This window comes from Marichromatium purpuratum 984, from assembly GCF_000224005.2.
In the GTDB taxonomy this organism is placed as follows: domain Bacteria; phylum Pseudomonadota; class Gammaproteobacteria; order Chromatiales; family Chromatiaceae; genus Marichromatium; species Marichromatium purpuratum.
The window spans coordinates 3,542,201-3,769,891 of sequence record NZ_CP007031.1 but is presented as its reverse complement, the minus strand read 5'-3'; the positions used below and the strand labels follow the sequence as shown (position 1 = coordinate 3,769,891).

General features: G+C 68.6%; 201 protein-coding genes, 1 tRNA gene and 4 pseudogenes (2 of these 206 only partly in view). 107 read left to right on the top strand and 99 right to left on the bottom strand.

The genetic code is table 11. The annotated features are described in order from the left end of the window. The 9 genes from MARPU_RS16390 to MARPU_RS16350 all read right to left on the bottom strand — a co-directional run. A protein-coding gene (locus tag MARPU_RS16390) for a D-amino acid aminotransferase (protein ID WP_005222260.1) crosses the window boundary here: on the bottom strand, positions 1-283 show its 5' portion. It extends 584 nt beyond the left edge of the window; only the first 283 of its 867 coding nucleotides appear in the window; its start codon is at positions 281-283; its stop codon lies off the left edge, out of view. A gap of 28 nt (positions 284-311) precedes the next feature. Then, complete coding sequence (locus tag MARPU_RS16385) at positions 312-1,451, bottom strand: D-alanyl-D-alanine carboxypeptidase family protein (protein ID WP_005222261.1); 1,140 nt, start codon at positions 1,449-1,451, stop codon at positions 312-314. Positions 1,452-1,618: 167 nt separating this feature from the next. After that, the gene (locus tag MARPU_RS16380) at positions 1,619-2,542 is read right to left on the bottom strand and encodes a septal ring lytic transglycosylase RlpA family protein (protein WP_025275413.1); all 924 of its coding nucleotides are present in this window, start codon (positions 2,540-2,542) and stop codon (positions 1,619-1,621) included. Between the two features lie 53 nt (positions 2,543-2,595). Further along, positions 2,596-3,576, bottom strand: coding sequence for a lytic murein transglycosylase B (mltB, locus tag MARPU_RS16375; protein WP_005222270.1), 981 nt, complete (start codon positions 3,574-3,576; stop codon positions 2,596-2,598). A gap of 134 nt (positions 3,577-3,710) precedes the next feature. Further along, a complete protein-coding gene (gene rodA, locus MARPU_RS16370) occupies positions 3,711-4,847 on the bottom strand; it encodes a rod shape-determining protein RodA (RefSeq protein ID WP_005222272.1) in 1,137 nt (378 codons plus the stop codon). Then, positions 4,837-6,723 (bottom strand): penicillin-binding protein 2, encoded by a 1,887-nt coding sequence (gene mrdA, locus MARPU_RS16365; RefSeq protein WP_005222274.1) that lies wholly within the window; start codon positions 6,721-6,723, stop codon positions 4,837-4,839. The genes rodA and mrdA overlap by 11 nt, the downstream gene beginning before the upstream one ends. Positions 6,724-6,727: 4 nt before the next feature. Further along, a complete protein-coding gene (mreD, locus tag MARPU_RS16360) occupies positions 6,728-7,216 on the bottom strand; it encodes a rod shape-determining protein MreD (RefSeq protein ID WP_005222277.1) in 489 nt (162 codons plus the stop codon). Then, positions 7,213-8,040 carry a rod shape-determining protein MreC gene (gene mreC, locus MARPU_RS16355; protein ID WP_025275412.1) on the bottom strand — a complete coding sequence of 276 codons (828 nt, stop codon included), beginning with the start codon at positions 8,038-8,040 and terminating at the stop codon, positions 7,213-7,215. Before mreC ends, mreD begins: the two co-directional genes overlap by 4 nt. Positions 8,041-8,280: 240 nt before the next feature. Then, positions 8,281-9,327 (bottom strand): rod shape-determining protein, encoded by a 1,047-nt coding sequence (locus tag MARPU_RS16350; protein WP_005222281.1) that lies wholly within the window; start codon positions 9,325-9,327, stop codon positions 8,281-8,283. A gap of 719 nt (positions 9,328-10,046) precedes the next feature. Here MARPU_RS16350 and gatC point away from each other — a divergent pair. After that, a complete protein-coding gene (gene gatC / locus MARPU_RS16345; RefSeq protein WP_005222284.1) occupies positions 10,047-10,334 on the top strand; it encodes an Asp-tRNA(Asn)/Glu-tRNA(Gln) amidotransferase subunit GatC in 288 nt (95 codons plus the stop codon). After that, the gene (gene gatA, locus MARPU_RS16340) at positions 10,334-11,788 is read left to right on the top strand and encodes an Asp-tRNA(Asn)/Glu-tRNA(Gln) amidotransferase subunit GatA (protein WP_005222286.1); all 1,455 of its coding nucleotides are present in this window, start codon (positions 10,334-10,336) and stop codon (positions 11,786-11,788) included. The genes gatC and gatA overlap by 1 nt, the downstream gene beginning before the upstream one ends. Positions 11,789-11,853: 65 nt before the next feature. Here gatA and MARPU_RS16335 read toward each other — a convergent pair whose 3' ends face one another. Genes MARPU_RS16335 through glyQ form a run of 4 tightly spaced genes read right to left on the bottom strand, consistent with a single transcriptional unit; the run spans position 11,854 to position 16,173 of the window. Further along, positions 11,854-12,591, bottom strand: coding sequence for a lysophospholipid acyltransferase family protein (locus MARPU_RS16335; protein ID WP_005222288.1), 738 nt, complete (start codon positions 12,589-12,591; stop codon positions 11,854-11,856). Beyond that, complete coding sequence (gene gmhB / locus MARPU_RS16330) at positions 12,588-13,160, bottom strand: D-glycero-beta-D-manno-heptose 1,7-bisphosphate 7-phosphatase (RefSeq protein ID WP_005222295.1); 573 nt, start codon at positions 13,158-13,160, stop codon at positions 12,588-12,590. Before gmhB ends, MARPU_RS16335 begins: the two co-directional genes overlap by 4 nt. A gap of 14 nt (positions 13,161-13,174) precedes the next feature. Beyond that, positions 13,175-15,256, bottom strand: a complete 2,082-nt coding sequence (gene glyS, locus MARPU_RS16325; protein WP_005222296.1) for a glycine--tRNA ligase subunit beta — start codon at positions 15,254-15,256, stop codon at positions 13,175-13,177. Positions 15,257-15,267: 11 nt separating this feature from the next. After that, positions 15,268-16,173 (bottom strand): glycine--tRNA ligase subunit alpha, encoded by a 906-nt coding sequence (gene glyQ, locus MARPU_RS16320; protein ID WP_025275411.1) that lies wholly within the window; start codon positions 16,171-16,173, stop codon positions 15,268-15,270. Positions 16,174-16,871: 698 nt separating this feature from the next. On the opposite strand from glyQ, the gene MARPU_RS16315 reads away from it, so the two are divergent. From MARPU_RS16315 to MARPU_RS16290, 6 genes are all read left to right on the top strand, one after another. Next, entirely contained in the window at positions 16,872-18,029 is a 1,158-nt protein-coding gene (locus MARPU_RS16315; RefSeq protein WP_005224936.1) for a cation diffusion facilitator family transporter, read from the top strand. Positions 18,030-18,579: 550 nt separating this feature from the next. Next, positions 18,580-19,986, top strand: coding sequence for a glutamate--ammonia ligase (gene glnA / locus MARPU_RS16310; RefSeq protein WP_005224935.1), 1,407 nt, complete (start codon positions 18,580-18,582; stop codon positions 19,984-19,986). A 117-nt stretch (positions 19,987-20,103) separates the two neighbouring features. Continuing rightward, on the top strand, positions 20,104-20,625 hold the full coding sequence (locus MARPU_RS16305; protein WP_005224934.1) for a DUF4124 domain-containing protein: 522 nt from the start codon (positions 20,104-20,106) through the stop codon (positions 20,623-20,625). 124 nt (positions 20,626-20,749) lie between these two features. Then, on the top strand, positions 20,750-21,832 hold the full coding sequence (gene glnL / locus MARPU_RS16300) for a nitrogen regulation protein NR(II) (protein WP_005224933.1): 1,083 nt from the start codon (positions 20,750-20,752) through the stop codon (positions 21,830-21,832). 90 nt (positions 21,833-21,922) lie between these two features. Then, on the top strand, positions 21,923-23,362 hold the full coding sequence (gene ntrC / locus MARPU_RS16295; protein WP_005224932.1) for a nitrogen regulation protein NR(I): 1,440 nt from the start codon (positions 21,923-21,925) through the stop codon (positions 23,360-23,362). A gap of 91 nt (positions 23,363-23,453) precedes the next feature. Beyond that, positions 23,454-23,858, top strand: coding sequence for a hypothetical protein (locus MARPU_RS16290; protein WP_005224931.1), 405 nt, complete (start codon positions 23,454-23,456; stop codon positions 23,856-23,858). A 36-nt stretch (positions 23,859-23,894) separates the two neighbouring features. On the opposite strand, the gene MARPU_RS16285 is transcribed toward MARPU_RS16290, so the two are convergent. After that, the gene (locus MARPU_RS16285; RefSeq protein WP_005224930.1) at positions 23,895-24,119 is read right to left on the bottom strand and encodes a hypothetical protein; all 225 of its coding nucleotides are present in this window, start codon (positions 24,117-24,119) and stop codon (positions 23,895-23,897) included. A 185-nt stretch (positions 24,120-24,304) separates the two neighbouring features. Between MARPU_RS16285 and MARPU_RS16280 the strand changes: the two genes are divergently transcribed. Then, positions 24,305-24,775: a tRNA (cytidine(34)-2'-O)-methyltransferase gene (locus MARPU_RS16280; protein ID WP_005224929.1), complete on the top strand. Its 471-nt coding sequence runs from the start codon at positions 24,305-24,307 to the stop codon at positions 24,773-24,775. 39 nt (positions 24,776-24,814) lie between these two features. Here MARPU_RS16280 and MARPU_RS16275 read toward each other — a convergent pair whose 3' ends face one another. The 4 genes from MARPU_RS16275 to MARPU_RS16260 all read right to left on the bottom strand — a co-directional run bounded on the left by MARPU_RS16275 (position 24,815) and on the right by MARPU_RS16260 (position 27,417). After that, on the bottom strand, positions 24,815-25,825 hold the full coding sequence (locus MARPU_RS16275; protein ID WP_005224928.1) for an NAD(P)H-dependent glycerol-3-phosphate dehydrogenase: 1,011 nt from the start codon (positions 25,823-25,825) through the stop codon (positions 24,815-24,817). Further along, entirely contained in the window at positions 25,822-26,316 is a 495-nt protein-coding gene (gene secB / locus MARPU_RS16270) for a protein-export chaperone SecB (RefSeq protein WP_005224927.1), read from the bottom strand. The genes MARPU_RS16275 and secB overlap by 4 nt, the downstream gene beginning before the upstream one ends. Before the next feature lie 144 nt (positions 26,317-26,460). Continuing rightward, complete coding sequence (locus tag MARPU_RS16265; RefSeq protein ID WP_005224926.1) at positions 26,461-26,898, bottom strand: rhodanese-like domain-containing protein; 438 nt, start codon at positions 26,896-26,898, stop codon at positions 26,461-26,463. A 156-nt stretch (positions 26,899-27,054) separates the two neighbouring features. Beyond that, positions 27,055-27,417, bottom strand: a complete 363-nt coding sequence (locus MARPU_RS16260) for an ArsR/SmtB family transcription factor (RefSeq protein WP_005224925.1) — start codon at positions 27,415-27,417, stop codon at positions 27,055-27,057. 234 nt (positions 27,418-27,651) lie between these two features. Here MARPU_RS16260 and MARPU_RS16255 point away from each other — a divergent pair, with 234 nt between their 5' ends. From MARPU_RS16255 to MARPU_RS16200, 12 genes are all read left to right on the top strand, one after another. Beyond that, a complete protein-coding gene (locus tag MARPU_RS16255; RefSeq protein WP_005224924.1) occupies positions 27,652-28,974 on the top strand; it encodes a murein hydrolase activator EnvC family protein in 1,323 nt (440 codons plus the stop codon). Further along, positions 28,971-30,338 (top strand): S41 family peptidase, encoded by a 1,368-nt coding sequence (locus tag MARPU_RS16250; RefSeq protein WP_005224923.1) that lies wholly within the window; start codon positions 28,971-28,973, stop codon positions 30,336-30,338. The genes MARPU_RS16255 and MARPU_RS16250 overlap by 4 nt, the downstream gene beginning before the upstream one ends. A 54-nt stretch (positions 30,339-30,392) precedes the next feature. After that, positions 30,393-30,947, top strand: a complete 555-nt coding sequence (locus MARPU_RS16245; protein WP_005224922.1) for a DJ-1 family glyoxalase III — start codon at positions 30,393-30,395, stop codon at positions 30,945-30,947. A 60-nt stretch (positions 30,948-31,007) separates the two neighbouring features. Next, the gene (locus MARPU_RS16240) at positions 31,008-32,054 is read left to right on the top strand and encodes an MraY family glycosyltransferase (RefSeq protein WP_005224921.1); all 1,047 of its coding nucleotides are present in this window, start codon (positions 31,008-31,010) and stop codon (positions 32,052-32,054) included. Continuing rightward, positions 32,051-33,925, top strand: coding sequence for a polysaccharide biosynthesis protein (locus MARPU_RS16235; RefSeq protein WP_005224920.1), 1,875 nt, complete (start codon positions 32,051-32,053; stop codon positions 33,923-33,925). The genes MARPU_RS16240 and MARPU_RS16235 overlap by 4 nt, the downstream gene beginning before the upstream one ends. Beyond that, on the top strand, positions 33,904-35,583 hold the full coding sequence (gspE, locus tag MARPU_RS16230) for a type II secretion system ATPase GspE (protein WP_005224919.1): 1,680 nt from the start codon (positions 33,904-33,906) through the stop codon (positions 35,581-35,583). The genes MARPU_RS16235 and gspE overlap by 22 nt, the downstream gene beginning before the upstream one ends. A 4-nt stretch (positions 35,584-35,587) precedes the next feature. Next, entirely contained in the window at positions 35,588-36,796 is a 1,209-nt protein-coding gene (locus tag MARPU_RS16225) for a type II secretion system F family protein (RefSeq protein ID WP_005224918.1), read from the top strand. A 77-nt stretch (positions 36,797-36,873) separates the two neighbouring features. Continuing rightward, positions 36,874-37,299 carry a type II secretion system major pseudopilin GspG gene (gspG, locus tag MARPU_RS16220; protein ID WP_005224917.1) on the top strand — a complete coding sequence of 142 codons (426 nt, stop codon included), beginning with the start codon at positions 36,874-36,876 and terminating at the stop codon, positions 37,297-37,299. Between the two features lie 4 nt (positions 37,300-37,303). After that, entirely contained in the window at positions 37,304-37,759 is a 456-nt protein-coding gene (locus MARPU_RS16215; protein ID WP_005224916.1) for a GspH/FimT family pseudopilin, read from the top strand. Further along, on the top strand, positions 37,756-38,148 hold the full coding sequence (locus MARPU_RS16210) for a type IV pilus modification PilV family protein (RefSeq protein WP_005224915.1): 393 nt from the start codon (positions 37,756-37,758) through the stop codon (positions 38,146-38,148). The genes MARPU_RS16215 and MARPU_RS16210 overlap by 4 nt, the downstream gene beginning before the upstream one ends. Continuing rightward, complete coding sequence (locus tag MARPU_RS16205; protein ID WP_005224914.1) at positions 38,145-38,846, top strand: prepilin-type N-terminal cleavage/methylation domain-containing protein; 702 nt, start codon at positions 38,145-38,147, stop codon at positions 38,844-38,846. Before MARPU_RS16210 ends, MARPU_RS16205 begins: the two co-directional genes overlap by 4 nt. Beyond that, positions 38,843-39,682 (top strand): type II secretion system minor pseudopilin, encoded by an 840-nt coding sequence (locus tag MARPU_RS16200; RefSeq protein ID WP_005224913.1) that lies wholly within the window; start codon positions 38,843-38,845, stop codon positions 39,680-39,682. The genes MARPU_RS16205 and MARPU_RS16200 overlap by 4 nt, the downstream gene beginning before the upstream one ends. A 10-nt stretch (positions 39,683-39,692) precedes the next feature. Here MARPU_RS16200 and MARPU_RS16195 read toward each other — a convergent pair whose 3' ends face one another. Further along, complete coding sequence (locus MARPU_RS16195; protein WP_005224912.1) at positions 39,693-40,301, bottom strand: hypothetical protein; 609 nt, start codon at positions 40,299-40,301, stop codon at positions 39,693-39,695. 315 nt (positions 40,302-40,616) lie between these two features. Here MARPU_RS16195 and MARPU_RS16190 point away from each other — a divergent pair, with 315 nt between their 5' ends. The 25 genes from MARPU_RS16190 to waaA all read left to right on the top strand — a co-directional run bounded on the left by MARPU_RS16190 (position 40,617) and on the right by waaA (position 76,431). Continuing rightward, positions 40,617-41,684 (top strand): pilus assembly protein PilM, encoded by a 1,068-nt coding sequence (locus MARPU_RS16190; protein WP_005224911.1) that lies wholly within the window; start codon positions 40,617-40,619, stop codon positions 41,682-41,684. Between the two features lie 2 nt (positions 41,685-41,686). Beyond that, positions 41,687-42,256: a PilN domain-containing protein gene (locus MARPU_RS16185; protein WP_005224910.1), complete on the top strand. Its 570-nt coding sequence runs from the start codon at positions 41,687-41,689 to the stop codon at positions 42,254-42,256. A gap of 55 nt (positions 42,257-42,311) precedes the next feature. Then, complete coding sequence (locus MARPU_RS16180) at positions 42,312-42,926, top strand: type IV pilus inner membrane component PilO (protein ID WP_005224909.1); 615 nt, start codon at positions 42,312-42,314, stop codon at positions 42,924-42,926. Continuing rightward, positions 42,923-43,444 carry a pilus assembly protein PilP gene (locus tag MARPU_RS16175; RefSeq protein WP_005224908.1) on the top strand — a complete coding sequence of 174 codons (522 nt, stop codon included), beginning with the start codon at positions 42,923-42,925 and terminating at the stop codon, positions 43,442-43,444. Before MARPU_RS16180 ends, MARPU_RS16175 begins: the two co-directional genes overlap by 4 nt. Before the next feature lie 19 nt (positions 43,445-43,463). After that, complete coding sequence (gene pilQ / locus MARPU_RS16170) at positions 43,464-45,680, top strand: type IV pilus secretin PilQ (protein ID WP_005224907.1); 2,217 nt, start codon at positions 43,464-43,466, stop codon at positions 45,678-45,680. Between the two features lie 497 nt (positions 45,681-46,177). Beyond that, the gene (gene aroK / locus MARPU_RS16160) at positions 46,178-46,711 is read left to right on the top strand and encodes a shikimate kinase AroK (protein WP_005224906.1); all 534 of its coding nucleotides are present in this window, start codon (positions 46,178-46,180) and stop codon (positions 46,709-46,711) included. 342 nt (positions 46,712-47,053) lie between these two features. After that, positions 47,054-48,136, top strand: a complete 1,083-nt coding sequence (gene aroB, locus MARPU_RS16155; RefSeq protein WP_005224905.1) for a 3-dehydroquinate synthase — start codon at positions 47,054-47,056, stop codon at positions 48,134-48,136. Between the two features lie 365 nt (positions 48,137-48,501). Then, positions 48,502-53,157 (top strand): glutamate synthase large subunit, encoded by a 4,656-nt coding sequence (gene gltB, locus MARPU_RS16150; RefSeq protein ID WP_005224904.1) that lies wholly within the window; start codon positions 48,502-48,504, stop codon positions 53,155-53,157. After that, a complete protein-coding gene (locus tag MARPU_RS16145) occupies positions 53,150-54,616 on the top strand; it encodes a glutamate synthase subunit beta (RefSeq protein WP_005224903.1) in 1,467 nt (488 codons plus the stop codon). The genes gltB and MARPU_RS16145 overlap by 8 nt, the downstream gene beginning before the upstream one ends. Before the next feature lie 166 nt (positions 54,617-54,782). After that, the gene (locus MARPU_RS16140; protein ID WP_005224902.1) at positions 54,783-55,943 is read left to right on the top strand and encodes a PilT/PilU family type 4a pilus ATPase; all 1,161 of its coding nucleotides are present in this window, start codon (positions 54,783-54,785) and stop codon (positions 55,941-55,943) included. Between the two features lie 180 nt (positions 55,944-56,123). Then, positions 56,124-57,179 (top strand): PilT/PilU family type 4a pilus ATPase, encoded by a 1,056-nt coding sequence (locus MARPU_RS16135; RefSeq protein WP_025275407.1) that lies wholly within the window; start codon positions 56,124-56,126, stop codon positions 57,177-57,179. Positions 57,180-57,309: 130 nt separating this feature from the next. Further along, complete coding sequence (locus MARPU_RS16130; protein WP_005224900.1) at positions 57,310-58,986, top strand: hydantoinase/oxoprolinase family protein; 1,677 nt, start codon at positions 57,310-57,312, stop codon at positions 58,984-58,986. Next, entirely contained in the window at positions 58,980-60,293 is a 1,314-nt protein-coding gene (locus MARPU_RS16125; protein WP_005224899.1) for a histone deacetylase family protein, read from the top strand. Before MARPU_RS16130 ends, MARPU_RS16125 begins: the two co-directional genes overlap by 7 nt. Positions 60,294-60,532: 239 nt before the next feature. After that, positions 60,533-60,802: a transcriptional regulator gene (locus MARPU_RS16120; protein ID WP_005224898.1), complete on the top strand. Its 270-nt coding sequence runs from the start codon at positions 60,533-60,535 to the stop codon at positions 60,800-60,802. Further along, on the top strand, positions 60,799-62,811 hold the full coding sequence (gene hyfB / locus MARPU_RS16115; protein WP_005224897.1) for a hydrogenase 4 subunit B: 2,013 nt from the start codon (positions 60,799-60,801) through the stop codon (positions 62,809-62,811). Before MARPU_RS16120 ends, hyfB begins: the two co-directional genes overlap by 4 nt. Before the next feature lie 78 nt (positions 62,812-62,889). After that, positions 62,890-63,855, top strand: a complete 966-nt coding sequence (locus MARPU_RS16110; protein WP_005224896.1) for a respiratory chain complex I subunit 1 family protein — start codon at positions 62,890-62,892, stop codon at positions 63,853-63,855. Next, positions 63,852-64,538 carry a hypothetical protein gene (locus tag MARPU_RS16105; protein WP_005224895.1) on the top strand — a complete coding sequence of 229 codons (687 nt, stop codon included), beginning with the start codon at positions 63,852-63,854 and terminating at the stop codon, positions 64,536-64,538. The genes MARPU_RS16110 and MARPU_RS16105 overlap by 4 nt, the downstream gene beginning before the upstream one ends. Further along, a complete protein-coding gene (locus MARPU_RS16100) occupies positions 64,535-66,007 on the top strand; it encodes a hydrogenase 4 subunit F (RefSeq protein ID WP_005224894.1) in 1,473 nt (490 codons plus the stop codon). The genes MARPU_RS16105 and MARPU_RS16100 overlap by 4 nt, the downstream gene beginning before the upstream one ends. After that, complete coding sequence (locus tag MARPU_RS16095; protein WP_005224893.1) at positions 66,004-67,593, top strand: hydrogenase large subunit; 1,590 nt, start codon at positions 66,004-66,006, stop codon at positions 67,591-67,593. Before MARPU_RS16100 ends, MARPU_RS16095 begins: the two co-directional genes overlap by 4 nt. 31 nt (positions 67,594-67,624) lie before the next feature. After that, complete coding sequence (locus MARPU_RS16090) at positions 67,625-68,143, top strand: NADH-quinone oxidoreductase subunit B family protein (protein ID WP_005224892.1); 519 nt, start codon at positions 67,625-67,627, stop codon at positions 68,141-68,143. 56 nt (positions 68,144-68,199) lie between these two features. Beyond that, entirely contained in the window at positions 68,200-68,967 is a 768-nt protein-coding gene (locus tag MARPU_RS16085; protein WP_005224891.1) for a polysaccharide deacetylase family protein, read from the top strand. Positions 68,968-69,073: 106 nt separating this feature from the next. Next, positions 69,074-71,122 carry an HDOD domain-containing protein gene (locus MARPU_RS16080; protein ID WP_005224890.1) on the top strand — a complete coding sequence of 683 codons (2,049 nt, stop codon included), beginning with the start codon at positions 69,074-69,076 and terminating at the stop codon, positions 71,120-71,122. An 18-nt stretch (positions 71,123-71,140) separates the two neighbouring features. After that, positions 71,141-73,663: an EAL domain-containing protein gene (locus MARPU_RS16870; protein WP_005224889.1), complete on the top strand. Its 2,523-nt coding sequence runs from the start codon at positions 71,141-71,143 to the stop codon at positions 73,661-73,663. 31 nt (positions 73,664-73,694) lie between these two features. Beyond that, the gene (gene hldE / locus MARPU_RS16070) at positions 73,695-75,125 is read left to right on the top strand and encodes a bifunctional D-glycero-beta-D-manno-heptose-7-phosphate kinase/D-glycero-beta-D-manno-heptose 1-phosphate adenylyltransferase HldE (RefSeq protein ID WP_005224888.1); all 1,431 of its coding nucleotides are present in this window, start codon (positions 73,695-73,697) and stop codon (positions 75,123-75,125) included. Then, a complete protein-coding gene (gene waaA / locus MARPU_RS16065) occupies positions 75,118-76,431 on the top strand; it encodes a lipid IV(A) 3-deoxy-D-manno-octulosonic acid transferase (RefSeq protein WP_005224887.1) in 1,314 nt (437 codons plus the stop codon). The genes hldE and waaA overlap by 8 nt, the downstream gene beginning before the upstream one ends. 452 nt (positions 76,432-76,883) lie before the next feature. On the opposite strand, the pseudogene MARPU_RS17430 reads toward waaA, so the two are convergent. Together MARPU_RS17430 and MARPU_RS17425 are read right to left on the bottom strand one after the other, a co-directional pair. Beyond that, positions 76,884-78,045 (bottom strand): annotated as a pseudogene (locus tag MARPU_RS17430) (IS701 family transposase). A 63-nt stretch (positions 78,046-78,108) separates the two neighbouring features. Beyond that, positions 78,109-78,965, bottom strand: a protein-coding gene (locus MARPU_RS17425; RefSeq protein ID WP_156929297.1) for an IS5 family transposase whose coding sequence is annotated in 2 segments (ribosomal slippage) — positions 78,109-78,623 and positions 78,623-78,965 — 858 coding nt in all. Because the reading frame shifts where the segments join, the coding sequence is not laid out codon by codon here. A 75-nt stretch (positions 78,966-79,040) separates the two neighbouring features. On the opposite strand from MARPU_RS17425, the pseudogene MARPU_RS18195 reads away from it, so the two are divergent. Together MARPU_RS18195 and MARPU_RS16040 are read left to right on the top strand one after the other, a co-directional pair. Continuing rightward, positions 79,041-79,718 (top strand): annotated as a pseudogene (locus tag MARPU_RS18195) (formylglycine-generating enzyme family protein). 63 nt (positions 79,719-79,781) lie between these two features. Then, positions 79,782-80,942, top strand: a complete 1,161-nt coding sequence (locus MARPU_RS16040) for an IS701 family transposase (RefSeq protein ID WP_025275404.1) — start codon at positions 79,782-79,784, stop codon at positions 80,940-80,942. A 213-nt stretch (positions 80,943-81,155) separates the two neighbouring features. Here MARPU_RS16040 and MARPU_RS17795 read toward each other — a convergent pair whose 3' ends face one another. Further along, the gene (locus MARPU_RS17795) at positions 81,156-82,829 is read right to left on the bottom strand and encodes a hypothetical protein (RefSeq protein ID WP_005225109.1); all 1,674 of its coding nucleotides are present in this window, start codon (positions 82,827-82,829) and stop codon (positions 81,156-81,158) included. Positions 82,830-82,921: 92 nt separating this feature from the next. Continuing rightward, positions 82,922-83,146 (bottom strand): hypothetical protein, encoded by a 225-nt coding sequence (locus MARPU_RS17790; protein ID WP_156929296.1) that lies wholly within the window; start codon positions 83,144-83,146, stop codon positions 82,922-82,924. Positions 83,147-83,329: 183 nt separating this feature from the next. On the opposite strand from MARPU_RS17790, the pseudogene MARPU_RS17405 reads away from it, so the two are divergent. Continuing rightward, positions 83,330-84,183, top strand: a pseudogene (locus tag MARPU_RS17405) (IS5 family transposase); the annotation flags it as partial. 231 nt (positions 84,184-84,414) lie between these two features. Here MARPU_RS17405 and MARPU_RS17400 read toward each other — a convergent pair. The 12 genes and pseudogenes from MARPU_RS17400 to MARPU_RS15970 form a co-directional block, all read right to left on the bottom strand. After that, positions 84,415-85,350: pseudogene (locus tag MARPU_RS17400) on the bottom strand (IS3 family transposase). 206 nt (positions 85,351-85,556) lie between these two features. Beyond that, entirely contained in the window at positions 85,557-86,138 is a 582-nt protein-coding gene (locus MARPU_RS16020) for an isochorismatase family protein (RefSeq protein WP_005223162.1), read from the bottom strand. Positions 86,139-86,295: 157 nt separating this feature from the next. Continuing rightward, complete coding sequence (locus MARPU_RS16015) at positions 86,296-86,961, bottom strand: protein-L-isoaspartate O-methyltransferase family protein (RefSeq protein WP_005223161.1); 666 nt, start codon at positions 86,959-86,961, stop codon at positions 86,296-86,298. Positions 86,962-87,049: 88 nt separating this feature from the next. Next, a complete protein-coding gene (locus MARPU_RS16010; RefSeq protein ID WP_005223160.1) occupies positions 87,050-88,750 on the bottom strand; it encodes a cation:proton antiporter domain-containing protein in 1,701 nt (566 codons plus the stop codon). A 99-nt stretch (positions 88,751-88,849) separates the two neighbouring features. After that, positions 88,850-89,236, bottom strand: a complete 387-nt coding sequence (locus MARPU_RS16005) for a hypothetical protein (RefSeq protein WP_005223159.1) — start codon at positions 89,234-89,236, stop codon at positions 88,850-88,852. An 80-nt stretch (positions 89,237-89,316) separates the two neighbouring features. Next, complete coding sequence (locus MARPU_RS16000) at positions 89,317-89,619, bottom strand: DUF3240 family protein (RefSeq protein WP_005223158.1); 303 nt, start codon at positions 89,617-89,619, stop codon at positions 89,317-89,319. After that, entirely contained in the window at positions 89,616-92,717 is a 3,102-nt protein-coding gene (locus tag MARPU_RS15995) for an efflux RND transporter permease subunit (protein WP_005223157.1), read from the bottom strand. Before MARPU_RS15995 ends, MARPU_RS16000 begins: the two co-directional genes overlap by 4 nt. Next, positions 92,717-93,802: an efflux RND transporter periplasmic adaptor subunit gene (locus tag MARPU_RS15990; protein WP_005223156.1), complete on the bottom strand. Its 1,086-nt coding sequence runs from the start codon at positions 93,800-93,802 to the stop codon at positions 92,717-92,719. Before MARPU_RS15990 ends, MARPU_RS15995 begins: the two co-directional genes overlap by 1 nt. Further along, on the bottom strand, positions 93,799-95,025 hold the full coding sequence (locus MARPU_RS15985) for a TolC family protein (RefSeq protein ID WP_005223155.1): 1,227 nt from the start codon (positions 95,023-95,025) through the stop codon (positions 93,799-93,801). Before MARPU_RS15985 ends, MARPU_RS15990 begins: the two co-directional genes overlap by 4 nt. Positions 95,026-95,053: 28 nt before the next feature. After that, entirely contained in the window at positions 95,054-96,412 is a 1,359-nt protein-coding gene (locus tag MARPU_RS15980; RefSeq protein WP_005223154.1) for an ATP-binding protein, read from the bottom strand. After that, on the bottom strand, positions 96,409-97,071 hold the full coding sequence (locus MARPU_RS15975) for a response regulator transcription factor (protein WP_005223153.1): 663 nt from the start codon (positions 97,069-97,071) through the stop codon (positions 96,409-96,411). Before MARPU_RS15975 ends, MARPU_RS15980 begins: the two co-directional genes overlap by 4 nt. Further along, a complete protein-coding gene (locus MARPU_RS15970) occupies positions 97,068-97,376 on the bottom strand; it encodes a PepSY domain-containing protein (RefSeq protein WP_005223152.1) in 309 nt (102 codons plus the stop codon). Before MARPU_RS15970 ends, MARPU_RS15975 begins: the two co-directional genes overlap by 4 nt. Positions 97,377-97,596: 220 nt before the next feature. Here MARPU_RS15970 and MARPU_RS15965 point away from each other — a divergent pair, with 220 nt between their 5' ends. Together MARPU_RS15965 and MARPU_RS15960 are read left to right on the top strand one after the other, a co-directional pair. Beyond that, entirely contained in the window at positions 97,597-99,012 is a 1,416-nt protein-coding gene (locus tag MARPU_RS15965) for an NAD(P)H-binding protein (RefSeq protein ID WP_005223151.1), read from the top strand. Positions 99,013-99,044: 32 nt separating this feature from the next. Next, a complete protein-coding gene (locus MARPU_RS15960) occupies positions 99,045-99,452 on the top strand; it encodes a response regulator (protein WP_005223147.1) in 408 nt (135 codons plus the stop codon). Positions 99,453-99,458: 6 nt separating this feature from the next. Here the strand turns inward: MARPU_RS15960 and MARPU_RS15955 are convergent, their stop codons facing one another. Beyond that, positions 99,459-100,820: an ABC1 kinase family protein gene (locus MARPU_RS15955; RefSeq protein WP_005223145.1), complete on the bottom strand. Its 1,362-nt coding sequence runs from the start codon at positions 100,818-100,820 to the stop codon at positions 99,459-99,461. Positions 100,821-101,060: 240 nt separating this feature from the next. Between MARPU_RS15955 and MARPU_RS15950 the strand changes: the two genes are divergently transcribed. From MARPU_RS15950 to MARPU_RS15935, 4 genes are all read left to right on the top strand, one after another. Beyond that, complete coding sequence (locus MARPU_RS15950; RefSeq protein WP_005223144.1) at positions 101,061-102,938, top strand: DEAD/DEAH box helicase; 1,878 nt, start codon at positions 101,061-101,063, stop codon at positions 102,936-102,938. 25 nt (positions 102,939-102,963) lie between these two features. Next, positions 102,964-103,368 carry a DUF423 domain-containing protein gene (locus MARPU_RS15945; RefSeq protein ID WP_322786266.1) on the top strand — a complete coding sequence of 135 codons (405 nt, stop codon included), beginning with the start codon at positions 102,964-102,966 and terminating at the stop codon, positions 103,366-103,368. A gap of 3 nt (positions 103,369-103,371) precedes the next feature. Next, positions 103,372-104,103: a 16S rRNA (uracil(1498)-N(3))-methyltransferase gene (locus MARPU_RS15940; protein ID WP_005223142.1), complete on the top strand. Its 732-nt coding sequence runs from the start codon at positions 103,372-103,374 to the stop codon at positions 104,101-104,103. Between the two features lie 254 nt (positions 104,104-104,357). Then, positions 104,358-105,368: a ligand-gated ion channel gene (locus MARPU_RS15935; RefSeq protein ID WP_084015206.1), complete on the top strand. Its 1,011-nt coding sequence runs from the start codon at positions 104,358-104,360 to the stop codon at positions 105,366-105,368. Positions 105,369-105,434: 66 nt separating this feature from the next. Here MARPU_RS15935 and MARPU_RS15930 read toward each other — a convergent pair. Both MARPU_RS15930 and MARPU_RS15925 read right to left on the bottom strand, forming a co-directional pair. Then, positions 105,435-105,510, bottom strand: a tRNA-Asn gene (locus MARPU_RS15930). Between the two features lie 139 nt (positions 105,511-105,649). Continuing rightward, positions 105,650-106,837 carry a pyridoxal phosphate-dependent aminotransferase gene (locus MARPU_RS15925; protein WP_005223134.1) on the bottom strand — a complete coding sequence of 396 codons (1,188 nt, stop codon included), beginning with the start codon at positions 106,835-106,837 and terminating at the stop codon, positions 105,650-105,652. A 152-nt stretch (positions 106,838-106,989) separates the two neighbouring features. Between MARPU_RS15925 and uvrB the strand changes: the two genes are divergently transcribed. Both uvrB and mtgA read left to right on the top strand, forming a co-directional pair. Further along, positions 106,990-108,999, top strand: coding sequence for an excinuclease ABC subunit UvrB (uvrB, locus tag MARPU_RS15920; RefSeq protein WP_005223131.1), 2,010 nt, complete (start codon positions 106,990-106,992; stop codon positions 108,997-108,999). 28 nt (positions 109,000-109,027) lie between these two features. Next, complete coding sequence (gene mtgA, locus MARPU_RS15915; RefSeq protein WP_005223129.1) at positions 109,028-109,831, top strand: monofunctional biosynthetic peptidoglycan transglycosylase; 804 nt, start codon at positions 109,028-109,030, stop codon at positions 109,829-109,831. 125 nt (positions 109,832-109,956) lie between these two features. Here the strand turns inward: mtgA and MARPU_RS17935 are convergent, their stop codons facing one another. The 3 genes from MARPU_RS17935 to MARPU_RS15905 form a co-directional block, all read right to left on the bottom strand. Next, complete coding sequence (locus MARPU_RS17935; protein ID WP_198015483.1) at positions 109,957-110,130, bottom strand: hypothetical protein; 174 nt, start codon at positions 110,128-110,130, stop codon at positions 109,957-109,959. Positions 110,131-110,357: 227 nt separating this feature from the next. Next, complete coding sequence (locus MARPU_RS15910; RefSeq protein ID WP_005223128.1) at positions 110,358-110,795, bottom strand: DUF4124 domain-containing protein; 438 nt, start codon at positions 110,793-110,795, stop codon at positions 110,358-110,360. Between the two features lie 99 nt (positions 110,796-110,894). Then, the gene (locus MARPU_RS15905; RefSeq protein WP_005223126.1) at positions 110,895-111,965 is read right to left on the bottom strand and encodes a 3-deoxy-7-phosphoheptulonate synthase; all 1,071 of its coding nucleotides are present in this window, start codon (positions 111,963-111,965) and stop codon (positions 110,895-110,897) included. A gap of 347 nt (positions 111,966-112,312) precedes the next feature. On the opposite strand from MARPU_RS15905, the gene argS reads away from it, so the two are divergent. Together argS and MARPU_RS15895 are read left to right on the top strand one after the other, a co-directional pair. Next, entirely contained in the window at positions 112,313-114,079 is a 1,767-nt protein-coding gene (gene argS / locus MARPU_RS15900) for an arginine--tRNA ligase (protein WP_005223124.1), read from the top strand. A 1-nt stretch (position 114,080) separates the two neighbouring features. Further along, positions 114,081-114,671, top strand: coding sequence for an SPOR domain-containing protein (locus tag MARPU_RS15895; protein ID WP_005223122.1), 591 nt, complete (start codon positions 114,081-114,083; stop codon positions 114,669-114,671). A 16-nt stretch (positions 114,672-114,687) separates the two neighbouring features. On the opposite strand, the gene phoU is transcribed toward MARPU_RS15895, so the two are convergent. The 9 genes from phoU to rsxA all read right to left on the bottom strand — a co-directional run bounded on the left by phoU (position 114,688) and on the right by rsxA (position 122,806). Next, the gene (gene phoU / locus MARPU_RS15890; protein ID WP_005223120.1) at positions 114,688-115,353 is read right to left on the bottom strand and encodes a phosphate signaling complex protein PhoU; all 666 of its coding nucleotides are present in this window, start codon (positions 115,351-115,353) and stop codon (positions 114,688-114,690) included. 111 nt (positions 115,354-115,464) lie between these two features. Further along, on the bottom strand, positions 115,465-117,300 hold the full coding sequence (locus MARPU_RS15885; protein ID WP_005223112.1) for a mechanosensitive ion channel family protein: 1,836 nt from the start codon (positions 117,298-117,300) through the stop codon (positions 115,465-115,467). Between the two features lie 114 nt (positions 117,301-117,414). Beyond that, a complete protein-coding gene (locus MARPU_RS15880; RefSeq protein ID WP_005223110.1) occupies positions 117,415-117,696 on the bottom strand; it encodes an RnfH family protein in 282 nt (93 codons plus the stop codon). 13 nt (positions 117,697-117,709) lie between these two features. Beyond that, positions 117,710-118,396, bottom strand: coding sequence for an electron transport complex subunit E (locus MARPU_RS15875; protein WP_005223109.1), 687 nt, complete (start codon positions 118,394-118,396; stop codon positions 117,710-117,712). A 5-nt stretch (positions 118,397-118,401) separates the two neighbouring features. Continuing rightward, positions 118,402-119,049 carry an electron transport complex subunit RsxG gene (rsxG, locus tag MARPU_RS15870; RefSeq protein WP_005223107.1) on the bottom strand — a complete coding sequence of 216 codons (648 nt, stop codon included), beginning with the start codon at positions 119,047-119,049 and terminating at the stop codon, positions 118,402-118,404. Further along, positions 119,046-120,134 (bottom strand): RnfABCDGE type electron transport complex subunit D, encoded by a 1,089-nt coding sequence (locus MARPU_RS15865; protein ID WP_005223106.1) that lies wholly within the window; start codon positions 120,132-120,134, stop codon positions 119,046-119,048. Before MARPU_RS15865 ends, rsxG begins: the two co-directional genes overlap by 4 nt. 4 nt (positions 120,135-120,138) lie before the next feature. Further along, positions 120,139-121,665, bottom strand: coding sequence for an electron transport complex subunit RsxC (gene rsxC, locus MARPU_RS15860; protein ID WP_005223104.1), 1,527 nt, complete (start codon positions 121,663-121,665; stop codon positions 120,139-120,141). Further along, a complete protein-coding gene (gene rsxB / locus MARPU_RS15855) occupies positions 121,662-122,201 on the bottom strand; it encodes an electron transport complex subunit RsxB (protein ID WP_005223103.1) in 540 nt (179 codons plus the stop codon). The genes rsxC and rsxB overlap by 4 nt, the downstream gene beginning before the upstream one ends. A gap of 29 nt (positions 122,202-122,230) precedes the next feature. Further along, positions 122,231-122,806, bottom strand: a complete 576-nt coding sequence (gene rsxA, locus MARPU_RS15850; protein WP_005223102.1) for an electron transport complex subunit RsxA — start codon at positions 122,804-122,806, stop codon at positions 122,231-122,233. A gap of 276 nt (positions 122,807-123,082) precedes the next feature. Here rsxA and nifL point away from each other — a divergent pair, with 276 nt between their 5' ends. Together nifL and nifA are read left to right on the top strand one after the other, a co-directional pair. Then, positions 123,083-124,729, top strand: coding sequence for a nitrogen fixation negative regulator NifL (nifL, locus tag MARPU_RS15845; RefSeq protein ID WP_025275400.1), 1,647 nt, complete (start codon positions 123,083-123,085; stop codon positions 124,727-124,729). Between the two features lie 17 nt (positions 124,730-124,746). Then, positions 124,747-126,333, top strand: coding sequence for a nif-specific transcriptional activator NifA (gene nifA / locus MARPU_RS15840; RefSeq protein WP_005223098.1), 1,587 nt, complete (start codon positions 124,747-124,749; stop codon positions 126,331-126,333). Between the two features lie 7 nt (positions 126,334-126,340). On the opposite strand, the gene MARPU_RS15835 is transcribed toward nifA, so the two are convergent. From MARPU_RS15835 to MARPU_RS15820, 4 genes are all read right to left on the bottom strand, one after another. Further along, positions 126,341-128,524 carry a RelA/SpoT family protein gene (locus MARPU_RS15835; RefSeq protein ID WP_051415226.1) on the bottom strand — a complete coding sequence of 728 codons (2,184 nt, stop codon included), beginning with the start codon at positions 128,522-128,524 and terminating at the stop codon, positions 126,341-126,343. A gap of 121 nt (positions 128,525-128,645) precedes the next feature. Further along, entirely contained in the window at positions 128,646-128,933 is a 288-nt protein-coding gene (gene rpoZ, locus MARPU_RS15830) for a DNA-directed RNA polymerase subunit omega (RefSeq protein WP_005223095.1), read from the bottom strand. 258 nt (positions 128,934-129,191) lie between these two features. Next, positions 129,192-129,797 (bottom strand): guanylate kinase, encoded by a 606-nt coding sequence (gmk, locus tag MARPU_RS15825; RefSeq protein ID WP_005223094.1) that lies wholly within the window; start codon positions 129,795-129,797, stop codon positions 129,192-129,194. Between the two features lie 249 nt (positions 129,798-130,046). Next, positions 130,047-130,913, bottom strand: a complete 867-nt coding sequence (locus MARPU_RS15820; RefSeq protein WP_005223092.1) for a YicC/YloC family endoribonuclease — start codon at positions 130,911-130,913, stop codon at positions 130,047-130,049. Positions 130,914-131,204: 291 nt separating this feature from the next. Between MARPU_RS15820 and MARPU_RS15815 the strand changes: the two genes are divergently transcribed. The 8 genes from MARPU_RS15815 to MARPU_RS15780 all read left to right on the top strand — a co-directional run bounded on the left by MARPU_RS15815 (position 131,205) and on the right by MARPU_RS15780 (position 136,554). Beyond that, positions 131,205-132,143 carry a serine/threonine-protein kinase gene (locus tag MARPU_RS15815; RefSeq protein WP_005223090.1) on the top strand — a complete coding sequence of 313 codons (939 nt, stop codon included), beginning with the start codon at positions 131,205-131,207 and terminating at the stop codon, positions 132,141-132,143. A 56-nt stretch (positions 132,144-132,199) separates the two neighbouring features. Beyond that, complete coding sequence (rph, locus tag MARPU_RS15810) at positions 132,200-132,916, top strand: ribonuclease PH (RefSeq protein WP_005223089.1); 717 nt, start codon at positions 132,200-132,202, stop codon at positions 132,914-132,916. Between the two features lie 35 nt (positions 132,917-132,951). After that, on the top strand, positions 132,952-133,569 hold the full coding sequence (gene rdgB / locus MARPU_RS15805) for an RdgB/HAM1 family non-canonical purine NTP pyrophosphatase (protein WP_005223088.1): 618 nt from the start codon (positions 132,952-132,954) through the stop codon (positions 133,567-133,569). A 24-nt stretch (positions 133,570-133,593) separates the two neighbouring features. Then, the gene (locus MARPU_RS15800; protein ID WP_005223087.1) at positions 133,594-134,289 is read left to right on the top strand and encodes a YggS family pyridoxal phosphate-dependent enzyme; all 696 of its coding nucleotides are present in this window, start codon (positions 133,594-133,596) and stop codon (positions 134,287-134,289) included. A 61-nt stretch (positions 134,290-134,350) separates the two neighbouring features. After that, entirely contained in the window at positions 134,351-135,181 is an 831-nt protein-coding gene (gene proC / locus MARPU_RS15795) for a pyrroline-5-carboxylate reductase (protein ID WP_005223085.1), read from the top strand. Continuing rightward, the gene (locus tag MARPU_RS15790; RefSeq protein WP_005223084.1) at positions 135,178-135,753 is read left to right on the top strand and encodes a YggT family protein; all 576 of its coding nucleotides are present in this window, start codon (positions 135,178-135,180) and stop codon (positions 135,751-135,753) included. Before proC ends, MARPU_RS15790 begins: the two co-directional genes overlap by 4 nt. A gap of 7 nt (positions 135,754-135,760) precedes the next feature. Further along, on the top strand, positions 135,761-136,051 hold the full coding sequence (locus tag MARPU_RS15785) for a DUF167 domain-containing protein (protein WP_005223083.1): 291 nt from the start codon (positions 135,761-135,763) through the stop codon (positions 136,049-136,051). Between the two features lie 44 nt (positions 136,052-136,095). Next, positions 136,096-136,554: a DUF4426 domain-containing protein gene (locus MARPU_RS15780; RefSeq protein WP_005223082.1), complete on the top strand. Its 459-nt coding sequence runs from the start codon at positions 136,096-136,098 to the stop codon at positions 136,552-136,554. Between the two features lie 14 nt (positions 136,555-136,568). Here the strand turns inward: MARPU_RS15780 and MARPU_RS15775 are convergent, their stop codons facing one another. Next, the gene (locus MARPU_RS15775; RefSeq protein WP_005223081.1) at positions 136,569-137,267 is read right to left on the bottom strand and encodes a sulfite exporter TauE/SafE family protein; all 699 of its coding nucleotides are present in this window, start codon (positions 137,265-137,267) and stop codon (positions 136,569-136,571) included. A gap of 143 nt (positions 137,268-137,410) precedes the next feature. On the opposite strand from MARPU_RS15775, the gene pyrE reads away from it, so the two are divergent. Both pyrE and MARPU_RS15765 read left to right on the top strand, forming a co-directional pair. Next, entirely contained in the window at positions 137,411-138,052 is a 642-nt protein-coding gene (pyrE, locus tag MARPU_RS15770; RefSeq protein WP_025275399.1) for an orotate phosphoribosyltransferase, read from the top strand. A 124-nt stretch (positions 138,053-138,176) separates the two neighbouring features. Beyond that, positions 138,177-139,115 carry a DUF4124 domain-containing protein gene (locus MARPU_RS15765; RefSeq protein WP_005223079.1) on the top strand — a complete coding sequence of 313 codons (939 nt, stop codon included), beginning with the start codon at positions 138,177-138,179 and terminating at the stop codon, positions 139,113-139,115. Positions 139,116-139,118: 3 nt separating this feature from the next. Here MARPU_RS15765 and argB read toward each other — a convergent pair whose 3' ends face one another. The 3 genes from argB to coaBC all read right to left on the bottom strand — a co-directional run bounded on the left by argB (position 139,119) and on the right by coaBC (position 141,861). Continuing rightward, positions 139,119-140,015: an acetylglutamate kinase gene (gene argB / locus MARPU_RS15760; RefSeq protein WP_005223078.1), complete on the bottom strand. Its 897-nt coding sequence runs from the start codon at positions 140,013-140,015 to the stop codon at positions 139,119-139,121. A 192-nt stretch (positions 140,016-140,207) separates the two neighbouring features. Beyond that, the gene (dut, locus tag MARPU_RS15755) at positions 140,208-140,666 is read right to left on the bottom strand and encodes a dUTP diphosphatase (protein ID WP_005223077.1); all 459 of its coding nucleotides are present in this window, start codon (positions 140,664-140,666) and stop codon (positions 140,208-140,210) included. Further along, positions 140,650-141,861 carry a bifunctional phosphopantothenoylcysteine decarboxylase/phosphopantothenate--cysteine ligase CoaBC gene (gene coaBC / locus MARPU_RS15750; protein ID WP_005223074.1) on the bottom strand — a complete coding sequence of 404 codons (1,212 nt, stop codon included), beginning with the start codon at positions 141,859-141,861 and terminating at the stop codon, positions 140,650-140,652. Before coaBC ends, dut begins: the two co-directional genes overlap by 17 nt. A 105-nt stretch (positions 141,862-141,966) precedes the next feature. Here coaBC and radC point away from each other — a divergent pair, with 105 nt between their 5' ends. After that, on the top strand, positions 141,967-142,641 hold the full coding sequence (gene radC / locus MARPU_RS17390; RefSeq protein WP_005223073.1) for a RadC family protein: 675 nt from the start codon (positions 141,967-141,969) through the stop codon (positions 142,639-142,641). Here the strand turns inward: radC and MARPU_RS15740 are convergent. The 6 genes from MARPU_RS15740 to MARPU_RS15715 form a co-directional block, all read right to left on the bottom strand. Further along, a complete protein-coding gene (locus MARPU_RS15740) occupies positions 142,525-143,424 on the bottom strand; it encodes an ATP-binding protein (RefSeq protein WP_005223071.1) in 900 nt (299 codons plus the stop codon). The genes radC and MARPU_RS15740 overlap by 117 nt on opposite strands. 11 nt (positions 143,425-143,435) lie before the next feature. Next, positions 143,436-144,002, bottom strand: a complete 567-nt coding sequence (locus tag MARPU_RS15735) for a metallophosphoesterase family protein (protein WP_005223069.1) — start codon at positions 144,000-144,002, stop codon at positions 143,436-143,438. Positions 144,003-144,589: 587 nt separating this feature from the next. Beyond that, on the bottom strand, positions 144,590-145,075 hold the full coding sequence (locus MARPU_RS15730; protein WP_005223068.1) for an Hsp20/alpha crystallin family protein: 486 nt from the start codon (positions 145,073-145,075) through the stop codon (positions 144,590-144,592). A 111-nt stretch (positions 145,076-145,186) separates the two neighbouring features. Then, entirely contained in the window at positions 145,187-148,591 is a 3,405-nt protein-coding gene (locus tag MARPU_RS15725) for an MFS transporter (protein WP_005223067.1), read from the bottom strand. Between the two features lie 93 nt (positions 148,592-148,684). Beyond that, positions 148,685-149,098 carry a DUF1641 domain-containing protein gene (locus MARPU_RS15720; protein WP_005223066.1) on the bottom strand — a complete coding sequence of 138 codons (414 nt, stop codon included), beginning with the start codon at positions 149,096-149,098 and terminating at the stop codon, positions 148,685-148,687. Between the two features lie 19 nt (positions 149,099-149,117). Further along, the gene (locus MARPU_RS15715) at positions 149,118-150,308 is read right to left on the bottom strand and encodes an NAD(P)/FAD-dependent oxidoreductase (protein WP_005223064.1); all 1,191 of its coding nucleotides are present in this window, start codon (positions 150,306-150,308) and stop codon (positions 149,118-149,120) included. A 265-nt stretch (positions 150,309-150,573) separates the two neighbouring features. Between MARPU_RS15715 and MARPU_RS15710 the strand changes: the two genes are divergently transcribed. Beyond that, positions 150,574-151,014, top strand: a complete 441-nt coding sequence (locus MARPU_RS15710; RefSeq protein ID WP_005223062.1) for a winged helix-turn-helix domain-containing protein — start codon at positions 150,574-150,576, stop codon at positions 151,012-151,014. Between the two features lie 6 nt (positions 151,015-151,020). Here MARPU_RS15710 and MARPU_RS15705 read toward each other — a convergent pair whose 3' ends face one another. Next, entirely contained in the window at positions 151,021-151,869 is an 849-nt protein-coding gene (locus MARPU_RS15705) for a pirin family protein (protein WP_005223054.1), read from the bottom strand. A gap of 3 nt (positions 151,870-151,872) precedes the next feature. Further along, positions 151,873-152,487: an FMN-dependent NADH-azoreductase gene (locus MARPU_RS15700; RefSeq protein ID WP_005223052.1), complete on the bottom strand. Its 615-nt coding sequence runs from the start codon at positions 152,485-152,487 to the stop codon at positions 151,873-151,875. A 115-nt stretch (positions 152,488-152,602) separates the two neighbouring features. Here MARPU_RS15700 and MARPU_RS15695 point away from each other — a divergent pair, with 115 nt between their 5' ends. After that, positions 152,603-153,505: a LysR family transcriptional regulator gene (locus MARPU_RS15695; RefSeq protein WP_005223051.1), complete on the top strand. Its 903-nt coding sequence runs from the start codon at positions 152,603-152,605 to the stop codon at positions 153,503-153,505. A 35-nt stretch (positions 153,506-153,540) separates the two neighbouring features. On the opposite strand, the gene MARPU_RS15690 is transcribed toward MARPU_RS15695, so the two are convergent. The 9 genes from MARPU_RS15690 to MARPU_RS15650 all read right to left on the bottom strand — a co-directional run bounded on the left by MARPU_RS15690 (position 153,541) and on the right by MARPU_RS15650 (position 164,732). Then, positions 153,541-155,517 carry a BCCT family transporter gene (locus MARPU_RS15690; protein WP_005223050.1) on the bottom strand — a complete coding sequence of 659 codons (1,977 nt, stop codon included), beginning with the start codon at positions 155,515-155,517 and terminating at the stop codon, positions 153,541-153,543. Positions 155,518-155,630: 113 nt separating this feature from the next. Further along, the gene (locus MARPU_RS15685; RefSeq protein WP_005223048.1) at positions 155,631-157,076 is read right to left on the bottom strand and encodes a TrkH family potassium uptake protein; all 1,446 of its coding nucleotides are present in this window, start codon (positions 157,074-157,076) and stop codon (positions 155,631-155,633) included. A gap of 39 nt (positions 157,077-157,115) precedes the next feature. After that, the gene (locus tag MARPU_RS15680; protein ID WP_005223046.1) at positions 157,116-158,231 is read right to left on the bottom strand and encodes a glycosyltransferase; all 1,116 of its coding nucleotides are present in this window, start codon (positions 158,229-158,231) and stop codon (positions 157,116-157,118) included. Between the two features lie 129 nt (positions 158,232-158,360). Next, entirely contained in the window at positions 158,361-159,215 is an 855-nt protein-coding gene (locus MARPU_RS15675) for a glycine betaine ABC transporter substrate-binding protein (protein WP_005223044.1), read from the bottom strand. 50 nt (positions 159,216-159,265) lie between these two features. After that, positions 159,266-160,123, bottom strand: a complete 858-nt coding sequence (locus MARPU_RS15670; protein ID WP_005223040.1) for a glycine betaine ABC transporter substrate-binding protein — start codon at positions 160,121-160,123, stop codon at positions 159,266-159,268. 145 nt (positions 160,124-160,268) lie between these two features. Further along, a complete protein-coding gene (locus MARPU_RS15665) occupies positions 160,269-161,738 on the bottom strand; it encodes a hypothetical protein (RefSeq protein ID WP_005223038.1) in 1,470 nt (489 codons plus the stop codon). Next, entirely contained in the window at positions 161,735-162,580 is an 846-nt protein-coding gene (locus MARPU_RS15660; protein ID WP_005223036.1) for a glycine betaine ABC transporter substrate-binding protein, read from the bottom strand. The genes MARPU_RS15665 and MARPU_RS15660 overlap by 4 nt, the downstream gene beginning before the upstream one ends. An 83-nt stretch (positions 162,581-162,663) precedes the next feature. Continuing rightward, on the bottom strand, positions 162,664-163,509 hold the full coding sequence (locus MARPU_RS15655; protein WP_005223034.1) for an ABC transporter permease: 846 nt from the start codon (positions 163,507-163,509) through the stop codon (positions 162,664-162,666). Next, positions 163,506-164,732, bottom strand: coding sequence for a quaternary amine ABC transporter ATP-binding protein (locus tag MARPU_RS15650; RefSeq protein ID WP_005223028.1), 1,227 nt, complete (start codon positions 164,730-164,732; stop codon positions 163,506-163,508). Before MARPU_RS15650 ends, MARPU_RS15655 begins: the two co-directional genes overlap by 4 nt. A 339-nt stretch (positions 164,733-165,071) precedes the next feature. Here MARPU_RS15650 and hslV point away from each other — a divergent pair, with 339 nt between their 5' ends. The 6 genes from hslV (at position 165,072) to ubiB (ending at position 170,667) form a co-directional block, all read left to right on the top strand. Next, complete coding sequence (hslV, locus tag MARPU_RS15645; protein ID WP_005223027.1) at positions 165,072-165,617, top strand: ATP-dependent protease subunit HslV; 546 nt, start codon at positions 165,072-165,074, stop codon at positions 165,615-165,617. 144 nt (positions 165,618-165,761) lie between these two features. Beyond that, positions 165,762-167,096: an ATP-dependent protease ATPase subunit HslU gene (gene hslU / locus MARPU_RS15640; RefSeq protein ID WP_005223026.1), complete on the top strand. Its 1,335-nt coding sequence runs from the start codon at positions 165,762-165,764 to the stop codon at positions 167,094-167,096. Between the two features lie 46 nt (positions 167,097-167,142). After that, positions 167,143-167,505: a gamma-butyrobetaine hydroxylase-like domain-containing protein gene (locus tag MARPU_RS15635; protein ID WP_005223025.1), complete on the top strand. Its 363-nt coding sequence runs from the start codon at positions 167,143-167,145 to the stop codon at positions 167,503-167,505. 128 nt (positions 167,506-167,633) lie between these two features. Then, positions 167,634-168,383, top strand: coding sequence for a bifunctional demethylmenaquinone methyltransferase/2-methoxy-6-polyprenyl-1,4-benzoquinol methylase UbiE (gene ubiE / locus MARPU_RS15630; protein ID WP_005223024.1), 750 nt, complete (start codon positions 167,634-167,636; stop codon positions 168,381-168,383). Then, positions 168,380-169,021: a ubiquinone biosynthesis accessory factor UbiJ gene (locus tag MARPU_RS15625; protein WP_005223023.1), complete on the top strand. Its 642-nt coding sequence runs from the start codon at positions 168,380-168,382 to the stop codon at positions 169,019-169,021. Before ubiE ends, MARPU_RS15625 begins: the two co-directional genes overlap by 4 nt. Further along, positions 169,018-170,667, top strand: a complete 1,650-nt coding sequence (gene ubiB / locus MARPU_RS15620; RefSeq protein ID WP_005223021.1) for a ubiquinone biosynthesis regulatory protein kinase UbiB — start codon at positions 169,018-169,020, stop codon at positions 170,665-170,667. Before MARPU_RS15625 ends, ubiB begins: the two co-directional genes overlap by 4 nt. A gap of 122 nt (positions 170,668-170,789) precedes the next feature. On the opposite strand, the gene MARPU_RS15615 is transcribed toward ubiB, so the two are convergent. The 5 genes from MARPU_RS15615 to MARPU_RS15595 form a co-directional block, all read right to left on the bottom strand. Continuing rightward, positions 170,790-171,983 carry a hybrid sensor histidine kinase/response regulator gene (locus MARPU_RS15615; protein WP_005223020.1) on the bottom strand — a complete coding sequence of 398 codons (1,194 nt, stop codon included), beginning with the start codon at positions 171,981-171,983 and terminating at the stop codon, positions 170,790-170,792. A gap of 85 nt (positions 171,984-172,068) precedes the next feature. Continuing rightward, complete coding sequence (locus MARPU_RS15610; protein WP_043762688.1) at positions 172,069-175,398, bottom strand: hybrid sensor histidine kinase/response regulator; 3,330 nt, start codon at positions 175,396-175,398, stop codon at positions 172,069-172,071. 133 nt (positions 175,399-175,531) lie between these two features. Further along, positions 175,532-176,674 carry an alpha-hydroxy acid oxidase gene (locus MARPU_RS15605; RefSeq protein WP_005223016.1) on the bottom strand — a complete coding sequence of 381 codons (1,143 nt, stop codon included), beginning with the start codon at positions 176,672-176,674 and terminating at the stop codon, positions 175,532-175,534. Between the two features lie 194 nt (positions 176,675-176,868). Next, a complete protein-coding gene (locus MARPU_RS15600) occupies positions 176,869-177,663 on the bottom strand; it encodes an ABC transporter ATP-binding protein (RefSeq protein WP_005223014.1) in 795 nt (264 codons plus the stop codon). A gap of 10 nt (positions 177,664-177,673) precedes the next feature. Next, positions 177,674-178,525, bottom strand: coding sequence for an ABC transporter permease (locus MARPU_RS15595; RefSeq protein WP_005223009.1), 852 nt, complete (start codon positions 178,523-178,525; stop codon positions 177,674-177,676). Between the two features lie 424 nt (positions 178,526-178,949). Between MARPU_RS15595 and MARPU_RS16860 the strand changes: the two genes are divergently transcribed. Further along, the gene (locus tag MARPU_RS16860) at positions 178,950-180,470 is read left to right on the top strand and encodes an RsmB/NOP family class I SAM-dependent RNA methyltransferase (protein WP_005223008.1); all 1,521 of its coding nucleotides are present in this window, start codon (positions 178,950-178,952) and stop codon (positions 180,468-180,470) included. A 104-nt stretch (positions 180,471-180,574) separates the two neighbouring features. Here the strand turns inward: MARPU_RS16860 and MARPU_RS15585 are convergent, their stop codons facing one another. From MARPU_RS15585 to gshB, 9 genes are all read right to left on the bottom strand, one after another. Further along, complete coding sequence (locus tag MARPU_RS15585) at positions 180,575-181,612, bottom strand: type IV pilus twitching motility protein PilT (RefSeq protein ID WP_025275397.1); 1,038 nt, start codon at positions 181,610-181,612, stop codon at positions 180,575-180,577. Positions 181,613-181,697: 85 nt separating this feature from the next. Next, positions 181,698-182,996: a dihydroorotase gene (locus MARPU_RS15580; RefSeq protein WP_005223004.1), complete on the bottom strand. Its 1,299-nt coding sequence runs from the start codon at positions 182,994-182,996 to the stop codon at positions 181,698-181,700. Then, positions 182,986-183,987, bottom strand: a complete 1,002-nt coding sequence (locus tag MARPU_RS15575) for an aspartate carbamoyltransferase catalytic subunit (protein ID WP_005223002.1) — start codon at positions 183,985-183,987, stop codon at positions 182,986-182,988. The genes MARPU_RS15580 and MARPU_RS15575 overlap by 11 nt, the downstream gene beginning before the upstream one ends. Then, positions 183,984-184,538 (bottom strand): bifunctional pyr operon transcriptional regulator/uracil phosphoribosyltransferase PyrR, encoded by a 555-nt coding sequence (pyrR, locus tag MARPU_RS15570; protein WP_005223000.1) that lies wholly within the window; start codon positions 184,536-184,538, stop codon positions 183,984-183,986. Before pyrR ends, MARPU_RS15575 begins: the two co-directional genes overlap by 4 nt. Next, positions 184,495-184,941: a Holliday junction resolvase RuvX gene (gene ruvX, locus MARPU_RS15565; protein ID WP_005222999.1), complete on the bottom strand. Its 447-nt coding sequence runs from the start codon at positions 184,939-184,941 to the stop codon at positions 184,495-184,497. The genes pyrR and ruvX overlap by 44 nt, the downstream gene beginning before the upstream one ends. A 29-nt stretch (positions 184,942-184,970) precedes the next feature. Next, a complete protein-coding gene (locus MARPU_RS15560) occupies positions 184,971-185,534 on the bottom strand; it encodes a YqgE/AlgH family protein (protein ID WP_005222997.1) in 564 nt (187 codons plus the stop codon). Between the two features lie 148 nt (positions 185,535-185,682). Continuing rightward, positions 185,683-186,627: an energy transducer TonB gene (locus MARPU_RS16855; RefSeq protein ID WP_005222996.1), complete on the bottom strand. Its 945-nt coding sequence runs from the start codon at positions 186,625-186,627 to the stop codon at positions 185,683-185,685. Beyond that, positions 186,624-187,715, bottom strand: coding sequence for an FAD:protein FMN transferase (locus MARPU_RS15550; RefSeq protein ID WP_005222994.1), 1,092 nt, complete (start codon positions 187,713-187,715; stop codon positions 186,624-186,626). Before MARPU_RS15550 ends, MARPU_RS16855 begins: the two co-directional genes overlap by 4 nt. 61 nt (positions 187,716-187,776) lie before the next feature. Further along, the gene (gshB, locus tag MARPU_RS15545) at positions 187,777-188,733 is read right to left on the bottom strand and encodes a glutathione synthase (protein WP_005222993.1); all 957 of its coding nucleotides are present in this window, start codon (positions 188,731-188,733) and stop codon (positions 187,777-187,779) included. Between the two features lie 656 nt (positions 188,734-189,389). On the opposite strand from gshB, the gene MARPU_RS15540 reads away from it, so the two are divergent. The 7 genes from MARPU_RS15540 to argE all read left to right on the top strand — a co-directional run bounded on the left by MARPU_RS15540 (position 189,390) and on the right by argE (position 200,358). Then, positions 189,390-189,815: a response regulator gene (locus tag MARPU_RS15540; protein WP_005222991.1), complete on the top strand. Its 426-nt coding sequence runs from the start codon at positions 189,390-189,392 to the stop codon at positions 189,813-189,815. Positions 189,816-189,823: 8 nt separating this feature from the next. Continuing rightward, positions 189,824-190,252 (top strand): response regulator, encoded by a 429-nt coding sequence (locus MARPU_RS15535; RefSeq protein ID WP_005222990.1) that lies wholly within the window; start codon positions 189,824-189,826, stop codon positions 190,250-190,252. A gap of 4 nt (positions 190,253-190,256) precedes the next feature. Then, complete coding sequence (locus tag MARPU_RS15530) at positions 190,257-190,832, top strand: chemotaxis protein CheW (RefSeq protein ID WP_005222989.1); 576 nt, start codon at positions 190,257-190,259, stop codon at positions 190,830-190,832. A gap of 82 nt (positions 190,833-190,914) precedes the next feature. Then, positions 190,915-192,921, top strand: coding sequence for a methyl-accepting chemotaxis protein (locus MARPU_RS15525; RefSeq protein WP_005222988.1), 2,007 nt, complete (start codon positions 190,915-190,917; stop codon positions 192,919-192,921). An 88-nt stretch (positions 192,922-193,009) separates the two neighbouring features. After that, the gene (locus tag MARPU_RS15520; RefSeq protein WP_005222986.1) at positions 193,010-198,640 is read left to right on the top strand and encodes an Hpt domain-containing protein; all 5,631 of its coding nucleotides are present in this window, start codon (positions 193,010-193,012) and stop codon (positions 198,638-198,640) included. Beyond that, the gene (locus MARPU_RS15515) at positions 198,637-199,107 is read left to right on the top strand and encodes a chemotaxis protein CheW (RefSeq protein ID WP_005222984.1); all 471 of its coding nucleotides are present in this window, start codon (positions 198,637-198,639) and stop codon (positions 199,105-199,107) included. Before MARPU_RS15520 ends, MARPU_RS15515 begins: the two co-directional genes overlap by 4 nt. Positions 199,108-199,203: 96 nt before the next feature. Beyond that, positions 199,204-200,358 carry an acetylornithine deacetylase gene (gene argE, locus MARPU_RS15510; RefSeq protein ID WP_005222982.1) on the top strand — a complete coding sequence of 385 codons (1,155 nt, stop codon included), beginning with the start codon at positions 199,204-199,206 and terminating at the stop codon, positions 200,356-200,358. A 52-nt stretch (positions 200,359-200,410) separates the two neighbouring features. Here argE and argH read toward each other — a convergent pair whose 3' ends face one another. Then, positions 200,411-201,805, bottom strand: coding sequence for an argininosuccinate lyase (gene argH / locus MARPU_RS15505; protein WP_005222980.1), 1,395 nt, complete (start codon positions 201,803-201,805; stop codon positions 200,411-200,413). A 345-nt stretch (positions 201,806-202,150) separates the two neighbouring features. On the opposite strand from argH, the gene MARPU_RS15500 reads away from it, so the two are divergent. From MARPU_RS15500 to rpmG, 3 genes are all read left to right on the top strand, one after another. Then, positions 202,151-202,903, top strand: coding sequence for a LytR/AlgR family response regulator transcription factor (locus tag MARPU_RS15500; protein ID WP_005222978.1), 753 nt, complete (start codon positions 202,151-202,153; stop codon positions 202,901-202,903). A gap of 411 nt (positions 202,904-203,314) precedes the next feature. Then, positions 203,315-203,551, top strand: a complete 237-nt coding sequence (rpmB, locus tag MARPU_RS15495; RefSeq protein ID WP_005222976.1) for a 50S ribosomal protein L28 — start codon at positions 203,315-203,317, stop codon at positions 203,549-203,551. 14 nt (positions 203,552-203,565) lie between these two features. Further along, positions 203,566-203,733 carry a 50S ribosomal protein L33 gene (rpmG, locus tag MARPU_RS15490; RefSeq protein WP_005222974.1) on the top strand — a complete coding sequence of 56 codons (168 nt, stop codon included), beginning with the start codon at positions 203,566-203,568 and terminating at the stop codon, positions 203,731-203,733. Between the two features lie 124 nt (positions 203,734-203,857). Here rpmG and MARPU_RS15485 read toward each other — a convergent pair whose 3' ends face one another. Then, on the bottom strand, positions 203,858-204,223 hold the full coding sequence (locus MARPU_RS15485; RefSeq protein WP_005222969.1) for a 4a-hydroxytetrahydrobiopterin dehydratase: 366 nt from the start codon (positions 204,221-204,223) through the stop codon (positions 203,858-203,860). Between the two features lie 123 nt (positions 204,224-204,346). Between MARPU_RS15485 and pabB the strand changes: the two genes are divergently transcribed. From pabB to MARPU_RS15455, 6 genes are all read left to right on the top strand, one after another. Further along, positions 204,347-205,729, top strand: a complete 1,383-nt coding sequence (gene pabB, locus MARPU_RS15480) for an aminodeoxychorismate synthase component I (protein WP_005222967.1) — start codon at positions 204,347-204,349, stop codon at positions 205,727-205,729. Between the two features lie 133 nt (positions 205,730-205,862). Next, entirely contained in the window at positions 205,863-206,786 is a 924-nt protein-coding gene (gene hemF / locus MARPU_RS15475) for an oxygen-dependent coproporphyrinogen oxidase (RefSeq protein ID WP_005222965.1), read from the top strand. A gap of 116 nt (positions 206,787-206,902) precedes the next feature. Beyond that, on the top strand, positions 206,903-207,916 hold the full coding sequence (hemB, locus tag MARPU_RS15470; protein ID WP_005222963.1) for a porphobilinogen synthase: 1,014 nt from the start codon (positions 206,903-206,905) through the stop codon (positions 207,914-207,916). 127 nt (positions 207,917-208,043) lie between these two features. Continuing rightward, the gene (aroE, locus tag MARPU_RS15465; protein WP_005222961.1) at positions 208,044-208,865 is read left to right on the top strand and encodes a shikimate dehydrogenase; all 822 of its coding nucleotides are present in this window, start codon (positions 208,044-208,046) and stop codon (positions 208,863-208,865) included. 35 nt (positions 208,866-208,900) lie between these two features. Next, positions 208,901-209,560 (top strand): hypothetical protein, encoded by a 660-nt coding sequence (locus tag MARPU_RS15460; protein ID WP_005222959.1) that lies wholly within the window; start codon positions 208,901-208,903, stop codon positions 209,558-209,560. An 85-nt stretch (positions 209,561-209,645) separates the two neighbouring features. Continuing rightward, positions 209,646-210,293 carry a carbonic anhydrase gene (locus MARPU_RS15455; RefSeq protein ID WP_005222957.1) on the top strand — a complete coding sequence of 216 codons (648 nt, stop codon included), beginning with the start codon at positions 209,646-209,648 and terminating at the stop codon, positions 210,291-210,293. Positions 210,294-210,321: 28 nt separating this feature from the next. Here MARPU_RS15455 and MARPU_RS15450 read toward each other — a convergent pair whose 3' ends face one another. Then, on the bottom strand, positions 210,322-211,101 hold the full coding sequence (locus MARPU_RS15450) for a M90 family metallopeptidase (protein WP_005222948.1): 780 nt from the start codon (positions 211,099-211,101) through the stop codon (positions 210,322-210,324). A 654-nt stretch (positions 211,102-211,755) separates the two neighbouring features. Here MARPU_RS15450 and MARPU_RS15445 point away from each other — a divergent pair. From MARPU_RS15445 to MARPU_RS15430, 4 genes are all read left to right on the top strand, one after another. After that, the gene (locus MARPU_RS15445) at positions 211,756-212,409 is read left to right on the top strand and encodes an SCO family protein (RefSeq protein WP_005222944.1); all 654 of its coding nucleotides are present in this window, start codon (positions 211,756-211,758) and stop codon (positions 212,407-212,409) included. Beyond that, entirely contained in the window at positions 212,406-212,861 is a 456-nt protein-coding gene (locus MARPU_RS15440; RefSeq protein WP_005222943.1) for a copper chaperone PCu(A)C, read from the top strand. Before MARPU_RS15445 ends, MARPU_RS15440 begins: the two co-directional genes overlap by 4 nt. 217 nt (positions 212,862-213,078) lie before the next feature. Continuing rightward, the gene (locus tag MARPU_RS15435) at positions 213,079-213,711 is read left to right on the top strand and encodes a c-type cytochrome (protein WP_025275396.1); all 633 of its coding nucleotides are present in this window, start codon (positions 213,079-213,081) and stop codon (positions 213,709-213,711) included. Between the two features lie 130 nt (positions 213,712-213,841). Continuing rightward, positions 213,842-214,636 (top strand): endonuclease/exonuclease/phosphatase family protein, encoded by a 795-nt coding sequence (locus tag MARPU_RS15430; RefSeq protein ID WP_005222941.1) that lies wholly within the window; start codon positions 213,842-213,844, stop codon positions 214,634-214,636. Here MARPU_RS15430 and ftsX read toward each other — a convergent pair. The 3 genes from ftsX to ftsY all read right to left on the bottom strand — a co-directional run bounded on the left by ftsX (position 214,633) and on the right by ftsY (position 217,588). Then, positions 214,633-215,589: a permease-like cell division protein FtsX gene (ftsX, locus tag MARPU_RS15425; protein WP_005222940.1), complete on the bottom strand. Its 957-nt coding sequence runs from the start codon at positions 215,587-215,589 to the stop codon at positions 214,633-214,635. The genes MARPU_RS15430 and ftsX overlap by 4 nt on opposite strands. 2 nt (positions 215,590-215,591) lie before the next feature. Next, entirely contained in the window at positions 215,592-216,260 is a 669-nt protein-coding gene (gene ftsE / locus MARPU_RS15420; RefSeq protein ID WP_005222939.1) for a cell division ATP-binding protein FtsE, read from the bottom strand. A gap of 80 nt (positions 216,261-216,340) precedes the next feature. After that, the gene (ftsY, locus tag MARPU_RS15415; protein WP_005222938.1) at positions 216,341-217,588 is read right to left on the bottom strand and encodes a signal recognition particle-docking protein FtsY; all 1,248 of its coding nucleotides are present in this window, start codon (positions 217,586-217,588) and stop codon (positions 216,341-216,343) included. 619 nt (positions 217,589-218,207) lie between these two features. Between ftsY and MARPU_RS15410 the strand changes: the two genes are divergently transcribed. The 4 genes from MARPU_RS15410 (at position 218,208) to MARPU_RS15395 (ending at position 222,325) form a co-directional block, all read left to right on the top strand. Then, on the top strand, positions 218,208-219,584 hold the full coding sequence (locus MARPU_RS15410; RefSeq protein WP_005222937.1) for a M16 family metallopeptidase: 1,377 nt from the start codon (positions 218,208-218,210) through the stop codon (positions 219,582-219,584). Beyond that, the gene (locus tag MARPU_RS15405; protein WP_005222935.1) at positions 219,574-220,920 is read left to right on the top strand and encodes a M16 family metallopeptidase; all 1,347 of its coding nucleotides are present in this window, start codon (positions 219,574-219,576) and stop codon (positions 220,918-220,920) included. Before MARPU_RS15410 ends, MARPU_RS15405 begins: the two co-directional genes overlap by 11 nt. Continuing rightward, the gene (rsmD, locus tag MARPU_RS15400; RefSeq protein ID WP_005222933.1) at positions 220,907-221,485 is read left to right on the top strand and encodes a 16S rRNA (guanine(966)-N(2))-methyltransferase RsmD; all 579 of its coding nucleotides are present in this window, start codon (positions 220,907-220,909) and stop codon (positions 221,483-221,485) included. Before MARPU_RS15405 ends, rsmD begins: the two co-directional genes overlap by 14 nt. Before the next feature lie 213 nt (positions 221,486-221,698). Beyond that, positions 221,699-222,325, top strand: coding sequence for a LysE family translocator (locus MARPU_RS15395; RefSeq protein ID WP_005222931.1), 627 nt, complete (start codon positions 221,699-221,701; stop codon positions 222,323-222,325). Between the two features lie 98 nt (positions 222,326-222,423). Here the strand turns inward: MARPU_RS15395 and gspD are convergent, their stop codons facing one another. The 4 genes from gspD to MARPU_RS15375 are packed head-to-tail and all read right to left on the bottom strand — an operon-like array spanning position 222,424 to position 226,823. Then, positions 222,424-224,550: a type II secretion system secretin GspD gene (gspD, locus tag MARPU_RS15390; protein WP_005222930.1), complete on the bottom strand. Its 2,127-nt coding sequence runs from the start codon at positions 224,548-224,550 to the stop codon at positions 222,424-222,426. Between the two features lie 31 nt (positions 224,551-224,581). Beyond that, on the bottom strand, positions 224,582-225,130 hold the full coding sequence (locus MARPU_RS15385) for a type II secretion system protein N (protein WP_005222929.1): 549 nt from the start codon (positions 225,128-225,130) through the stop codon (positions 224,582-224,584). Beyond that, on the bottom strand, positions 225,127-225,735 hold the full coding sequence (gspM, locus tag MARPU_RS15380) for a type II secretion system protein GspM (protein WP_005222927.1): 609 nt from the start codon (positions 225,733-225,735) through the stop codon (positions 225,127-225,129). The genes MARPU_RS15385 and gspM overlap by 4 nt, the downstream gene beginning before the upstream one ends. After that, positions 225,732-226,823, bottom strand: a complete 1,092-nt coding sequence (locus MARPU_RS15375; RefSeq protein ID WP_198015482.1) for a PilN domain-containing protein — start codon at positions 226,821-226,823, stop codon at positions 225,732-225,734. The genes gspM and MARPU_RS15375 overlap by 4 nt, the downstream gene beginning before the upstream one ends. A gap of 192 nt (positions 226,824-227,015) precedes the next feature. On the opposite strand from MARPU_RS15375, the gene rpmE reads away from it, so the two are divergent. Next, positions 227,016-227,219, top strand: a complete 204-nt coding sequence (gene rpmE / locus MARPU_RS15370) for a 50S ribosomal protein L31 (protein ID WP_005222923.1) — start codon at positions 227,016-227,018, stop codon at positions 227,217-227,219. A gap of 309 nt (positions 227,220-227,528) precedes the next feature. Further along, on the top strand, positions 227,529-227,691 hold the 5' end (the start) of the coding sequence (locus MARPU_RS15365; protein ID WP_005222922.1) for a malic enzyme-like NAD(P)-binding protein. 1,112 nt of this gene lie beyond the right edge of the window; the window shows 163 of its 1,275 coding nt (coding positions 1-163); it begins with the start codon at positions 227,529-227,531; its stop codon lies beyond the right edge, outside the window.

Sequence of the window (227,691 nt, the reverse complement as noted above, 5' to 3'; positions counted from 1 at the left end):
CGCGGGTGATCTGCAGATAAAGGCTCTGATCCGGGGCCGGTGGCTCGCCGACCAGCCGGCGCGCCACCCGTTGCCAGCCCTCGGGTCCGAGCGGGTCATCGAGCCCGATCGCTGCGAGACTGCGCCCGAGCCGTGCCAGATGCTGGTCGAGACGGAGGAAGTGACCACCATAGCTGGGCACGACCTCGTAGACGCCGTCGCCGAACAGGAAGCCGCGATCGAGCACGGAGACCTGCGCCGCCTCGGGCGGCAGGAAACGACCGTTGAGATAAAGCTCGTTCATGCGCTCGCTCCGCCGGCTCGGGCCGGCATCAGAACATGCGCAGCAGATGGTCCTTCGCCTTGCGCACCAAGCCCCCCTCGGGCACCGCCTCGAGCGCGACCAGAGGGACTCGCGTCAGTTCGCGCCCGGCGTTGTCGACCACCAGGTCGCCGATGCGTGCGCCGACGGCGATCGGGGCGGTGAGTTCGGCGGTGCGCTCGATGCGGGCGCTGAGTTGACCATAGTCGCCGCGCGGAATGGTCGCAAACACATCCGTCGCCGGCCCCACCGACAGCACCTCCTGCTCTCCGTACCACACCCGCAGGTGCTCGACCGGCTGACCGGCCGGGTAGAGACGGTGACTCTCGTAGAAGCGGAAGCCGTAGTTGAGCAGCGCCAGGCTGGAGGTGGCGCGGGCATTGGGGCTGGGTGCGCCCATCAGCACCGAGACCAATCGTTGGTCGTCACGCTTGGCCGAGCCGACCAGACAGTAGCCGGCGGCGCGGGTGTAGCCGGTCTTGACGCCATCGGCCGAGGGGTCGCGACGCAGCAACGGGTTGCGGTTGGGCTGGGTGATGTCGTTGTAGGTGAAATCGCGGCTGCTGTACCAGGCGTAGTACTGCGGGAACTCGCGGATGATCGCTATGGTGACGCGGGCGATGTCGCGTGCGGTGGTGTAGAGATCGGGGTCGGGCAGGCCGTTGGGATTGGTGAAGTGACTGTTGGTCATCCCCAGTCGGCGGGCATGGGCGTTCATCAGGTTGGCGAAGGCCTCGACGCTGCCGGCGACGTGCTCGGCGAGGGCGACGCTGGCGTCGTTGCCCGACTGGATGATCATGCCCTTGAGCAGGTCCTCGACGCTGACCTGGGTGCCGACCTCGATGAACATCCGCGAGCCGCCGGTACGCCACGCCTTCTCGCTGACCAGCACCTGATCGTCGAGACGGATGTTGCCCTCGGCGAGTTCGCGAAAGACCACGTAGCCGGTCATGATCTTGGTCAGGCTGGCCGGTTCCAGACGCTCGTCGGCATTGATGTCGGCGAGCACCTGACCGGTGTTGAAGTCGATCAACAGATAGCCCTTGGCGTCGAGCTGCGGCGGTGCCGGGATTTGCGGCGCGGCGCTCGCCAGCACCGGGTGCAGGCACAGCAGGACGATCAGGACGAGGGACTGGATACGTGACTTCATGGGGTGTCCGGGTTCGGCGTGGGGGCGTGTCATCACGGGGTATTCTAACCTTGCTGTCGCTGTCTTGGGGATCGCTCGACCGTGATCCCGATTGCTGGGATCGGTGAGGACGGGGGTGGTCGGGCGCCGGCGGCGTGACGGCGCCGCCGGTTGGGCGGACCCGAGGGTCAGTTCTGTACCAGACGGGTCTCGGCGATGCCGAGCCCCGCCAGGCGTTCGGTCAGGGCGCTGGCCTCGGTGCGCGAGGCCAGCGGACCGATGCGCACCCGATAGAGCGCGCTGCCGGCGCTGCGGCTGTTCTCGACCAGGATCGGGTCGCCGAGTTCCGGGCGCAGCCGGGAGCGCAGCCGCTCGGCGTTGCGCGGGTCACCGAAGGCGCCGACCTGGACATAGAGGCCACCGCTGCCGCCCTCCGTGGTACGCGCCGCAGTCGTGACCGGCTTGGTCGTCGCCCTGGCGGGCTCGGACGCCGGGGGAGTGGTGTCGCGTGCACGCTGCGGCGCGTGCTCGCCACCCGCCACCAGCGGGCCGGGGTCGGCATCCGGTCGTCGTGGGTCGATGGCGCGGACCTCGACCATGGCGGTGCCCTTGCGCGCCATGCCGAGCTTGGTCGCTGCGGTATAGGACAGGTCGATGACGCGCGAGCCGTGGAAGGGGCCGCGATCGTTGATCCGCACCACCACGCTGCGGCCGTTCTCGAGATTGGTCACCCGGGCATAGGTCGGCAGGGGGAGCGTCTTGTGCGCTGCGGTCATGGCGTGCATGTCATAGGGCTCGCCCGAGCTGGTGCGACGACCGTGGAAGTCCTTGCCGTACCAGGAGGCCAGGCCCCGCTCGACGTGTCCGCGGCTGCTCGCCTTGGTGTAGTAGCGCTTGCCGAAGACCTCGTAGGACTTGGGGTTGCCGTATCGGGACCTGGGTTCGACCTTGGGGACGGCGTCGGGGATGCTGGCGATCTCCGGCGGGACGTCGTCGAAGGCGTCGAGCTGGTGTTGACCCGGCTGGCTGGCACAGCCGCCGAGCGCGGCTGCACCGATCGCCAGTGCGATCAGCAGCGGACGGTGCGATGGACGAGCGGACGGTATGGACATGCGGATCCTCCCCTGCGACCGCGCCTGTTGATCGATCGCGCTGCGGGGCGCGCTCATGGCGGCGTCTCCCCGATCGCCTCGCTCAACTGGTGCACGGCCATGGCGTAGAGGTTGCTGTGGTTGTAGCGGGTGATGGCGTAGAAGTTGGCGAAGCTGATCCAGCAGCGCTCGCCTGCCGCGCCGCCATCCAGACACATCAGGTTGGCCGGCGTCTCCGGTGCGAGCCCGGTTGCGGCCATCGGGTCGATGCCGGCAGCGCGCAGCGCGCCGAGGGTGGTCGCGGGTGCGCGCGGCGCCTTGCGCACCACTGCCGGCATGGTCGCTGGCGGCTGCTCCAGGGGGACCGCCACCGGGCCGCCGACGCGCCAGCCGTGACGCGCGAGATAGTTGGCGACGCTGCCGATGACGTCGGCGCTGCTGCGCCACAGGTCGCGCTGAGCGTCACCGTCGAAGTCGACGGCATAGGCTCGATAGCTCGAGGGGATGAACTGGGGCATGCCGAGCGCGCCGGCGTAGGAGCCGCGCACGGTGCTCAGATCGATCCCCTCCTCGGCGCCGAGCAGGATCAGTTGTTCGAGCTCGCGACGGAAGAAGGCGGCGCGTCTGGGGTAGGAGAAGCCGAGCGTGGTCAGCGCGTCGAGCGCGCGATGACGACCGAGCACCTCGCCGTAGCGGGTCTCGATGCCGATGATGGCGACGATCACCGGTGCGGGGACGCCGTAACGCGCCTCGGCCCGCGCGAGCTGCTCGGCATGGGCGGCGTGGAAGGCGCGTCCGCCGGCGATGCGCTCGGCGGTGAGGAAGAGCGCGCGATAGCGGTGCCAGGGCTTGCCCTCGTAGGGTTGCTCCATGGCATCGATGATCTCCTGGCGGTACTCGGCCCCGGCGATCAGCGCAGCGAGCTGCTCGGCATCGAGGTCATGGCGCGCGGCCATCTCGGTGACGAAAGAGGCGGCGGCGTTCCGATAGCCGTCGGGTGCGGCCTCGGCGGTGGCGAGCAGTAGTGCGCTCAGCAGGGTGATCAGGGTTCGCATCGGTGCTCGATCGGTCCTGAGTCTCGGTGCGGATCGACGGCAGCTCGATCCTGAAGGTGATGGTGTCGTGCACAAACGCCCGTCGCGCTGCACGCATTCCTTGACACTCGACCTCCAGTATATGCGCAAAGCGCTTAAATCCGAACCCTTTTCCGATGCGTCTCGATACTCATGATCATCCCGAAACCGATCATCAGGGTGACCATCGAGGTGCCGCCGTAGCTGATCAGCGGCAGCGGCACACCGACCACTGGCAGCAGTCCGGTCACCATCCCGGTGTTCACGAAGACATAGACGAAGAACACCATGATCAGACCGCCGGCGAGCAGCCGACCGTAATTGTCCTGGGCGCGGCTGGCGATCACCAGCCCGCGCAGGATGATGAACAGATAGAGCGCGAGCAGCGCGAGGATGCCGGCGAAGCCGAACTCCTCGCCGATCACCGCGAAGATGAAGTCGGTATTGCGCTCGGGCAGGAACTCCAGGTGCGACTGGGTGCCGTTGAGCCAGCCCTTGCCCGAGACCCCGCCGGAGCCGATGGCGATCTGCGACTGGATGATGTGATAGCCCGAGCCGAGCGGATCGGATTGCGGGTTGAGGAAGGTGAGCACGCGCTCGCGCTGGTAGTCGTGCATGCCGAACCACAGCAGTGGCGCGGCGGCGGCGGCGATGATCGCGAGCGCGCCGATCATCCGCCAGCTCAACCCGGCGATAAAGAGCACCATTACCCCGGCGCTGGCCACCAGCAGCGAGGTGCCGAGGTCGGGCTGCTTGGCGATCAGTACCACCGGGATCATGGTGATGATCGCCGCCAGCAGGATACGGGTGCGCGAGGGCGGCAGCGGTCGGGCGGCGAGGATCCAGGCGACCGCCATGGGTACCGCGAGCTTGAGCAGCTCTGAGGGCTGGAAGCGCACGAAGCCGAGATCGAGCCAGCGTTGCGCGCCCTTGCCGATCTCGCCGGCCACCAGCACTGCCACCAGCATGATGCAGCCGGCGACGAACAGCGAGGGCGACCAGTTGCGCAGTCGGAGCGGCGGGATCTGCGCCACCGCCAGCATCAGTGCGAAGGCGATGCCGAGCCGGATCAGCTGGCGCTCCACCGCCAGCGGGCTCTGGTCGCTGGCGCTGTAGAGCACCATCAGCCCGAAGCCGCACAGTCCGAGCAGCGCCACCAGCAGTGGCGCGTCGATGTGCAGTCGTCGCAGCGGACCGGGCAGCGGCTCGTCGACCCCACGGTCGAGTTGGGCGGCGCGGGTGTTAGTCGCCATCGGCGCGTTCCTCGTCTTGCTCCGGCGGCAGGGGTTCGCCGCCGAGATAGGCGTCGATCACCCGCCGCGCGATGGGCGCGGCGGTGGCGCTGCCGCTGCCGCCGTTCTCGACTACCACGGCGACGGCGATACGCGGATCCTCGATCGGGGCGAAGGCGACGAACAGCGCGTGGTCCTTGAGTCGCTCGGGCACGGTCTCGGCGTCGTAGCGCTCGTTCTGACCGATGGTGAAGACCTGTGCGGTGCCGGTCTTGCCGGCGATACGATAGTCGGGCGAGCGGATCTTGCGCGCGGTGCCCTGGCGGTCCTCGATCACCGCCACCATGGCGTCGATCACGGTGTCCCAGTGCGCCGGATCCTCGACCCGGATCTGATGATCGACGATCGGCAATGCCTCCTCCGGGGTGAGCGGTGCCGGCTCCGAGGCGCGACTGGCGCGTACCACCCTGGGGGTGATGAAGTGACCGTGGTTGGCGAGGCTTGCGGTGGCAGCGGCCAGTTGCAGCGGAGTGGCGAGATAGGCCCCCTGGCCGATGCCCATGATCACCGTCTCGCCGGGGAACCAGGGCTGATTGCGGACCCGCTGCTTCCACTCGCGCGAGGGCAGCAGTCCACCGAGTTCACCGGCGAGATCGATGCCGGTGACGGCGCCGAAGCCGAACTCGGCCAGGCGTGTGTGCAACCGGTCGATACCGAGCTTGTAGGCGAGATCGTAGAAATAGACGTCGCAGGACTCGGCCATCGCCGCGCGCAGATCGACATGACCGTGACCACCGCGGCGCCAGCAGCGGAAGCGGTGCGAGTGTCCGGGGAGGGTGAAATAGCCGGGGCAGTAAGTCTTGCTCTGCGCGGTCACCGTGCCCTCGATCAGCCCGGCGAGCCCGACGAACGGCTTGACCGTCGATCCCGGTGGGTACTGACCACGGATGGCGCGGTTGAACAGCGGCTTGTCCGGCGAGTAGAGCAGCGCGTGATAGTCCTTCTGACTGATGCCTTCGACGAACAGGTTGGGGTCGAAGCTCGGTTGGCTGACCAGCGCCAGCACGCCGCCGTTACGCGGGTCGATGGCGACGATAGAGCCCCGACGCTCACCGAGGATGTCGGTGGCGGCACGCTGCAGCTTGATGTCGAGATAGAGGCTGAGATCGCGTCCGGGGACCGGTGGCTGACTCTCGAGGGTGCGTAGCACCCGGCCACGGGCATTGACCTCGACTTGCTGGTGACCGACCTGACCGTGGAGCAGGTCCTCGTGGGCCTTCTCGATCCCGCCCTTGCCGATGAAGTGGGTGCCGGCATAGTTGCGCGCGTCGATGCGCTTGAGTTCGCCCTCGTTGATGCGCCCGACATAGCCGAGCACGTGCGCGGCATAGGGACCGAGTGGGTAGGCGCGCACCAGTTCGGCGCGCACGTCGACCCCGGGGAAGCGGTGGCCGTTGACCGAGAAGCGGGCGACCTCCGCCGGAGTCAGATTGAGTCGGATCGGTACCCCCTGGAAGCGCATCCGCTGGCGCTTGAGCCGGGCGAAGCGGGCGCGATCCTTGTCGTCGATCGGGATGATGCGCGAGAGCGCCGTGATGGTGGCGTCGAGATCGGACACCTTCTCGACGGTGATCTCGAGCGAGAACGAGGGATGGTTCTCGGCCAGCAGCACGCCGTTGGCGTCGTAGATCAGCCCGCGGGTCGGCGGGATCGGCTGGATCTTGACCCGGTTGTCCTGCGACAGCACCGAGAAATGATCGTGACGCTCGACCTGCAGGTGCAGCAGTCGCACCACCAGCAGCGCCAGGGCCAGCACCACCAGCAGTGCGGCGATCGCCGAGCGGGTGGCAATGATCCGCTGTTCGCGCTTGCGATCCTGGAAGCCGGACTCGAGCATCGTCTCAGAGGGCTCCGGCACGCCGCCCGAGATCGCCAAGCAGCGCGCTCATCCAGGGCCAGAAGATCAGTCCGAGGAAGGTCGGGGCCCAGTAGCTCAGCGCCGGCATCGGTTGTCCGGTGGCACCGAGCACCCATAGGGTGAGCAGCCGTTCGGCGAGCAACAGCACCCAGACGAACAGGGTCTGCTGCCACATCGGGAAGATGCGGATGCGCTGGTGCAGCTCGACGACCAGATAGGCGAGCAGCGACAGGGTGAGCGCATGCTGGCCGAGCAGGGTGCCCGAGATCACGTCGAGCGCCACCCCGCTGGCGAAGGCCGAGAAGACGCCGATCCGCTCGGGGGTGTGCAGACACCAGAACACCACCACCATCGCCACCCACTGCGGGCGCAGCGCCTCGGCCGGCAGCGGCATCGGCAGGATGCTGAGGGCGAAGGCGACGAACAGGCTGAGGCCGATCAGCCAGCCGCCGCGTGGCCTGGTCTCGCTCATGGTCTGGGGCGGGCCTCCGTGCCCTGGGTGTCGGAGAGTGCCTGCTGTTGCAGCGCCGGGTCCATGGTCCAGACCAGTAACACCTCACGGCTGCGATCGAGTGCGGCCGTGGGTTCGGCGAGCACGGTGATGAAGGGGTTGTCCGGGTCGTGGCGTACGGTCTTGATACGGGCGACCGGGTAGCCCGGCGGGAAGCGCTCGCCCATCCCCGAGGTCACCAGCAGATCGCCGACGCGCACGTCGGCGTTCTTGGGGATGTGCAGCAACTGCAGCTCCTGGCTCAGGCCGGTGCCGGCGGCCACCGAGCGCAGACCGTTGCGATTGATCTCCACCGGCAGTGCGTGCTCGGCGTCGGTGATCAGCAACACGGTAGAGGTGAAGGGGTTGGTCTGGATGACCTGGCCCATCACCGCGTTGGCGTCGAGCACCGGCTGGCCGACGAACAGCCCCGAGCGCGAGCCCTTGTTGATCATCACCTGTTGCCGGTAGGGCGCGATGTCGAGCGACATGATCTCGGCGATCAGCACCCGTTCGCCGACGCTGAACGAGGAGCCGAGCAGGTCGCGCAGCCGCATGTTCTCAGCCTCGAGTGCCTCGAATTGCTGCAGCCTAGCCTTGAGGGTCAGGTTCTCGCGATGCAGTGCGGCGTTGCGCGCGCGCAGCTCGGCGGCGTTGGTGAGACGCCCCTGGGTGTCACGCATCATGTGCGCCGGAAGGTCGACGACGTAGTGCAGCGGATAGGCCGCCAGCGAGAGCGCCGAGCGTACCGTGCCGAGATGATCGTAGTGGTGGTCGGCGATGATCAGCCCGAGGGACAGAATCACCGCCACGATCATCCTGAGCAGTGGGGATGGGCCGCGGACGAACAGGGGTTTGATGGTCGGCTCCTCGGCAATGACTGGATTGGGGGAGAGCGCGTCTGCCGCGTCGTGCGGGGTGGTTCAAACCCCGTGGACAGGCCTCCGCCCCTGCTGCATCAGGGACGGCGTGAGCGGGTCATTTTCCGATATTGTGCCGAGCGCGACCAGTCCGCTCGTGTCGGGGTGGCCCCGCGACGGCGGGGGCTACTCGACCGAGAACAGCCCGGTGGCGCGCTCGTCGATCAACTCCAGCGCCTTGCCGCCGCCCCGCGCCACGCAGGTCAGCGGATCGTCGGCCATCACCACCGGCAGTCCGGTCTCCTCCTCGATCAGCCGGTCGAAGCCGCGTAGCATCGAGCCGCCGCCGGTGAGCACGATGCCGCGCTCGGCGACATCGGCGCCGAGTTCCGGCGGGGTCTGCTCCAGGGCCATCTTGACCGCACCGACGATGCCCGAGATCGGCTCCTGCAGCGCCTCGAGGATCTCGTTGCTGTTGAGGGTGAAGCTGCGCGGCACGCCCTCGGCGAGATTGCGGCCCTTGACCTCCATCTCCAGCATCTCGTTGCCGGGGTAGGCCGAGCCGATGGTGTGCTTGATGCGCTCGGCGGTGGTCTCGCCGATCAGGGTGCCGTAGTTGCGCCGGACATAGTTGACGATGGCGTCGTCGAAGGTGTCGCCGCCGATGCGCACCGAGGCGGAGTAGACGATGCCGTTGAGCGAGATCACCGCCACTTCCGAGGTGCCGCCGCCGATGTCGATGACCATGCAGCCGTGGGGCTCGTGCACCGGCAGGCCGGCGCCGATCGCCGCCGACATCGGCTCCTCGATCAGGAAGACCTCGCGCGCGCCGGCGCCGGCGGCCGATTCGCGGATCGCGCGACGCTCCACCTGGGTCGAGCCGCAGGGCACGCAGATCAATACTCGCGGGCTGGGGCTGATCAGGCGCGACTCGTGCACCTTGTGGATGAAGTACTGCAGCATCTTCTCGGTGACGGTGAAGTCGGCGATCACGCCGTCCTTCATCGGCCGCACCGCGGTGATGCTCTGTGGGGTCCGTCCGAGCATCAGCTTCGCCTCCTCGCCCACTGCCGCGACCGATTTGCCGCCGGTAGCGCGATCATGGCGGATCGCGACCACCGAGGGCTCGTTGAGCACGATGCCACGTCCGCGGGCAAAGATGAGGGTGTTGGCGGTCCCCAGGTCGATCGACAGATCGTTGGAGAATATCCCGCGAATGCGTCTGAATACCATCAGATACTTACCTTGGAGGAAGAGAGGAGCGCCGGGTCCCGCAGGCGTCCGGTATCGATGTCCGCTGAGGGAATCCTTGAAAAACAGGACGGCTAATCTAGCAATGCAATCAGGGATGGGCAAGGCAGCGGCGCCAGCGACCAGGGGATTGAACCGCGAAGGGAATAAGCCGCCAGCCGCCAGCGATCAGCCGCCAGTGGGTGCGGACCCGCGCCGCCTGTGGCCTCACGCCGACATCACACACCATGCACTTCGCGTGCAGGGAATAAGCCGCCAGCCGCCAGCGATCAGCCGCCAGTGGTTGCGGATCCGCGCCGCCTGTGGTCTCACGCCGACATCACACACCATGCCCTTCGCGTGCAGGGAATAAGCCGCCAGCCGCCAGCGATCAGCCGCCAGTGGTTGCGGACCTGCGCCGCCTGTGGTCTCACGCCGACATCACACACCATGCACTTCGCGTGCAGGGAATAAGCTGCCAGCCGCCAGCGATCAGCCGCCAGTGGTTGCGGACCTGCGCCGCCTGTGGTCTCACGCCGACATCACACACCATGCACTTCACGTGCTTTGCGGCTTTGCGGCTTTGCGGTTCAATCCCCTGGTCGCTGGTCGCTGGTCGCTGGTCGCTGGTCGCTGGTCGCTGGTCGCTGGTCGCTGGTTCCACCGCCCACGGCCGCTATGCTATTTTGACTCCCCATTTTTGTAGGCCCAGCAGGACGGACATGTCACTGGATCGTTCCGACGTCGAAAAGATCGCGCACCTCGCGCGCCTGGCGATCAGCCCGGATCAGACCGAGCGCTACGCCGCCGAACTCTCCAATATTCTCGATCTCGTGGCCCAGATGGACTCGGTGAACACCGACGACGTCGAGCCCATGGCGCACCCGTTGCACATGGCCCAACGGCTGCGGCCCGATCAGGCCACCGAGCCGGATCGTCGCGCCGAGTACCAAGCCGGCGCGCCGCTGAGCGAGGGCGGGCTCTATCTGGTTCCGAAGGTCATCGAATAATGCAGAACAAGTCGATCGCAGAACTGGCCGCCGATCTGCGGCTGCGCAAGTACTCCAGCACCGAGCTGACCCGTCACTATCTCGACCGCATCGCGCGGCTCGACCCCCAGCTCAACAGCTTCATCACCGTCGATGCCGAGGCCGCGCTCGCCGCCGCCGCGCGCGCCGACGAGGCGCTCGCCCGTGACCAGGCCGGCCCGCTCACCGGTATCCCGATCGCGCACAAGGACATCTTCTGCACCAAGGGAGTGCGCACCAGCTGTGCCTCGCGCATGCTCGACGACTTCGTCGCCCCCTATGACGCGACCGTGGTCGAACGTCTGGGTGGCGCCGGCGCGGTGATGCTCGGCAAGACCAACATGGACGAGTTCGCCATGGGCTCGAGCAACGAGACCAGCTACTACGGCCCCGTCGCCAATCCCTGGGACACCTCGCGGGTGCCGGGCGGCTCCTCCGGCGGCTCGGCCGCGGCGGTGGCCGCGCGTCTGTGCGCGGCGGCCACCGGCACCGATACCGGTGGCTCGATCCGTCAGCCGGCGGCGCTGTGCGGCATCACCGGCATCAAGCCGACCTACGGGCGCTGTTCGCGCTGGGGGATGATCGCCTTCGCCTCCTCGCTCGACCAAGCCGGGGTGATGGCGCGCTCGGCCGCCGACGCCGCCTTCCTGCTCGACGAGATGGCCGGCTTCGACGAGCGCGACTCGACCAGCGCCGACGTGCCGGTGCCGGACTATGTCGACGCCCTCGATAACGACATCAGCGGTCTGCGCATCGGTCTGCCCAAGGAATTCTTCGGCGAGGGGCTCGACCCGCGTGTCGGCGCTGCGATCGAGGCGGCGATCGGCGAGTACGAAAAGCTCGGCGCCGAGATCCGCGAGATCAGCCTGCCCAACAGCCCGTTGTCGGTGCCGGTCTACTACGTGGTGGCGCCCGCGGAGTGTTCGTCGAACCTCGCCCGTTTCGACGGGGTGCGTTACGGCCATCGCTGCGCCAACCCCGCCGACCTCGAGGACCTCTACACCCGCAGCCGCGCCGAGGGCTTCGGCGCCGAGGTGCAGCGCCGGGTGATGATCGGCACCTATGTGCTCTCGGCCGGTTACTACGACGCCTACTACCTCAAGGCGCAGAAGATCCGTCACCTGATCGCCGACGACTTCAAGCGTGCCTTCGAGGAGGTCGACGTGATCATGGGGCCGACCACCCCGAGCACCGCCTTCGCCCTCGGCGATAAGATGGACGATCCGGTGGCGATGTATCTCAACGACATCTACACCATCGCCACCAACCTCGCCGGGCTGCCGGGGATGTCGATCCCGGTCGAGCCGGTCGCGGGCATGCCGGTCGGGCTGCAGCTCATCGGCAACTACTTCGACGAGGCGCGGCTGCTCAACGTCGCGCATCGCTACCAGCACCTCACCCACTGGCACCAGGCCGCGCCCGCGGGCTTCGACTGAGCGCCTCCGGGCCGGGCCTGCCCGGCCCGGTGCTCGCCGCGCCCGCTCCCGCGGGTGGCGGCGCCCTACCCTTGTTGCAGCGCGCCGGCCTTGCCCGAGAGCGGGCGCGGCAGCGCCTCGACGGTCTCCTCGATCCACTGCTCGACCGCGGCATTGATCTCGGCGGCCTTGCGTCCCTGGGTCTCCATCAGCGGTCCGATCACCAGGTCGATGGTGCCGGCGCGTTTGCGCAGGCTGCGTCGTCCCCAGAACTCGCCGGCGTTGTGCGCCACCGGGAGCACCGGCCGACCGCTGCGCTCGGCCAGCAGCGCACCACCGATGGCATAGGGTTGCCGCGTGCCGGCGGCCACTCGGGTGCCCTCGGGGAAGATCACTACCCAGCGTCCGGCCTTGAGCAGCGTCAGCCCCTCGCGCAGCAGCTGCGCGACCGCGCGGCGTCCGGCCGAGCGGTCGATGGCGATCGGCTGGAAGCGCTTGAGCGCCCAGCCGAAGAAGGGAATGCGCATCAGCTCGCGTTTGAGCACCCAGGTCTGCTCCAGCGGCAGGATGGCGCGCAGCGCGATGGTCTCCCAGGTCGACTGATGCTTGGCGAGCACAATGGTCGCCCCCTCGGGCAGGTGCTCGAGCCCCTGGATGCGATAGCGCAGCCCACAGATCCAGCCGAGCGCGCGCAGGTTGAGCCGTGCCCAGGCACGCGCCAGCCAGGCGCCGGTGCGTCTCGGGGTGATGACGATCAGCGAGGCATAGAGCACGATGCTGAGGAACATGAAGGCTTGGTAGATGAGCGAGCGGATCAGGGTCATGGGCCTGTGTCGGATGCGAGCAGGGCGTCGGTCGCCGCGCTGAGGTCGGAGAAGATCGGGACGCCGGCCAGAGGGTCGGGCCCCGGATGGTCGGCGCGCGCCGCCAGGGTGCGCTCGCCCTTGCCGGTGCGCACCAGCCAGGGCGCGGCGCCGACGGTACGCGCGGCCTCGAGGTCGCGCAGCGAGTCACCGATCACCGGCACCCCGCGGAGATCGACGCCGAGGCGCCGGGCGATCTGCTCGAGCAGTCCGGGCAGCGGCTTGCGGCAGTCGCAGCCGTCGTCGGGACCATGAGGGCAGAAGGCGATCATCTCGATGCGCGCGCCATGATCGGCGAGCTGCTCGCGCAGGCGTTGGTGGATGGCGTCGAGGGTGCTCGGGTCGAACAACCCGCGGGCGATGCCGGACTGGTTGGTGGCGATGGCCAGCCGCCAGCCGGCGTGGTGGAGCCGGGCCATCGCCTCGAGGCTGCCGGGGATCGGCCGCCACTCCTCGACCGACTTGATATAGGCGTCGGAGTCGTGGTTGACGACCCCGTCGCGGTCGAGGACGACCAGCCGTTCGGTCATGCCGGGTCGGGCGCTCAGTGCTGCAGCCGCGAGATGTCGGCGACCTGCATGAACAGCGCGCCGAGCGACTGCAGCAGACGGATGCGGTTGGTGCGCACCGCCGGGTCCTCGGCCATCACCATCACCTGATCGAAGAAGGCGTCAACGTCACCGCCGAGTTCGGCCAGGGTGGCGAGCACGCGGCCGTAGTCACGGCTGGCGACCAGTGGTGCGACCGTCTCGCCGAGCGCGGCGACGCGCTCGGCGAGACGCCGCTCGGCCGCATCCTCGAGCAACCCGCTGTCGACCGCCCCGGCCTCGCCGACGGCCTCGGCGTTCTTTGCCAGGATGTTGTGGATGCGCTTGTTGGCCGCGGCCAGCGAGGCGGCCTGGGGCAGTTCGCGGAAGGCCGCGACCGCAGCGATGCGGCGGTCGAGTTCCCAGGGGTTGGCGCCACCGGCGCCGAGCACCGCCTCGACGACATCGGCGCCGACGCCTTGCTCCTCGTAGTAGCCGCGCAGCCGCTCGAGCATGTAGTCGCGCACCTCGCCGACCACCTCGGCGCCGAGCAGCCCCTCGGGGTAGCCGGCGGCGGCCTGCTCCAGCAGCGCCTCCAGGTCGAGGTCGAGCGGGGTCTCGATGAGGATGCGCAGCACCGCGATCGAGGCCCGACGCAGCGCGTAGGGGTCCTTGGTGCCGGTCGGGCGCAGCCCGATGCCGAAGATGCCGACCAGGGTGTCGAGCCGGTCGGCGAGCGCCAGGGCGCGGCCGCACAGCCCTTCGGGCAGGGCGTCGCCGGCGAAGCGCGGCAGGTACTGCTGCTCGATGGCGGCGCTGACACAGGGGTCCTCGCCGGCGCGCTCGGCATAGTAGCGGCCCATGGTGCCCTGCAGGCTGGTGAATTCGTAGACCATGCTGGTGACCAGGTCGCACTTGGCCAACCGCGCGGCACGCTCGATCAGTGCCGGGTCGCCGCCGAGCGGCGCGGCCAGGGCGCGCCCGAGCCGCGCCACGCGCGCGCTCTTCTCGGCCAGGGTGCCGAGCTTGTCCTGGAACACCACCCGTTCGAGCTTGCCGGCGAAGGCCTCGAGCGGCTGCTTGAGGTCCTGCTCCCAGAAGAAGGCGGCGTCGGCGAAGCGCGGACGGATCACCCGCTCGTTACCGGCACGCACCTTCTCGGGAGCGCGACTGACGACGTTGGCGACGGTGATGAAGCAGGCCTGTAGACGACCCTCGGCGTCCTCCACCGGGAAGTACTTCTGGTTGCTCTGCATGGTCTCGATCAGCACCTCCGGGGGAATCTCCAGGAAGCGCTCCTCGAAACGACCGAGCACCGGCTGCGGCCACTCGACCAGGGCGCAGACCTCGTCGAGCAGCTCGGGATCGATGCGCGCGCGCAGCCCCTCGGCCTCGGCCAGGGCGGTGACGCCGACGCGCACCTGCTCGCGGCGCTGGGCGAAGTCGGGCTCGACCCGACCGGTGGTGCGCAGCTGCTCGGCGTAATCGTCGGCGCGGGTGAGTTCGATCGGCTCGGGGTGATGGAAGCGGTGACCGCGGGTGCTGGTGCCGGCCTCGATGCCGAGCACCCGGCCGGCGACCGGCTGCTCACCGAGCAGCAGGCAAACCCAGTGCACGGGACGCACGAACTCGGCCTCGCCCGCACCCCAGCGCATCCGCCGCGGGATCGGCAGGGTGGCGAGCGCGGCCTCGACGATCTCGGGGATCAGCTCGGCGGTGGCGCGACCGGCGAGGGTCGAGCGGTGTACCAGCCAGGTGCCCTTGGGCGTCTCCTCGCGCTCCAGCGCCTCGACCTCGACGCCGCAGGAGCGGGCGAAGCCCTGCGCGGCCTTGGTCGGCGCGCCGCTGTCGTCGAAGGCGGCCCGGAGCGCCGGGCCGCGGCGCACCTGCTGCTGGTCGGGCTGGCGGGTGGCGATGCCGCGCACCAGCATCGCCAGGCGGCGCGGTGCGGCGAAGGGCGCGATGGTGGTGAAGTCGATGCTGCGCTCGCGCAGCTCGCGCGCCACGCCCTCGACGAAGGCCTGCGACAGGCGCGGCAGCGCCAGCGGGGGGAGTTCCTCGGTGCCGATCTCGATCAGCAGATCAGTGGGTGCGTCCAATGTTCTCTCCCTCACTGTGCCAGCATCGGGAAGCCAAGCGCCTCCCGGCTCTCGTAATAGGTCTTGGCGACTGCCCGCGACAGCGTGCGCACCCGCAGGATGAAGCGCTGGCGCTCGGTCACCGAGATCGCCCCGCGGGCGTCGAGCAGGTTGAAGGTATGCGAGGCCTTGAGCATCTGCTCGTAGGCCGGCAGCGGCAGTCCGCGCTCGATGAGCTGGGTGCTGACCCGCTCGCAGGTGTCGAACTGGGCGAACAGCGCGTCGGTGTCGGCGATCTCGAAGTTGTAGGTCGACTGCTCGACCTCGTTCTGGTGGAAGACGTCGCCATAGGTGACAGTGCCCGCCGGGGTGCGGCTCCACACCAGGTCATAGACGCTCTCGACGCCCTGCAGGTACATGGCGATGCGCTCGAGCCCGTAGGTGATCTCGCCGGTGACCGGGCGGCAGTCGAGGCCGCCGACCTGCTGGAAGTAGGTGAACTGGGTCACCTCCATGCCGTTGAGCCAGACCTCCCAGCCGAGTCCCCAGGCACCCAGCGTGGGCGATTCCCAGTTGTCCTCGACGAAGCGGATGTCGTGCTCCAGCGGGTCGATGCCGAGTCGGCGCAGCGAGTCGAGATAGAGTTCCTGGATGTTCTCCGGCGAGGGCTTGAGTGCGACCTGGAACTGGTAGTAGTGCTGCAGCCGGTTGGGATTCTCGCCATAGCGCCCGTCGGTGGGGCGACGCGAGGGCTGCACATAGGCGCTGCGCCACGGCTCGGGACCGATCGAGCGGAGGAAGGTGGAGGGGTGGAAGGTGCCCGCGCCCACTTCCATGTCATAGGGTTGGACGACGACGCACCCGAGATCGGCCCAGTAGCGTTCGAGCGCGAAGATCAGGCCCTGGAAGGTCGAGAGGTCCTCGGATTGGAGAGTCAAGGCGGGCTCCTTGGGATCGGGGCGGTTGACGTAAACGCGCAATTATATCGGCTCGGGTCGCTGGCGCGCCAATGGGGTTGGTCGGGGGCAGCGACCAGCCGCCAGCCATCAGCCGCCAGCCATCAGCCGCCAGCCGCCAGCCGCCAGCCATCAGCCATCAGCCGCCAGCCGCCAGCCATCAGCCATCAGCCATCAGCCATCAGCCACCAGCCACCAGCCACCAGCCATCAGCCATCAGCCATCAGCCGCCAGCCGCCAGCCATCAGCCATCAGCCATCAGTCGCCAGCCATCAGTCGCCAGCCGTCAGCCGTCAGCCGCCAGCCATCAGCCGCCAGCCACCAGCCACCAGCCACCAGCCATCAGCCATCAGCCATCAGCCATCAGCCATCAGCCATCAGCCATCAGCCATCAGTCGCCAGCCATCAGTCGCCAGCCGCCAGCCACCAGTCATCGATGGCTAGCCGTTAGCCGCTAGGGGTAAGAGCGTGGCCTCCCCGGTGACTCGAACCTGTCCTCCCTGCTGGAGGCCGTGGGTTGGACATTGATCTGATCGGCCAACCTTGGGCCATGAACGCCATCCCTTCCCGCTGGCGGCTGTCAGCTGGCCGCTGGAAGCTGATGCGATCCGCCGCTGTCGCTTATACTGGAGCGCCGTCGGCCCGGACCCGGTCGGCGCAACCTGTGGAAGCCCCTAGTCGTGACCCTTGATCAACACAGCGCCGATGCCCGTCGCGAGGCCGTGACCCGGACCGCCGTGGTCGGGGCCGTGCTCAATCTGGTGCTGGCTGCGGTGAAGATCGTCGCCGGTTGGCTCGGTCACTCGCAGGCGCTGGTCGCCGACGGTCTGCATTCGCTCTCCGATCTGCTCTCCGACGCCCTGGTGCTGATCGCCGGGCGTCAGGCCCATCAGGGACCGGATCAGGAGCACCCCTACGGACATGCGCGCTACGAGACGGTTGCCACCCTCGCGCTCGGGTTTTTGCTGCTGGCGGTGGCCATCGGTATCGGTTGGGACGCGGTCGAGCGGCTGTTCAGCCCCGAGGAGCTGCTGCGTCCCGATCTCATCGCGCTCGGCGCCACCCTGGTCTCGATCCTGGTCAAGGAGTGGCTCTACTGGTGGACCCTGGCCCATGCCAAGCGGGTGCGTTCGGATCTGTTGCGCGCCAATGCCTGGCACCATCGCTCCGACTCGGTCTCCTCGGTGGTGGTGCTGGTGGGGATCGCCGGCACCATGGCCGGGCTGCCCTATCTCGATGCCATCGCTGCGGTGATGGTGGCGCTGATGATCGCCAAGATCGCCTGGGAACTCGGTTGGGAGGCGGCCAGCGAGCTGGTCGACACCGGCCTGCAGGGCGATCAGCTCAACGCGGTCAGGCAGACCATCCGCTCGGTCGGCGGCGTGCGCGATATCCATATGTTGCGCACCCGCCGTCTCGGAGGGCAGGCGTCGGTCGACGTGCATGTGCTGGTCGATCCCTACGTCAGTGTCTCCGAAGGTCACATGATCAGCGTCCTGGTCGAGCGTCGGCTCAAGCGCGAGATCGACGAGATCGCCGATGTCACCGTGCACATCGACCCCGAGGACGACGAGCACCTCTCGGCCTGTTACTTGCTGCCGCTGCGTGCCGAGGCACTGGCGCGCCTGGCCTCGGCCTGGTCTGCGATCCCCGAGGCCAACGAGCGTCAGCGGGTGTTGTTGCACTATCTCGACGGTGCCATCGACATCGAGGTGTACTTCCCGCTCGCCGCCTGTCTGCGCCAGGGGGCCGATGCCGAGCGACTGCGCGCACGTCTGGCCGATGCGCTTGCCGACGACCCGCTGTTCCGGGGGGTGCGAGTCTTCTTTGGTGACTGATTTTGCCCTATTTTGGTGCGTAAAGCGGCCTGATGATCTTTTTTGGTGCACCTCTCCCTTGTGAGAGCGCCTCGATTGTGCGCATCTCGCTCCCGGTGCCCCCCCTATCCACCGAGGTGATGCCGCCTCCGTAGTGGGTGATTTCACAACCCTGCCGTCGCCAAGGTCTTGTTTGTACATCCCAACGTCTCGTCGCGTGTTCGTCGCGACCGGGACCTGGGGTGGATCTCATCAAGGGCGCTCAAAATTCTGGCTTGCTCGTTGCATGCCTGATTGGCATCGGATGGCGAGGATCATCCCGTCGTCCGGCGGAACGGTCGCGATGGCGGTCCTTGTCGTGGACCCGAGCCCGGACCTTCAACCGGGTCAACCAGAATTCTGCATCGCCTGCCGGCCCGGACGGCAGGTCGTGCGGCACGATCGATGACCTGTTAGGCTGCTGCGCCGGATGGTGCGAGCGCTGATACGCCAGCGCAAGCCTTGTGCATTGCTCGGCCGACAACGCCTTATCCGTATCTAGAACACAGCACTCAGCATTGGAGACGTTCGAATGACCACTGATGTCATGAAGATGATGAAAGACAACGAAGTGACCTTCGTGGATCTGCGCTTTACCGATACCCGCGGCAAGGAGCAGCATGTCTCCATGCCGACGAGCATGATCGACGAGGACGCCTTCAAGGAAGGCAAGATGTTCGACGGCTCCTCGATCGCGGGCTGGAAGGGTATCGAGGCCTCGGACATGGTGCTGATGCCCGACCCCACGACTGCGGTGATGGACCCCTTCGCCGAGGAGAGCACCCTCATCATCCGTTGTGACATCCTCGAGCCTGACACCATGATCGGCTACGAGCGTGATCCGCGCTCGGTGGCCAAGCGCGCCGAGGCCTATCTGAAGTCCACCGGCATCGCCGACACCGCCTTCTTCGGTCCCGAGCCCGAGTTCTTCGTGCTCGACGACGTGCGCTGGGGCGCAGACATGAGCGGCGCCTTCTACAAGATCGACTCCGAGGAGGCCGGCTGGAACTCCGAGCGGGTGTTCGGCGACGGCAACATGGGTCACCGCCCGAAGGTCAAGGGCGGCTACTTCCCGGTGCCCCCGGTCGACTCGCTCAACGATCTGCGTGCGGCCATGTGTCTGACCCTCGAGGAGATGGGCGTCGGCGTCGAGGTGCACCACCACGAAGTCGCCACCGCCGGCCAGTGTGAGATCGGCACCAAGTTCGACACTCTGGTCAAGCGTGCCGACGCCAACCAGATCCTCAAGTACGTGGTGCACAACGTCGCCCACGCCTACGGCAAGACCGCGACCTTCATGCCCAAGCCGCTGGTCGGCGACAACGGCAGCGGCATGCATGTGCACCAGTCGCTCGCCAAAGACGGTCAGAACCTGTTCGCCGGCGACAAGTACGGCGGCCTGTCCGACATGGCCCTCTACTACATCGGCGGCATCATCAAGCACGCGCGTGCGCTCAATGCCCTGACCAACGCCTCGACCAACTCCTACAAGCGTCTGGTCCCCGGCTTCGAGGCCCCGGTGATGCTCGCCTACTCGGCGCGCAACCGCTCGGCCTCGATCCGCATCCCGCACTGCGCCAGCCCCAAGGGCCGTCGCATCGAGGTGCGCTTCCCCGATCCCACCGGCAATCCCTATCTCGCCTTCTCGGCGATGATGCTCGCCGGTCTCGACGGCATCATGAACAAGATCCACCCCGGCGATGCCATGGACAAGGATCTCTACGATCTGCCGCGTGAAGAGGCCAAGGCCATCCCGACCGTCGCCTCCTCGCTGGAGATGGCGCTCGACAACCTCGACCGTGACCGTGAGTTCCTCACCGTCGGCGGCGTGTTCACCGATGACCTGATCGACAGCTACATCAACCTCAAGATGGACGAGGTCACCCGCATGCGGATGACCACCCACCCGGTCGAGTTCGACATGTACTACAGCCTCTGATCGGCTGTCGCGACCGCGCGGGATCCCGCGCGGTCGCAACCTCGGCGCAGGGATGCGCCACCAGCGTCCAGGCACCCCCCGCTTGAGCGCCCCCCAACGCTGGACTATGCTTCGGCCATGATTCGGTCGGCACTGCTCCTCCCGCTGTTGCTGCTCCCCTGCCTCATTGTCCAGGCCGGCGTCTATCGCTGGGTCGATGCCGACGGGCGGGTGCATTTCTCCGATCGGCCCGCCGCCGCCGCCGCCGAGCGACTCGATCTCCATGTCGACGCCCCGGCCTCGGGTCTCGCCGACAGCCCCGTCGATCCGACCCCTGCCATCGATCCCTTCTCCGGTCCCTATACGCGCTTCGAGATCCTCTCCCCCGTCGACGAGGCGGTGTTGATGCGCGGCGAGGATCGCTTCGCCGTCGAACTCGGGCTCGAACCCACGCTGCAGCCAGGGCATCGGCTGGTGATGGTGCTCGATGGGCTCGAGACGGTGATCGAGGCTGGCGCCACCCGCTTCGCCCTCGACGGCGTGGCCTTCGGTCCCCATCGTCTTGGTGCGCTGATCCGTGACGAGCAGGGTGCGTTGGTCGCCCGCGCCCCGACACACCGCTTCGAGCTGCGTCGCGCCGCGTCGCCCGGCGAACTCTGAGCACTCCTCCCCGCAGCTGATGTGGCTGTGCTGGCCTGTCTCTTGCTAGTCTTTTCCTCGACGACAGGAGGCCCTGTCTCGTCTTCCGGTCTCGGATGACCTCATTCAGTCGTACAAATGGACCATGACAGCTCAAACCACCGGTAAGCGCTCGCTGGAGCGGACGATCCTCGATCACGTCAACATGGCGGTGCTGCTGTTCGATCGGGAGCTGCGGCTCGAGTACCTCAATCCCGCGGCCGAGATCCTCTTCGAGGCCAGCGCCCGGCACATGATCGGTCAGGCCGCCGCCGACCTGTTGCCCTGTCCCGACAACCAGGTTGAGGTCCGGCTGGTGGCGGCGCTGCGCTCGCGCCACCCCTTCACCGAGCGCGAGATCAATGTCACCGTGGCCGATGGGCGCACCAAGACGGTGAACTGTACCGTCCTGCCGCTGCACCATTTTGGTGCGGATGAGGGCGTGCTGGTCGAGCTTTATCAGGTCGATCGTCAGCTGCGCATCACCCGGGAAGAACACCTGCTCACCCAGCACCGGGCCACCCAGGCGCTGATCCGCGGCCTCGCCCACGAGATCAAGAATCCGCTCGGCGGTCTGCGCGGTGCGGCCCAGCTGCTCGAGCAGGAGCTGCCCGATCCCGCGCTGTGTGAATACACCCGGATCATCATCGACGAGGCCGACCGGCTGCAGTCGCTGGTCGATCGCATGCTGGGACCCAATCGGATGCCGCAGCGCGAGGCGCTCAACATCCACGACGTGCTCGAACACGTGCGCGGGCTGATCCTCGCCGAGTTCCCGCGCGGACCCGAGGTGGTGCGCGACTACGACCCCAGCATCCCCGATCTGATGGGCGACGGCGACCGACTGATTCAGGCCTTCCTCAACCTCGCGCGCAACGCCGCAGCCGCCACTGGAGGGGACGGCCGGGTCGAGCTGCGCACCCGGGTGCTGCGTCAGTTCACCATCGGCAGCCGTCGGTATCGGCTGGTACTGCAGACCCAGGTTCGTGACGATGGCCCGGGGATCCCCGAGGACATTCGCGACAAGATCTTCTTCCCGATGGTCTCGGGCAAGCAGGGTGGCACCGGACTGGGGCTACCCATCGCACAGGAACTCATCAACCAGCACGGCGGGCTGATCGAATGCGAGAGCCGGCCGGGCGAGACGGTGTTCTTCGTCTATCTGCCGCTGGAGTCGGAGCATGCATAGGAACCTGCAACCACCCCATTCGCCAACCCCGTCGGCGTCGTCCCGCCAGCGCCGCCCGAGGCATGCCGTCGGCATGCGGGGAGCGCGATGATGCCGCACAGCCTCGAACGAGGGAGCCGCGAGCCCCGGGTCTGGGTGATCGATGACGACCGGTCGATCCGTTGGGTACTGGAACGGGCGTTGCGCAAGGCGCAGATGCACGTCACCTGTTTTTCCAACGGCGTCGGTGTGATGGAGGCGCTGGAGCGCGAGCAGCCCGACGTCATCCTTTCCGATATCCGCATGCCGGGGATCGATGGGCTCGATCTGCTCGAACAGGTCTCGGCGCGCTATCCCGGACTGCCGATGATCATCATGACCGCGCACTCGGACCTCGACAGCGCGGTCTCGGCCTTCCACGGCGGTGCCTTCGAGTACCTGCCCAAGCCGTTCGATCTCGACGAGGCGGTGGCGCAGGTCAGCCGCGCCTGCCGGCGCGGACGCGAGGAGCGCCAGGAGGAGGTGCCGCGCCCGAGCGGTCCAGACATCATCGGCGAGGCGCCGGCGATGCAGGAGGTGTTCCGCGCCGTGGGTCGGCTGGCGCGTTCCAATATCACCGTGCTGATCAATGGCGAGTCGGGTACCGGCAAGGAGCTGGTGGCGCAGGCGCTGCATCGTCACAGCCCGCGCAGCGAACGTCCGTTCATCGCCCTCAACATGGCGGCGATCCCGCGCGACCTGCTCGAATCCGAGCTGTTCGGTCACGAGCGCGGCTCCTTCACCGGCGCCCAGTCGCGACGTGAGGGCCGCTTCGAGCAGGCCGACGGCGGCACCCTGTTCCTCGACGAGATCGGCGACATGCCCGCCGAGCTGCAGACCCGGCTGCTGCGCGTGCTCGCCGACGGCGAGTTCTATCGTGTCGGCGGGGTGGCGCCGATCAAGGTCGACGTGCGCATCATCGCCGCCACCCACCAGGACCTCGAGTCGCTGGTGCGTGAGGGGCGTTTTCGTGAGGACCTGTTCCACCGACTCAACGTCATCCGCATCCACCTGCCGGCGTTGCGCGATCGGCGCGAGGACATCCCGCTGCTGATGCGTCACTTCCTCGCGCAGGCGGCGCGCGAGCTGAGCTGTGAGTCCAAGGTGTTGATGCAGGGCGCGATCGAGCAGCTCGAGCGACTCGACTGGCCAGGTAACGTGCGCCAGCTCGAGAATACCGCGCGCTGGCTCACGGTGATGGCCTCGGGCAAGCAGATCCATGTCGAGGACCTGCCCGAGGACCTCAGCGCCTCACTGACCCAGGAGCAGCCCGAGACCTCCTGGGAGACGGTGTTGCGACGCTGGGCGCGGCAGCGGTTGCAGCAGGGCGAGCACGGTCTGCTCGACGAGGCGCTGCCGGTCTTCGAGCAGACCCTCATCCAGTGCGCGCTCGAGCAGACCGGCGGGCGGCGCCAGGAGGCGGCGCGGCTGCTCGGTTGGGGGCGCAATACCCTGACCCGTAAGATCAAGGAACTCGGTCTCGAGAGCGAGTCCGAGACGGGGCTGGACTGAGCCTCGGGCTTGGCTTGCGCGACGGCTGCCGCGACACTAGGTCGACGAGGCCTGGACATGGTGGACCGGGCATGGCGACGGAGTGAGTCGAGTGGACAGCATCAGTATCGATCTCAAGGGCTCGACGGTCGATGCCGTCGAGCAGCGCGGCGGGCAGCTGCGGATCCATTTCTCGCGTGCCTATCAGCTCAAGACCATGACCGGCTCGCGCGAGCGGACACGCTGGTGGCAGGCCGGAACCCTGGTGTTCGAGGGGGTGGACGAGACCGCCCTGCCCCCTCCGGGTGAGCTGTGCTGCAGCGGTGGCGAACTCGAGGACAACCTCTATGTCTATCGCGACATGATCCCGGTGCCCTTCGAGAGCCGGGGGCGGGTGGGGTGCAGTCTGGCATTCGAGGGGCTGGAGGCGCCGCTGGTGGTCCGGGGTGAGGCGGTGCGGCTGGAGTTGGAGGCGGTGCCTCGATATATCGAGCACCTGCGCCCGGAGCCGGGCTGAATGCAGCAGCCCCGGCGGCTGCCGGGGCTTGTCGGGTTAGAGTCGGGAGGAGCCGACGAGTTCGTGGGCGATGTCGACGACACGGTTGGCCATCGTCATGTACTCGTTACGGTAATTGGCCAGCATGCCCTCCTGGGATCCCCAGTAGTCCTTGCCCGAGACACCGTTTTCGTGTTCGTAGTCGATGAACTGCTGCTGCATCTCGACCATCTTCTCGATCAGCGCTTGCTTCTCTGCTTTCAGCGCGGCGATGTCACTCATGGACCTGTCCCCCACTATGGCGTGAGCCGTCTGCGACGGCGAATTTAGCAAATGCCGAAGTCTTAATATATCATGCGCCCGCGCGCCGGGGGCAACCGTTAAACCCTGGTGCGCCGGCGGATATGCCGCCGTCCGCAAAGGATTTTCTTCCGCCCTCCGCTGCTTCCTGATGAGTCCCGCCCGCGATGTTCGATATCATCCTCTACGAGCCCGAGATCCCGCCCAACACCGGTAATGCGATCCGTCTGAGCGCCAACGCCGGGGCCCGGCTGCACCTGATCGAGCCGCTCGGCTTCGCGCTCGAGGACAGCAAGCTGCGTCGCGCCGGGCTCGATTATCACGAATGGGCGGAGGTTCGCGTACACGCCTCGCTCGAGAGCTGTCTCGAACAGCTCGCCCCGCGGCGGCTGTTTGCGCTCACCAGTCATGGTCAGGTGCCCTATACCAAGCCCGACTATCAGCCCGGCGACGCGCTGTTGTTCGGTCCGGAGACCCGGGGTTTACCGCGCGCGCGCATCGAGGCGCTGCCCGAGTCGCAACGGCTCTATATCCCGATGTGTCCGGGCAATCGCAGTCTCAATCTCTCCAACGCGGTCGCGGTGGTGGTATTCGAGGCCTGGCGCCAGCAGGGGTTTGCCGGTGCCGCGCCACGCTGAGGGCGGGCGCCCGGACCGCACGCGGTCCGGGCGTGGGGGTCAGTGGAACTCGGGCTTGGGTTCGCGCTCGAGCAGTGCCTGGGTCGCCTGTGCCGGCGAGACCCCGGCGTGGAGCACCAGATAGACCTGTTCGCTGATCGGCATCTCGATGCCGAGACGCTGGGCCAGGCCGTGGATCGCCTTGGCGGTGATCACACCCTCGACCTCCTGGCCGATGCGCGCGCGTGCCGCTTCGATGCTCTCGCCCCCGGCCAGCGCCAGTCCCATGCGGCGATTACGTGACTGGTCGTCGGTGCAGGTGAGCACCAGGTCACCCATCCCGGCCAGCCCCATGAAGGTCTCGGGGCGACCGCCGAGCGCCTGACCGAGCCGGATCAGTTCGACCAGACCGCGGGTGATCAGCGCCGCACGGGTGTTGGCGCCGAAGCCGAGACCGTCGGCGATGCCGGTGGCGATCGCCAGCACGTTCTTCGCCGCGCCGCAGATCTCCACCCCGACCATGTCGCTGCTGGTGTAGGCGCGGAAGCGCCCGCCGTGGAGCAACCCGGCGATGTGTTGGGCGAAGGCCTCGCGCTCGGCGGCGACGGTGACTGCCGTCGGCAGGCCGTCGCCGACCTCGCGGGCGAAGCTCGGCCCGGAGACCACTGCCAGCGGTCGTTCGCCGAGTTCCTCCTGGGCGACTTGATGGAGTAGCTGATTGCTGCCCGGATCCAACCCCTTGGTCGCCCAGGCCACGCCGAAGCCCTCGGAGAGGTGTGCTGCGAGCTGGCGGGCGACGGTGCGGAAGGCATGGCTCGGCACCACCACCAGACAGTCGCTGGCGTCGGCCAGGGCCTCGGCGAGCGAGGCGGTGGGGATCAACCCCTCGGGAAAGGCCACGCCGGGGAGGAACTGGCGATTCTCGCGGTCGCGCTGGAGTGCAGCGATCTGTTCCGGCTCATGGCTCCAGAGCCTGACCTGGTGGCCGTTGGCCACCAGTTGCAGCGCCAGCGCCGTGCCCCAGGAGCCGGCGCCGATGACCGCGATCCGGGCGCTGGGGGTGGTGCTCAATGCTGGACCGCCTCGGTCGGCGCGGTGCCGCCCTGCTGGGCCTCCTGCTGGGCACGCTGCTGCTGGTGCTGGGCGAACAGCAGGTCGAAGTTGACGTGCTGCAGCACCAGGTGCGGGAAGCTGCCCTTGGAGACCAGGTCGGAGACCACTTCACGGGCGTAGGGGAAGAGCAGGCTCGGGCAGTAGGCGCCGAGCATCGGGCCGAGTTCCTGCTCGGGGAAACCGGCGATGCTGAAGATGCCGGCCTGCTGCACCTCGACGATGAAGGCGGTTTTGTCGCCGACCTTGACCGTCACCGTGACCTCGAGCACCACCTCGTAGTGATCCTGGTCGAGGTCGTTGATCTGGGTGTTGAGGTTGAGGGTGTGCTTCGGGGTCCATTCGCCGCGGAAGAGTTCGGGCGCATTGGGGGACTCAAAGGAGACATCCTTGATGTAGACGCGTTGGACGGAGAATTGACGCTCGGGGGTCTGCTGTTGCTTGTCGGCCATGCCGCGATTCCTGTGTCTGGTGATGCCGCCGGCGTCCTTGCTGGCGCCGGGCGGCGGGAACGGATCGGCCCCGGCGAGCCGGGACGGGGCGATGGTACCCGCGGCGCGGCGGGCCGATCGGACTCGCCGCGCCGCGGGCGGGGTTTAGCGCTTCTTCTTGCCGCCGCGGGCCAGCGGCAGGCTCGCCGCCTCCCAGCCCATGATGCCGCCACGGAGGTTGTAGACCTCCTCGAAGCCTTCTTTGCGCAGCTGGGCGCAGGCCATCTGCGACTGCGAGCCGGAGCGACAATTGACGATGATCGGCTTGCCCTTGTGCTTGGCGACGGTGGCGAGCTGATTCTTGAAGCCGTTCATGGGGATGTTGATGGCGTTGAGGATGTGCCCCTTGGCGAAGTCGGCCGCCGGGCGCACGTCGATCACCACCGCATCCTGGCGGTTGATCATTTCGGTGGCCCCGAGCGGCTCGACGCTGCCCTTGCTGCCGACGATCAGATTGTGGATGAGCAACCCGAGGATGACGACGAGCGCCAGGAACAGGAGCCAATGGTTGCCCACGAACTGGACGAGCTGGTCTAGCGACATCGCGATGCAGTCTCACATGAATGTTGGAGCGCCGCTCGCGTGCCGCCCGTCACCGCTGCTGATCGGGGTGCGGCGGCGAGATCGCGCGAACCGGCGCTGATGCAAAGGGGGTTCAGAGTATAAGGAGCCGCGGCGGCAGGCGACACCCCGGAGGCGTCAGCGAACGTGCTGACAGAAGACCTCGCGCATCATCCCGATCAGCTGCAGGGTGCGACCGTCGCTGACACGGTAGTAGACACGGTTGGCGTCCTTGCGCGAGGCCAGGATACCCTTGTCGCGCAGGATCGCCAGGTGTTGGGAGATATTGCTCTGTGAGGTGCCGACATGGTCGACGATCTCCTGCACGCTGACCTCCTGTTCGCCGAGCGTGCACAGGATCTTCAGCCGCAGCGGGTGCGACATCGCCTTGAGCGAACGCGAGGCGCGTTCGATATCCGCGTCGTCGGCGAACAGGTCGAGCGGCTCGGTGCCGGCGGCGTTGAGGATCGGGGGGGGAGACTGGCTCAGCTTGCTCACCATCGTGATCGTGTCTAATCAATGTTTCACCATAAGATGATAAACGCTTTGTCCGTCAAGCGCGATGCGGCACGCTGTGGGCCGAACCCGCCCGGATCCATCGAAGACGGGAAGCGGGGCGGTGACGGAGCAGGTCGCGACGGGGATCGGCGTCATCGATCGGGCATTGACCGGGGGAATGAATTGAACGCGGTGTCCCGTGTGTCTCGCGCATGGTCATGGCCGCTGTGTCTCTGCATGTTGTTGGCGCTCGTGGTGCCGGCCTCCGGGTCCGAGCCCGCACTCGAGACGCGCCAGCGCGACCTCGTCGAGATCGAGCGCGAGGTCGAGCGTCTCGGCGCCGCGTTGGCCGATCAGCAGCGCACCCGCGGCGAGCTGATCGGTGCGCTCGAGGAGCACGAGCGCGAGGTCGCCCGGCTCGCGCTCGCCGAGCGTGAGATCGCACGGCAGCAGGTCCGCCAGGGCGCTCGTGCCGAGGCGCTCGCGCAGCGTCGACTCGCGGCGCGCGCCGCACTCGACGATCAGCTCGACGATCTTGCCGAGCTGGTGCGTACCGCGCATGTGGCCGGGCGCGCCGACCGGTTGCGGTTGCTGCTCAATCAGGAGGACCCGGTTCGCGCCGGGCGAGTGCTGTCCTACTTCGCCTATCTCAACCGCGATCGGGTGCGACGCATCGAGCGGGTGCGCGGCGAGATCGCGCGGCTCGCCGCGCTCGCCGCAGCCGCCACCGAGCAGGCCGCGCGGCTGGCCACGCTCGGCGCCGAGCGTGGCGCGACGCGCGCCCGGCTGGAGGCCGCCCAGGACGAGCGCGAGACGGTTCTCGCCGCGCTCGAGACGGCGATCGCCGCGCGTCGCGACGATCTCGCCGCGCGCCGCGCCGATGCCGAGACGCTGCGTCGGCTGATCGAGCACCTGCGTCAGCGCGCCGCTATCGAGGCCGAACTCGAGATCCGTCGCGACCCCTTCGTCGCGCGCAAGGGGCGGCTGACCTGGCCACTGCTCGAGGGTCGGGTGTTGGCCGGTTTCGGCAGTCGCAAGGCCGACTCCCAGTTACGCTGGGACGGCGTGCTGCTCGCCGCCGAGGCCGGCGAGGAGGTGCGCGCGGTCTACGACGGCCGGGTGGTCTATGCCGACTGGCTGCGTGGTTTCGGGCTGCTGCTGGTGCTCGAGCACGGCGACGGTTTCATGAGTCTCTATGGCCACAACCAGGCGCTGACCAAGGAGGTCGGCGAGTGGGTCGGCGCCGGCGAGGTGATCGCGCTCAGTGGCAGCAGCGGCGGCCAGTCGCGCCCGGCGCTCTATTTCGCCATCCGGCGCAATGGCAAGCCGCAGGATCCGGTCCAGTGGTGCCGTCGTCCCGGAGGACGCGCGGCGCTCGATCGAGTCCCGCTCGCCGGGAACATGCCGCCGTACGCATCGTCCAATGCGCCATTGCCCGGGGCGGCGCTGTCGGCGCGTGCGGAAACATGCGATCCTTACGCCATCAGGGATGTCTGCGGTGCGCCGGTCGGCCGCCGCGTCGCCGCGTCCATCATCGATCGAGAGATCCCCGCCTCATGATGATCATGCCTCGTTCGCTCGCCCTGGCCCTGGGGTTGTTGCTCGCTGTCGGTCCGTCGGCCTACGCCGCCGAGTCCGCAGGCGATCAGACCGCCGCCGCTGACACCGCCGCCGAGGCGTTGCCGCTCGACGAGCTGCGCACCTTCGCCGAGGTCTTCGGTCGCATCAAGACCGACTATGTCGAATCAGTCGACGACGGCTCGCTGCTCGAGAGCGCCATCCGCGGCATGCTCGCCGGGCTCGATCCGCACTCGGCCTATCTCGACGCCGAGGAGTACCGCGACCTGCGGGTCGGTACCAGCGGCGAGTTCGGCGGACTCGGCATCGAGGTCGGCATGGAGGACGGCTTCGTCAAGGTGATCGCGCCGATCGACGACACTCCGGCGCAGCGCGCCGGGCTGTTGGCCGGCGACCTGATCGTGCGCATCGATCACAAGCCGGTGAAGGGGATGAGCCTCAACGACGCCGTCGAGCTGATGCGCGGAGAGCCCGGCACGGAGGTGGTGCTGACGCTGATGCGCGAGGGCGAGGAGGCGCCGCTGGAGCTGACCCTCGAGCGCGCCGTCATCCAGGTCGAGAGCGTCAGGAGCCGGGTGCTCGAGCCCGGTTACGGCTATGTCCGCATCGCCCACTTCCAGTCGCGCACCGCCGAGGACATGACCGCGGCGATCGAGACGCTGAAGGCGGGCGAGACCCCGCTCGCGGGGCTGGTGCTCGACCTGCGCAACAACCCCGGCGGCGTGCTCAACAGCGCCGTCGGGGTGAGCGATGCCTTCCTCACCGGCGGGTTGATCGTCTATACCCAGGGGCGTGACCCGAGCAGCCGGCTCGACTTCAAGGCCGGTCCCGACGATGTGCTCGACGGGGCGCCCCTGGTGGTGCTGGTCAATGGTGGCAGCGCCTCGGCCTCGGAGATCGTCGCCGGCGCGCTGCAGGATCAGCGTCGCGCCATCGTTATGGGCGCCCAGACCTTCGGCAAGGGCTCGGTGCAGACCATCGTCCCGGTCGATAACGAGACCGCGCTCAAGCTCACCACAGCGCGCTACTACACCCCCTCCGGGCGCTCCATCCAGGCCCAGGGGATCAGCCCCGACATCCTGCTCGAGCGCGGCGAGTTCCGCCCCCTCGTCGGCGTCGGCGTGGAGCCGCTCAAGGAGGCCGATCTGGTGCGTCATCTCGACGATCCGGACGAGGACGGGACGGTTCCGGTCGAGGAGGACGAGCCCGCCGAGGCCGCGACCACCGAGCCGCTCGACGCGGAGGTCGAGCCGACGCCGTTGCGCGCCCGCGACGACTACCAGTTGCTCGAGGCGCTCAACGTGCTCAAGGGTGTCAACATCCTCGGGCGGTCACGCGTCGACTGAGCGCGCCCCACGCCGCCGATCCATCCATCACTGCAAGTTAAGGAGTGTCAAGCCATGCCCAGGGTACTCGTCCCGCTCGCCGAAGGTCTCGAGGAGCTCGAGGCGGTGACCATCATCGATCTGCTGCGGCGCGGCGAGGTCGAGGTGGTGACGGCCGCGCTCGGCGCCCGCGAGGTCACCGCCAGTCACGGCACCGTGCTGGTGGCCGACACCGATCTCGACGCGGTCGTCGACGAGCAGTTCGACATGGTGGTGCTGCCCGGCGGCCTGCCCGGTGCCGATCATCTCGATCAGGATCCGCGGGTGCGCGCCCTGCTCCAGCGTCACCACGCCGCCGGCGCCTATACCGCCGCGATCTGCGCCGCGCCCAAGGCGTTGGCCAGCCTCGGGCTGCTCGACGAACGGCGCGCCACCCACTACCCGGGTGCGCTCAATGCCGCCGACTTCCCGCGTGCCGAACTGGTCGACGCCCCGGTGGTGATCGATGGCAAGGTGGTCACCGGCCGTGGCCCCGGCACCGCGATGGATTTTGCCCTGGAGCTGCTCGAACTGCTGCAGGGCAGCGAGTGTCGCGCCCAGGTCGAGACGGGGCTGACACGCGCCGCCTGACCCCTTCCCGAAGCAACCGCGCCCGGCCCGCGTCGGGCGCCGATCCCGAACGACCCCGAGATGATCCCACAGACCCCGATCCTCGCCGCGGCGGTGCTCGCCGCCCTGCTCCTCAGCGCGCTCGCCACGCGTTGGCTGTCTGCGCGCGCCGGCACCCGGTTCGGCGCACTTGACGTCCCCAACGCCCGCTCGTTGCACAGCGCGCCGGTGCCTCGTACCGGTGGCCTGGCGGTGTTGCTGGGGCTGGCGCTGCCGCTGCTCGTGCTCGCCGTGCCGGGGCTGGTGCCGGGCACGCTTGGCTGGATCGCGCTGGCGCTGGCGCCGGTGGCGGTGGTCGCCTTCGTCGACGACCTCGGCGAGGTCGCGCCGCGCTGGCGGCTGCTCGCCCAGGTGCTCGGCGCGCTGGTGCTGATCGCCGCCGGGCTGCGCTGGGGCGTGGTCGAGCTGCCCGGGGTGGCCTGGGCGCTGCCGCTGGTCGCGAGCCTGCCGCTGACCCTGCTGGCGGTGGTGTGGATGACCAATCTCTACAACTTCATGGACGGCATGGACGGGCTGGCGGCGAGCATGACCCTGTTCGGCTTCGGCGCCCTGGCGCTGCTCGGCTGGAACGGCGGCGAGCCGGGCTATGCCGTCGTCGCCGGTTGTGTGGCCGCTGCCGGTGCCGGCTTCCTCAGCGGCAATTTCCCACCGGCGCGGATCTTCCTCGGTGACGTCGGCTCAGCCTCGCTGGGGCTGCTGGCGGCGGCCCTGGCGCTGTGGGGCGCGCAGCTCGGCCTGTTCCCGCTGTGGGTGGCGCTGCTCGCCTTCTCGCCTTTCGTGGTCGATGCCACCTGGACCCTGCTCGTACGGCTCGCGCGCGGCGAGCGGGTGTGGCAGGCGCATCGCTCGCACCACTACCAGCGCCTGGTGCTCGCCGGCTGGTCGCACCGCCGCACCCTGTTGCGCGCCCAGCTGCTGATGGCCGCCGCCAGCGCCTGCGCGGTCGCCGCGCCGGGGCTGGTGGCGCGCGACCAGTGGCTGGTGATCGGTGCCTGGTGCGCGATCTATCTGCTGGTGCACCTCAAGGTCGGGCTGGTCGAGCGCGCCGCTGCGGGGGGGCGCGCATGAACCCGGTGCTCGACCGGCTGCGCTCGCGCACCGCCGCCTTCGCCCACGATCTCATCACCATCCCCGCGGCCTGGCTGCTGGCCTACTGGCTGCGCTTCAACCTCGGTGAGATCCCCCCCGAGTTCCTCGCCGGGGCGCTGCAGGCGCTGCCCTGGGTGATGCTGGTGCAGGGCAGCGTCTATTGGGGCTTCGGGCTCTATCGCGGGGTGTGGCGCTTTGCCTCGCTGCCGGACCTGATCCGCATCCTCAAGGCGGTGGTAGTCGGCTCGCTGCTGGTGATCGCGACGCTCTTCATCGTCAACCGCTCGCTGGCGCTGCCGCGCTCGGTGCCGGTGATCTATCTCGGTCTGCAGCTGGCGCTGCTGGCCGGGCCGCGGCTGCTCTATCGCTGGCTCAAGGATCGCAAGCTCGACCTCTCCGGCGGTCAGCGGGTGCTGATCGTCGGCGCCGGGCGTGCCGGCGAGATGCTGGTGCGCGACATGCTGCGCGACCCGCGCCGCGCCTATGTCCCGATCGGCTTCCTCGACGACAAGCTGCGCCGTCAGGGCAGCGAGGTCCACGGCGTGCCGGTGCTGGGGTCGACCACGGCGCTGCCGGCGCTGGCTGCGCGTCACGACGTCGAGCTGGTGCTGCTGGCGGTGCCGAGCGCCGGGGCGCGACAGATGCGCCGCCTGGTGGCGCTGTGCGAGCGCGCCGGGGTGGCCTTCCGTACCGTGCCCGAGCTGGCCAGCCTGATGCGTGGCGAGGTCAGCATTGGCCAGCTGCGCCCGGTGTCGATCGAGGACCTGCTCGGGCGCGACCCGGTGCGGCTCGACTGGGACGGGATCTGCGCCGGGCTCTCGGGACGGGCGATCCTGATCACTGGCGCCGGCGGCTCGATCGGCTCGGAGCTGGTGCGCCAGCTCGCCGGCGCCGCCCCCGAGCGACTGATCCTGGTCGATAGCTGCGAGTACAACCTCTATCGCATCGAGCTGGAGCTGCGCGAGCGCCATCCCGGACTGGCCTTCTCGCGCCACCTGCTCGACGTCACCGACGCCACCGCGATCGATGCCCTGTTCGCCGCCGAGCGCCCGGCGATCGTCTTCCACGCCGCCGCCTACAAGCACGTACCGATGCTCGAGGATCAAGTCGGGGTGGCGGTGCGCAACAATGTCGGCGGCACCCGGGTGGTGGCCGAGGCGGCGGTCGCCCATGCCTGCGAGCGCTTCGTGCTGATCTCCACCGACAAGGCGGTGCATCCGGCCAACGTGATGGGCGCGACCAAGCGGTTGGCCGAGGCGCTGTGCCAGCGCCTCGATCGCGCCGAGGGCTGTCGCTTCATCACCGTGCGCTTCGGCAACGTGCTCGGCTCGGCCGGGAGCGTGGTGCCGCTGTTCCGTCGCCAGCTCGAACGCGGCGGTCCGCTCACCGTCACCCACCCCGAGATCGAGCGCTTCTTCATGACCATCCCCGAGGCCTGCCAGCTGATCATGCAGGCGGCGGCGATCGGCGCGGGCGGCGAGATCTTCGTCCTCGACATGGGCGAGCCGATCCGCATCGCCTATCTCGCCGAACAGATGATCCGGCTCGCCGGGCGCGAACCCGGCGTCGACGTGGCCATCGAGTATGTCGGCCTGCGCCCCGGCGAGAAGCTCTACGAGGAGCTGTTCTACGACGGCGAGGACCTGGTCGAGACCGCGCATCCGAAGATCCGCGCCGCGCGCGGCGCCGGGGTCGCGCTCGATCCAGATCGCCTCGCGGCGCTGTGCCGCAGCGCCACGGCTGGTGACGAGCGCACCGCGCGGGCGCTGCTGCAGGGGCTGTTGCCTGAGTGGCAGAGCCCGGTGATCGCGCCGGAGGGCGCCCGCGCATGTCTGCCGCCGCCGAGCTGAGCGCGGCCGAGTCCGCGGCGCTGGCGCGCCTGGCGCGCGCCGGCCGGCTCACCGAACCCGATCTGGCGCGTGCCCGGCGCCTCGCCGAGGAGGGTGGCGAGGCGTTGCTGCCGATGCTGCTGCGTCTCGGGTTGGTGGCCGAGCGCGCGCTTGCCGAGGCGCTGGCCGCCGAACTCGGGCTCGAACTGGTCGAGCCCGAGCGCTTTCCGGGTGCGCCGGTGGCCGAGGAGCGCTTCACCCCGCGTTTTCTCAAGGACGCTCGGGTGCTGCCGCTGGCCGAGCGCGACGGCGTGCTGGAGGTCGCCCTCGCCAACCCCGCCGACCCCTTCGTCGTCCGGGCGGTGCGACTCGCCGCCGCCGGCCCGGTACGTCTGGCGGTGGCGCTGCCGAGCGTGCTCGAGCAGGTCTTCGAGCGGCTCTACGAGACCGCGCCAGAGCCCGCGCCGGAGGAGCCGAGCGGCGAGATCGACGCCACCGACATCGAGCAGCTCAAGGACCTCGCCAGCGAGGCCCCGGTGATCCGCATGGTCAACCAGCTGCTGCAGCGCGCCGTCGAGGCGCGCGCCTCGGACATCCATCTCGAGCCCTTCGCCGACAGCCTGCGGGTGCGCTATCGCGTCGACGGCGTGCTGCAGGCGGTCGAGGCGCCGCCGGTGCGCTCGAGCGCGGCGGTGATCTCGCGGGTCAAGATCATGGCGCGGCTCAACATCGCCGAGCGCCGCCTGCCGCAGGACGGACGCATTCCGCTGCGGGTGCAGGGGCGCGAACTCGATCTGCGCGTCTCCACGGTGCCGACCCTGTTCGGCGAGAGCCTGGTGATCCGGCTGCTCGACAAGGACCGGGTGCGCTTCGACCTCGATGCCCTCGGCTTCGACGGTGCGCTGCGCGCGCGGCTCGATCGGGTGCTCGAACACCCCTACGGCATCCTCCTGGTCACCGGGCCGACCGGCTCGGGCAAGAGCACCACCCTCTACACCCTGCTCGGGCGGCTCAACACCGAGTCGCGCAAGATCATCACCGTCGAGGACCCGGTCGAGTATCAGCTCGCCGGGATCAACCAGATCCCGGTGCGCCCGGCCATCGGCATGACCTTCGCCAGCGCGCTGCGGGCGATCGTGCGCCAGGACCCGGACGTCATCATGGTCGGCGAGATGCGCGACCTGGAGACGGCGCGCATCGCGGTGCAGTCGGCGCTGACCGGCCACCTGGTGCTCTCCACCCTGCACACCAACGATGCCGCCAGCGGTGCCACCCGGCTGCTCGAGATGGGGGTCGAGGACTATCTGCTGACCTCCACCGTCAACGGCATCCTCGCGCAGCGGCTGGTGCGGCGGCTCTGTCCCCACTGTCGTGCGCGCTACCGCGCCGACACCGAGCTGGCTGCACGGCTCGGCCTCGCGCCGGATGCGCTCGACCTCCATCGCGCCGTCGGCTGCGATGCCTGTCGCGGCACCGGCTATCATGGCCGGTTGGTGATCGGCGAGCTGCTGATCCTCTCCGAGGCGATCCGCGCCGCCGTGCTCGATCACGCCGGGGCCACCGAAATCCGTCGCATCGCCCGTGCCGAGGGCATGGTGACCATGTTCGAGGACGGGGTGGCGAAGGCGCGCGCCGGGCTGACCAGCATCGAGGAGGTGCTGCGGGTGGCCGAGGGCTGAGCCGATGGCGCGCTTCCAGTTCCGTGCGGTCAGGCTCGACGGCGAGACGCTCGACGGCGAGCGCGAGGCGCCGGATCTGGCGGCACTGCGCGCGCAGCTGCAGCACGAGGGCCTGCTGGTGCTGGAGCTGCGCCCGGCCGGTGGGCTGCGGGCACGGTTGCGCGCGCGTCGCCGCCGTCGGCTCGGGCGCGCCGAGGTCACCGCGCTGACCCGCCAGCTCGCCACCCTGCTGGAGTCGGGCATGGCCCTCGACCGCGCGCTGCAGATCCTCATCGAACTGGCCGCCGCGGGGCCGACCACCCGGGTGCTCGGCGACCTGCAACAGCGGGTGCGCGGTGGCGCGAGCTTCTCGGCGGCGCTCGCCGAGCAGGACGGTCAGTTCTCCAGGCTCTATGTCAGCATGGTGCGCGCGGGCGAGGCCGGCGGTGCGCTCGATCGCGTGCTGGGGAGCCTGGCCGACTATCTCGAGCGCGTCGCCGAGCTGCGCCAGACGGTGATCTCGGCGCTGGTCTACCCGGCGATCCTGGTCGCGGTGGCGGGGCTGACGGTGGCCCTGCTGCTGATCTTCGTCGTCCCCCAGTTCGCCGGGCTGTTCGCCGACATGGGCGCGACCCTGCCGCGCTCGACCCGCATTCTCATCGGTCTCGGCGAGCTGCTGCGCGACTCTTGGTGGGTGCTGCTCTGTCTGCCCGCGCCGATCGCCCTGGCGCTCGAACGCTGGCTGGAGGACCCGGCGCGCCGCGTCCGGCTCGATCGCCGCCTGCTCGGGCTGCCGCTGGTCGGCGCGCTGCTGTGGCGGCTGGAGACGGCGCGGCTCTGTCACACCCTCGCTACCCTGCTCGGCAACGGTCTGCCGCTGGCCGGTGCGCTCGACCTGGCCCGCGAGGTGGTGACCAACCGCGCGCTCGCCGAACGGCTCGAGGCCGCCGGCGACGAGCTGCGTCGCGGGCGTGGTCTGGCCGGTCCGCTGGCGCGCCACCAGGCGCTGCCGCCGCTGGCGCTGCAGATGGTCCGGGTCGGTGAGGAGTCGGGCGGGCTGGAGCCGGTGCTGGCGAAGGTCGCGGCGATCTACGACCGCGAGACCCGCGCCGCGGTGCAGCGGCTGCTCGCGTTGCTCGAACCGGCGCTAATCCTTGGGCTCGGGGTGGTGGTCGCCGGCATCATCCTGTCGATCCTCGGTGCCATCCTCGGCGCCAACGCTCTGGTGGTGTGAGGTCGGCGCGGGCGTTTGCCCGTGCTTTCCCCGGCCCTCTAGAATGGCCTCCCCTTCACTCGCGTATCGGCATTGCCATGGATTCTCAGCGTTCGCGTATGTACGGTTTCACCCTGGTCGAGCTGCTGGTAGTGCTCGCCATCCTCGGGCTGCTCGCCGGGGTGGTCGGCCCTCAGGTGATGAAGTTCCTCGACAGCTCCAAGAGCAAGACCGCCAAGCTGCAGATCGACAGCCTCGCCGCCACCCTCGATCTCTACCGGCTCGAGGTCGGGCGCTATCCGAGCACCAGCGAGGGGCTCGAGGCGCTGGTGCGCAATACCGCCGACCTCGACACCTGGAACGGCCCCTATCTCACCAAGGGCGAGGTGCCCGCCGACCCTTGGGGCAACCCCTATCATTACCGCTTCCCCGGCGAGCACGGCGGCTTCGACCTGTGGTCCTTCGGTGCCGACAACCGCGAGGGCGGCGAGGGCGAAAGCGCCGACCTCCACAGCTGGGACTGAGCGCGTGCGCGCCGCTCGCGCGCCCGGCTTCACCCTGGTCGAACTCCTAGTGGTGCTGGCGATCCTCGCCCTGGTGCTCACCGCGCTCCCCGGCGTCTTCAGCGCCGCGCTGCCCGGGGTCGAGGCCAAGGCCGCGGCGCGGCGCACGGTGGCGGCGTTGCGCCTGACCCGCGAGCGGGCGATCCGCGAGGCCCGCGCCGAGGCGCTGCTGGTGCGCCCCGCCACGCACCGGCTGGAGCCGCCAGGCGCGGCGCCGGTGCAGTTGCCGCAGCGTCTGGCGCTGCGTCTGGAGACGGCCCGCGGCGAGCTGGTCGGTGCGCGCGCCGGGGCCATCCGCTTCTTCCCCGACGGCAGTTCGAGCGGCGGGCGCATCGTGCTGAGCGCCGAGGGGCGTGGCTATCAGGTCGGGGTGCACTGGCTCACCGGGCGGGTGCGCATGGCCCCCTGGAGCGCGCCATGAGCCGGGCGCGCGAGCGTGGCTTCTCGTTGCTCGAGGCGGTGGTCGCCTTCGCCATCCTCGCCCTCGCCCTCGGGGTGCTGCTGGAGATCTTCTCGCGTGCCTCGCTCGCTAGTCAGCGCGCGGCCATGCTGGCACGCGCCTCGGCGCTCGCCGAGTCACGCCTGGCGCTGGTCGAGGGCGGCGCCGTCGATCTCGTCCCCGGGGTGATCGAGGGCGGCGAGACGGCGGGGCTGCGCTGGAGTCTGGCGGTGATCCCGCTGGCGCGCGCCGGGCTCGCCGCCGGCGATCCCCAGCCCTACCGGGTCGAGGCGCGGGTGCGCTGGGACGAGGCCGGGCGCGAGCGTCGGGTGGTACTGCCCACTCAGCGTCTCGGTGCGCCGCTGCCATGAGCCTGGTCTCGCGCCGCCGCGTGCGCGGCTTCACCCTGCTCGAACTGTTGGTGGCGCTGGCGCTGCTCGGGCTGATCGCGACCCTGGTGTTCGCCGGGCTGCGCCTCGGCGCGCGCACCTGGGAGACGGTTGACGCGCGTGTCGAGGCGCTCGCCGAGCTGCGCGCGGTGCACGGCTTCGTCGGTCGCGCGCTGCGCCAGGGGCGGGCGTTGTCATTGACTTCCGAGGACGGCGTGCACCCGGTGTTCGCCGGCGACGCCGAGCGTCTGGAGTGGGTCGCGCCCTTGTCGACCCATGTCGGCCTGCCCGGTCTGCATCTGCTGCGTCTGACCCGCGAGCGGGGTCCGCGCGGCGAGGCGCTGATGCTCACCCACTGGCTGTTCCACCCCGAGGTGCTCGCCGGCGCGTCCGGCACGCCGCCCTGGGTGGCGCTGGCCGCTGGACCGCCCGCACCCGGCGCGCCGGGCGAGGCGCTGGACCTGGACGATGGCGCCTTCGGCCGGACCCTGCTGCTGGAGGGGCCGATGCGCTTCGAGCTGGCCTATTACGGCACCCGCGAGGGCGAGTCGGGTCCGGCCTGGCATCGCGACTGGCTGGCGCAGCCGCGCCCGCCGCGATTGGTGCGGATGCGGCTGCGCACCCCAGCGCTCGACTGGCCCGAGCTGGTGGTGGCGCTCGCCGATGAGGGGGCACGATGAGCGCGCCGCGTCAGCGCGGGGTGGCGCTGCTGTTGGTGCTCTGGGTGCTGGCGCTGCTGACGGTGATGGCCGCCGGGTTGACCGCTACCGGGCGCAGCGAGCTGGCGCTGGTCGACAACGCGCTCGCCGCCGCGCGCTTCCGCGCCGCCGCCGATGCCGCGCTCGCCGAGGTGGCGCTGCGCCTGACGCTGCCGCCGGGACGGCTCGACGGGCCGCTGTGGCGGGGGGGCGCCACGCCCCATCCCTGGACCTTCGGCGGCGAGCGGCTGGAGGTCCGCATCCAGGACCTTGGCGGGCTGATCGATCTCAACCGCGCCGACCCGGCGCGGCTCGCCGACCTGTTGCGGGTGCTCGGGGTCGAGCCGGGGCGGGCCGTGCGGCTGGCGGCGGTGATCGTCGACTGGCGCGATGGCGATGCGCTGACCCGCGCCGGGGGTGCCGAGGACGCCGACTATCGCGCCCTGGGGCGTGCCTTCGGGGCCCGTGACGGCGATCTGCCGCTAGTCGACGAGTTGGCGCTGTTGCCGGGGATGACGCCCGAGCTGGTCGCGGCGCTGGCGCCGCTGACGCGGGTGACGGGTGACGCTGGCGGGATCGCGCGCGCCTTCGCCCCGGCGGCGGTGCTCGCCGCGCTCGACGGTCTCGGGCTGGAGCAGGCGCAAGCGTTGCGTGCGGCGCGCGAGACCGATCCCAGGCTGCGCGGTGGGCCGCGCTATCGCGTCGAGGTGCGCGCCCGCGACGGTGGCTGGCGGCTGCTGGCGCTGCTCGAACTCAGCGCCGATCCGGGGCGCCCCTATCGCGTGCGTTGGCGTCGTCTCGTCTATCCCGGCGCCTGAGTCGAGCGGGTCAGACGCGGGGCTCGGCGAGCAGCCGCTCCAGGGCCGGGAGGTCGGCGCCGCGCCAGGGTCGATCGTCGATCGGGTCGAGCGGCGGCTGGCGCCGCGCCCGTGGCGGCAGCACGATCAGCTCGAAGGACTGGTCGCCGGCGACGAAGCTGAAGGCGGGGTGGGCGGTGCGGGTGCCGCCGGGGTAGCGCAGGGTGCGCTCGCCCTCGTCCCAGGGGATGCCCTGGTCGTGGAGACGGAAGAGCACGTCCTCGGGGCGCTCGGCATAGAGCAGCAGCTCGACGCCGAGGCTGGGGTCGCCGACACCCTGCAGCGCCGCGCCGACCAGTCGCGGCGAGAAGTCGGCAAGGTTGCGCATCGCCCCGGCGGCGGCTTCGCGCATCCGTCGCAGCTGTGCGTCGTCGTCGTCGCGGAACAGCCGGCGCTGGGTCAGCAGTGCCTCCTGCACGGTCTCGTTGTCCGGCCAGTGGCGACGGTCGCGGATGCCGGTGCGGGTGGCGGCCTTGCGTCTGGCTCGGTCGAAGTCGGACAGGCCCTGTTCGATCATGATGCGCGCGGCCTCGTAGGCCATTCGCGCGCGCAGGGCATCGGTGCGCGCTCGTGCGGTCATCGCTGAACCCCTCTGCTCGTTCGCCGCGGACCTGTGGACGATCATCCCGGGCGTTGTCACGCCGGTGTCGGCATCGACACTAGCATGGCCAACGGCGGTGGCGGAAGGATGTTCGGCGGGTGCTCCGGCACCGGCCCCGCGCGTGGTGCGAGGATGCGCTCGGTTGTCGGGATGCGGATCGGGTGCCGGTGCTGCGAGGATGTCCGTTGCGACGATGAGTACTCGCGAAAGCGCAAAATTTTGATATCTTTAGAGCCATTATCGTAGAAGTCGGTTTACCCGCTTCGGGTACGATCGAGCAGACGAGATCACTGGATGTTCGGCCTCATCAGCAAGAACCGCACATTGATCGGTATCGATATCGGCTCGACCTCGGTCAAGCTCATCGAACTCTCGCGCGGGCACGCTGGCGCCTCGAGCGGGTTGCGACTCGAGCACTTCGCCATCGAGCCGCTGCCGGCCAACGCGGTCGCCGAGAAGAAGATCGTCGAGTCCGAGGCGGTGGGCGAGACCATCGCCCGCGCGGTGAGTCGCTCGGGCACCGCCACCAAGCGCGCCGCCGTGGCGGTGGCCGGCTCGGCGGTGATCACCAAGATGATCGTGATGCCGGGTGGACTCGAGGACGCCGAGCTGGAGAGCCAGATCGAACTCGAGGCCGACCAGTACATCCCCTATCCGCTCGAGGAGGTCAATCTCGACTTCGAGGTGGTCGGCCCCTCGGAGACCAGTCCGGGGATGATCGACGTGCTGCTCGCCGCCTCGCGTACCGAGAACGTCGACGACCGGGTCAACGCTCTCGAGACCGCCGGGCTGGTGCCGGCGATCGTCGATGTCGAGGCCTATGCCATGGAGAACGCCTGCGCGCTGCTGCTCGACGAGGACGGCGAGCCGGGCGCGACCGTCGCCCTGGCCGACATCGGCAGCGCCACCACCACCCTGCACGTCCTCCACGAGGGGCGCATCGTCTATACCCGCGAGCAGAACTTCGGCGGTCAGCAGCTGCGTGACGAGGTGCAGCGCCGCTACGGTTTCTCACGCGAGCAGGCGGCACAGAAGATCCTCGATGGCGATGTCGCCGAGGGCTACGATATCGACGTGCTCGCGCCCTTCAAGGAGGCGCTGGCGCAACAGATCGGTCGTGCGCTGCAGTTCTTCTATTCGGGCACCAGCTACAACCGGGTCGACCGGCTGGTGATCTCCGGCGGCGTGGCCTCGCTGCCCCGGCTCGATCAGCTCGTCGGCGAGCGACTGCGTATTCCGACCACCATCGCCAATCCCTTCGCGCGCATGACCCTGGCCCCGACGCTCGACGCCCAGGCGTTGATGCGCGAGGCGCCGGGGATGATGCTCGCGCTCGGCCTGGCCCTGCGGGGAGTGGACTAGAGATGCCACGGATCAACCTGCTGCCGTGGCGCGAGGAGGCGCGGCAGCGGCGCAAGAAGGAGCTGGCGATCGCCGCCGGTGCGGCGCTCGGTGCGACCCTGGTGCTGGCGGTGTTGGTACATCTCCATTATGACGGGCGCATCGCCTATCAGGAGAGTCGCAACCAGCTGTTGCAGCAGGAAATCGCCCAGCTCAAGCGCAAAATCCGTGAGATCGACCGGCTCGAGCAGACCAAGGCCGATCTGCTCGCGCGCATGGAGGTCATCCAGAACCTGCAGCAGAGTCGGCCCGAGATCGTCCACCTCTTCGAAGAGCTGGTGGTGACCATCCCCGAGGGGGTCTATCTCAATCGTCTCGAGCAGAAGGGGCGCTCGGTGGTGGTCGAGGGGCGCGCCCAGTCCAACGCCCGGGTCTCGGCCTTCATGAGCAGCATCGAGTCAGCGACCTGGGTCGGCAATCCGCGACTGATGCTGATCGAGAACAAGGACAAGACCGGGACCGGACTGAGCCACTTCCGGCTGTCCTTCGATCAGGTCCGCCCCGGTGGCGAGGACGAGGACCAGTCGACATGATCGGCGGGACGGGCGGATCGCTCCCGACGGAGATCGCGACGCGGTGGAGACCGTCATGGATCTGAATCAGCTCAACGAACTCGATCTCAGCACCATCGGTGACTGGCCGTTGCCGGCCAAGGCGGCGGTGATCGCGGTCGGTTGTCTGCTGCTCGGCGTCGCAGCCTACCATTTCGACATCAAGAATCAGCTGATGCTGCTCGAGACCACCGAGCGTCAGGAACAGCAGCTGCGCGCCGACTTCGAGAAGAAGCAGCGCAAGGCCGCCAACCTCGCCGGCTATCGGCAGCAGCTCGCCGAGATGGAAGAGTCGTTCGGCGCCATGTTGCGTCAGCTGCCGAACAAGACCGAGGTCGCCTCGCTGCTGATCGATGTCTCCCAGACCGGGCTGGCCAACGGGCTGGAGTTCGAGCGCTTCGAGCCCGAGGGCGAGAACCAGCGCGACTTCTACGCCGAGCTGCCGATCCGTATCCGTGTCAACGGCAGCTATCACGAGTTCGGTCGATTCATCAGCGGGCTCGCGGCGCTGCCGCGCATCGTCACCATCCACGACATCGAGATCGAGCAGCCCGGCGGTCGCGACCGGGATGTCGCCGAGGCGGGGCGCAAGCTCTCGCTCGATGCCATCGTCAAGACCTATCGCTATCTCGACGAGGGGGCGGTGCAATGAACCGGATCCGCCTGTCCATTCCATTCGCCGCGCTGCTGGCGCTGGCCGGCTGTGGTGGCCGCAACATGTCCGATCTCGAGCGCTATGTCGGTGAGGTCAAGGCGCGTCCGCCACGTCCGGTCGAGCCGCTGCCCGAAATCCAGCCGGTCGACAGCTTCGTGTTCGAGCCCGCCGATCGACGTGACCCCTTCGTCCCCGATCGCGGGCTCGCCCCGCTCGCCGTCGACGAGAGCGACAACGGCCTGGCGCCCGACCCCAACCGCCGCAAGGAGGTGCTCGAGGGCTATGCGCTCGATGCCCTGCGCATGGTCGGGACGCTCAAGCAGACGGACCTGCGCTGGGCGTTGGTGCGGACCCAGGACGGGGTCCTGCACCGGGTGCAGGTCGGCAACTACATGGGGCTGAACAACGGGCAGATCGTCAGCATCGACGAGGATTCGATCGAACTCATCGAGATCGTCGCCGACGCCCCGGGGCAGTGGCGCGAGCGCGACGCGGCCCTGGAGCTTTCCGAATGATTTCAGGAGGGGATCCGGCATGAACGCACCATCTCAATCCGATGCACGCCTCGGGAGGGCGCTGGCGCGCGGCGTGCGCCGGCCGGTCGTGTCGCTGTGTCTTCTGCTCCTGCTGCTCGCCGGCTGGAGTGCTGCGGCGATGGCCGTGGAGCTGCGCGACGTGCAGTTCGCCGCCCAGCCCGGCAACCGGGTCGAGGTCCAGCTCGAACTCTCGGCGCCGGTGAGCCCGCCCGAGACCTTCGCCACCGACGCGCCGGCGCGGATCGCGCTCGACTTCCCTGGGGTGAGCAACGGACTCGATGAGCGCTCGCTGCCGATCGGCATCGGTTCGGTGCACAGCCTGGTGGCGGTGGAGGCGAGCAATCGCACCCGGGTGGTGATCAACCTCAGCGACCCCGTCCCCTATCGGGTGAGCAGCGAGGGCAACCGGGTGCGTCTCATCATCCAGACCGAGGCTGCGGCGGCCGGTCCCCTGCCGGTGTCGGCGCCGTCGAGCCGGCAAGCGCCGGCGGCGATGGCCCGGCCGAGCGCGACTCGTGCACAACCGGCGATGACCCCCGGGGGGGCGGTGCGTGATATCGACTTCAGACGCGGCGCCGAGGGTGAGGGGCGGGTGTTGATCCGTCTGCCCAACCCCGAGACCCGGGTGACGGTGCGCGAGCAGGGGCGGCGGGTGATGGTCGAGCTGCATGACAGCTCGCTGCCGCGCCGGCTGTTCCGTCGTCTCGACGTGGTCGACTTCGCCACCCCGGTGGTGGCCGTCGAGTCGCGCCCGCGCGGGCGCAATGTCGAGGTCGCGGTGGAGACCGGCAGCGACTACGACTACATGGCCTATCAGACCGACGACCTCTTCACCCTCGACTTCCGCCCGCTGACCCCGGCGGAGAAGGAAGAGCAGTTGCGCAGCAAGGTCGTCTACGAGGGCGAGCGGTTGTCGCTGAACTTCCAGGACATCGAGGTGCGGGCGGTGCTGCAGGTGCTGGCCGACTTCACCGACCTCAATCTGGTGGCCAGCGACACCGTCGCCGGCAACATCACCCTGCGGCTGAAGAATGTTCCCTGGGACCAGGCACTCGACATCATCCTCAAGACCAAGGGGCTGTCGATGCGCCGTACCGGTAACGTCATCATGGTCGCGCCGACCGAGGAGATCGCCAGCCAGGAAGAGCTGGAGATGCGCTCGATGCAGAAGATCGAGGAGCTGGCGCCGTTGCGCTCTGAGTTCATCCAGGTCAACTACGCCAAGGCCACCGATCTCGCCCGTCTGCTCAAGAGCGAGGAGAACCAGCTGCTGACCAAGGACCGCGGCAACGTCACCGTCGATGAGCGCACCAACACCCTGTTGGTGCAGGACACCGCCGCACGGCTCGAGGACATCCGCGGTATCGTCACCCGGCTCGACGTGCCGGTGCGCCAGGTGATGATCGAGTCGCGGGTGGTGATCGCCGAGAGCAACTTCGCACGTGACCTCGGGGTGCGCTTCGGGCTGTCGACCTCGTTCGGCGCCGCAGGCGGCAACGAGGTGATGATCGCCGGCGCTCAGCCCGGCACCCTCGAGATCGGCGGCTTCGACAAGGGGCCCTTCGGTCTCAACGTCGACACCGGCAGCCCCTACAACTCCGGGATCATCGACGAGGACGACAACCAGACCCTGATGGTCGATCTGGCTGCCCCCAACCCGTCCGGCGCGGTCAACTTCCTGATCGGCAAGGTCGGCTCCTATCTGCTCCAGCTCGAACTCTCGGCGATGCAACAGGAGGGACGCGGCGAGATCATCTCCAGCCCGCGAGTGATCACCTCCGACCAGCACCAGGCGACGATCAAGGTCGGTCAGCAGATCCCCTATCAGACGGTGTCGCAGAATGGCACCCAGACCGAGTTCAAGGATGCGGTGCTGCAGCTCGACGTCACTCCGCACATCACCCCGGATGACCGGGTGATCATGGACCTGATGGTCAACAAGGACGCACCCAACTACACCAACGAGACTCCCGACGGTATTGCCATCGATACCCGCTCGGTGGAGACCTCGGTGCTGGTCGACAACGGCGAGACCGTGGTGCTCGGCGGCGTCTACGAGCGCACCCGCGGCTTCAGCAAGGAGCAGGTGCCCTGGCTCGGCGACATCCCGGTGGTGGGGCGGCTGTTCAAGCAGGAGCTGCGAGAGGATAACAACAGCGAACTGCTGATCTTCGTGACCCCCAAGATCCTCCGCGGCGATCTCGCGCGGCGTTGATGTCGCGTCCTCGGCGTCCTCGGGAACCCGCATCTTTCCCGGGGATGCCAGCGTTTTTTTCGCGTATCCGGGACGCCACTTATCCCATGGGGCTAGAATGTCGCGCGAGCCGGGCGTTGTCCCGCTCCGCTGATGGGCGCGCTCGACCCGTCCCGCCGCGCCTGCGACCGCATGCGCGCCGGGGTGCCCGGTCTGCCGTCCATGTCATCCGAGGGCTGCCTGGGGAGTCGGTCTCGAGCCGGGCAAGGCGTGCACGGTGGCCGGCATCTCGCCGCCGTCGCCGCCCGCGTCGAGACACCACCTCGGTCCTCGTTCCAATGTTTCCGCAGCCCGAGCAGGCGCTGGCCCACCGTTCGCCGGTGTCGTCGGGTCGCCCGGGTCGGCAGGCGATGTAGGTCACCGCCATCCCCGCCGGTTCGCGCTGCGCGCTCATCCAATCGATGCGAGGGAGGACGCGAACCTCACCCGCGTACAGACAACCTGGCATATCTTTCGCTATGATCCGTGCACAGAACATCTTCATCGTCGGCCCGATGGGGGCCGGAAAAAGCACCGTCGGGCGGCAACTCGCCGAGGCGCTCTCCTACACCTTCAAGGACAGCGATCAGGAGATCCAACGCCGTACCGGTGTCGATATCCCCACCATCTTCGAGTTCGAGGGCGAGGCCGGCTTCCGTGCCCGCGAGCGTCAGGTCATTATCGATCTGATCGCCGGTGAGCGGATGGTGCTGGCCACCGGCGGCGGGGTCATCATCGACCCCGAGAACCGTCAGGACCTGGCCGCGCGCGGCGTGGTCATCTATCTCCACTGCAGCGCCGAGCAGCAGCACGCCCGCACCGCCCGTGACCGTAATCGCCCGCTGCTCGATACCGAGGAGCCGCTGCAGCGGCTGCGCGAGTTGATGGAGGAGCGCGAACCGCTCTATCGCCAGGTCGCCGACATGGTGGTGACCACCGAGAAGCGTGGCACCGGCTCGGTGGTCAAGGAGATCGTGCGGCGACTCGAGGAGGGCGCCACCGGCGTGCTCTGACCCCGATTTATGTCTGGGGTCGAACCCCTTCGTTCCGTGAGAGCGTCGCCCGGGACGGTCGCAGCGCGCGGGCGCGTCGCGTCGGCGGTTGATGCGGACGACCAGGCGACTGTCTGGTCGGGTGATGCGATTGCAACTCCGTGTCAGACCGCTAAGATGCCAATAAGACCGATCATCAACCCGTGTGCGCGCATTCCTCGCGCCAGCCGTGCCAAGGACCGGGCTGGCCCCGGTCGCTGACGCCCAGCGCCACCTCGTCATCAGCCCGCCGTAACGCGCCGCCGCTGACGGGGGGTGACGAGCCGGCGCCGGTGTGCGAGCCAACCCGCCAAGAGCTGCCTTATGACCAGAACCCTTGAAGTCGATCTTGGGGACAGAAGTTACCCGATCCATATCGGTCCCGGACTGCTCCATGACCCCGTGCTCTATCGCCCCCATATCCGTGGCCGGCAGGTGATGATCGTCACCAACGAGACGGTGGCACCCTTGTATCTGGCCCCCTTGCGCGCGGCGCTCGATGGTCTCGAGGTGTGTGAGGTGGTGTTACCCGACGGTGAGCAGTACAAGACCCTGGAGGTGTGGAACCGCATCTTCGACGCCCTGCTCGATGCCCGTTTCGCGCGTGACTGCACCCTGATCGCACTCGGCGGTGGGGTGGTCGGCGACATGGCTGGGTTCGCTGCGGCCTGTTATCAGCGTGGCGTCGCCTTCATCCAGGTGCCCACCACCCTGCTCTCCCAGGTCGACTCCTCGGTCGGTGGCAAGACCGGCATCAATCACCCCGCCGGCAAGAACATGATCGGCGCCTTCCACCAGCCGCTGGCGGTGATCGCCGATACCGAGACCCTCGACACCCTGCCCCAGCGCGAACTCTCGGCCGGTCTGGCCGAGGTGCTGAAGTACGGGCTGATCCGTGATCCCGCCTTCCTCGACTGGCTGGAGTCGCACATGGCCGAGTTGCTCTCGCGCGACCCCGAGGCGCTCGCCCACGCCATCCGCCGCTCCTGCGAGATCAAGGCCCAGATCGTCGCCGAAGACGAACTCGAGTCCGGTCAGCGCGCCCTGCTCAACCTCGGCCACACCTTCGGACACGCCATCGAGACGGCCTCGGGTTATGGCAACTGGCTCCACGGCGAGGCCGTCGGCGCCGGCATGTGCATGGCCGCCGATCTCTCGGCGCGCATGGGCTGGCTGGCCGAGGCCGATGTCGAGCGGGTGCGCCGCCTGGTCACCTGCGCCGGGCTGCCCACCGAGCCGCCACCCGAACTCGACGCCGAGCGCTTCCGCGAGCTGATGGCGGTCGACAAGAAGGTGCTCGACGGACGTCTGCGTCTGGTGCTGCTCACCGCCGTCGGCGAGGCGGTGATCAGCGACGAGATCGACCAGGATCAATTGACGGCGACCCTGTCGGCGCGACGTCCCTGACGACCCGTCACCCACGCCGCGTGATCCGCGCGCGCACGGATAGTGGCGTGCGCCGGTGTTCGACGTTATTATTAGGGGTTCGCGATTTCAACCCGGCCTGGTCGCTAGGGTTCGCATGCCTCGAACCCCGCTCGCCGAACACCGGCGTCGGCAGACCGTGCCGACGCGCTCCGGACACCCTGGAGATCGCACGCCGAGCGCATTGCGATGACGAGCGAGCCTGCTCTCTGGATCCAGGACACAGGATTGTGACGCCAACCGCCTGGCGGTCGGCACGCGCCCTGGTGCTCGATGACCAAGGCCTTCCCGTCCATGGCGGCGTCGACAGTCGGAATCATTTACCCCAGGTATCAACGAGGTCAGCGATGAGCCTTCGTGCCTTGCCTCCTGCACAGGGTCTCTATGACCCAGCCAATGAGCACGACGCCTGTGGCGTCGGCTTCGTCTGCAACATCAAGAACGAGAAGCGTCACGCGATCGTTCAACAGGGACTCGAGATCCTCGAGCGACTGACCCATCGTGGTGCCGTCGGCGCCGATCCCAAGGCCGGCGACGGTGCCGGTATCCTGGTGCAGATCCCCGACGCCTTCTTCCGCGCCGTGGTCGATTTCGAACTGCCGCCGGTCGGCGCCTATGGCGTCGGTATGGTGTTCCTGCCCAAGGACGCCGATGCACGCGCGCGCATGGAGGAGACCGTCACCCGCCACCTCGAGGAAGGTGGGCAGCGCGTGCTCGGTTGGCGCGACGTCCCGGTCGACAACAGCTCGCTCGGCGAGAGCGTGCTGCCGAGCGAGCCGGTGGTGCGCCAGGTGTTCGTCGGTTGTGGTGACAACTGCGCCGACCAGGACGCCTTCGAGCGCCGTCTGTTCGTCATCCGCAAGCGGATGGACAACGAGATCCGCAGCGCCGGCTTCGACAAGACCGCCTACTACGTGGTCTCGCTGTCCTCGCGCACCATCAATTACAAGGGCATGCTGCTCGCCGACCAGGTCGGCAAGTACTATCTCGATCTCGGCGACGAGCGCTTCACCTCGGCCCTGGCCTTGGTGCACCAGCGCTTCTCGACCAACACCTTCCCGACCTGGGACCTGGCGCAGCCGTTCCGCATGATCTGCCACAACGGCGAGATCAACACCGTGCGCGGCAACGTCAACTGGATGGCCGCGCGTCGTCACACCATGCGCTCGGAGATCCTCGGCGACGATCTCGACAGCATCTGGCCGCTGATCCCCGAGGGTCAGTCCGACTCGGCCTGCTTCGACAACGCGCTCGAGCTGCTGGTGATGGGCGGCTACTCGCTGGCCCACGCGATGATGATCCTGATCCCCGAGGCGTGGTCGGGTAACAAGCAGATGGACGCCGAGCGGCGCGCCTTCTACGAGTATCACGCCGCGCTGATGGAGCCCTGGGACGGTCCGGCGGCGGTGGCCTTCACCGACGGTCGCCAGATCGGCGCCACCCTCGACCGCAACGGCCTGCGTCCGGCGCGCTACCTGGTCACCAACGACGACATGGTGATCATGGGTTCGGAGATGGGCGTGCTCGACATCGCCGAGGAGCGCATCGTCAAGAAGTGGCGCTTGCAGCCGGGCAAGATGTTCCTGATCGATCTCGAGCAGGGCCGCATCATCGACGACGCCGAACTCAAGGCCGAGCTGGCCGGCGCGCAGCCCTACGGCGAGTGGCTGGGCAAGACCCAGATCCATCTCGACGAGCTGCCCACCGACGTCGCCCCGATGGCCCCCGACGCGGCCACCCTGCTCGACGCCCAACAGGCCTTCGGCTACACCCAGGAAGACCTCAAGTTCCTGCTCGCGCCGATGATCGCCAGCGGTCAGGAGGCGATCGGCTCGATGGGTGCGGACAACCCGCCCTCGGTGCTCTCGAGCCGTCCCAAGCACCTCTCGACCTACTTCAAGCAGAACTTCGCCCAGGTCACCAACCCGCCGATCGATCCGATCCGCGAGGAGCTGGTGATGTCGCTGGTGTCGCTGATCGGCCCGCGCCCCAACCTGCTCGGTCTCAACGAGATGGGCAAGAACTGGCGTCTGGAGGTCAACCAGCCGGTCCTCACCAACGAGGATCTGGAGCGGGTGCGTCACATCGAGGACAACTGTGGCGGCGCCTTCCGCACCACCACCCTGCACATGGTCTATGCCTCGAGTGAGGGCGCCGCGGGCATGGCCGCCGCGCTCGAGCGGCTGTGCAAGGAGGCCGAGGACGCGGTACTCGCCGGGTACAACATCCTCATCCTCTCCGATCGCAACACCAACCGCGACCACATCGCCATCCCGGCGCTGTTGGCCACCTCGGCGGTGCATCATCACCTGATCCGTCGCGGCCTGCGCACCAGCTCCGGCCTGGTGGTCGAGACCGGCGCGGTGCTCGAGGTGCATCACTTCGCCACCCTCGCTGGTTACGGCGCTGAGGCGATCAACCCCTATCTGGCCTTCGACACCATTCAGTCGATGCTCGACGACCAGCCCGAGGCGCCCGCCTTCGAGGAAGCGCAGTCGCGCTACATCAAGGCCGTCGGCAAGGGGCTGAAGAAGGTGATGTCGAAGATGGGCATCTCCACCTTCCAGTCCTACTGCGGCGCGCAGATCTTCGACGCGGTCGGTCTCGACAGCGGCTTCGTCACGGACTACTTCGAGGGCACCCCGACCACGGTCGAGGGCATCGGTCTCGCCGAGGTCGCCGAGGAGGCGGTGCGCTGGCATGGTCAGGCCTTCGGTGGCGAGCAGATCTATCGCAAGCATCTCGACGTCGGTGGTGACTACGCCTTCCGGTTGCGCGGCGAGGAGCACATCTGGACCCCGGACAGCATCGCCAAGCTGCAGCACGCCACGCGCGCCAAGGACGCCAAGAGCTTTGCCGAGTTTTCGCGCCTGATCGACGAGCAGAGCGAGCGGCTGCTGACCTTCCGCGGTCTGATGGACTTCAAGTTCGCCGAGACCCCAGTGCCGCTCGACGAGGTCGAGCCGGCCAAGGAGATCGTCAAGCGCTTCGCCACCGGCGCGATGTCGTTCGGTTCGATCAGCTACGAGGCGCACTCCACCCTGGCCAAGGCGATGAACGCCATCGGCGGCAAGTCGAACACCGGTGAGGGTGGCGAGGAGCCCGAGCGCTTCAACCCGCTGCCCGACGGCTCGACCAACCCCGAGCGCTCGGCGATCAAGCAGGTCGCCTCGGGCCGCTTCGGTGTCACCACCGAGTACCTGGTCAACGCCGACGACATCCAGATCAAGATCGCCCAGGGCGCCAAGCCCGGCGAGGGTGGTCAGCTGCCCGGTCACAAGGTCAACGCGCAGATCGCGCGGGTGCGTCACTCGACCCCGGGTGTCGGCCTGATCTCGCCACCGCCGCACCACGACATCTACTCGATCGAGGATCTCGCTCAGCTGATCCACGACCTGAAGAACGTCAACCCCAAGGCGCGCGTCTCGGTCAAGCTGGTCTCCGAGGTCGGTGTCGGCACCGTGGCCGCGGGCGTGTCCAAGGCCCACGCCGATCACGTCACCGTCTCCGGCTATGACGGCGGCACCGGCGCCAGCCCGCTGACCTCGATCAAGCACGCCGGCTCGCCCTGGGAGATCGGTCTCGCCGAGACCCACCAGACGCTGGTGCTCAACCGCCTGCGTGGGCGTATCTCGGTGCAGGTCGACGGCGGCATGCGTACCGGTCGCGACGTGGTCGTCGGTGCGTTGCTCGGTGCCGACGAGTTCGGCTTCGCCACCGCGCCGCTGATCGTCGAGGGCTGTCTGATGATGCGCAAGTGTCATCTCAACACCTGCCCGGTCGGCGTCGCCACCCAGGACCCGGAGCTGCGCAAGCGCTTCACCGGCAAGCCCGAGCACGTCATCAACTACTTCTTCTTCATCGCCGAGGAAGTGCGTCAGCTGATGGCCCAGCTCGGCTTCCGCACCATCGACGAGATGATCGGTCGCTCCGATCGACTCGAGATGCGTCGCGCCATCGATCACTGGAAGGCGCAGGGGCTCGATTTCTCGCGCCTGCTGGCCAAACCCGAGGTCGGTCCCGAGGTCGCGATCCACAACACCGAGAGCCAGGATCATGGGCTCGACCAGGCGCTCGACAACACCTTGATCGCCCAGGCCGCGCCTGCGCTCGAGCGTGGCGAGTCGGTGCGCATCGAGACCCCGGTGAAGAACTTCAACCGTTCCTTCGGCGCCATGCTCTCGGGCCGCGTCGCCGAGCGCTACGGCCACGCCGGGCTGCCCGACGGTACCATCCACATCAAGGCCAAGGGCACCGCCGGTCAGTCGTTCGGCGCCTGGGTCGCCGGTGGTGTGACCGTCGAACTCGAGGGTGAGGGTAACGACTACGTCGGCAAGGGTCTCTCGGGCGGTCGGATCGTCATCTACCCGCCGGCCGAGTCGGCCATCGGCAAGGCCGAGGAGAACATCATCGTCGGTAACACCGTGCTCTACGGTGCCATCAACGGTGAGTGCTTCTTCCGCGGCGTCGCCGGCGAGCGCTTCTGCGTGCGCAACTCCGGCGCCGTGGCGGTGGTCGAAGGCGTGGGTGATCACGGTTGTGAATACATGACCGGTGGCGTCACCGTGGTGCTCGGCCCGACCGGGCGCAACTTCGCCGCGGGCATGTCCGGCGGTGTCGCTTACGTGCTCGACGAGGCTGGCGACTTTGCCGATCGCTGCAACCTGGCGATGGTCGAGCTCGAGCCGATTGCCGCCGAGGACGACGCACTCGAGGCGCTCGATCATCAGGGCGGCGATCTCGAGACCCATGGACGGGTGGATCTCAGCCGCGACATGACGCGTCACGACGCGCTGCGTCTCAAGCAGCTGATCGAGAAACACCTGCACTACACCAACTCCGCGGTGGCGCGGCGCATCCTCGACGACTGGGCGGCCTGGCTGCCGAAGTTCGTCAAGGTGATGCCGGTGGATTACCGTCAGGCGCTGGAGGGCATGCGTGCCAGCCAGAGCCGTCCGCCGCAGTCGAACCAGCAGCTCAAGGGGATCGTCGACCATGGGTAAGCCGACCGGTTTCATGGAATACGACCGTCGCGACCGGCGCTACGAGCCGGCCGGTGATCGCGTCGTCCACTACAACGAGTTCGTCATCCCGCTGACCGAGGCCGAGGTCAGCGAACAGGGTGCGCGCTGCATGGATTGTGGCATCCCCTTCTGTCACCAGGGGTGCCCGGTCAACAACATCATCCCGGACTGGAACGATCTGGCCTATCGGGGTGACTGGCAGGCGGCGATCGAGGTGCTGCACTCGACCAACAACTTCCCCGAGTTCACCGGTCGAATCTGCCCCGCGCCCTGCGAGGCCTCGTGCACGCTCAACCTCGAGGACACCCCGGTGGCGATCAAGACCATCGAGTGCGCGATCGTCGACAAGGCCTGGGAGGAGGGCTGGATCAAGCCTCAGGTGCCCGAGCGACGCACCGGCAAGCGGGTCGCCGTGGTCGGTTCCGGCCCGACGGGCCTGGCCGCCGCGCAACAGCTCGCGCGCGCCGGCCACAAGGTCTCGCTCTACGAGAAGGAAGACCGCATCGGTGGCCTGCTGCGCTACGGCATCCCCGACTTCAAGCTCAACAAGCAGCTGATCGATCGGCGCATGGCACAGATGCGCACCGAGGGCGTGGAGTTCCACACCAATGCCCACATCGGCGTCGACATTTCGGTCGCCCAGCTGCGCGAGGAGTACGACGCGGTGGTGCTGGCCGGCGGCTCGGAGAAGCCGCGCGACCTCGACGTGCCCGGACGCAGCTTCGCCGGTATCCACTTCGCGATGGATCTGCTCACCCGCAACAGCAAGCGGGTGCAGGGCTCCCACGTCCCCGACGACGACTTCATCAGCGCCGAGGGCAAGCACGTGGTGGTGATCGGCGGTGGCGACACCGGTTCGGACTGTATCGGCACCTCCAACCGTCACGGCGCCAAGTCGGTCACCCAGGTCGAGATCCTCGACCGTCCGCCGGAGCGCGAGGACAAGTCGCTGACCTGGCCCAACTGGCCCAATCGCATGCGCACCTCCTCTTCCCAGGAAGAGGGCTGCGAGCGGATGTGGAACGTCGCCACCAAGGGCTTCGTCGGCGATGCCAACGGTCAGGTGACCGGGGTGCGCTACAACCTGGTGCGCTGGGAACGTGACGCCGACGGTCGCTGGCAGATGCACGACGTGCCCGGCACCGAGGGTGAACTCAAGGCCGATCTGGTGCTGCTGGCGATGGGCTTCGTCCATCCGGTGCACGAGGGCATGATCGCCGAGCTGCGCGACGAGGCCGGGCTTGAGCTGGATGGCCGTGGCAACGTCAAGGGCACCACCGAGGGCGAGCTGGCCTACCGCACCAGCGTCGACGGCGTGTTCGCCGCCGGTGACATGCGTCGCGGTCAGTCGCTGGTGGTGTGGGCGATCCGCGAGGGTCGTCAGTGCGCCCGCGCCGTCGACGAGTGGCTGATGGGCCGCTCCGACCTGCCGCGCTGAGCGCCACCGTCCGCCCCGGCCGATCCGGGGCGAAACGGTCCCCGACCCCAAGAAAAGCGGCCCGCGAGGGCCGCTTTTTCTTTGTCCACATCCCGGTCACGGGCAGGGTCTTGTCGGTGCCGGTGAGGTGATACACTCGGTGGTCGAGAATCAACGAGGTATCGCCATGGATCGCCAACAGGCCGCGCGTTTCATGCTCGACTGTCTGCGCAAGATGGTCGCCAAGAAGGGCTCCGACCTCTTCATCACCGCCGGCTTCCCCCCCGCCTGCAAGATCGACGGCCGTCTCACCCCGATCGGCGATCAGCCGCTGAGCGCGGCGCAGACCAACATCCTCGTGCGCTCGATCATGAACGATCGGCAGATCCGCGACTACGACATGCACAAGGAGTGCAACTTCGCGATCCACCCCCAGGACATCGGCCGCTTCCGCGTCAACGCCTTCGTCCAGCAGGGCAAGGGCGGCGCGGTGCTGCGGACCATCAACGCTCGCATCCCCACCGCCGACGAACTCAAGCTGCCGCCGGTGCTGCTCGACATCGTCATGGCCAAGCGCGGCATGGTGCTGCTGGTCGGCGGCACCGGTTCGGGCAAGTCGACCTCGCTGGCGGCGATGGTCGGGCATCGCAACCAGGAGACCCATGGTCATATCGTCACCATCGAGGATCCGGTCGAGTACGTCCATCCCCACGGTAACTGTCTGATCACCCAGCGCGAGGTCGGGGTCGACACCGAGAGCTGGGAGGCGGCGCTGGTCAATACCCTGCGCCAGGCCCCGGACGTCATCCTCATCGGCGAGATCCGCAGTCGCGAGACCATGGAGCACGCCATCAACTTCGCCGAGACCGGCCATCTCTGTCTCTCGACGCTGCACGCCAACAGCGCCAACCAGGCGCTCGATCGCATCATCAACCTCTTCCCCGAGGAGCGGCGCGCGCAGCTGCTGATGGATCTCTCGCTCAACCTCAAGGCGGTGATCTCGCAGCGCCTGCTGCCCTGCACCGACGGTGGCCGCATCCCCGCCGTCGAGGTGATGATCAACTCGCCGCTGATCCAGGACCTGATCTTCAAGGGCGACGTCAGTGGCATCAAGGAGGTGATGAAGCGCTCGCGCGAGCAGGGCATGCAGACCTTCGACATGTCGCTGTTCGATCTCTACGAGGCGCGCAAGATCAGCTACGAGGACGCGCTGCGCAATGCCGACTCGATGAACGAGCTGCGGCTGATGATCAAGCTGCAGGGGCAGGAGACGCGCAACAAGGATCATTTCGAGCCGGTCGACGGGCTGTCCATCCTCGACGACGAGGACAGCCCGCCGTTTCGCTAGTGCGCTGGCCCCGGCGCGACGGGGTCAGCCGACGGTCCGCGTCGATGGCGATGGGTAAAAGCCATTGACGGGGAACAAAGATAAATGCATAAGGATATAAGAATTCCTTTATAAGTTAACTCCGCAACCCCTCCGTCTTCACCCGCGCCCCCGCGCCGAGCCCCGGAGCCCGACATGGCGATGGACATCACCCCCTATCTCGAGATGATGATCCGGCATAACGCCTCCGATCTCTTCCTCACCCCGGGCATGCCGGTGAAGATCAAGATCGACGGCGTCATCCGCCCGATCGGCGAGACCGTGCTCACCCCGACGGTGTGTCGCGAGGCCCTGGCCTCGCTGCTCGATCCGGCCAAGGCGCGCGAGTTCGAGGAGGAACTGGAGGTCGACTTCGCCGTCGCGCTCGACAATCGCGCCCGCTTCCGCGTCAACGCCTATCACCAACGCGGCTACCCCTCGATGGTGCTGCGCTACATCCGCACCACCGTCCCCAGCTGCGACGAACTCGGGCTGCCGGCGGTGCTGCCCAAGCTGATCATGCACCGGCGCGGCATCATCCTCATGGTCGGGGCCACCGGCTCGGGCAAGTCGACCACCCTTGCGGCGATGCTCGATCACCGCAACAGCAGCGCCCCGGGTCACATCATCACCATCGAGGACCCGATCGAGTTCGTCCATCCGCACAAGCAGTGCATCGTCAGTCAACGCGAACTCGGGCTCGACACCAAGAGCTACGCCAAGGCGCTCAAGAGCGCGCTGCGCGAGGCCCCGGACGTGGTGCTGATCGGCGAGATCCGCACCCGCGAGACCATGGAGGCGGCGCTCGAGCTAGCCGGCACCGGTCACCTCGCCGTCGCCACGCTGCACGCCAACAACGCCTATCAGGCGATGGAGCGCATCATCAACCTGTTCCCCCAGGCGCAGCACAAGACGCTGTTCACCGACCTCTCGGTCTATCTGCGCGCGATCGTCTCGCAGCGCCTGGTACGCACCCAGGCCGGGTCGCGCTGCGCCGCGATCGAGGTCATGGTCAACACCCCGCACATCGCTGACCTGATCCGCGACGGTCAGGTCGAGGCCCTCGGTCAGGCGATGCAGCAGAGCGGCGAGGAGGGCATCCGCACCTTCGACGACGCCCTGCTCGCACTCTATCGCGACGGCACCATCTCGCTGCAGGAAGCACTCGACAATGCCGATTCCGCCGCCAACCTGGAGGCGAGGATCCACTTCGGCTGACCTGGATGGACCCGCGCGCGACCACAGTGGTGGCCGGACGCTCCGCCACCCGAACGACCAACCGGCGGCCTAGGGGTCGCCCGCTATCCAGCCCTGGGCGCACGGACCGGGGTCTCTCGCGGAGGAATGGATGATCATCGGACTGGACGTCGGCGGAACCCATGCCGACATCGTCTTGCTCGGCCCCGACGGGGTGCGCGCGCGCGCCAAGGTCGACACTGACCCCGACGACCTGGGTGCGACCCTGCTCGAGGCCCTCGACCGGGTGCTGCACGCCACCGAGCCGACGGCGGTGCGCCGGGTGGTGCTGAGCACCACGCTGACCACCAACGCGGTGGTCGGCGCCGGTCTCGCCCCGGTGGGGATGCTGGTGTGCGCCGGTCCCGGGGTCGACCCCGCGCTCTATCGCACCGGCGAGCACTATGCAGTGGTGGCGGGCGCGATCGATCATCGCGGTCGCGAGATCAGCCCGCTCGACCCCGCGCAGATCGACGCCTGCGCCGAGCGCTTCGCCGCCGCCGGCATCCGTTATGTCGGCGTGGTGGGCAAGTTCTCCACCCGCAACCCGGCCCACGAACTGGGCATCGCCGAGCGTATCGCCGAGCGCTTCGAGCGGGTGTTCACCGGTCATCGCGTCTCCGGGCAGCTCAACTTCCCCCGGCGCATCGCCACCACCCATCTCGCCGCCTCGGTCTATCCGCTGCACCGCAACTTCTACGAGGCCATCGCCGAGGCGCTGCGCACCCGCGGGGTGAGCGCCCCGGTGCATCTGCTCAAGGCCGATGGCGGCACCCTGTCGCTGGCCGCCTCGCTCGACTCTCCGGCCGAGACCGTGCTCTCGGGGCCGGCAGCGAGCGTGATGGGGGCCATCCCGGTGGCCTCGCCCGACGAGGACGTGGTGGTGCTCGACATCGGCGGCACCACCACCGAGATCGCCCTGCTCAGCGGCGGTTCGCCGCTGCTCGAACCGCTCGGCATCACCATCGGCGCCACCCGCACCCTGATCCGCGCCCTGCTCAGCCGCTCGATCGGCGTCGGCGGCGACAGCGAGGTGCGCTGTGTCGAGGGCAAGATCACCATCGGTCCACGCCGACTCGGCGCACCGCTGGCGCGCGGCGGACCGGCGCTCACCCCCACCGACGCGCTGATCGCCCTCGGCGAGAGCGAGCGCGGCGACCCGCAGGTGGCCGCCGCCGGGGTGGCGCGGCTCGCCGCCGAACTCGGCTGCGAGCCGGCGATGGCCGCGCGCGCGGTGATCGATCACGCCTGTCGACGGATCATGGCCGCGATCGATGGCCTGGTCGATCAGGTCAACGGCAGTCATGTCGATACCATCCACGAGCTGCTCGACGGGCATCGCATCCGCCCGGCGCGCATCCTGGTGCTCGGCGGGCCGGCCGAGTCGCTGGCCCCGCACCTGGCGCGCCGCAGCCAGCTGCCGGTCGAGCTGGTGCCCGATTCGGGGGTGGCCAACGCGATTGGCGCGGCGATGGCGCGCCCGACCGATGCCCTGAGCCTGATCGCCGATACCGAGCAGGGCTGGGTGAGCTGCTCCGGGAGCGACCGGCAGTGGCGGTGCGATCGGAGTTATCGGCGCGAGCAGGCACTGGAGCAGGCCCAGGCATTGCTCTTCGAGCGTCTCGGTCCCGAGGCCGGGACCCCGGAGCTGGAGGTGGTCGAGGACCTCGAGTTCAACATCGTGCGCGGTTTCTCCACCGTCGGGCGCAACATCCGTCTGACCCTCCAGGTCAAGCCCGGGCTGCTCGAGCCCTTCACCCCGGAACACGCGAAGGTCGTTGCATGCTGAGCGCCAAACACGAGACCGGGCTGGTCCTCTTCCCCGCCTTCGACTGGGCGATCGAGCCCACCCACCCGGAGCGCGAAGAGCGCCTGCTCTACACCCGCGACCAGATCTGCGAGGAGGGTCTGCTCGATCTCGAGGGAGTGCGCGAATACCGCCCCGAGCCGGTCTCTGTGGCCGACGTGCAGCGGGTCCACTTCTGCCCGTCCGGGGTCGAGACGGTGGCCGGCGAGTCGCACCGCATCGCCGCCGGTGGCGCGCTGCGTCTCGCCCGCGCCTGGCACGCCGGCGACATCGAGCGCGGCTTCGCGCTGGTGCGCCCGCCGGGGCATCATGCCCAGCGGGTGATGCACGGCGGGCGCGGCTTCTGCGCGATCAACAACGAGGCGATCATGATCGAGGCGCTGCGCCAGCAGCACGACATCCGCCGCGTCGCCATCATCGACACCGACTGCCATCACGGCGACGGCACCCAGGACATCTACTGGCACGATCCCGACGTGCTCTTCATCTCCATCCATCAGGACGGTCGCACCCTCTATCCCGGCACCGGCTTCATGGACGAGCAGGGCGGACCCAACGCGGTCGGCACCACCGTCAACATCCCGCTGCCGCCGCGCACCTCGGACGCCGGTTATCTGGAGATCGTGCGCGACACCGTGCTGCCGATCCTCGAGGACTTCGAGCCCGAGCTGGTGATCAACTCCGCCGGTCAGGACAATCACTTCGCCGACCCGCTCACCGACATGGACTTCAGCGCCCGTGGCTATGCCGAGCTGACCCGGCTGCTCGCCCCGGACCTGGCGGTGCTCGAGGGCGGCTATTCGATCGAGAGCGCGCTGCCCTATATCAACATGGGCATCCTGCTGGCGATGACCGGGCTGGAGAGCGATCACGTCGTCGAGCCCTACCGCCGTCCCTCGGGCGGGGTGCAGCCCGAGGAGATCACCGAGGCGGTGCGCCGCATCGGCACCCGCACCCGTGCCGTCTGGGCCAAGCGCGAGCAGCGTCAGGCACAGCTCCACGCGGTCAGCGACGAGTGTGCTCATCGCACCCGCGAGATCTACTACGACACCATCGACGCCTTCGAGCAGCAGCACGAGGCGGTGCGGCTGTGTCGGCACTGCGGCGGCGCGCTGCGCATCGCCACCCGTATCGGCGACGGCCCGCAGACGCTCGCCGTCCATGTCCCGCTCTATGCCTGCGACGACTGCCGTCGCGCCGCGCTGCGCTGGTTCGAGCAGGCGCCCGACGAGGGCTTCGCCACCGCCTTCCTCCAGGACCGTCCCGCCGATCGCTATCTGATCCGCTGATCGCGATCTTCCCCCGCCTCGCCCGCCGCTGCCGTTCGTCGGCGGTGGTGCGCGAGGCGCGTCTCCCCCGTTCGACTCCAGGCACCGGCGTCTCTGCGCCGTCGTGACGGGCGCTCGTCTGTCCGATCGTCAGCGTCCAGTGTGATATTTGGGCGGTGATTTATCATGTTCAGAGTTTGCATAAACATGGTTCAGAGTACTAAGCTAATGTACAAATACTAATTAGTGATGTCTGAGACATGATTACAGCCGCGCAACTTCGTGCTGCCCGCGCCCTGCTGGGCCTCGATCAACGCCGACTGGCCGAGGCGGCGGCCCTGTCGCTGCCGACCATCCAGCGCATGGAGGCCAGCGACGGTCAGGTGCGCGGCAATGTCGAATCCCTGGTCAAGGTGGTCGAGGCGCTCGATCGCGCCGGTATCGAGCTGATCGGCGAGGGCGCGGTCAGTGCCGGTGGCGGACGCGGGGTGCGGCTGAAGGTCATGCCGCCGGACGACGATCGCCCATGAACATCCACCCCGCCCTGTCACTGGCCCTGCTGGCGCTGACCCTGGCGCTGGCCTCGGCGTTGGTCGCGCTGCCGGCGGCGCGCCGCCCGTCTCTGCTGCGTTGGGCCTCGCTGCCGCTGCTCGGGCTCTCCGGGGTGGCGGCGAGCGGCGCCGGACTCTGGGCCCTGGTCGAGGGGCTCGATCTCGGTCTCGTCCTGCCGCTGGGGCTGCCCTGGCTGCCCTGGCACCTCCAGCTCGACGCCCTCGCCGGCTTCTTCCTCGCGCTGATCGGCATCCTCGTCACCGCCGCCGGCATCTATGGCCCGGCCTATGTGCGCGGGCTGGAGAACGGACGCGAGTCGCTCGCCGCGCTCGGCGGCTTCAGCGGGCTGTTCGTCACCGGCATGCTGCTGGTGGTGCTCGCCGCCGACGCCTTCGTGTTCATGGTGGCCTGGGAGCTGATGTCGCTGGCCTCCTATTTCCTCGTCGCCTTCCACCACGACAACCCCGCCAACCGCCGCGCCGCCTTCCTCTACCTGCTGATGGCCCATGTCGGCGGGCTGGCGATTCTGCTCGGCTTCGGCGTGCTCGCCGCCTTCGCCGGCGGCTTCGAGTTCGAGCTGCTGCGCGGCGCGGCGCTGTCGACGCCCTGGGCGAGCCTGTGCTTCGCCCTGGTGTTGCTCGGCTTCGGCATGAAGGCGGGGCTGGTGCCGCTGCACGCCTGGCTGCCCGAGGCGCACCCGGTGGCGCCCTCGCACATCTCGGCGCTGATGTCCGGGGCGATGCTCAAGGTCGCCGTCTACGGCTTCGTCCGCGTGGTCTTCGACCTGATCGGTCAGTTCCACTGGCAGTGGGGCGTGGTGATGCTGGCCGTCGGCAGTCTCTCGGCGCTCACCGGGGTGCTGTTCGCAATGATGCAGAGCGACCTCAAGCGGCTGCTCGCCTACTCCTCGGTGGAGAACCTCGGCATCATCTTCATCGCCCTCGGTCTGGCGGTGCTGTTCATGGCCACCGCCCATCCGACGCTCGCCGCGCTGGCCTTCGTCGCCGCGCTCTATCACGCCATCAACCACGCGCTGTTCAAGGGGCTGCTGTTTCTCGGCGCCGGGGCGGTGCTGCACAGCACCCACGAGCGCGATCTCGAGCAGATGGGCGGACTGTTGCGGCGCATGCCCTGGACCGGGCTGTTCTTCCTCGTCGGCTGTGTCGCGATCTCGGCGCTGCCGCCGCTCAACGGCTTCGTCTCCGAGTGGTTGACCTTTCAGGCCGCGCTCCAGGCCTGGCAGCTCGACAGCGGCGTGCTGCGCAGCCTGATCCCGATCGTCTCGGCGGTGCTCGCGCTCACCGGCGCGCTGGTGGCGGCGACCTTCGTCAAGGTCTATGGCGTCGCCTTCCTCGGCCAGGCGCGCTCGCGTCACGTCCGGCGGGCCCGGGTGGTGCCGCTGGGGATGCGCTGGGGGCAGGGGCTGCTGGCGCTCTTCTGCGTGCTGCTCGGGGTGCTGCCGACCCAGGTGATCGCGCTGCTCGACCCGGTTGCCGTGGCCGTCGTCGGCACCGGGTTGCCGCAGGCGGCCGCCGGTGGCTGGCTGTGGTTGACCCCGGTCTCGGCCGAGACCGCGAGCTACAGCGCGCCGCTGTCGATCCTGCTGCTGGCGCTGATCGCCGGCGCGGCGATCCTCTGGGCACGGCGCGGTCGGGTACGGCGAGTGCGCCGCTGCGACCCCTGGGACTGCGGCCTGACCCCGCCGACGCCGCGGATGCAGTACAGCGCCGCGGCCTTCGCCCAGCCGATCCGCCGGGTGTTCGCGCTCGCCTTCGCGATCGACGAGCGCAAGCCCGCGGCCACCGATACCCGGCCGCGCTATCGCCTGCGCATCGCCGATCGCGCCTGGTCGCTGCTCTATGTGCCGCTGGCCCAGGCGGTGGAGTCGGCCGCGCGCCGGGTGGTGCTGCTGCAGTCGGGGAACGTGCGGGTCTATCTGGGCTGGACCCTGGCGACGCTGCTGGTGCTGTTGTGGATCATCTCGTGATCGCGGCGCGCGCCCTGCTCAACCCGGTGGCGTCGCGCCCAGTCGCGGCGCGCCCACTGCCGTGCGGGACCCTGTGCGATGGATGAACCTGTGATGCTCTCGGCCTGGGGGATGGCGCTGTTGCAGGCGCTGCTCTACCCCGCGCTGGCGCCCTTGCTGATCGGCTGGGTGCGCAAGGTTAAGGCGCGGCTGCACAACCGCCGCGGCGCCTCGGTGCTGCAACCCTACCGCGACCTGCGCAAGCTGCTGGCGAAGGAGACGCGGGTGGCGCACACCGCCTCGCCGCTGTTCCGCCTGGCGCCCTACGTGGTGTTCGTCGCCACCTGGCTGGCCGCGGCCACGGTGCCGCTGGTGGCACGCGATCTGCCGACCGCGCAGATCGCCGACATCATCGTGCTGGTCGGCCTGCTCGGACTGGCGCGCTTCTTCCTCGCCCTGGCGGGGATGGACGTCGGCACCGCCTTCGGCGGCATGGGCGCCTCGCGCGAGATGATGGTCTCGAGCCTCGCCGAGCCGGCGATGCTGGTCGCGGTCTTCACCCTGGCGATGAGCGCCCACAGCACCAGTCTGTCGAGCGTGATCGGCTATCACCTGACCGAGGGCTTCGTGGTCCGGCCCTCCTATCTGTTTGCCTTCGGCGCCCTGGTGCTGGTGGCGCTCGCCGAGAGCGGGCGCATCCCGGTCGACAATCCCACCACCCATCTCGAACTGACGATGATCCACGAGGGCATGCTGCTCGAGTATACCGGCCGCCACCTGGCGCTGATGGAGCTGGCCGCGCACCTCAAGCTGATGCTCTACGGGGTGCTGATCGCCAACGTCTTCGTGCCCTGGGGGATCGGTCAGGCGTTCGCGCCGGTGGCGCTGGTCCTGGGCCTGGGGGCGATCCTGCTCAAGCTCGCGGTGCTCGGCGCGGCGCTCGCCATCGGTGAGACGGTGGTGGCCAAGATGCGGCTGTTCCGCGCCCCGGCCTTCCTCAACCTCGCCCTGTTGCTGGCCCTGCTCGGGCTGCTCAGTCACGTCATCCTGGAGGTGGGCGCATGAGTCTCACGCAACTGCCGCTGCTCGAACAGTTCGTGCTGCTGCAGGCGGCGCTGGTGCTCTTCCTGTCCTTCGGGCTGCTGTCGCAGACCCGACTGCTCGCTGCCATCCACGCCTTCGCCTGGCAGGGTGCGCTGATCGCGGCGGTGACCCTCACCGTGGCGATCGCCGGGCACGCGCACCATCTCTACTTCTCGGCGCTGCTCACCCTGGTGCTGAAGGCGATGCTGATCCCCTGGATGCTGCACCGGCTGGTGCGCCGACTTGCCCTCGAGCGTCACACCGAGACCCTCAGCCACCCGGCGCTGGTGAGCATGGCGGCGGTGGCGCTGGTGATCTTCAGCTACTGGGTGGTGGTGCCGATCGTCGCCGAGGAGCTGACCTTCACCCGCAACATCGTCGCGGTGAGCCTGGCGGTGGTGCTGATCGGGCTGCTGATGCTGGTGGCGCGCCAGCAGGCGGTGGCCCAGGTGCTCGGCTTCATGTCGATGGAGAACGGGCTGTTCCTGGCCGCCGTCTCCGCCACCGCCGGCATGCCGCTGGTGGTCGAGCTGGGCGTGGCCTTCGACGTGCTGGTGGCGATGGTGCTGTTTGGGGTGTTCTTCTTCCAGATCCGCGACAGCATCGACTCGCTCGACGTCGACCGCCTCAACCGACTCACCGAGACCGAGGAGGAGACGCCATGAGCGCGCTGATCCTGATCCTGCTGCTGCCGCTGGCCGGGGCGCTGGCACTCGCCTTCGTCAGCTCGGTGCGCTGGGCCGGCTGGATCAACCTCGGCGTCGCCGCACTCACCCTGGCCGCCGCGTTGTGGCTCGGCTGGGCGGTCGCCGCGCACGAGGTGGTCGCCGGGCTGCACTTCAGGGTCGATGCCTTCAACGTCTATCTGGTGGTGCTCACCGCCTTCGTCGGTCTGACCACGGCGATCTTCTCGCGCCCCTACATGCGTCACGTTTGTGCCAGCGCCCGTATCAGCCCGCCCGGGGTGCGCATCTATCACAGCATGTACCAGACCTTCATGCTGACCATGCTGGTGGCGCTCACCACCGACAACCTCGGCGTGCTCTGGGTGGCGGTCGAGGGCGCGACCCTGGCCACGGTGCTGCTGGTCTCGCTCTATCGCACCCCGGAGGCGGTCGAGGCGGCGTGGAAGTACTTCATCCTCTGCGGCGTCGGCATCGCCCTGGCGCTGTTCGGCACCGTGCTGACCTACTTCGCCGCCCAGCAGGTGCTCGCCGACCCCACCGAGGGGCTGACCTGGAGCGTGCTCTACGCCGACGCCGCGGCGCTCGACCCCACGGTGATGCGCATCGCCTTCGTCTTCCTGCTGGTCGGCTACGGCACCAAGGTCGGGCTGGTGCCGATGCACCAGTGGCTGCCCGATGCTCACTCCGAGGGTCCGACGCCGATGTCGGCGGTGCTCTCCGGGCTGCTGCTCAACGTCGCCCTCTATGCCGTGGTGCGGCTGAAGATGCTGGTCGACGGCTCGCTGGCGGCGACCGACACCCCGCACCTGGCCGGTGCGCTGCTGATGGGCTTCGGGCTGATCTCCTTCCTCGTCGCCGGGCTGTTTCTGCACCGCCAGCGCGACATCAAGCGGATGTTCAGCTACTCCTCGATCGAGCACATGGGGCTGATGACCTTCGCCTTCGGGCTCGGCGGGCCGCTGGCCACCTTCGGCGCGCTGCTGCACATGCTGGTGCACTCGCTGACCAAGTCGGCGATCTTCGTCACCGTGGGGCACGCCGCGCACATCGCCGGCACCCAGTCGATCGACCGCATCCGCGGGCTGATCCGTACCCAGCCGGCGGTCGGCTGGTCGCTGTTGCTGGGGGTGGTGGCGATTGCCGGCTTCCCGCCGTTCGGGGTCTTCGCCAGCGAGTTCCTGCTGCTCACCGCCACCATCCAGACCCAGCCGTGGTTGAGCGTGGCGCTGCTCGGCGGGCTGGCGGTGGCCTGTGCCGGGCTGTTCCGTCACGTCCACCCGATGGTCTACGGCACGCCGCCCGAGGGTCAGCAGCCGGTCGAGGCCAACATGCTACCGGTGATGGTCCATCTCGGGCTGGTGCTGTGGCTGGGGCTGGCGATCCCGGCGCTGCTCGCCGGCTGGCTCGACCGGGCGACCGGACTGATCGCGGGGAGTCATCTGCTATGAACGTCACCGATCCGCTCGCCGACCTGCAGGGGCTGCTCACCGCCCCGGGCATCGGCGCCACCCCCTGCGCCACGGCTGCCGGGGTCGAGTCCTGTCTGGCGCTGCCGGCGGCGCACTGGGGCCTGCTCGCCGAACTCGCCGCCGACGCCGGGCTGCGTCACGCCGGGCTCTGGGCCGATGCGCTCGATGACGAGCGGCTGCGCGTGCAGGCGCTGTTCGCCGCCGCCGACGGCTATCTGCTGGCGCAGACCGAGGTGACGGGTGCGCCGCCCGAGCTGGCCTCGCACACCCCGCTCTTCCCCGGTGTCGATCGTCTCGAACGCCATGCCCAGGACCTCCTCGGGGTGCGCTTCCTCGGTCATCCGCGCGGCACGGTGCGCTGGACCCGTCATCAGGCCTGGCCGGAGACGGCCCACCCGCTGTGTCCCGACTTCCCGCTCGCCGGCGACCATCCCGGTCGCACCCCCGCCGATGGCGACTACCCGATCGTGCGGCTGCAGGGCAACGGCGTCTGTGAGGTGCCGGTGGGACCGGTGCACGCCGGGGTGATCGCCCCCGGGCACTTCCGTTTCCAGGTGATGGGCGAGGACGTGCTGCGGCTCGAGGAGCGCCTCGGCTATGTCCATAAGGGTATCGAGAAGCATGCCGTCGGTCGTGATGCGGCGGGGCTGGTGCGACTCGCCGCGCGGGTCGCCGCCGACAGCACCGTGGCCCATGCCTGGGCGGCCTGTCAGGCACTCGAGCGCGCCTGCGACACCGAGGTACCGGCGCGCGCGCTCTATCTGCGCGCGCTGCTCGCCGAGCGCGAGCGGGTGGCCAACCATCTCGGCGACATCGGCGGGATCTGCAACGACGTCGGTTTCGGCTTCGGCCAGAGCCAGTGCGCGCTGCTGCGCGAGCGCTGGCAGCGCGACAACGCCAACCATTTCGGCCATCGTCTGCTGATGGACACCCTGGTCCCCGGCGGCGTGGCGCGCGACCTCGACCCCGCCGCGCCGGAGCAACTCATCCAGGCCCACGGCGAGTTGCGTCGGGTGTTGCGCCGGCTGTTCGACATCCTCGACGACCACCCGCCGCTCAACGACCGTCTGCTCACCACCGGCATCCTCGGGCGCGAGACAGCGCGCACGCTCGGCTGCACCGGCTATGTCGCCAAGGCCAGCGGGCTCGACCACGACCTGCGCCACCACGTCCCCTACGCACCCTACGACCGGCTGCGGCTGCAGCCGGCGGTGGTCGAGCACGAGGGCGACGTGGCGGCGCGGATGCGGGTGCGGATGCGCGAGATCCACGCCAGCCTGGGGCTGATCGAGCAGCTGCTCGCCGCGCTCCCCGAGGGCGCGATCGCGATGCCGCTGACGCCGCGCCCCGAGGCCAGCGCGCTGGGGTTGGTCGAGGGCTGGCGCGGCGAGTCGATCGCGCTGGTGCGGCTCGACGCCGCCGGGCGGGTGGCGCGCTACTTCCCGCGCGACCCGAGCTGGTTCAACTGGCCGGCGCTCGAACACCTGATCCTCGGCAACATCGTCCCCGACTTCCCGGTGTGCAACAAGTCGGTCAACGGCTCCTACTCCGGGGTGGACCTGTAGCGCCCGCCCCAGCATCGACAGGCACTGAACCATGTTCCGCATCCTCAACCAGATCGTCCGCACCGGGCTGCGTACCGAGCCGGTCGCCCGCCCCGACGCCGCCGGGCTCGAACGTCTCGGTATCGAGCTGCGCCGCCGGGTCGACGCGCGGTTCGGCCACAGCCTCGCGATCCGTCAGGTCGATGCCGGTTCCTGCGGTGGTTGCGAGATCGAGATCCACGCCCTCGCCAACGCCTATTACGATCTCGAACGCTTCGGCATCCGCTTCTGCGCCTCGCCGCGTCATGCCGACGCGCTGCTGGTCACCGGGCCGGTGTCGCGTCACATGGAGCAGGCGCTGCGCCGCACCTGGCGCGCCATGCCCGCGCCCAAGTTCGTCATCGCCGCCGGTGACTGCGCCTGCGACGGCGGCGAGTTCGGCGAGAGCTATGCCAGCTGCGGCGCGGTCGAGCGGGTGATCCCGGTCGACGTGCGCATCCCCGGCTGCCCGCCCACCCCGCTGCAGCTGATCGAGGGGCTGCTGGCGGCGTTGGCGCAGGATCGCGACTGATCGCGACCGCCCACGACGGTATCCTTGGCGCTCATCCCCATCGCACGAGTGTCACCATGAGCGAGCCCCGTCTCTCGATCCTGATGTATCACCAGGTCGGCGATTTCGCGCCGATGCGCGCGCATCGCGCTAACTACTGCGATCGCCGTCGCTTCAGCGCGCAGATGGCGTTGCTCGCGCGCCTCGGCTATCGGGTGATCGGGCTCGACGAGGCGCTCGCCGGGCTGCGCGGCGAGCGCACGCTGGCGTCGCGCTCGGTGGTGCTGACCTTCGACGACGGCTATCGCAACTTCGTCGACCACGCCCTGCCGGTGCTCGCGCGTCACGGCTTCCCGGCCACCGTCTATGTCATCAGCGATTGGGTCGGGCGTCGCGCCGAGTGGTTCGCCAAGGATCCCGGTCGCCCGGTCCCCGAGCTGATGGACGCCGCCGCGCTGCGCGAGGTCCATGCCGCGGGCATCACCATCGGCTCGCACACCGCCAACCACGTCAAGCTCGGCGCGTGTGAGCCTGCGCGTCAGGCCGAGGAGCTGGGCGCCAGCCGGGCGCGACTCGAAGACCTGCTCGGTGCCCCCGTACAGCACCTCTGCTATCCCTTCGGCAGCTTCGATCATCACACCCCGAGGCTTGCCGCCGCCGCCGGTTATCGCTCGGCGACGACCTGTCTGCGTGGCGCCGCGACCCGTGCCGATCACCCGCTGGCACTGCCGCGCAAGGCGATCTCCTTCGGCGACGATCTGCTCGGTTTCTGGTGGAAGGTCTCGATCAAACACGCCCCCAAGCCTGATCTGGTGAGCTGGCGTGCGCGATTGGCGGGTGAATGAGCGGGTGAAATTCATTACACTTTTCGCGTCAATCATGCGCTACGGGCACACCATGGAATGATGACCTGGAGCGATCCCTCGACGATCGATCTGCGGTGTTCGTTCTATGGCCACAGCAAGCATTGGTATCGATCCGACCGCGCTCGACGCGCTGCCCTCGCCACCCCTGGTGCTGCTCGAACTGCTCGATGCCTTCGTCGACGACGAGGTCGAGTTCGAGACCCTGGCGCGGATCTGCGCGCGCGACCCGTCGCTGACCACGCGGATGCTGGCGATCGCCAACTCCGCCGCCTTCCGCCGTCGTGCGCCCACCTTCACCGCGCTCGAACGGGTGTTGGTCACGCTCGGGTTGGATACCATCAAGACCATTGCCCTGACCACCGCGCTGGTCCAGGCCTTCACCCCGGAGCGCCCGCTGTCTGCCGCGACGCTCGCCGCCTTCTGGCGTCATGCCCTGGTCACCGCCGCGCTCGCCCGCGCCCTGGCCCGTACCCTCTCCATCGACGAGCCCGAGCGGCTCTATCTCGCTGGTCTGCTGCACGATATCGGCCGCCTGGTGATCGCCACCCAGTGTGGTGAGTGGCCGCCCGAGCCTCCCGGCGAGGGTGGCGCCGCGCGTCTGCTCGTGTGCGAGCGCGAACGGATCGGCGTCGATCACTGCGCCGTGGGTGGCGCGCTGCTCGCTGCCTGGCGGTTGCCGGAGCCACTGGTGATGGCGGCACGCCACCATCACGCCTCGCTCGCGGCACTGGCCGACGCGCCGTCGGCGCTGCGCCTGGTTCACCTGGCCAATGCACTCGACAGCCCGCACTGGAGCGAGCCCGAGGCCCTGGCGTTGGCCGACGCACTGTTCGGTTTGACCCCGACGGTGGCGCAGCGGCTGCACCGCGAGGCCGAGCAACAGGTCGAGCCGCTGTGCGCGGCACTGGGGTTCGAGAGCGGTAGCGCGCCGGGTGCGCCGCTGGCGCGCGCGCTGCGTGATCGCGCGCTGGTCGACGGACTCGACGGCCAGCTCGCCCGCGCCGAGGACGAGGGCGCGTTGCTCGCGACCATCGCGCGCTGCGTGGTGGTACTGTTCGGTATCGACCGGGCACGCTTCCTGGTGGCGGAGGAAGGCGAGCGGTTGCGCGGGCACGACCCGCTGATGGCCGACCCCGGATTCGAGGCGATCGACTGTGCCGCCGACGGTCCGCACCTGCCCGCTCGCGCCTTCGCCGGCGAGCCCTGCTCGGCGCTGCTCGCGGACGACGACCTCGGGGTGCTCGAACACCAGCTCGCCGGCGGCGCCGAGGCGCTCTATTGCCTGCCGCTGCGTGCCGCGGGTGTCTCCGGCGCGGTGCTGGTGCTGGCGCCGAGCGCGGTGCAGCTCGCCCGGCTGCGCGAGCGCGAACGGTTGCTGCTGACCTTCGGCGAGGTCTGTGGTCGGGCGCTGGCGCGCCAGCGCGACCAGCGGTTGCTGCACCAGCGCGCCGCGCAGGAGCGCGCGCTGCTCGAACAGGCGCGACTGCGTCAGGTGGTGCACGAGGCGGGCAATCCGCTGAGCATCGCCCAGAACTATCTCGAACTGCTCGCCCAGCGTCTGGCCGACGACGCCGAGGCCAATGCCGATCTGCTGGTGTTGCGCGAGGAGTTGGAGCGGGTCGGGAGCATCCTGGTGCGCCTGGTCGATGGCGACGAGGCCGTCGGCGCCGGCGCCGACGAGGACCTGGCCGAGTCGCTGCGCCGACTCGTCGGGGTACTCGACCACGCCCTGTGCCGACCGCGCGGGATCGCGTTCAGCTGCACCTGTCCGACCTCACTGCCGCCGCTGCGTCTGGAGAGCGACGCCCTGCGTCAAGTGGTGGTCAATCTGGTGCGCAACGCCGCCGAGGCACTCGGTGAGGACGGACGGATCGCGGTGGTCCTGGAGGACGGGGTGCGGGTTGGCGGTCGTGCCCATGTCGAGTTGCGGGTCGAGGACGACGGTCCGGGGCTTGTCGCCGAGCGGCTGGAGACCCTGTTCCAGCCGCAACAGAGCACCAAGCCGGGACATGCCGGGGTGGGGCTGACCATCGTGCGTAATCTGGTCGAGGCGGCTGGGGGCCTGGTGAGCTGTCGCAGTCGGCCGAACGCCGGTTGTCGCTTTCAGATCCTGCTGCCGTTGCGTCGGCCCTGAGCGAGACGGAGCGAAGCGATGAGCGATCCCCAATCCCCTTCCCCCTCGGTGCTGGCCGGGGATGGCTGCCGACGGTTGCTGGTGGTCGACGACGAGCCACGCAGTCGCGCCAGCCTGGAGCGATTGCTCGGGACGCGGGGCTTTTCGGTGCGCGCCGTCGCCGGTGTTGCCGAGGCCCTGGCACAGCTCGAGCGCGAGCGCTTCGACCTGATCCTGCTCGATCTGATCTTGCCGGTCGGCGACGGCGTGCAGGTGCTCGACCGGCTCGCCGAGCGCGGCGAGGAGGTCGCCGTGGTGGTGGTCAGCGCCACCCGCTCGGTGGCCGAGGCGACCCGGGCGCTGCGTCACGGTGCCTGTGACTTCGTCGCCAAGCCCTATCGGCTCGACACCCTGCTCGCGGCGATCGCGCGCGCCTGCGAGCGCGGCGCACTGACTCGCGCCCAGGCGACCATGCAGGCGCGGCTGCGCGATTCCGAGCGTCTCCATCGCTTCCTGGTGCATGCCTCGCCCGACCTGGTCTTTCTGCTCAGCGGCGACGGTCGGGTGCGTTTCGTCAACGACCGGGTCGCGGTGCTGTTGCAGCGCCGTCCTGAGAGTGTGCTCGATCGCCCGCTGCTCGAACTGGTCGCGCCCGATCATCGGGGGCGCGTCAGCGCCCTGCTCGACGAGCTGCGCGAACCGGGTGGCAGCGCCGAGGGTCGGGTACGCGCCATCGAGTTGGAGTTGCTCGACGGCGCCGACGAGACGCCGCTGCCGGTCGAGATCAAGCTGCTCGCGCTCGGCGACGGCGGCGAGACGCCCGCCGGGGGGGAGCTGTTCGCGGTGGTGCGCGATCTTGCCGCGCACCGTCGCGCCGAGGAGGCGATGCGGCGCTCCTTTGATCTGCTGCATCACGTCATCGCCGCCAGTCCGGCGGTGGTCTATGCCCGCGAGCCGGAGCGTCCGACGCGCTTCATCTTCGTCAGCGACAACCTCCGTCAGCTGCTCGGCTACGACCCCGAGCAACTGGTCAACGGCGCGCTGGTGTGGGAGGGGCTGATACACCCGGACGATCTCGACGTGCTCGACGCCATGTTCGACGGCGATGCCCAGCGCGCGGCCAACGGCGAGTACCGCATGCGTCATCGCGATGGCGACTGGCGCTGGGTACGCGACAGCGTGCGTCTGCTGTGCGACGGCAGCGGTCGGGCGGTGGAGCTGGTCGGCTCCTGGCTCGACAACACCGAGGCCCATCGGCTCTCCGAGGAGCTGCGTCGTCAGGCCAATCTCGATGCGCTCACCGGGTTGCTCAACCGCAGTGCCTTCGAGCAACGACTGCAGCGGGCGATCGAGGAGGCGCGACGCGAGCACCGCCAGCATGCGCTCTGCTATCTCGACCTCGATCAGTTCAAGGTGATCAACGACACCTGCGGACACATCGCCGGCGATGCGGTGCTGCGTCAGCTCGCCCATGTGCTCGCCGCCTGCATTCGTCAGCAGGACACCCTGGCGCGACTCGGCGGCGACGAGTTCGGGGTGCTGATGGAGGGGTGCGAGCACGCCGGTGCGATCCGGGTCGCCGAGGCGCTGTGCAAGGCGGTGGGGGATTTCCACTTCATCTGGGGCGACAAGCGCTTCCGGCTCGGGGTGAGCATCGGGCTGGTGTCGATCGACGCCACCAGCGAGGGCCTGGTCTCGCTGCTCAGCGCCGCCGACAGCGCCTGCTACGCGGCCAAGGACGCCGGGCGCAACCGCATCCATGTCTATACCGCCGACGATGCCGAGCTGGCGCGCCGTCACGGCGAGATGCAGTGGGTGTCGCGGATCAATCTGGCGCTCGAACAGGCGCGCTTCGGGCTCGCCTTCCAGCCGATCGTGCCGATCAACGGCGACGGCGACGGCGCGCACTACGAGCTGCTGCTGCGGATGTACGACGACGACGGCGCGGCGGTGATGCCCGGCGCCTTCCTGCCCGCCGCCGAGCGCTATCACCTGATCGGACGGATCGACGAGTGGGTGCTGGAGACGGCCCTCGCCTGGCTCAGCGATCACCCCGAGCATCTCGACGGACTCAACCTGTGCTCGATCAACCTCTCCGGGCACTCGCTGAGCGACCCCCAACTGCTCGATCGCATCGCCTCGCAGTTGCACCGACACGACACCATCGCCGCCAAGCTCTGCTTCGAGGTCACCGAGACTGCGGCGATCTCCAACATGACCAATGCCCTCGAGTTCATCGAGGCGTTGCGCGCGCTCGGCTGTCGCTTCGCCCTCGACGACTTCGGCAGCGGCTTGTCCTCCTTCGCCTATCTGAAGAACCTGCCGGTCGACTTCATCAAGATCGACGGCATGTTCATCAAGGACATCGCCGACAACCCGGTCGCTCGCACCATGGTGCGCTCGATCAACGAGGTCGGTCAGGCGATGGGAATGCGCACCGTGGCCGAGTTCGTCGACGGCGATGCGACCCTGGAAGTGCTGCGCGGCATCGGTGTCGACTACGCCCAGGGCTATGGCGTCGGTCGGCCGCGCCCGATCGAGGAACTCGTGCGATCATGTTAGGGATCTGTCCCGTGCGATTGCGGAGTCCAGCTTGAGCCCGATCCCCCTTCCCGATCTCCCCGACTTCGGCCGCGCCAGCATCCTGGTGGCCGGCGACCTGATGCTCGACCGCTACTGGAGCGGTTGCACCCGCCGTATCTCGCCCGAGGCCCCGGTGCCGGTGGTGCGCATCGACGGGCGCGAGGACCGCCCCGGCGGCGGCGCCAATGTCGCGCTCAACCTCGCCGCGCTCGGCGTGCGCACCGCGCTCGTCGGCGTGACCGGTCGCGACGAGGCCGCCGAGTGTCTGACCGCGCCGCTGCGCGAGGCCGGGGTCGCGCTGCACCTGCACCGTCGCGACGACGTGCCGACCATCACCAAGCTGCGGGTGCTCAGCCATCACCAGCAGCTCATCCGGCTCGACTTCGAGGCGTCGCTCGCGCCGCTGGCCGAGGACCCGCTGCCGGCGCTGGTCGAGGCCGCGCTGCCGCATCATCAGCTGCTGCTGCTCTCGGACTACGGCAAGGGCACCCTGGTCGATCCGCAGCGGCTGATCGAGCGCGCCCGCGCCCGTGGCCTGCCGGTGCTGGTCGACCCCAAGGGATCGGACTTCGCGCGCTATCGCGGCGCCACCCTGCTCACCCCTAATCGCGGCGAGTTGGAGGCGGTGGTCGGCCCCTGCGCCGACGACGCCACCCTGATCGCGCGCGCCGAGCGGCTGCGCGACGAGCTGGCGCTGGAGGCGCTGCTGGTGACCCTGGGCGAGCGCGGTATGTTGCTGCTCGCCGCCGGTGCCGAGGCGCTGCACCTGCCGACCCAGGCGCGCGAGGTGTTCGACGTCACCGGCGCGGGCGATACCGTGATCGCCGCGCTCGCCGCCGCGCTCGCCGCCGGCATGCCGCTGCCCGCCGCCTGCGCCCTGGCCAATTGCGCCGCCGGGCTGGCGGTGGCCAAGCTCGGCACTGCCAGCGTCGGCGTGCGCGAACTGGCGCGCGCCTATCGCGGCGGCGAGTGGCGCACCCTGCTCGATCGCGACGCCCTGGTGCACACCGTGGCCGAGGCGCGCGCGCGCGGCGAGCGGGTGGTGATGACCAACGGCTGCTTCGACATCCTCCACGAGGGTCATGTCGCCTATCTGCAGCAGGCCCGCGCGCTCGGCGATCGGCTGGTGGTGGCGGTCAACGACGACGACTCGGTGCGCCGGCTCAAGGGCGAGGGGCGACCGATCAACGGCGTCGAGCAGCGCATGGCGGTGCTCGCCGGGCTGGCCTCGGTCGACTGGGTCTGCCCCTTCTCCGAGGACACCCCGGAGGCGCTGATTTGCGCCGTCGGCCCGGACGTGCTGGTCAAGGGCGGCGACTACCACGTCGAGGAGATCGCCGGGGCCGACTGCGTGCGCGCGCGCGGTGGCGAGGTGCGGGTGCTCGACTTCCTGCCCGGACGTTCGACCAGCCGGATCATCGGGGCGATCCGCGATGTCTGAGTCGGTGATCGAGGCCCAACCCTCGTTCAGGGGGACACTGTTGCAACTGCTCTACACCCTGGTACTGCGTCTGACCCTGCCGCTGGTGCTGCTGCGCCTGGTGCTGCGCGGGCTGTCGCGCCCGGCGCGCGAGCTGCGTCTCGGCGAACGGCTGGCGCGCGGCGTGCCCGCGCCGCCGGTCGAGGTCTGGGTGCACGCCGTCTCGGTCGGCGAGGTGCTGGCCGCGCGTGGGCTCATCGAGCACCTGCTCGCGCGTACCCCGACCTGTCGGGTGCTGGTCACCACCACCACCCCGACTGGTGCCGAGCGGCTGCACGCGCTGTTCGGCGAGCGGGTGGCGCACCGCTACACCCCCTACGACCTGCCCGGGGTGCAGGCGCGCTTTCTCGATCAGGCGCGCCCCCGGCTGCTGATCGTCATCGAGACCGAGATCTGGCCGAACATGCTCGACGCCTGCGCCGAGCGCAGCATCCCCACCCTGTTGGTCAATGCCCGACTGTCGGCGCGCTCGGCGCGCGGCTATGCCCAGCTCGGTCGGCTCACCGCGCCGACGCTGCGCCGCTTCGCGCTGATCGCCGCTCAGGGGCGCGGCGACGCACGTCGCTTCAACGCGCTCGGCGCCGAGCCCGAGCGGGTGCGGGTGACCGGCTCGGTCAAGTTCGACGTCGCCGACGACCCCGAGCGCGAGCGCCGCAGCGCCGAGCTGCGCGCGCACTGGGGCGAGGGTCGGCCGCTGTGGATCGCCGCCAGCACCCACGAGGGCGAGGAGGCGCGGGTGCTCGCCGCCCACCGCCGCGTGCTCGAACATCACCCCGAGGCGCTGCTGGTGCTGGTGCCGCGCCACCCCGAGCGCTTCGACCAGGTCGCCGCGCTGGTCGAGACCCACGGCTTCCGCCTGGCGCGCCGCACCGATCCCGACGCCGATGTGAGCGAGGCCCAGGTCCTGCTCGGCGACACCATGGGCGAGCTGGCGGGGCTGATCGCCGCTGTCGACGTCGCCTTCATCGGCGGCTCGCTGGTGCCGGTCGGCGGTCACAACCTGCTCGAGGCCGCCGTCGCCGGGGTGCCGGCGCTGGTCGGCCCGCACACCTTCAACTTCGCCGAGATCACCACCCGCCTGATCGGCCTCGGCGGCTGCGATCGGGTCGCCGACAGCGAGGCCCTGGCCGCACGCCTCACCGACTGGCTCGCCGCCCCCGAACGCCGTGCCGCGATCGGCGCCAACGGCCGCGCCTTCGTCGAGGCCAATCGCGGCGCGCTGGCGCGGTTGATCGGTTTGGTCGAGGGGTATTTGCCGAAGGGGTGAGGATGGGGGAGGGCGCAGGGGCAAGGCCGTCCTCCGGTGCGTGGGTCAAATGGCTCGACCGCTGGCTTGACGCACCGAATGGGCTTGATGCCGTCCTGAAATGGCGTTATCCCTGTGGCTTGAGCCAGTCGATCCCGCACGGCTCTTGGTCGATAATGTGTCGACCTACCGACTGGCACGGACGCTCGACCGCTTTTATCGCGACGCTTTCCCTCCGTTGCGGATCACATCCAACGACTCGAGACGGGCGAGGCGCTCTTGAAGACTCAACCCCAACCCTACTACTACAGCCGCACATCATTATGGCGGCCCAGCCCCTCGCGCTCGATAATGACAGACCCTGGCCCGCGCCTGATGTCGTCGTCGCCAATCCGACCAGGCGATGACAGCATCAGGCGGGGCGCGTTCGCGCCACAACAGCGCCTCGAGCAGGTGCCGGATCTCAGGGGCGGTCAGTGCGATCCGCCCGGCGACAGCGCCCCCTTTTTCGCCCGTCGTTGCAGCACGACGAGGCAGGCATGGGCCAGCAGCGCAAGGGTGATATGGCGATGCCAAGCCGGCCAGCGGCGCACCTCATACTCGTCGAGCCCACACTGCTGCTTGGCCAGCTCGAAGCCGACCTCGATCGCCCAGCGCTGCCCGGCGACCTTGGCCAGGCGCTCGAGTGTGGCCTCGGCGCGGGGCGCGAAGGCGATGTAGTAGGCCCGCTCCTCGGGGCGGTTGCAGTTGCGCCGCACCACCAGCCAATGCCCCCAGGCGCGCTCCTCGGCGCTGAGCTGCAGGCGCCACAGCGGCACCCAGGCCCACTCGAAGGTGCGCGCGCCCTTGCTCCCGGCGCCGACGGCGTGGCGCTGCCAGGCCGTCTCTGGCAGCGCCTTGGCCAGTGCCGCGACACGATGGGTCTGCGGGCCATCGAACCACACCGGTTCATTGCCCGCCACGGCGAGCACGAAGGGGCTGTTGGCGCGCCTCGAGCCACAGGCGCAGCTTGCGATCCTTACCGTAGACGGCATCGCCCGTCACCCAGCCACAAGGTACCCCGGCATCGAGTGCGCGCTCGAGCATCGTACGCGCCAGGGCTGGTTTGGTCTGGAAGCGGCGTGCCTGCTCCGGGACGCCGGCCTCGGCGCAGCGTGCGGGGTCATTCGCCCAACATTTGGGCAGGTACAGCGCCCGATCGATGAAGGCCGCGCCGTGCCGGCTGGCGTAACACAGAAACACCCCGATCTGACTGTTCTCGACCCGGCCCGCCGTGCCGCTGTACTGGCGCTGCACCCCCACCGAGTGCGTGCCCTTCTTCAAGAAACCGGTCTCATCGACGATCAGCACCGCCTCGGCGTCGCCCAGCGCCTCGACGACATAGGCACGCAGCACCTCGCGCGCCGCCTCGGCGTCCCAGCGTGCCGTGTTGAGCAGGCGCTGCACCCCGTCCGGGCGCCGTTCGCCCAAGGTTTCGGCCAGCTGCCAACCGTTCTTGCGTGGCACTGTCGTCAGCAGCCCTTGCAGATAACCCCGCGCTCGGGCGCGCGGCTCAGGACGACGAAAACACGCCGCCAGGCGCTGATGGATCCTGTCCAGTTCCGTCTCCCAGCCAGAGACCTCGCTGTACTTCATGTTGTTTGAAAACCAAGCCGTTGAGTCCACATATCACAACACAAAAAATATGCGGCTGTAGTACTACGTTTTGTACGAAAAGTAATGCCTGAGGCATCTGCGGATACAAGCAAGCGTGAACATTGCCGAGAAGCTGGTCGCCAACTTGTCGTAACGGGTGGCGATGCGTCGACAGGACTTGAGCCAGCCGAACAGCCGCTCGATGACGTTGCGCTTGCGATAGCTGGGCTTGTTGAGTGCCCGAGGGCGACCAGGCTTGGGCTTGCGCACGCCCTGGCGCTGCGGGATCACCGGACGGATACCGCGCCGATCGCAGTAGCGGCGTAAGTCGTCGGCATCGTAGCCCTTGTCGGCGAGCAGTTGGCGGCAACGGGTGCGCGGACGACCTCGATGAGCGCTGGGCAAGCGGACCTGCTCGAGGAGCGGTTGGGCATGGCGAATGTCGCTGTGCTGGCCTGGGGAGAGCAGAAAGCTCAAGGGAACGCCCTTGGCATCGCAGAGCAGGTGGATCTTGGTCGTCAGGCCGCCGCGACTGCGCCCGAGCGCATGGCTCAGCGGCTCCTGCGGCCCCCCTTTTTTCCGCCGCCAGCGGCGGCGCGCGTGGCACGGATCGAGGTCGAGTCGATCATCCAGGTCTCCAGATCGATCAACCCATCCTCGCGCAACCGGATGTGCAACCGTTCCAGGACCTTGGTGAAGGTGCCGTCGTCACGCCAGTCGCGAAACCGCTGGTAGACCGTCGACCAGGGACCGAAGCGCTCGGGCAGGTCGCGCCACGCCGCACCCGAGCACAGCACCCAGAAGATGCCGTTGAGCATCAGGCGGTCATCCCGGCGTGGGCGACCGGTACGCTGCGGACGGGAAAACAGATCGGCAATCAGCTCCCAGGCCTCTTCTGGGAGTTCGTAACGTCTCGACATCTGGCCTCTTCTCCTGCAAGAACGAGGTTAGTGTAACAAGCAGGGTTTTCGTACAAAACGTAGCGCACGCGCCGTCTGCGCGTCCCGGACATCGCCTGGATCGAGATCCCCGGTGGTCCCTTTGTCTATCAGAATGGCCAACACTACGAGCTGTCACCCTTCAAAATCGCGCGCTATCCGGTGACTAATATCCAATATCAGACTTTCATCGACGATGGAGGTTACGATGAGTTGCGCTGGTGGGTGGACTTGGTACGACCGGACCCTGAACCATCGCGGTGGCCTTAACCCAATCGTCCGCGTACCGATATTAACTGGTACGAGGGCGTTGCCTTCAGCCGCTGGCTCAATTCACGGCTTGGTTTGCGGGAGGGCCGTCTCCGGCTATCGACTGAGCAGGAATGGGAGAAGGCGGCGAGAGGCAAGCAAAACCAAATCTATCCGTGGGGCGCGAAATATTACTCTGGTCATGCCAATCTAGATGAAAGGCATTGAGACGACGGTCCATGGTTTCTGGAGAAAACAGCTGCAGTTGGTCTCTATCCGCATGGATGCTCACCTTATGGGGTTGATGACCTTGCTGGTAACGTCTGGGAGTGGTGCCTGAACAAATTCGATGATGTGACGGTCGTTACTCCTGATGATTCCGGGAACAGACGAGCGTTACGCGGTGGATCCTGGTTCTCCAGTCCAGACTTCGCGCGTGCTGCTGGCCGTGACAGAAATCACCCTTACTTTTCGTACAAAACGTAATACTACAGCCGCACATTTTTTGTGTTGTGATATGTGGACTCAACGGCTTGGTTTTCAAACAACATGAAGTACAGCGAAGTCTCTGGCTGGGAGACGGAACTGGACAGGATCCATCAGCGCCTGGCGGCGTGTTTTCGTCGTCCTGAGCCGCGCGCCCGAGCGCGGGGTTATCTGCAAGGGCTGCTGACGACAGTGCCACGCAAGAACGGTTGGCAGCTGGCCGAAACCTTGGGCGAACGGCGCCCGGACGGGGTGCAGCGCCTGCTCAACACGGCACGCTGGGACGCCGAGGCGGCGCGCGAGGTGCTGCGTGCCTATGTCGTCGAGGCGCTGGGCGACGCCGAGGCGGTGCTGATCGTCGATGAGACCGGTTTCTTGAAGAAGGGCACGCACTCGGTGGGGGTGCAGCGCCAGTACAGCGGCACGGCGGGCCGGGTCGAGAACAGTCAGATCGGGGTGTTTCTGTGTTACGCCAGCCGGCACGGCGCGGCCTTCATCGATCGGGCGCTGTACCTGCCCAAATGTTGGGCGAATGACCCCGCACGCTGCGCCGAGGCCGGCGTCCCGGAGCAGGCACGCCGCTTCCAGACCAAACCAGCCCTGGCGCGTACGATGCTCGAGCGCGCACTCGATGCCGGGGTACCTTGTGGCTGGGTGACGGGCGATGCCGTCTACGGTAAGGATCGCAAGCTGCGCCTGTGGCTCGAGGCGCGCCAACAGCCCTTCGTGCTCGCCGTGGCGGGCAATGAACCGGTGTGGTTCGATGGCCCGCAGACCCATCGTGTCGCGGCACTGGCCAAGGCGCTGCCAGAGACGGCCTGGCAGCGCCACGCCGTCGGCGCCGGGAGCAAGGGCGCGCGCACCTTCGAGTGGGCCTGGGTGCCGCTGTGGCGCCTGCAGCTCAGCGCCGAGGAGCGCGCCTGGGGGCATTGGCTGGTGGTGCGGCGCAACTGCAACCGCCCCGAGGAGCGGGCCTACTACATCGCCTTCGCGCCCCGCGCCGAGGCCACACTCGAGCGCCTGGCCAAGGTCGCCGGGCAGCGCTGGGCGATCGAGGTCGGCTTCGAGCTGGCCAAGCAGCAGTGCGGGCTCGACGAATATGAGGTGCGCCGCTGGCCGGCTTGGCATCGCCATATCACCCTTGCGCTGCTGGCCCATGCCTGCCTCGTCGTGCTGCAACGGCGGGCGAAAAAGGGGGCGCTGTCGCTGGGCGGATCGCACTGACCGCTCCTGAGATCCGGCGCCTGCTCGAGGCGCTGTTGTGGCGCGAACGCGCCCCGCCTGATGCTGTCATCGCCTGGTCGGATTGGCGACGACGACATCAGGCGCGGGCCAGGATCTGTCATTATCGAGCGCGAGGGGCTGGGCCGCCGTGAAGATGTGCGGCTGTAGTAGTAACCGCCGCGGACATGCTGCAGTGTCTATTTATGGATGGGCCTAAGAAGGGGAATTTGACAATACGGAGAAAGCCATGAGTAGTAGGCATGGTGTTGCTAAACAAAAGAAGATGAAAATTAAAAGTACTGCGATGTATATTTTGTGATTTTTTTCTGTGCGAAGGTTGTTTTTTAATTCTGAGAAAAAGAGGAATAATCTATTGCTTTGCCATGTTATTAAGTCGAGTCTGCTGTGATGAACCATGAATGAGTTTTTGGCTATATGCCCTCTTAATTTTGCGAAAAAATCATATCCAATGGGCTTGTTGCGCACAAAGAATGAATAAAGTGCGGCGATAAAAATAAAAAAGAAAAACCAGAAGTAAAGATTTCCTAAGCCGTTTTTTGCGCACGCAATATTCAATAAATGACGCTCAAGGAAAGGAAGGGAAGAGTCAGCGCACACATCATAATTGCTAAAGCTTGAGCTGGAGAGTTTTACTCGGCTCGCCACTACCAAAAAGGCCGGAGTGAAAAATAGAAAAGGAATGCTGACCGCCTGTTGAAAAGATGTAACGGAGTTTTTTAGTCGTTCGCGGCTTGTCAAGTTGGAATTTCGCAGTAATCGTATAGATTCTGAAAGGTGATCGAAATATTGCTTTTGGAAATCAGATGGATCTCCGGCGCTTGTGGATAAAGGTTTTTTTCTTTCGTCTGAGAAAAAACCTAAGCGCTTACTTGATATTACGAGAGATTTTCCATAATTGGCAATGCCTACTGCGTCATGAGTATCGAATCTTTTTGCGCGCTTATCTTGTACCAGAGCTCTTTTTAAATCACGAAGTAGGGACATCGTAGTAAGCTCGCCTTTCGAACTTAGACGATGGATAGTCGTTAAGCTGTCGTTTCCATGATGATGATGAGAGTGTTTGTGGAATGTATACTTAAGATAGTAAAAAGATTGGCGTGTTAATGTATATGCGTCTTCGTAGTTGCCTGAGTCTTTAAGGTTAATTATTTCGAATTTTTTACTTCCTCTTTTTTTTGTTCCGGCATAATTGAGGAAGCAAAAGCCTGCATCATCGATTTCGAATAAAATTCGATGCACGAAAAGATTTTCGTCGCTTATCTCTTCGGTCAGAAAAGCATTATCTTTCTCTCGCTCGAATGAGAAAAGATTAAAGTATTTTTCTTGAAAATCGCGCCAGCTAGAACTGCTGCGATTTTCATCGGCTTCTTTTTGACTTGTAGCTAAGTCATCGAAAAATTTTGCTAATCTATACTGAGCAAGATCTTTTTTGCAGTCCGATAGGTTTGTTTGAAAAGGAATGACGTATATAACACCAACAAGCTTTGACGCTGTTTCAGCTTTTGCTGCAAAAACCATTCGAGAAAGGCCAATCTCATCGCGGCGCCCTGAATCTTTCCAGTCATAAGCCGATGTCGAAAGTACATAACGACATACAGGAGCGCCTGTCTCGGGCTCAAGCTTTAGGATGTTGAAGCTGTATTGATCAAAATGAGAAAGGCCTGGCTCTGAAAATCCGAAAAAAAGCTGGCCAGCTAAACAAGGAATCCAGCCTATATATAGTGGCGTTGTTGATTCGCCGTGAACTCTTGAAATAAGTCCTTTTTTGTCTTCCGTAAGTCTTTTTTGGTTAGAAAAGAAAAGGGACTCGTTTAAATAGGGGTAGCTGTTCCACCACCCCTGAATGCCAACCTCACTCTGACCCACGGAAAATCCTACCTATGAAAAATTTACATTCACCCGTGCAAAAGATGACGTGCGGGTACAAAAAAGCTTTTGAACGGAAAGAAACTAATAGCTCAAAGGCGGCGAAAAGCTTCTGCGGTTGGCTTGCTTTGAGGTCGCGGCATTCCAGAATCTTTGTCGAAAACCATTCCATGCTGCACGAAAAGGCCTGGCTCCATTTTTCTAACTATTTTATCAATTCTGTTGAGGTTTAATAGGTAGCGAATTGCGTAAATTGACCATGTTGCTATGAAGAAAGCAATAAATATTAAAAAAGTGCCGATGAATAATTCTATCATTTGCTTTTCCTCTGTTGGGCTATGTCCTGAATTTTAATTCGAGGTGACGTAGATTTTTATCTACGAAGAATAAGTTCTCAGCAAAATGGAGTTTTTGCCGAGCCTTGGTCTTAAAAACTACTACGTTTTGTACGAAAACCCTGCTTGATACACTGACCTCGTTCTTGCAGGAGCAGAGGCCAGATGTCGAGACGTTACGAACTCCCAGAAGAGGCCTGGGAGCTGATCGCCGATCTGTTTTCCCGTCCGCAGCGTACCGGTCGCCCACGCCGCGATGACCGCCTGATGCTCAACGGCATCTTCTGGGTGCTGTGCTCGGGTGCGGCGTGGCGCGACCTGCCTGAGCGCTTCGGTCCCTGGTCGACGGTCTACCAGCGGTTTCGCGACTGGCGTGACGACGGCACCTTCACCAAGGTCCTGGAGCGGTTGCACATCCGGTTGCGCGAGGATGGGCTGATCGATCTGGAGACCTGGATGATCGACTCGACCTCGATCCGTGCCACGCGCGCCGCCGCTGGCGGCGGAAAAAAGGGGGGCCGCAGGAGCCGCTGAGCCATGCGCTCGGGCGCAGTCGCGGCGGCCTGACGACCAAGATCCACCTGCTCTGCGATGCCAAGGGCGTTCCCTTGAGCTTTCTGCTCTCCCCAGGCCAGCACAGCGACATTCGCCATGCCCAACCGCTGCTCGATCAGGTCCGCTTGCCCAGCGCTCATCGAGGTCGTCCGCGCACCCGTTGCCGCCAACTGCTCGCCGACAAGGGCTACGATGCCGACGACTTACGCCGCTATTGCGATCGGCGCGGCATCCGTCCGGTGATCCCGCAGCGCCAGGGCGTGCGCAAGCCCAGGCCTGGCCGTCCTCGGATACTCAATAAGCCCAGCTATCGCAAACGCAACGTCATCGAGCGGTTGTTCGGCTGGCTCAAGTCCTGCCGACGAATCGCCACCCGTTACGACAAGTTGGCGGCCAGTTTCTCGGCAATGTTCACGCTTGCTTGCATCCGTAGATGCCTCAGGCATTACTTTTCGTACAAAACGACTAGTCTATACTTGCACTGCAGTTTTCAAGAAGTTTCTGCTAAAAACCAAAAGCGACAGGGCAAACTGCAGCACAGTTTCCTAGTCGACCAATTTTAGTTTGTCTGGTACCTGCCTGCAACCAAGATTCGGTTTAACCTATTGGTTTGAGGGGTTTTTCACGCCGCCCCTTTTTATGGTTGGATGAAGATGTGAGGTTCCCCTGTTTTTTCGTCCCCCAAGGGGTTGGTCTCATGCGACCGTCTGGTCGCGGTGCTGTCTCGCCTCCCACTGTTGCATGAACTCGACGGGTGAGCGATAGCCGAGCGTCGAGTGCAGTCGCTTGCGATTGTAGAAGACCTCGATGTACTCGAAGGCCGTCGCGCGCATCGCCTCGCGGGTCGGGAAGCGCTCGCCGAAGACGCGCTCGTGCTTGAAGCTGTTGAACCAGCTCTCGGTCGGGGCGTTGTCCCAGCAGTTGCTGCGCCGGCTCATCGAGCAGCGCATCGCGTAGCGGAGCAGGCGTTGCTGGAAGGCATGGCTGGCATACTGGCTGCCCCGGTTGGAGTGGTGCAGCAGCCCCGGTGGCGGCTGGCGCCGGGCATGGGTTATGTCGAGGGCGCTGATGACCAACTCGGCGTCGATGCGTGCGCGCATCGACCAGCCGACGACCTCACCTGGTTCGGGGCGCTGGGCCGGAAGTCCCGGGCGAGCAGGTTCTCGGCGACGGGAAGACGGTGGCTCGAGTCGGTCGTGACGCGATAGCGACGCCGATGACGGCCGCGTAGGCCGTGCGCACGCATCAGCCGCTCCACGCGCGCCTTACTCGCACTCAGGCCGCGGGCTGCCGTAGGTGCCACCGGTCTCGGCGTGGATGGCCTGCAGCAGCAACGTCAGCTGCGCATCCTTCGCGAAGTACGCCGTCGCTTTTCGCAGGATCGTGTTCTCCTTGCGAAGCTCGGCAACCTCGGCGCGCAGCCGCGACAGTTCCATCTCCTCGGGCGTGACCACCTTACCCGCGCTCGACTCCAGCTTCCCCGCCTCGCTGCGCCGCACCCAGTTGCGTACCGTCTGCTCCACCAGGCCCATCTCGCGCGCTACCGAGGCGATACTGCGCCCCGACTGCACCCGCTTGACCGCCTGCTCCTTGCTCTCCAGCGTGTATACCCGCTTCGGGATCTTCTGTATCGTACTCTCCAAGCGTTGATCGTCTGTCTACGTCAATCCTTGGGGACGAAATTCGGGGGAACCTCACCGTCACCCAAGTGCAGGCCCCGGCATCGAGCGCGCGCCAATACAATGATCGACTATCTCTCCTCTGATGGGGGCTGTGGTCAGAGTCCGGACGCAAGCCACCGATGGTTGATGGCTTGCGTCTGTTCCCATCCCCCGCTCTATTCCTTGAACAACGACCAGACGGCGCGGAACTGTTCGTCGGACGAGTCGCCCAGCCATTCGAAGCCGACCGATTCGGTGCACACCACCTGGATGCCGCAGTGGCGCATGCGTTCGAGCACGTTCTGCTTGTAGGCGGGGTGGCGCGAGATGATGCCGTCGGCGGGCACGAACACCTGATAGCCCCAGCGCTGCAGCCCGGAGACGGTCTGCACGATGCAGATGTGCGCCTCCATGCCCACCACCACCAGTTGGCGCCGCTCCGGCGAGGCGGAGATGTTGTGCTCGAAGCCGGGGGCGGTACAGCAGGAGAAGGCGGTCTTCTCGGTCGGTTCGGCCGCCTCGGGCAGCGCCTCGCGGATCGGTGCGATGATCGGCCCGAGCCCGCGCGAGTTGTGCTGGGTGGCGATCACCGGGATGTCGAGCGTCTTGGCGGCGCTGATCAGCCGCTGGATGTTGGCGGTGACGCCCTCGAGTTCGTCGCGCGGCATCGCCGCGGCGAGCCGTTCCTGGGCGTCGATGATCAGGAGCTGGGAGAAGTCGCGCTGACACAGCGGCATCTGCGCCTGGTGGATACTCATCTCGTCCGTCCTCCGCACTGCTTGATTGTGTTGTGCTTCGATGCGAATCCGCCGTTCGGCGGAACACGAAGTGTGCGCTGCAAGCGGCGCCGGGTTCAAGATCTTTGCGGGAAGGGAGAGCGGGCGGACGCCCGGGCGGGCGTCCGCGAGAGGGGCGTCAGAAGACGAACTGCTCGCGCGCCGGGGCGTTGCGCAGCGTCCCGGCGAGGGTCTCGAACAGCGGCTCGCGCTGGTAGTCCTGGCCGCCGCCGCGGGTGATCAGCACCGCCTCCATCACCGGCGCCTCGCCGAGGATGCAGCACAGTCGGCCACCGAGCGCGAGCTGCGACTGCAGCGCGTCCAGCGCGCTGTCGCTCGGCAGCGCGCCGTTGAGCAGGATGGCGTCGAAGGGGCCGCCCTCGATCGGTCCGGCGAGACCGTCGGCGGCGCGGATCTCGACGCGTTCGGTGCCGAGTTCGGCGAGGTGGGCGCGGGCGATCTCGGCCTGCTCGGGGTCGATCTCGAGGCTCAATACCTGGGCGCCGAGCGCGGCCAGACAGGCGGTGGCGTAACCGCTGCCGGTGCCGATCTCGAGCACGCGCTCGTCGGGCTGCACCGCCAGCGCCTGGAGCATGCGCGCGGTCACCCGGGGCGGCAGCATGTGGCCGCCGTTGGCCAGCGGCACCTCGATATCGGCATAGGCAAGCCCCTGGTAGCCGTCGGGGACGAAACGCTCGCGCCCGATCTCGGCCATTGCCCCCAGCACCCGCTCGTCCAGGACGCTCCATGGACGGATCTGCTGCTGGATCATGTTGAAGCGCGCAAGCGCGTTAGGGCTCTCCACGGCACGAGGACCTCGCTGATGAATGATTGGCTAGACCCTACAAATTAACGTCTGCTCCGGGCGAGGGCAAATGGCTTCCGTGTACGCCTCATTCGGCCATCGGCGCATAGCCCTGGCTGCGCACGCCCTGGAGCAGTTCGTCGACGTCGTCGGTGGGGACGCCGAGCATCTGCAGCGCCTCGGCGCCGAGGCGCAGGCTGCTCTCGATCGCCTCGGGGTAGGCGTGGGTGGCGCCGGCGCGGATCAGGTTGCCGCAGGCTTCGAGGTCGCGGGCGCGGGCGATCACCGGGACGTGCGGATGGGCAGTGCGGATGTGCGAGACGGCGCGCAGCGCCGAGGGACCGTGGTCGATGGTGAGGATCACCAGCGCGGCGCGCTCGACCTGGGCGGCGGTGAGCAGCTCGATGTTGCCGATGTCGCCGTAGAACACCGGGCGCTGGTCGCGCTCGCCGCGCTCGACGTGTGCGGGGTTGGTGTCGAAGCAGATGAAGGGGATCTGGTTGGCCTCGAGCATGGTGGCGATGGTGTGACCGACCCGGCCGTAGCCGGCGATCACCACCCGCCCCTGGGGCACGACCCCGGTGGCGGCGTAGTCGAAGCTCGTCTGGCCCGTCGTCCGTCGCTCGGCGCGGCGCGCCAGCAGGTCGCCGAGGCGCACCAGCAGCGGGGTGATCAGCATCCCCACCGAGATCACGCTGACGGCGACGGCGAAGGTGGTGTCGTCGATCACCCCCAGTGCCTTGGCCGCGCCGAACAGCACGAAGCCGAACTCGCCGCTCTGCGCCAGCATGAAGGCGACCCGGGTGGCCACCCCGCGCGGCAGCCCGAAGGCCAGCGCGATCAGGAACAGCACCAGCAGCTTGATGCCGACGATCACCACCACGTGCTGGGCGAGCAGCAGCGGCTGGGCGGCGATCGCCGGCAGATCGATCGACATCCCCACGGCGACGAAGAACAGGCTCATCAGCAGCCCCTTGAAGGGCTCGATATGGGCCTGGATCTGGAAGCTGAAGCGCGAGGTCGACAGCAGCATGCCCATGAGGAAGGCGCCGAGCGCCATCGACAGCCCGGCCTCGTGCATCGCCCCGGCGGCGAGGAAGACGGCGAGCATCACCACCAGGGCGAAGGCCTCGCGGTTGCCCTGGCGCAGCAGGCGCGCCAGCGCGAAGGGCACCACGTAGCGCCCGAAGACGACGATCAGCCCGACCATGCCGACGACGATCAGCAGCTGCTCGCCGAAGGGCACCGAGGAGGACAGGGTGCCGCGATTGGAGAGCAGCGGCACGATCGCCAGCAGCGGTACCACCGCCAGGTCCTGCATCAGCAGCACCGCGAAGGCGGTGGTGCCGTGACGAGTGGCGATGTCGCCGCGTTCGTGCAGCAGCTGCATCACCAGCGCGGTGGAGGAGAGCGCGAAGGTCAGCCCGATCAGCAGGCTGACCTGCCAGGAGGGGGCGTAGAAGACGCTGTAGGCGGCGATCGCCAGCCCACTGAGGAGGATCTGCGCGGTGCCCAGGCCGAACACCTCGCGGCGCAACGACCACAGCCGCTTGGGTTTCATCTCCAGCCCGATGAGGAACAGCAGCAGCACCACACCCAGCTCGGTGAAGTGACGCACGTCCTCGACGTGTGCGGTCACGTAGGGACCGGGCGAGTGCGGCCCGACCACGATCCCGGCCACCAGCAGGCCGAGGATCGAGCCCAGTCCCAGATGCTTGAACAGGGTGACGGTGATCGCCGCCACGCTGAGCAGCACGATTGCGGAGATGACGAAGCTGTTCAGTTCCATGGCGAAACTTTATCAAGATCCGCCATGCGAGGGTTAACGCCGTGTGCGTGGCGCCGGGCGTCGATGAGCGCCAGTCGTGTCGGCGTGCCGGGACGCCGTTCAGCCCAGCGGGGCGGACCCTGCCAGATGGATCACTCGCACGCTGCCATCGCTCGGCGGCGCGACCTCGAGATGGGTGTTGAAGTGCGCCGAGAGCGCCTGACGGTTGCGACGCATCGGCGCCACGTCGCGCTCGGCCAGCACCCGCCCCTGGGCGTCGAGCACCTGGACGCGGATCGCGCCGGGGACGGCGCCGCGGTGCGGGATGCGCTGGGCGAGGGTGCCGTGGACGTGTACGCCGCTGGTCTCGGTCTCGGCCTGGACCAGACCGAAGGCGACCCGCGCCGAGTCGACGGTGTCGACGCGCGGGTGCTCGGCGGCGAGCGGCAGGGTGGAGACGGCGAGCAGGGCGATCGCGAGCAGCCGGGCGGTGTGTGCGTGTTTCATCGGTCTTGACCTCGTTGGGTTGGCTGGTGGCGGTCGACGACCGCCGGATCCGTGGCCGTCCTGGCCGGGTTCGGTGATGGCTAGAGGCGCCCGTACTCGAGTACCGGCACCAGCCAGTGATGGATGCCGCTGCCGCCGAAGTCGGTGTGCAGCGCCACCAGCACCGCGCGCGCGGTCTCGGGCGGCAGGTGGATGAGGTACATCACCCGCTTGCTGTGCCCGGCGACCTGCTCGGCGAGCGAGAGCGAGTGCTCGGAGGCGCCGTGACCGGCCGCCGGCACGCTGGTGAAGCCCGGCACCTCGGGGCGTTCGAGCAGCCACTCGGCGAGGGCCTCGGCCGCCGCCGGGGGGACGACCAGATAGAGCAGGGTGTGATCGGTCATGCCTCGGACCTCGCGTCGGTGGTCGTGCCGGGGGTGGGTGGGGCGCCGAAGCGGCGATAGAGGATCGGCAGCAGGATCAGCGTCAGCGCGGTGGCCGAGACCAGGCCGCCGACCACCACGATCGCCAGCGGGCGCTGGATCTCGGAACCGGGTCCGCTGGCGAACAGCAGCGGCACCAGCCCGAAGGCGGCGATGCTGGCGGTCATCAGCACCGGCCGCAGCCGGCGCTGGGCGCCCTCCACCACCACCTGTCCGAGCGGGTGGCCGAGGGTGCGCAGCTGGTTGAAGTAGGTGACCATCACCACGCCGTTGAGCACCGCGATGCCGAGCAGGGCGATGAAGCCGACCGAGGCCGGTACCGACAGGTACTCGCCGGTGAGCGCCAGCGCGAACACCCCGCCGATCAGCGCGAAGGGCACGTTGGAGAGCACCAGCAGCGCCTGTCGTACCGAGCCGAAGGTGGAGAACAGCACCAGGAAGATCAGCCCCAGCGCCACCGGCACCACCAGCGCCAGGCGCGCGGCGGCGCGCTGCTGGTTCTCGAACTCGCCGCCCCACTCCAGCCAGTAGCCGTCGGGCAGGTCGACGCGCTCGGCGACCGCCGCCCTGGCCTCCTCGACGAAACCGACCAGGTCGCGACCGCTGACGTTGGCGATGGCCACCGCGAGCTGATTGCCGCGCTCGCGCGAGATCGCCACCGGCCCCTCGACGCGTTCCAGGTGCACTAGGTTGGTCAGCGGCACGGCGCGGCCGTCGGGTAGGCTGACCTGCAGCGCCGCCAGCCGCGTCGGCGCGGTGCGCGCACTCTCCGGGCCGCGGATCATCAGCGGCAACCGCTTGGCGTCGCGATAGATGGTGCCGACGCGCAGCCCCTCGATCTGGGCGCGCAGCAGGCTCGCCAGGGCGTCGGCGTCGATGCCGAGCCGTCCGGCCTCGAGCCGATCGATCTCCAGGTTGAGGTATTGCGCGCCCTCGTTGCGCGGGGTGTAGACGTCCTCGGCGCCGGGCAGCGACTCGAGCACCGCGACCACCGCGTCGGCGGTGGCGTTGAGCCCGTCCTGATCGGTGCCGAAGATCTTCACCGCGAGGTCGCCGCGCACGCCGGTGAGCATCTCCGAGACACGCATCTCGATCGGCTGGGTGAAGGCGTAGCTGAGGCCGGGGAAGCCGTCGAGCACCGCGCGGATGGCGTCGACCAGGGCCTCCTTGGTGGCGAAGCGCCACGCTTCGCGCGGCGCCAGCACCAGGAAGCTGTCGGTCTGGTTGAGCCCCATGGGGTCGAGCCCGAGCTCGTCGGAGCCGGTGCGGGCGACGATCGCCCGCACCTCGGGCACCTGGTCGAGGATCGCGCGCTGCACCCGCTGGTCGATGGCCAGGGATTCGGCGAGGGTGATCGAGGGCAGCTTCTCGAGCTGCACGATCAGGTCGCCCTCGTCGAGCGTCGGCATGAACGACTTGCCGACCTGGGTGTAGACCGCCCCGGCGGCGAGCAGCAGCGCCAGCGCTGCGCCCACCACCACCCGGGCATGACCCAACGCCCAGTCGAGCAGCGGGCCATAGAGCCGGGCGAGCTGGCGCGGCAGCCAGGGGTCACGATGGGCACCGGCGCCGAGCAGGTAGGAGGAGAGCACCGGGATGACGGTCAGCGCCAGCAGCAGCGAGCTGGCGAGCGCGAACACGATGGTCAGCGCCACCGGCACGAACAGCTTACCCTCGAGCCCCTGCAGGGTGAGCAGCGGCAGGAACACGATGATGATGATGAGGATGCCCGAGGCGACCGGCACCGAGACCTCGCGCACCGCGCGATAGATCAGGTGCAGTCGCGGCAGCCGGCCACCGCCGCCGCCACGAGCGAGCTGGGTGACCACGTTCTCGACCACCACCACCGCGGCGTCGACCAGCATGCCGATGGCGATCGCCAGGCCGCCGAGCGACATCAGGTTGGCCGAGAGCCCGAACTGACGCATCAGGATGAAGGTGCCGAGCGCGGCCAGCGGCAGCACCAGGGCGACGGTGAGCGCCGCGCGCAGGTCGCCGAGGAACAGCACCAGCAGCACCACCACCAGCACCGTGGCCTCGATCAGCGCCTTGGAGACGGTGTGCACCGCGCGTCCGACGAGCTTGCCGCGATCGTAGAAGACCTCGACCCGCACCCCCTCGGGCAGCCCCGGGGCGAGGGCATCGAGCTTGGCCTGGACGCCCTCGATCAGGGTGCGCGCGTTGGCCCCGCGCAGCCCCAGCACCAGCCCCTCGACGGTCTCACCGGCGCCGTTGCGGGTGACCGCGCCATAGCGGGTGAGCGCGGCGCGGCGGACCTCGGCGATGTCGGCCACCCGTACCGGCTCGCGGGCGTCGGCGACCACCACCACGGCGGCGAGGTCGGCGAGGGTCTGGATTGCCCCCTCGCTGCGCACCAGCAGGGTCTCCTCGCCCTCGTCGAGTCGTCCGGCACCATCGTTGCGGTTATTGCGCTCGAGCGCCGCGCGCAGGTCGGCGAGCTGGATGCCGCGGGCGGCCATGCGGGCGTTGTCGGGGACCACCTCGAAGGTGGTGACATAGCCGCCGAGGGCGTTGACCTCGGCCACCCCGGGCACCGAGCGCAGCGCCGGACGGATGGTCCAGTCGAGCAGGTCGCGGCGCTCGGCGAGCGACAGGTCGCCGCCCTCGATACTGAACATGAACATCTCGCCCAGCGGCGTGGTCATCGGCGCGATGCCGCCGGAGAGCCCGGTGGGCAGGTCGTCCCAGACGCCGTTGAGGCGCTCGGCGACCTGCTGGCGTGCCCAGTAGATGTCGGTGCCCTCGGCGAAGTCGATGGTGATGTCGGTGAGGCCGTACTTGGCCACCGAGCGCAGCATGGTCTGGTCGGGGATGCCGAGCAGTTCCACCTCGATACGGCTGGTGATGCGCTCGGCGACCTCCTCGGGGGTCATCCCCGGGGCCTTGACGATAATCTTGACCTGGGTGGTCGAGACGTCGGGGAAGGCATCGATCGGGGTCTGCTGGATGGCCTGCCAGCCGCCGCCGATCAGCGCCAGCATCGCCAGCAGCATCAGCAGCCGCTGGGTGAGCGCGAATTGGATCAGGCGCGCGAGCATCACTCGCCTCCCTGCCAGGCGGCCTTGATCGCGATCACGCCGGTCACCGCGACGCGGTCGTCGGCGCCGAGCGCGCCGCCGACCACCACCTGGTCGTCGGTCGCGCCGAGCAGCTCGACCGACTGCGGCGCAAAGCCGCCGTCGCGGGCGACGAACACCAGGGTGGTGTCACCGTCGCGCACCAGTGCCGCGGCCGGCAGTCGCCAGCCGGCGCCGGTGGCGCGGGCGAGCTGGACCTCGATGAACTGTCCCGGGCGCAGCACGGTGCCGGCGTCGCCGATCTCGGCACGCACCAGCACGCCCTGGTCGAGTGCGTGGACCTGACGGCCGACGGTGGTGACCACCGCCTCGCGCGCCAGCGCCGGCAGCTGCACCCGAGTGCCGGGGGCGATGCCGTCGAGTTCGTCGAGCGGCACGTGGATCTCCAGCCACAGGGGATCGAGTTGGCCGATGCGATAGAGCGGGGTGGCCTGGGCCACCGACTCGCCGGTCTCGACCAGCTGTTCGAGCACCACTCCGGCGATCGGCGCGCGCACGCTGAGGGTGCTGGTGAGGGTGTGGCTGCGATCGAGCGCGGCGAGTTCGGTCTCGGCAAAGCCGGCGAGCCGCAGCAGTTGACGCTGTTGCTCGACCAGGGTGGCGAGTTCGCGCTGGGTGGCCTCGCGTTCGCGCAGCCGCCGCTCGGCGATCACCCCCTCGCGATGGAGCTGGCGGTCGCGGGCGAGTTCACCCTCGGCCAGCTCCAGACGGATCAGCGCCTCGAGATACTGACGCTCGATGTCGACCAGCGCGGGGCTGCGCAGCTCGGCGAGCAGGTCGCCGGCGGCGACCCGGTCGCCCTCGGCCACGGCCAGACGCTCGAGCACGCCGCCCTGGCGTGCGGCGACCACCCGTAGCTGCGGGTTGGGGACGCGGACCTCGGCCGGGTAGCGCCGCCCGAGGCTGTGCTCGACCGCCTCGGGGGCGGCCAGCTCGATCCCGAAGGCGGTCTGTGCCGCCGCGTCGAGGGTGATCGGCGCGCCGGCCTGGGCAAGCGCCGGGAGCAGCAGCAGGGGCGCCAGTGCACAGCGGGTGAAGGGGTTCATTGCGGGATGACTCCGAGTGCCTGGTTGAATCTGGCCTGGGCGCGTCCCAGCTCCAGCCGGCGCAATGCCAGGTCGAGACTGGCGGCGCGGGCGCTGGCCTGGGTGCGCAGCAGATCGGTGAGGTCGCGCTCGCCGAGATCGAAGGCGCGTCGTCCCAGCTGCAGCGCCTGCTGGGCGAGGGCGTGACGCCGTTCGGCGACGGTGAGCGCGGTGGCCGCGCCCTCGCGGGCGAGCTGGGCGGCGATCAGGGTGCGCTCGGCGGCGAGTCGGGCGCGCTGCAGATCGGTGGCTCGCTCGGTATAACCGCGCTCGGCGCGGGCCAGGGCCGGGGCCGACTGGCTGGCGAGCCCGAAGGGCAGGCTGATCTCGAGTTGCAACGAGTCGGCGGTGTCGGCGCCGCGGACCTCGCGGGCGCGCTTGCCGCCGACACTGAGCACCGGGTTGCCGCGCCGCTCGCGCTGGGCTTGTTCGCGCTCGGCACGGGCCAGCGCCAGGGCGCTGTCGGCATCCTCGAGCAGCGGGTGGTCGGCGGGCAGTGCGTCGGCGCTGGCGGGGGTCTCGCGCAGCGGTTCGGGCAGCGTCTGCAGTCCGGTGAGCTGGCGATAGTCGGCGAGCGCGCGATCGTGCCCGAGACGCGCGTCGCGCAGCTCGGCCTCGCGCTCGATCGTCTGCTGGCGGGCGACCAGCAGGTCGACCCGCGCCAGTTCGCCGGCGCCGACCCGCTTGTCGATCGCCGCCTCCAGGGCGCGGGCGTCGGCCAGCGCCTGTTCGGCCTGACGCCGCCGTCCGGCGGCGATCGCCGCCGCCCAGCTCTTCTCGCGCACCTCGCCGGCGATCTCCCAGCGCAGCCGCCGGTCGAGGCTGCCGGCCTGAGCGCCGACGGCGACGGCGACCCGGCGGCGCGCATCGCGCTGTCCGGGCAGCCACAGCGGCATGTCGACCATGGTCTCGACCTCGTAGGCCCCGGCGTCCTCGGTGGTGCGGTCGCTGAGATAGCTCAGGCGCAGTGCGGGATCGGCAGCGAAGGGGCTGGCGGCCTGGCGGGCGAGGGCGTCGCGCTCGCCGGTGATGGCCTGGGGACGGGCCAGCTCGCCGCTGCGTTCGAGTGCGGCGCCGAGCGCCTCGCCGAGGCTCCCGGCTGCGGCCGGGGCGGCGGCGAGGGCGAGCAGCAGCGCCAGCGGCAGGATGCCGAGGGGGCGAGTGGGGGAGCGTCTTGTGTCCATGGGGCCATCCTGGACCCCGGAGCTGAAATCAAGCTGAACGCGGGGCGCGATCGCTGGTGGGGTGTTCGAGCGCGAGCCAGGCCTCGGCACGCAGCCCGCCGAGCGCGGCGCGCGAGAACGCCAGCCGGCCGTCGTAGCCGGTGACGATCTCGCGCACAATCGCCAGCCCCAGGCCGTGACCGCTGACCTGCTCGTCGAGCCGCAGCCCGCGCTCGGTGAGCGTGGCCAGGGCCGCCTCGGCGCAGCCGGGGCCGTCGTCCTCGACACGGATCAGCAGTTCGCCGGCGACGGCCGAGAGGGTCGCGCGGACCTCGCCCTCGGCCCACTTGCAGGCGTTGTCGAGGAGGTTGCCGAGGAGTTCGAGCATGTCCTCGCGATCGACTGCGAGCGGTCCCGGAACCTTGCTGTCGAGTGCGATGTGGAGCCGCTTGGGGGCGTGCATGCGTTCGAGTAGCCGCGCCAGCACCGGCAACTCTTCCTCGGGCGCGAAGTAGAGCGCCGCGCCGCCGGCCCCGGCGAGTCGGGCGCGTCTGAGCTGGCGCTCGGCGATCTGACGCAGTCGCTCGACCTGATCGAGCAGCTCTCGGCGTTGCTCGGCGGTGAGCGCCAGGGTGTCGGCGGCGAGCTGCTGGCGCAGCAAGGTCAGCGGTCCCTTGAGCGCATGGGCGAGGTTGCCAGCGGCGGTGCGTGAACGTTCGAGACGCTGGCCGAAGCGCTCGAGCAGGTGGTTGAACTTGCGTACCAGCGGCAGGATCTCGGGCGGGACCTGTTCGGTGAGGGTGCCGGCGCGTCCGCGTTCGAGCCGCTCGATGTCGCGATAGAGCGGGCGCAGGCTGGTGAAGGCGCGTTGCACGATCAGCCGTTGCAGCACCAGGCTCAGCCCCAGCCCGCCGATCGCGAGCAGCGCGAACAGTCGCTCGAAGAAGTCGAGTTCGGCGTCGAACTCGCTGATGTCCTCGGCAACGGTGAGGGTGAGCAGGCGATCGCTGAGACGATAGCCACCGGCCCACACCAGCAATGACTGCCGATCTGGACCGGTGTCGCGCCAGATGGCGATCTCACCAGGGGTCAGTACCCGGGTGTCGAGGTCCTCGTCCCACAGCGAGCGCGAGCGCAGTCGGTTACCCTGATCGTCCTCGACGACGAAATAGTGCCCGGAGAGCGGTTGGTTGTAGACCGGGGTGAGATGGCGTGCGGCGACGCGAAGATGGCCGTGATCGCGGCGCAGCGAGCCGAGCAGGCCCTCGGCGTCGTGCTCCAGGCGTGAGTAGATGACGCTCTCGGAGCTGTGGTGGAGGGCGGTGTGACCGATCCACCAGGCGCTGCCGATCACCACCGTCAGCGCCAGCGCCAGCCCCAGGTGCAGTCGGGTCTCGAGCGCGATCATCGGCGTCTGAGTCGATAGCCCTGGCCGCGCAGGGTCTCGATGCGCTCGCGACCGATCTTCTCGCGCAACCGGCGGATATAGACCTCGATGAGGTTGCCGCTCGGTTCGGCGTCGAGGTCGTAGACGTGCTCCATCAGCTGGGTCTTGGAGAGGATGCGCTCGGGGTTGCGCAGCAGATAGCGCAGCAGGCGGAACTCGGTGCCGGTGAGCGGGTGCGTCTGGCCGTCCTCGAGCACCACGCGCTGACCGTCCTCATCGAGGCTGAGGCCGTCGACCGCGAGGGCACGTCCGGCGACGGGAGCGGCGCGCCGGGTCAGGGCATTGAGCCGGGCGAGCAGCTCCTCGACGTGGAAGGGCTTGCCGAGATAGTCGTCGGCCCCGGCCTTGAGCCCGTCGACGCGTTCGTGCCAGGCATCGCGCGCGGTCAGCACCAGCACCGGCAGGTCGCGACCGCGCGCGCGCCAGTGACGCAATACCTCGAGCCCAGGGCGGCGCGGCAGTCCGAGATCGAGGACGACGACGTCATAGGGTTCGGTGTCGCCGAGCAGCTCGCCGCCGATGCCGTCGGTGGCATGATCGACGGCGAACCCGGCGGCCTTGAGCGCCGGCAGCAGCGTCGCGACCTGGGCCTGGTCATCCTCTACCAATAACAGTCTCATGGCTCGATCTCGTGGTGCAGCGGGCGGGCGGTGGCGGCATCGAGTTCGAGTTCGTGGACCCGGCCGTCGGCATCGAGGATCTTGATCTCGTAGCGATATCCACCATGTCGATGTTCGAGTTCGGCCTCGATCAGTTCTCCGGGGTGTCGCCGCTCGAGCCGTTCGAGCAGTTGCGCCATCGGCAGGATCTGGCCGTGTTCGCGCAGTCGCCGGATCTCGTCGTGATCGAAATCGCTGTCGGCTGGCGCGAAGGTGGCCAGTGAGGACAGCAGGCAGAGCAGGAGTCGCGAGGCTGTGGTCTTCATGATGACGGTCCGCCGAGGCCCTTGGCGCGGGCGTGTCCCGCGTCTTTGGATGCTTCGGGGAGTGTAATAGAGCTTGCTGAACCGAGCCTGAACGGACGCGACTCGTCCTGGGCACTCGTGCCCGAGTGGACGCGTTCGCGGCGGTGACGATGGTGGCGCGCCCGTCGTGGTCACGAGCGACGCGGCATTGCTGCTGGATCGATTGGATCGAGGAGGTTGGATGAACGAGCAGGGACGGCGCCGGGTGGCGGTCGCCGGTGCCAGCGGTTTCATCGGCACTGCGCTGTGTCGGGCGCTGGCCGAACACGACGAGGTGGTGGCGTTGACCCGTTCGCCGGCGCGGGCGCGGATCGCCGACCCCGAGCGGCGTATCCACTGGCGCCGCTGTGATCTGTTCGACGTCGAGGCGGTTCGCGCCGGACTGCGGGGCTGCGACCTCGCGGTCTATCTGGTGCACTCCAACGCCCCCTCGTCGCGGCTGACCCAGGCTGCGGCGCGCGACATGGACCTGATCCTCGCCGACAACTTCGCCCGCGCCGCGGCGGTCTGCGGGGTGCGTCAGATCATCTTCGTCAGCGCACTGATCCCCGAGGGCTTCGAGATCGCGCCGCTGCTGTGGAACCGGCGCGAGGTGGAGCTGACGCTCGCCGCACACGGTACTCCGGTGAGCGCGCTGCGCGCCGGGCTGGTGGTGGGGCCGGGCGGCTCGGGGCTCGAGTTGCTGGTCGACCTGGTGCGGCGTCTGCCGTTGCTGGCGCTGCCGCCGGAGGCGCGCTCGCCGACCCGACCGATTGCGCTCGACGATCTGGTTCGTGCCATCCTGCTGTGTCTGGAGCGCCCTGCCGATTATCGCGGGGTGTTCGATCTCGGTGGCCCCGAATGGTTGAGCCATGCCGAGATGGTGCGTCAGTGCGCCGAGGTGATGGGGTTGCGGCGCTGGGTGTTCACCCTGCCGTGGTTGCCGCTGGGGGTGGTTGCCTGGGTGGCGCGGCGGGTCTCCGGGGCCAGCCCCGCGTTGGTCGGGCCGGTGGTCGAGAGTCTGCCGCAGCGGTTGCAAATACGTGACAATGTGCTGCAGCGCGCGATCGCACCCACGGCGCGCGCCTTTCGCCAGGCATTGGCGCAGTCGCTCGCCGCCGATGGCCGCCACCTGCTGCCCAATCCGCGTCGCCCGACCCAGATCGAGGATCGGGCGCAACTGCGCGAGGCGAGCAGGGTGCGCTCGATCCAGCGCATCATCCTGCCGCCGGGACAGGATGCGGCCTGGGTGGCGGGCAATTATTTCCGCTGGCTGGGCCGCTGTTGCTGGCCGCTGGTGTGCAGTCGCGAGTGCGCCGACGGCGGCTGGGAGGTCGGGCTGCGGCTGCCCCGGGTGGTGCTGTTGCGGCTGCGTCCGGCGGCGGCGATGAGCACGGCACAGCGGCGGGTCTATCACATCGATGGTGGATTGTTGGCACGCGCCGAGGCTGGCGGACGGTTCGAGTTCCATACCCTGCTCGATGGCCGCTACACCATGGCCGCGATCCACGACTATGCCCCGGCGCTGCCCTGGTACCTCTATCTATGGACCCAGGCGGCGATCCATCTGCGGGTGATGCGCCGCTATCAGCGCCGGCTGGCGCGCCTGGCGCGCTGAATGGCCGACGATCAGGCAAGGAGAGCATGATCATGGAGTCCCCATCGCTTCCCCCGCTGCAGGGGTTGCGGCTGCTGGTCGCGGAGGACAATGAGATCACCCTGTGCGTGCTCCAGGAGATCCTCGAGGGCGAGGGCGCGCGGGTGACCGGTGTCGGCGACGGCGAGCAGGCGCTCGCCGTGCTCGATACCGACGACGACTACCAGTTGGTCCTCACCGACCTGCGGATGCCGCTGGTCGACGGCCTGACGCTGGCGCGCCGTTGCCACCAGCGCCTCCCCGGGGTCCCGGTGGTCGGGTTGACGGTCGAGCGCCTGCCCGAGACCTGTGCCCAGGCCGAGGAGGCGGGGATGGTCGAGCTGTTGGAGAAGCCGCCGGACATCGATGCCCTGGTGGCGGCGGTGCTGCGCCATGCCCGCTGGCCGGGCACGGACGACTGAGGTTCCTCAGCTCGCGGCGGCCGGAGCCGGACGTGGCGAGCGGATGATCACCTCGACCATCGCCGCCAGGTCGACCCGCGCGCGCAGTCGGCGCGAGAGCATGAACGAACCCATGAACTTGCGGTGCAGGAACATGGTGTCGGGTGCCGGTGTGGTGCTGAAGGCGCCGGACTGGAACAGGTCGCGGCCCTGGTGGTAGGCGCGCTCGAAGATGTTGGAGGCGCCGAAGTCGTAGCCACTGCTGTCGCGCAGCGGCTCGGCCGAGAGCTGCAGCAGGTCGAGCATCGCCTCGACCTGGGGCGAGGGGTCGTTCTCGCCCATGTAGCCGATGGCGATCGAGGAAGCGCGCAGTCCGTCGCGGTCGTCGTTGACCGCGGCCAGCGCGAGACGCCGGAATTCGGCGATCAGCTCGGGTTCGACGGCATGGGTGGCGCCGAAATCGAGCAGCGCGATCTGGTCGGTGGCGGGAACGTAGAGATAGTTGCCGAAGTTGGGGTCGGTCTGCACCAAGCCGAACTCGAACAGTTCGCGCAGGGTCAGGCGCATCAGCCGCGAGGCGGTGCGGTCGCGGTGCTCGCGGCGGTAGTCCGGTCCGGCGAGTCGGTCGATCGGTACGCCCTCGATGAAGTCCATCGCGAGGATGTTCTCGGTGGAAAGGTCGTGGTGCACGCCGGGCACCACGAAGTCCGGGTCGTCGCCGACCCAGCGTCGATAGTCCTCCAGCGCGGCGGCCTCGGCGGCGTAGTCGGCCTCGCGGTGGAGCTGGCGTCGGGCCTCTTCGAGGAAGGGCTTGATGTCGATGCCTTTGGGGGCCATGCCGAAGGTCTGACCGAGCATGCCGAGATTGGCGATGTCGCTGTCGATGCTGTCGCGCACCCCGGGGAACTGGATCTTCAGCGCCAGGCGGCGGCCGTCGCGGGTCTCGGCGCGGTGCACCTGACCGATCGAGGCGGCGGCGATCGGGGTGAACTCGAAACGGCGGAAGCGCTTGTTCCAGTCGCTGCCGTATTCACGTTCGAGGACCTGATTGAGCTGGCTCAGCGGCATCGGCTCGGCGCGTTCGCGCAGCGCGCTCATCACCTCGGCGACCTCGGGGGTGAAGACGTCCGAGCCGTCCATCGACATCAGCTGCCCCATCTTCATCACCGCCCCGCGCATTCGCGCCAGACGGTCGGTGAAGCGGCGGGTGTGCTCGACCGAGAGCTGGAGACGCGGCGGTGCGCCGCCGGAGCGGCTGCGGGCGATCTCGAACATGCCCTTGACCCCGATGCCGGCGGCGAGATCGGTGGTGGCGCGACCGAGGTGCCAGAGTCTGCTGAGCCGGCGACTGGGGACCGCGACGCCGCTGGATTTGGATGGTTGGGACATGCTGTATTCCTTATCGAAAAGATTGGTTTTGGGTCAATTCTTAGGGGTTGTCCGAGGTGCCGACAAGGCAAAATCGCAACCCGAATCGATCGAGTGACGAGGATGGAACCGATTGAATTAGGTTGCGGATAGATCGATATTGGTCAATAATTTACTGTTCATTCTTCTCCGCGATCCCCCTCCGGCGCGGCCATCCCGGCCTTGGCGCCCGAGCGCGTCATTCCCTCTCGAGGCCCCTCCATGGATACCCCTGACACCAGCGCCGGTTTTGCCGATCTCGGTCTCTCCCCCGCCGTCACCCAGGCCGTTGGTGATCTCGGCTATGAGTCCCCCACGCCGGTCCAGAGCCAGTGCATCCCGCATCTGCTTGCCGGGCGCGACCTGCTCGGGCAGGCCCAGACCGGTACCGGCAAGACCGCAGCCTTCGCGCTGCCGCTGCTGAGCCGGATCGATCTCGAGGTCAAGGCACCGCAGATCCTAGTGCTGGCGCCGACCCGCGAACTCGCGCTGCAGGTCGCCGAGGCCTTCCAGGAGTACGCCGCGCACCTGCCCGGCTTCCTGGTGCTGCCGATCTATGGTGGTCAGAGCTACGGGCTGCAGATCAGTCAGCTCAAGCGCCGGCCGCAGGTGATCGTCGGCACTCCGGGGCGGGTGATGGACCACATCCGTCGCGGCACCCTGTCGCTCGCCGGGATCCGCGCCCTGGTGCTCGACGAGGCCGACGAGATGCTCAACATGGGCTTCGCCGAGGACATCGACTGGATCTTCGACCAGGCGCCGGAAGAACGGCAGGTCGCGCTGTTCTCGGCGACCATGCCGCGCGCCATCCGTCAGGTGGCCGAGAAGCGGCTGCGCGATCCCATGCTGGTGCAGGTGGCGGCCGACTCGGAGACGGTCGACACCATCGATCAGCATCACTGCGTGGTCACCCGCTTCCACAAGCTCGACGTGCTCACCCGCATCCTCGAGATCGAGGAGTTCGACGGCATGGTGGTCTTCGTGCGCACCAAGCACGGCACCACCGAACTAGCAGACAAGCTTAAGGCCCATGGGTTCGCCGCCGAGGCGCTCAACGGTGATATGAACCAGGAGATGCGCGAGCGCACCATCGATCGGCTCAAGCAGGGCCAGCTCGATATCCTGGTCGCCACCGACGTGGCCGCGCGCGGACTCGATGTCGAGCGTATCAGTCATGTCGTCAACTTCGACATCCCCACCGACCCCTCGGCCTATGTCCACCGTATCGGTCGCACCGGTCGCGCCGGTCGCGCCGGTCGCGCGCTGCTGTTGGTCGAGCCGCGCGAGCGCGGGCTGCTGCGCGCCATCGAGCGCACCATCCGTCGCAGCGTGCCGGCGATGGAGCCGCCCTCGGCGGCCGATCTCAGCGAGTCGCGCATCGATCGCTTCACCGCCGAGATCAAGGAGGCGCTCGGTCAGGACCTCGATTTCTTCTATCGCCTGCTGTCGCGGCTCAACACCGAGCTGGAGGTCGAGATGCACGACCTCGCCGCGGCGCTCGCCTATCTCAATCAGCGCGAGCGTCCGCTGGAGATCCAGGAGGAGCTGCCGCGTCCGCGCCCGTCGCGCGAGCGCCACGACCGCGGTCCGCGTCACGAGCGGGGGGGGCGTCCCGAGCGCGGTGATCGCGGCGAACGTCGCCCGCGTCGCGAGCGCGACCACGACGCCGGTCGGCCGCTGCAGGGCGATCTCGAGCACTACCGCATCGAGGTCGGCCATCAGCACGGTGCCACCCCACGCGAGATCGTCGGCGCCATCGCCAACGAGGCCGGGCTGGAGGGCCGCTTCATCGGTCGCATCGACATCCAGGACGATCACTCGGTGGTCGACCTGCCCAAGGGCATGCCGCGCGAGGTCTTCCAGCATCTCAAGCGGGTCTATGTCCGTGGTCAGGCGCTGCGCATCTCGGCGCTCGATCAGGGCGAGGGCGAGCCGCGTCGTGGCGGCGGCGCCGCGCCGGTGCGCGAGGGGCGTCCGGGCAAGCCGCGTCCCGGCAAGTTCGTGCCCGGGCGGCAGCGCGGCGACCGCACCCAGGTGCGTCGTGGTGCGCCCGGCGAGAAGGAGTGGCGGCCGCGCCCGAATCGCAAGCCGCGCGACTGAGATCGGTGGATAACGAGGGGGATCGATGATGCATCCGGCACGACCCTGGCTGGTCGTCGGCGCGCTCTGCGGGCTGACGAGCGTGGCGCTCGGCGCCTTCGGCGCGCACGGACTCGACGGCCGGGTCGAGCCGCGCATGCTGGCCAACTGGCACACCGCCGCCGACTATCTCGCCATCCACGCCCTGGCGATCCTGGTCTGTGGCGCCTTGCTGGTGGCGCGCCCGCGCGCCGCTGGCGTCGGTCTCGCCGCCTGGCTGTTCCTCGTCGGTCTCGCTCTGTTCAGCGGCAGCCTGTTCGCGCTGGTGCTCAGCGGGGTGCGGACGCTGGGTATGATCACCCCGATCGGCGGCATGCTGTTGCTCGGCGGCTGGCTGGCCCTGGCCTTCGCCGGCTGGCGCCTGTCCGGTGGGCGAGACCACGGGGGCTGAGCCGTGCGCATCCCCCGCGTCCATGTCGACCAGCCGCTGACCGCCGATGCCGACTGCGCCCTGCCCAGCGGTCCCGCGCGTCATCTGGCGCAGGTGCTGCGCCTCGGCCCCGGGGCCGAGGTGGTGCTCTTCGACGGCAGCGGTCACGACTTCCCCGCCACCATCGCGCACAGTGGTCGCGACGGCGTGGCGGTGCGTCTCGGCGCGCCCGGTCTGGCCGAGCCCGCGCCCCGGCTCGAGATCCATCTCGCGCTCGGCGTCTCCAAGGGCGAGCGCATGGACTTCGCCCTGCAGAAGGCCGTGGAGCTTGGTGTTACCCGTATCACTCCGCTGCGCACCGAGCGCAGCGTGGTGCGTCTCGACGGGGCGCGGCTGGCGCGTCGTCTCGACCACTGGCGCGGGGTGATCGTCAGCGCCTGCGAGCAGAGCGGTCGCCGCCGCCTGCCCCGGCTCGACGACCTGCAGGCGCTGCCCGACTGGCTCCCCGCCGGTTGGCCCGGCGGCCTCATCCTCGACCCCCGCGCCGAGCGCGCACTCACCACACTCACCCCGCCCGAGACCGGCGTCACCCTGCTGATCGGCCCCGAGGGCGGTCTGAGCGAGCGCGAGATCAATCAGGCCCGCGCCCAGGGCTTCACCGGCGTGCGTCTCGGCCCCCGCGTGCTGCGTACGGAGACCGCTCCCCTGGCCGCCATCGCATTGATCCAGGGGCTGTGGGGCGATCTCGGGGACTGATCTCGGGCGCCGGCCGGCCGTTAGCGGCCAGCCGGATCGAACCGCAAAGACGCGAAGCGTGCAAAGAAGACGATCGGCTTCCAATAGCCGGCCTCCAGTGGGCATTGCATTCAGCTGTACTGGTCGCTGCAACCCAATCAACTGTTTTTGCTTGGCGTCCTTCGCGTCTTTGCGGTCCAATCCCTTGGCGACTCGCCTTGTGTACGCTCCCGGCGACCCGCTATCCTCGATGATGACTCCTGTCGCGCGAGATCATGCTGATGCGTCGCCTGTTGCTGCTGTGCCTAGTGTTGCTGTCGGGATCGGCCGTGGCCGTGGCTGGGGAAGGGGCGGATGGACCGACTCCGGTGCGGATCGGGATGACCCTGGATCAGATCGTCGAGATCGATCAGAAATCGGAGAACTTCTCCGCCGTCTATACCCTGCGGATCCGTTATCGCGAGCCGGCGCTGGCCTATGAGCCGACGCCCGGGGCACCGCCGTTTCGCATGCTGACCTTCGCCAGGGCGATGGAGGAGTTACAGACGCACGGGGTGGTGTGGCCGGGGATGTTCCTGGCCAATCAGCAGGGACGACACGATCTGAGCCGTCAGGGGATGCGTATCTATCCCGACGGCGAGGTGCTCTACATCGAACGCGCGACAGCGGTGTTCCAGGCGCCGGACTTCGATTTCCGCGACTTTCCCTTCGACACTCAGTCGTTCTACATCCGGGTGGAGTCGCTGCTGCCCGACTCGCTGTTCGTCTTCGAGCCGCTGTCCGAGCATATCGGGGTCGGCGATCAGCTCGGCGAGGAGGAGTGGGTGGTGTTCACCTCGGCGGCGGTGGTCGATACCATCACCGGCGCCGACGGGCTCGGTTACTCACGTTTTTCGCTGGGCTTCCAGGCCAATCGTCATCTGCTCTATTACGTGGTGCGTATCTTCGTGCCGATGTTGATCATCCTGGTGGTGTCCTGGAGTACCTTCCGCCTCAAGGACTACATGAAGCGCATCGATATCGGCATCACTGTGCTGCTGTTGCTCATCGCCTTCAACTTCACTCTGGGCAACGATCTGCCGAGGCTGGGCTATCTCACTGCGGTCGATGCCTTCATCGCCGGCACCTTCGTCATCACCGGTGCGGTGATCCTGGTCAACGTGCAGTTACGGATCTGGCAGCATCAGGGACGTGAACGCGAGGCCGAGCGGCTTGATCGGCTCGCGCGCATCGGCTACTGGCCGGCCTATCTGGTGGGGATGTCGACGGCCCTGCTGCTGCTCTGAGTGGGGCGAGCGACGGGCGGACAAGAAAAAAGGGCTGATCCGTGAGGATCAGCCCTTTTTCGTATTTGGCTCCCTGGGACGGGCTCGAACCGCCGACCTAGTGATTAACAGTCACCCGCTCTACCGACTGAGCTACCAGGGAATGTCTTGAGCCGATAATGTTAGTGGGGATGGGCTGATGCGTCAAGCATGGATTCGATCGCTGTGTTCGATCGCATGCCGTGTTCGCTTGCCTCTGACCGATGGTTCGACGCCCCGCAGGAGGGACGCCGGGGTGGGCCTCAGCCGGCGCAGGCGTTGGCGATACGCTCGAGCGCCTGTTCAAGGTTCTCGCGGCTGGTGGCGATCGACAGTCGGGCATAGCCGGGCAGGCCGAAGGCGGTGCCGGGGACCAGGGCGACGCCGGCTTCCTCGATCAGGAACTCGGCCAGCTCGAGGTCGGTGTTGATCCCGGGCATACGCTCGATCAGCCCCTGGACCTTGGGAAAGACGTAGAAGGTGCCGTCGGTGGGCAGGCACTCGATGCCCTCGATCGCGTTGAGCCGCTCGACGACCAGGTCGTGACGCGCCTTGAAGGCGGTGAGCATCTCGCCGATGCACGCCTGCGGGCCTTCGAGCGCGGCCTGGGCGGCGGCCTGCGAGATCGAGGCCGGGTTGGAGGTGCTCTGCGACTGCACCTTCTTCATCGCCTTGATGATGTCGATGGGGCCGGCGGCGTAGCCGATGCGCCAGCCGGTCATCGAGTAGGCCTTGGAGACGCCGTTGAGCACCAGGGTGCGCGGGGCGAGGTCGGGGCAGGCGTTGAGGATGTTGACGAAGGGCGCGTCGTCCCAGCGGATGTGCTCGTACATGTCGTCGCTGGCAATCACCGCGCGCGGGAAGTCGCGCAGCACCTCGCCGAGTGCCTCCAGCTCGTCGCGGCTGTAGGCCATGCCGGTGGGGTTGGAGGGGCTGTTGATCACCACCAGTCGGGTCTGCTCGGTCATCGCCGCGCGCAGCTGCGCCGGGGTGATCTTGAACGACTGGTCGGCGGCGGCGTGGATGAACACCGGGGCGGCGCCGGCGAGCAGCGACATGTCGGGGTAGGAGACCCAGTAGGGGGCGGGGATCACCACCTCGTCGCCCGGGTCGAGCAGGGCCTGGGCGAGGTTGAAGAAGCTCTGCTTGCCGCCGCAGGAGACCAGGATCTGTTCGGCGGTGAAGTCGAACCCGTTGTCGCGCTTGAACTTGTCGATGATCGCCTGCTTGAGCCCGGCGGTGCCGTCGACGGCGGTGTATTTGGTGAAGCCGTTCTCGATCGCGGCGACGGCGGCGGCCTTGATGTGCTCGGGGGTGTCGAAGTCGGGTTCACCGGCACCGAGCCCGATCACGTCCTTGCCCTCGGCGCGCAGCGCATTGGCGCGGGCGGTGATGGCGAGAGTGGCAGACGGCTTGACGGCCTGGACGCGGGCGGCGAGTTTGGTGCTCATCGGCGATGATCTCTAGGGAACTGGGGTGGCTGGATTTGATTGTTGCGACTGCCAATAATAGCGAAACGCCGAACGCCCGGCATCTCGCGCGAGCGCCATGGATCGCGCTTGCCGTGGTGCGTGGCCGCTATCAGTAGACGAGGTTCCCCCACATGTCCCCCAGACCCTTCCAACTCGAAGCCCGGTTCGCCCCTGCGGGCGACCAGCCCGAGGCCATCGATCGTCTGGTCGAAGGGCTGGAGGACGGCGAGGCCGGGCAGACCCTGCTCGGGGTGACCGGCTCGGGCAAGACCTTTACCATCGCCAATGTCATCGATCGGGTACAGCGCCCGACCCTGGTGCTGGCGCCGAACAAGACCCTCGCCGCCCAGCTCTACGGCGAGATGCGCGAGTTCTTCCCGCACAACGCCGTCGAGTACTTCGTCTCCTATTACGACTACTACCAGCCCGAGGCCTATGTCCCGGCCACCGATACCTATATCGAGAAGGACGCGGCGATCAACGAGCACGTCGAGCAGATGCGGCTGTCGGCGACCAAGGCGCTGCTGGAGCGGCGCGATGTGGTGATCGTCGCCACCGTCTCGTCGATCTACGGGCTCGGTGACCCGAACGCCTATCTGAAGATGGTGCTGCTGCTCAAGCGCGGCGATCTGGTCGACCAGCGCGCCATCCTGCGTCGTCTCGCCGACCTGCAGTACCAGCGCAACGAGGTCGAGCTGCAGCGCGGCTGCTACCGGGTGCGTGGCGACGTGATCGACATCTATCCTGCCGAGTCCGACGACGAGGCGGTACGGGTGGAGCTGTTCGACGACGAGATCGAGTCGCTGGCACTGTTCGATCCGCTCACCGGCACGGTACGCCAGCAGGTGGCGCGCTATACCGTTTATCCCAAGACCCATTACGCCACCCCGCGCGAGACCATCCTCCAGGCCGTCGAGCAGATCAAGCCGGAGCTGCGCGAGCGCCTCGCCGCGCTGCGCGAGCAGGGCAAGCTGGTCGAGGCGCAGCGGCTCGAACAGCGCACCCAGTTCGACCTGGAGATGATGGTCGAGGTTGGCTACTGCCAGGGCATCGAGAACTACAGCCGCTATCTCTCCGGGCGCGACCCCGGCGAGCCGCCGCCGACCCTCTACGACTATCTGCCGCACGATGCCCTGGTGGTGATCGACGAGAGCCATGTCACCGTGCCCCAGCTCGGCGGCATGTATCGGGGCGACCGCTCGCGCAAGGAGAATCTGGTCGACTACGGCTTCCGCCTGCCCTCGGCGCTCGACAACCGGCCGCTGCGTTTCGAGGAGTTCCGCGCGCGCCAGCCGCAGACCATCTATGTCTCGGCCACCCCGCGCGCCTTCGAGCTGGAACATTCGGGCACGGTGGTCGAGCAGGTGGTGCGTCCCACCGGGTTGGTCGATCCCGCACTCGAGGTGCGCCCGGCGCTGACCCAGGTCGACGACCTGCTCTCCGAGATCGGCCCCCGGGTGGCGGTCGACGAGCGTGTGCTGGTGACCACCCTCACCAAGCGCATGGCCGAGGATCTGACCGACTATCTCATCGAGCACGAGGTGCGGGTGCGCTATCTGCACTCTGACATCGACACCGTCGAGCGCGTCGAGATCATCCGCGACCTGCGCCTCGGCACCTTCGACGTGCTGGTCGGCATCAACCTGCTGCGCGAGGGGCTGGACATGCCGGAGGTCTCGTTGGTCGCTGTCCTCGACGCCGACAAGGAGGGCTTCCTGCGCTCGACCGATTCGCTGATCCAGACCATCGGGCGCGCCGCGCGCAACGCCAACGGCAAGGCCATCCTCTACGCCGACAAGGTCACCGCCTCGATGCGCCGGGCGATCGACGAAACCGAGCGCCGCCGCGCCAAGCAGCTCGCCGCCAACGCCGCCAACGGCATCACCCCGCAGACCATCCGCAAGGCGGTGGCCGACATCATGGAGGCGGCCACCCCGGGCGCGCCGCTGCCGGCGCGTGACTATGCCGCGGTGGCCGACGAGGTGGCCGAGTACGCCGCGCTCACCCCGCAGCAGCTGGCCAAGCGGATCAAGGCGCTGGAGAAGACCATGTACCAGCACGCCAAGGACCTGGAGTTCGAGCAGGCGGCGGCGGTGCGCGACCAGATCCGCGCACTGCAGACCCGGGGGCTGGCGGGCTGAGCACGCGCATGGGTGCGACACCGCGACGATGAGCGAGCAGGAGCGGCAGGAGGCCGGCGAGGTCGACACGCCCGGGTCGAACGTCGCAAGCGAGGTGTCCGGGTCGAGGCCGTCGCGGCTCGAGGGCGCGCGCCGCTGGTTGCGCTGCTTCGGGCGCGGGCTGTTGGGGCTGGCCGTCACCGGTGTGCTCGGCTCGGCGCTGCTCGTCGGGGCGCTGCGCTGGGTCGATCCGCCGGCCTCGGCGTTCATGCTCCAGCATGCCTACAATCTGTGGCGACTCGACCAGTCGCCGCCCTATTACCACCACTGCTGGGTGCCCTGGAGCGAACTCCCGCCGCCGCTGCGACTGGCGGCGATCAGTGGTGAGGACCAGCGCTTCCCGACCCATCTCGGCTTCGACCTGATCGAGATCCGTCATGCCCTCGCCGCTCATCGCCGGGGTGGCGCGTTGCGCGGCGCCAGCACCATCACCCAGCAGACGGCCAAGAACCTCTTCCTGTGGCCGGGGCAGGGCTGGGGACGCAAGGCGATCGAGGCCTGGTTCACCCTGCTGCTCGAGGTGCTGTGGTCGAAGGAGCGCATCCTCGAGGTCTATCTCAACATCATCCAGTTCAGCCCCAGCACCTATGGCGCCGGAGCGGCCAGTGTGCGCTACTTCGGCCATCCGGCGCGCACCCTGACGCTGGAGGAGTCGGCGCTGCTCATCGGCGTGCTGCCGGCCCCCGGTCACTACCGTCTCGACCGCCCCTCCGAGCGACTGCGCCGCCGCGCCGACTGGATCATCGACCAGTCCTCGCGCCTCGGCGGCGAGCGTTATCTGGGGCGGCTCTGAGGTTCAGCGATCAACCACCAGTCGCCAGCCGCCAGTCGTTAGCCGTCAGCCGCCGGGAAATTGAACCGCCAAGACGCCAAGAGCGCAAAGATGAAGAAAGGCTTCCAGCCTTCAGCCTTCAGCCTTCAGCCTTCAGCCTTCAGCCGCCAGCCGCCAGCCGCCAGCCGCCAGCCGCCAGCCGCCAGCCGCCAGCCGCCAGCCGCCAGCGGGCGTTTTTCCTCACCGTCGCCACGAACACCAGGCGTCATCATCGCACGATGGGCAAAGCGCAGCGTGCCCATCGTGGGATTGGCGATCACCGCCTAGCCGTCAGCCGTCAGCCTCCAGTGAGGGGGCTGGGTTGTCTCGTCGCGTCGCGGTTGGCCGCAAACCGGCACCGGAGGCTGTTTGCTGAAGGCTGGTCGCTTTCTTCGCGTCCTTTGGGTCTTTGCGGTTCAATCTCCTGGCCGCTGGCCGCTGGCCGCTGGCCGCTGGCCGCTGGCCGCTGGCCGCTGGCCGCTGGCCGCTGGCCGCTGGAAGCCCGTCCTCAGGGGCCGCAATACCGCTCGACCTGGGCGCGGTGGTGTTCGAGCATCTGCTCGCGGTAGCGCTGTTCGCTGCGGTCGCGGTAGGTGGCGCGGGCGGCCTGCTCCCAGCGGGCGACCTGGGCGCGGTGACGGGCGCATTTGGCCCGATCCACTGCCGTGGGGGTTGGTGTCTTGCGCGGCGCGTCGGTGGAGGTGCGCTCGATCGGGGGCGGGGTGAGTCGTTTGAGTTGGCTGCCGATCGACATCTGCGGCTTGTTGGCGGCGCTGGCGGTGCCGTCGGGGGTACGGGTGTCGAGTTCGATGCTGCCCCCCGAACTTGCGGCGTCACAGGGCGTTTGCTGGTAACTGGTATGACCGGCGGCGTCGACGCAACGATACAGCTCGGCCTGGGCGTCGAGGGCCGCGACCGCGCAGAGCAGCGCGATGGCGCCTTTCATGCTTGATCCTCCCTCCGCTGGAATTACATGGCAGGGCTCAGTGCCCTGCCATGTCCGAGCTTAGTCGGGATCCCCGGCGCGCGTGAGAGGCCGGCGGTCTCAGTCGCGCCCGCGGGCGCGCGCGGCGCGGCGCTGCTCCACGGCGTCGGCCAGTGCCTGGAGCATGGGCTCGGTGTCGTCCCAGCCGACGCAGGCGTCGGTGATGCTCTGGCCGTGAACCAACCCCTTGCCGTCACCGAGGTTCTGCCGCCCGGCGACCAGGTTGCCCTCGATCATCGCGCCGATGATGCACTGCTCGCCGCGCGCCACCTGTCCGGCCACGTCCTGACAGACGCGCACCTGCTTCTCCGGCTTCTTGCGGCTGTTGGCGTGGCTGCAGTCGATCATGACCTTCGGCGTCAGCCCCGACTCGACGATCTGGTCGGCGGCGATGTGCACGCTCTCGGTGTCGTAGTTCGGACGCTGGCCGCCGCGCAGGATGACATGGGTGTCGACGTTGCCGGTGGTGCTGAAGATCGCCGAGCGTCCCTCCTTGGTGACCGACATGAAGACATGGGGACGGGCGGCGGCGTGGATGGCGTCGATCGCCACCTTGACGTCGCCGTTGGTGGCGTTCTTGAAGCCGACCGGGCAGGACAGCCCGGAGGTCAGCTCGCGATGGCCCTGGCTCTCGGTGGTGCGCGCGCCGATCGCCCCCCAGCTGATCAGGTCGGCGAGGTACTGGGGGCTGATCAGGTCGAGGAACTCGGTGCCGGCGGGCATGCCCATGTCGTTGAGATCGAGCAGCAGCTTGCGGGCGATGCCCAGCCCCTGGTTGATCTCGAAGCTGCCGTCGAGTCCGGGGTCGTTGATCAGCCCCTTCCAGCCGACGGTGGTGCGCGGCTTCTCGAAATAGACCCGCATCACCACCTGCAACTGCTCGGCGAAGCGCTCGCGCAGCGGCTTGAGCTTGCGGGCGTACTCGATCGCGGCGTCGGGGTCGTGCACCGAGCAGGGACCGATGATCACCAGCAGGCGATCGTCCTCGCCGTGGAGGATGCGCTGGATCGCGTGACGGGTGCCATAGACGGTCGCCGAGGCGGCCTCGGAGAGCGGAAACTCCTCGTGCAACGCCTTCGGTGAGCGGACTTCTTTGATGTCGCGGATGCGCAGGTCGTCGGTCTGGTACATGGGCATGGGCGTTGCTGGATTGTCGATGGAGCGAAGCATTATAAACCGAAGCGTGTAGGTCGCTGCGCCGGAGATGACCGTCGAGCGCCGCTCGCCCGGCATGTCCGCCGTACCTTGGGGGCAGGCGCGGATTCCACGCTCGTGCCGCTGCCGCCCGGTGTCGCGTCTCCCTCGTGGCGACGGATTCGGGTATGCTTAGACAGGATCAGGGCTGCCGCCCGATCGATCCGGCGCCCGAGCACTTTCCATCTCCATTGCGGCTTGCGCCGCCGATTGCCGGTCCCGGCCCCGTCCCAGGGGTCGCGCGGATCTCGCGTCGGCGCGGCGCGGCCTGGTCGTAGGCCTGCATGAAGCAAGATATCATCGAACTCATCCGCGACGCCCTCGGGCGTCTCGTCGCAGACGGCACCCTCGCGCTCGAGGCGCTGCCCGAGCCCCAGCTCGATCGCACCAGGGATCCGGCCCACGGCGACTTCGCCACCAATATCGCCATGGTGCTGGCCAAGCAGGCGCGCACCAAGCCGCGCGACCTGGCGCAGCGACTGGTCGAGGCGCTGCCCGCCTCCGCCGCCGTGGCGCGGGTCGAGATCGCCGGTCCCGGCTTCATCAACTTCTTCCTCACCGAGGCCGCCTACCACGCCCTGGTGCCGCAGATCATGACCGCCGGGCCCGACTACGGGCGCAGCCAGGTCGGCGCCGGACGTCGGGTGCAGGTCGAGTTCGTCTCGGCCAATCCCACCGGACCGCTGCACGTCGGTCACGGTCGCGGCGCGGCCTACGGCAGCGTGGTCGCCGATCTGCTCGCCGCGGTCGGCTTCGACGTCCACCGCGAGTACTACGTCAACGACGCCGGTCGCCAGATGGATATCCTCGGCACCTCGGTGTGGCTGCGCTATCTCGAACTCTGCGGCGAGGAGCTGACCTTCCCGAGCAACGGCTACAAGGGCGACTACGTCTGGGACATCGCCGCGACCCTGCACCGCGAGCACGGCGACGCCTACCGGGTGCCGGCCGATGCGGTCTTCGCCGGGGTGGCGGCCGATGACGACGGCGCCGGCGGCGGTGACAAGGAGGCGCACATCGACGACCTGATCGCGGCGGCCAAGCGCCTGCTTGGCGACAACCGCTATCGCTTCGTCTTCGAGCTCGGACTCAACACCATCCTCGACGATATCCGCGACGATCTCGCCGGCTTCGGCGTCGACTATCAGGAGTGGTACTCCGAGCGCACGCTCACCGAGAGCGGTGCGGTCAACAAGGCCATCGAGCGGCTGCGCGCGTCCGGGCACGTCTACGAGCAGAACGGCGCGCTCTGGTTCCGCTCCACCGACTTCGGCGACGAGAAGGACCGGGTGGTGGTGCGCGACAACGGTCAGACCACCTACTTCGCCTCCGACATCGCCTATCACATGGACAAGCTCGAGCGCGGCTTCGAGCGGGTGATCGACATCTGGGGCGCCGACCACCACGGCTATGTGCCGCGGGTGAAGGCCGCGCTCGAGGCGCTCGGCGACGATGCCAGCCGTCTCGAGGTGCTGCTGGTGCAGTTCGCCATCCTCTATCGCGGCGGCGAGAAGGCGCAGATGTCGACCCGCTCGGGCGAGTTCGTCACCCTGCGTCAGCTGCGCGAGGAGGTCGGGCGCGACGCGGCGCGCTTCTTCTACGTCATGCGTCGCTGCGAGCAGCATCTCGACTTCGATCTCGACCTGGCCAAGTCCGAGTCCTCGGACAACCCGGTCTACTACGTCCAGTACGCCCACGCCCGCGTCTGCAGCGTGCTGCGCCAGGCCGCCGAGCGCGGCATCGTCATCGAGCCGAGCGGCGGCACCACCCATCTCGACCGCCTGGTCGAGCCCCAGGAGCAGGCGCTGCTGCGCTCCATCGGACGTTATCCGGAGGTGGTCGAGGGTGCCGCGCTCAAGGCCGAACCGCATCAGCTCACCCACTATCTGCGCGATCTCGCCAACGAGCTGCACACCTATTACAACGCCCACCAGTTCCTGGTCGATGACGCTGCGCTGCGCGATGCCCGGATCAAGCTGATCCTCGCCGTGCGTCAGGTGCTGCGCAATGGCCTGGGGCTGCTCGGGGTGAGCGCGCCGGAGAACATGTGAGATGACCAGGGACTACCGACGCAGTGGCGCGACCCGCCCCAGCCCGAAGCGCCAGCAGTCGCGCTCCTGCGTCTGGTGGTTCCTGTTCGGCGCCCTGCTCGGTGCCTTCGGCGCCAGTCTGTACTGGATGCCCGAGCCCGAGGTGGGCGCGGAGACCGACGGCCGCGCGGCGCCGGCCTCGCGGCCGGTGCCGGTGCAACCCGACTTCCAGTTTCCTGCTCTGCTGCGCGATGCCGAGGTCGAGATCGAGACCGACGCCCCGCCACCCCCGCCGCCGGCGCCCCGTCCCCAGCCAGAGCCGCCGCCCCAGCCGCAGACTCCGCCGCCATCGGCCAGCCTTGAGCGCCCCGCCGCCACCGGCGGCTATGTCGTCCAGGCGGGTTCGTTCAAGCGCAATGCCGATGCCGAGACGCTGCGCGCCGAACTCGGTCTGCTCGGGCTCTCCAGCCGGATTGAACGCGTCACCCTCGACAGCGGCGCGGTCTATCACCGGGTACGTCTCGGTCCCTACGCCAACAAGGCCGATGCCGAGCGGGTGCGCGCCCAGCTGCAGCGCGCCGGCAAGGACGGGCTGACGCTGCCGGCGCGCTAGCCGCCGGCGCACGCGCTCAATCCAGGTCGGGGGTCTTGCCCGAGGCGACATAGATCGCGCGCTCGGCGACATTGGTCGCGCGGTCGGCGACCCGCTCGTAGTTGTGCGCGATCCACAGCAACTGGGTGCCGGTGACGGCGAACTCGGGATCCTCGCGCATCCGCTCCAACACCTGCTCGATGAAGGCGTGCTCGTCGCGGTCGACCTGCTCTTCGGCGGCCACCGCGGCGCGCGCGCGCGCCTCGTCGCCGTTGTCGGCGAAGACCTGCAGGGTGGTCTCGAGCATGTTGATCGCAGTGTTGGCGAGGGCGGTGATCGCCGCCACCGGCTCGGCGGGGAAGGGCGTCTCGCCACGTTTGACGAGGAGACGGGCGATGTCGGCAGCATAGTCGCCGATGCGTTCGAGTTCGCTGGCCAGTTCCATGCAGGCGCCGACAGCGCGTAGATCGGCGCCTGCGGGCTTGTAGGCGGCCAGGGTTACCAGGCACTCCTGTTCGAGCAGGCGGCGCTGCTGGTTGATCTCGGCGTCGTCGGCGACGATCCGCGCGGCCAGCGCCGGATCGTGTTGCTCGAGACAGTCGACCGAGTGGCGCAGTGCCGTGAGCGCGAGCTGTCCCAGCGCGTCGACGGCTTCTTGCAGGTGAGCGCGCTGTTTCTGCACCAGGGTCAGGCTGTCGGTCATCGAATCGATCCTCATGCTTGGGGGAGTGGTTTCGGCGCCATCGGCGCCGACATGCCAACGTTCCATCTTCGCACAGGGATGTTGCGAATTTGCGGCGGTCGCCGCCGCGGGTCAGGTCTCCTCGTGCGGGGGCGTGTGGAGCCCGAGCCCGCGCGGGCGGCCCTGCCGTCCGCCGGGACCGAAGTCGCGGGCGATCTCGACGAGCTGCTCGGCGGGCAGTGGGGGCGCCGGCGCGTGCGGCTGCTCGGGCGTGGCATCGATCTCCAGCGTCTGGGTGGGGAAGGCGAACGCGACGCCGAGCTGCTCGGCCAGACGCACCACCTCCAGCAACACGCGCTGGCGCTCGACCAGCTCGGTCGCCCAGTCGGGCACGGTGAGGAAGAAATAGAGCATGACCGTGATGCCGTGCGCGCCGAGGTCGCTCACCACCACGTGGAAACCGTCCTTGCGGGTCGCCGGGTTGGCGCGGATGACCCCCTTGATACCCTCGAGAAAGGCCTCGACACGTTCCGGCGGGGTGTCGTAGCGCAGATCGATGGTGGTGTAGACGCGGCGGTGGTCGCGCTTGCCCATGTTGTCGATGGTGGCATTCATGGTGTAGGCGTTGGGCACCGCCAGCACCGAGTCGTAGAAGGTGCGGATGCGGGTGCTGCGAAAGCCGATGTCCTCGACCGTGCCCTCGTAGTTCCCCATCTTGATCCAGTCGCCGATGCGGAAGGGGTGGTCGAACATGATCGCCAGCGAGCCGAACAGGTTGGCGAGGGTCTCGCGCGCGGCGAGCGCCACCGCCAGGCCGCCGACCCCGAGTCCGGTGATCACCGAATAGGCGGGCAGGCCGATGCGTTGGGCGCCGTCGATCACCAGTGCGGCGATGGCGATGATGCTCAGCAGGCGGAAGCCGAGCCGCAGCAGTTGGCTGTCGATGCCGCGCGGGCGCAGCCGGCGCGAGCGGATGATCGCCTCGGCGGTCTGGTTGAGCAGCAACGCCACCAGCCAGGCGAGCACGGTGTAGAGCACCAGCACGAAGCCCTGTTTGACGGTGATCACGACCGCGCCGGTGAGATTGATCTGGACATCGATCAGGTATTCGAGCCCCTGCAGCAGGAGCGCCACCGCGCCGAGCGCGAGGATGGTACCCCCCCGCCTGGAGGTGTCCGTGCGCCGCTGGTCGGCGCGCCGACCGGCGCGCAGCAGCGCGCTGGCGAGCAGCGCGCCGAGACCAAGCGCGACGCCGGTGGCGAGCCACTGCCACAGGGTCTGGCCGAGCCATTGCCGGGTCAGCCAGTCCGGCAGCGTCCGCCCCCAGTCGAGGCTGAGTCCGCGCCCCGGGGTGGAGATGTAGGCGTCGTAGAGTCCAGGGGTGGCCTCGGGCAGGTAGGGCAACGCGGCCACCCGGTCATAGTCGTCCTCGAGACGATCGAGCGTCCCCGGGGTGAACAGGAACTCGCCCGCGCGCGGCCCGCTCTCGACCCGGGCGATAATGATCTCGGTGTTGGGGATGCGCCAGCGGGTGAGGTCGTGCCGCTCGACCGAGCGTGCGTCCGGGACCTCGGCGAGCGCGGGTAGTCCGACCCGGTCGATGATCTCTTTGAGCAGCAGCGCGCGCTCGATGCCGATGTTGGCGGCAAGGCGCTCGGGGATCTCGCTGAGGTTGAGGGTACGCGCCGCCCGTTGCAGCGGCACCAGGGTGTCGTTGCGTGGCCGTGCGGGATCGAGGGCGATGGCGTGGACGCGCTCGAGGTTGGTCAGCAGGCTCTGCAGCGTCGCCCTGGGGCTCGAGGTGTCGGGAGGTCGCAGCGGGTTGGCGGCGGAGGCGATTGCCGCCGGCGGGTTGGCCGGGACGGGTGCGACCGGCAGCCAGACGAGACCGAGCAGGGCGATGAGGCCGAGCGTGCTGCGCCAGCGCGTGGATGGTGCTCGCCCCGTGATCCCCGGTCGTGCCTCCATCCGCCATCTCCTGATGCCCATTCCCGCGCTCCCGCAGCTGGCGGACCCTTGCCCGCCTCGGCTTGGGGTATAGCCCGCCACCGTCCCCTTTGCAAATGCAATGGCGGTCGCGGCTCAGTCCCGGTCGCGCCGCTCGACGGTCTGCGGGTCGGCGTCGATCGAACGATAGATCTCCACCCGCTCCTCGGGCGCGAGCGTCCGTTCGAGGGTGACGAAGCGGCCGAAGATCCCGACCCGGTTGACCTCGAGGTCGATCTCGGGGAAGCGTTCGAGCATCCCCGATCGCGCGATCGCCTCGCCCACCGTGGTCTCCTCCGGTACCTCGATCCTCAGCCAGACGCGTTGATCCTTGCTGGCATAGGCGACACCGATTCGCATGCTGCTGTGCTCTGTCATGGTTCGCTCCCGTTCAGGCCGGCGTCGGGGCCGCGTCGCGGTGACGCGCGCGTGCGCGCCAGGTGTCGATCACCCGCTTGCCGGCGAGCATGAAGCCGAGGGCGAGGAAGCCGCCCGGGGGCAGGATCGCGAGCAGGAAGCCGGGATAGTCGGGGATCAGGGTCAGTTCCAGAAAGGCCATCGACTCGCCGAGCAACAGCGAGGCGTCGGCGAACAGGGTGGCGCTGCCGATGATCTCGCGCATCGCGCCGAGCGCCACCAGCACCAGGGTGAAACCGACGCCCATCATCAGGCCGTCGAAGGCCGAGGGCAGCACCGGGTTGCGCGAGGCGAAGGACTCGGCGCGCCCGAGGATGGCGCAGTTGGTGACGATCAAGGGGATGAACAACCCGAGCACCTTGTGCAGGTCGTGCAGCCAGGCGTTCATCGCCAGGTCGACCAGGGTGACCAGCACCGCGATCACCAGGATGAACACCGGGATGCGGACCTCCGGCGTCACCAAGCCGCGTACCAGGGCTACCAGCACCCCGGAGAGGGTCATCACCAAGGTGCTGGCCAGCCCCAGCCCGAGCCCGTTGGTGGCGGTGGCGGTGACCGCCAGCAGCGGGCAGAGCGCGAGCGCCTGACCGAGCACCACGTTGTTGTTCCAGATGCCGTCGGTGGCGATGCGTCGCCAGTCGGTCGGGTCTGTCTGTGTCATCGGGGTCACTCCTCTGCGGTGTCGAGCCGGTCGGGCGCGACGATGAGCCGGCTGCGCGCGGCGGCGAAGCGTTCGAGCCCGGCGCGCACCGCGCGCACCACCGCGCGCGGGGTGATGGTCGCGCCGCTGAACTGGTCGAAATCTCCCCCGTCCTTGGCCACCGCCCAACGCTCCAGCGGCGGGTCGCCGAGCGCGCGACCGTCGAAGTCGAGGATCCAGTCGTCCTTGGCCAGCTCGATCTTGTCGCCGAGCCCGGGGGTCTCGGTGTGGGCGAGTACCCGTACCCCGAGGATGCGCCCCTCGGGATCGACACCGAGCATCAGCCGGATGTCGCCGGCATAGCCGTTGCCGACCACCGGGAAGGCCAGCGCGCTGACCGCGCCGTCGCGCAACGCGCGATAGACGGTGACCGTGTGTCCGACGTCATCGTTCAGGGGAACGGTGGCATCGAGCAGGTCGTTGTCGTGCAGCTCGGCCGGGATCACCTGGGTGAGGGTCGCCCTGAGGTCTTCGGCCTCGCGCAGGGCGATGGCCTCGCGGGTGGCGATGTCACCCATCACCAGGAGTGCTGCGGCGAGCAGGGCGAAACCGCCGAGCAGTCCGGCCTGGTAGCCGACGCGTGAGCGATAACTGGGTTCGGCGAGGGTGCTCATCGGCGGGTCTCCAGGGTCTCGGCACCGATCAGCGCACGACCGCGACGATCGCGGCCGTGGATGCGGGGGCGGACGTAGTGGTCGATCACCGGGGTGCAGGCGTTCATCAGCAGCACCGCGAAGGCGACCCCTTCGGGGTAACCCGCCCAGGTGCGGATGACATAGATCAGCAGCCCGCAACCGGCACCGAAGATCAGGCGACCGCGCATGGTCACCGGCGATGTGGTGGGGTCGGTGGCGATGAAGAAGGCACCGAGCATGGTGGCGCCGCCGAGCAGGTGATAGGTGGCGTCGGGGTACTGGGTCGGGTCGTGGATGTGCATCACCGTGGCGAGCAGGGCAAGGGTGCCGAGCATCGCCGCCGGGATCTGCCAGCCGATCACCCGGGTGAGGATCAGGCCGAGGCCGCCGAGCAGCAGCAACAGCGCCGAGGTCTCGCCGAGACTGCCGCCGTGGAGGCCGAGCGCGGCCTCGAGCGGCGCGAAGCTTGCGCCGAGCACGCCGCCGAGCGTCTCGCCCTGATCGAGCGCGGTGCGTACCACGCCGAGTGTGGTGGCGCCGCTGTAGGCATCGATCGGCGCGCCACCCTGGACGATGGCCAGCGCCTCGCCGAGTCCCGGGGCGGCATCGCTGCCGAGTGGGACGGGGGCGACGAAGCTGGTCATCTCCACCGGGAAGGCGATCAACAGTGCCACCCGCGCCACCATCGCCGGGTTGAAGGGGTTCTGACCGATGCCGCCGAACACCTGCTTGGCGATCAGGATTGCGATCACCCCGCCGATCACCCCGATCCACCAGGGCGCCCAGGGCGGCAGGCTGAGCGCGAGCAGCCAGCCGGTGAGCAGCGCCGAGCCGTCACCGAGGAAGGGGCGCAGCGGGCGCCCGGCGAGCCACAGACAGAGCGCCTCGGTGACCACCACGGTGGCGAGGGTGATGGCGAACAACAGCAGCGCCGGCCAGCCGAACTGCCACAGCCCGAACAGGGTGGCCGGCAGCAGCGCGAGCATCACCAGACGCATGTCGCGGGCGATGCTCGCGCCGCCGTGGACGAAGGGGCCGGCGATCGCCGGGGGTGCGATGTGCATGGTCTCAGTGCTCCGTCTCGGTCTGCTCGGCCTGGGCGGCCTGCTGCTCGGCCTGCTTGCGCGCGGCCTCGCGCTTGCGCTTGGCCATCGCCTCGCGCTTGGCGCGCTTGATCGCCTCGAGTCGCGCGGTGCGCTGCTCGGCCAGCGCCTTGGTCTCGGCCTGCTTGCGCTTGGCGCGCTCGCGCGCGGCCAGCTCGCCCTTGGCGTGGGCGATGTACTGCGCCAGCGGCTGTTGCGAGGGGCAGGTGTAGGCGCAGGAGCCGCAGCCGAGACAGTCGTGGAGCCCGCGCGCGGCGGCGCCCTCGAGGTCGCCGGCGCGGATGTGCGCGCCCAGCTCCAGCGGCACCAGGCCACAGGGGCAGACCTCGACGCAGCGTCCGCAGCGGGTGCAGGGCATGGTCTGGCCGGGCGCGCGCTCGGCGGCGCCGAGGGCGAGGATGCCGTTGCAGCCCTTGGTGGTCGGCACCTGGGTGCCCGGCAGCGGCTGGCCCATCATCGGCCCGCCGCTCACCAGCCGGACGTCGTCCTCGGTGAGTCCGCCGCAGTGCGCGATCAGCGTCTCCACCGAGGTGCCGAGCGGTACCCACAGGTTGGCCGGGCGTGCGATCGCCGCGCCGCTGAGAGTGACCACCCGCGCGATCAGCGGCTGGCCCAGACGCAGTGCCTGATGGACCGCGAAGGCGGTGGCCGGGTTGTGCACCACCACGCCGAGTTGGGCGGTCAGTGCCCGCGCCGGGGTCTCGCGACCGATGAGCGCCTGCACCAGATGGCGTTCGGAACCCATCGGGTAGCGGGTCGGCACCCGGATCAGGGTGATCGCGTCGAACCCGGCGGCGGCCGTCTCGATGGCCGCCGCCGCCTCGGGCTTGTTGTCTTCGATCGCCACCAGGATCCCACCGACGCCGAGTGCGTGGGCCATGATGCGTGCACCGTCGATCACCGCCTCGGCGCGCTCGCGCATCAGCCGGTCGTCGCAGGTGAGATAGGGCTCGCACTCGGCGCCGTTGATCACCAAGGTGTGCAATGGATGGCTGGCGCCGAGATTGAGCTTGATCGCGGCCGGGAAGGTTGCACCGCCGAGCCCGACGATGCCTGCCGCGGCGACCCGCTCGGCGATGGTCGTCGGGTCGAGGGCGAGCGGATCGTCGCAGGGAGAGATCGCTGAGTGCCAGCGCTCCTCGCCGTCGGGCTCGATGCTGATCGTCGGCATCGCCAGTCCCGAGGGGTGATGGGCCGGGCGCTCGGCGATGGCGATCACCCGTCCCGAGGTCGGCGCGTGCAGCGGCGCCGAGATCGATCCCTGGGCGCGAGCGATCGGCTCGCCCTTGGCCACCCGCTGACCCTTGCGCACCAGTGGCGCGGCGCTGGCGCCGATGTGCTGCTGCAGCGGCAGGTCGAGGCGTTCGGGCAGCGCCAGCTCGGTGATCGGCGCGCTCGCGGCCAGCGCCTTGCGGTCATCGGGGTGGACGCCGCCGCGCAGCGGGTGGATGCGGTTGGCGGGGCGGTGCAACAGTTGGCGCAGGGCATTCATCGTGTGGCCACCTCCGGCTCCGGCCGGGGCCAGTACCAGGTCTGCGGGGTGGGACGCTCGGAGCGCATCTCGATGCCCTCGGTGGGGCAGGCGGCGGCGCACAGACCGCAGCCGGTGCAGGCCTCCGGGAAGACGACGTGGATCATGTTGTTGGCCCCCATGATGGCATCGGTCGGGCAGCGTTTGAGGCACTTGGTGCAGCCGATGCAGAGTTCGTCGTGGATGTGGGCGAGCTGTGGCGACTGCTCGTCGACCCCGGCGAGATCGACCTCGACCCCGAGTAGTTCGGCCAGCGTCTCGGCCAGCGCCCGCCCGCCCGGTGGGCAGCAGGTGACCGCGGCCTCGCCGCTGGCGATCGCCGCGGCCGCGGGCGCGCAGCCGGGGTAGCCGCATTGGCCGCACTGTGAGCCGGGCAGCAGCGCGGCGACTTGTTCGACGATGGGGTCGTCCTCGACCTTGAGGTGGTGCGCGGCGAGTCCGAGCAACCAGCCGAGGGCGAGTCCGAGAGCGGTGAGGGTGAGGATGGCGGCAAGCATCTCTGAGGCTCCGATTGCGGGGCGTCGGCTCAGGCGAGTCCGGCGAAGCCCATGAAGGCGAGCGAGAGCAGTCCGGCGACGATGAAGGCGATCGGCGCCCCAGCGAAGGCCGCCGGCACCTCGGCCACCGCCAGGCGCTCGCGCAGTCCGGCGAAGAGCACCATCACCAGGGTGAAGCCGAGCGCCGAGCCGAGCCCGTAGAGCACGCTCTCGAAGAAGTCGTGGGATTGCTGCACGTTGAGCAGGGCGACACCGAGCACCGCGCAGTTGGTGGTGATCAGCGGCAGGAAGATGCCCAATACCTGATAGAGCGCGGGCGAGATCCGGCGCACCGCCAGCTCGGTGAACTGGACCACCGCGGCAATCACCAGGATGAAGCTGAGGATGCGCAGATAACCCAGCCCGAGCGGTCCGAGCACCAGATGCTCGAGCAGCCAGCCGGCGACCGCGGCGAGGGTCAGCACGAAGGTGGTGGCCAGGCCCATCCCCAGGGCCGAGTCGAGCTTGCTCGATACCCCCATGAAGGGACAGAGCCCGAGGAACTTCACCAGCACCACGTTGTTGACCAGTGCGGTGCCGAGGATCAGCAGCAGATACTCGCCCATGGATGGCGGTCCTCACGATAGCGGCGTTCGTTTGGCATGCCCTCAAGCAAACGGTGTGCCCAAAATCGAGATTGACCCTGAATAGGGCGTCAATCGGGGATTTGCACCGGCTTCGGGCGGGGGATGGTCTGTCGTGGTGCCAACAGGCTGTGGCATGGATGCCGATCGCCCTGTCGCAAAGCCGACAAGGTCTGGAATCGATGTCGGCGGTCGCCGAACGGTTGAAAGCGGTACGCAGATTGCTTAGAGACTTCCCAGACCCACTGTCCCGAGGAGATGCCCGTGTCGCCCCAGCAAGCCCCGGAGGCCACCCAGGAGGCCGTGATCAATGCCCTCGGCGCCTTTCTCGCCGCGCCCCCCGAGGGCACCCCGCCAGAGGTGGTGGAAGCGCTCACCCTGATGGGCGGTAACCCCAAGGATCCACTGCCGCCCCGGCTGTTCTTCGAGGCGGTGGAACAGTCGCCGCTGGCGATCTCGATCACCGACGCGCGCGCGACCATCCTCTATGCCAATCGCGCTTTCGAGACCCTCACCGGTTACGCCCGCAAGGAGGTGCTGGGGTGCAACGAGTCGATCCTCTCCAACAGGGCCACACCGGAGAGCATCTATCGTCATCTGTGGCGCACCATCGAGCACCGTCAGCCCTGGACCGGAACCCTGGTCAATCGTACCAAGGGAGGCGACGACTATCTCGCCGAACTGACCATCGCCCCGGTGCTCGATCGCGGCGGCGCGCTGCGCTACTTCCTCGGCATGCATCGCGACGTCACCAAGGTCCATGAACTCGAGGTCGCGGTGCGTCAGCAGAAGGCGCGGGTCGAGACCGTGCTCGATGCCGCGCCGGCGTTGATCGTGCTGCTCGACCACGAGGGCCGGATCATCCTCGACAACCAGGAGTACAAGAAGCTGCTCGGCGATCTGCGTGGTCGCGAGCCGCTGGAGGTGCTGCACGCCGCGCTGCGCGAGCAGGTCGGGGTGGACGTGTTCGAGGCCGGGGTCTCGGGACAGGGGTTCAAGGACTTGGAGGTCGGCATCGAGGTCCCAGGTGGGGGCGGGCCGCGCTGGTTCGTCTGCTCGGCGACCCCGGTCGAGGAGTCCGATGTCTCGGCGCGCAGCTACTTCGGGCGCACCATCGGGGGTGAGCGTCGGGTGTTGCTGCTCGCCAACGAGGTCACCAGCCGGCGCCGCGAGATCGAGCGCTCGCACCTCGAGAACCTGCGCGCGCGGCTCGCCGAGCAGCAGCGCATGCACGGCATGCGCGAGGCGCTTGCTGCGGCCATCTACCAGATCCAGGTGCCGATCAACGTCATCAATGCCGCCGCCTCGATGCTGCGCGGCGGCGCGGCCAACATCGACACCCTCGCCGGGATGCTCGATCAGATCAGCCGCTCCGGCCAGCGCGCACTCGACACCCTGACCTCGGCGCTCCCCGAGGAACCGCGCGAGCCGGGGGCGCTGGTCAATGTCAACGAGCTGCTGCGTCAGGTGCTCGAACTCGAGACCGATCGGCTGCTCGCCAACGGCGTGGTGGTCGACTGGCGTCCGGCGGCGGTGCTGCCCGAGTTCACCAGCCATAAGGATCAGCTGCGCGCGCTCTTCAAGCATCTGGTCGACAACGCCATCCATGCCCTGTGCGAGTCCGGGCGGGCGCAGCGCGAGCTGCGTCTGTGCACCCGGCGCGTCGACGACGGGGTCGAGGTGGAGATCGAGGACAATGGTCCGGGGATCGTTGCGGAGGAGCGCTATCGCGTCTTCGAGCCCTTCTTCATCGGCTGGCGGCAGCGTCGCGGCCACGCCGGGATGGGGCTGGCGCTGGCCCAGGAGATCGTCACCGCTCACGGCGGCTCGATCGAGATCGATTCGGAGGCGGTCGCCGGTTGTCGCGTGCGGCTGCTGCTCAACACCCTGTCGCAGGAACGCTGATCGTGGTCGAGGATCTCATGCGCTCACCCACTCCCGGGGTGTCGGCGCCGCGCGAGGATGCGCGCCGGCTCGCCCTGCTCGAATCCCAGCTCGGGGTGCTGTTCGAGGTCAGCAGCGTGCTCAGCCGCTCGCTCGACCTGCGTCAGACCCTGAGCGCCGTGCTCTCGGTGCTCGACGAACAGGGGCGGCTGCGTCACGGCATGGTCAGCCTGCTCGACGACGAGCGTGGCGAGCTGCTCATCGGTGCGCTCCACGACTCGGCGGCGGCGCCCTTCGAGACCGTCAGCTATCGTCCCGGCGAGGGCGTGATTGGTCAGATCCTGGCCAGCAACGCGCCCTGGATCCTGCCGCGTGTCGGCGACGAGCCGCGCTTTCTCGATCGGCTCAGTCTCTACGATCCCGAGCTGCCCTTCATCGGGGTGCCGATCCGTCTCGGCGAGGCCGGCGCGGTCGGGGTGCTCGCCGCCCAGCCGCTCGACGGTGGCGCACTGCTCGAGCAGCGCGCCCACTTCCTCGAGATGGTCGCCAACCTGATCGGGCAGGCGGTGCGCCTGGCGCGTCGCGTCGAGGCCGAGCAACGGGCGCTGCGCGAGGAGCGCGACACCCTCAGGCGCGAGGTGCGCGGCGCCCATGGCTTCGACAGCATCATCGGTCGCGCCGATACCATGCGTCTGGTCTTCGAGCAGGTGCGCCAGGTCGCCAAGTGGAACACCACGGTGCTGATCCGGGGCGAGTCGGGTACCGGCAAGGAACTGATCGCCAACGCCATCCACTACAACTCACCACGCGCGCGCGGCGCTTTCGTGCGGCTCAATTGCGCGGCGCTCCCCGACAACCTGCTCGAGTCCGAGTTGTTCGGTCACGAGAAGGGCGCCTTCACCGGCGCGGCGGCCCAGCGCAAGGGACGCTTCGAGCAGGCCGACGGCGGTACCCTGTTCCTCGACGAGATCGGCGAGATCAGCCCCGCGTTCCAGGCCAAGCTGCTGCGGGTGCTGCAGGAGGGCGAGTTCGAGCGCGTCGGCGGCACCCGGACGCTCAAGGTCGATGTGCGGGTGATCGCCGCCACCAACCGCGATCTCGAGAGCGAGGTGCGTGCCGGCGAGTTCCGCGAGGATCTCTACTACCGGCTCAACGTGATGCCGATCCGCATGCCGCCGCTGCGCGAGCGGCTCGAGGACGTGCCCGAGCTGGCCCGCTTTCTGGTCGACAAGATCGCCCGCGTCCAGGCGCGCGCGCTCAGCATCAGCGACAGCGCGCTGCGGGTGCTGATGCGGCATGACTGGCCGGGCAACGTGCGCGAGCTGGAGAACTGTCTGGAGCGTGCCGCGGTGATGAGCATCGACGGACGCATCGACTGCGAGGTGGTCGAGTCGACCGGGCTGGACGTCAGCGCCATGGCCAACGAGCCGCCGCGCCCGCTGGCGCGCCCGGTGCCGGCCAAGGTCGATCTCGGCGACCCCAGGCTCGACGAGCGCGAACGGGTGATCGCCGCGCTGGAGGAGGCCGGTTGGGTCCAGGCCAAGGCGGCGCGGCTGCTCAACATGACCCCGCGTCAGATCGCCTACCGCATCCAGACGCTCAACATCAAGGTGCGCCAGTTCTGAGTGCAGCTCAGCGTGGCAGACGGATGATGCGCTCGACCAGCGGGATGTGGCGCAGCCGACGCATGATCTGGGCGAGATGGACGCGGCTGCGCACCAGGATCACGAACTCCAGCGCGGTGGTCATCCCTTCCTTCTCGCAAGAGACCACGGTCTCGATGTTCGAGCCCTGTTCGGCGATGGCGCTGGCGACCACCGCCAGGGCGCCGCGACGGTTGCCGATCTCGACGCGGATCTCGGTGGAGAACTCGCCCTCGGGCTCGCTCGCCCACTCCACCGCCAGCCGGCGGTCGCGCTTGCGCTCGGGGCTGCCGAGGTTGCGGCACTCGCTGCGGTGCACGACGATGCCGCGCCCGGGGCTGAACTGGGCGGCGATGGTATCGCCGGGAATCGGTCGGCAGCAGCGCGCGAAGCTCACCACCATGCCCTCGGTGCCGCGGATCGCCAGGCGGTTGGGGTGGTTCTTGGCCTCGTTGCGGGGCTCGTTGCCGAGTTCCTCGAATTCGCCGCCGACGAGTCGGCGTGCGACCAGCGCGGCGAGCCGGTTGCCGAGTCCGATGTCGACCAGCAGGGCGTCGAGCCCGGTGAGCTTGGCCTCGTCGAGATAGGCGGCGAGTTGCGGCGTCTCGAGTTGGTCGAGATCGAGGTCGAAGACCGAGAGTTCGGCGTTGAGCAGTCGCTGGCCGAGTCCGAGCGCCTCGCGCTGCTTGAGGTTCTTGAGATAACTGCGGATGCCGGCGCGGGCCTTGCCGGTGGTGACGAAGTTCAGCCAGGAGGCGTTGGGTTTGGCCCCGGGGGCGGTGATGATCTCGACGCGCTGGCCGCTGCGCAACACCGTGTTGAGTGCCACCAGGCGGTGATCGACGCGGGCGGCGACACAGGTGTTGCCGATGTCGGAGTGGATCGCGAAGGCGAAGTCGACGACGGTGGCGCCGCGCTTGAGGGTGATGATCCGCCCCTTGGGGGTGAAGACATAGACCTCGCCGGGGAAGAGGTCGACCTTGACGTTCTCGAGGAATTCGACCGAGTTGCCGGCCTCGCGCTGCATCTCCAGCAGGTTCTGCAGCCAGTCGGCGGCGAGCGCCGCGGGGTTGGCCTCGTCGCCGCTCTTGTAGAGCCAGTGCGCGGCGATCCCCGACTCGGCCATGCGCTGCATGTCCTCGGTGCGGATCTGCACCTCGATCTGAACTCCCTGAGGACCGACCAGCACGGTATGCAGCGACTGGTAGCCGTTGGCCTTGGGGATGGCGATATAGTCCTTGAAGCGACCGGGGACCGGCTTGTAGAGGTTGTGGACCACGCCGAGCACGCGATAGCAGGTGTCGACCCGGTCGACGACCACGCGGAAGGCGGAGACGTCGATCACCTCCTCGAAGGGGTGATGCTTGTCGCGCATCTTGCGGTAGATGCCGTAGAGATGCTTGCGTCGTCCCTCGACGGTGCCGGGGATTCCCTCCTGGACGAGCGTCTGCTGGAGCGCGCGCTCGACCGTGCCGACCATCTCGACCCGCTCCCCGTGGGTGCGCCTCACCGCGCCATGGATGATCCGACGGCGCCACGGCCAGTGGTGCTCGAAGCCGAGTTCCTCGAGTTCGATGCGGACCCAGTTGATGCCCAGGCGGTTGGCGATCGGGGCGTAGATCTCCAGGGTCTCGCGCGAGATCCGGCGACAGGCCTCGGGGCGCATCGCATCGAGGGTGCGCATGTTGTGCAACCGGTCGGCGAGCTTGATGAGGATCACCCGGATGTCGCGGGTCATCGCCAGCAGCATCTTCTGCAGGCTCGCCGCCTGTGCCTCGGCGCGTGAGTCGAAGTCGATCTGCGAGAGTTTGCTGACCCCGTCGACCAGTTCGGCGACATCGTCGCCGAAGTCGGCGGCGACCTCGGCCTTGGCGATGTCGGTGTCCTCAATGACGTCGTGCAGCAGCGCGGCCATCAGACATTTGTAGTCCATGCGCATCTCGGCGAGGATGCGCGCCACCGCGACCGGGTGATAGATGTAGGGCTCGCCCGACTTGCGCTTCTGGCCCTCGTGGGCCTCGGCGCCGAACAGATAGGCGCGGTAGAACTCGCGGACCTGGTCGGGGGGGAGATAGCTTTCGAGATAGGCGCAGAGGTCGCTGATGAGATAGCGCGGCGGTTCGGCGCGCAGCGAGGATTCGGGCGCGCGAGCGGCGGGCGGCGCGACGGTCAGCGGATCGGCGGACATGGACGGCGCGGTGCGACGGTAGCGGTGGGGAGCTGCGCGCGCCACCGGCACGGAGGCCGGTGGGCACGCCCGGGTGCGGGCATGGGGGCCCGCCGCGAGGACACGACTAGCGGGCCTCGCCGCGCGGCGTCTCGGTCGCGGCCAGCTCGGCGGCGAGCGCCTGCTCGAGCGAGGCCGACTCGTCGATCTCGGCCTGGGCCTCCTGGACGCTGCCCTTGGTGACGTTGCCGGCGGCGATCTCGCGCAGCGCCATCACCGTCGGCTTGTCGTTCTCCCAGGCCAGCGTGGGCTCGACACCGTTGGCGACCTGGCGGGCGCGCTTGGTGGCCAGCAGCACCAGATCGAAGCGGTTGTCGACGTTCTTGAGGCAGTCCTCGACGGTAATTCTTGCCATGGTCGGGTGATCTCTAAAAGCTATTTTGGAGCGGATGAAAGCAGAGCGGGCCGTGCATCTCGATGCGGTGGCGCGGCGCCGCGACGGGGCGCCCCGGGGCGGTCCTGGGACGGCCCGCGAACAGGGTGTGAACACTGTTCAGACTATCACAAGAACGCTGGGTTCAAGTAGCGTCCGGCAGGTCTTTGCGAGTGACCCGCCGCCGGTCCCCAGGCCGGCGGCGCGGGATGTCGAGCGAGGTTCGCCGGTGGCGCCGGCTCAGCCCTCGAGCAGCGCTGCGAGCACGCCCTGCTGGCGCGCCTGGCGCTGGCGCTCGGCGGTAACGATCGCCGCCAGGGTGGCGAGCGCGGCGTCGAAGTCGCCGTTGACCACCAGATAGTCGTACTCGTCGCCGTGGATCATCTCGTCGCGGGCCTGGGCCATGCGCCCGGCGATCACCGTGTCGCTGTCGGTGCCGCGTCCGCGCAGCCGACGCTCGAGTTCGGCGATCGAGGGCGGTAGTACGAAGATGCCGACCGCCTCGGGGATGCGCGCGCGGACCTGGCGTGCGCCCTGCCAGTCGATCTCCAGGATCAGGTCCTCGCCGGCCTCGAGCCGGTCGCGCACGTCCTGCTCGCGGGTGCCGTAGAGGTTGCCGAAGACCTCCGCCGATTCGAGGAAGTCGCCGGCGGCGATCGCCTGCTCGAAGCGTTCGCGGGCGAGGAAGTGATAGTGGACGCCGTCGCGCTCGCCGGCGCGCGGCGCGCGGGTGGTGCAGGAGACCGAGAGCGCGAGCGCGGGATCACGCTCGAGGAGCGCCCGGACCAGACTGGTCTTGCCGGCGCCCGAGGGCGCCGAGACGATGAAGAGGATGCCTTGTCCCATTGCGGGTGTGCCTTCGACGGTGGGGGTCCTGCGCGCTCGCCGACGATGTCTGGTGCCGGCGCTGCGGTCGCGAGTCCGGGCGGACTCCGGGGCGCTTTTCCCAGCTGGCTGCGCGAGACGAAAAAGGCTTAATTATACGACCTTGCGCGTCAGGACTCGACAGCCGCTCGCGTTCGCCTGATTGTCTGTCGGAGGCGCACCGGTCGTGTCGATGGGTGCGGATCCACGAGGAACCGAGGCGTTGCGTGTTCACTCGATGTTCTGGATCTGCTCGCGCATCTGCTCGATCAGTACCTTCATGTCGACCACGGTGCGGGTGATCTCGACGTCGGAGGACTTGGAGCCGATGGTGTTGGTCTCGCGGTTGAGTTCCTGCATCAGGAAGTCGAGCCGGCGCCCGATCGGCTCGTCGCGTTCGAGCACGCTGCGCACCTCGGCGATGTGGGCGGTGAGCCGGTCCATCTCCTCGTCGACGTCGAGCTTGGTGGCGACGAGCACGATCTCCTGTTCGAGCCGCCCCTCGTCGAGTTCCTCGCGCAGCTCGGCGAGGCGCTCGGCGAGCCGGGCGCGGGTCTCGGCGATGACCTCGGGCATGCGGGTACGCACCCGTTCGACACAGACCTCGAGCCGGTCGCAGCGCTCGCGCACCAGCTGTGCGAGGCGTGCGCCCTCGCGCTCGCGGGTGGCGATCAGGCCGTCGATGGCTTGGTCGAGCAGTGCCATCGCGGCGGCGCCGATCTGATCGAGATCGCGCTCCTGCTCGCGGATCACGCCGGGCCAGCGCAGCAACTCGAAGGGGGTGGGGCGGGTGTCGCGACCGCTGAGCCCGGCGAGGGCGTCGCCGGCGGCGAGCAGCTGCTCGACCAGCGGGCGGTTGAGCTCGAGCGCGACCGGGGCGCCGGCGCCGGGATTGAAGCGCAGCGCGCAGTCGACCTTGCCGCGGTGCAGGCGTTCGCCGAGCCGCGCGCGGATCCGGGTGTCGAGGGCGCGCAGCTCCTCGGGCAGGCGCAGCATCGGCTCGAGATAGCGATGGTTGACGGTCCTGAGTTCCCAGGTAAGCTCGCCCAGCGCGCTCTGGCTGGATTCACGGGCGAAGGCGGTCATGCTCTTGATCATGCTGGCGCGGCTCTCGGGGTCGGTGGGACGGTCGGATGCGCTCCAGTATAAGGCAGCGTCGCCGCCAGAACCGCATATCCCAATGCTGGGGGTCTTTCGATGCGCTCCAGTATAAGGCAGCGTCGCCCGGCCTTTCGAGCGTCGGCGTCGTGGGTGATGGGTATACTTGGCGCCAATGTGTGTCGCCCCGGGACGCGTGTTCTCGCCATCGGGTGCCATCAATGGGTACCGTGTTGCAAGACACCCGGTCCGGCTCGGCCGCCCGGGTCCAGTGGAGCAGATGAACCAGCCATGGCCCTGGCCCGAAAAAACCTCTCTCCGGGCACCCTGGTGGGCGCCTATCAGCTCGCCGAGGTTATCGGCAAGGGCGGCTTCAGCCTGATCTATCTCGCCCACGACCTCGACACCGGGGCCGAGGTGGTGATCAAGGAATACATGCCGAAAAAGCTCGCCCGCCGCCGCGACGGGGGGCGTGTCGTCCCGATGAGCGCCGAGCAGGCACTGGCGCTGCACCACGGTCGGCGGCTGTTCTTCCAGGAGGTACAGGCGCTGGCCTCGCTGTCGCACCCGAGCATCGTCCGCGTGCTCGACTTCTTCCTCGCCAACGACACCGGCTATCTGGTGATGCCCAACGAGCGCGGACGCAATCTCTCGACCTATCTGCAGCAGCGCCGCGGCGGTGTCAGCACCACCTTTCTGCTCGAGGTGTTCGTGCCGGTGCTCGATGCCCTGGCGCTGATGCACCAGCACGCGATGGTCCATCTCGACGTCAAGCCCGGCAACGTCCACCTGCGTCACGGCAACCAACCGCTGCTGCTCGATCTCGGCGCGGTGCACCCGCTCAACCGCGAGCGCGCCCGCGGCAGCCAGGTGGTCACCGCCGGTTACTCGCCGGTCGAGCAGTATTTCAGCGCCGCCGAGCTTGGTCCCTGGACCGATGTCTATGCCGTCGGTGCGAGCATCCGCACCTGCATGGAGCGCAAGACCCCGCCGCCGGCGCTCGAGCGCAAGAAGGAGGACACCCTGGTGTCGGCACGCGAGGCGCTCGCCGGGCGCTATCCCGGCTTCCTGCTCGAGGCGGTCGACTGGGCGATGCAGATGGAGGCGGCGCGCCGTCCGCGGGATGCCAGCGCGCTGCTCGACTGGTTGCGCCCGCATCTGGAGCGCTACCGGGCGGGTGCGGTCACGGGTGCCGTCGACAGCCGTCCGAGCGGAGTCGAGGCGCATTGACGCCTCCCTGGCCGGCGACCGAAGATGGTCGGCCAATCAACCGAGAGACAGAGTCCATGCGACCATCCCAACGCCGTCCCGACCAGCTGCGCGACCTGCGCTTCACCCGTGGCTTCACCAAGCACGCCGAGGGCTCGGTGCTGGTGGAGTTCGGCGACACCCGGGTGCTCTGTACCGCCAGCGTCGAGGCCCGGGTGCCGCCCTTCCTCAGGGGCCAGGGCAAGGGCTGGGTGACCGCCGAGTACGGCATGCTGCCGCGCGCCACCGGCGAGCGCAGCCCACGCGAGGCGGCGCGCGGCAAGCAGGGCGGTCGCACCCTCGAGATCCAGCGCCTGATCGGGCGCGCGCTGCGGACCGCGATCGATCTCGACGCCCTCGGCGAGCGCACCATCACTCTCGACTGCGACGTCCTCCAGGCCGACGGCGGTACCCGCACCGCGGCGATCTCCGGTGCCTGGGTGGCGCTGCGCGAGGCCGTCGACGGCCTGCTCGCCAGCGGCGCGCTCGGTGCCGATCCGCTGCACACCCAGGTCGCAGCGGTCTCGGTCGGGGTGTTCGAGGGCGAGCCGGTGCTCGACCTCGACTATGCCGAGGACAGCAAGGCCGAGACCGACATGAATCTGGTGATGGACGCCGATGGGCGCTTCATCGAGATCCAGGGCACCGCCGAGGGCGTGCCCTTCGCCCGCAGCGAACTCGACGCCTTGCTGGCGCTGGGCGAGGCCGGTATCCGCGAGATCCAGGCCGCGCAGCGCGCAGTGCTGGCCGACTGACCACCTGATCAATCCACCTGCCGATGGACCCCGCCATGAACCCAAACGCACCCGAGACCCGGATCGTGCTGGCGAGCAACAATGCCGGCAAGGTCCGCGAGATCAACCAGTTGCTCGCCGCCAGCGGGCTGCAGGTCGAGCCGCAGCGCGACCACGCCATCCCCGAGATCGAGGAGACCGGGCTGACCTTCGTCGAGAACGCTATCCTCAAGGCGCGCAACGCCGCGCGTCACAGTGGGCTGCCGGCGATCGCCGACGACTCCGGCATCGAGGTCGACGCCCTCCAGGGCGCGCCCGGGATCCGCTCGGCGCGTTATGCCGGGGCGGGCGCGAGCGATGCCGAGAACCTCGCACAGCTACTGCAGGCGCTCGCCGGTGTCGCCCCCGAGGCGCGCAGCGCGCGCTTCCAGTGCGTGCTGGTCTATCTGCGTCATGCCGAGGATCCGACCCCGGTGATCTGCCAGGGCACCTGGGAGGGGCGGGTGCTCGAGACCCCGCGCGGCACCAACGGCTTCGGCTACGACCCGGTGTTCTTCGTCCCCGAGACCGGCTGCAGCGCCGCCGAGCTCGACGCCGAGACCAAGAACCGGCTCAGTCATCGCGGCCAGGCGCTGCGGCTGCTGCAGGCGCGGTTGGCACCGGCGGGTGTCTGAACTCCAACGAACACGTTATCGATCATGACCCAACAGACCATCGACTCGCGGCTGCAACAGGTGCAGTCGCGCATCCAGGCCGCCGCCGCGCGCGCCGGGCGCGACCCGGCCACGATCGCGCTGCTGGCGGTGAGCAAGAAGCAGCCACTGGCGGCCATCGCCGCCGCCCATGCGGCCGGCCAGCGCGCCTTCGGCGAGAGCTATGTGCAGGAGGCGCTCGACAAGATCACCGCGTTCGAGGCGCCCGGCATCGAGTGGCACTTCATCGGTCGGGTGCAGTCGAACAAGACGCGCCAGATCGCCGCCCACTTCGACTGGGTGCACGGGCTGTGCAGCCCGGACCACGCCCGTCGGCTCAACGACCAACGCCCCGCGGATGCGGCACCGCTCAACGTCTGCATCCAGGTCAACCTCGCCGGCGAGGCGAGCAAGGCCGGGCTCGCACCCGAACAGGCCGCCGAGCTGCTGGCGCTCTGCCAGACCCTGCCGGCGCTGCGCGTGCGCGGGTTGATGACGTTGCCGCCGCCGGCCGAGGACGAGGCGGCGCAGCGCGCGCCCTTCCGCGCGCTGCGCGCGCTGCGCGATACGCTGGCCAGCGCCGCCACCCCGCTCGAGTGTCTGTCGATGGGGATGTCGGGCGATCTCGAGGCGGCGATCCTCGAGGGCTCGACCCTGGTGCGGGTCGGCACCGCGGTGTTCGGGCCGCGTCCTTATAATTGAGTTTTGGCATGGCGCCTGCCGGGCGCCTGCCGCATGGTTTCCTTCAGTTTCCGGGGTTGATATGACGACAGCCAGCATTGCCTTCATCGGTGGCGGCAACATGGCCACCAGCCTGATCGCCGGCCTGATCGCCGACGGCTACGATACCGCCGCGATCCGGGTCGTCGAGCCCGACGACCAGCGCCGCGGCGAGCTGCAGGCGCGCTTCGGCGTGCGTGCCTTCGCCGCTGGTGCCGACGCGATCGACGGGGTCGAGATCGTCGCCCTGTGCGTCAAGCCGCAGGTCGCCGCCGCAGTCTGCCGTGATCTGGCTCCGGCGCTCGCCGCTCGCCGGGTGCTGGTGATCTCGGTGATGGCCGGGGTGCGCGAGGCGACGCTGCAACGCTGGCTCGGTGCGCCGCTGCCGGTGGTGCGGGCGATGCCCAACACCCCGGCGATGGTGCAGACTGGCGCGATCGGCTTGCATGCCAGTGCCGAGGTCGATGCCGCCGGTCGCAATCATGCCGAGACCATCCTGCGCGCCGCCGGGCTGACCCGCTGGGTCGACAGCGAGACGCAGATCGACGCCGTCACCGCCATCTCCGGCAGTGGCCCGGCCTACTTCCTGCGCTTCATGGAGGCGCTCGAGGAGGCCGGCGTCGCCCTCGGGTTGGATGCCGAGACGGCGCGCCTGCTGACCGTGCAGACCGCGCTCGGTGCGGCCAAGATGGCGATGGAGAGCGACGAGACCCCGGCGCGCTTGCGCGAGCGGGTGACCTCGCCCGGCGGCACCACGGCGCGCGCGCTGGCGGTGTTCGACGGCGCCGACCTGCACGATCTGGTGGCGCGCGCCGCGCGTGCCGCGCGTGACCGCGCCGCCGAGATTTCGACCGAACTCGAGGGCCAGTCATGAGTTCGTCCTATCTGCTCAATCCCGCCGTCTTCCTGATCCAGACCCTGTTCGGGCTCTATGCCGCGGTGGTGGCCATCCGCTTCCTGCTGCAGTGGTCGCGCGCCGACTTCTACAACCCGATCTCGCAGTTCGTGGTCAAGGTCACCAGCCCGGTGCTGCGCCCGCTGCGCAAGCTGGTGCCCGGCTACGGCGGACTCGATCTCGCCTCGCTGCTGCTGGTGTGGCTGCTGCTCGCCGTCGAGTCGTTGCTGCTGATGCTGCTGCTCGGGGTCGAGCGCTCGCCCTTCGCGGTGCTCGGCTGGGCCGTGCCCGGGGTGGTTGAGTTGTTCTTCGACATCTTCTTCTTCGCCGTGCTGGCGCGCGCCCTGCTCAGCTGGCTCAACCCCGACCCCTTCAACCCGGCCGTGGCGCTGCTCGCGCGCCTGACCGATCCGCTGATGCGTCCAGCGCAGCGGCTGATCCCCCCGATCGGCGGTATCGATCTGTCACCGATGGCGGTGCTGATCGGGTTGGTGCTGCTCAAGATGCTGCTGGTGCCGCCGCTCGATTTCCTCGTCGGCAACCCCTTCTGAGGCGGGCATGAGCTGGTATCGCTGGAACGGGGAGGATCTGGAGCTGTCGCTGCGGGTACAGGTGCGTGCGCCGCGCGATGCCTTCGTCGGTCCCGATCCCGGTGGCGAGTACTACCGGGTGCGGATCAAGGCCCCGCCGGTCGACGGCAAGGGCAATCAGGCGCTGCGACGGTTCGTCGCCGACGCCTTCGGGGTGGCGCCCTCGCGGGTCACCCTGATCGGCGGCGAGCACGCACGCTACAAGCGGCTGCGCATCGAGGCGCCGCAGCAGCTGCCCCTACCCGTCGAGCGCCCCTGAAGCCGCGAGTCTTTCGCTCAATGTGTTCAACAGGAGATTGCGTCATGTTCAGACTTCGAGCCCTGCTGCTCCCGCTCGGCGTGGCACTGGCGATCAGCGCCCCGGTCGGCGCCGAGACCGCCACCAGCGCCGATGGCTACCAGATCCACTACAACGCCATCCCCACCGCGACGCTCAACCCCGAGATCGCCAGTGAATTCAAGATCCTGCGCAGCAAGCGTCGCGGCATGCTCAATGTCGGCGTGCGCGGCCCGAGCGAGCAGGGCATGGGCGCGCCGACGCGCGCGCGCGTCGAGGTCGAGGCCCTGACCCCGCCCTCGACCGAGGCCACGCGCGTGCCGATGCGCGAGATCACCATCCCCGAGCGCGGCACCGTGCACTATGTCGGCGAGTTCCCGATCGAGGAAGAGCAGCTGATGGTGTTCCGCATCGCGGTGACCCCGGAGGGCAGCGACCAGACCACCAAGGTCGAGCTCGAGCAGCAGTTCTTCACCGAGGACTGAGCCCTGACGCGCGTTCAGCGCAGCACCAGGAGCTGCCAGAGCGCGTGCACCCCGAAGCCCGTCACCACCGCCCCGGCGAGCTGGCGCACCCAGACGCGCTCGCCGAGCCGGGCGGCTGCGCCGGCGAGCAGCCCGAGCCCGACCAGGGTTGGCAGGGTGCCGGCGCCGAAGGCGAGCATCACCAGCGCGCCGCGTCCGGCATCGGTGCTCGCCAGGGCGCTGATCAGCACGCTGTAGACCAGTCCGCAGGGCAGCCAGGCCCAGATCAGCCCGATCAGCGCCGCACGCGGCAGGCTGCGCACCGGCAGCAGCGCGCGCCCGAGCGGCTCGAGCCGGCGCCACAGCACCAGTCCCAGTCGCTCGCCGAGCGCGAGCACCCGCCACCAGCCGCCGAGATAGAGCCCGAGCAGGATCATCACCACCCCGGCGAGGCCATAGAGCGCGCGCTGCACCGCCAGCAGCGGGCCGAGCTCGACCAGCAGTGCCCCCAGTGCGCCGACCAGCGCCCCGGCCAGGGCATAGCCGGCGATGCGCGCGAGGTTGTAGGCGAGCAGAAAGGGCAGCAGGCGCAATGGCCGGGCGCGGGTGGCGGGGTCGAGCCCGAGGGTGAGGGTGCCGGCGACGCCGCCGCACATCCCCAGACAGTGCACGCCGCCGAGCAGGCCGACGAGGAAGGCGGTGGGGTAGAGCCCCAGTGGGGCCTGTTCGAGCATCGATCGACTCCTCGCAGGGCGCGCGACCCTGCTCAAATGCACGGATGAGCGTTTATCCTATTGGGGTTGTGGCGCCGGCGCGGCCCGATCGTGTCGGGCGCCGATCCCATCCATCCGACGTTTTCTTTCAGGACGCCCCCATGATGCAAGACTACCAGCGCGACCTTCTGGACTTCGCGACCTCGATCGGCGCGCTTCGGTTCGGCGAGTTCACGCTGAAATCCGGCCGCCAGAGCCCCTATTTCTTCAATGCCGGTCTGTTCGATACGGGTGTGCGCCTGGCGCGGTTGGGCGAGGCCTTCGCCCAGCGCATCGTCGACGCCGGGGTTGCGTTCGACGTGCTCTACGGTCCCGCCTACAAGGGCATCCCGCTGGCGGCGACCACTGCCATCGCGCTCGCCACCAAGCACGACCGCGATCAGCCCTATGCCTTCAACCGCAAGGAGGCCAAGGACCACGGCGAGGGCGGCACCATCGTCGGCAGTCCGCTGCGCGGGCGGGTGTTGATCATCGACGATGTGATCACCGCCGGGACCTCGGTGCGCGAGTCGGTCGAGATCATCCGTGCCGCCGGGGCCGAGCCTGCCGGGGTGGTGATCGCGCTCGATCGTCAGGAGCGCGGGCGCGATGTCCGCTCGGCGGTGCAGGAGGTCGAGGAGACCTATGCCATGCCGGTCTACAGCGTGGTCACCCTCGATGATCTCATCGCCTTCCTCGGCGAGCGCCCCGAGGCCGACGCGATGGCCGCTGCGGTGCGCGATTATCGCGCCCGTTACGGGGCCTGATCGCCGCACGCAAGCCGGGGAGGGTGTCGCCGCTGGTCTGTGCCGGGGTCCGTGAGCGCGCGGCGCGGCGTGCCCTACCCGGCGGCGTCCAGCGCCCCTTCCTCGATCGTCAGGAGGCCTTGCGATGTCGAAGCGATCGCCCTGCCCGAGTCCTCTCTGCTCGCTGGTCGTGGCGGCCTGTCTGTGCGCTTGCCTGCAGCAGGCCGGGGCGCGTCTGTATCGCTGGGTCGACGAGACGGGCAACATCCATTATTCCGATGTCCTGCCGGCCGAGTCGGTCGAGCGCGGGCATGTCGAACTCGATACCCGTGGCGTCGAGCGCGAGGCGGTCCCGCCCGCGCCCTCCGAGGCGGAGATCGAGGCCGAGCGCGCCCGCGCGCTGGCACAGATGTATGACGACTACATCCTCGCGAATTATCGCAACGAGGAGGATGTCCGCATGGTCAGGGAGGGGCAACTGAGCGCGCTCGATGCCCGCATCCAGGTGCAGCGCGACGGCATCCGCCGCGAACGGACGCGTCTCGAGGCGCTCGCCACCGAGCGGGCCGGGGCCGATCAGGGGCAGGCCGAGACCCTGCGCACGCTGGAGTCCGAGGTGATCGAGGTCGAGCGCCGGATCCTCGAACACTATCGCCGCATCGTCGTTCTGGAGCGCTCCAAGGACGCGGCGCGCCGACGCTTCGCCGAGGTGCTGGAGCGGCTGCGTGAGCTACGTGGGCTGGACGGGGAGGCGGTGGCGTCGCTCCCGGTGCCACCCCATCGTCTGGTGTGTGGTGAGAGGGCGCGCTGCGCGCGCGACTGGACGCGGGCGCAGGCCTATCTGACGGAGCGTTTCGCGCCGCCCGAGTTGCACCAGAGCATCGATCTGCTGATCGCCCGGATGCGTGACGAGCGCGAGGTGCGGGTGCTCACCCTGGCCCGGCTGAGTGGGCTGGAGGGCGGCACCGTGCTCTATCTCGACCTGCAGTGCCGCAACCGACTGACTGGCGCCGACGACTGTATCGACGCCGCCGCCAAGGCCGCGGTCGCGGGCTTTCGCGACGCGCTGCGGCCCCCGCGCTGAGCCTCAGCGGCTGCGGATCAGGGTGCCGACGCCCTCGTCGGTGAACAGGTCGAGCATCACCGCGTGCTCCACCCGGCCGTCGATGATGTGCGCCGAGCGTACCCCGGAGTGCACCGCGTCGAGCGCGCAGCGGGTTTTCGGCAGCATGCCGCCGGTGATCACCGCCTCGTCGATCAGCGACTGCACCCGCGCCGCATCGATCTCGCTGATCAGTCCGCCGTCGCCGTCGAGCAGCCCGGGGGTGTTGGTCAGCAGCAGCAGCTTCTCGGCCTCGAGCACCTCGGCCATCTTGCCGGCGACCAGATCGGCGTTGATGTTGTAGGCGCGTCCGTCCTCACCGACCCCGATCGGTGCGATCACCGGGATGAAGTCGCTCTTGACCAGCATGTGCAGGACGTGGGGGGCGATGCTCTCGACCTCACCGACATGGCCGAGGTCGATGATCTCGGAGGCCTTGAGCTCGGGTGCGCCACGGCGCAGCACCAGCTTGCGGGCGCGGATCAGGTCGCCGTCCTTGCCGGTGAGACCGACGGCATGGCCGCCGTGCTGGTTGATGAAGTTGACGATCTCCTTGTTGACCAGTCCGCCGAGGACCATCTCGACCACGTCCATGGTCTCGGCGTCGGTCACCCGCATCCCCTGGACGAACTCGGTGGCCTTGCCCAGACGCTTGAGCAGCGAGCCGATCTGCGGGCCGCCGCCGTGGACGATCACCGGGTTGATGCCGACGAGCTTCATCAGCACCACGTCGCGGGCGAAGCCCTGCTTGAGGCGCTCGTCGACCATGGCGTTGCCGCCGTACTTGATCACCATGGTCTTGCCCTGGAAGCGACGGATATAGGGCAGCGACTCGTTGAGGACGTGGGCGATGGTATGGGCGCGTTCGTTTGCGAGTGTCATCTGTGGTGTCCGGGTCTGTCGATGCGTCGGCGCGCCGGGCGGCGCGGGTGGGACGCGGGTGGGGCGAGCGGAGACGATCGGCGCGTCTTCGCAGCGGGTGCGCCGGGGCGGTCCTGGAGGCCGATGGTGGGCGTCCCCGGCGTGGCGCGGCGCCGCGCCGGCGGCCCGCCGGCGCGCGCTCTGGCGCTCGATTCAGTGTCTGCCGGTGTGGCCGAAGCCGCCCGCGCCACGGCTGGTGGCGTCGAACGCATCGACCATCCGCAGCTCGGCCTGCAGTACCGGCACCAATATCAGCTGGGCGATGCGCTCACCGGGTTCGATACGGAAGGGGGCCGTCCCGCGGTTCCAGCAGGAGACCATCAGCGGTCCCTGGTAGTCGGAGTCGATCAGCCCGACCAGGTTGCCGAGGACGATGCCGTGGCGATGGCCCAGCCCGGAGCGCGGCAGGAGCATCCCGGCGACGCCGGGCTCGGCGATGTGGATCGCCATCCCGGTGGGCAGCAGCTCGGCGTCGCCGGGGGCGAGTTCGAGTGGGGCCTCGAGCATGGCGCGCAGATCGAGCCCGGCCGAGCCGGTGGTGGCGTACTGCGGTAGTGGATAGTCGCGCCCGAGTCGGGGATCGAGCAGCTTGACGTCAAGACGATGGTGCATGGTGTTCGAGATAGCGTTCGGCGATGAGCTCGGCCAGCGCCCGCGCGAGTCGGGGCTTGGCCATCATGGGTAACTCGCGCTGACCGTCGGACCAGAGCACGGTGAGCGCGTTCTCCTCGCGCTCGAAGCCGCCGCGCGGACCACCGACCCGATTGGCGGCGATCATGTCGAGCCCCTTGTCGACGAGCTTGCCGCGGGCATAGTGCTCGACGCGCTCGGTCTCGGCGGCGAAGCCGACGGTGAAGGGGGCGGGGCGGTGCGCGGCGACCTCGGCGAGGATGTCGGGGTTGCGTTCGAGACGGATCTCGAGCGCGGCGTGCTCCTTCTTGATCTTGGTCTCGGCCGGCGCGACCGGGCGGTAGTCGGCGACCGCAGCGGTGGCGACGAAGAGTTCACAGGCCGCGGCGCGGGCGATCACCTCGGCGTGCATCTGCAGCGCGGTCTCGACCTGTACCACCTGCTCGAGCGGCGGTGGCGTCAGCGCGGTGGGGCCGCTGACCAGGGTCACCCGGGCGCCGAGCGCGGTGAGCGCCTCGGCCAGCGCATAGCCCATGCGCCCGGAGCTGCGGTTGCCGAGATAGCGCACCGGGTCGAGCGGCTCGCGGGTGGGACCGGCGGTGAGCAGTACCCGGGCACCGTCGAGTGGTCGTGCCGGGTGCAGCGCGGCGGCGATCTCGGCCGGTTCGAGCATCCGCCCCGGGCCTTCGTCGCCGCACGCCTGGATGCCGACGCCGGGGCCGATCACCTGGACGCCGCGCGCGCACAACCGCGCCAGGTTGTCCTGGGTGGCCGGGTGGCGCCACATCTGTTGGTTCATCGCCGGGGCGATCGCCAGCGGTGCCGGGCTGGCCAGCACCAGGGTGGTGAGCAGGTCGTCGGCAATGCCGGCGGCCAGTCGCGCCATCAGATCGGCGGTGGCCGGGGCGATGAGGATCTGGTCGGCCCAGCGGGCGAGCTCGATGTGGCCCATCCCGGCCTCGGCGCCGGGGTCGAGCATCTCGACCCGCGCCGGGCGCCCGGAGACGGCCTGAAAGGTCAGCGGACCGACGAAGGCGGTGGCCGCCCGGGTCATCACCACCTGTACCTCGCAGCCCTGCTCGCTGAGGCGACGGACCAGCTCGACCGACTTGTAGGCGGCAATACCGCCCCCGACCCCGAGCAGGATGCGGGATCCCGCGCTTGGTTGAGTCGACAAATCGTGTATCCTTGGTGTTCGAATCGGATCAGTTTAACGCAGATCACCGGGTGCGAGCGCGACCGCCGAGCGTGGCCGGGCGGCACCCGGCGGGAGACGGCGACGATGCCGATCCGCGACTGGCCGAGCGCCGAGCGCCCGCGCGAGAAGCTGCTGGCGCACGGCGCGCAGGTCCTCACCGACGCCGAGCTGTTGGCGATCTTCCTGCGCACCGGAGTGACCGGCAAGAGCGCGGTCGACCTGGCGCGCGAGCTGCTCGCCGACTACGGCGGGCTGCCCGGTCTGCTCGCCGCCGACCAGCGCCGCTTCTGCGCCGGCAAGGGGTTGGGTGCGGCCAAGTACGCGCAGCTCCAGGCGGTGCTCGAACTCAGCCGTCGCTATCTGTTCAGCCGTATCGGCGGCGAGGACGCGCTCAGCGACGTGCAGTGCACCCGCGACTATCTCAAGCTGCGTCTCTACGGCTCGCCGCACGAGATCTTCGCCTGTCTCTTCCTCGACACCCGCAACCGGGTGATCCGCTACGAGGAGCTGTTTCGCGGTACCGTCGACGGCGCCAGCGTGCACCCGCGCGAGGTGGTGCGACGGGTGCTCGAGACCAATGCCGCGGCGGTGATCTTCGCCCACAACCACCCTTCAGGGATCGCCGAGCCGAGTCAGGCCGATCTACGCATCACCGAGCGATTGCGCGCTGCCCTGGCGCTGATCGATGTGCGCGTGCTCGACCACTTCGTCATCGGCGCCGGCGAGGGCGTCTCCTTCGCCGAGCGCGGTCTGCTCTGAGTCCGGTCGCGGCCGGTCGCTCGGCCAGCCCGGTTCGGGCAGTTCGCCCTCGGTCATGATCGGGCGCATGGCGTGGAGCATGTTGGCGAACAGCCCCTGGTGCTCGCGCTCCTCGCGCGCCAGCAGGGTCTTCATGTAGGCGCGCTGCGAGGGCATGGTGAAGCAGGCCGGGCAGCTGTCGGGCACCACCGGCAGCCCGGCGTGGGCGGCGAAGTCGGCGGTCTGGCGCTCGCGACAGTAGGCCAGCGGGCGGATCACCCGCAGGTCGCCCTCCTGGTTGCGATAGTGCGCCTTCATGGTGCGCAGCTGGCCGCCGTGGAACAGCGACATCATCAGGCTCTCGGCGAGGTCGTCGAGGTGCTGGCCGAGGGCGAGCACGTTGTAGCCGTGCTCGCGACAGAGACGGTACATGATGCCGCGCTTCATCCGCGAGCAGTAGGCGCAGAAGGAGTCGCCGTCCATGTGCGTCTTGGCCTGCTCCAGCAGCGGCTGCTGCTCGTAGTGCCAGGGCACGCCGAGACGGGTGTAGTAGTCCTTGAGTGGTTGCGGGTCGAAACCCGGTACCTCGGGGTCGACGGTGAGCGCGGCGAGCTCGAAGCGTACCGGGGCATAGGTGCGCAGATGGGCGAGGACGTGGAGCAGCGACAGCGAGTCCTTGCCGCCGGAGACGCCGAGCAGGATGCGGTCGCCGTCGCCGATCATGCGGAAGTCGGCGATGGCGCGGCCGACCTGACGCAGCAGGGACTTCGGGGGTTTGACGAGATGCGCGGTGGTTGAACTCATGAATGGTGTCGTCAGGCGATACGCGCGCGCGGCGCGTGCGAATGGTGGGTGAATCTGTGCGCCTCGACCGTCCAGGTCGAGGCGCGTGCCTCGAGGATCAGGCAGGAGGGGCCGCCGTGGGTCCGGGTGCGGCCGGCCGCACCCGGGTTGAGTACCCAGGGCGAGACGTCGGTATCGACGACCAGCTGATGGCTGTGACCGTACACCAGGACCCGGGCCTCGGGGAAGCGCCGGCGCAGCCAGCCGTGACGATCGCGCGCCGGGGTCTGGTGGCCGTGGATCACCACCAGGGTGCCGCCGGGCAGGGGGTAGGCGCGCCACTCCGGCAGGTGCTGGAGCAGCTCGCGGTCGGTGCTCGGCCACTGGCGCGGCGAGTCGTTGTTGCCATAGACCGCGAGCACTCGTCCCTGGCGGGGTTGCAGGCGCGCGAGCACGGCGGCGTTGCCGATGTCGCCGGCGTGCACTGCGAGGTCACAGTCGCCGACCAGCTGCTCGATACGTCCGTCGAGGTTGCCGTGGGTGTCGGCGAGCAGGGCCACGCGCAGCACGGGTTCGGGTTGTGGGGCGGGGGTCGGCATGATCTCGGTCCGTGAATGACGTGTGCTCGCCGCGGCGGTCACCGTTCGGCGGTGGTGTCCGTCCGCCGTGGCGAGCCCGTCAGTCTACTGATAATCCTCAATGTGAGGGTGACCGATTGGTAGCGACAAGGGTGGGGGGGTGGCACAATCGATGATCTGATGTCCATGCCGGTCATCCCGGCGAGTCGAGGAGTGCTCGGCCTGTCCGGCTCCACCCGGACCGGACCTTCCGAGCCCCGGTTGCTGGTCCGCAACGCTCGCATCGTCACCATCCCCGCCATCCGAACCCTGGTTGTCAAGGTCTACCAGGGCACCGGCATGGGACCCTATTCGCGCGCGATGGCATCGCCGCCGACACCACGCCCACGTCGAGACCGTGGCCTTCGCCGACCTGCTTCTCGAGGCGCTGCGCGCGGCGCGCAACTCGGGTACGGTGCAGAACCTGAAGGATCGGCGTCACGATCTCTACACCACGGTGTGGCGCGAGCGCTGAGGGACGGGGCCGTGCTGGGACCGCAACGACGCGCCCCCGGGCCGGGTGTCGGCACCGGGGGCGTTGCGGGCTCAAGGCCCCGCGTGGTGGGTGATTACTTCAGCTCGACGCGGCGGCGCTCGGCGCGCTCGGCCTTCGGCAGGTGGACCTCGAGGACGCCGTCCTCGAAGGTCGCCTCGACCCGCTCGGTGGCGACCTCATCGGGCAGCCGGATGCTGCGGGTGAAGCTGCCGCGGGCGATCTCGGTGTGGCAGTAGGTGCCGTGCTCTTCGCGGGTCTCGTGCGCCCGTTCGCCCCGGATGGTGAGCAGCCGTCCGCTGAGTTCGATCTCCAGGTCCTTGCGGGCCACGCCCGGCACCTCGGCGCGGACCAGGATCTCGTCGTCGCGGTCGATCACGTCCATCCGCGGTACCACCGCCGTCGCCTTGGTCTCGGCGTCCCAGCCCGGCCACAGCCCTGTGAACGGACGTTGCAGCCAGCCCTGTCGCATCATCTGCTCGAAGGCGCGATCCATCTCGTCGAAGCGGGTCGGCGCGCGCTGCGCGCTGGTCTCGGCGGGCATCTTCGTCTTGGTCTTCATGGCACTCCCCTCCTCCCTTGCATCAGCTCGGGGTTCCTGCTTCAAGCATAGTCCGATGGCGGTCTTTTTCAATCCCGACCATTTCGTTTTTATTGCTTTTATAACATGTGTTTATAGCGATTCTTTCGGCGTCTTGCAGGTCGCGAGATCGGCCGCCAGCCGACGGCTTGCGCCGTAGTCGACCTTGCCGCTGCCGAGCCTGGGGATGCGCTCGACCTGATGGATCTCGGCGGGCATCTCCAGCGGCGTCATCCCCGCCGTGCGCAGCTGACCGCGCAGTTGGTCGAGTTCGAGCACGGCGCTGACCAGCAGCACGATGCGCTCGCCCTTGCGCGGGTCGGGCAGGGTGGTGGCCACCAGGTCGAGCTCGGGGCAGGCGAGCGCGGCCTTGACCTGCTGCTCGACATGACCGAGCCCGACCATCTCGCCGCCGATCTTGGCAAAGCGCGAGTAGCGCTCGACGATGGTGAGGAAGCCGTCGGCGTCGACCCGGCCCTTGTCGCCGGTGCGGTACCAGCGCATGCCGTCGAGGGTGATCACCGCCGCGGCGGTGCGCTCGGGATCGTCGAGATAGCCCTTCATCACCTGCACCCCACCGATCAGGATCAGTCCCTCCTCGCCGGGGGGCAGGGTGCGCAGGTCCTCGGGGTCGACGATGCGGAAACTGGTGCCCGGCAACGGCATGCCGACGCTGCCCGGGCGCGAGCCGATCTGCACCTTCCAGGTGGCGGTCTCGAGCGCGTCGGGGACGTTGACGCTGGCCACCGGGGTGGTCTCGGTGGCGCCATAGCCCTCGTAGATCGGCTTGTTGAAGCGCAGCAGGAAGGCCTTGCGCACCTCCGGGTCGAGCCGCTCGGCGCCGGCGACCACCACCCGCAGCGACTGCAGCATCAGCGGGTGTACCCGCGGGTGGCGCAGATACAGCCGCAGGAAGCTCGAGGTGCTGCACAGCACGGTGGCGCGATAGCGGGCGATGGCGCGGGCGTTGGCGAGCGCGTCGGTGGGGTCGGGGTGACAGACCACGGGGATGCCCTCGAGCAGCGGCAGGAAGGTGGTGACCGTCAGCCCGAAGGCGTGGAAGGGCGGCAGGTTGGCGAGGATCAGGTCGTCGCGCTCGGTGTTGAGCACGTCGGCGATCTGGCGCACGTTGGCGAGGATGTTGCGATGGGTCAGCTCGACCCCCTTGGGCAGGCCCTCGCTGCCGCTGGAAAACAGGATCGCCGCGGTCTCGTCGGCATCGAGCCGGGCGCCGAGCGCGCGCAGCAGCCAGCGCGGCGGCAGCAGCCGGGCGAGGACGATCAGCAGCAGTGGCCGTACCCGACCGATCCGCCCGCGCAGGTCCTCCAGCGCCACCGCCTCGACCCCGTCGAGTGCCGCGTCGAGATCGATGCCACGCTGCGCGAGCCGCGCGCGAAAGCGCCTCGAGGTCAGCACCACGCCGCAGTCGGCGCGGGCGATCGACTGGCGCAGCACCTCGGGCCCGGTGGTGTAGTTGAGGTTGACCACCGTCTTGCCGGCGAGCAGCGCGGCGAGGTTGGCGAGCGCGGCGCCGACGCTCGCCGGCAGCAGGATGCCGACCCGCGGCCCGGGGCAACGGGCGCGGACCTCCAGGGCGAAGGCGAGCGCCGCGCCGGCGAGCCGGGGCTGACCCAGACTGGTGCCCTCGGCATCGGCCAGACAGACCCGCGCCGGGGTGCGCCGATTGGCCTCCAGCCAGGCCTCGGGCAGGCTCGGCAGCTGCTCGACATGGCGCTGCCAGGAACTCACCGAGAGTTCGAACACCGCCTGCTTGACCTGCTCGGCGCTGCTCTCGCGCGCCATCGGGGCGCCGAAGGCGACCACCAGGTCGCGGGTGCGCCCGACCCGGCGGTTGGCCTTGAGCTGGTCGCTGGCGTGCGAGAAGCGGCTGCCCCAGAGCCCGCGCAGATAGAAGGGCACGATCACCGCGCCGGTGGTGGCGCTGGCGGCGCGCTCGAAGCCGCGCTTGAAGGCCGAGAGCTGGCCGTTCTTGCTCAACGTGCCCTCGGGGAACAGACAGACCACCTCGCCGGCCTCGAGCAGCCGGGTCACCCGCGCGGTGGCCTCGCGGCTGGCGCCGCCCGAGATCGGGATCACCCCGAAGAAATCGAGCAGGTGACGCAGGTACCAGCGCTCGTAGAGCCCGCGCTCCATGACGAAGCGCACCGGGCGCGGTGCGGCCATCTGCACCACCGCCCAGTCGATCCAGCTGACGTGGTTGCCGAGCAGCAGCACGCCGCCGAGCGGCGGCAGCTGCTCGACCCCGATCACCGCGAGGCGATAGCGGGTGGCGAGCAGCCGACCGGCGACGAAGCGGGCGAGCGACTGTGGCAGGTGATAGAGGGTGTAGCCGGCACCGAGCAGGGCGGTCAGCGCCAGCACCCCGAGCAGCGCGCCCGGGGCGACGCCGAGTGCGAGCGCGGCGGCCACCGCCAGCGTGCCGCCGAGCACCCCGGCGCGCGAGAGCGCCTGGGCGCACCCCAGGGCGCTGCCGTGGCGGGCGGTGACATGGAACTGGATCAACGCCTGCAACGGCACCAGGAAGAGTGCGCCGGCGAGCCCGAAGGCGGCAAGGGCGAGCACCTGGGCGCCGCCGGAGAGCCCGGGCAGCAGCAGCAGCGAGACGGCGACGCCGATGGCGCCGAAGGAGGCGAGCGCGCTCTCGATGTGATCGCGCGAGAGCCGCGCGGCGAGCAGTGCGCCGAGCACGAGGCCGACGAGTCCGGCGGCCAGCGGCCACAGCAGGGGCAGTGGACGCTCGTCGAGCGCGGCGGGGAGACCGAACAGCAGCCCGGCGGCGATCGCCCAGAACAGGGTGAGGCCGATCAGCGAGCGCCAGATCACCGGGTTGGCGCGCAACGCCCGGATCTCGGCGATGAGGGTCGTGGGCGTGGCCGTCTGTCTTGGCGTCGGCGCGTGCGCCAGCCGGCGCGTCAGCGCGAGCTGGGCGAGCGCGGCCAGCGCCAGCGGGACGAGCGCGGGGAGCAGCTGGCGCAGTCGTGTCGCCAGGTCCGCGCCCGTGGGGGTGACGAGCAGCAACGACCAGCCGGCGAGCAGCCCCAGCCCGAGCGCGCCGAGCAACTGGGCGTTGGCCACGCCGAGCCGGTGCTTGCCGGTGATCGCCTGGAGCCGCACCACCACCGCCGGGGCGAAGAGGGCGAGCTGGGTGCCGAGCAGCAGCGCCGCGAGCCAGGGCGTGCCCGGCCAGCCGAGCCACTGGAGTGCGGCGAGCAACGCGATCAGCAGCACCTGCCCCCAGGCGGCTAGGCGCAGTGGCAGCGTGGTGCCCCGGCGGTCGATCCAGCCGCCGATCGCGCTGCTGAGCAGCGCCGGGGGCGCGAGCAGCAGCATCCACACCAGGGGCTTGGCGAGCGGTATGACCTCGGTTGGTGAGAGCGCGCGGTGCAGCAGTGCCAGCATGCCGCCGGCGACGAGTGTGTTGAGCGCGACCAGCGCTTGCAGCTGGGTGGTGGCGGTGGGCCGTGGCGACTGATCCATGGTGCGATCCTCGCGTACCGAGTCGGGTGGGAGGCGGTGGCCTTCCACCCGAGTCTAGGCAGGCGGATGCGCGCGCGCCATGGCGCGGCCCGGTCAGTCGTCCTCGGGGATCTCGGCCTCGAGCGCGACCTGGCGGCCAACGGCACCGAGCAGCTGGATGACGAAGAACAGCCCGCGCCTGACCTCGGGGTCGTTGAGCTGGCGCGAGAGCTGCCACAGGGTCGGCGGCTCGCTGTCGGCGGCGGTGGCCGAGGCGCTGCGCAGCGCGTTGCCGGCCGACCAACCGGCCCACACCACCTCCTCGAAGGCCTTGGCGAGCTTCTGGGTGAGCTGGTCGTCGGCCATGTCGATGAAGTCGGAGGTGGCCGAGAGCAGGTCGACGACATTGTGCAGGCGCCGCCCCTGCAGCAGTGGGGTCAGATGTTCGGCGAGGTCGCGCAGCCCCTCGGCGGTGTCGGGGTCGGCGAGCACCGCTGCGGCGTCCTGGGGTTTGGTGGCGGTCAGCATGATCGAGTCCTCCTCTCCACTACACCAGACCGCGTGCCGTGGCCCAGTAGACGCCACGGTTGAAGGTCTTGCGCATCAGCCCGCCGACCTTGGTCGGGGGGGGCGGTTGGACGTCCTGGTCGTAGTCGTACCAGAGCGGCATCCCGGCCTCGAGCCCCATCTGCGCGATCGCCTGGACGCGACCGTCGTAGACCGCCGGGGTGGCGCCCTGGCGCAGGTCGAAGGCGATGTTGTCGATGATCACCGGCGACTGGTTGTGACAGGAGCCGCCGGCCTTGGAGATCGGCAGGTCGACGGTGTCGCCCATGCAGTAGACGTTGGGATGGCCCTTGAGCTGCAGGCTGCGACGGTTGGTCGGCAGCCAGCCCTCGTCCTCGGCGGCCTCGGAGACGCCGGAGTTGATCACCGCGTCGACGGCGCGGATCGGCGGAGTCGACATCAAGATGTCGAAGTCCTCGCTGTCGCCCTCGCTGGAGTGGGCGACGCGGGCATCGGGGTCGACGCGTTCGAGGGTGAAGCCACGTTTGAAGTGGATGTCGCGGTCGCTGAAGATCTGCGGCAGGACCTCGCAGGTCTGCTTCTGCATGAACAGACAGTTGCGCAACAGCTGCGAGACGCTGGGATAGGTGTAGAGGATCTCGACGCGGTCGCGTACGCCGCGCCGGCGCAGCAGCTCGTCGACCATCAGTGTGGTCTCGATCGGCGCGATCCCGCACTGGTGGGGGACGTCCGGGGTCTTGGGGAAGGTGACGGTGATGAAGATGCGCCCGCGCTCGATGGTGCGCAGCTTCTGCGCTAGGCGCCGGGCCGGTTCGAACTGGTAGAAGTGGTCACCGGCCTCGGCCAGCCCCTCGATGCGCTCGGGCGCGGGCAGGCAGCCGGTGGAGACGACCAGATAATCGTAGTCGTAGTGGGCGCCGCTGCGGGTGTGCAGACGGCTGGCGGAGAACTCGAAGGCCTCCACCTCGTCGACCACGAAGCGCACCTCGGGGCGCAGCAAGGTGGCCTGTTTGCGGCGTAATTCGGCCTTGTGGTACATGTCGAAGGCGACGTACATGAAGGCCGGCTTGTAGTAGTGCCAGGGTGAGTTGGAGATCAACATCACCTCGACCTGGTTGCGCCGGATCTCGACGCCGAGCTTGGAGACCATGTTGTTGGCGGTCATGGTGCCACCGATGCCGCCACCGACGATGACGATGCGCTTTTTCATCATCCACCCTCGTCTCGTACCGCGAACCTGAGTCGGACGGGCCGGTGGCCGGGGTGCTCGCCCGGCGCCGCCTCCCGGGCGGTTGCCGATCCCGTGCGCGTCCCGTTCCCGGGCGCGCTTCAGTGCCATGCGGGGCCGCCCGGGCGGCTGGTTCGCGAACAGCCGCGGCGGGTCGACTCGGTCCCTCATGGTGTCGTGATCCACGGTACTTGGCCGCTGGGGAAAAGGGAATAACCGAGTTTTTCAATCTGAAAAGGTCCCTGTCATGCCCGCCGATCCCTCCCCTTCCGTCCCCGTCGATCCGGTCGACCAGGTCCGCCGGGCGATCATCGAGTGCCTGAACCGCTTCTATGCCATCGAGAGCGGGATGTGGGGCGATCCGCTCTCGAGCCTGATGATCCGTACCGTGATCCAGGCGCGGCTCGAGGGCCGTCCCCACGACATCTCCTCGTTGAGCACCTGTCTCGACCTGAGCCTCGCCACCGTGCACCGCAAGCTCAGGCGCATCGCCGCCGACGGTTATATCGAGATGCGCCGCGAGGGGCGCTCGATCCGGCTCTATCCGACCGAGCGGGTGGAGGTGCTGTTCGACACCCGCTTCGACGAGATGATCGAGACCCTGCGCGCGCTCTACGGGCGTGGCGAGGGGAGGGCGTCGGACTGGGATCCGCCGCGACCGTCCTGTGTCGACGACGGCGATGACTGAGCGCGCTCAGTCGGTCAGCCGACCGGCTTCGTAGTCGGCGATCGCCTGGTCGATCTCGGCCTGGGTGTTCATCACGAAGGGGCCGTAGTGGACGACCGGCTCGGCGAGCGGTCGGGCGGCGATCAGGAGTGCGCCCGCGCCCTGCGTCGCGGCGCCCAGTCGCAGCCTTCCGGCATCGTCGAATTCGGCGAGTTGGTGACGTCCGATGCGGTGGTCAGCGATCACGATCGCGCCTTGATGGACGTAGAGCAGGTGGCGCCAGCCCGGGGTCGTCGGCAGCTCGATCTCGCTCCCTGGGGCGAGTGCGAGATCGAGCAGCAGGGGGGCGCTCGCCGCCTCGGTGAGCGGGCCGCGCGTCGGTGTGCCGACGATTTCCAGATCGCCGGCGATCAGCCGTATCCGACAGCCTGGGGCGGGGTCGAGCCGAGGGATCCGCACGGCGGGAATGCGCCGATAGGCGGGGTCGCCGAGCTTGTCCCGCGCCGGTAGGTTGAGCCAGAGCTGCAGCCCATGTGCCCGGCCGTCGCGCGGCACCGGCTGCTCGGCATGGATGACGCCGCGTCCGGCGCGCATCCAGGCGACCTCGCCGGTCTCGACCAGGTCGCGGTTGCCGAGATGGTCGGCGTGGGCCATGGCCCCGTCGAGCATCAGCGTCAGGGTCTCAAAGCCTCGGTGCGGATGGTCGGGGAATCCCGGCGGGCTGCCTCGACGATCGGTGACGACGAAGTCGTCGAGCAGCAGCAATGGATCGAGTGCGCCCATCCCCTCGCGGGCGAGGATGCGCCGCAGCCGCACCCCGGCCCCGTCCGAGGCCGGGCACGCGGCGAGCACTCGGCGTGGGCGCGCGTCGTCCATCGCTCAGCCCGCCAGCTCGGCCGCCAGCGCCTGCGTCTCCTCGGTCGCCTGGGCGATGCTCGCGGCACGGGCCTCGTCGCCGAGGTTGAGCCCCTCGGCGTAGACCAGGTGGATGTCGGTGATGCCGATGAAGGGCAGCATGCTCGTCAGGTAGGCCGCGACTGTGTCCTCGGGGAGGTTGCGATGGATGCCGCCACGGCTGAGGAAGGCCACTGCACGCTTGCCCTCGAGCAGTCCGACCGGTCCCTGCTCGGTGTAGCGGAAGGTCTCGCCGGCGCGGGCGATGAGATCGAACCAGGTCTTGAGCTGCGCCGGGATGGCGAAGTTATACATCGGCGCGCCGATCACCAGCAGATCGGCCTCGCGTAGCTCGGCGATCAATGCGTCGGAGCGTGCGACCGCGGCCTGTTGGTCGGCGTCGCGGTTCTCGGCCGGGGTGCCGAAGGCGAAGACGGTGGCGGTGTCGAGCGCGGGCAGTGGGGTGGCGGCGAGATCGTGGTGGGTGACCTCCAGCGCCGGGTGATGCTCGCGCAGGGCGGCGACGAAGTGTGCGCCGAGGGTGGTCGAGACGCCTTGGGCGGCGAACAGGCTACTGTCGAGGTGAAGGACTTTGTTCATGATGTGTACGGCTCCGGTCGGTGGATGAGGTGAGGATGTAAGTTCAGGATAGGGCTAGATTTCGTCTTCTTTTATGCGAATATCGGTGCTTTCCCATCAAGAATTTAGATCAGTCATGTCCAAGCCTCCACGCACCTCGCTCGAACACTGGGCCATGCTCCAGGCGGTGGTCGATCACGGTGGCTTCGAGGCGGCGGCCGAGGCGCTCGGACGCAGCCAGTCGGCGGTCAGCTACGGGATCAAGCGCTTGCAGGAGCGGTTGCCGGTGGTGTTGCTCGAACAGCGTGGTCGGCGCAGCCTGCCGACCGCCGCCGGCGAGCGGTTGCTGCGTCGCTCGCGGATCCTGCTCGAGGAGGCGCACCGCCTCGAACGCCTGGCCGCGACCCTGGCCGAGGGCTGGGCGCCCGAGGTGCGGCTCGTGCTCGATGCCGTGGTGACGCCCCCGGGGTTGTTGCTGGAGGCACTCGCGGCCTTCGCCGCCGAGGCGCCACAGACCCGGGTGGAGCTGATCGAGTCGGTGCTCTCCGGGACCAGCGACGCGCTGTTGCGGCGTCGCGTGGATCTGGCGATCACCCCGCTGGTGCCGCCGGGGTTCCTCGGCGAGACGCTGGTCGAGGTCGAGTTCGTCGCCGTCGCCCATTGCGATCATCCACTGCGGCGGTTGGGGCGTGCCCTGGAGGTTGCCGACCTGCGCCAGCACTGCCAGGTGGTGGTGCGCGACAGTGGCCAGCAGCAGATCGACCGTGGCTGGTTGGGCGCGGACGTGCGCTGGACCGTCTCGCAGCTGGAGACGGCGATCGCGATCCTGAGGCGTGGGCTGGGGTTCGCGTGGATACCGCGCGCGCGGGTCGCCGAGGCCCTGGCCAGTGGCGTGCTGCGCGAACTCGAACTGGCGGAAGGGGCGGGTTACCGAGTGACACTGTACCTGGTGCACGCCGACCGCGCCGCGGCCGGGCCGGCGGTCGAGGCGTTGACCCGGGCGCTGTTCGCTGCGGCCAAGGGGGGCGAGGTGGGGTAGGCCGACCGCCGGCCGTGGGCCGGCGGCGGCGCGGGTCAGCGCAGCAGGTGCAGGAAGTGCATGTGCTTGTGGTACTGGCTGATGATGTCGTTGATCACCGCCTCGCGCGACCAGCCCATCACGTCGTAGTCCTGTCCGCCCTCGCCGAGGTGGATCTCGGCGCGGTAATAGCGCTGCTCCTCGGGCGCGTCCTCGGCGGAGAACTCGGGTTGGATGAAGGCCGGCTTGATGTGCGAGCGGCTGCGGACCTCGTAGATGAAGTCGACCTCTTCGCCGAGCATCACCATCAGCCGCACCCGGTCACGTTCCTCGTCGAGTTCGACCGCGGTCTCGAGGTCGTGCTTGCGCAGCTCGTTGGCCACCGCCTCGCAGGCGGGACGAGCGATACGACGCATGAAGCGGCGCACGTTCTCACGGCTGGGGGCGTCCATGATGGTGCCGAGTCGGTCCTGCCAGTCGCCGAGTCGTTCGCTGGGGGCGATCGGGGCGACGTTCATCTGCAGGCTGTCGCGCTTGGCGGCATCGACCCGTAGCGCCTTGAGCAGGCCGAAGGTGGCGATCAGCAGCACCACGGCGAAGGGTAGCGCCGAGGCGATGGTCATGGTCTGCAGTGCACCGAGTCCGCCGGCGACCAGCAGCACCGCGGCGACCACGCCTTCACCGGTGGCCCAGTAGACGCGCTGCCACAGCGGGGTGTTGTCGTGACCGTTGGAGCAGAGCATGTCGACCACCATCGAGCCCGAGTCGGATGAGGTGACGAAGAACACCACGACCATCACTGTCGCGATCACCGAGAGCACGCCCGACATCGGGAACTGCTCGAGGAAGGCGAACAGCGCCAGGGTGACGTCGCTCGAGACGGTGTCGCCGAGACTGGTCAGCCCCTCGTTGAGGATCATGTTGATCGCCGAGTTGCCGAAGAAGGTCATCCACATCAGGGTGAAGCCGCTGGGGATGAACAGCACGCCCATGGCGAATTCACGGATGGTGCGCCCGCGTGAGACACGGGCGATGAACAGACCGACGAAGGGTGCCCAGGACAGCCACCAGCCCCAGTAGAGGATGGTCCAGCCGCCGAGCCACTCGGTCTTCTCGTAGGCGTAGAGGTTGAAGGTGTTGCGCACGATGTCCGAGGCGTAGGCGCCGACGTTTTGCACGAACGCCTGGAGCAGGAACACCGTGGGGCCGGCGAGCAGCACGAAGGCGAGCAGCGCGATCGCCAGGCCCATGTTGAGTTCGGAGAGCCGGCGGATGCCCTTGTCGAGACCGGTGGTGACCGAGATGATCGCCAGCAGGGTGACGCCGGCGATCAGGATCACCTGGACGCCCACGCCGACCGGGACACCGAAGACGTGGTTGAGCCCGGAGTTGACCTGCAGCACCCCGTACCCGAGCGAGGTGGCCACGCCGAACACGGTGCCGATCACCGCGAACACGTCGACGGCGTGACCGATGGGACCGTAGATACGCTCTCCGATCATCGGGTAGAGCGCCGAGCGCAGGGTCAGCGGCAGACCGTGGCGATAACTGAAGAAGGCCAGGATCAGCGCGACGATGGCATAGATCGCCCAGGCGTGCAGGCCCCAGTGGAAGAAGGTGATCTTCATCGCCTCGCGGGCCGCCTCGACCGTGGCGCCGTCGCCGACCGGGGGGGCGAGGAAGTGCATCACCGGTTCGGCGACACCGAAGAACATCAGACCGATGCCCATGCCGGCGGAGAACAGCATCGAGAACCAGGTGAGATAGGAGTAGTCCGGGCTGGAGTGGTCCGGTCCGAGCTTGATCTCGCCGTAGCGTGACAGCCCGAGGAAGGCCACCGTGATCAGGATCACCGCGACCGCCAGCACATAGAACCAGCTGGCGTTGTCGACGATGCCTTGCTGGAAGCGCTGTAGCCAGGCGTCGGCGGTTTCAGGAAAGGCCGCGGCGATCACCACCATCAGGATGATCAGGGTGGAGGCGGTATAGAAGACTGGGGGATTGAGTCGGGCTTTTTCTGGAGTGGATTGCATTCATTACCCTTTGGGGGTCTTCGGTTTGCTGTCTGACAAGAGTAAATGCAATTGCAGCTGACGGGCAGTGTGAAGCACGTTTCGTGGTTGAGCGGGCGGTCGCGTGCATCGTCTTAGCGCCGCCAGAAGGCGGGCGAGAGGATCACCAGGATGGTGAGGACTTCCAGTCGACCCAGGAGCATGGCGCCGACGGCGATCAGCTTGCCGAGATCGCTGACCGTGGCGAAACTGGTGGCGACCTCGCCGAGTCCGGGACCGAGATTGTTGAGGCTGGTGGCCACCGCGCTGAAGGCATCGAGCGGGGCGAGCCCGGCATGGATCATCAGCAGGGTGAGCAGGGCGAAGGTGGTCAGATAGAGGGCGAAGAACCCCCACACCGAACGCGCCAGGCGCGGGTCGACGCTACGCCCGCCGAGACGCAGCGGCAGCAAGGCGTGGGGGTGGATCTGTTGGCGGATCTCCAGCAGCCCCTGCTTGACCATCAGCAGTACGCGCAACACCTTGATGCCGCCGGCGGTGGAGCCGCCGCAGCCGCCGATGAAGCTGATGTAGATCAGCAGGATCGGCAGAAAATCCGGCCAGTGGGCGAAGTCGACGGTGCCGAAGCCGGTGCTGGTGACCACCGAGACGACCTCGAACAGCGCATCACGCAGGCTCTCGTCGAGTCCCTCGTAACCGCCCTCGAGGCGGAGCACCACGCCGATCAAGAGTACACAGCCGAACACCAGCGCGAGAAAGGCGCGGGTCTCGGCATCACGCAGATAGCGCATCGGCTCGCGGCTGCTCCAGGCCGCGTAGTGCACCGCGAAGTTGATCGCCGCGAGCAGCATGAAACAGACCGCCACCGTCTCCACCGCCGGGCTGGCGAAGTAGCCGATACTGGCGTCGTGGGTCGAGAAGCCGCCGGTCGAGACCGTCGAGAGGCTGTGGCAGAGCGCGTCGAAGGGCGTCATTCCGGCCAGCCAGTAGGCCAGGGCGCAGGCCAGGGTGAGCCCGAGATAGAGGGCCCAGAGGGTACGTGCGGTCTGGGTCAGGCGCGGCGTGAGCTTCTCCTCCTTGAGCGGTCCCGGCGCCTCGGCGCGATAGAGCTGCATGCCGCCGATGCCGAGCAGTGGCATCACCGCCAGCCCGAGCACGATCAGTCCCATGCCGCCGAACCACTGTAGCTGCTGACGGTAGAACAGCAGCGCGCGGGGCAGGGTGTCGAGCCCGCTGATCACCGTTGCGCCGGTAGTGGTGACCCCGGAGGTGGACTCGAACAGGGCGTCGACCGGCGCCAGCCCGAAGCCCAGGTGCAACGGCCAGGCGCCGAGCAGGCTGAGCAGGATCCAGAACAGCGCCACCACCAGATAGCCGTCGGCGACGCCGAGGGTGCGCGCTTGGTGGCGCCCACCGAGCCACAGCAGGGCGCCGAGCCCGATCGAGCCGAGCATCGGCCAGAGGAAGTGGCGCCACTGCGGCTCGCCGTACCACAGCCCCACCGCGATCGGGGCGAGTAGGGTGAGACCGAACAGCAGCGCGTAGACCCCGACGATGGCACCGATCAGTGGCAGTCGCATGGGCGTGGCCTCCACTGGTTTGGCGGCGTGTGCCCCGGCTCAGTCGGCGAGCCCGAGCACCTCGAGATAGTGTGCGGCACTGCGTTCCTGACGATAGGCCGCGACCGCCCGGCGCAGGATCGCCGGCGGCAGCGGCGCGTCCAGGGTCGCGATCATGGCGCGTGCCAGCGCCTGATCGTCGCCGACCGCGACCAGTGGGCCGTAGCGACCGCCATCGAGCAGTTCGCGTGGACCGCTCGGGCAGTCGGTGGCCACCGTCGGCACGCCGAGCGCGAGCGCCTCGGTGAGCACGTTGGGCGAGCCCTCCCAGGCCGAGGAGAGCACGAACTGCCGGGCGCGGGCGATGAAGGCGTAGGGATTGTGCTGGAAGCCGGGCAGGGCGACCGCTGCGCCGATCCCCAGCTCGCGGGCGAGGCGCTCGAGTCGTGCCCGACCACCGCCCTCGCCGAGGATCATCAGCCGGCACTCGGGCCGTTCGGCATGAACTCTGGCGAAGGCGCGCAACAGGGTCGGGAAGTCCTTCTGGCGCTGTAGCCGCCCGGCGCCGAGGATCACCGGGGCGCCGCCGTCGGCGAACCAGGGATGGGGGCAGGGCGCGGCGGCCTGCTCGGCCAGCTCCGGGGTGATCACCGGGTTGCGGATCACGCGGATGCGCGCCGGCTCGAGCCGGGCGATCCGCGCGGTGTCGGCCGCCACCCCCTCGGAGACGGCGACGATACCGTCGAGGCGGGGGTAGAGAGTGCGGATCGGCGCATAGCGCAGCCAGCGTGCGAGTGCGCTGCGTTCGGCCATGGCAGTCGAGAGATGGGTGCCGAGCCGCAGCACCAGCCGGGTGTCGGTGCCGGCAAGGGCGCGGGCGATCACCGCCGCGCGCCCGGCGCGGTCCTTGGCCGCGAGCAGGGCCGCGGGACGACGGCGGCGCAGATAGCGCGCCAGCACCGGGATGGCCAGCTGGGTGTGATCGACGCCGAGGCGGATCTGTCGGACCTCGGGCGGGAGACGTTCCAGGTGCGGACCCTCGGCACGCACCAGCAGCAGCTCGACCGGCTGACCGAGAGCGACGAGACCACGGATCAGGTTGACCAGCATGCGCTCGACCCCGCCGCTCCCGGAGAAGGAGGCGAATACGGCGAGCACGGGCTTGGGGTGGGGCATGGCGCGAGATCCTGGGCTGGGGATGGGGCGGAGGTCTCGCGCGAGACGGGGCCGCCGCCCGGGGCCGGACGCCCCGGACGGCGATCATGATACCCGAGCCGGTGAGCGACCCGGGTCGGTCGGCGTGGCTCAGGGCAGCCAGGCCTCGACGACCTCGGGGTGCGCCTCGACCCAGCGGCGGGCGTTGTCGTAGGGGTCGGAGCGTTTGTCCTGCTGGTTCATCACCATCAGCTCGGCCATCTGCTCCGGGGTCCAGTGGAAATTGTCGAGTACCGCCACTGCCTCGGGCATCTCTTCGGCGAGCCCCTGGCGGGTGAAGGTGTGGATGCGCTCGGCGCCGCCGAAGACGTTCTCCGGATCCTCGAGATACTTCAGGTCGTAGCGGGCGAACTTCCAGTGCGGGGTCCAGCCGGTGACCACCACCCAGTCGCCGTCCTCGATGGCATCGCCGAGCACCGCGGTCATGATCGCGCCGGTGCTCTCGACCAGGTCGAGCTGATCGATGCCGTAGGCCTCCATCGCCAGCTCGGTCTTCTTCATCAGCCCGGCGCTGGGGTCGATCCCGATGATCTCGCCGTCGAAGCGCGCGGCCGCGGCGTTGAGTTCGGCGATCGAGTCGATCTCGACATAGCTCGGGACCACCAGCCCGATGCGCGTGCCCTCGAGGTTGGGGCCGAGGTCGACGACCTCGTCGGCGACCTGGTCGAGATAGTGCTGGTGGGTGGTCGGCAGCCAGGCGGCGACCATGGCGTCGACATCGCCGGCGGCGAGCGCCTGCCACATCGCTGCGACCGAGACCGAGGAGGTCTTGACCTCATAGCCGAGGTCCTCGAGTACCACGCGGACCACGTTGACGCTGGCGATCTCGGTCGCCCATTCGCCGTAAGCGAGTTCGATCTCGCCCTTGTCGGCGCCCAGAGCGGGCGTACTCAGCAGGGCAGCCAGGGCGGCGCCGACGATCTTGCGATTGAGGGTCTTGATCATGAGGTGTCCTTGTTGATTGCTTGCTGTGCGTGATGCGTGTGCTCGGGCCATCAGGGCAGCCAACTCTGGACCACCTCGGGATAGGTCTCGACCCAGCGGCGGGCGTTCTCGTAGGGATCGGCGCGCTTCTCCTCGTTCCACGCCATCAGCTCGCCCATCTGCTCCGGGGTCCAGTGGAAGTTGTCGAGCACCGCGTAGGCCTCGGGCATGTCCTCGGCCAGCCCCTTGCGTACCACGGTATGGATGCGCTCGACGCCGCCGTAGATGTTCTCGGGGTCGGCGAGATACTTCAGCTCATGGGTCGAGAACATCCAGTGCGGGGTCCAGCCGGTGACCACGACCCAGTCGCCGTCCTTGATCGCATCGCCGAGCACTGCGGTCATGATCGGGCCGGAGCTTTCCACCAGCTTCATGTCCTCGAGTCCGTAGGTCGCCATCACCTGCTCGGTGCGACGCATCATCCCGGTGCCCGGCTCGATGCCGATGATCTTGTTGTCGAAGCGTGCGGCGTTCTCCGCCAGCTCGGCGATGCTGTCGATCTCGACATAGGCGGGCACCACCAGACCGACCCGGGTGCCGATGAGATTGGGACCGAGGTCGTCGATGCGATCGCGCACCTTGTCGTAATAGATCTGCTGGGTGGTCGGCAGCCAGGCGGCGACCATGCCGTCGACGTCGCCCTCGGCGATCGCCTGCCACATGGCGCCGACCGCGACCGAGCGGATGGTGACGTCGTAGCCGAGGTCCTCGAGCACCACCTTGATCAGGTTGGTGCTGGCGATCTCGGTGCTCCACTCGCCGTAGACCAGTTCGATCTTGCCCTTGGAGCCGGCGAGGACGCCGCTGGAGAACAGCGCGCAGAGACCGAGCAGAACGAGGGTAGGGAAGGTGAGGCGGGGTTTGTCCATACTGCGAGTCAATCCTTCAGGTTGAGCGACGCGCCGCCACCGCGCGCGGATCGTCTTGTGCGGCGTCGGGGTCTTGGGGTGGGAGTGTGAAGCGGGGGGGGGAGCGGACTGCCGGACGGGCGGTGCGCGCCCGTCCGGGTCGGCATCAGAAGTAGTAGCCCAGGTTCAGGGTGAACCGGTAGTTCCACTCGTCGTTGCCGTTGGCGCCGAAGTCGCCGACGCCATAGATGCTGCCGTAGTTGTCCTGCAGCCCGTTGCCGGCGTCGTTGCCGACGAAGTAGTTGCCGTTGGAGTAGGCCAGATCGCTGTAGATGTACCAGCCGCCGCTGGCCCAGGCGGCACCGACGGTGATCAGGTCGCTGTTGTTGAACTCACCCTCGTCCTTGATGATCGAGCTGTACTCGACATAGGGCAGCACGTAGTCGAGCCAGGGCAGGTTCGGGGTCTCGTGCTTGTAGCTCAGCGACACCGCCGGGACCCACGCCTTGCTGGCCACCGGCCAGGCGAAGTCGAACGCGCCCATCGGGATCAGGGTGTCGGTCCCCCAGGGGTTGTCGGCGTCGATGTCGTACTCGTAACGGGTCAGCTGGGTGGCCAGGGTCCAGTTGCGGTAGCGGTTGACCATGTGCGCCGAGGCCGCCCAGTGGCTGCCGTCGTCGGCGCGTTGGCCCTTGAGCTGGCCGTACTGCAGCGACACGCCGATGTCGGTGGGGATGGCGGCGTCGGTGAGGTGGTAGATGGCGCGCAGGTTGAACTGGTGGCGCTCCTCGTAGCCGTTGTTGGCGCCGCCGTAGGTGACGTTGCCGTTCTCGTCGACCGATTCGGTCCAGCGCACCGGGTCGTAGCTGTAGCGGGCGCTGTCGAGGCTGCGACCGAAGTAGTTCCCCTCGCTGGCGGCGTAGTAGCCGACATCGATCGTCCAGTTGTCGATGTCGGTGGTGTACTTCACGCCCAGGTCCATGTCGTCGGCGAGACCGACATAGTAGTGCATGTCGAACATGTAGCTCTGCGACACACCGAAGGGGCCGGGGCCGAAGGGCACCCGGTTGACGCCGACCTTGAGTTCGCTGTCGTCGGCGAAGCGGTAGCCGAGCCAACCGGTATGGAGGAAGTTGTAACTCTCCCGGGTGCCGGCCGGATACCAGCGGTACTGGAACTCACCGATGAAATTGTTGTAGTCGAGCGAGAGTTCGAGCCGGAAGGTGTCGAGTTCGACGTTGCCGCCGTTGCCGCCGCGGTTGGGGGCGTTGTCGAGGCCTTCGTAGCTGCCGAGGACGTAGTTGGCGCGCAGCGCGCCGCCGACGGTGACCGGGCCGAGCTTGAGGCTGCGATCGACCGGCTCGGCTGCGGGTGCTGTGGTGGCGAGGCGCTGCTCGGCCTCCGCCGCCTGCTGCTCGGCGGCGACGGTCTCGGCGCGGGCAGCGGCCAGCTCGCGCTGGGCGGCGGCGAGCTGGCGCTGCAGCTCGGCGATACGGCCCTCGAGGGCTGCGGCATCGGTGGTCGCGGCCGTTGCCGGCAGGGCGCTCAGCGCCCCGCCGAGGGCGAGCAGCGCGAGCGAGGCGCGCGCGCCCGACTGGGGCAGATGGTTATTGTTATGGGAATATTTTTTGATCACGGCTTCCAGCTCTCAACGGTCTCGGCGTTCTCTTCGACCCAGCGGCGGGCGTTCTTGTAGGGATCGGCGCGCTTTTCCTGGTTCCACACCATCAGCTCGGCCATCTGTTCCGGGGCCCAGTGGAAGTTGTCGAGCACGGCGTAGACCTCGGGCATGTCTTCCTTGAGTCCCTTGCGCACGATGGTGTGGATCTCCTCCTCACCGCCGTAGATGCCCTCGGGGTCCTCGAGGTACTTCAGGTCGTACTGGGCGAACATCCAGTGCGGGGTCCAGCCGGTGATGACGACCCATTCGTTGTCGTCGATGGCGTCGCCGAGCACGGCGGTCATGATCGGGCCGGTGCCCTCGACCAGGGTGACGTCCTCGAGTTCGTAGCGCTCGATCGCCAGTTCGGTCTTGCTCATGATACCGGCGCCGGGGTCGATGCCGATGATCTTGTTGTCGAAGCGCTCGGCGGCGGCGTCGAGTTCGGCGATCGAGTCGATCTCGACATAGCTCGGCACCACCAGGCCGATGCGGGTGCCTTCGAGGTTGGGGCCGAGGTCCTCGACCTCGTCGGCGACCTTCTCGAGATAGTGCATGTGGGTGGTGGGCAGCCAGGCGGCGACCAGCCCGTCGACGTCGCCGGTTCCCACGGCCTGCCACATGGCGGCAGCCGAGACCGGGGTGATCTTGACGTCATACCCCAGGTCCTCGAGCACCACCTTGACGACGTTGGTGCTGGCGATCTCGGTCGACCATTCGACATAGGCGAGTTCGACCTCGCCCTTGTCGGCGGCCAGCGCCGGGGTGACGAGCGCACTCAATGCCGTAGCGGCGGCGGTCAGGGTGAATCGGTTCATGGTGCGGGACTCCTGTGGTTTCAATGGATGGCACATCGTCGATGTGTCGTGGCGCCCCGTCCCTGGGGTGCCGTGCGGCGCGATCAGCTCGCGCTCTTGCTGTTGTCGCGGGTGATGCCCTGGGTGATGCGGTCGAGCACCATCGCCAGGATCACCACCGCGAGACCGGCCTCGAAGCCCATGCCTGCCTCGTTGCGCTGGATCGCGCGCCAGACCTCGCCGCCGAGACCCTGGGCGCCGATCATCGCGGCGATCACCACCATCGAGAGGGCGAGCATGATGGTCTGGTTGATGCCGGCCATGATGGTCGGGATCGCCAGCGGCAGCTGGACCTTGCGCAGCTTCTGCCAGCGCGTCGAGCCGAAGGCGTCGGCCGCTTCGACCAGGTCGGCCGGCACCTGACGGATACCGAGGGTGGTGAGACGGATCGCCGGTGGCATGGCGAAGATCACGGTGGAGAACACCGCTGCCACCGGTCCCAGGCCGAAGAAGGGGATGGCTGGGATCAGATAGACGAAGGCGGGCATCGTCTGCATGAAGTCGAGCACCGGGAAGATGATCCGGTAGCCTGTCTGCGAGAGTGCCGCGAGGATGCCGAGCGGAGCGCCGATCAGCACGGCGATCAGGGTGGCGATGATGACCAGCACCAGGGTCTGCAGGGTCGGCTCCCACAGCCCCAGGTTCCACAGTAGCAGGAAGCCGGCGAGGGTGCCGATGGCGGTCTTGACCCCGGCGAGGCGCCAGCTCAATGCCGCGAACAGCAAGATGGCGAGCCACGGCGGCAGCCACATCAGGCCGTCGACCGCCCCCTCGATGCCGGTCTCCATGACATCGGAGACGACCTTGGTGGCGGTGGCGAACTGATCGGTGAGGGCGTCGAGACCGTCGTCGATCCAGTCCGAGAGGGGAAGGCGTGGGATCTCGATCATGCGGCCTCCTCGGCGCTGTCTTCGCTACTGCTGTGCTCGGCCAGGCCTTGGAGCAGCGAGGCGCGGACCACCTGACCCTTGAGTTTGCCCTCCTCGTCGACCACCGGGGCCGGCATTGGGCTCTGCGCCAGCGGCGCGAAGAGGTCGCGTACCGGAGTGTCCGGTGAGACCGGGTCGGCGCACGGCTCGAGGATCTCCTGGATGCTGCGCTCGCCGCGCTGCACCGCCGCCAGCGCGGTCTCGTCGCGCACCATGCCCTGGAGCTTGAAGTCACCGCTGACCACGAACAGCGCGCTGAGGTTCTGCTCGTCCATCTTGCGCAGCACGGTGCGCGGCCCATCGGTGAGGAAGGCGACGTTACGCACCCGGTGCATCACCGCGCTGGCGGTCAGCACCTTGGTCTTGTCGACCTCGGCGACGAAGCGTTCGACATAGGCGGTGGCCGGGTCGGAGAGGATCTCCTCGCCGCTGCCGACCTGCTCGATGCGCGCGTCCTTCATCAGCACGATGCGGTTGCCGAGATAGAGCGCCTCGTCGAGGTCGTGGGTGATGAAGACGATGGTCTTCTGCAGCCGATTCTGCAGCGCCACCAGCTCTTGCTGCATGTCGCGACGGATCAGCGGATCGAGCGCCGAGAAGGCCTCGTCCATCAACAGCACATCAGGGTCGACAGCGAGTGCGCGGGCCAGCCCGACGCGCTGCTGCATGCCGCCGGAGAGCTGGTCGGGACGGGCGTCCTCCCAGCCCTCCAGTCCGACCTGACGCAGCGCGGTGATCGCCTTCTCGGCGCGTACCTCGGGCGCCACGCCCTGGATCTCGAGACCGTATTCGACGTTCTCGCGGATGGTGCGGTGAGGGAACAGCGCGAAGTGCTGGAAGACCATGCCGAACTTGCGTCGGCGGGTCTCGAGCAGCTGGTGGTGATCGAGTCCGACGATGTCCTCGCCGTCGATCAGGATCTCGCCCCGGGTCGGCTCGTTGAGCCGGTTGAGACAGCGGATCAGGCTCGACTTGCCGCTGCCCGAGAGCCCCATGACGACCAGGATCTCGCCCTCGTAGACATCGAAGCTGGCATCGGCGACGCCGACCGTTTGCCCGGTCTTCTCGAGGATGGTCTTTTTGTCGGCGCCCTGGGCGAGTAGCTCCAGGGCCTTCTCCGGCTCGTCGCCGAAGATCTTGGTGAGACCGCGCACGGCGATCTTGACTGGTTGTTCTGTGGGCATGGCCCCGATGGTCCTTGACGGATAGATTGATGTGTGAGCACCCGAGGGCCACTCACGGCTTGTGATCGCGGCATGGTCGCGCGTACCCCGACCGACCGGGGTGCTTGTGGCACCGTCTCCGGCGGGCGTCGGGGCGATGGTTGATGTTGTGCCGGGGTTCCGGCCGACAGACATTTTCTAACCCTAACAGACTGTTGCGTGTACGCGCAACCGGCGTGCCAAGCCGCGACGGACGGTCTTTGCGCCGATTTCATGAGCGCTGTGTGTTCCGGCCAGGGCGATCGGCAGCGGTCTGCGGGTGACGTAGAATGGGGGCTTTGAACGAGCGGAAGGATGGCCATGACGAGCTTTCGAGGAACAACGATCCTCTCGGTCCGACGCGGCGGCAAGGTCGTGGTCGGTGGTGACGGACAGGTCTCACTGGGCAACACGGTGATGAAGGGCAACGCGCGCAAGGTGCGGCGGCTCTATCATGGTCGGGTGCTGGCCGGTTTCGCCGGCGCCACCGCCGATGCCTTCACCCTGTTCGAGCGCTTCGAGGCCAAGCTCGAGAAGCATCAGGGACACCTCACCCGCGCCGCAGTGGAGATGGCCAAGGACTGGCGCACCGACCGCATGTTGCGGCGGCTCGAGGCACTGCTCTGTATCGCCGATGCCGAGACCTCGCTGATGATCTCGGGGACCGGCGACGTGATGGAGCCGGAGCATGACCTGATGGCGATCGGCTCGGGCGGACCCTTTGCCCAGGCTGCGGCGCGCGCGCTGCTCGAGAACACCGAACTCGATGCCCGCGAGATCGTCGAGCGTGCCTTGAGTATCGCCGCCGATATTTGCATCTATACCAATCACAATCTGGTGCTCGAAGAACTCGACGCCCGGGCGTGAGTGTCCCGGCACCCTGGCGCAACCTGCCCGGGGAGCGGAGAATGGCCGCTCGACCGGGCGCGGGAGGTCTCCGCGGCCCCCGTCCCCTTCGCGCTCACCCGCCGTGCCGTCTCGCGGAGGCGGCCCACCCGATGGACAGGCTCAATGTCGGAAATCACCCCACAACGCATCGTCGCCGAGCTCGACAAGCACATCGTCGGTCAGCACGAGGCCAAGCGCGCCGTGGCCATCGCGCTGCGCAATCGCTGGCGTCGCTCCTGCATCGAGGAGCCGTTGCGCTCGGAGATCACCCCCAAGAACATCCTGATGATCGGTCCCACCGGTGTCGGCAAGACCGAGATCGCGCGTCGACTGGCGCGCTTGGCCAATGCGCCCTTCCTCAAGGTAGAGGCCACCAAGTTCACCGAGGTCGGCTATGTCGGGCGTGATGTCGAGTCGATCGTGCGCGATCTGGTCGATATCAGCATGAAGATGGCGCGCGAGCAGGAGATGGCCAAGCTCGCCGACCAGGCCGCGGACGCCGCCGAGGAGCGCATCCTCGACGCGCTGCTGCCGCCGCCCTCGGGTTTCGAGCAGGACAGTCGCGCCAGCGCGCCCAGCTCGGCCACCCGCGAGAAGCTGCGCACCAAGCTGCGCGCCGGCGAACTCGACGGGCGCGAGATCGACATCCAGGTCGCCGCCGCTCCGCACGGGGTCGACATCATGGCCCCGCCGGGGATGGAGGAGATGACCAACCAGCTCCAGGGGCTGTTCCAGAACCTCGGGCAGGGGCACCAGCAGCGGCGCAAGCTGCGCATCGGCGATGCGCGCAAGCTGCTCGAGGAGGAAGAGGCGGCCAAGCGGGTCAACGACGAGGACCTCAAGCTGCGCGCCATCGACAATGCCGAGCAGCACGGTATCGTCTTCATCGACGAACTCGACAAGGTCACCCGTCGGGGCGAGGGCGCGAGCGGCGCCGATGTCTCGCGCGAGGGCGTGCAGCGCGATCTGTTGCCGCTGGTCGAGGGCAGCACGGTGTCGACCAAGTACGGCGCGGTGCGCACCGATCACATCCTCTTCATCGCCTCGGGGGCCTTCCATCTCGCCAAGCCCTCCGACCTGATCCCCGAGCTGCAGGGTCGGCTGCCGATCCGCGTCGAACTCAAGGCGCTCGACAGCGACGACTTCGTGCGCATCCTCACCGAGCCCGATGCTTCGCTCACCGGCCAGTATCGCGCCCTGCTCGCCACCGAGGGGGTGAATCTGGCGTTCACCGAGGACGGTATCCGGCGCATCGCCGAGATCGCCTGGCAGGTCAACGAGCGCACCGAGAACATCGGCGCGCGACGCCTGCACACGGTGCTCGAACGCCTGCTCGAGGACATCTCCTTCAACGCCTCCGAACTCGACCGCGTCACCGTCACCGTCAACGCCGCCTATGTCGACGACAATCTGTCGGGGCTGGCCGAGGACGAGGATCTCTCGCGCTACATCCTGTGATCGATCGCGCCGGGCGCCTGGCGCGCCCGGCCCTGGAGGCCCAGCCATGCCCGTACCCACCGAACTCAATCTCCATCGTCAGTCGCGCGTGCTCGAGGTGAGCTTCGACGACGGCGCACGCTTCGCGCTGCCGTGCGAATATCTGCGCGTCTACTCGCCCTCGGCCGAGGTGCAGGGGCACAGCCCCGAGGAGCGCATCCTCGTCGTCGGCAAGGAGGAGGTCGGCATCGACCATATCGAGCCGGTCGGCAACTATGCCGTCTGTCTGCACTTCGACGACGAGCACAACACCGGGATCTACTCCTGGGACTATCTCTACCAGCTCGGCGCCGAGCAGGCCGAGCGCTGGCAGACCTATCTCGACGAACTCGCGCAGTCCGGACATGTCCACAAGGATCGTTCGAACTGACTGACATGACGGCCGCGCGCCGGCGGTCCCCGGGCCGCCCGGAGCGCCCTCCGGCAGCGGCCCGGGGGCCCCGATCGGCGCCGGCCTTTGGTGTAAACTAGCCGCCGATTCGACAGCAGGGACACACTATGTCCGACCAGAAGACCACCCATTTCGGCTATCAGCAGGTGCCGATCGAGGAGAAGGCTGCGCGCGTGCGCGAGGTCTTCGATTCGGTCGCCACCCGCTACGACCTGATGAACGACCTGATGTCGCTCGGCATCCATCGGCTGTGGAAGCGCCACACCATCGAGCTGGCCGGCGTGCGTCGCGGTCAGCGCGTGCTCGATCTCGCCTCGGGCACCGGCGACCTGGCCGATCGCTTCGCCGCCATCGTCGGCCCCGACGGGCAGGTGGTGATGTCCGACATCAACGCCGCGATGCTCGGCGAGGGACGCAAGCGGATGCTCGATCGCGGGCGTGTCGGCAACATCCAGTACTCGCTGATCAACGCCGAGCAGATCCCCTTCCCCGACGACTATTTCGACTGTGTCACCATCGGTTTCGGGCTGCGCAACGTCACCGACAAGCAGCAGGCGCTCGACGAGATGCAGCGCGTGCTGCGCCCCGGCGGCCGGGCGCTGGTGCTCGAGTTCTCCCACCCGCTGACCAAGCCGCTGGGTCGCGCCTACGATCTCTATTCGTTCTCGGTGCTGCCGGCGTTGGGCAAGCTGGTGACCAATGATCCGGGCAGCTATCGCTATCTCGCCGAGTCGATCCGCATGCACCCGGACCAGGAGACGCTGCGTTCGATGATGGAGAGCGCCGGACTCGAGCGTTGCGAATACTTCAACCACAGCGGTGGCATCGTCGCGATCCATCGGGGATACAAGCTGTGAGCGAAGGCATCCAGATTCCCGACGCCCTGCTCGCGGTGATCGAGCAGGCGCTCAACCGCTACATCGCCCTCGACCCCGAGGGTCGGGCCGGGTTCGCGGCGCTCGAGGGACGGATCATCGCCATCGAGGTCAAGGGTTTCGGTACCCGGGTGACGGTGCTGCCGGAGCAGCGCGGACTGCAGCTGTTCGGGCACTACGACGCCGAGCCCGACTGCCTGATCCGCGGTACCCCACTGGGTTTGGCGCGCATGGGCATGGCCGAGCGCAAGGCCGCTCAGCTGATCTCCGGCGAGGTCGAGATCGCGGGCGACACCGCGCTGGCGCAGTCCTTCAGTCAGGCGCTGGCGCATCTCGACGTCGACTGGGAAGAACAGCTCGCCCGCGTCATCGGCGACCCCTTCGCCCACCATCTCGGTGATCGGGCGCGCGCCGCCGCCGGCTGGCGCGAGCGCACCTCCGAGACGATGAGTGCGAACCTCAAGGAGTACCTGCAGGAGGAGCGCCGCCTGCTGCCGACCCGCTACGAGGTCGAGGCCTTTCTCGAACAGGTCGACATCCTGCGCGACGACGTCGAGCGGCTCGCCGCCCGCCTCGAACGACTTACCACCCAGGCAGCGGACCTCGGCACCCAGCGATGATCGGACCCCGACAGGCGTTACGCCTCTTTCGCATCAACTGGGTGCTGCTCCGTAACGGACTCGACGAGGTCATCCTCGCCACCCATCTGTTCCGCCCGCTGCGCTGGTTGATCTATCTCACCCCCTGGTACTGGTTGCGCGGCGAGCTGCCGCCCTATCCGGCGCGAGTGCGCCAGACTCTCGAGGACCTGGGACCGATCTTCGTCAAGTTCGGTCAGATCCTCTCCACTCGTCGCGATCTGCTGCCCGACGACCTCGCCGTGGAACTGGCCAGGCTCCAGGACCGGGTGCCGCCCTTCGGTGGCGACCAGGCGCGGGCGTTGATCGAGCGCGCCTGGGGCTGTCCGATCGAGGACGTGCTCGACCAGTTCGACCCCGAGCCGCTGGCCTCGGCCTCGATCGCCCAGGTCCACACCGCGCGTCTCAAGGACGGTCGCGAGGTGGTGGTCAAGGTGCTGCGCCCGGGCATCGAGCGCACCATCCGCCAAGACCTCGGGTTGATGTTCACCCTCGCCCAGCTCGCCGAGCGCTACTGGCCCGATGGCCGTCGGCTGCGTCCGATCGAGGTGGTGCGCGAGTACGAGAAGACCATCTTCGACGAGTTGGATCTGCAGCGCGAGGCGGCCAACGCCTCGCACCTGCGGCGGAACTGGCAGGGCAGCGAGATGCTCTACATCCCGGAGGTGTTCTGGGACTGGACGCGCCCCAACGTGATGGTGATGGAGCGCATCTACGGCACCCCGGTCGGTAATGTCGAGGAGATCAAAGCGCAGGGCGTGAGCATGAAGCAGCTCGGCGAGCGCGGGGTGGAGATCTTCTTCACCCAGGTGTTCCGCGACAACTTCTTCCACGCCGACATGCACCCGGGCAACATCTTCGTCGAGCCGTCGGGGCGCTACATCTCGATCGACTTCGGCATCGTCGGCACCCTCACCACCGAGGACCAACGCTATCTCGCCGAGAACCTGCTCGCCTTCTTCGAGCGCGACTACCGTCGGGTGGCCGAGCTGCACGTCGAGTCGGGCTGGGTGCCGCCGGGGACCCGGGTCGACGAGTTCGAGTCGGCGATCCGCACCGTCAGCGAGCCGATCTTCGAGAAGCCGTTGGCCGAGATCTCCTTCGGCCACTTCCTGGTGCGGTTGTTCCAGACCGCGCGGCGCTTCGACATGGAGATCCAGCCGCAGCTGGTGCTGCTGGAGAAGACCCTGCTCAACATCGAGGGGTTGGGACGTCAGCTCTATCCCGAGCTGGATCTGTGGAGTACCGCCAAGCCCTTCATGGAGCGCTGGATGAAGGAGCGGCTCGGTGTCTCCGGGCTGGCCGAGCGCACCAAGCAGAACGTGCTCTCGATCGCTGACCAGACCCCCGAGCTGCCGCTGATGGCCTATCGCATCCTCAGCAGCTACGATCGCCGGTTGCGCCTGGCCGAATCGACCCACGTGGCCGACGCCGAGCGCGCCACCCAGGCGCGCGCCAGCGGCAACGCCATCCGCGCCATCGGTGGCGCCACGGTGTTCGTCTGCGGCACCCTGGTGTTGCTGCTTGGCCCCGGCCACTGGTTGCAGGAGAGCGCCGGCGCGGCCCTGGTGGCGCTGTGTTATCTCTCCGGGATCTGGCTGTTCGCGAGCGCCGCGCGCCGGGTCTGAACCGAGCGTGCTGCGATGGAACACGGCGCGCCCGCTCTGCGGGCGTCCCGTGTCGCGTCATACCTGGGCGCGTGGCAAGCCCGCCCTTCATCATCAGTGAGCGAGTGACGATCGGCGGTGGTTTAGTCCGGTGACGTCACCGGTGGCGCGCCGACCCTTCCCCGTCCCAGCCGCACGGTGAACCAGAAAGTGCTGCCCTTGCCCGGCTCACTGCTGCAGCCGGCGCCGCCGCCGAACCGTTCGGCGATCTTCTTGACCGTCACCAGGCCGAGCCCGGATCCCTCGTGGCGACGACTCATCGAGTTGTCGGCCTGCTCGAACAGGCTGAACAGGCGTGCTCTCACCTCGGGGCCGAAGCCGACCCCGGTGTCGGTGACGGTGAAGCAGATCCGCAGGGCCTCGTCACTGCGCTCCTCGACGTTCATGGCGATCTCGATGCCGCCGTGCTCGGTGAACCTGATGGCGTTGTCGAGATAACAGTGCAGGGCGTGACGAATCCACTCGGCATCCCCGTTCAGTGGTTCGTCCAGTGTCGCCAGCCGGGTCTCGACGGTCAGTCCCTTGGCGCGGATCCGCGTTCGCAGCGGCGCGACGACCTCCTCGACCAGTGTCGCGGGGGCGAGCGGCTCGGGATGGATGGCGAGCATCCGCGAGTCGAGGTCGGTGACCCGCAGGATCGCGTCGAACAGGTCGGTCAGGCGGTGTGCCGAGTCGATCACCTGGTCGATCCAGGTGCCGCGCTTGGGGCTGTCGGGCTGGCTCTGGACGAGCTGCAACAGGCCGACGATCTGGTGCACCGGGGTGCGCATCTCGTGCGACATGTTGTGGAGGAAGTTGCTCTTGGCGCTGTTGGCCGTCTCGGCTGCCTCCTTGGCCAGTTGTAGCTCGCGAGTGCGTTCGGTGACCTTGCGTTCGAGCGAGTCGTTGAGTGCGAGCAGCGCCTGCTCCTGCTCCTTGAGCGCGAGTTGTAGGGCGATGCGCGATTCGAGCACCTCGAGGTTGACCGGCTTGTGGATGAAGTCGGCCGCGCCGCTGCGCAGCGCATCGGTCTCGCTCTCGGCGGTGTTGGCGGCGGTGACGAAGATCACCGGGACGGTCTGGGTGGCGGCGTCCTGTTTCAGGCGCGCGAGGACCTCGTAGCCGTCCATCCCGGGCATCTTCACGTCGAGCAAGATCAGCGCCGGGCGCTGGGCGTGGGCGAGCTGCAGCGCCTCCTCGCCGGAGGTTGCGGCCAGTACCTCGAAGTCCCGCATCAGGCGCTTGCCGAGTACCAGGATGTTCTCCGGTGCGTCGTCGACGATCAGGATGGTCTTCACGTTGCAAGCCTCGTGTCGGTCTCTGTCCTGGTCCAAGGGCGTCACCTGCCTCGTGCCGTCAGGTCTAGGTGCGGGGCATCGGCGTTCAGATGTCGGGCGAGGCGCGCCATGACTCGATGATGTCGAGTGCTTGGTCGAACTGCAGTGCCCGGATTGCCGCGTCCAGGGCGGCGAAGTCGGCGGTCGCGAGCGTCGCCTCGAGTCCGGGGGCGAGCGTCTCGAAGGTGGCCACCGCAGTGAGTCGATGGGCGGCAAGGTCATCGCGCAGTTGTGTCAGGGTATCGTCGTCGAGAGGCTGCTGCTGGCCTGCGGTGGATCTTCCAGAGGACAGTGCATCCGAGTGGTTCTCCAGATGAGACTGAAGGTTGGTTTCGAGTTCTCGAAGGCTCCGAGCGAGTTGGTGCAGGGGACCGATGAGTGGTGGCGAGTCGGGCTGCCGAAGCTGATTTTCAACCACCTTGGCTTGTTTTTGCACTGTTTCGGCACCGATCAGTCCGGCGTTGCCCGCGAGTTTGTGTAGCCGATCGGCGAGTACTCGTCTGCTCTCCGAGTCGTCCTTTGGGGAGGATACGGTCTGAAGGTCGGCGAATTCTCTGAGCAGGCTGCGGCAGGTCGATTGGAACAGCGCCCAGTCGCCATCGAGTCTGGCCTCGACCTCGCGCATCCGCAGTCCCGGGATGGTCGGCCAGTGCGTCGTTCGGGCATCGGCGTCGGTGTATGGGGTGACCGGCAGCGCGGCGCCGCGCGCCAGCTCGATGTGGCGGCGCAGGCTGCGCACCATCTGGTCGGGCTCGAAGGGTTTGGTGAGGTAGTCGTTCATCCCTGCGGCGAGTGCGCGCTGGCGCTCGCTGGAGAGCGCGCCTGCGGTCAGGGCGATGACCGGCAGCCGCTCCAGTCGCAACTGGTTGCGGATCGCTCGCACCGTGGTGATGCCGTCCATCACCGGCATCTGGACATCGAGCAACACGGCGTCGAAGCGTTCGTCGGGCAGGCCGAGCCGTTCGAGCGCTTCCTGGCCGTTGCCGCAGGTTCGTACCTCGGCACCCTGGCGCTCGAGGATGTGGCGTGCGACATCGAGGTTGAGCGTGCTGTCGTCGATCAGCAGTATCCTGGTCTCTGCCAGCCATTGGATGTGGTTGGCGCCGAGGTGGGTTCCTTCCAGTACCCGGTCGCGATGACCGGCACGCTTGAGCACCGCCGAGTTGATCTGATTGAAGAGCGTCGAGCTGTCGACCGGCTTGATCAGGATGCTGTCGGGCAGGTCGGCGTTGGGTTCGGCCTTGAGCGCATCGGTGTCCTGGGCGGTGATCAGGATGGCTGCGGGGAGTTGGTCGGTGCCGAGACGGGTGCGTAGCCGGTCGAGGGCGGTGAGACCGTCGAGTCCGGGCATCCGCCAGTCGACTACCAGACAGTCGATCGGTTGTCGTGAACGGTGGCGATCGAGTACGTGATCGATCAGTGCCTGACCGTTGGCCACGCCCTCGGCGTGCCAGCCGAGCGAGGTGGTCATGGCGATCAGCGCCTCGCGCTGTTCGGTGTCGTCCTCGGCGATGACCACCTCGAGACGATGTCTCTCACGCTCGAAGGCCTGCAGCTGGTCGGCGTCGGGCGGGTCGAGCGGAGCCTCGATACGGAAGGTGCTGCCCTCGCCCTCGGTGCTCTCCAACGAGACCCGCCCCCCCATCCGCTCGACGATCTGACGGACGATCGCCAGCCCCAGTCCGCTGCCACCGAAGCGGCGGGTGGTGGAGTCGTCGGCCTGGACGAAGGGGGCGAACAGCCGTTCCCGCACCGTCTCCGGGATGCCGATGCCGGTGTCCTCGACCTCCAGGTGGAGCAGTGTCCGGTGGTCGTGCTCGCTGGCGCTTGCGCGCAGCGTGATGCTACCGCTAGGGGTGAACTTCACTGCGTTGGTTAGTAGGTTGAGCAATATCTGACGCAGCCGGGTGGCATCACCGACAAGGATGTCGGGGACGGTGGTGGCGATCTGCAGTTCCACCGTCAGCCCCTTCTCCCCGGCCTGCTCGGAGACGATGCCCAGCGACTCCCGACAGAGATCGCCGACGCTGAACGGGATCTGCTCGAGTACCAGCTCACCGGCCTCGATCTTGGACAGATCGAGGATGTCGTTGACGACCCCGAGCAACGCCTTACCGGCCGACTGGATCCTGATGACGCAGTCGCGCTGTTCGGTGTTGAGCGGGTCGTCTCCGAGCAGGTGAGCGAGGCCCAATACCGCGTTCAGGGGCGTGCGGATCTCGTGGCTCATGTTGGCGAGGAACTGCGACTTGGCGGCATTGGCCTGTTCGGCGGCGTCGCGTGCCCTCTCCATCGAGTCCTTGAGTGCCAGCTGCAATCGCGCCTCGCGCTGCAGCGCGGCCATGCGCGAGGAGAGCCAGGCGATGACCGCGATCAGCAGATAGGCGGTGGCATTGACCAGCAGGAAGTCGGACCAGGCGTTGTGCCGGATCTCCCTCAGTGCCAAGTCGAGCGGATAGGTCGCGCGCAGGGTCAGGTGCTTGCCGTCGCCGAGGCTGTAGAGCCTGCGTGATGCGACGATCAAGGTTTGCCCGGTGTTGCGCTCGCGCACCAACCGGGCGCCCTCGAAACCGGCGGGATGTTCGCCGGCCGGGAGGGGGACGAAGTCGGCCTGCCAGTCGGAGCCTCCATGCCGCACGTATTCGTGCTGGAAGGCCGGTGAAGAGGGGTGGAGCAGATAGTGTCCACGCGTATTGGTGAGGAAGTAGTGCGTGGCGTCGTCGCTGCGGCCGAGTTCATCGAGCAGGGCCGCGAATTCGTAGTTGACCACGACGATGGCGAAGATCTCGTCGCGTGTGTTGGCCACCGGGGTCGAGACCCGTACCGTCGGGCGGTGGGGCTCCTCGAGCCTGCCGTGTTCGCGGTTGAGTTCGATCTCCGAGACCACGAGCGCGCCTGGTGGAGCGGCGAGTGCCTCGATGAAGTAGGTCCGCTCGGCCTTGCGCTGGAAGCTGCTCTCGAGCGGGATGCGTGGTGTGCCGTTGGCGTTGCGTTCGACGCGTATCAGCTCGAGTCCGTCGTCGGCGACCCCGATGAAGCGTGCCTGGAACACCCGGGGTTCGGCCCTGAGGAAGCCGAGATAGATCTGGTCGAGCCGGTTCTTCCATACCGTGAAGGTCTCGCCGTTGACCGGGTCGATGCCGGCGTGGAGCAGCACCCGGCCGATCCCCGGCACCGGTGGGACCGAAGCGAGGAACTCGGTCATCCGCTTGAGATGACCGATCTCGCGATCGAAGACCGTGGCCTTGAGCGCGAGCTGGCTCTGTTGCTGGAAGGAGATGGCGTTGAAGAATGCGTGTCCGGACTGGACCTGAGCGTACCAGTAGGTTCCGAACGAAAAGGCCGCCGCGGCCATGATTGCCAGGGGCCAGGCCATGCGCGATCTCAGTGTTCTTCCCGGCTCGACCATGACGCCTCCGTGTCGCGCTGAGGAGTGTCGTCGAAGCTAACCGGTCATGCCGTCGCTTCGCGCTCCGCCGCTGTCGTGCCCCGATGATATCTGTCTCGACTCAGTCACGCATGACGATGTCGGCGGCAGTGATCTCGGCGATGTCGCGATGGCCGATGAAGGCCATGGTCAGTTCGGTCTCCTCGTGGAGGATCTCGAGCATGCGGGTGACCCCGGCGCGGCCATCGGCGCCGAGCCCGTAGACCAGCGGGCGCCCGACCATCACCCCGCGCGCGCCGAGCGCGCGGGCACGGATGACGTCCTGACCGGTGCGCACGCCGCTGTCGAGCCAGACCTCGATGTCCCCGCCGACGGCCTCGGCGATCTCCGGCAGCACGCTGATCGAGGAGCGCGCGCCGTCGAGCTGACGCCCGCCGTGGTTGGAGACGACGATGGCCTCGGCGCCGAGCGCGACGCAGGCGCGCGCGTCCTCGGCCTCCATGATCCCCTTGATGATCAGCGGCCCGTCCCACCACTCGCGATAGCGCTTGATGTCGTCCCAGCCGAGCTTGGGGTCGAAGGAGGCGGCGGTCCATTGCATCAGGTCGCGCATGTCCTCGACCCCGGTGGCGCAGCCCTGGATGTTGCCGAAGCCGCGGTTGCGGGTGGCGAGCATGCCGAGCGCCCAGCGCGGGCGCCGGGCGATATCGATGAGGTTGGGCAGGGTCAGGCGCGGCGGTGCGGTCATGCCGTTGCGATGATCGGCGTGACGCTTGCCGATCATCTGTAGATCGAGGGTGAGCACCAGCGCCGAGCAGCCGACCGCGCGGGCGCGCTCGATCAGCTTGCGGGTGAAATCGCGATCGCGCTGGACATAGAGCTGGAACCAGAACGGCTTGGTGGTGTGGCGCGCCACCGTCTCGATCGAGCAGATGCTCATGGTCGAGAGGGTGAAGGGCACGCCGAAGTCCTCGGCGGCCTGGGCGGCCTTGATCTCGCCGTCGGGGTGCTGCATGCCGAGCAGTCCCACCGGGGCCAGGGCGACGGGCATCCGCACCGGCTGGCCGACCAGGGTGGTGGCCAGGGTACGCGGTTCGAGATCGCGCGCCACCCGCTGGCGAAAGAGGATGCGCTGGAAGTCGGTGCGGTTGAGCGCAAGCGTCTGCTGGGTCCAGGAGCCCGACTCGCAGTAACCCTGGAACATCCTGGGGACGCGGCGATGATAGAGGCGTTGCAGGTCGGCGAGTTCGCAGATCACGGTCATGGTGAAAGGCCCGGTCGCTCAAAAGTACGAGGCTACACCAAGACCTGCCCGCCGGGTCGGCTTGCCGGCGTGAATCGCAATGAACGACGTTTGAGTCACATGGCTACGACCATCGGCGCGGTCACGCCCTCAAGGGGGGGCGTCGGCCGTCGGGGCCGGGCTCGTTGTCGCACCGTGGACCGCGATCGTGTGCTTCAAGGCGTGATGATGGATCGACCGCTCGCGATACAAGACAGGCCGTATTTGGCCCGATACTCGGACAGGATGTCCTCGGTCGGGCCGGCGGCAATGATCTGTCCATGTTCCATCAGCACCGACTTCTCGCACATGCTGCTGATCAGTTCGTCGTCGTGTGACGAGAGGACGATGATCGAGACCTGCTCGGTGAAGCGTTGCAGCCGCTCGCCGGCCTTCTGCAGGAAGGCCGCGTCACTGGTGCCGATGCCCTCGTCGAGCAGCAGGATGTCGGGCGCGACCGAGGTCGAGATGGCGAAGGCCAGCCGCATCTGCATGCCCGCCGAGTAGGTGCGGATCGGCAGGTTGAGGAAGTCGCCGAGTTCGGTGAACTCGGCGATCTCGTCCATCTGCGCGCGGATCTGCCGCCGGGTCAGTCCGAGGAAGAGCCCGCGCAGCATGATGTTCTCGTAGCCGGTGCTCTCCTGGTCCATCCCCAGGCTGATGTCGAACAGCGGTACCGTGCTGCCCTGCAGCGCCACCCGGCCGCAGTTGGGCTCGTAGATGCCACCGAGTACCCGCAACAGGGTGGTCTTGCCCGCGCCGTTGTGACCGATCAGGCCGACGCGCTCACCGTCGCGCAGCGACAGGTTGATGTTTTGCAGCGCCTCGACCACCGAGATGCGGTTGCCGCCGGCGTCGGCACGGATCTGTCCGCCGGTGGCGCTCTGCATCAGCCGGTTCTTCAGCGAGCGGGTGGAGGCGCTGTAGACGGGGAAGGAGACCGAGACATCGGTCAGTTCGATCGAGGCCATGACGACTTCCTCAGACCCAGTAGGCGATGCGCCAGCGGTAGGCGGAATAGAACAGCAGGGCGACGGCCCAGCCGACCGCGGCGAGCAGCAGCACCGCCAGCCAGTTGGTGAGCGCCGGCGGTTGGCCGAGCAGCGGGGCGCGGATCACCTCGACCAGGTGGTAGAAGGGGTTGAGGTGCAGCAGCAGGGCGCGCCCGGGCAGCATCTCCGGCTTCCAGATCACCGGGGTGATGAAGAACAGCACCTGCACCATGCTGGCGATGATCAACGGCACGTCGCGGAAGCGGGCGCTGAGCAGCCCGAAGAACAGCCCGATCCACAGCCCGTTGAGCAGCAGCAGCGCCAGTGCCGGGAACACCCACAGCAGGCTCCAATCCCAGCTCACGCCGAACCACAGCGCCACCCCGACGAACACCCAGATGTTGTGGGCGAAGGCGATCAGCGCCGACCACAGTTTACGGTAGACATAGATCGACAGCGGCGCGTTGAGCTGCTTGATCATCCCCTCGGCGGCGATGAAGGCCTCGCTGCCGTCGAGGATGATCGCCGAGATCAGTCCCCAGATGACGAAGCCGGCGGCGAGGAAGGGCAGGTAGTCATGCAGGTCCTGACCGAAGATCTGGCCATAGAGCAGGCCCAGGGCGAGCACCATGATGCCCATCGAGATGGTGATCCAGAAGGGACCGAGCTTGGAGCGGCGGTAGCGCTGGCGGACGTCGTGCAGTCCGAGCGTTCCCCATAATTCATAGTGCTTCCAGCCGTCGCGGGCATCCGCGAGGGCATGGCGGATCTGTTCGCGGCGCAGACCATGACGGAACTGCCTCGCGAGGGATGAGCCGCCGCTGTGGGCATCTGTAGGCATCAGGGTGGTTCCGGGAGCGAAATTGCGCGATGGTGGCCGTGGACACTAAGGTCGATCGGACACGTCCATGTTCAGTGTCGTGTCGATCAGCCTCCGGTTCGCGCCAGAGGAGGAGCATGCGGTCCGTCGGCATCATCGCGCTATCGGGGCATGCATGCGGACTTCAAGCCTGAGTGCAGACCCGTCAGGAGGGCCTACGTGCTTCCCAAGCATCTCCGCCAAAGCGCGCACTTGGGAAGATCAAACGATTTCCGAGTATATCACGCCTCTTCGGACACCAGCGCTTGGGCCTGTCTTCGAGCATCGAGCTGACGGCTGGTCTTGTCGCGGGCGCTTCTCTATCATCGGTCGCCTTCGTTCCGCTCCGCGCCCTCGCTCGGTCCCAGGTCCGTGCCCGGCGCACCTGTCTCCGAGTACCCGATCCATGACCGACCGATCCCCCCGCTGCAGCGCTGCCGCGTCGTGCACCCCGGCGCAGATCGCCGCTTCCGCGCTGACCCGTTACCGTGACCTGATCGATGACTGGGACGCCTTCGTCGCCGCCCTCGGGCGTCCACTGGCGCCCTGCATCTGGGCCAACCCGACACGGATCTCGGTGGCCGGGCTGGCGGCGCTGCTCGCCGAGGAGGGGGTCGCGGCCGAGCCGCTGGCGGCGCTGCCCGGTGCGCTGCGGCTCGCCCCCGAGGCGCGCATCGGTCAGCACTGGTGGTATTGCGCGGGGCTCGCGCACGCCCAGGAGCTGGTCTCGCAGCTGCCGGCGCTGCTGCTCGATCTCGCCCCGGGACAGCGGGTGCTTGACATGTGCGCCGCCCCCGGCGGCAAGACCGCGCAGATCGCCTTCGCTCTCGGCAACCGTGGCACCCTGGTCGCCAACGACATCTCCAGCGATCGCATCAAGGCGCTGCAGGGCAATCTCGACCGGCTCGGGGTGATCAACGTCAGCACCACTTGCAAGGACGCCTCGAACTGGCCGCTGCGCGGTGGTCAGTTCGACCGCATCCTGCTCGACGCGCCCTGTTCGAGCGAGGGCACGCTCAGACGCACCCCCTCGCTGCTCGGCAGGCTGGGGCCGGAGAACGCCGCGCGGCTCGCGCCCAAGCAGCGCTTGCTGCTGGAGAAGGCGGTGCGGCTGCTGCGCCCCGGCGGGCGACTGGTGTACTCGACCTGTACCTTCGCGCCGGAGGAGAACGAGCTGGTGCTCGACGCGGTACTCGCCGCCGAGGGCGAGGGGCTGCGGCTGTTGCCGGCGGCGCTGCCCGGTATCCGCTGCGCGCCGGGGCTCACCGAGTGGCAGGGGCGCGCGCTCGACCCGCGGCTCGCCGGCTGCATGCGTATCTGGCCGCACCACAACGACAGCGGCGGATTCTTCATCGCGGTGCTGGAGAAGCCCGCCGAGGTCGCGGCGAACCGTCAGGGCCATGTGCCGGTGACGCCGCCCGGCGATCCGGCCGAGATCGCCCCCTGGCTGGAGGGGGTGGCGTCGCGCTACGGCCTGCCCGAGGACATCTGGTCGCGTTATCGGGTGCATCGCCAGACCAAGCGCGGTCTGCACCTGAGCGCGGCCGATCACTGCCCGCCGCGGGTGCCGCGTCCCGAGGCCAGCGGCCTGTTCTTCCATCGCACCAATGTGCGCCCGCCCAAGCCGACCACCGCCGGGGCGTTGCTGCTCGGGCGCGAGGCGAGCGCGCACCGCATCGAACTCGACGCCGAGCAGCGCGATCGTTACCTGCGCCGCGAGACCTTCGCGCCACACCCCGAGCAGCTCGCCGCAGGCGCCTATGGCCAGGTGGTGGCGAGCTATCGCGGTCACGTGCTGGGGATGGCGGTGGTGCACCGCTCCGGGGTGGTCGAGAGCCTGTTCCCGAGCCGCTGGAGCGGCTGTACCGCGGCATCGGGTGGCCAGCCCTCAGCGGCCAGTCCTCAGCCGCCAGCCGCCAGTAATTGAGGCTCGGCGGCTTGCCTTGAACCGCTGTGGTTTAGCCTATGCTGCCGCTGGCCGCTGGCCGCTGGCCGCTGGCCGCTGGCCGCTGGCCGCTGGCCGCTGGCCGCTTACATGAAGCTGTCCTTGTTCTGTGCCTTCTGGGTGGCGTCCTTGCGGCTGATCACGCCGCGCTGCACCAGTTCCTTGAGGTTCTGATCCAGGGTCTGCATGCCGTGGGCCTGGCCGGTCTGGATCGCCGAGTACATCTGCGCGACCTTGGCCTCGCGGATGAGGTTACGGATCGCCGGGGTGCCGATCATGATCTCGTGCGCCGCCACCCGGCCGCCGCCGATCTTCTTGAGCAGGGTCTGGGCGATGACCGCGCGCAGCGACTCCGAGAGCATCGCGCGCACCATCTCCTTCTCGGCGGCGGGGAAGACGTCGATGATGCGGTCGATGGTCTTGGCCGCCGAGGTGGTGTGCAGGGTGCCGAACACCAGGTGACCGGTCTCGGCGGCGGTGAGCGCCAGGCGAATGGTCTCGAGGTCGCGCAGCTCGCCGACCAGGATGATGTCCGGGTCCTGACGCAGCGCCGAGCGCAGCGCCTCGCTGAAGCCGAGGGTGTCGCGATGGACCTCGCGCTGGTTGACCAGACACTTCTTGCTGGCGTGGACGAACTCGATCGGGTCCTCGATGGTGAGGATGTGGGCGTACTCGTTGTCGTTGAGGTGGTCCATCATCGCCGCCAGCGTGGTCGACTTACCCGACCCGGTGGGGCCGGTCACCAGCACCAGGCCGCGCGGCACGTTGACGATCTCCTTGAAGATCGCCGGGGCGTTGAGGTCCTCGAGCGTGAGCACCTTGGAGGGGATGGTGCGGAACACCGCGCCGGCGCCGCGCTTCTGGTTGAAGGCGTTGACACGAAAGCGCGCCACCCCGGGGATCTCGAAGGAGAAGTCGGTCTCGAGGAACTCCTCGTAATCCTTGCGCTGCTTGTCGTTCATGATGTCGTAGACAAGCGAGTGCACGGCGCGATGGTCGAGCGCCGGGACGTTGATCCGACGCATGTCGCCGTCGACTCGGATCATCGGCGGCAGACCGGCCGAGAGGTGGAGGTCGGAGGCGTTGTTCTTGACGCTGAAGGCGAGGAGTTCGGCGATGTCCACGGCGGCGGTCTCCGTCCGGTTGTCGATGGTGCCCGAGTCCACTCGTGGCGCCGCCGAACAGGGCGGCGCCCGGTGGGGTGCGGGCTCAGTCCTGCTCGACGCGCTCGAAGACGACGCGCCCGCCGAGCAGGGTCCAGCTCACGCGTCCGTGCATCTCGGTCCCGATGAAGGGGGTGTTGCCGGCGCGACCGACCAGGGTCTCGGGCGTCAGCGTCCAGCGCGCCTCGGGGTCGAGCACGCAGACGTCGGCGATCTCGCCGATGCCGAGTCGGCCATAGGGCTGGTCGATGACCCCGGCCGGTCCCTGGGTGAGCCGGGCGATCATCTCGGGCAGCCCGATCACGCCCTCCTCGACCAGCCGCAGCGCGAGCGGCAGCAGGGTCTCGAGCGCGGCGATCCCGGGATCGGTCTCGGGGAAGGGCGCGAGCTTGGCGTCGGCGTCGTGGGGCTGGTGGTCGGAGCAGACCGCCTCGAGGTCGCCGTTAACCACCGCCGCGCGCAGCGCCTCGCGATCGGCCTGGGTGCGCAGCGGCGGCAGCAGGTGACAGTTGGCGTCGAGCCCGGCGAGGTCGTCCTCGGTGAGAAACAGCTGGTGGATGCTGACATCGCCGCTGGCACGCACGCCACGGCGCCGCGCCTCGGCCAGCAGGGTCACGGCGCGCGCTGTCGACAGACCGCGGAAGTGGATGCGCGCGCCGGTCTGCTCGGCCAGTGCCAGACCGCGAGCGATGGCCAGGGTCTCGGCGGCCTCGGGGATGGCGGGCAGGCCGAGTCGGGCGCTGATGCGGCCCTCGTGGGCACAGCCGTCGGCACTCAGCTCGGGGTCGAGCGGATGGAGGAACACCGGCATGGCGAAGGAGGCGGCGTATTCGAGCGCGCGGCGCAGCACATGGGTGCTGCGGATCGGGCGCTCGGCCTCGCCGAGCGCCGGACAACCGGCGCGCTTGAGCGCGGCCATCTCGGCCAGGGTCTCGCCCTTGAGCCCACGGGTCAGTGCGCCGATCGGCAGCACCCGGGCATAGCCGTTGCGGTTGGCCGTCTGCTGGATCAGCTGCGCCACCGCCGGGGTATCGATCACCGGCTGGGTGTCGGGCGGACAGCACAGGGTGGTGATCCCCGAGGCGGCGGCGGCGCGGGTCTCGCTGGCGATGGTCGCCTTGTGCTCGTGACCGGGCTCGCGCAGCCGCGCCGAGAGGTCGACCAGGCCGGGCAGCACCAGCCTGCCGCTGGCGTCGAGCGTGCGATCGGGCTGGAAGCCGGAGGGCGCGGCGCCGACGGCGGCGATCCGACCCTCGGCGATGTGCAGGTCGGTTTGGCTGTCGATGCCGGAGGCCGGGTCGATCAGCCGACCGTTGCGAATGGTGATCTTGGGACTACTGGCCATCGGTGGCTCCGGCGCTCTGGGAATGCTGCAGGTTCTGGTTGCCGAGACACATCGACATCACCGCCATGCGCACGGCGATGCCGTTGCTGACCTGCTCGAGGATCACCGAGCGCTCGCCGTCGGCGACTTGGGAGTCCATCTCGACCCCGCGGTTGATCGGGCCGGGGTGCATCACGATCGCCTCGGGGTGGGCGACGGCGAGACGTTCCTCGGTCAGGCCGTAGAGCCGGAAGTACTCGTGCTCGCTTGGCAGCAGGGCGCTGCTCATGCGCTCGCGCTGCAGTCGCAGCATGATCACCACGTCGACGTCACGCAGCCCCTCGCGCAGGTCGTGGCACACCCGCACCCCGAGCGCCTCCTCGGCCTGGGCCGGGATCAGGGTGCGCGGACCGATCACCCGCACCTCGGGGACGCCGAGGGTGTGCAGGGCGATGATCTGCGAGCGCGCCACCCGCGAGTGCAGGATGTCGCCGATGATCGCCACCCGTAGCTGGCTGAAATCGGCCTTGTGGCGATGGATGGTGAGCATGTCGAGCATCGCCTGGGTGGGGTGGGCGTGACGCCCGTCACCGGCGTTGACCACGCTGACGTGTGGCGCGGCGTGATCGGCGATGAAGTGCGCCGCGCCGCTGGTGGCGTGACGCACCACGAACATGTCGACGTGCATCGCCTCGAGGTTGCGCAGGGTGTCGAGCAGGGTCTCGCCCTTGGCGGTGGCCGAGGTGGAGATGTTGAGGTTGAGCACGTCGGCCGAGAGCCGCTTGGCGGCCAGCTCGAAGGTGGTGCGGGTGCGCGTGCTGGTCTCGAAGAAGAGGTTGGCGATGACCTTGCCGCGACACAGCGGGACCTTCTTCACCGCCTGGTCGGAGACGCCGAGGAAGCCGCTGGCGCGGTCGATGATCTCGTGCAGCAGCGCGGCATCCAGTCCCTCGAGGGTGAGGAAGTGGCGGAGCTTGCCGTTGGCGTGGAGTTGGGGGGTCAGTGCGCTCATGCCTGCGCCCCCTGGTCGTCGCTGTCCGGGGTGTGGCCGAGCAGCATCATCAGCGGCTCGGGACCGCTGAGCTTGATCTGGGTGTCGGTGTCGAGCTGGGCGCGCAGACCGACGACGTCGGCGGCGATCGGCAGTTCGCGCTCGGCCTCGCGCTCGGCGAGGGTAGCGAGGGTCACCGAGGCCGGACGACCGTAGTCGAACAGTACGTTGAGTGCGGCGCGGATGGTGCGCCCGCTCTGCAGTACGTCGTCGACCAGGATCAGGTGACGGTCGTCGACCCCCACCGGCAGGTAGGAGGGGTGGACCTGGGGGTGCAGCCCGATGCGGGTGAAGTCGTCGCGATAGAAGGAGATGTCGAGATGACCGAGCGGGGCCTCGAGTCCGAGCCGCGCGTGCAGCCGGTCGGCGACCCAGACGCCGCCGGTGTGGATGCCGATCATCAGCGCGTCGTCGATCGCGCGTCGCTTGAGCAGGTCGGCGAGGTCGTCGGCCATGCGGGCGATGGCCTCATCGATCTGCGCGGCGTCCTTCCAGATGTTGGTGTTGCTCACAGAGCCAGGTTTCCAGGATGAGGGCCGCCGCGAATGCATCGACGGCGTCCGGCGTTGTCGATTTGGCTGTTGCGGGTCCTTCTGCGATCAGCCGTTGGGCCTCGAGCGAGGTCAGGCGCTCGTCGATCAGATGGACCTCGAGCCCGAAGCGGCCATTGAGCTGACGGGCGAAGCGGTGCACCCGTCCCGACCAGTCGACCTCGGTGTCGTCCATGTTGAAGGGTAGACCGACCACCAGCGCCTCCGGCTGCCACTCGCGGATCAGCGACTCGATGCGAGGCCAGTCGGGTTTTTCCTGGCGGTTGCGCAGAGTAGTCAGTGGGGTCGCCGAACGGGTCACCGTCTGACCGACGGCGATGCCGATCTTGCGCGTCCCGAAGTCGAAGCCGAGCAGGGTTGCCATGGGTGTTCCAGATCGCGCTCGCCGCGCGCTCAGGCGTGGCCGGCCTCGCCGCTGAGCAGGTTGAGATCGACCCCGAGCAGCTGCGCCGCGGCCAGCCAGCGCTCGCCGGCATCCATATGGAAGATGATGTCGTCACTCGCCGGGCCGTTGAGCCAGGCGTTGGCGCTCATCTCCTGTTCGAGCTGGCCGGCGCCCCAGCCAGCGTAGCCGAGGGCCACCAGGCTGCGTTCCGGTCCGTCGCCGCGGGCGATCGCCTCGAGCACATCGCGCGAGGTGGTGACGCTGATCTCCTCGGTGATGCCGAGGGTCGAGTCGTAGGTCGGTCCGGCGGTGTGCAGCACGAAGCCGCGATCGGTCTGCACCGGCCCGCCCTGATAGACCGGGGTCGCCTGCAGTTCGGCGTCGTCGGTGGGGATCTCGAGCTGCGCGAACAGCTCGCCGAGGGTCACCTCCAGCGGGCGATTGATGACGATGCCCATGGCGCCCTGTTCCGTGTGTTCGCAGACATAGGTCACGGTACGCGCGAAATTGGGATCCTGAAGACCCGGCATCGCGATCAGGAAGTGATTGGTCAGTGAAGAGCTGTAGGCCATGGCCCCTAGTATCCGGTGCGGCGCAACCCGAGGCAAGTGCGAGGATGCGCCGCTCGGCGCCGTCCTGACCGAAGGGGCGCGATTGGCATGATGGTGGCTGCTTTGAATCAAGCCCCTTCGGTCCGCGCCGACATCGCCGTTGTCGTGATCACTGCTCCCAGCCGAGGGTGTCGCCGCGCATGAACTGCCAGTTGCGGACGATGTCGAGCACGTCGGTCTCGGCGGCGATGTCCGGTGGGAAGGGCGAGAAGGGCGCGGCCAGTTCGACGATGCGCACCGCCGCCTGGTCGAGCAGATCGTAGCCCGACGAGCGGACCACCCGCACCTGGACGAGGCTGCCGTCGGCGCGGATCGAGACGTGCAGCAGCAGGCTGCCGTAGATGCGCTGTTCCTTGGCCGCCTGGGGGTAGTTGATGTTGCCGATACGCTCGACCTTGCGCGTCCAGGCGGCGAGATAGCTGGCGTAGCGGATCTCGCGCGTGCTCGTGCTCACCGCGCGTCGGCGCAGCCCGTCGGACGGTTCGAGTCCGGGGGCCGGTTGTGCGGCGAGCCGGGCGACAGTGTGGTCGCGACTGGCGAGGATCTGCGCGGCATCGATCGCTGGCGGCTGGGGCAATGGTTGGGGCGCGAGGCGTGGGCGGTCGTGGCTCTCGAGGCTCAGCGCGGTCGGAGGGGTGGCCGTCGCCGGCGAGGACGCGGGCGGCGAGGAGGTCAACGCCGCTTCACTGTCGGGCGCCGGCGAGACGGGCGCGAGCGGCCCTGGGGGTGCTGTCTCACCATCACCCTCCAGGCTGTGTGCGGCATCGCCGTGGATCGACTCGCCACTGCGGTTGTGCAGCCCGCCGGGGGCCTCGGGCTGGGGCTGATCGGTGTTGCTCGGACGCTCTACCAGCAGCACCTCGAGCGCCGAGTCCGGGATCGGTTGCTGCTGGGGTGGCGTGGGGCGCGCGGCGAGCGCGAGCAGTGCCGCCAGATGCAGCAGAACGGCAGCGCCGAGCGCGAGCACCAGAGTACGGTTATCGCCCTTGGGCGAGGGCGGGGTCAGCAATGTTGCCGGCAGCGGGGTCGGCGACGGGGTCGGGCAGTCGGTCATGGGGCGATGGTTGCGGCCTCGGTGGTGATCGGGTTGACGCGGTGGATGCGGGCGCCCGGGTCGACGCGTTCGAGCCGGTTCCACAGTGCCTGGGTGACGTGGACCTCGCCGCTGCGATCGACCAGCAGCGCCTCGGTCACCCCCATCCGCTGTGCGACCTCGAGCCAGTGCTCGGGGCCGGCGACGAACAGCGCGCGGGCGGCCACGGTGGCGGTGGCCAGGTCGGGCAGGAGCACGGTGACCGCACGGCTGTCGCGCGCCGGGCGACCGCTGCGCGGGTCGAGCACGTCATGATAGATCACACTCTGGTGGATGAAGTCGCGCTGGTGGTCGGCCACGCTGCCCAGCGCCTCGTCGCGACGCAGCGCGACGATGGCCAGCACCCCGGAGCCACCGGCGCGCAGGATCGGCACCCGCCAGGGTTGGCCGCCACGATCGCCACTGGCACGCCAGGCGCCGTCGCGTTGGATCAGGGCGTTGACGATACCCAGCTCGCGCAGCCGCGCGATCGCCAGGTCGATGGCCAGCGCTGGCGCCAGTCGGCCGAAGTCGAGCTGGATCCTGGGGTCGGCGACGCGGATCTCGATGCCGTCGAGTTCGACCTGATCGATGCGCGGTGTCGAGGTGAGCAGTGTTTCGAGCTGCCCCTGGGTCGGCGGGTTGGCGTATGGCGGGGTGCGATCGAACCCCCAGAGCGTGATCAGCCTGCCGAGGGCGGGATTGTAGAGCCCTTCGCTCTGTGCGGCGAGCCGCTGCCCGGTGCGCAGCAGGGGCAATACCGAGGGTGGGGCGGTGACCGGTGTGCCGGTGGCCAGTCGCCGGTTGAGATCGGCCAGGACACCCGATACCCAGGGGTCCCAGGCGCGGGTGCGGAAGGCGAAATCCTCGGCGAGTTCCGCCCGGGCGCGTGTGGCCTGCTCGGGCGCGACCCCGACCAGGGTGAGGTCGAGCGATTCGCCGAAGGCCTGCAGCCTGGTGGTGTTCACCGGCGTGGCTTCGCGGCAGCCGCCGAGGGCGAACAGCGCGAGCAGCAGTGGCGCCAGCAGGGCGGAGCGGACGACGACCGACAGGGGGTGCGTGAACGACATGGGGCACTCCTCGGGGTTGCGGCGGTCTGGTGCGGCCGGCTCTGAGGGGCGCGGTCCCGGATCAGTCCCGGGCGTTGAGTCGGGCCGCGATGCGATCCATCAGTGCGCCAGCGATATCGAGTCCGTGAGCGGCGTCGAGTTCGCGGATGCAGGTGGGGCTGGTGACATTGATCTCGGTGAGGTGATCGCCGATCACGTCCAGCCCCGCGAACAGGATGCCGCGCGCGCGCAGCTCGGGGCCGACCTGTTCGGCGATCCAGCGTTCGCGTGTGCTCAGCGCTCGCGCCTCGGCGCTGGCCCCGGCTGCGAGATTGCCCCGGCTCTCGCCGGGCGCGGGGATGCGCGCCAGACAATAGGGTACCGGCTCGCCGTCGACCATCAGGATCCGCTTGTCGCCGTCGACGATCTCGGGCAGATAGCGCTGTGCCATGCAGTAGCGATGGCCGTGCTGGGTCAGGGTCTCGATGATGACCCCGAGATTGGGGTCGTGAGCGCCGACCCGGAATACCGAGGCCCCGCCCATGCCGTCGAGCGGTTTGAGCACGATCTCGCCGTGGTGTTCGAGAAAGGCGCGGATGTCGCGCGCTGCGGCGGTCACCAGGGTCGGCGGAGTGCACTGCGGGAAGCGCGCGGTGAACAGCTTCTCGTTGGCGTCGCGCAGGCTGCGCGGATCGTTGACCACTAGACAGCCGGCGCTCTGGGCGTGCTCGAGCAGATAGGTCGAGAACACGTACTCCATGTCGAACGGCGGGTCCTTGCGCATCAGCAGGGCATCGAGCGCGCCGAGCGGACGGACCTCGGGCTCGCCCAGGGTGTACCAGTCGGCGGGGTCGTCGCGGACCTCCAGCGGACGCATCCGCCCGAGCGCGCGATCGCCGTCGAGCGCGAGGTCGCCGAGCTCCATGTACCAGGGCCGCCAGCCACGCCGTTGCGCCGCCAGCAGCATGGCGAGGCTGCTGTCCTTCTTGGTGTTGATCGACCCGATCGGGTCCATCACGATGCCGATGTCGATGCTCATGGGGGGCAGTGTACTGCAGCCACCAGCCACCAGCCACCAGCCACCAGCCATCAGCTACCAGCTACCAGCCACCAGCCACCAGCCACCAGCCACCAGCCACCAGCCACCAGTCGCCAGCTACCAGCCGCCAGTCGCCAGTCGCCAGCTACCAGCCACCAGTCGCCATCCACCAGCTACCAGCCGCCAGCGCTGGTCATCAGCTACCAGTCGCCAGCCACAGGTGCCAAGCTTCCTCGCTGGAGGCTGGAGGCTGGAGGCTGGAGGCTGGAGGCTGGAGGCTGGAGGCTGGAGGCTGGAGGCTGGAGGCTGGAGGCTGGAGGCTGGAGGCTGGAGGCTGGAGGCTGGTGGCTAGAGGCTAGAGGCTAGAGGCTGGAGGCTGGTGGCTAGAGGCTGGAGGCTGGAGGCTGGAGGCTGGAGGCTGTGGACGCACATTGGTGCGCCGGCGGGCAAATGCCGTCTGGCGATGACGCGCGCAGCGCTGCTAGACTTGCTGCGTCGATGACCGGCCGCGCCGGTATCGATGAGAACCCGCCGGCGCGTCTCCCCGCGCCCGTGTCCGGTGTCGCGATCGCGGTTCCCCGCCGTCGCCGTCGACGGTCACCATGGGACACGTCCGGGTGTACGCTTCAATCGTGCCGACTCGAGAGGTCGTCAGCGTGACGGATCCTTCGGACCATGCCGATCTGACCGGCGCCAAGATCCTGGTGATCGATGACAGCAAGACCATCCGCCGGACCGCGGAGAATCTGCTGGCCAAGGCCGGCTGCGAGGTCATGGTCGCCGCCGACGGCTTCGAGGCCCTGGGCAAGATCGTCTCCTTCAGACCCGACCTGGTGTTCGTCGACATCATGATGCCGCGTCTCGACGGCTATCACACCTGTGCCCTGATCAAGGGCAATGCCACGCTCCGCCATACCCCGGTGGTGATGCTCTCGAGCAAGGACGGACTCTTCGACCGTGCCAAGGGCCGGCTGGTCGGGGCTCAACTCTATCTCTCCAAGCCGTTCACCGGAGAGGAACTATTGGCAGCGGTGCGCGACAACCTCGGTCGCGCCCCCGAACGGAGCCCGTCGGGCTCGTGAGCGCAGCCATGAGACCTTTCTTTCGCAAGACGGACGCGACCGCCGACGACGCCACCCAGCCGCCGCCCCCTGGCGCCAGGGTGCTGGTGGTCGACGATTCCCCGACCGAGACCCGGATCTTCGCCAAGGTCCTCACCCAGGCGGGTTACCAGGTCGAGACCGCGACCAACGGCGAGGAGGCGATCGCCGTCGCGCGCCGCTCGCACCCGGACCTCATCCTGATGGATGTCGTCATGCCGGTGCTCAACGGCTTCCAGGCCACGCGGATGCTGCAGCGCGATGCCGAGACCGCCGACATCCCGGTGATCATGGTGACCACCAAGGATCAGCAGACCGATCGTACCTGGGGGCTGCGTCAGGGCGCAGTCGATTACCTGGTCAAGCCGATCGACGCGGCGACCCTGCTCGCCCGGGTGCGCGTGGCGCTGGAGGGCTGAGGGGATGACCGAGACCGCTGCCGGGGGCGAGCTGCACGCCTTGATCCGCCAGCTCGACGCCAGCTGTCGCGCCCAGCGCACCGCGCTCCCTCATGACGCGCCCCCGCCCGACAGCTGGGCGGCGGTGCTGTTCCGGGTGCGAGACCTGAAGTTTCTGACCCCCTTGGAGCAGATCGCCGAGGTGCTCGAGGTCCCGGTCGAGATCACTCGCGTGCCCGGTACCCAGCCGTGGTTTCTCGGGGTTGCCAACAATCGCGGTACCCTGCTGCCGATCAGCGACCTGGCGGTGCTGACCCAAGGGGGACAGCCCGGCGAGCGCCGTGTCCCGCCGGGGCGACGGCGCGCCCGCGATCGGGTGCTGGTGGCGCGTCAGGTCGAGTCACCCTGCGGGTTGGTGGTCTCGGAGACGCTCGGCATGCGCCATGTCCGTCATGACGCCCGGGTCGAGACCCTGCCCGAGGGGTTGGGGTTGAGCGCACGCTATATCGATGCGGCCTATCGGGTCGACGACGAGTCGGTGGCGGTGCTGCGTCTGGAGCGGCTGCTGGCCGATCCCCTGTTCAATGCCGCACTCGGCTGAGTGCCGATCGGCCGATCCATTCACGAGTGCCCGTCGCCGGAGCCGCGCGGGCATGATCCACATCTCCGGGAGTCGGTAGCAGATGGCGAAACGAGAGACGCTCAACCCACGCAAGAGACGGCTGGGCGGGTCGCGACAGATCACCCGGGCGTTGGCGCTGCTGGCGCTGACCTTCGCGGTGCTGGCGCTGCTCGGCTATCTCCGGCTCGACCGGGTCGATGCCGCTCACCTGCGCCTCTCGGCCCAGGCGAGCACTGCTGCGACCACGGTGGCCGGGCTGGCGGCCGACAGCACCCTGCTGTTGCAGGGGGACGAGGCGGCGACGCAGCGTCTGCGCCAGGCCCGCGCCCGGCTGCGCGATGCGCTCGGCGGCGAGGCCGGTGCGCTGCGCTCCGATCTCGTCGGGCTGGAACAGCCGTGGCGTGCCGCGCGCGACGGTTGGACCGGAGTGCGTGTCGAACTCGAACGTCTGCTCGGTGCTGGTGAGGCGCCGCTGGTCGCGCACCGCGCGGTGCGCGAGGCGCGCGCGCTGGTGGTGCGTGCCGAGGCCGCGCTCGTGCGTGCCGGGGAGCGTCTCGCGACGAGTGAGATCGCGCCGGCACAGGCGCTGCGCCTGGGGCGGCAGTCGGCGCGGCTGGCGCGGATCGAGACCCTGCTCGCCGAGCTGCCCGCCGCCGAGGAGCGGGCCCGGCAGGTGAGCGAGACCCTGGCACGTGAGAGCGAGGCCCTGGAGGCGGCGCTGAGCACGCTGGTCGAGGTGGCGCCGGCGCCGCGTGGTGTGCTCGAGGAGGCGCAGCGGGTCTCGGCGGCGCTCGTCGCCGCGCTCGATACGGTGTTCGAGCAGTCCGTGGCGGCGAGTCAGGCCTTCGATGCCGAGGCGGCTCTTCTCGTCGGTGCCGAGCGACTCGAGCGCGCGCTCGCTGAACTCGCCGCAGCCTATCGCGCCGCGCCCCTGCGCTTCCCGCTGGGTCCCCTGGAGGTCGGCGCCACCGTGGTGCTGGCGACTGCCGGTGCCGCCTTGCTCAGCCTGGCGCTGCTGGCGCTCTACTCGGTGCGCGAGGCGCATCGGCGCGAGGAACTCTCCACCGCCCAGAGCGAGCGTGACGAGCAGGCGATCCTGCGCCTGCTCGACGAGATGGGCAATCTCGCCAACGGCGATCTCACCGTCGAGGCCTCGGTCACCGAGGACAAGACCGGGGCGATCGCCGACGCCATCAACTATGCCGTCGAGGCCTTGCGCGCCCTGGTCACCACCATCAACGAGACCGCCTCGCGGGTGAATCGCTCGGCGCAGGACAGTCGCACCATCTCGACGCGCCTGGCCGAGGCGAGCACCGCGCAGTCGCAGCAGATCCAGCAGGCCTCCACCGCGGTACAGTCGCTCACCCAGCAGATCGACGAGGTGGCGCGCCATGCCGGCGAGTCGGCCGAGGTCGCCTCGCGCTCGGTCGAGGTCGCCGGGCGCGGTGCGCAGACGGTACGCGATACCATCCAGGGGATGGACGCCATCCGCGACCAGATCCAGGAGACGGCCAAGCGCATCAAGCGTCTCGGCGAAAGCTCCCAGGAGATCGGCGAGATCGTCGAGCTGATCGACGACATCGCCGATCAGACCAACATCCTCGCGCTCAACGCCGCGATGCAGGCGGCGATGGCCGGCGAGGCCGGTCGCGGTTTCGCCGTGGTGGCCGACGAGGTGCAGCGCCTGGCCGAGCGTTCGCGCAACGCCACCAAGCAGATCGAGGTGCTGGTGCGCACCATCCAGGCCGACACCAACGAGGCGGTCAGCTCGATGGAGGCGAGCACCTCCGGGGTGGTCGAGGGCGCCAACCTGGCCGAGAACGCCGGCGACGCGCTGCACGAGATCGAGAACGTCTCGGCCTACATCGCCGACCTCACCAAGCGCATCGCCGACTCGGCGCAACGTCAGTCGCGCCAGTCGGCCGAGATCAACGACACCGTCCAGGCGATTCGCGCACTCACCGAGGAGAACAACGACGGCACCCGACGTGCCGCGACCTCGGTCGAGCAGCTGGCCAACCTCGCCACCGAGCTGCAGCACTCGGTGGCCGGATTCCGCCTGCCCTGAGGCGGCGGGATGATCCGCAGCGGGGGCGAGGCGTGCGCCGCGCGGTCGCCCGCGACCTTTCCTTGAATCAGGCAGGAGCGGCGCTCCCATGGCAGAGAAGAAGGTCATCGGTGGTTTGAACTGGGTCAAGGGCGAGATCGACTCGACCCTGCGTCCGGCCCGTGATCTGGCGATCCTCCAGGCGGCGTCCGAGACCCCGCAGGATGCCGCCGAGGCCGGTGACGCGCTGGCCCAGGTGCAGGGTGTGTTGCTGGCGTTACAGCTGCCGGCGCCGGCGCGCCTGGCCGAGGAGCTGGCGCGTCTGACCGCGCGCATCGGTGCCGGTGAGCTGGTCGAGTTGCAGGCCGGCGCGCGCGCCCTGACCAACGCCCTGGTGGCGCTCGCCGACCATCTCGACCGTCTCGATGCCGGGCACGACGACTCGCCGCTGAGCCTGCTGCCGGCGATCAACGAGGTGCGCGCGGTGCTCGACACGCCGCCGCTGACCCAGACCGAGCTGCTCGCCGTGGCCGCGCTCGGCGGCACGAGCGATCCGCTGCAGGCCTCGCCCGAGGCGCTCGATGCGCTGGCCGAGGCGCTGCGTCAGGTGCGCCCGCAGTTCCACCGTCATCTGGTCGAGTGGTATCGCGCCGGTGGCGACGGTCGCGGGCTGGTCCAGCTCGGGCGCCTCTTCCACCATCTCCACGGTTATCTCGGCGAGGGACTGCTGGCCGACGTCTTCCGGCTCGCCGAACACCTCGCCGAGGCCCTGCGCCAGGGCTGGCTCGAGGCCGACGCCGAGCAGCGCACCCTGCTCGGTCATCTCGACTGGATCCTCAAGCCGCTGGTGCAGCGCCCGCCGCAATGGCCGCAGGCGCAGATGATCGCGTTGATCGAGCGTCTGCTGGCGGCGCTCGCCCCGCTCGACCCGGCCCGGCTGCCCGGTCTGGAGTCGCTGCGCACGCGCTACGGTGTGGGCGCGAGCGTCCCCGGAGATGCGGGCGACGAGGCCCTGGCCGCGGCGGCCGCCGAGGTGCTGGAGACCTTTCCCGAACTGGAGGGGCGCTTCGAGCGTCTCGCCCTGGGCGGCGGCCGCCCCGATCCCGGCGAGCTGGCGCTGATGGAGAGTGGACTGCGCCGCCTCGCCGAGCGTCTGGAGGTCCCCGGCGGCGACGAGCTGGTGGCCGAGCTACGCCGCTTTGCCGGTGAGCTCGGCTCGGCCTTCGACGGCACCGACGGGGGCGGACGACTCGAGACCCTGGCCACCGGGCTGCTCGCGCTCAAGTCGCGGTTGCGCGCCTGCGCCGAGCGCCGCGTCACGGCGCTGCCGGGCGCCCTGCCGGGGATCGATCTCGGCGAGCTGGCCAGCACCACCCTGCGCGAGGCCGGCTACGAGCTGGTCCAGGTCAAGGAGGCGATCGCCGCCTGTCATCTCGATCGCGCCAACCTCGCGCCGCTGGCGCCGGTGCCCGGATCGCTGGAGGGGGTGGCCGGCGCGCTGCGGATCCTCGACGAGCAGCCCGCCGCCGAACTCGCCGAGTCGGTCGCCGCACTGGTGCGCGGGCTGGGCACGGCGCAGGCCCCGATACCGGGCGAGCGCGAGTTCGAGCACCTGGCCGACACCATCGCCGCGCTCGAGCTCTATATCGCCCATCTGCAGGACGGTCAGCCGTTCGGCGACAACCTGATCGAGCACGCCCGCAGCTCGCTTGCCGCGCTGCAGGAGGGCCTCGGGAGCGCGCCGCCCGAGCCCGGCGCGCCGTCACCAGCGGTGGTGACCGAGACCGATGCGGGGATCGGCGCCGTCACCTCGGAGTTCCTCGAGATCTTTCTCGAGGAGGCCGAGGAGGAGATGACCTCGGCGCGGGCCCAGTTCGCGCGCTGGTCCGAGGCCAACGAGGACTGGGACGCGCTGACCACGCTCAGGCGCAGCTTCCACACCCTCAAGGGCAGTGGCCGGCTGGTCGGGGCGCGTCAGGTGGCCGAGGTCGCCCAGGCCAACGAGATCCTGCTCAACCGCGTGCTCGAGCGTACCCTGCCGGTCTCGCCGCCGCTGATCGCACACATCGCCACGGTGCTCGAACGGCTGCCCGAGCTGATTGGCGCCGAGGCCGAGGGGCGGGTGGTCGACACCGAGTCGCTGATCGCCCCGGCCGAGCGCTTGCTCGCGCCCGCAGCGGCGCCTGCCAGCGAGACCGAGCCTGTCCTCGGCCCGGTGCCGCCGAGCGCCGTCGAGGCCTCGGCAATCGCCCGTGACGAGCCCGTCTCGCTGGATCCGGAGACGGTGCCGCTGCCGAGTCTGGGGCCTGACTCCGAACTCGCCGCGGGCCGCGAGGGCGATGCGGACCCGGCCGCGCTGCTCGGGATCGACGAGGCCGGTGAGCTGGAGCTGCCCGACCTGGAGCTGCCCACGCTCGATCTCTCCGAGCTGGAGCTGACCCCGCCGCCGCCCGCCGCCGTGCCCGAGGGGCGTGTCACGCCGGACGACCCCCAGGTGTTGCCGTCGTCGCCGGCGCCCGAGCCCCTGCCCGACCCGGGGGGGGCCGCGCTCGATGCCGGCAGCCTGCTCGAGGAGGACGAGGAGCTGCTCGAGATCTTCCGCGCCGAGGCCGCCGAGCACCTGCAGCAGGTCACCGCCGCGCTGGACGAGTCGCGCGCGGTCGACGAGCCGCTGCTGCGCGCGCTCCACACCCTGACCGGCAGTGCGCGGATGGCCGGGATCGACACCATCGCCACGGTCACCAAGTCGCTCGAACTGCGGCTCAAGGGGTTGCAGGCATGCGCGCTCGATCCCGACTCGGGGCGCTGGCTCGAGCGCGCGCGCGCGCTGATCGCCGAGCGGGTCGCCGAGTTGCCGGGCGTCGGGCCGGCGGGCTCGGCGCTGCAGGCACTGGCCGTCGAGCTGGAGATGGCGCCGGCGCCGCGTGTCGGTGCGCCGACAGGGCCAGAGGCCCCGGCGGAACGCGCGGTGGCGATGCCGCCGCCCCTGTCGGCACCATCGGTCGAGCCAGCCGGGTCACCGCCAGCCGCGAGCGACGCGGTTGTCTTATCGGGGGATGCCCCGTTCGGCTCGGACGGGCCGTCCGAGCCCGCCGTCGAGGCGATGACGGAATTGGAGCTGCCGGCCCTGAAGGATCCGCTGTTGGCTGCGGGGGCCTCGGCTGATGGGGCCGAGGAGGATGAGTCGCGCCCGGTCATGGCCGAGGGCGTGGAGCTGCCTTCGCTCGGTGCAGGTGATGCTGCGGGTGAGATCCCCGAGTCCTTGACGTCGCCCGAGCCGGAGGCGAGCCTGGAGCCAGAGCCAGAGCCAGAGCCAGAGCCAGAGCCAGAGCCAGAGCCAGAGCCAGAGCCAGAGCCAGAGCCAGAACGCCCCGCCGTCGCTGCGGCAGCCTCGGTCGAGGCGGAGGAGGACAGTGTCCCCGCGCCCGACCCCGAGCTTGCGACCCTGTTCCTGGAGGATGCGCGCGAGCTGCTCGACAAGCTCGACGCCGAGTTCCAGGCCTGGCAGCTCGCACCCCGGCAGCTCGAGCTGCTCGACGGTATCAACCGCATCCTCCATACCCTCAAGGGCAGCGCTCGACTCACCGGGCTGACGGTGATCGGTGATCTCGGTCACGCCCTTGAGACCCGGCTCAAGGCGGTCCACGACGACCAGCGCGCGATCACCGACACCACACTGGAGCTGGCCCAGCGCGCCGTCGACGCCCTCGCCAATCAGGTCGAGGCACTCGAACGCGGCGCCCCGGTGCCGCGTCTGTCGGCGCTGGTGGCGGCGCTCGACGGGGTCGAGGAAGAGCCGACTGCCGCCGCCGGTACCCCGACATCGGTCGCCGAGCTGCGCCCGCTCACGCCCGAGATCCAGGCGCAGTCGACACCGGCGGTGTCGTCTCCGGTCGCGAGCGTGCCGGAGACCGCTGCGGCGCAGATCCGGGTGCGCGCCGACCTGCTCAACCAGCTCGTCGACGATGCCAGCGAGATCAGCATCTATCGCGCCCGTCTCAGTCAGCGCAACGCCCAGTTCGGCTTCAGCCTCGGCGAGCTGGAGCAGACGCTGAGCCGGCTGCGCGCTCAGCTGCGCGCCCTCGAACTGGAGACCCAGCGCCAGTTGCGCGGCCGCGGCGAGGAGCCGGAGGGCGATGAGGGTGGCGGCGAACAGGGCTTCGACCGACTCGAGTTCGACCGTTTCTCGAATCTGCACCAGCTCTCCGGGAGCCTCGCTGAGACCCTCGACGACCTGGGCAGCGTCAAGGAGCTGCTCGGCGGCTATCAGCGCGAGGTCGCCGACCTGCTGACCCAGCAGGCGCGACTCGCCGACGACCTCCAGCACGGCCTGCTGCGCACCCGGCTGGTGCCCTTCGTGCAAGTGGTGCCACGGCTGCACCGACTGGTGCGCCAGACCGCCGAGAGCCTGGGCAAGTCGGCGCGACTGGAGGTGATCGGTCCCGAGGTGGCGCTCGATCGCGCGGTGCTCGATCGCCTGGTGGCGCCGCTCGAGCACCTGCTGCGCAACGCCGTCGATCATGGCCTGGAGGCCCCCGAGGCGCGTCTTGCGGCGGGCAAGCCGGAGACCGGCGCGCTGGTGCTGGCGCTGCGTCGCGAGGGCAACGATGCACTGATCAGCCTGAGCGATGACGGCAAGGGAATGGATCTGGATGCGATCCGCGCCAAGGCGATCGCCCGCGAGATGCTCTCGCCCGAGGTCGAGATCCCCGACGAGGCACTGCTGCAATTCGTCCTCGAACCCGGCTTCACCACCCGCAGCGAGGTCACCCAGATCTCCGGGCGCGGGGTCGGGCTCGATGTCGTCGCCTCCGAGATCAAGGCCGCCAACGGCGGCATCGATCTCACCTCGCGTCGCGGTCAGGGCGCGACCTTTACCATCCGTCTGCCGCTGACCCTGGCGATGATCGAGGCCTTCCTGGTCAAGGTCGGCGAGAACGTCTACGCGGTGCCGCACAGCAGCGTCGAGGCGGTGGCGCGCATCGATCGCGAGCAGCTCACTGCGATCTATGACGGCGCCCAGCGTCGCTTCGCTCATCTCGGCCAGGACTATCAGGTGGTCTATCTCGGCGGCGTGCTCGATCCACGCCAGGAGCCCGAATTCGGCGAGCAGCGCCGCTTGCCGCTGCTGCTGGCGCGGGTTGGCGAGCAACGCGTGGCGTTGCAGGTCGACAGCCTGATCGAGAGCCAGCGCATCCTGGTCAAGCCGCTCGGTCCGCAGCTGGCCGACGTGCGCTGGCTGAGCGGCGGCACCGTGCTGCCCGACGGGCGGGTGGCGCTGATCCTTGATGCCCTGGCGCTGCTGCGCTCCAAGGCGCTGCAGGAGTACCGCCCGGCCCGCAGCACCGACGCCCGCGGCGAGAGTCCGGTGTGCGTGATGGTGGTCGACGACTCGCTGACGGTACGCCGCGTCACCAGCCGCCTGCTGCGGCGCGAGGGCATGGAGGTGATCACCGCCAAGGACGGGGTCGAGGCGCTGACCCTGCTCGATGCGCGGATGCCCGATCTGCTGTTGCTCGATATCGAGATGCCGCGGATGGACGGCTTCGAGCTGACCCGCCACATCCGTCGTTCCGAGCGACTGCGCGCGCTGCCGATCATCATGATCACCTCGCGCACTGGCGAGAAGCACCGCAAGCACGCGCTCGATCTCGGCGTCGATCGCTATCTCGGCAAGCCCTATCAGGAGTCGCAACTGCTCGGCGAGATCGTCTCGGTGCTCACGGAGTCCGCGTCATGATCCCGGGACAGGAGAGCGCCGATCACGGCGAGGTGCGGGTGATGCTGCTGCCCACACAGGGGCGCGACCTGCTGGTGCCGGCGAGCGCGGTGGCCGAGATCGTCTCGGCAGACGCGGTGCAGCCGCTCCCCGATACGCCCGAGTGGCTGCTCGGGGAGCTGCAGTGGCGTGGTCGACGGGTGCCGGCGGTGGCCTTCGCATCACCGCCCGAGGGGCAGGGGCGAGGGCGGGCGCATGCGCGCGTGGTGGTCTGCTTCATGCCTGCGGGGAGCCCGGCGCTGCCCTTCGTCGCGCTCTATAGTCGCGGCATGCCGCGGCTCGAGCGAGCGGCGCCGGACAATCTGAGCACGGAGCAGGATCCGCACCCCTTCGCCCTGTCGGCGCTCGCGCTCGGCGAGCGTCATGCCTGGCTGCCCGATTTCACTGCGCTCGAGCGCGCCCTGCTCGCGGCCCAGACGTCGGGCTGAGCCGTCTCGGCGTCGCCACCGGCGCCCGAGCCGTGTTTCCCGGTCCGCTGTCGCCGCCACTCGGCATGCCCATCCTCGATCTCAGGAGTCCGTCATATGTCCGTCGATCCACCCAGGCTCGAGCAGATGCTCGGGGCACTCGTCTCGACCGCGTCGGTGAGCTGTGTCGATCCCGCCCTCGACCAGAGCAATCGCCCGCTGGTGGCGCTGCTCGCCGAGTGGACGGAGCGGGCCGGTTTCCGCGTCGAGGTGCTCGATGTGCCGGGGCATCCCGGCAAGGTCAACCTGGTGGCGACCCTGGGCGCGGGGACGGACGGGCTGGTGCTCGCCGGGCATACCGATACCGTCCCCTTCGACGCGTCGCGCTGGAGCCATGATCCACTGCGCCTGACCGAGGTCGATGGACGTTACTACGGGCTCGGCATCGCCGACATGAAGGCCTTCTTCGCGCTCGTCCTGGAGGCCGCACGCGGGCTGGACGGCGCCGATCTGCACGCGCCGCTGACGCTGCTCGCTACCGCCGACGAGGAGTCGGCGATGACCGGCGCGCGGGCGCTGGTCGCCGCCGGGCGCAGGCTCGGTCGTCATGCGCTGATCGGCGAGCCTACCGGGCTGCGTCCGGTGCGGTTGCACAAGGGGGTGATGAACGAGTCGCTGCGGTTGATCGGGCGCAGTGGTCATGCCAGTGATCCGGCGCTCGGCAACAGTGCGCTGGAAGGCATGCACGAGGTGATCGGGGCGCTGCTGGCGTGGCGCGATGCGCTGTACAAGCGGCATCATCACCCGGCCTTTGCGATCCCCACGCCGACGTTGAACCTCGGTCATATCCGCGGCGGCGACAACCCCAACCGGATCTGTGGCGAGTGCGAGCTGCTGGTCGATCTGCGGCTGTTGCCGGGGATGTCGGCCGAGACGGTGCGCGCCGAGCTTGCCGAGCGGGTCGCCGAGGTCGGGCGGCGACGTGGCTTGGAGTGGGCGGTCGCGCCGCTGTTCGAGGCCATCCCGCCGGCCGAGACCGCCGCCGACGCGGCCATCGTGCGGGCCTGTGAGCGGCTCACCGGACACCCGGCCGAGGCGGTCAACTTCGGCACCGAGGCGCCCTTCCTCAATCAGCTGGGGATGGACACCGTGGTGCTGGGTCCGGGCGACATCGCCCAGGCCCACCAGCCCGACGAGTTCCTCGCGCTCGCGCGTATCCCGCCGACTCTGACGCTGCTGCGCGGGTTGATCCGCGAGTTCTGTCTGAACTGAGGCCGCAGCGTGCGCCGCGCCACCCCGCGCCGGCGGCGCGGGGTGGGTGCGCTCAGTCGGCGAGGCGCTGGCGGGCGCGGGCGATGGCTGCGCGCACCTGGTTCGGCGCGGTGCCGCCGAGGTGGTCGCGTGCGGCGACCGAGCCGTCGAGGGTGAGCACCGCGTAGACGTCGTCGGTGATCGCCTCGGAGAACTGCTGCAGCGACTCCAGCGGCAGTTCGGCGAGGTCGCGGCCCTCGCGCACGCCGAGGGCGACGGCCTTGCCAACGATCTCGTGGGCGTCGCGGAAGGGGATGCCCTTGCGCACCAGATAGTCGGCGAGGTCGGTGGCGGTGCTGAAGCCCTGGCGCGCGGCCTCGCGCATGCGCTCGTGGTTGCAGCTGACATGGGCCATCATGTCGGCGTACACCTTGAGCGAGCCCTTGAGGTTGTCGACGGTGTCGAACAGCGGCTCCTTGTCCTCCTGGTTGTCCTTGTTGTAGGCCAGGGGTTGGGCCTTCATCAGGGTCAGCAGGCCGATCAGGTGGCCGAAGATGCGACCGCTCTTGCCGCGCACCAGCTCGGGCACGTCGGGGTTCTTCTTCTGCGGCATGATCGAGGAGCCGGTGCAGAAGCTGTCGGACAGCTCGACGAAGCCGAACTGTGCCGAGGACCACAGGATCAGCTCCTCGGAGAAGCGCGACAGGTGCATCATCAGGATCGCCGCGTCGGCGCTGAATTCGATGGCGAAGTCGCGATCGGAGACGGCGTCGAGCGAGTTCTCGGCGGGGCGATCGAAGCCGAGCAGGGCGGCGGTGTGGGCGCGATCGATGGGGTAGGTGGTACCGGCGAGCGCGGCGGCGCCGAGCGGCATCACGTTGAGTCGACGGCGGCAGTCGAGGAGGCGGTCGTGATCGCGCTCAAGCATCTCGAACCAGGCCATCATGTGATGGCCGAAGGTGATCGGCTGGGCCACCTGCAGATGGGTGAAACCGGGCAGCACGGTGTCGGCCTCGCGCTCGGCGAGATCGAGCAGCGCGTGCTGCAGGCGACGGATCTCGCCGGCGATGGTGTCGATCTCCTCGCGCAGCCACAGACGCACATCGGTGGCCACCTGGTCGTTGCGCGAGCGCCCGGTGTGGAGCTTCTTGCCGGCGTCGCCGATCGCCTGGGTGAGTGCCGACTCGATGTTCATGTGGACGTCCTCGAGCGGGATCGACCACTCGAACTCGCCGGCCTCTATGCGCGCGCGCACCTGCTCGAGCCCGGCGACGATGGCGTCGCGCTCGGCCTCGGTGAGGATGCCCTGGCGGGCGAGCATGGTGGCGTGGGCGATCGAGCCCTGGATGTCGTAGCGATAGAGTCGACGGTCGAAGTCGACCGAGGCGGTGAAGGCCTCGACGAAGGCATCGGTAGGGGCGTTGAAGCGCCCGGCCCAGGGTTTTGCGGATTGGTTGGTGTCGTGCATGCTCGAGTGATCCGGGGGTTGAGAATCCATTGATTCTACACGTTGTCCGGTGCCTGCTGGCAGGGCGTGCCCCGAGCATTGGCGGGGGGTGGCGCGGTGTGCTTCGCGGGGACTTCGTGCGATCGACTTGAGCCGGGCCAGGCAACGGCCCATCCTTGAGGGCGTGACGACGGCCCCCCGCCGGGGCGTCGTGCACAGGGAAGGACAGGGGGGTGGGGTTGAGAGCACCTCTCAGAAGACCCATTGGAATGCGAATGCGCAAGGTGTGAGCCACCATGCGGCGGGGGAGGCACTGCTCCGCCCCCGCGAGCGCTGTAATCCATCCATGGATAGGGGTGAATCAGCATGAAGATCCTGGTCGTCGATCATGAGACCTCGGCACGCGAACGGCTGCGTCAGCTGCTCGCCGAGACCGAGGGAGACCACGAATTGGCCGGAGAGGCCTGCAACGGACTCGAGGCGATCGAACGTTGTCGCCGCCAACCCATCGACCTCGTACTGCTCGACTTGCAGATCCCCGGACTCGACGGCCTGCAGACGGCGGCGCGTCTGGCCACCCTGGAGCGCCCGCCACGGGTGGTCTTGATGACCCCCGGCGAGCGTGCCCGTGGTGGCGAGCTGCTGGCCCCGCCGGCGGTGCTCGAGCGGCTCGACAAGCCGGTCGAGGGGGAGCGGCTGGAGGCGGTGCTGCGACGCAGCCAGGGTCTGGCCTGGGGGCGTCAGGCGGCCAACCGGCCCTCCTGGCCGGGCGGGAGCGAGGAGCGACGCAGCGAGATCAGCGCGCCCTATCGCGGCAGCGTGGTGCGGGTGGCGGTGCGTGATGTCGTCTATCTGCAGGCCGAGCACAAATACGTCACCGTCTACCACGCCGAGGGCCAGCTGCTGGTCGACGAGTCACTGCGCTCCTTCGAGCGCGAGTTCCCCGAGTTGTTCCTGCGTATCCATCGCAATGCACTGGTCGCGCGCACTCGGCTGGAGGGGCTGGAGAAGCGCCCCGATGGCTCGACCGTGGCGCGGTTGCGGGATCGTCCCGAACGGCTGACGGTGAGTCGTCGTCATCTCGCCCAGATCCGTCGCTGGCTGCGCGCGGGGCCGTGATCGCTGAGGGCGGCCGCGGGTTTGGGACCCGTCGGGTCGTCCCCGGAGCCGCAGACCGATCCAGTCCGGCCCCCCCTCGTATTGATCGCCGCATGGTGGCGCGACTGGTCCGCGGGTACCGATCATCGTGGTGGCTGGCGCGGCCCTCCGAGTCGGCCGACCTCGGCCGCCTGCTGGCGATCGGTGGCGATGATGTCTGTGACCGACCTTCGCCGAGGAGCGGCCGATCGCCGTCGACGCACGTCTCGGAGCTGCGGCGAGAGAGTGGGCGGCGTGGTTCGGGGCCAGGGGCGAGCGCGGCGGGGATGGTGGCGAGCGGGGGTGAAATGCTTGCATCTAATTGAATTCCCGTGCTAGGATCCCGCTTCTTTATGTACTCAAACGCTCGACGACTTCGTAGAGATCTTCGCCATGTCCAAGGTATGCCAGGTAACCGGTAAGCGTCCCATTACCGGCAACAATGTCTCGCACGCTCACAACAAGACCAAGCGTCGCTTCCTGCCGAATCTGCACGTTCACCGCTTCTGGGTGGAGAACGAGAACCGCTGGGTGCGTCTGCGGGTCTCCGCCAAGGGCATGCGGATCATCGACAAGAAGGGCATCGACACCGTGCTCGGCGATATCCGCGCACGTGGCGAGCGCGTCTAACCGGAGAATCCACCATGGCCAAGGCAGCACGCGAAAAGATCCGTCTCAACTCGAGCGCAGGGACCGGTCACTTCTACACCACGACCAAGAACAAGCGCAATCAGCCCGGCAAGATGGAGATCAAGAAGTTCGATCCCGTCGTTCGCCAGCACGTGATGTACAAGGAAGGCAAGATCAAGTAAGTCCGCCCATGCGGCATGATCCGACCCTGCAGTCGACCGAGCGCCGGTCGCGATCTCGGTGCCCCGCGCCCGAGCATCGATCAAAGCCCGCATGTCGCGGGCTTTTTTCGTGTCGGTCTCTCGATCATCCGGCGTCGTCGATGAGATAGGCATGTTCCGCCGGGGTACCGCTCAGCGGTGAGTCCGGCTCCGGGCGCCATTCGAGCCAGCGTTCGATCTCCTCGGCCAGCGCCAGGTCCAGATCGGTGACCCCACCGGCCGAATGGGTGCTGAGCCGGATCCCGACGTGGTCGTAGCCGAGTTCCAGCTCGGGGTGATGCCAGGCAAGCTCGGCGAGATGCGCGATGGCGTTGGCCGCGAGCAGTGTCGCCCGCCAGCCGCTGGTGCGATAGTCGCGTCTCAGCGCGCCGTCCTGGTGACGCCAGCGTGGCAGCGCTTGGTTCAGCCGCCGGGTGATATCCGGTGATGACAGTGGTCGTGGGGTCGCCATGGTCGTCGCTCCTCCGCAAGTCCGCGGGCGCGGCTGCGTCCCGCCTCGTCGCTTCGAGAGTGAGGGTGGGACGACGCATCGCCAAGCCTGCCAGCGGTCGTCAGTCACGAGAACCGATCACCGATGCCCGATCGCCACTCGGCGGGTCCGCTGATCCGCGAGTTCCCCTATGTCGAGGATTGCACGACGTGTTTCGCGTCGCTGCTGCGCCGCCGCTGGCCGGTGTGGCTCGACAGCGGCCGCCCCTTCACCGATCAGGGGCGCTACGACATCCTCAGCGCCGATCCACGCCTGGTGCTGGTGACGCGTGGGAACGAGACCACGCTGACCGATGTCGACGGTGTCAGGCGCCGCTCCGACGCCGACCCCTTCGCCCTGCTCGCCGAGGCCCTCGGTCCGTCACACCCCTGCCCCGATGGACTGCCCTTCGCCGGTGGCGCCATCGGTTTCTTCGGCTATGACCTCGGGCGTCGGCTGCAGGGGTTGCCCGCGCGCGCGCACGCGCCAGGCGCGCCACCGGATCTCGCCGTCGGGCTCTATGACTGGGGCCTGGTGGTCGATCATCACGAGCGGCGCGCCTGGCTGTTCGCCCCCACCGATGACGCACTCGATCGGCGCGCGCGCCTGCTCGGGGCGGCGGCGCCGCAGCTGCCGGCCTACCGCACCCACGGACCGGTGCGTCCAGACTGGTCGCATGCCACCTATGTCGAGGCGATCGCGCGCATCCATGCCTACCTGCGCGCCGGCGACTGTTATCAGGTCAACCTCGCCCAACGCTTCTCGGTGCGTGCGAGCGGTCATCCCTGGCACGCCTATCGGCTGCTGCGTGAACTCAATGCCGCGCCCTTCTCGGCCTATCTGCAGGGGCCGGACTGGCAGGTGCTGAGCTCCTCGCCCGAGCGTTTCCTGGAGGTTCGCGAGGGACGCGTCGAGACCCGGCCGATCAAGGGTACCCGTCCGCGCGATCCCGATCCGGCGCGCGACCGTGCCTTGGCCGAGATGCTGCGACTCAGCCCCAAGGATCGCGCCGAGAACCTGATGATCGTCGATCTGCTGCGCAACGACCTGGGGCGGGTGTGCGACTACGGCAGCGTGCGCGTGCCGGCGCTGTTCGCGATCGAGCACTATGCCCGGGTGCATCATCTGGTGAGCACGGTCAGCGGACGGCTCGCGCCCGGCCGCTCCGCCGTCGAACTGTTGCGCGCGGCCTTCCCCGGCGGCTCGATCACCGGCGCCCCCAAGCGCCGGGCGATGGAGGTGATCGACGAACTCGAAGCGGCGCCGCGCGGTCCCTACTGCGGTGCCATCGGTTATCTCGGCCGGGACGGCGCGATGGATACCAACATCGCCATCCGCACCCTGGTGCACGCTGCGGGTCGGACCCGGCTGTGGGCCGGTGGCGGCATCGTCGTCGATTCAGAGGCCGAGGCCGAATATCGCGAGACCCTCGACAAGGCCGCCCCGCTGCTCGAACTGCTCGAACGGTTGCGTGATCGCAACGGCTGAGTACGACCCGTCGGGACGTGGAGGTGGCTGGACGTTGCGCCGGGCTGTTCTATGATCGATCCCCGGTGGGGCGTCATCGTGTCCGTGTGGCGCCGCCCCGCACATCATCGAACCCAGCACGAGGCGCACACCGATGTCCGACCGACCCGATACCCAGGCCGTGAAGTCCTATCTGCTGACCCTGCAGGATCGTATCTGCGAGGCATTGCGCGACACCGACGGTGGCGCCGATTTTCGCGAGGATCTGTGGGAGCGCCCCGAGGGCGGTGGCGGACGCACCCGGGTGATGCAGGACGGGATGCTGTTCGAGCAGGGCGGGATCAACTTCTCGCACGTGCGCGGCGAGGCCCTGCCGGCGGCGGCGAGCGCCTCGCGCCCGGAACTGGCCGGGCGCAGTTACGAGGCGATGGGGGTCTCGCTGGTGGTCCATCCGCAGAACCCCTATGTGCCCTCATCGCACCTCAATGTCCGTTTCTTCCTCGCCGAGCACCCCGAGGACGACCCGGTGTGGTGGTTCGGCGGCGGCTTCGACCTCACCCCCTATTACGGCTTCGAGGAGGACGCGGTGCACTGGCACCGCAATGCCCGGGACGCCTGCGCGCCCTTCGGCGAGGATCTCTATCCGCGCTACAAGCGCTGGTGCGATGACTACTTCTTCCTGCCGCACCGCAACGAGCCGCGCGGTATCGGCGGGATCTTCTTCGACGACTTCGACCAGGGCGGCTTTGCCAACAGCTTCGCCTTCACGCGCAGCGTCGGCGATCACTATCTCAGCGGTTACCTGCCGATCGTCGAGCGGCGCTGGGCGCATGTCTACGGTGAGCGTGAGCGCGACTTCCAGTGCTATCGGCGTGGGCGCTACGTCGAGTTCAATCTGGTGTGCGATCGCGGCACCCTGTTCGGGCTGCAGTCGGGGGGGCGCACCGAGTCGATCCTGGTCTCGCTCCCCCCTGAGGTGAGCTGGCGCTATGACTTCACCCCCGAGCCCGGCAGCCCCGAGGCCGAACTCCACGAGCGCTTCCTCGCGCCACGCGACTGGTTGACCGAGAGCGCTTGAATCGTGGTCTTGCCGCCGTCGCGACTGGAGCCGCGACGGCGGCTGAGCTATGTTATCCGGCTGAAGCGCCGGGATGGGCCCGGGCGCCCAGGATTCGTCCCCGAGGTTTGATGTCGATGTCACCCCTTGATACTTCGCGTGCCGCCTTCCCCGTCACCCGCATGCGCCGGATGCGTCGCGACGACTTCTCGCGCCGGATGATGCGCGAGACCACCCTGACCCCGGACGACCTGATCTATCCGGTGTTCGTGCTGGAGGGCAAGGGCGAGCGCGAGGCGGTCGAGTCGATGCCCGGGGTCGAGCGTCTGAGCATCGACCTGCTGGTCGAGGAGGCGCGCGAGGTCCACCGTCTGGGCATTCCGGCGATAGCGCTGTTCCCGGTCACCCCCGATTCGGCCAAGTCGCTCGACGCGCGCGAGGCCTTTAACCCCGACGGCCTGGCGCAACGCGCGGTGCGCGCGATCAAGGACGCGGTGCCCGAACTCGGCATCATGACCGACGTCGCCCTCGACCCCTTCACCACCCACGGCCAGGACGGGCTGATCGACGAGCAGGGCTACGTGATGAACGAGCCCACCGTCGAGGTGCTGGTGCGTCAGGCCGTCTCTCATGCCGAGGCCGGCGCCGACATCGTCGCCCCCTCCGACATGATGGACGGGCGCATCGGCTCGGTGCGCGCCGCGCTCGAGCAGGACGGCCATATCCACACCCGCATCATGGCCTACTCGGCGAAGTACGCTTCGAGCTACTACGGCCCCTTCCGTGACGCCGTCGGCTCCTCGGCCAACCTCGGCGCGGGCAACAAGTACACCTATCAGATGGACCCGGCCAACTCCGACGAGGCGCTGCACGAGGTCGGTCTCGACCTCGCCGAGGGCGCCGACATGGTGATGGTCAAGCCCGGCATGCCCTATCTCGACATCGTGCGTCGGGTGAAGGACCAGTTCGGCGCGCCGACCTTCGTCTACCACGTCAGCGGCGAGTACGCGATGCTCAAGGCCGCGAGCATGAACGGCTGGCTCGACGAGCGCGCGGTGGTGCTCGAGGCGATGGTGTCGATGAAGCGCGCCGGTGGTGACGGTATCCTCACTTACTATTCCAAGGACATCGCCCGCTGGTTGGGGGCCTGATCCGCTGATGTCCCCGGGCGCTCGCGTTGCGCGAGCGCCCTTGATCGACAGTTTCCTGACCCGCGCCGGGCCTCCGGGGCGGGTCGTTTGCGAATGCGCCTCACCGCGCCGGACAGGTCGCCCCGAGATGCTCCATCGTTACGCCGTCATCGGCAACCCGATCGAACACAGTCAGTCGCCGACGATCCACGCCGCCTTCGCCCAGCAGTGCGGGGAGGCGATCGACTATGGTCGGATCCTCGGTGATCGGCACGATTTCGCCGGCGATGTCCAGCGCTTCTTCGCCCAGGGCGGACTCGGCCTGAACGTTACCCTGCCGTTCAAGGAACAGGCTTGGGCACTGGTCGAGGAGCGCAGCGAGCGCGCCGAGGTCGCCGGCGCGGTCAACACCCTGATCGCGCTCCCCGACGGCCGGCTGCGCGGTGACAACACCGACGGCATCGGGCTGGTGCGCGATCTCGCCGACAATCACGGCTTCGACTTCGCCGGCACCCGGGTGTTGCTGCTCGGCGCCGGCGGTGCGGCGCGCGGCGCGCTGGTGCCGCTGCTCGAGAGCGGGCTGCGCGAGCTGGTGATCGCCAATCGCACCCCGGAGCGTGCCCACACCCTGGCAGCGCTGGGTTCGGGCGCGGTGCCGGTCTCCGGCTGCGGCTTCGAGGCGCTGGCCGGCGAGCGCTTCGACCTGGTGATCAACGCCACCTCGAGCGGGCTTTCGGACACGGTGCCGCCGATCCCCGCCGATCTGCTCGCCGTCGGCGGCTGGACCTATGACATGCTCTACGGCGCCGAGCCGACCGCCTTCTGTCGCTGGGGGCGGGCACATGGCGCGGCGTGCAGTCTCGACGGGCTGGGCATGCTGGTCGAGCAGGCCGCCGAGTCCTTCCGGCTGTGGCGCGGGGTGCGTCCGCGCGCCGCCGAGGTCATCGCCATGCTGCGCGCCGCCGACTGAGCGCGCCGCAAGTCCCCATCACGCAGGAGCGGGTCATGGAGCCGAACCACATCCCCGGGCGCCGCGAGCGCCAACTGTTGCGCGGCCAGGACAATCCGTTCTTCGGTTGGCCGCCGGCACCGCTCGATCCGGCGGCGCTGGAGGCCGCGCGCGCCGCCGACCAGGCGGCGCTCGCGCGTTTTCGCGAGCGCTTCGCGCAACAGCTGGAACGTGCCGCCAAGCTCGGCGAGCACGGCGATGGCACCGAGGTGATGGCGCTCAAGGAGACGCTCGAGCAGCTCTACGAGGAGAGCTTCGGGTTGCCCGCGGCGCTCGAGCGCGAACGCGAGGCGCTCGCCGGGCTGATCGAGACGATCGCCCGCAGTCTCGCTCGCGCCACCCGCGAGGACCCCGAGGCGAGCGCCGCGCTGGCCGAGTTCGAGCGCGCCCGCGCGACCCATTTCGCGCTGCTGCGCCAGCCGCTGGTGGGCGATCTGCTCGACCCCGAGGGGCCGATCGGGCCGACCGAGCTGCTGCCGACCCTGCTCAGCGTGCCCGCCGAGGAGTTCGACGCCGCGCTCGCGCTGTTCGACGAGCTGCAGCGCCGCACCCTGGCGCGCGACGGCGAGGCGCTGCTCGCACGACTCGAGGCGGCGGACGTCGACTGCGTCGAGCCACGTCGCCGGCTTGCCACATTGCTTGACACCGCCCGCTGAACGCCCTGGTCGCGGGCGAGGTTTCCCGGACGCGCGGACTCCGTCCGCCGTCCATCTTCGCGACGACAACGACTGAGACTGCTTCATGACCAACAAGATCTCCGCCGTGGACGCCTTGCGCCGCCTGCGTGATGGCAACCGCCGCTTCGCCGCCGAACTCCGCGCCTCCAACAACGCGATCACCCATGCCGACTTTGCCAGTCTGCTGTCGGGCCAGAGTCCTTTTGCCATCGTCCTCGGCTGCTCGGACTCGCGGGTCCCGGCCGAGCTGGTCTTCGATCAAGGGTTCGGCGATCTGTTCGTGATCCGGGTGGCGGGCAACATCGTCGCCCCCTCGCAGGTCGGTAGTGTGGAGTTCGCCGCCTCGCGTTACGGCACCAAGTTGGTGGTGGTGCTGGGCCATTCCTGCTGCGGCGCGATCAATGCCACCTTGGAGACCATGCTCGACGGTGCCGACAGCGAGTCGCGCAACGTCGCCGCCATCGTCGATCGGGTGAAGCCCTCGGTCGAGGGGCTGCTCGAGACCGAGCTGCGTGAAGACCGCGAGGCGCTGCAGCATGCCGCGGTGCGCGCCAACGTACGCGCCTCGGTCGACCATTTGCGTCACGGCTCGGCGATCCTCGAATCGCTGATCGAGCGCGAGGGGCTGCTGGTGGTCGGCGCCGAGTACTCGCTCGAGACCGGGCTGGTCGACTTCTTCGACGGCGTGCCCGAGGGCTGGGATCAGGAGTAACCCGTTCGCGCCTGGGCCTGCGCCGGGCTCAGGCGTTTGCCGCCAGTCGTGCCAGCGGATGTTGGCGGTAGAAGGCGCGCAGCTGCGCATAGACCGCCGGATAGGTCTCCACCAGCAGCTCAGGCCACTCGAAGAAGTACTCGCTCATCACCGCGAAGAACTCCGCCGGCGACTCGCTGGCATAGGGGTCGATCGTGGTCTCCTCGTCGGCGTCGACCCGGGCGCAGAGGTCTGTATAGGCAGCGGCGAGTTCACGCTGCCAGTCGGCGCTCGACATCCCCGGGTGCAGCGGCGGGCAGCCGTTGGGCGCGCCGGCGCGCATGTCGAGCTTGTGGGCGAGTTCGTGGATGACGACGTTGTAGCCCTCGCCGCGGCCACCGGCGGCGACATCGGTCCAGGACAGGATCACCGGGCCCTGTTCCCAGGACTCGCCGCTCTTGGCCTCCTGTTCGATCCACACCACGCCGTCGTCACCCATCACCTCGCGCTCGGGGACGAACTCCTCGGGATAGACGATCACCGCGTACCACCCACGGTACCAGTCGAGCCCCAGCTCCAGCACCGGCAGTGCCGCCTGCAGCGCGAGACGCAGCCGCTCGGTGGCCGTGAGCGCGACGCCCTGGGCGTACTCGATGCGTTTGCTGCGGAGGAACTCGAGCGCCATGGCCTCCAGCCGTTCGGCCGTCTCCGGGTCGAACCCGGCGAGCAGCGGCAGCGCCTCCCAGGCCGCCTCCCAGTCGCGCGTCGAGAACATCCGGTTCACCCGCTCGATCCGGCGCGCCCGCCACCACTGACTCAGCGCGCCCATGCGCGCCGTCCGTCCGCTGCCTGATCCATCGAGGGGCTCCTGTGAAGGCGAGTTAAAGAGGGCATTGAAACCGATCAGGGGCGCGGGGCAAAGGGGGGCGATCAGCCGCCAGCCGCCAGCCGCCAGCGGCCAGTCGCCAGTTGCCAGTTGCCAGTTGCCAGCCGCCAGTCGCCAGTCGCCAGTCGCCAGGAATTTTGAACCGCAAAGGCTCAAAGGGCGCGAAGAGGGGGGAGAGCTACCAGCTACCAGCTACCAGCCGCCAGCGGCCAGTTGCCAGTTGCCAGTTGCCAGTTGCCAGTTGCCAGTTGCCAGTTGCCAGGAATTTTGAACTGCAAAGGCCCAAAGGGCGCGAAGGGGGGAGAGCTGCCAGCTACCAGCCGCCAGCTACCAGCTACCAGCGGCCAGTTGCCAGTTGCCAGTTGCCAGTTGCCAGTTGCCAGTTGCCAGTTGCCAGCGGCCAGCGGCCAGCGGCCAGCCATCAGCCGCCAGCGGCCAGCGGCCAGCCGCCAGTCGTGGGGCGAGAGGTGGTGAGATGACGCTCGCTGGCGGCTGAAGGCTGACCGCTGGCGGGGCTCCGGCTTGATGTCGGTCGTGACTCCACGCACTATTGGGCCATCGTGGGGTTGCGAGCCGAGCCACTCGGCAGGGAGATCCATGCAACGGACGCCATCGCTCCTGGTCACCATCGCGCTCTCGCTGGTGCTGCTGGTACCGGTCGGTTGGTTGCTGTTCGAGCGCCTGCCTCCATCCGCCCCCGGGCCTGTCCTCACATCGGCGCCACCGGGTGGCGACTTCACCCTGACTTCCGCCGCTGGCCCGGTGAGTCTGTCGGCGCTGCGCGGCAAGGTCGTGCTGATCTATTTCGGCTACACCTGGTGCCCGGACATCTGTCCGACCAACCTCGCCATCATCGCCCATGCCCTCGGCCAGCTGACCCCGGAGGTCCGCGAGCGCGTCCAGGTGCTCTTCGTCAGCGTCGACCCCGAGCGAGACGACCCCGAGCGGCTGCGTCAGTACACCGCCTATTTCCATCCTGGGATCATCGGCCTGACCGGCACCCCGGAGCAGTTGGCCGAGATCGCCGCGCGTTATGGCGCGGCCTATCGGCGGGTCGAGCAACCGGACTCGGCGCTCGGCTATCTGGTCGATCACTCGGCCAATACCGCGTTGGTCGATCCGGAGGGGCGCCTGGTGGGGCAGCTGCCCCATGCCACCGCGCCCGAGCGGATCGTCGAGCGGATCTACGGGCTGCTCGGTCTCGCGCCGACCGGGGCGGCTGGCCCATCCATCCCGGAGGAGTCGTCATGAGAAGTCTGCTGTTGATGCTGCTGCTGTCGTGCTGGCTGTCGCCGCTGTGGGCGGTCCAGCCCGACGGCGTGGTGGTCCACGAGGCCTATGTGCGTGCCGTGCCGCCGGGGCAGCCCAACAGCGCGGCCTTCATGGTGCTGGAGAACGGCGACGCGGTGGACCGGGCCGTGGTCGCGGCGACGAGCCCGGTGGCCGAGGTGGTCGAGCTGCACACCCACCGCGAGGAGGGGGGGATGATGCGGATGCGCCGGATCGAGCGTATCGCGCTACCCGCTGGCGAGCGGGTGCGTCTCGCCCCCGGTGGCCTGCATGTGATGTTGATCGGGCTGCGACAGCCCCTGCGGGTCGATGAGCTGGTGGCGCTGGAGCTGCAGCTCGACGACGGCTCCCGGATCGGACTCGATGTGCCGGTGCGCGCGCTCGGGGCCGGCATGGGCCACCAGGGCCATTGAGGCGTCGCGCGCCTCGATCCTGGTCTCGGTGAAGGGGGTTCGGGATCTTTACGCCTGTTGACCTGTCTCTGCAGGGACAGGTCGGGAACGGCGTGTAATTTGACCCATATGACGAAATTCTGATATATATCGCAGGATTTTCTCCACCTTCTTCCTCGAGGCCCTCCCGTCACCGGACGGCGGCGCGGCCATGAACCACGAACACTGGGCATTTGCAATGATGAAGACTTGGCTGATTTCGGTTTCGGCGGCGGCGGTATTGATGAGCGGCGCGGCGATGGCCGCGGACGGATTCGAACTGGGCGACCCCAAAGCGGGCGAGGCCAAGGCGAAGGCGATCTGTCAGGCGTGTCACGCAGTTGACGGCAACAGCATCGTACCGCTGTGGCCGAAGCTCGCCGGTCAGCACCCCGAGTACGCCTACAAGCAGCTGGTGCAGTTCAAGAACGGCGAGCGTTACAACGTACAGATGACCCCGATGGCGATGCCGCTGACCGAGAAGGAGATGCGCGACGTCGTCGCCTACTACTCGCAGCAGGTGCAGACCGGTGGTGTTGCCGATCGTGAGCTGGCCGCACTCGGCGAGAAGATCTATCGCGCCGGCAATCCCCAGAGCGGCGTGCCCGCCTGCAGTGGCTGTCACGGGCCGGCCGGCATGGGCCAGGGGCTGTCCAAGTTCCCGCGTCTCGCCGGTCAGCACGCCGACTACGTCAAGCAGACGCTCGAGTATTTCCGCAAGGGCGAGCGCGCCAACGATCCCAACGGCATGATGCGCGGCGTCACCGCGCGCATGACCGACCAGGAGATCGCCGCGGTGTCGCAGTACATCCAGGGTCTGCGCAACGACTGATCCAGCGACCGCGCACATCACGCGAAAGGGCAGCCTCGGCTGCCCTTTTTTCTTTTGTGGCCCGGTGCTTGGTCGGATCGACGCGCTGTGCTAGGGTCTGGCCACCGACGAGCAGCCCGACGAGCCGAACATGCGGCAACTGAATCTGCTGAGCTACAACGTCCAGGCGGGGATCTACTCGCGTCGGTACAGCGACTACTTCACCAACAGCTGGAAGCATCTGCTGCCGCACTCCGAGCGGTTGATCAACCTCGCGCGCATCGCCCAGCTGCTGCAACGCTTCGATGTGGTCGGGCTGCAGGAGGTCGACGCCGGCAGTCTGCGCAGCGCCTATGTCGATCAGATCCAGTATCTCGCCCGGCAGGGCGCCTTCCCGCACTGGTATCGGCAGGTCAATCGTAACCTCGCCCCCTTCGCTCAGCACAGCAACGGCCTGCTCAGTCGGCTGCGCCCGCAGCGGGTGAGCGAGCATCGCCTGCCGGGGTTACCCGGACGCGGGGTGATGGTGGCCGAGTTCCCCTTCGAGCAAGAGGGCCGCCTGGCCGTCGGCATCGTCCATCTCGCCCTCGGCTGGCGAGCGCGCCGACGCCAGTTCAGCTATCTGCTCGAGTTGGCCGAGGCCTATCCTTACCTGGTGCTGATGGGAGACTTCAACTGTGGCTGCGGTTCCAAGGGGCTGCGTGCCATGGTGGTCGACTCGGGGATGCGCGGTCTCGACTGCGAGCGCAAGACCTTCCCGAGCTGGCGTCCCCGCCACAATCTCGACCACATCCTGGTCTCGCGCCCGTTGCGGGTGATCAGCGCCGAGGTGATCGACTACGCACTCTCCGACCACCTGCCGCTGAGTACCACCATCGAGCTGCCCGAGGGGTTGCGCTTCGCCGAGCTCGGTGTCCCGCGCCGCGTCGCCAACCCGCTGGTCTAGTCCGCATCGGCCCCGCGCAGGTGGCGCCCGACGGCGATCCAGCTCCCCACCAGTCCGAGCACGATACCGGTGAGCACCACCACCAGGGTGCCGTCGAGTCCCAGTCCGGCGAGCCGGAACTCGCCGCCGTAGAGTGCGGCGAGTCGCGACACCGAGCCCTGCAGCGCCCCGGTCGAGAAGGTCACCAGCAGGGTGGCGCAGAGCCCGCCGAGCAGTCCGTACCAGGCACCGGCATAGAGGAAGGGGCGGCGGATGAAGGCGGCGGTGGCGCCGACCAGCTCCATGATCTCGATCTCGCCGCGGCGGTTGAGGATCTCCAGCCGGATGGTGTTGCCGACGATCAGCAGGACCCCGAGTCCGAGCAGGGTGCCGAGCAGCAGGGTGGCGCGCTCGGCGAGGGCGAGGATCGCCTGCAGCCGTTCGATCCACAGCGTGTCCATGCGTGCGAAGTCGGCCTCGGGCAGGGTCACCATCTGCTGTTCGAGTACGCGCAGCTGCTCGGGGTTGGAGTGAACGGGGTCCGGGTAGAGTGCCAGGACCGTCGGCAGCGGGTTGACGTCGAGCGCCTCGAGCGCGCCCTCGAAGCCGCCGAACTCCTTGAACTCGGCGAGCGCTTGGTCGGGCTCGATCAGCTCGACACGAGCCAGCTCGGGGCGGGCGCGCAGGCGCTCGGCCAGCGCCCGTGCCGCGCCGCTGTCGACCTCGTGACGGAGAAACAGCGAGATCGCCGCGGTCTGGTCCCAGCGCCCGGTCATCGCGCGCAGGTTGTCGGTGCCGACATAGAGGGTGGCCGGGAGCGCCAGCGAGATGCCGATCACCGCCACCGTCATGGTCGTCGGCAGCGGCATGCCGAACAGCCGGCGCAGCGACTCGCGGGCGCTGCGCAGATGGTGGGCGAGCCAGATCAGCGGCAGCTCGGAGGGACGGGTGGTAGGGCGACGGACGCGTGACATGCTCACCAGCCCCCGGAGTCGTTGACCAGGCGACCATCGGCCAGGGTCAGGGTGCGATAGGGCATGCGCGCCACCAGGCTGAGATCGTGGGTGGCGATCAACAGGGTTACGCCGACGTACTGGAAGCGCTCGAACAGCTCGAAGATCTCGCGCGAGAGTTCGGGGTCGAGGTTGCCGGTGGGTTCGTCGGCGAGCAGCAGCGGCGGGCGCGCGACCACCGCGCGGGCGATGCCGACACGCTGTTGCTCACCGCCGGAGAGCGCCACCGGGGTGGCGCGCTCGCGCTTGAGCAGGCCGACGTGATCGAGCGCGGCACGCACCCGTCGGCCGATCTCGCGCTGGCCGTAGCCCATCACCTGCAAGGGCAGGGCGACATTGTCGAATACGCTGCGATCAGCGAGCAGGCGGTGGTCCTGGAAGATCATCCCGACCTGACGGCGGTGCAGCGGGATCTGACGTCGGGGCAGGGCGCCGAGGTCGCGTCCGTCGACCACCACGCGCCCGCGGCTGGGGCGCTCGAGCAGCCCGATGAGGCGCAGCAGGGTGCTCTTGCCCGCGCCCGAGTGACCGGTGAGGAAGGCCATCTCGCCGGCGGCGAGCGCGAAGCTGATGTCGCTGAGCGCCTCGCCACGTTCGGGGTAGCGCTTGTGGACGTGGTCGAACTCGATCATCGCGCGGTGCACTCCGGGCACGGCCCCGGCGCGGTCGCCGGGGTGGCGGTTGGGCGGCTCGGTTGCGCCTCCAGCGGCGCTCAGCCGAGCAGGGCGTCGACGAACTCGTCGGCGTCGAAGTAGCGCAGGTCCTCGATCGACTCGCCGACCCCGATGAAGCGGATCGGCACCCGCAGCCGTTCGGCGATCGCGAACACGATCCCGCCCTTGGCGGTGCCGTCGAGCTTGGTGAGGGTGATGCCGGTCAGTCCCACCGCGCGGTGGAAGTGCTCGGCCTGGGTGAGGGCGTTCTGCCCGGTGGTGGCGTCGACCACCAGCATCACCTCGTGCGGTGCCTCAGGGTCGATCTTCTTCATCACCCGCGCCACCTTGCTGAGTTCGTCCATCAGGTTGCTCTTGGTGTGCAACCGTCCGGCGGTGTCGGCGATCAGTACGTCGGTGCCGCGCGAGGTCGCCGCCTGCACCGCGTCGTAGATCACCGAGGCCGAGTCGGCACCGGTGTGCTGGGCGATCACCGGGATGCGGTTGCGCTCGCCCCAGGTCTGGAGCTGCTCGACGGCGGCGGCGCGGAAGGTGTCGCCGGCGGCGAGCATCACGCTGTTGCCCTCCTCCTGCAGCCGCTTGGCGAGTTTGCCGATGGTGGTGGTCTTGCCGGCGCCGTTGATGCCGACCATCAGCAGTACCTGTGGCTTGCCCTCGGCGGGCTGGGCGACCGGAGCCTCGACCTGTTCGAGGATGCCGCGCAGCTCCGCCTTGAGGGCCTCGACCAGTGCTTGCGGATCGGTGAGGGTCTTGCGCCGTACCTGTTCGGTGAGATCGCCGATGATCCGGGTGGTCGCCTCGATGCCGACATCGGCGGTGATCAGCAGGGTCTCGAGTTCTTCGAGCAGCTCGTCGTCGATCCGCTTGCGCCCGAGCAGCAACTCACCAATGCCGCCGCCGAGCTTGACGCGGGTGCGGCTGAGCCGTTCGCGCAGCCGCCCGAACAGCTTGCCGCCGCCCTCTGCTTCGGGCTCGGGAGCCTCATCGGGGAGATCGGGCAGTTCGAAGGCGACGGGCTCGTCGCTCGGCTGCTCGAGTGAGCGCGGCACGAAGGTACGTTGTGGCGGTTCGGGTTCCGGGGTGGGTTCGGGTGCCGCGACCGGTGCGGGCGGCACCGGCGCCGCAGTCTCGACCTCCGCGACCGGTGTCTGCTCGGGTGTCGCGGTCTTGTCCTTGCCGCCGCCGAACAGACGTCCGAGCAGGGGCTTGCGCGACGATTGTTCCCGCGCCTCGGTTGCAGGCGCGTCGTTGGATGCGGTCTTGTGCTTCTTTCCGAAACCAAACATATCGACGGGGATTCTCGTATTGATGGGGGCGGTGCGCGTAGGCGCCGAGCGGGACGGTCACGACCGCCCCGGGATGTCGCAATGCTAACAGATCGGTGGCTGATCGCCGCCAGGCGCCAGCTATCAGCCACCAGTCGCCAGCCACCAGCTTCCAGTCGCCAGTCGCCAGTCGCCAGTTGCCAGTTGCCAGCCACCAGCCACCAGCCACCAGCCACCAGCCACCAGCCACCAGCCGTCGGCGGGTTTGGATTGCGGGTGGTCGCGTGGGACCGTCAGGATTGCATGGGCGGCGCACGGTGCGTCGCAATGGCGTAAAGGCGGAGAAAGCCACCAGCGCGGTCGGCTTGGCAAGGTGCAGCGTGCCCGGCGAGCACGGGTGGGTCGATGGGGTGCGTGACCGGGACCGGCTCGGTGCCGATCATTGGCGTCGGTGCACGGTCACGCATCCCATCCTACGTCTCGCCCCCTTCGTGTCCTTCGCGTCTTTGTGGTTGGATCTCCCGCTGGCCGCTGGCCGCTGGCCGCTGGCTCGCCATTGCGCTTCGACGCTGCCCGGAACTCGGGGACCGGTTAAGCTGACCATATCTATCGTCTCTGTCCTTCCGACTATGGGGTGTCCATGTCACGACGATTCATCGCGACCCTGGTCTGTCTGCTGCCGCTGGCGGCGGGTGCGAGCCAGACGGTCTACCAACACCAACTCGACAACGGGCTCAAGATCCTGGTCAAGCCCGATCATCGCGCTCCGGTACTCACCAGCCAGGTGTGGTATCGGGTCGGTTCGAGCTACGAGTACGGTGGCATCACCGGTATCTCGCACCTGCTCGAGCACATGATGTTCAAGGGCACCGAGCGACTCGCCCCGGGCGAGTTCTCGCGCATCATCGCCGCCAACGGTGGTGAGGAGAACGCCTTCACCAGCCGCGACTACACCGCCTATTTCCAGAACCTCGCCAGCGATCGGCTGGAGATCGCCTTCGAGCTCGAGGCCGAGCGCATGCGCAACCTGGCGCTCGACCCGGGCGAGTTCGCCAAGGAGCTGGAAGTGGTCAAGGAGGAGCGGCGGATGCGCACCGACGACGATCCGCAGTCACTCACCTACGAGCGTTTCAACGCCACCGCTTACGACGCCTCGCCCTACGGCATCCCGGTGATCGGTTGGCCGGGGGATCTCGCCGAGGTGCAGGTCGAGGACCTGCGTGACTGGTATCAACAGTGGTACGCCCCCAACAACGCCACCCTGGTGGTCGCCGGCGATGTCGATCCCGAGCAGGTCTTCGCCCTCGCCGAGCATCATTTCGGGCCGTTGCAGGCCGAGCCGATCGCGACCCCGAAGGGCCGTCCCGAGCCCGAGCAGCTCGGCGAGAAGCGGCTGCGGGTCAAGGCCCCGGCGCAGGAGCCCTATCTGCTGATGGGCTACAAGGCCCCGGCGGTGATCGATGCCGAGACCGCGTGGGAGCCCTATGCGCTCGAGGTGTTGGCCTCGGTGCTCGACGGTGGCAAGAGCGCGCGCCTCGAACGCAAGCTGGTGCGTGGGCGCGAGGTGGCCGCCTCGGTCGGCGCTGGCTACAGCGCCTTCGGGCGACTGCCCGGGCTGTTCCTGTTCGAGGGCGTTCCCGCCCAAGGCCACGCCATCGACGAACTCGAACAGGCGCTGCGCGACGAGATCGCGCGGCTGCAGAACGAACCGGTCGAACCCGCCGAACTCGAGCGGGTGCGCAACCAGCTCATCGCCGACAAGATCTACGAGAAGGACTCGCTGTTCTATCAGGGCATGCAGCTCGGCCAGCTCGAGGCCGTGGGGCTCGGTTGGGAGTTGGCCGATCGCTATGTCGACGCGCTCGCCGCAGTGACCCCCGAACAGATCCAGGCGGTCGCGCGCAAGTATCTGGTGGCCGACCGGCTCACCGTCGCCGTGCTCGATCCGCAACCGATCGACCCCGCCGCCGCACCCGCGTCCGCCACGTCCCATCGAGGAGCCGCCCATGTCCGCTGATCGTTTCCGCCCGCGCGTCTGGCTCGGCGCCCTGCTGCTGTGCGCCGCCGGGCTCGTCCAGGCCACCCCCGAGATCCAGACCTGGGAGACCGACAACGGCGCCCGGGTGCTGTTCGTCGCCGCGCCAGGGTTGCCGATGGTCGATCTGCGCGTAGCCTTCGACGCCGGCAGTGCGCGCGACGGCGCCCGTCCCGGGTTGGCCTCGCTGACCGCGGCGATGCTCGCCCAGGGCGCCGGTGAGTGGGACGCCGACACCATTGCCGCGCGTCTCGAGGGTGTCGGCGCCGAGTTCGGCAGCGGGGTCGATCGCGACATCTTCTCAGTGTCGCTGCGCAGCCTGACCCGCGAACCGGCGCTCGACACCGCCCTCGATACCCTCGCCGCGCTGCTCGCCGCGCCGCGCTTCCCCGCGACCGATCTCGAGCGGGTGCGCGAGAACCGCCTGGTGGCGCTGCGTCAGCAGCAGGAGTCGCCGCGTACCCAGGCTAGCCGCGCCTTCTATCGGGCGATCTATGGCGATCACCCCTATGCCGAGGACCCGACCGGTAGCGCCGAGGGGGTGAGTGCGATCACCCGCGACGATCTGGTCGCCTTCCACCAGCGCTATCTGGTCGGTGCCAACGCGGTGGTGGCGATCGTCGGCGCGCTCGATCGCGCCGGCGCCGAGCGGCTCGCCGAGCGTGCGGTCGGCACCTTGCCGCGCGGCGAGTCGGCGCCGGCGCTGCCCGAGGTGGCGGCGCTCGCGCAGGGCGTGCAACAGCGCATCGCCTTTCCGTCGAGCCAGACGGCGGTGCTCGCCGGTCAGCCGGGGATGCGTCGCGGCGATCCCGACTACTTCGCGCTCTATGTCGGCAACCACATCCTCGGCGGCAGCGGGCTGGTCTCGCAGCTGATGCACGAGGTGCGCGAGCAGCGCGGACTGTCCTACAGCGTCTACAGCTACTTCCTGCCGCTGGATCGGCTCGGTCCCTTCCTGATGGGGCTGCAGACTCGCAACGATCAGGCCGAGCAGGCGATCGCGGTGATGCGCGAGACCCTCGAGCGTTTCATCGCCGAGGGGCCGACCGAGGACGAACTCGAGGCCGCCAGGCGCAACATCACTGGCGGCTTCCCGTTGCGCATCGACAGCAACGGCGACATCGTCCAGTACCTGGCGATGATCGGTTTCTACGAGCTGCCGCTCGATCATCTTGCGCGCTTCGCCGAGCGTGTCGAGGCGGTCGATGCCGCGCAGATCCGCGATGCCTTCGCGCGCCGGGTCGATCCCGAGCGGATGGTGCTGGTGCAGGTCGGCGGGGGTGCGGGGCAGACGGCGCGGGTCGATGAAGCCGAGTAGGTCGGGGCAGCATCAGCTGCGCATCGTCGGTGGCCGCCATCGCGGTCGCCGGCTGCCGGTGATCGATCAGCCGGGGCTGCGCCCGACCGCCGATCGGGTGCGCGAGACCCTGTTCAACTGGGTGGCACCGACGATCGCCGGGGCGCGCTGTCTCGACCTCTTCGCCGGCAGCGGCGCGCTCGGGCTCGAGGCCTGCTCGCGCGGCGCCGGCGAGGTGGTGCTGATCGAGCGCGCCGCGGCGGCGGCGCGTCAGCTCCAGGTCAATGTCCGCACGCTCGGCGAGCAGTCGGTCGAGGTGATCCGCGCCGATGCCTTGGACTGGCTCGCCACCACCCCGCCGCGCCCCTTCGACCTGATCTTCCTCGACCCGCCCTTTGCCGAGGACCTGCTCGCCCCGGCGCTGACGCGGCTGGTCGAGGACGGCTGGGTGGCGCCGGGTGGGCGTCTCTATGTCGAGCGCGGACGTCAGGAGGGGTTGCCGGAGGCGCCGCCGGGCTGGGTGCTGCTGCGCGACAAGTGCGCCGGGCAGGTCCGTTACGGGCTGCTCGCCGAGGACGTCGAGTGAGGTCGTTTTAGAATCAGTCGCCAGTCGCCAGTCGCCAGTCGCCAGTCGCCAGTCGCCAGTCGCCAGGAATTTGAACCGCAAAGGCCCAAAGGGCGCGAAGGAGGGATGAGCTTCTTCAGCCGCCAGGGGACAGCTGACGGTCTCGGGTGGGGTGCGCGGGCGGGGTGCGCGTGGTATTGATGAGCGATCGTTCTTCTTCACGGTCGCCTCATCATGCTGCCCCTCGATACCGCGCTGTTGTTCTTCGCCGCCTCGGTCGCTCTGGCGCTTGCGCCCGGGCCGGACAACATCTTCGTGCTCACCCAGTCGGCCCTGCACGGTCGGCTGGCGGGGCTCTTCGTCACCCTCGGGCTGTGCACCGGGGTGATGCTCCATACCGCCGCGGTGGCGCTCGGCGTGGCCGCGCTGTTCGCCGCCTCGGCGCTCGCCTTCACCGTGCTCAAGGTGCTCGGCGCGCTCTATCTGCTCTATCTCGCCTGGCAGGCGTTCCGCGCCGGGGCCTGCGCGCTCGACGGCAGCGGCGCCACCGCGCCGCGCCGCGCCCAGCTCTACGCCCGTGGCGTGTTGATGAGCACCACCAACCCCAAGGTGGCGATCTTCTTCCTCGCCTTCCTGCCCCAGTTCGCCGACCCCGCGCGTGGCCCGCTGACCCTGCAGCTGTTGCTGCTCGGGGCGCTGTTCATGCTCTCGGCGCTGCTGGTGTTCTCCGCCATCGCCTGGTCCTCGGGCACCCTCGGCGCCCGGCTGCGCCGCTCCCCCCGCGCCCAGTTGATCCTCAACCGGGTGGCCGGCACCGTCTTCGCCGGCCTCGCCCTCAAGCTCGCCACTGCCTCGCGCTGAGGCGGGCGCCAGCCGTCGGCTGCCAGCCACCAGCCACCAGCTACCAGTCGCTAACCTTCCTCACTGGTCGCTGATAGCTGATGGCTGGCGGCTGAACTCTAGAACTCCAACCCCTTGACCTTGCTGCGAAAGTCGCGGGTGACGGCCTCGAGGTCCTGGTCGCTGGCAATCACCCTGGGGGTGAGGATCACCACCAGCTCGGTGCGGTTGGCCTTCTTGCTGCGTTCGCCGAACAGGGCGCCGGCGATCGGCAGGTCGTAGAGCCCAGGCACGCCCTGCTTGCCGTCCTCGCGCTGGTCCTGGATCAGTCCGCCGAGCACCACCGCCTGGTTGGAGCGCACCGCCACCGAGCTGGTGATGTTGCGGGTCTGGAAGGTGGGCGAGTCGAGGTTTGAACTCTCGGTGGTGGCTACGGTGCTGACCTCCTGCTCGATCTCCATCTGCACCATGCCGCCGGGGGTGACGCGCGGCCTCACCGACAGCATCACCCCGGTGTCGCGGTACTCGATGCTGTTGACGATGCGGTCGGTGGTCGAGGTGCTCTGTTGCTGGGCGGTGGCCACCGGCACCTGCTGGCCGACCTGCATCTTCGCCGTCTGGTTGTCGAGCACCATCACCGAGGGCGAGGAGAGCACGTTGACGAGGTTGCGCCCGGCTAGCGCGCTGAGGGTGGCGCGGATGGTGTCGGGGCGCGAGATCACCGACCAGGTGAAGCCGGGGAAGATGGCGCCGATACCCGAGTCCTTGGCGCCGTCGAGGGTGCCGTCGAGACGGAAGTTGCTGCGCTGGTCGGCGGTGGCGAGGCCGAAGAAGTCCCACTGCACGCCGTATTCGAGATTGCCGGTGAGGGTGATCTCGACGATGGTCGCCTCGACCAGCACCTGCAGCGGGACGATATCGAGCTGCTTGAGCGCGTCGAGGATCTTCTGATAGTCGCGGGCGCTGGCCTTGATCAGCAGCGAGTTGTTGACCGCGTCGGCGACGATGCTGACCCCGGTGTCGAGACGATGGGCGCGGGTCTGGGGGCGGGCGCTCGCGGCCTCGCCACCCTCGCCGTCGGCATCGAGGGTGACCCGTTCCATCCCCGGGGCCACCGCGCCGAGGCTGCGCTGCCCCTCGCCCCGACCGCCCCCGAACAGCTCCGAGAGGATCTCGGCGAGTGATTCGGCGTTGCCGTGACGGACGCGATAGACGAACAGCCGCTCGGTCGCCTCGCCCGAGGCCTCGGCCATGTCCAGACGTTTGATCCAGTCGCGTGCGCGTTCGACATAGCGCTGTTGCGGCGAGACCACCAGCAGCGCGTTGGCGCTCTCGATCGGGACGAAGCGGAACACCCCGTCGAGCGCGCCGCCCTCCTTGGTGTCGAGCAGGGTGGTGAGCTGCTCGACCACCGCCTCGGCCTTGGCGAACTCGAGCATGAAGAAGCCGACCGAGAGCCCGGCCATCCAGTCGACGTCGAACACCCGGATGGTGTCGAGCAGGTTGGCCATCTCCGGGCCGGTGCCGGCGATCACCACCAGGTTGCGCTGGGTGTCGACGCGCAGGATGCTGCCTTCGGGGGCGAGGGGTTCGAGGATGCGCCCCATCTCGGCGGCGCCGATATAGCGCAGCGGCACCACCTGGACGCTGTAGCCGGCCGGCAGCGCACGGCTCGACTCGCCGAGCTGGGGGACCACCTGGCCCTGCAGCGCGTTGGTCAGCGGCAGGATCTGGTAGCCGCCGCCGCGCTCGACCAGTGCCGCGCCGTTCATCCGCAGCAGGGTCTCGAGGGTCGGCAGCAGATGCTCGCGTCGCAGCGCCTGGGCCTGCAGCGAGACCTCGCCCTGTACCGCGGGGTGGAGCACATAGTCGCGCTGCAGCACCTCGCCGAGGATCACCCGTACCACCTCGCGGATGTCGGTACGCTCGAAGTTGAGGGTGACCTCGCCCGGGGTGGTGTCGACCTGGGGGCGGGCGATGCGCTGCACCACGGCGCCGCTGCCGGGGTCGATGAAATCGCGGGTGCGGGCGCGGGTGTCGCCGTCGCCGAGTGCGATGGTGGTGGCGCTGGTGCCGCCAGGGTGTTCGCCACCGCGCTGGCGCTCGGCATCGACGACGTGTCCGGCCGGGTCGCCGAGCCTGAGCGTGGGGTCCCAGTCGGCGCGCTCGCAGCCACCGAGCACGAGCAGGACCAGCAGCGTCAGCAACAGGCCGCTGGTGGTGCGTGGTCTGGGGTCTGCGTCCATGGGACCTCGGGTCTCGATCTGGCTGCCTGGCTCAGGGCCGTGACGACGGTGACGGTCGCGGGCCGGGTCCGCCGGGCGCCGTCGCTGGTGCCGCGCCAGGCCGGGTGAAGTCGCGCAATGGTAGCCGATCGGCTCGGCCCTGTCGCTCGAGCAGGAGGTGGTCGGGGTGGATCGCCGAGACCGTCCAGTCGCCCAGTCGATCGCCGACCTCGACGCGCTGGCTGTCGCCGCCGTCGTCGGCGATGCGCACCCAGGCGGCGCGCTGACGGGGGGTGATCAGGACCGTGGTGAGGGTGAGGCGCTCGAGCGCGATCACCGCCCGGTGCTGTTCGGCGCTCGCCTGGACGGGGGCCGGGGGTGGGGGAGGGCGACGGTCGGGACGAAACAGCGGCCGTTCGAGTACCTCGGCATAGTGTGTCCGGGGCGGCGGCGCGAGCCTTGCGGCGAGCGGCTCGTCGGCGTGTTCGGTCGCCGTCGCCCGAGGGGCCGGGGTGGGCAGCGGCGCGCGCCAGTCGTGCCACTGCCAGACCAGGACCCCGCCGAGCAGGAGGCTGGCGATGAGCGCGGGGGCGCGGCTCATGGCTCCTCCCCGCGCACGAAGCCGAATACGTCGAGCCGCAGCATCAGCGCCCCCTCGGGTGCGGTGGCCAATGACGGGGTGGCGGCGCGACTGGCGCGCAGCCGCTGCTCCGGCTGTGCCGCCGAGCGCGCTGAGAGCCGCTCGACGAAGAGCAGGGGGCGGGCCTGTTCGATGCGGTAGAGGATCTCGAACAGGGTCGCGGTGGTGCCCTGGACCTGGGCGCGGACATGGAGGCGGGTGGGTGCCTCGGCATCCGCGCTGGTGGTCGGCAGCAGCTGGACGCTGATCAGTCGGCCGCGAGCGGCGGCGATGATCTGCTGGAGCTGGCGCTGCAGCTCGGCCCCGGCGATCGTCTCGGTGGCGGCCTGGACATAGAGCCCGGCGAGCGCGGGGTCGGTACGGACCCGCTCGAGTTCGTCGCGCAGCATCGGCAGGCCGGCGGCGATACGCTGATAGCGCCCGAGCCGGTCCTCGGCGCTGGCGATACGCGCATCGAGCGCGTCGAGTGTGAGCCACCAGGGCAGCAGCGTCAGCGCGAGCAGGCCGACCAGCAACGAGCCGGCGAGTCCCCAGACGAGCAGACAGTCGGTGCGCGCCCGGGTCATGGCCTAGGCTCCGCCGTCTCCAGCTGGAAGACGAGGTTGAAGCGCTCCTTGCCGTTGCGGTCGATCTGCACCACCGGCGAGCGGAATCGCACCGAGGAGATCCCGGGAGCGCCTTCGAGCAGGGCGATCAGCGCCGTGGCGCTTGCCGACTCACCGGTCAACTCGACCTGGCGACCGTCGAACTCCAGGCTCTGCACCCAGGTGTCGTCGGCGAGACGGGTGCTGAGCGCGCCGAGCAGTTCGAGCGCGCGGGGCTGGAGACGGCGCTGTTCGAGCGCGACGAGACTGCCCTGACGGGCCTGCTCGAGCGCCTGACGCACCCGGTCGGTCTCGAGCGCCTGGGCGCGCGCCGCCCCGAGCGCCTGTTCGAGTCGCGCGAGATGGGCATGACGCTGCCACAGCGGGGACGCCAGCGCTGCGATCAGCAGCGCCAGCGCGAGCAGTACGAGCCAGCCGTCGATCCCGAGTCGCGGTGGTCGACGACGAGGGCGGCGGCGCGGCGGGAGCAGGTTGGCACCGCGCCAGGCGCCGGCCCAGTCGATGCGCTCGACCGTGGCCCCGGCCCGCGCCAGCCGTGCGAGCCAGTCCTCGAGCGGCGCGCGTGGACAGAGCGCGAGTTCGACGCGGATGCGTGCGGCGCGCTTGGCTGTCGGCAGCAGCCGCGCATCGTAGAAGAGCTGGTCGGCGGGGAAGGGCGAGAGACGATCGAGTTCATGATGGAGCACCTCGCTCAGGCGCGGTCTGACCTGGGCGGGGAGCGAGAGTTCACGGCGCAGTATCGTCGTCTCGGGCAGGCGCAGCGTGGTGCGACGGCGGTGATCGGTGAGCGCCTCGGGGAGTCGCTCCTCGGTGTCCAGCGCGAGGGTGCCGACCGGTTCGCGGGTCTCGCCGCGCAGCTGCGTCAGCCGGGCCTGGGTCTCGTCGGGTTCGACCAGCAGCCTGCGGTTGCGATCGACGAGCGTCTGGCGCAGTCGTTCCGGCAGGCAGCGGGCGACCCGGACACGAGCGGGTTGGAGCCGCGCATCGAGTGCGTCGAGCCAGTGTGCCGCTGTGTGGTGGCGGGGCTCGCGGGTGTCGGTCTGGGCCATGAGGAGGGGACGATCCTGGTCGGTCTGGCGGTCGCGGCGGAGCAAGTGTAGATCGATTGCGTGGGCGGCGGCCAGCATGTGCGACCGCTGGTCGATGCCCCGGTCTTGACAATTGCGTGGGGTAGGTGTGCGTGGTATCCTCGCGCGTTTACTGAATTTTCCACAGCCCGAGCCGGGCCAGAAGGGTCAGCCATGAAAGAAGGAATCCACCCGGAATACGCCGAAGTCAAGGTGGTCTGCAGCTGCGGGAACGAATTTGCCACCCGCTCCACCCTGGGGAACGATGTCATGCAGGTCGAAGTCTGCTCCGCCTGCCATCCGTTCTACACCGGTAAGCAGAAGGTGATCGACACCGGCGGTCGCGTCGACAAGTTCCGTCGTCGTTACGCGCGCTGATCTCGCGCCGCACGCGTCGTCCCCGCTCCGCCGCGCCGCACCTCTCGTGTTGGCGCGGAGTTCCCCGCTCCTCACGCCCAGGTGTTCTGCGCGCCTGAGTCCGTGTGCGCCATCGTGCGTGCCGCCCCGATCTCCCCTCGCGATTTCAGCACGGTTCCCGCGTGGGTGCCGGCGCGATGTCGTGCGCGTGAACAGAACGCCCTGCGTTGGAGTCCATGCTGTTTGACTCGCGGGCCGGGCGCGAACATGATTGTTCGCTACGATCGCCCCAGTGGCGCCCTGATCAATGTTGTTTGTTGGAGACCAGCAGTGACCGATCCCGAGAGCTTCGCCCATCATGACGCGGACCTGAACAAGCAGGCGCTCGCCTATCATGCCGAACCGCGCCCCGGCAAGATCGGTATCGAGGTCACCAAGTCGGCCAGCACCCAGCATGAACTCTCGCTCGCCTACACCCCGGGCGTGGCCGAGC

Coding starts and splice junctions, on each gene's coding strand:
- MARPU_RS16385 (WP_005222261.1), bottom strand. CDS start 1,451: ATGAAGTCACGTATCCAGTCCCTCGTCCTGATCGTCCTGCTGTGCCTG.
- MARPU_RS16380 (WP_025275413.1), bottom strand. CDS start 2,542: ATGTCCATACCGTCCGCTCGTCCATCGCACCGTCCGCTGCTGATCGCA.
- mltB (WP_005222270.1), bottom strand. CDS start 3,576: ATGCGAACCCTGATCACCCTGCTGAGCGCACTACTGCTCGCCACCGCC.
- rodA (WP_005222272.1), bottom strand. CDS start 4,847: ATGGCGACTAACACCCGCGCCGCCCAACTCGACCGTGGGGTCGACGAG.
- mrdA (WP_005222274.1), bottom strand. CDS start 6,723: ATGCTCGAGTCCGGCTTCCAGGATCGCAAGCGCGAACAGCGGATCATT.
- mreD (WP_005222277.1), bottom strand. CDS start 7,216: ATGAGCGAGACCAGGCCACGCGGCGGCTGGCTGATCGGCCTCAGCCTG.
- MARPU_RS16350 (WP_005222281.1), bottom strand. CDS start 9,327: ATGGTATTCAGACGCATTCGCGGGATATTCTCCAACGATCTGTCGATC.
- gatC (WP_005222284.1), top strand. CDS start 10,047: ATGTCACTGGATCGTTCCGACGTCGAAAAGATCGCGCACCTCGCGCGC.
- gatA (WP_005222286.1), top strand. CDS start 10,334: ATGCAGAACAAGTCGATCGCAGAACTGGCCGCCGATCTGCGGCTGCGC.
- MARPU_RS16335 (WP_005222288.1), bottom strand. CDS start 12,591: ATGACCCTGATCCGCTCGCTCATCTACCAAGCCTTCATGTTCCTCAGC.
- gmhB (WP_005222295.1), bottom strand. CDS start 13,160: ATGACCGAACGGCTGGTCGTCCTCGACCGCGACGGGGTCGTCAACCAC.
- glnA (WP_005224935.1), top strand. CDS start 18,580: ATGACCACTGATGTCATGAAGATGATGAAAGACAACGAAGTGACCTTC.
- MARPU_RS16305 (WP_005224934.1), top strand. CDS start 20,104: ATGATTCGGTCGGCACTGCTCCTCCCGCTGTTGCTGCTCCCCTGCCTC.
- glnL (WP_005224933.1), top strand. CDS start 20,750: ATGACAGCTCAAACCACCGGTAAGCGCTCGCTGGAGCGGACGATCCTC.
- ntrC (WP_005224932.1), top strand. CDS start 21,923: ATGCCGCACAGCCTCGAACGAGGGAGCCGCGAGCCCCGGGTCTGGGTG.
- MARPU_RS16285 (WP_005224930.1), bottom strand. CDS start 24,119: ATGAGTGACATCGCCGCGCTGAAAGCAGAGAAGCAAGCGCTGATCGAG.
- MARPU_RS16280 (WP_005224929.1), top strand. CDS start 24,305: ATGTTCGATATCATCCTCTACGAGCCCGAGATCCCGCCCAACACCGGT.
- secB (WP_005224927.1), bottom strand. CDS start 26,316: ATGGCCGACAAGCAACAGCAGACCCCCGAGCGTCAATTCTCCGTCCAA.
- MARPU_RS16265 (WP_005224926.1), bottom strand. CDS start 26,898: ATGTCGCTAGACCAGCTCGTCCAGTTCGTGGGCAACCATTGGCTCCTG.
- MARPU_RS16260 (WP_005224925.1), bottom strand. CDS start 27,417: ATGGTGAGCAAGCTGAGCCAGTCTCCCCCCCCGATCCTCAACGCCGCC.
- MARPU_RS16255 (WP_005224924.1), top strand. CDS start 27,652: ATGTTGTTGGCGCTCGTGGTGCCGGCCTCCGGGTCCGAGCCCGCACTC.
- MARPU_RS16250 (WP_005224923.1), top strand. CDS start 28,971: ATGATGATCATGCCTCGTTCGCTCGCCCTGGCCCTGGGGTTGTTGCTC.
- MARPU_RS16245 (WP_005224922.1), top strand. CDS start 30,393: ATGCCCAGGGTACTCGTCCCGCTCGCCGAAGGTCTCGAGGAGCTCGAG.
- MARPU_RS16240 (WP_005224921.1), top strand. CDS start 31,008: ATGATCCCACAGACCCCGATCCTCGCCGCGGCGGTGCTCGCCGCCCTG.
- MARPU_RS16235 (WP_005224920.1), top strand. CDS start 32,051: ATGAACCCGGTGCTCGACCGGCTGCGCTCGCGCACCGCCGCCTTCGCC.
- gspE (WP_005224919.1), top strand. CDS start 33,904: ATGTCTGCCGCCGCCGAGCTGAGCGCGGCCGAGTCCGCGGCGCTGGCG.
- MARPU_RS16225 (WP_005224918.1), top strand. CDS start 35,588: ATGGCGCGCTTCCAGTTCCGTGCGGTCAGGCTCGACGGCGAGACGCTC.
- gspG (WP_005224917.1), top strand. CDS start 36,874: ATGGATTCTCAGCGTTCGCGTATGTACGGTTTCACCCTGGTCGAGCTG.
- MARPU_RS16210 (WP_005224915.1), top strand. CDS start 37,756: ATGAGCCGGGCGCGCGAGCGTGGCTTCTCGTTGCTCGAGGCGGTGGTC.
- MARPU_RS16205 (WP_005224914.1), top strand. CDS start 38,145: ATGAGCCTGGTCTCGCGCCGCCGCGTGCGCGGCTTCACCCTGCTCGAA.
- MARPU_RS16200 (WP_005224913.1), top strand. CDS start 38,843: ATGAGCGCGCCGCGTCAGCGCGGGGTGGCGCTGCTGTTGGTGCTCTGG.
- MARPU_RS16195 (WP_005224912.1), bottom strand. CDS start 40,301: ATGACCGCACGAGCGCGCACCGATGCCCTGCGCGCGCGAATGGCCTAC.
- MARPU_RS16190 (WP_005224911.1), top strand. CDS start 40,617: ATGTTCGGCCTCATCAGCAAGAACCGCACATTGATCGGTATCGATATC.
- MARPU_RS16185 (WP_005224910.1), top strand. CDS start 41,687: ATGCCACGGATCAACCTGCTGCCGTGGCGCGAGGAGGCGCGGCAGCGG.
- MARPU_RS16180 (WP_005224909.1), top strand. CDS start 42,312: ATGGATCTGAATCAGCTCAACGAACTCGATCTCAGCACCATCGGTGAC.
- MARPU_RS16175 (WP_005224908.1), top strand. CDS start 42,923: ATGAACCGGATCCGCCTGTCCATTCCATTCGCCGCGCTGCTGGCGCTG.
- pilQ (WP_005224907.1), top strand. CDS start 43,464: ATGAACGCACCATCTCAATCCGATGCACGCCTCGGGAGGGCGCTGGCG.
- aroK (WP_005224906.1), top strand. CDS start 46,178: ATGATCCGTGCACAGAACATCTTCATCGTCGGCCCGATGGGGGCCGGA.
- aroB (WP_005224905.1), top strand. CDS start 47,054: ATGACCAGAACCCTTGAAGTCGATCTTGGGGACAGAAGTTACCCGATC.
- gltB (WP_005224904.1), top strand. CDS start 48,502: ATGAGCCTTCGTGCCTTGCCTCCTGCACAGGGTCTCTATGACCCAGCC.
- MARPU_RS16145 (WP_005224903.1), top strand. CDS start 53,150: ATGGGTAAGCCGACCGGTTTCATGGAATACGACCGTCGCGACCGGCGC.
- MARPU_RS16140 (WP_005224902.1), top strand. CDS start 54,783: ATGGATCGCCAACAGGCCGCGCGTTTCATGCTCGACTGTCTGCGCAAG.
- MARPU_RS16135 (WP_025275407.1), top strand. CDS start 56,124: ATGGACATCACCCCCTATCTCGAGATGATGATCCGGCATAACGCCTCC.
- MARPU_RS16130 (WP_005224900.1), top strand. CDS start 57,310: ATGATCATCGGACTGGACGTCGGCGGAACCCATGCCGACATCGTCTTG.
- MARPU_RS16125 (WP_005224899.1), top strand. CDS start 58,980: ATGCTGAGCGCCAAACACGAGACCGGGCTGGTCCTCTTCCCCGCCTTC.
- MARPU_RS16120 (WP_005224898.1), top strand. CDS start 60,533: ATGATTACAGCCGCGCAACTTCGTGCTGCCCGCGCCCTGCTGGGCCTC.
- hyfB (WP_005224897.1), top strand. CDS start 60,799: ATGAACATCCACCCCGCCCTGTCACTGGCCCTGCTGGCGCTGACCCTG.
- MARPU_RS16110 (WP_005224896.1), top strand. CDS start 62,890: ATGGATGAACCTGTGATGCTCTCGGCCTGGGGGATGGCGCTGTTGCAG.
- MARPU_RS16105 (WP_005224895.1), top strand. CDS start 63,852: ATGAGTCTCACGCAACTGCCGCTGCTCGAACAGTTCGTGCTGCTGCAG.
- MARPU_RS16100 (WP_005224894.1), top strand. CDS start 64,535: ATGAGCGCGCTGATCCTGATCCTGCTGCTGCCGCTGGCCGGGGCGCTG.
- MARPU_RS16095 (WP_005224893.1), top strand. CDS start 66,004: ATGAACGTCACCGATCCGCTCGCCGACCTGCAGGGGCTGCTCACCGCC.
- MARPU_RS16090 (WP_005224892.1), top strand. CDS start 67,625: ATGTTCCGCATCCTCAACCAGATCGTCCGCACCGGGCTGCGTACCGAG.
- MARPU_RS16085 (WP_005224891.1), top strand. CDS start 68,200: ATGAGCGAGCCCCGTCTCTCGATCCTGATGTATCACCAGGTCGGCGAT.
- MARPU_RS16080 (WP_005224890.1), top strand. CDS start 69,074: ATGGCCACAGCAAGCATTGGTATCGATCCGACCGCGCTCGACGCGCTG.
- MARPU_RS16870 (WP_005224889.1), top strand. CDS start 71,141: ATGAGCGATCCCCAATCCCCTTCCCCCTCGGTGCTGGCCGGGGATGGC.
- waaA (WP_005224887.1), top strand. CDS start 75,118: ATGTCTGAGTCGGTGATCGAGGCCCAACCCTCGTTCAGGGGGACACTG.
- MARPU_RS16040 (WP_025275404.1), top strand. CDS start 79,782: ATGAAGTACAGCGAAGTCTCTGGCTGGGAGACGGAACTGGACAGGATC.
- MARPU_RS17790 (WP_156929296.1), bottom strand. CDS start 83,146: ATGATAGAATTATTCATCGGCACTTTTTTAATATTTATTGCTTTCTTC.
- MARPU_RS16020 (WP_005223162.1), bottom strand. CDS start 86,138: ATGAGTATCCACCAGGCGCAGATGCCGCTGTGTCAGCGCGACTTCTCC.
- MARPU_RS16010 (WP_005223160.1), bottom strand. CDS start 88,750: ATGGAACTGAACAGCTTCGTCATCTCCGCAATCGTGCTGCTCAGCGTG.
- MARPU_RS16005 (WP_005223159.1), bottom strand. CDS start 89,236: ATGAAACACGCACACACCGCCCGGCTGCTCGCGATCGCCCTGCTCGCC.
- MARPU_RS16000 (WP_005223158.1), bottom strand. CDS start 89,619: ATGACCGATCACACCCTGCTCTATCTGGTCGTCCCCCCGGCGGCGGCC.
- MARPU_RS15995 (WP_005223157.1), bottom strand. CDS start 92,717: ATGCTCGCGCGCCTGATCCAATTCGCGCTCACCCAGCGGCTGCTGATG.
- MARPU_RS15990 (WP_005223156.1), bottom strand. CDS start 93,802: ATGAACCCCTTCACCCGCTGTGCACTGGCGCCCCTGCTGCTGCTCCCG.
- MARPU_RS15985 (WP_005223155.1), bottom strand. CDS start 95,025: ATGGACACAAGACGCTCCCCCACTCGCCCCCTCGGCATCCTGCCGCTG.
- MARPU_RS15980 (WP_005223154.1), bottom strand. CDS start 96,412: ATGATCGCGCTCGAGACCCGACTGCACCTGGGGCTGGCGCTGGCGCTG.
- MARPU_RS15975 (WP_005223153.1), bottom strand. CDS start 97,071: ATGAGACTGTTATTGGTAGAGGATGACCAGGCCCAGGTCGCGACGCTG.
- MARPU_RS15970 (WP_005223152.1), bottom strand. CDS start 97,376: ATGAAGACCACAGCCTCGCGACTCCTGCTCTGCCTGCTGTCCTCACTG.
- MARPU_RS15965 (WP_005223151.1), top strand. CDS start 97,597: ATGAACGAGCAGGGACGGCGCCGGGTGGCGGTCGCCGGTGCCAGCGGT.
- MARPU_RS15960 (WP_005223147.1), top strand. CDS start 99,045: ATGGAGTCCCCATCGCTTCCCCCGCTGCAGGGGTTGCGGCTGCTGGTC.
- MARPU_RS15955 (WP_005223145.1), bottom strand. CDS start 100,820: ATGTCCCAACCATCCAAATCCAGCGGCGTCGCGGTCCCCAGTCGCCGG.
- MARPU_RS15950 (WP_005223144.1), top strand. CDS start 101,061: ATGGATACCCCTGACACCAGCGCCGGTTTTGCCGATCTCGGTCTCTCC.
- MARPU_RS15945 (WP_322786266.1), top strand. CDS start 102,964: ATGATGCATCCGGCACGACCCTGGCTGGTCGTCGGCGCGCTCTGCGGG.
- MARPU_RS15935 (WP_084015206.1), top strand. CDS start 104,358: ATGCTGATGCGTCGCCTGTTGCTGCTGTGCCTAGTGTTGCTGTCGGGA.
- MARPU_RS15925 (WP_005223134.1), bottom strand. CDS start 106,837: ATGAGCACCAAACTCGCCGCCCGCGTCCAGGCCGTCAAGCCGTCTGCC.
- uvrB (WP_005223131.1), top strand. CDS start 106,990: ATGTCCCCCAGACCCTTCCAACTCGAAGCCCGGTTCGCCCCTGCGGGC.
- mtgA (WP_005223129.1), top strand. CDS start 109,028: ATGAGCGAGCAGGAGCGGCAGGAGGCCGGCGAGGTCGACACGCCCGGG.
- MARPU_RS15910 (WP_005223128.1), bottom strand. CDS start 110,795: ATGAAAGGCGCCATCGCGCTGCTCTGCGCGGTCGCGGCCCTCGACGCC.
- MARPU_RS15905 (WP_005223126.1), bottom strand. CDS start 111,965: ATGTACCAGACCGACGACCTGCGCATCCGCGACATCAAAGAAGTCCGC.
- argS (WP_005223124.1), top strand. CDS start 112,313: ATGAAGCAAGATATCATCGAACTCATCCGCGACGCCCTCGGGCGTCTC.
- MARPU_RS15895 (WP_005223122.1), top strand. CDS start 114,081: ATGACCAGGGACTACCGACGCAGTGGCGCGACCCGCCCCAGCCCGAAG.
- phoU (WP_005223120.1), bottom strand. CDS start 115,353: ATGACCGACAGCCTGACCCTGGTGCAGAAACAGCGCGCTCACCTGCAA.
- MARPU_RS15885 (WP_005223112.1), bottom strand. CDS start 117,300: ATGGAGGCACGACCGGGGATCACGGGGCGAGCACCATCCACGCGCTGG.
- MARPU_RS15880 (WP_005223110.1), bottom strand. CDS start 117,696: ATGACAGAGCACAGCAGCATGCGAATCGGTGTCGCCTATGCCAGCAAG.
- MARPU_RS15875 (WP_005223109.1), bottom strand. CDS start 118,396: ATGACACAGACAGACCCGACCGACTGGCGACGCATCGCCACCGACGGC.
- rsxG (WP_005223107.1), bottom strand. CDS start 119,049: ATGAGCACCCTCGCCGAACCCAGTTATCGCTCACGCGTCGGCTACCAG.
- MARPU_RS15865 (WP_005223106.1), bottom strand. CDS start 120,134: ATGCACATCGCACCCCCGGCGATCGCCGGCCCCTTCGTCCACGGCGGC.
- rsxC (WP_005223104.1), bottom strand. CDS start 121,665: ATGAATGCCCTGCGCCAACTGTTGCACCGCCCCGCCAACCGCATCCAC.
- rsxB (WP_005223103.1), bottom strand. CDS start 122,201: ATGCTTGCCGCCATCCTCACCCTCACCGCTCTCGGACTCGCCCTCGGC.
- rsxA (WP_005223102.1), bottom strand. CDS start 122,806: ATGGGCGAGTATCTGCTGCTGATCCTCGGCACCGCACTGGTCAACAAC.
- nifL (WP_025275400.1), top strand. CDS start 123,083: ATGCCCGTGTCGCCCCAGCAAGCCCCGGAGGCCACCCAGGAGGCCGTG.
- nifA (WP_005223098.1), top strand. CDS start 124,747: ATGCGCTCACCCACTCCCGGGGTGTCGGCGCCGCGCGAGGATGCGCGC.
- rpoZ (WP_005223095.1), bottom strand. CDS start 128,933: ATGGCAAGAATTACCGTCGAGGACTGCCTCAAGAACGTCGACAACCGC.
- gmk (WP_005223094.1), bottom strand. CDS start 129,797: ATGGGACAAGGCATCCTCTTCATCGTCTCGGCGCCCTCGGGCGCCGGC.
- MARPU_RS15820 (WP_005223092.1), bottom strand. CDS start 130,913: ATGATCAAGAGCATGACCGCCTTCGCCCGTGAATCCAGCCAGAGCGCG.
- MARPU_RS15815 (WP_005223090.1), top strand. CDS start 131,205: ATGGCCCTGGCCCGAAAAAACCTCTCTCCGGGCACCCTGGTGGGCGCC.
- rph (WP_005223089.1), top strand. CDS start 132,200: ATGCGACCATCCCAACGCCGTCCCGACCAGCTGCGCGACCTGCGCTTC.
- rdgB (WP_005223088.1), top strand. CDS start 132,952: ATGAACCCAAACGCACCCGAGACCCGGATCGTGCTGGCGAGCAACAAT.
- MARPU_RS15800 (WP_005223087.1), top strand. CDS start 133,594: ATGACCCAACAGACCATCGACTCGCGGCTGCAACAGGTGCAGTCGCGC.
- proC (WP_005223085.1), top strand. CDS start 134,351: ATGACGACAGCCAGCATTGCCTTCATCGGTGGCGGCAACATGGCCACC.
- MARPU_RS15790 (WP_005223084.1), top strand. CDS start 135,178: ATGAGTTCGTCCTATCTGCTCAATCCCGCCGTCTTCCTGATCCAGACC.
- MARPU_RS15785 (WP_005223083.1), top strand. CDS start 135,761: ATGAGCTGGTATCGCTGGAACGGGGAGGATCTGGAGCTGTCGCTGCGG.
- MARPU_RS15780 (WP_005223082.1), top strand. CDS start 136,096: ATGTTCAGACTTCGAGCCCTGCTGCTCCCGCTCGGCGTGGCACTGGCG.
- MARPU_RS15775 (WP_005223081.1), bottom strand. CDS start 137,267: ATGCTCGAACAGGCCCCACTGGGGCTCTACCCCACCGCCTTCCTCGTC.
- pyrE (WP_025275399.1), top strand. CDS start 137,411: ATGCAAGACTACCAGCGCGACCTTCTGGACTTCGCGACCTCGATCGGC.
- MARPU_RS15765 (WP_005223079.1), top strand. CDS start 138,177: ATGTCGAAGCGATCGCCCTGCCCGAGTCCTCTCTGCTCGCTGGTCGTG.
- argB (WP_005223078.1), bottom strand. CDS start 140,015: ATGACACTCGCAAACGAACGCGCCCATACCATCGCCCACGTCCTCAAC.
- dut (WP_005223077.1), bottom strand. CDS start 140,666: ATGCACCATCGTCTTGACGTCAAGCTGCTCGATCCCCGACTCGGGCGC.
- radC (WP_005223073.1), top strand. CDS start 141,967: ATGCCGATCCGCGACTGGCCGAGCGCCGAGCGCCCGCGCGAGAAGCTG.
- MARPU_RS15740 (WP_005223071.1), bottom strand. CDS start 143,424: ATGAGTTCAACCACCGCGCATCTCGTCAAACCCCCGAAGTCCCTGCTG.
- MARPU_RS15735 (WP_005223069.1), bottom strand. CDS start 144,002: ATGCCGACCCCCGCCCCACAACCCGAACCCGTGCTGCGCGTGGCCCTG.
- MARPU_RS15730 (WP_005223068.1), bottom strand. CDS start 145,075: ATGAAGACCAAGACGAAGATGCCCGCCGAGACCAGCGCGCAGCGCGCG.
- MARPU_RS15725 (WP_005223067.1), bottom strand. CDS start 148,591: ATGGATCAGTCGCCACGGCCCACCGCCACCACCCAGCTGCAAGCGCTG.
- MARPU_RS15720 (WP_005223066.1), bottom strand. CDS start 149,098: ATGCTGACCGCCACCAAACCCCAGGACGCCGCAGCGGTGCTCGCCGAC.
- MARPU_RS15715 (WP_005223064.1), bottom strand. CDS start 150,308: ATGAAAAAGCGCATCGTCATCGTCGGTGGCGGCATCGGTGGCACCATG.
- MARPU_RS15710 (WP_005223062.1), top strand. CDS start 150,574: ATGCCCGCCGATCCCTCCCCTTCCGTCCCCGTCGATCCGGTCGACCAG.
- MARPU_RS15705 (WP_005223054.1), bottom strand. CDS start 151,869: ATGGACGACGCGCGCCCACGCCGAGTGCTCGCCGCGTGCCCGGCCTCG.
- MARPU_RS15700 (WP_005223052.1), bottom strand. CDS start 152,487: ATGAACAAAGTCCTTCACCTCGACAGTAGCCTGTTCGCCGCCCAAGGC.
- MARPU_RS15695 (WP_005223051.1), top strand. CDS start 152,603: ATGTCCAAGCCTCCACGCACCTCGCTCGAACACTGGGCCATGCTCCAG.
- MARPU_RS15690 (WP_005223050.1), bottom strand. CDS start 155,517: ATGCAATCCACTCCAGAAAAAGCCCGACTCAATCCCCCAGTCTTCTAT.
- MARPU_RS15685 (WP_005223048.1), bottom strand. CDS start 157,076: ATGCGACTGCCACTGATCGGTGCCATCGTCGGGGTCTACGCGCTGCTG.
- MARPU_RS15680 (WP_005223046.1), bottom strand. CDS start 158,231: ATGCCCCACCCCAAGCCCGTGCTCGCCGTATTCGCCTCCTTCTCCGGG.
- MARPU_RS15675 (WP_005223044.1), bottom strand. CDS start 159,215: ATGATCAAGACCCTCAATCGCAAGATCGTCGGCGCCGCCCTGGCTGCC.
- MARPU_RS15670 (WP_005223040.1), bottom strand. CDS start 160,123: ATGGACAAACCCCGCCTCACCTTCCCTACCCTCGTTCTGCTCGGTCTC.
- MARPU_RS15660 (WP_005223036.1), bottom strand. CDS start 162,580: ATGAACCGATTCACCCTGACCGCCGCCGCTACGGCATTGAGTGCGCTC.
- MARPU_RS15655 (WP_005223034.1), bottom strand. CDS start 163,509: ATGATCGAGATCCCACGCCTTCCCCTCTCGGACTGGATCGACGACGGT.
- MARPU_RS15650 (WP_005223028.1), bottom strand. CDS start 164,732: ATGCCCACAGAACAACCAGTCAAGATCGCCGTGCGCGGTCTCACCAAG.
- hslV (WP_005223027.1), top strand. CDS start 165,072: ATGACGAGCTTTCGAGGAACAACGATCCTCTCGGTCCGACGCGGCGGC.
- hslU (WP_005223026.1), top strand. CDS start 165,762: ATGTCGGAAATCACCCCACAACGCATCGTCGCCGAGCTCGACAAGCAC.
- MARPU_RS15635 (WP_005223025.1), top strand. CDS start 167,143: ATGCCCGTACCCACCGAACTCAATCTCCATCGTCAGTCGCGCGTGCTC.
- ubiE (WP_005223024.1), top strand. CDS start 167,634: ATGTCCGACCAGAAGACCACCCATTTCGGCTATCAGCAGGTGCCGATC.
- ubiB (WP_005223021.1), top strand. CDS start 169,018: ATGATCGGACCCCGACAGGCGTTACGCCTCTTTCGCATCAACTGGGTG.
- MARPU_RS15610 (WP_043762688.1), bottom strand. CDS start 175,398: ATGGCCTGGCCCCTGGCAATCATGGCCGCGGCGGCCTTTTCGTTCGGA.
- MARPU_RS15605 (WP_005223016.1), bottom strand. CDS start 176,674: ATGACCGTGATCTGCGAACTCGCCGACCTGCAACGCCTCTATCATCGC.
- MARPU_RS15600 (WP_005223014.1), bottom strand. CDS start 177,663: ATGGCCTCGATCGAACTGACCGATGTCTCGGTCTCCTTCCCCGTCTAC.
- MARPU_RS15595 (WP_005223009.1), bottom strand. CDS start 178,525: ATGCCTACAGATGCCCACAGCGGCGGCTCATCCCTCGCGAGGCAGTTC.
- MARPU_RS16860 (WP_005223008.1), top strand. CDS start 178,950: ATGACCGACCGATCCCCCCGCTGCAGCGCTGCCGCGTCGTGCACCCCG.
- MARPU_RS15580 (WP_005223004.1), bottom strand. CDS start 182,996: ATGGCCAGTAGTCCCAAGATCACCATTCGCAACGGTCGGCTGATCGAC.
- MARPU_RS15575 (WP_005223002.1), bottom strand. CDS start 183,987: ATGAGCGCACTGACCCCCCAACTCCACGCCAACGGCAAGCTCCGCCAC.
- ruvX (WP_005222999.1), bottom strand. CDS start 184,941: ATGGCAACCCTGCTCGGCTTCGACTTCGGGACGCGCAAGATCGGCATC.
- MARPU_RS15560 (WP_005222997.1), bottom strand. CDS start 185,534: ATGGCCTACAGCTCTTCACTGACCAATCACTTCCTGATCGCGATGCCG.
- MARPU_RS16855 (WP_005222996.1), bottom strand. CDS start 186,627: ATGACCGACTGCCCGACCCCGTCGCCGACCCCGCTGCCGGCAACATTG.
- MARPU_RS15550 (WP_005222994.1), bottom strand. CDS start 187,715: ATGTCGTTCACGCACCCCCTGTCGGTCGTCGTCCGCTCCGCCCTGCTG.
- gshB (WP_005222993.1), bottom strand. CDS start 188,733: ATGAGCATCGACATCGGCATCGTGATGGACCCGATCGGGTCGATCAAC.
- MARPU_RS15535 (WP_005222990.1), top strand. CDS start 189,824: ATGAGACCTTTCTTTCGCAAGACGGACGCGACCGCCGACGACGCCACC.
- MARPU_RS15530 (WP_005222989.1), top strand. CDS start 190,257: ATGACCGAGACCGCTGCCGGGGGCGAGCTGCACGCCTTGATCCGCCAG.
- MARPU_RS15525 (WP_005222988.1), top strand. CDS start 190,915: ATGGCGAAACGAGAGACGCTCAACCCACGCAAGAGACGGCTGGGCGGG.
- MARPU_RS15520 (WP_005222986.1), top strand. CDS start 193,010: ATGGCAGAGAAGAAGGTCATCGGTGGTTTGAACTGGGTCAAGGGCGAG.
- MARPU_RS15515 (WP_005222984.1), top strand. CDS start 198,637: ATGATCCCGGGACAGGAGAGCGCCGATCACGGCGAGGTGCGGGTGATG.
- argE (WP_005222982.1), top strand. CDS start 199,204: ATGTCCGTCGATCCACCCAGGCTCGAGCAGATGCTCGGGGCACTCGTC.
- argH (WP_005222980.1), bottom strand. CDS start 201,805: ATGCACGACACCAACCAATCCGCAAAACCCTGGGCCGGGCGCTTCAAC.
- MARPU_RS15500 (WP_005222978.1), top strand. CDS start 202,151: ATGAAGATCCTGGTCGTCGATCATGAGACCTCGGCACGCGAACGGCTG.
- rpmB (WP_005222976.1), top strand. CDS start 203,315: ATGTCCAAGGTATGCCAGGTAACCGGTAAGCGTCCCATTACCGGCAAC.
- rpmG (WP_005222974.1), top strand. CDS start 203,566: ATGGCCAAGGCAGCACGCGAAAAGATCCGTCTCAACTCGAGCGCAGGG.
- MARPU_RS15485 (WP_005222969.1), bottom strand. CDS start 204,223: ATGGCGACCCCACGACCACTGTCATCACCGGATATCACCCGGCGGCTG.
- pabB (WP_005222967.1), top strand. CDS start 204,347: ATGCCCGATCGCCACTCGGCGGGTCCGCTGATCCGCGAGTTCCCCTAT.
- hemF (WP_005222965.1), top strand. CDS start 205,863: ATGTCCGACCGACCCGATACCCAGGCCGTGAAGTCCTATCTGCTGACC.
- hemB (WP_005222963.1), top strand. CDS start 206,903: ATGTCACCCCTTGATACTTCGCGTGCCGCCTTCCCCGTCACCCGCATG.
- aroE (WP_005222961.1), top strand. CDS start 208,044: ATGCTCCATCGTTACGCCGTCATCGGCAACCCGATCGAACACAGTCAG.
- MARPU_RS15460 (WP_005222959.1), top strand. CDS start 208,901: ATGGAGCCGAACCACATCCCCGGGCGCCGCGAGCGCCAACTGTTGCGC.
- MARPU_RS15455 (WP_005222957.1), top strand. CDS start 209,646: ATGACCAACAAGATCTCCGCCGTGGACGCCTTGCGCCGCCTGCGTGAT.
- MARPU_RS15450 (WP_005222948.1), bottom strand. CDS start 211,101: ATGGGCGCGCTGAGTCAGTGGTGGCGGGCGCGCCGGATCGAGCGGGTG.
- MARPU_RS15445 (WP_005222944.1), top strand. CDS start 211,756: ATGCAACGGACGCCATCGCTCCTGGTCACCATCGCGCTCTCGCTGGTG.
- MARPU_RS15440 (WP_005222943.1), top strand. CDS start 212,406: ATGAGAAGTCTGCTGTTGATGCTGCTGCTGTCGTGCTGGCTGTCGCCG.
- MARPU_RS15435 (WP_025275396.1), top strand. CDS start 213,079: ATGATGAAGACTTGGCTGATTTCGGTTTCGGCGGCGGCGGTATTGATG.
- MARPU_RS15430 (WP_005222941.1), top strand. CDS start 213,842: ATGCGGCAACTGAATCTGCTGAGCTACAACGTCCAGGCGGGGATCTAC.
- ftsX (WP_005222940.1), bottom strand. CDS start 215,589: ATGTCACGCGTCCGTCGCCCTACCACCCGTCCCTCCGAGCTGCCGCTG.
- ftsE (WP_005222939.1), bottom strand. CDS start 216,260: ATGATCGAGTTCGACCACGTCCACAAGCGCTACCCCGAACGTGGCGAG.
- ftsY (WP_005222938.1), bottom strand. CDS start 217,588: ATGTTTGGTTTCGGAAAGAAGCACAAGACCGCATCCAACGACGCGCCT.
- MARPU_RS15410 (WP_005222937.1), top strand. CDS start 218,208: ATGTCACGACGATTCATCGCGACCCTGGTCTGTCTGCTGCCGCTGGCG.
- MARPU_RS15405 (WP_005222935.1), top strand. CDS start 219,574: ATGTCCGCTGATCGTTTCCGCCCGCGCGTCTGGCTCGGCGCCCTGCTG.
- rsmD (WP_005222933.1), top strand. CDS start 220,907: ATGAAGCCGAGTAGGTCGGGGCAGCATCAGCTGCGCATCGTCGGTGGC.
- MARPU_RS15395 (WP_005222931.1), top strand. CDS start 221,699: ATGCTGCCCCTCGATACCGCGCTGTTGTTCTTCGCCGCCTCGGTCGCT.
- gspD (WP_005222930.1), bottom strand. CDS start 224,550: ATGGACGCAGACCCCAGACCACGCACCACCAGCGGCCTGTTGCTGACG.
- MARPU_RS15385 (WP_005222929.1), bottom strand. CDS start 225,130: ATGAGCCGCGCCCCCGCGCTCATCGCCAGCCTCCTGCTCGGCGGGGTC.
- gspM (WP_005222927.1), bottom strand. CDS start 225,735: ATGACCCGGGCGCGCACCGACTGTCTGCTCGTCTGGGGACTCGCCGGC.
- MARPU_RS15375 (WP_198015482.1), bottom strand. CDS start 226,823: ATGGCCCAGACCGACACCCGCGAGCCCCGCCACCACACAGCGGCACAC.
- rpmE (WP_005222923.1), top strand. CDS start 227,016: ATGAAAGAAGGAATCCACCCGGAATACGCCGAAGTCAAGGTGGTCTGC.